This is a genomic window from Paenibacillus sp. FSL R5-0914 (assembly GCF_038004525.1).
Classification (GTDB): domain Bacteria; phylum Bacillota; class Bacilli; order Paenibacillales; family Paenibacillaceae; genus Paenibacillus_AQ.
In genome coordinates, this window is sequence record NZ_JBBORH010000001.1 from 1,441,785 (window position 1) to 1,672,470 (window position 230,686).

209 protein-coding genes, 15 tRNA genes, 7 rRNA genes, 1 riboswitch and 1 other annotated feature (2 of these 233 only partly in view) are annotated in these 230,686 nt (G+C 43.7%); of the genes, 208 read left to right on the top strand and 23 right to left on the bottom strand.

Annotated features, from left to right (window positions below):
* Positions 1-615, bottom strand: the 5' portion of a protein-coding gene (locus tag MKX60_RS06195) for a DUF5057 domain-containing protein (protein WP_341059320.1). Its footprint begins 3,954 nt before the window's first position; only the first 615 of its 4,569 coding nucleotides appear in the window; its start codon is at positions 613-615; its stop codon lies beyond the left edge, outside the window.
* A 375-nt stretch (positions 616-990) separates the two neighbouring features.
* Between MKX60_RS06195 and MKX60_RS06200 the strand changes: the two genes are divergently transcribed.
* The 8 genes from MKX60_RS06200 (at position 991) to MKX60_RS06235 (ending at position 9,461) form a co-directional block, all read left to right on the top strand.
* A complete protein-coding gene (locus MKX60_RS06200) occupies positions 991-2,655 on the top strand; it encodes a GspE/PulE family protein (RefSeq protein ID WP_149645302.1) in 1,665 nt (554 codons plus the stop codon).
* A 44-nt stretch (positions 2,656-2,699) separates the two neighbouring features.
* Positions 2,700-3,749 carry a type IV pilus twitching motility protein PilT gene (locus tag MKX60_RS06205; RefSeq protein ID WP_341059322.1) on the top strand — a complete coding sequence of 350 codons (1,050 nt, stop codon included), beginning with the start codon at positions 2,700-2,702 and terminating at the stop codon, positions 3,747-3,749.
* Entirely contained in the window at positions 3,749-4,954 is a 1,206-nt protein-coding gene (locus tag MKX60_RS06210; RefSeq protein WP_341059323.1) for a type II secretion system F family protein, read from the top strand. Before MKX60_RS06205 ends, MKX60_RS06210 begins: the two co-directional genes overlap by 1 nt.
* A gap of 167 nt (positions 4,955-5,121) precedes the next feature.
* Positions 5,122-5,598, top strand: coding sequence for a type II secretion system protein (locus MKX60_RS06215; RefSeq protein ID WP_341059324.1), 477 nt, complete (start codon positions 5,122-5,124; stop codon positions 5,596-5,598).
* An 86-nt stretch (positions 5,599-5,684) separates the two neighbouring features.
* A complete protein-coding gene (locus tag MKX60_RS06220) occupies positions 5,685-6,434 on the top strand; it encodes a prepilin peptidase (protein ID WP_341059325.1) in 750 nt (249 codons plus the stop codon).
* Positions 6,435-6,448: 14 nt separating this feature from the next.
* Entirely contained in the window at positions 6,449-8,074 is a 1,626-nt protein-coding gene (pilM, locus tag MKX60_RS06225; protein WP_341059326.1) for a pilus assembly protein PilM, read from the top strand.
* Entirely contained in the window at positions 8,058-8,663 is a 606-nt protein-coding gene (pilO, locus tag MKX60_RS06230; RefSeq protein WP_341059327.1) for a type 4a pilus biogenesis protein PilO, read from the top strand. Before pilM ends, pilO begins: the two co-directional genes overlap by 17 nt.
* Positions 8,664-8,858: 195 nt before the next feature.
* On the top strand, positions 8,859-9,461 hold the full coding sequence (locus MKX60_RS06235) for a DL-endopeptidase inhibitor IseA family protein (protein ID WP_341059328.1): 603 nt from the start codon (positions 8,859-8,861) through the stop codon (positions 9,459-9,461).
* A 45-nt stretch (positions 9,462-9,506) separates the two neighbouring features.
* On the opposite strand, the gene MKX60_RS06240 is transcribed toward MKX60_RS06235, so the two are convergent.
* Positions 9,507-9,908 carry a CBS domain-containing protein gene (locus tag MKX60_RS06240; protein ID WP_076297875.1) on the bottom strand — a complete coding sequence of 134 codons (402 nt, stop codon included), beginning with the start codon at positions 9,906-9,908 and terminating at the stop codon, positions 9,507-9,509.
* Between the two features lie 152 nt (positions 9,909-10,060).
* Positions 10,061-11,488: a VanW family protein gene (locus MKX60_RS06245; RefSeq protein ID WP_341059330.1), complete on the bottom strand. Its 1,428-nt coding sequence runs from the start codon at positions 11,486-11,488 to the stop codon at positions 10,061-10,063.
* A gap of 229 nt (positions 11,489-11,717) precedes the next feature.
* On the opposite strand from MKX60_RS06245, the gene ftsE reads away from it, so the two are divergent.
* The 5 genes from ftsE (at position 11,718) to MKX60_RS31655 (ending at position 17,726) form a co-directional block, all read left to right on the top strand.
* Entirely contained in the window at positions 11,718-12,404 is a 687-nt protein-coding gene (gene ftsE / locus MKX60_RS06250; protein WP_042192319.1) for a cell division ATP-binding protein FtsE, read from the top strand.
* Positions 12,394-13,308, top strand: a complete 915-nt coding sequence (gene ftsX, locus MKX60_RS06255; RefSeq protein ID WP_341059331.1) for a permease-like cell division protein FtsX — start codon at positions 12,394-12,396, stop codon at positions 13,306-13,308. The genes ftsE and ftsX overlap by 11 nt, the downstream gene beginning before the upstream one ends.
* 30 nt (positions 13,309-13,338) lie before the next feature.
* On the top strand, positions 13,339-14,646 hold the full coding sequence (locus MKX60_RS06260; protein WP_042192315.1) for a murein hydrolase activator EnvC family protein: 1,308 nt from the start codon (positions 13,339-13,341) through the stop codon (positions 14,644-14,646).
* Positions 14,647-14,771: 125 nt separating this feature from the next.
* On the top strand, positions 14,772-16,238 hold the full coding sequence (locus MKX60_RS06265) for a S41 family peptidase (RefSeq protein WP_341059332.1): 1,467 nt from the start codon (positions 14,772-14,774) through the stop codon (positions 16,236-16,238).
* Positions 16,239-16,415: 177 nt separating this feature from the next.
* Complete coding sequence (locus tag MKX60_RS31655) at positions 16,416-17,726, top strand: PDZ domain-containing protein (RefSeq protein WP_445670742.1); 1,311 nt, start codon at positions 16,416-16,418, stop codon at positions 17,724-17,726.
* A 53-nt stretch (positions 17,727-17,779) separates the two neighbouring features.
* On the opposite strand, the gene MKX60_RS06275 is transcribed toward MKX60_RS31655, so the two are convergent.
* Positions 17,780-18,433: a response regulator transcription factor gene (locus tag MKX60_RS06275; RefSeq protein WP_341059335.1), complete on the bottom strand. Its 654-nt coding sequence runs from the start codon at positions 18,431-18,433 to the stop codon at positions 17,780-17,782.
* A 58-nt stretch (positions 18,434-18,491) separates the two neighbouring features.
* Positions 18,492-19,649: a sensor histidine kinase gene (locus tag MKX60_RS06280; RefSeq protein WP_042192307.1), complete on the bottom strand. Its 1,158-nt coding sequence runs from the start codon at positions 19,647-19,649 to the stop codon at positions 18,492-18,494.
* Between the two features lie 166 nt (positions 19,650-19,815).
* On the opposite strand from MKX60_RS06280, the gene MKX60_RS06285 reads away from it, so the two are divergent.
* From MKX60_RS06285 to MKX60_RS06310, 6 genes are all read left to right on the top strand, one after another.
* Positions 19,816-20,751 carry an ABC transporter ATP-binding protein gene (locus tag MKX60_RS06285; RefSeq protein WP_341051468.1) on the top strand — a complete coding sequence of 312 codons (936 nt, stop codon included), beginning with the start codon at positions 19,816-19,818 and terminating at the stop codon, positions 20,749-20,751.
* Between the two features lie 16 nt (positions 20,752-20,767).
* Complete coding sequence (locus tag MKX60_RS06290) at positions 20,768-21,940, top strand: ABC transporter permease (protein WP_339243701.1); 1,173 nt, start codon at positions 20,768-20,770, stop codon at positions 21,938-21,940.
* Entirely contained in the window at positions 21,933-23,093 is a 1,161-nt protein-coding gene (locus MKX60_RS06295; RefSeq protein WP_076285708.1) for an ABC transporter permease, read from the top strand. Before MKX60_RS06290 ends, MKX60_RS06295 begins: the two co-directional genes overlap by 8 nt.
* A gap of 117 nt (positions 23,094-23,210) precedes the next feature.
* On the top strand, positions 23,211-23,534 hold the full coding sequence (locus MKX60_RS06300; RefSeq protein ID WP_042192298.1) for an L-rhamnose mutarotase: 324 nt from the start codon (positions 23,211-23,213) through the stop codon (positions 23,532-23,534).
* Positions 23,535-23,756: 222 nt separating this feature from the next.
* Positions 23,757-24,911, top strand: coding sequence for a cation:proton antiporter (locus MKX60_RS06305; RefSeq protein WP_042192295.1), 1,155 nt, complete (start codon positions 23,757-23,759; stop codon positions 24,909-24,911).
* A gap of 252 nt (positions 24,912-25,163) precedes the next feature.
* Positions 25,164-28,178, top strand: a complete 3,015-nt coding sequence (locus MKX60_RS06310) for an efflux RND transporter permease subunit (protein ID WP_341059337.1) — start codon at positions 25,164-25,166, stop codon at positions 28,176-28,178.
* 178 nt (positions 28,179-28,356) lie between these two features.
* On the opposite strand, the gene gcvPB is transcribed toward MKX60_RS06310, so the two are convergent.
* The 3 genes from gcvPB to gcvT form a co-directional block, all read right to left on the bottom strand.
* On the bottom strand, positions 28,357-29,817 hold the full coding sequence (gene gcvPB / locus MKX60_RS06315; RefSeq protein WP_076286983.1) for an aminomethyl-transferring glycine dehydrogenase subunit GcvPB: 1,461 nt from the start codon (positions 29,815-29,817) through the stop codon (positions 28,357-28,359).
* On the bottom strand, positions 29,814-31,166 hold the full coding sequence (gene gcvPA, locus MKX60_RS06320) for an aminomethyl-transferring glycine dehydrogenase subunit GcvPA (protein WP_341059339.1): 1,353 nt from the start codon (positions 31,164-31,166) through the stop codon (positions 29,814-29,816). The genes gcvPB and gcvPA overlap by 4 nt, the downstream gene beginning before the upstream one ends.
* Before the next feature lie 106 nt (positions 31,167-31,272).
* Complete coding sequence (gene gcvT / locus MKX60_RS06325) at positions 31,273-32,385, bottom strand: glycine cleavage system aminomethyltransferase GcvT (protein ID WP_340973127.1); 1,113 nt, start codon at positions 32,383-32,385, stop codon at positions 31,273-31,275.
* Between the two features lie 185 nt (positions 32,386-32,570).
* A riboswitch (glycine riboswitch) is annotated at positions 32,571-32,669 on the bottom strand.
* Between the two features lie 178 nt (positions 32,670-32,847).
* On the opposite strand from gcvT, the gene gcvH reads away from it, so the two are divergent.
* Positions 32,848-33,240, top strand: coding sequence for a glycine cleavage system protein GcvH (gcvH, locus tag MKX60_RS06330; RefSeq protein WP_076286985.1), 393 nt, complete (start codon positions 32,848-32,850; stop codon positions 33,238-33,240).
* 456 nt (positions 33,241-33,696) lie between these two features.
* Here gcvH and MKX60_RS06335 read toward each other — a convergent pair whose 3' ends face one another.
* Positions 33,697-34,533 carry a flagellar motor protein MotB gene (locus MKX60_RS06335; RefSeq protein ID WP_042192284.1) on the bottom strand — a complete coding sequence of 279 codons (837 nt, stop codon included), beginning with the start codon at positions 34,531-34,533 and terminating at the stop codon, positions 33,697-33,699.
* On the bottom strand, positions 34,530-35,312 hold the full coding sequence (locus tag MKX60_RS06340; RefSeq protein ID WP_076286986.1) for a flagellar motor protein: 783 nt from the start codon (positions 35,310-35,312) through the stop codon (positions 34,530-34,532). Before MKX60_RS06340 ends, MKX60_RS06335 begins: the two co-directional genes overlap by 4 nt.
* Before the next feature lie 277 nt (positions 35,313-35,589).
* Between MKX60_RS06340 and uvrB the strand changes: the two genes are divergently transcribed.
* From uvrB to galU, 7 genes are all read left to right on the top strand, one after another.
* Entirely contained in the window at positions 35,590-37,581 is a 1,992-nt protein-coding gene (gene uvrB, locus MKX60_RS06345) for an excinuclease ABC subunit UvrB (RefSeq protein WP_042192280.1), read from the top strand.
* A gap of 118 nt (positions 37,582-37,699) precedes the next feature.
* Entirely contained in the window at positions 37,700-40,573 is a 2,874-nt protein-coding gene (gene uvrA / locus MKX60_RS06350; RefSeq protein WP_341059340.1) for an excinuclease ABC subunit UvrA, read from the top strand.
* A gap of 710 nt (positions 40,574-41,283) precedes the next feature.
* A complete protein-coding gene (locus MKX60_RS06355) occupies positions 41,284-41,493 on the top strand; it encodes a hypothetical protein (RefSeq protein ID WP_042192275.1) in 210 nt (69 codons plus the stop codon).
* A gap of 129 nt (positions 41,494-41,622) precedes the next feature.
* Positions 41,623-42,756, top strand: a complete 1,134-nt coding sequence (locus MKX60_RS06360) for a S1C family serine protease (RefSeq protein ID WP_445670743.1) — start codon at positions 41,623-41,625, stop codon at positions 42,754-42,756.
* Positions 42,757-42,783: 27 nt separating this feature from the next.
* The gene (locus tag MKX60_RS06365) at positions 42,784-44,697 is read left to right on the top strand and encodes a stalk domain-containing protein (RefSeq protein WP_341059342.1); all 1,914 of its coding nucleotides are present in this window, start codon (positions 42,784-42,786) and stop codon (positions 44,695-44,697) included.
* Positions 44,698-44,902: 205 nt separating this feature from the next.
* Complete coding sequence (locus tag MKX60_RS06370; protein WP_149645277.1) at positions 44,903-47,425, top strand: DUF3656 domain-containing U32 family peptidase; 2,523 nt, start codon at positions 44,903-44,905, stop codon at positions 47,423-47,425.
* A 315-nt stretch (positions 47,426-47,740) separates the two neighbouring features.
* Positions 47,741-48,628 (top strand): UTP--glucose-1-phosphate uridylyltransferase GalU, encoded by an 888-nt coding sequence (gene galU / locus MKX60_RS06375; RefSeq protein ID WP_042131276.1) that lies wholly within the window; start codon positions 47,741-47,743, stop codon positions 48,626-48,628.
* A gap of 72 nt (positions 48,629-48,700) precedes the next feature.
* On the opposite strand, the gene MKX60_RS06380 is transcribed toward galU, so the two are convergent.
* Positions 48,701-51,454 carry an O-antigen ligase family protein gene (locus tag MKX60_RS06380; protein ID WP_341059343.1) on the bottom strand — a complete coding sequence of 918 codons (2,754 nt, stop codon included), beginning with the start codon at positions 51,452-51,454 and terminating at the stop codon, positions 48,701-48,703.
* Positions 51,455-51,626: 172 nt separating this feature from the next.
* Between MKX60_RS06380 and MKX60_RS06385 the strand changes: the two genes are divergently transcribed.
* The 31 genes from MKX60_RS06385 (at position 51,627) to MKX60_RS06530 (ending at position 86,524) form a co-directional block, all read left to right on the top strand.
* Complete coding sequence (locus MKX60_RS06385) at positions 51,627-52,916, top strand: glycosyltransferase (protein ID WP_341059345.1); 1,290 nt, start codon at positions 51,627-51,629, stop codon at positions 52,914-52,916.
* Position 52,917: 1 nt separating this feature from the next.
* Positions 52,918-53,994 (top strand): mannose-1-phosphate guanylyltransferase, encoded by a 1,077-nt coding sequence (locus MKX60_RS06390; RefSeq protein ID WP_341059347.1) that lies wholly within the window; start codon positions 52,918-52,920, stop codon positions 53,992-53,994.
* Positions 53,995-54,031: 37 nt separating this feature from the next.
* Positions 54,032-55,018, top strand: coding sequence for a GDP-mannose 4,6-dehydratase (gene gmd, locus MKX60_RS06395; protein ID WP_341059349.1), 987 nt, complete (start codon positions 54,032-54,034; stop codon positions 55,016-55,018).
* Complete coding sequence (locus MKX60_RS06400; protein WP_341059351.1) at positions 55,015-55,956, top strand: GDP-mannose 4,6-dehydratase; 942 nt, start codon at positions 55,015-55,017, stop codon at positions 55,954-55,956. The genes gmd and MKX60_RS06400 overlap by 4 nt, the downstream gene beginning before the upstream one ends.
* Before the next feature lie 30 nt (positions 55,957-55,986).
* The gene (locus MKX60_RS06405; RefSeq protein WP_341059353.1) at positions 55,987-56,763 is read left to right on the top strand and encodes an ABC transporter permease; all 777 of its coding nucleotides are present in this window, start codon (positions 55,987-55,989) and stop codon (positions 56,761-56,763) included.
* A 1-nt stretch (position 56,764) separates the two neighbouring features.
* On the top strand, positions 56,765-58,054 hold the full coding sequence (locus tag MKX60_RS06410) for an ABC transporter ATP-binding protein (RefSeq protein ID WP_341059354.1): 1,290 nt from the start codon (positions 56,765-56,767) through the stop codon (positions 58,052-58,054).
* 14 nt (positions 58,055-58,068) lie between these two features.
* Positions 58,069-59,316, top strand: a complete 1,248-nt coding sequence (locus MKX60_RS06415; protein ID WP_341059356.1) for an FkbM family methyltransferase — start codon at positions 58,069-58,071, stop codon at positions 59,314-59,316.
* Between the two features lie 41 nt (positions 59,317-59,357).
* Positions 59,358-59,807 (top strand): hypothetical protein, encoded by a 450-nt coding sequence (locus MKX60_RS06420; RefSeq protein WP_341059358.1) that lies wholly within the window; start codon positions 59,358-59,360, stop codon positions 59,805-59,807.
* On the top strand, positions 59,800-60,990 hold the full coding sequence (locus tag MKX60_RS06425; protein ID WP_341059359.1) for a glycosyltransferase family 4 protein: 1,191 nt from the start codon (positions 59,800-59,802) through the stop codon (positions 60,988-60,990). The genes MKX60_RS06420 and MKX60_RS06425 overlap by 8 nt, the downstream gene beginning before the upstream one ends.
* A gap of 6 nt (positions 60,991-60,996) precedes the next feature.
* Positions 60,997-62,052: a glycosyltransferase gene (locus tag MKX60_RS06430; RefSeq protein WP_341059361.1), complete on the top strand. Its 1,056-nt coding sequence runs from the start codon at positions 60,997-60,999 to the stop codon at positions 62,050-62,052.
* 23 nt (positions 62,053-62,075) lie between these two features.
* Positions 62,076-63,245, top strand: a complete 1,170-nt coding sequence (locus tag MKX60_RS06435; RefSeq protein WP_341059362.1) for a glycosyltransferase family 4 protein — start codon at positions 62,076-62,078, stop codon at positions 63,243-63,245.
* Positions 63,246-63,397: 152 nt separating this feature from the next.
* Entirely contained in the window at positions 63,398-65,614 is a 2,217-nt protein-coding gene (locus MKX60_RS06440; protein WP_341059363.1) for a hypothetical protein, read from the top strand.
* Positions 65,615-65,643: 29 nt separating this feature from the next.
* Positions 65,644-66,087, top strand: a complete 444-nt coding sequence (locus tag MKX60_RS31660) for a GtrA family protein (protein WP_445670744.1) — start codon at positions 65,644-65,646, stop codon at positions 66,085-66,087.
* Positions 66,088-66,092: 5 nt separating this feature from the next.
* Positions 66,093-67,211: a glycosyltransferase family 4 protein gene (locus MKX60_RS06445; protein ID WP_341059364.1), complete on the top strand. Its 1,119-nt coding sequence runs from the start codon at positions 66,093-66,095 to the stop codon at positions 67,209-67,211.
* Positions 67,212-67,244: 33 nt separating this feature from the next.
* The gene (locus tag MKX60_RS06450) at positions 67,245-67,646 is read left to right on the top strand and encodes a divergent PAP2 family protein (protein ID WP_341060275.1); all 402 of its coding nucleotides are present in this window, start codon (positions 67,245-67,247) and stop codon (positions 67,644-67,646) included.
* Positions 67,647-67,660: 14 nt separating this feature from the next.
* Positions 67,661-68,557, top strand: a complete 897-nt coding sequence (locus MKX60_RS06455; protein ID WP_341059365.1) for a decaprenyl-phosphate phosphoribosyltransferase — start codon at positions 67,661-67,663, stop codon at positions 68,555-68,557.
* A 50-nt stretch (positions 68,558-68,607) separates the two neighbouring features.
* Positions 68,608-69,351 (top strand): sugar phosphate nucleotidyltransferase, encoded by a 744-nt coding sequence (locus MKX60_RS06460; protein ID WP_341059366.1) that lies wholly within the window; start codon positions 68,608-68,610, stop codon positions 69,349-69,351.
* 20 nt (positions 69,352-69,371) lie between these two features.
* The gene (rfbC, locus tag MKX60_RS06465) at positions 69,372-69,923 is read left to right on the top strand and encodes a dTDP-4-dehydrorhamnose 3,5-epimerase (RefSeq protein WP_341059367.1); all 552 of its coding nucleotides are present in this window, start codon (positions 69,372-69,374) and stop codon (positions 69,921-69,923) included.
* Between the two features lie 35 nt (positions 69,924-69,958).
* Positions 69,959-70,981 (top strand): dTDP-glucose 4,6-dehydratase, encoded by a 1,023-nt coding sequence (rfbB, locus tag MKX60_RS06470; protein WP_341059368.1) that lies wholly within the window; start codon positions 69,959-69,961, stop codon positions 70,979-70,981.
* A gap of 8 nt (positions 70,982-70,989) precedes the next feature.
* Entirely contained in the window at positions 70,990-71,853 is an 864-nt protein-coding gene (gene rfbD, locus MKX60_RS06475) for a dTDP-4-dehydrorhamnose reductase (protein ID WP_341060276.1), read from the top strand.
* A gap of 118 nt (positions 71,854-71,971) precedes the next feature.
* Entirely contained in the window at positions 71,972-72,994 is a 1,023-nt protein-coding gene (locus MKX60_RS06480; RefSeq protein WP_341059369.1) for a glycosyltransferase family 2 protein, read from the top strand.
* Between the two features lie 157 nt (positions 72,995-73,151).
* Positions 73,152-74,051 (top strand): glycosyltransferase family 2 protein, encoded by a 900-nt coding sequence (locus MKX60_RS06485; protein WP_371915756.1) that lies wholly within the window; start codon positions 73,152-73,154, stop codon positions 74,049-74,051.
* Positions 74,048-75,454, top strand: a complete 1,407-nt coding sequence (locus MKX60_RS06490) for an undecaprenyl-phosphate glucose phosphotransferase (RefSeq protein WP_076286915.1) — start codon at positions 74,048-74,050, stop codon at positions 75,452-75,454. Before MKX60_RS06485 ends, MKX60_RS06490 begins: the two co-directional genes overlap by 4 nt.
* 121 nt (positions 75,455-75,575) lie before the next feature.
* On the top strand, positions 75,576-76,442 hold the full coding sequence (locus MKX60_RS06495; protein ID WP_341059370.1) for a phosphatidylinositol-specific phospholipase C/glycerophosphodiester phosphodiesterase family protein: 867 nt from the start codon (positions 75,576-75,578) through the stop codon (positions 76,440-76,442).
* Positions 76,443-76,604: 162 nt separating this feature from the next.
* Positions 76,605-77,324, top strand: a complete 720-nt coding sequence (locus tag MKX60_RS06500) for a heptaprenylglyceryl phosphate synthase (protein WP_341059371.1) — start codon at positions 76,605-76,607, stop codon at positions 77,322-77,324.
* Positions 77,325-77,483: 159 nt separating this feature from the next.
* On the top strand, positions 77,484-79,823 hold the full coding sequence (gene pcrA, locus MKX60_RS06505) for a DNA helicase PcrA (protein ID WP_341059372.1): 2,340 nt from the start codon (positions 77,484-77,486) through the stop codon (positions 79,821-79,823).
* A gap of 78 nt (positions 79,824-79,901) precedes the next feature.
* Entirely contained in the window at positions 79,902-81,914 is a 2,013-nt protein-coding gene (gene ligA, locus MKX60_RS06510; protein WP_341059373.1) for an NAD-dependent DNA ligase LigA, read from the top strand.
* A 202-nt stretch (positions 81,915-82,116) separates the two neighbouring features.
* Positions 82,117-82,824 carry a response regulator transcription factor gene (locus MKX60_RS06515; protein ID WP_076297845.1) on the top strand — a complete coding sequence of 236 codons (708 nt, stop codon included), beginning with the start codon at positions 82,117-82,119 and terminating at the stop codon, positions 82,822-82,824.
* A gap of 19 nt (positions 82,825-82,843) precedes the next feature.
* On the top strand, positions 82,844-83,956 hold the full coding sequence (locus tag MKX60_RS06520) for a sensor histidine kinase (RefSeq protein ID WP_076286910.1): 1,113 nt from the start codon (positions 82,844-82,846) through the stop codon (positions 83,954-83,956).
* Positions 83,957-84,020: 64 nt separating this feature from the next.
* Positions 84,021-84,620, top strand: a complete 600-nt coding sequence (locus MKX60_RS06525; protein ID WP_340973071.1) for a hypothetical protein — start codon at positions 84,021-84,023, stop codon at positions 84,618-84,620.
* Complete coding sequence (locus tag MKX60_RS06530) at positions 84,617-86,524, top strand: transglycosylase domain-containing protein (protein WP_341059374.1); 1,908 nt, start codon at positions 84,617-84,619, stop codon at positions 86,522-86,524. Before MKX60_RS06525 ends, MKX60_RS06530 begins: the two co-directional genes overlap by 4 nt.
* A gap of 3 nt (positions 86,525-86,527) precedes the next feature.
* Here the strand turns inward: MKX60_RS06530 and MKX60_RS06535 are convergent, their stop codons facing one another.
* Positions 86,528-87,784, bottom strand: a complete 1,257-nt coding sequence (locus MKX60_RS06535; protein ID WP_341059376.1) for an MFS transporter — start codon at positions 87,782-87,784, stop codon at positions 86,528-86,530.
* A 413-nt stretch (positions 87,785-88,197) separates the two neighbouring features.
* Between MKX60_RS06535 and MKX60_RS06540 the strand changes: the two genes are divergently transcribed.
* The 76 genes from MKX60_RS06540 (at position 88,198) to MKX60_RS06915 (ending at position 153,106) form a co-directional block, all read left to right on the top strand.
* Positions 88,198-89,755, top strand: a 16S ribosomal RNA gene (locus tag MKX60_RS06540).
* Positions 89,756-89,856: 101 nt separating this feature from the next.
* A tRNA-Ala gene (locus MKX60_RS06545) sits at positions 89,857-89,932 on the top strand.
* A gap of 181 nt (positions 89,933-90,113) precedes the next feature.
* Positions 90,114-93,042, top strand: a 23S ribosomal RNA gene (locus tag MKX60_RS06550).
* Between the two features lie 74 nt (positions 93,043-93,116).
* Positions 93,117-93,233: ribosomal RNA gene (gene rrf / locus MKX60_RS06555) — 5S ribosomal RNA — on the top strand.
* Together the 16S, 23S and 5S rRNA genes with 1 tRNA gene alongside form the textbook arrangement of a ribosomal RNA operon.
* A gap of 420 nt (positions 93,234-93,653) precedes the next feature.
* Positions 93,654-94,826 (top strand): GNAT family N-acetyltransferase, encoded by a 1,173-nt coding sequence (locus tag MKX60_RS06560; protein ID WP_341059377.1) that lies wholly within the window; start codon positions 93,654-93,656, stop codon positions 94,824-94,826.
* A gap of 386 nt (positions 94,827-95,212) precedes the next feature.
* Complete coding sequence (locus tag MKX60_RS06565) at positions 95,213-95,674, top strand: CtsR family transcriptional regulator (protein WP_042131251.1); 462 nt, start codon at positions 95,213-95,215, stop codon at positions 95,672-95,674.
* Positions 95,675-95,704: 30 nt separating this feature from the next.
* Positions 95,705-96,229, top strand: a complete 525-nt coding sequence (locus MKX60_RS06570; RefSeq protein ID WP_042192214.1) for a UvrB/UvrC motif-containing protein — start codon at positions 95,705-95,707, stop codon at positions 96,227-96,229.
* Positions 96,230-96,257: 28 nt separating this feature from the next.
* Positions 96,258-97,322: a protein arginine kinase gene (locus MKX60_RS06575; protein WP_042192210.1), complete on the top strand. Its 1,065-nt coding sequence runs from the start codon at positions 96,258-96,260 to the stop codon at positions 97,320-97,322.
* Positions 97,323-97,357: 35 nt separating this feature from the next.
* On the top strand, positions 97,358-99,826 hold the full coding sequence (gene clpC, locus MKX60_RS06580; protein ID WP_076286859.1) for an ATP-dependent protease ATP-binding subunit ClpC: 2,469 nt from the start codon (positions 97,358-97,360) through the stop codon (positions 99,824-99,826).
* A gap of 192 nt (positions 99,827-100,018) precedes the next feature.
* Positions 100,019-101,386, top strand: a complete 1,368-nt coding sequence (gene radA, locus MKX60_RS06585; RefSeq protein WP_042131247.1) for a DNA repair protein RadA — start codon at positions 100,019-100,021, stop codon at positions 101,384-101,386.
* 14 nt (positions 101,387-101,400) lie between these two features.
* Positions 101,401-102,477, top strand: coding sequence for a DNA integrity scanning diadenylate cyclase DisA (gene disA / locus MKX60_RS06590; RefSeq protein ID WP_042131246.1), 1,077 nt, complete (start codon positions 101,401-101,403; stop codon positions 102,475-102,477).
* A gap of 64 nt (positions 102,478-102,541) precedes the next feature.
* Entirely contained in the window at positions 102,542-103,279 is a 738-nt protein-coding gene (gene pssA, locus MKX60_RS06595) for a CDP-diacylglycerol--serine O-phosphatidyltransferase (protein WP_042192208.1), read from the top strand.
* A 179-nt stretch (positions 103,280-103,458) separates the two neighbouring features.
* Positions 103,459-104,547: a PIN/TRAM domain-containing protein gene (locus MKX60_RS06600; RefSeq protein WP_042131244.1), complete on the top strand. Its 1,089-nt coding sequence runs from the start codon at positions 103,459-103,461 to the stop codon at positions 104,545-104,547.
* A gap of 95 nt (positions 104,548-104,642) precedes the next feature.
* Positions 104,643-105,341, top strand: coding sequence for a 2-C-methyl-D-erythritol 4-phosphate cytidylyltransferase (ispD, locus tag MKX60_RS06605; RefSeq protein ID WP_042192206.1), 699 nt, complete (start codon positions 104,643-104,645; stop codon positions 105,339-105,341).
* Entirely contained in the window at positions 105,338-105,826 is a 489-nt protein-coding gene (ispF, locus tag MKX60_RS06610) for a 2-C-methyl-D-erythritol 2,4-cyclodiphosphate synthase (RefSeq protein WP_341059378.1), read from the top strand. Before ispD ends, ispF begins: the two co-directional genes overlap by 4 nt.
* A gap of 53 nt (positions 105,827-105,879) precedes the next feature.
* Entirely contained in the window at positions 105,880-107,343 is a 1,464-nt protein-coding gene (gene gltX / locus MKX60_RS06615; protein WP_341059380.1) for a glutamate--tRNA ligase, read from the top strand.
* A gap of 511 nt (positions 107,344-107,854) precedes the next feature.
* Entirely contained in the window at positions 107,855-108,547 is a 693-nt protein-coding gene (cysE, locus tag MKX60_RS06620; RefSeq protein WP_042192199.1) for a serine O-acetyltransferase, read from the top strand.
* Positions 108,548-108,596: 49 nt separating this feature from the next.
* Positions 108,597-110,006 (top strand): cysteine--tRNA ligase, encoded by a 1,410-nt coding sequence (gene cysS, locus MKX60_RS06625; protein ID WP_341059382.1) that lies wholly within the window; start codon positions 108,597-108,599, stop codon positions 110,004-110,006.
* Positions 110,003-110,437 (top strand): Mini-ribonuclease 3, encoded by a 435-nt coding sequence (locus tag MKX60_RS06630; protein ID WP_042192194.1) that lies wholly within the window; start codon positions 110,003-110,005, stop codon positions 110,435-110,437. Before cysS ends, MKX60_RS06630 begins: the two co-directional genes overlap by 4 nt.
* Positions 110,438-110,474: 37 nt before the next feature.
* Positions 110,475-111,239 carry a 23S rRNA (guanosine(2251)-2'-O)-methyltransferase RlmB gene (gene rlmB, locus MKX60_RS06635; RefSeq protein WP_042131237.1) on the top strand — a complete coding sequence of 255 codons (765 nt, stop codon included), beginning with the start codon at positions 110,475-110,477 and terminating at the stop codon, positions 111,237-111,239.
* A 2-nt stretch (positions 111,240-111,241) separates the two neighbouring features.
* The gene (locus MKX60_RS06640; RefSeq protein ID WP_076286854.1) at positions 111,242-111,763 is read left to right on the top strand and encodes an NYN domain-containing protein; all 522 of its coding nucleotides are present in this window, start codon (positions 111,242-111,244) and stop codon (positions 111,761-111,763) included.
* 158 nt (positions 111,764-111,921) lie between these two features.
* Complete coding sequence (gene sigH, locus MKX60_RS06645) at positions 111,922-112,566, top strand: RNA polymerase sporulation sigma factor SigH (RefSeq protein WP_036680496.1); 645 nt, start codon at positions 111,922-111,924, stop codon at positions 112,564-112,566.
* A 391-nt stretch (positions 112,567-112,957) separates the two neighbouring features.
* Entirely contained in the window at positions 112,958-113,107 is a 150-nt protein-coding gene (gene rpmG / locus MKX60_RS06650) for a 50S ribosomal protein L33 (protein WP_076099620.1), read from the top strand.
* A gap of 20 nt (positions 113,108-113,127) precedes the next feature.
* Complete coding sequence (secE, locus tag MKX60_RS06655; RefSeq protein ID WP_036680497.1) at positions 113,128-113,319, top strand: preprotein translocase subunit SecE; 192 nt, start codon at positions 113,128-113,130, stop codon at positions 113,317-113,319.
* A 21-nt stretch (positions 113,320-113,340) separates the two neighbouring features.
* Positions 113,341-113,874, top strand: coding sequence for a transcription termination/antitermination protein NusG (nusG, locus tag MKX60_RS06660; RefSeq protein ID WP_036680499.1), 534 nt, complete (start codon positions 113,341-113,343; stop codon positions 113,872-113,874).
* A gap of 75 nt (positions 113,875-113,949) precedes the next feature.
* On the top strand, positions 113,950-114,375 hold the full coding sequence (rplK, locus tag MKX60_RS06665) for a 50S ribosomal protein L11 (protein WP_042131235.1): 426 nt from the start codon (positions 113,950-113,952) through the stop codon (positions 114,373-114,375).
* Positions 114,376-114,457: 82 nt separating this feature from the next.
* On the top strand, positions 114,458-115,150 hold the full coding sequence (rplA, locus tag MKX60_RS06670) for a 50S ribosomal protein L1 (protein WP_036680504.1): 693 nt from the start codon (positions 114,458-114,460) through the stop codon (positions 115,148-115,150).
* Positions 115,151-115,217: 67 nt separating this feature from the next.
* Positions 115,218-115,370: a sequence feature (ribosomal protein L10 leader region), on the top strand.
* Positions 115,371-115,434: 64 nt separating this feature from the next.
* Positions 115,435-115,938: a 50S ribosomal protein L10 gene (rplJ, locus tag MKX60_RS06675; protein ID WP_042192187.1), complete on the top strand. Its 504-nt coding sequence runs from the start codon at positions 115,435-115,437 to the stop codon at positions 115,936-115,938.
* Between the two features lie 66 nt (positions 115,939-116,004).
* Positions 116,005-116,364 (top strand): 50S ribosomal protein L7/L12, encoded by a 360-nt coding sequence (gene rplL, locus MKX60_RS06680; RefSeq protein WP_036680508.1) that lies wholly within the window; start codon positions 116,005-116,007, stop codon positions 116,362-116,364.
* Positions 116,365-116,575: 211 nt separating this feature from the next.
* On the top strand, positions 116,576-117,175 hold the full coding sequence (locus MKX60_RS06685; RefSeq protein WP_042192184.1) for a class I SAM-dependent methyltransferase: 600 nt from the start codon (positions 116,576-116,578) through the stop codon (positions 117,173-117,175).
* Positions 117,176-117,598: 423 nt separating this feature from the next.
* Positions 117,599-121,144, top strand: a complete 3,546-nt coding sequence (gene rpoB / locus MKX60_RS06690; RefSeq protein ID WP_076300962.1) for a DNA-directed RNA polymerase subunit beta — start codon at positions 117,599-117,601, stop codon at positions 121,142-121,144.
* Positions 121,145-121,258: 114 nt separating this feature from the next.
* Positions 121,259-124,870, top strand: a complete 3,612-nt coding sequence (gene rpoC, locus MKX60_RS06695; RefSeq protein ID WP_042192182.1) for a DNA-directed RNA polymerase subunit beta' — start codon at positions 121,259-121,261, stop codon at positions 124,868-124,870.
* Positions 124,871-125,049: 179 nt separating this feature from the next.
* Positions 125,050-125,301, top strand: coding sequence for a ribosomal L7Ae/L30e/S12e/Gadd45 family protein (locus MKX60_RS06700; RefSeq protein ID WP_042131229.1), 252 nt, complete (start codon positions 125,050-125,052; stop codon positions 125,299-125,301).
* Between the two features lie 133 nt (positions 125,302-125,434).
* On the top strand, positions 125,435-125,854 hold the full coding sequence (gene rpsL, locus MKX60_RS06705; RefSeq protein ID WP_036680518.1) for a 30S ribosomal protein S12: 420 nt from the start codon (positions 125,435-125,437) through the stop codon (positions 125,852-125,854).
* A 44-nt stretch (positions 125,855-125,898) separates the two neighbouring features.
* Positions 125,899-126,369: a 30S ribosomal protein S7 gene (gene rpsG, locus MKX60_RS06710; RefSeq protein WP_036680520.1), complete on the top strand. Its 471-nt coding sequence runs from the start codon at positions 125,899-125,901 to the stop codon at positions 126,367-126,369.
* 47 nt (positions 126,370-126,416) lie between these two features.
* Complete coding sequence (gene fusA, locus MKX60_RS06715; protein WP_042192180.1) at positions 126,417-128,495, top strand: elongation factor G; 2,079 nt, start codon at positions 126,417-126,419, stop codon at positions 128,493-128,495.
* Between the two features lie 109 nt (positions 128,496-128,604).
* Entirely contained in the window at positions 128,605-129,795 is a 1,191-nt protein-coding gene (gene tuf, locus MKX60_RS06720; RefSeq protein WP_042192178.1) for an elongation factor Tu, read from the top strand.
* A 259-nt stretch (positions 129,796-130,054) separates the two neighbouring features.
* Positions 130,055-131,404, top strand: coding sequence for a globin-coupled sensor protein (locus MKX60_RS06725; protein ID WP_076300963.1), 1,350 nt, complete (start codon positions 130,055-130,057; stop codon positions 131,402-131,404).
* A gap of 226 nt (positions 131,405-131,630) precedes the next feature.
* On the top strand, positions 131,631-131,939 hold the full coding sequence (gene rpsJ, locus MKX60_RS06730; RefSeq protein WP_017692074.1) for a 30S ribosomal protein S10: 309 nt from the start codon (positions 131,631-131,633) through the stop codon (positions 131,937-131,939).
* Positions 131,940-131,981: 42 nt separating this feature from the next.
* A complete protein-coding gene (gene rplC / locus MKX60_RS06735; protein WP_076286852.1) occupies positions 131,982-132,605 on the top strand; it encodes a 50S ribosomal protein L3 in 624 nt (207 codons plus the stop codon).
* Positions 132,606-132,630: 25 nt separating this feature from the next.
* Positions 132,631-133,254 (top strand): 50S ribosomal protein L4, encoded by a 624-nt coding sequence (gene rplD, locus MKX60_RS06740; RefSeq protein ID WP_042192174.1) that lies wholly within the window; start codon positions 132,631-132,633, stop codon positions 133,252-133,254.
* On the top strand, positions 133,254-133,547 hold the full coding sequence (rplW, locus tag MKX60_RS06745; protein ID WP_036680537.1) for a 50S ribosomal protein L23: 294 nt from the start codon (positions 133,254-133,256) through the stop codon (positions 133,545-133,547). The genes rplD and rplW overlap by 1 nt, the downstream gene beginning before the upstream one ends.
* Positions 133,548-133,574: 27 nt before the next feature.
* Positions 133,575-134,405, top strand: coding sequence for a 50S ribosomal protein L2 (gene rplB, locus MKX60_RS06750; RefSeq protein WP_042192171.1), 831 nt, complete (start codon positions 133,575-133,577; stop codon positions 134,403-134,405).
* A gap of 76 nt (positions 134,406-134,481) precedes the next feature.
* The gene (gene rpsS, locus MKX60_RS06755; protein WP_036652940.1) at positions 134,482-134,760 is read left to right on the top strand and encodes a 30S ribosomal protein S19; all 279 of its coding nucleotides are present in this window, start codon (positions 134,482-134,484) and stop codon (positions 134,758-134,760) included.
* Positions 134,761-134,793: 33 nt separating this feature from the next.
* Entirely contained in the window at positions 134,794-135,126 is a 333-nt protein-coding gene (rplV, locus tag MKX60_RS06760; RefSeq protein WP_036680546.1) for a 50S ribosomal protein L22, read from the top strand.
* 13 nt (positions 135,127-135,139) lie between these two features.
* On the top strand, positions 135,140-135,805 hold the full coding sequence (gene rpsC, locus MKX60_RS06765) for a 30S ribosomal protein S3 (RefSeq protein WP_042192169.1): 666 nt from the start codon (positions 135,140-135,142) through the stop codon (positions 135,803-135,805).
* A gap of 2 nt (positions 135,806-135,807) precedes the next feature.
* Positions 135,808-136,242, top strand: a complete 435-nt coding sequence (gene rplP / locus MKX60_RS06770; protein WP_042131224.1) for a 50S ribosomal protein L16 — start codon at positions 135,808-135,810, stop codon at positions 136,240-136,242.
* The gene (gene rpmC, locus MKX60_RS06775) at positions 136,232-136,429 is read left to right on the top strand and encodes a 50S ribosomal protein L29 (RefSeq protein ID WP_019908232.1); all 198 of its coding nucleotides are present in this window, start codon (positions 136,232-136,234) and stop codon (positions 136,427-136,429) included. Before rplP ends, rpmC begins: the two co-directional genes overlap by 11 nt.
* A gap of 43 nt (positions 136,430-136,472) precedes the next feature.
* On the top strand, positions 136,473-136,739 hold the full coding sequence (gene rpsQ / locus MKX60_RS06780; protein WP_042131223.1) for a 30S ribosomal protein S17: 267 nt from the start codon (positions 136,473-136,475) through the stop codon (positions 136,737-136,739).
* Between the two features lie 38 nt (positions 136,740-136,777).
* Positions 136,778-137,146 (top strand): 50S ribosomal protein L14, encoded by a 369-nt coding sequence (rplN, locus tag MKX60_RS06785; RefSeq protein WP_036680556.1) that lies wholly within the window; start codon positions 136,778-136,780, stop codon positions 137,144-137,146.
* Between the two features lie 49 nt (positions 137,147-137,195).
* On the top strand, positions 137,196-137,549 hold the full coding sequence (gene rplX, locus MKX60_RS06790) for a 50S ribosomal protein L24 (protein WP_076286851.1): 354 nt from the start codon (positions 137,196-137,198) through the stop codon (positions 137,547-137,549).
* A gap of 31 nt (positions 137,550-137,580) precedes the next feature.
* Complete coding sequence (rplE, locus tag MKX60_RS06795; RefSeq protein ID WP_042131222.1) at positions 137,581-138,123, top strand: 50S ribosomal protein L5; 543 nt, start codon at positions 137,581-137,583, stop codon at positions 138,121-138,123.
* A gap of 49 nt (positions 138,124-138,172) precedes the next feature.
* Positions 138,173-138,358, top strand: a complete 186-nt coding sequence (locus MKX60_RS06800) for a type Z 30S ribosomal protein S14 (RefSeq protein ID WP_013312154.1) — start codon at positions 138,173-138,175, stop codon at positions 138,356-138,358.
* Between the two features lie 32 nt (positions 138,359-138,390).
* On the top strand, positions 138,391-138,789 hold the full coding sequence (rpsH, locus tag MKX60_RS06805) for a 30S ribosomal protein S8 (protein ID WP_036680560.1): 399 nt from the start codon (positions 138,391-138,393) through the stop codon (positions 138,787-138,789).
* A gap of 30 nt (positions 138,790-138,819) precedes the next feature.
* Positions 138,820-139,362 (top strand): 50S ribosomal protein L6, encoded by a 543-nt coding sequence (gene rplF, locus MKX60_RS06810; RefSeq protein ID WP_042192166.1) that lies wholly within the window; start codon positions 138,820-138,822, stop codon positions 139,360-139,362.
* Between the two features lie 84 nt (positions 139,363-139,446).
* Positions 139,447-139,815 (top strand): 50S ribosomal protein L18, encoded by a 369-nt coding sequence (gene rplR, locus MKX60_RS06815; protein ID WP_042131220.1) that lies wholly within the window; start codon positions 139,447-139,449, stop codon positions 139,813-139,815.
* 27 nt (positions 139,816-139,842) lie between these two features.
* Positions 139,843-140,340, top strand: coding sequence for a 30S ribosomal protein S5 (rpsE, locus tag MKX60_RS06820; RefSeq protein ID WP_036652980.1), 498 nt, complete (start codon positions 139,843-139,845; stop codon positions 140,338-140,340).
* Between the two features lie 14 nt (positions 140,341-140,354).
* On the top strand, positions 140,355-140,540 hold the full coding sequence (gene rpmD, locus MKX60_RS06825) for a 50S ribosomal protein L30 (RefSeq protein WP_036680567.1): 186 nt from the start codon (positions 140,355-140,357) through the stop codon (positions 140,538-140,540).
* A 40-nt stretch (positions 140,541-140,580) separates the two neighbouring features.
* On the top strand, positions 140,581-141,021 hold the full coding sequence (rplO, locus tag MKX60_RS06830) for a 50S ribosomal protein L15 (protein ID WP_036680569.1): 441 nt from the start codon (positions 140,581-140,583) through the stop codon (positions 141,019-141,021).
* Positions 141,021-142,319 carry a preprotein translocase subunit SecY gene (gene secY, locus MKX60_RS06835; RefSeq protein WP_042131218.1) on the top strand — a complete coding sequence of 433 codons (1,299 nt, stop codon included), beginning with the start codon at positions 141,021-141,023 and terminating at the stop codon, positions 142,317-142,319. Before rplO ends, secY begins: the two co-directional genes overlap by 1 nt.
* Positions 142,320-142,415: 96 nt before the next feature.
* Entirely contained in the window at positions 142,416-143,060 is a 645-nt protein-coding gene (locus MKX60_RS06840) for an adenylate kinase (RefSeq protein ID WP_042131217.1), read from the top strand.
* Between the two features lie 4 nt (positions 143,061-143,064).
* The gene (map, locus tag MKX60_RS06845) at positions 143,065-143,817 is read left to right on the top strand and encodes a type I methionyl aminopeptidase (RefSeq protein ID WP_042192159.1); all 753 of its coding nucleotides are present in this window, start codon (positions 143,065-143,067) and stop codon (positions 143,815-143,817) included.
* Positions 143,818-143,828: 11 nt separating this feature from the next.
* Positions 143,829-144,137, top strand: a complete 309-nt coding sequence (locus MKX60_RS06850; RefSeq protein ID WP_042192158.1) for a KOW domain-containing RNA-binding protein — start codon at positions 143,829-143,831, stop codon at positions 144,135-144,137.
* Positions 144,138-144,139: 2 nt separating this feature from the next.
* Positions 144,140-144,355 (top strand): translation initiation factor IF-1, encoded by a 216-nt coding sequence (gene infA / locus MKX60_RS06855; protein ID WP_036652996.1) that lies wholly within the window; start codon positions 144,140-144,142, stop codon positions 144,353-144,355.
* 53 nt (positions 144,356-144,408) lie between these two features.
* Positions 144,409-144,522: a 50S ribosomal protein L36 gene (gene rpmJ, locus MKX60_RS06860; protein ID WP_003322638.1), complete on the top strand. Its 114-nt coding sequence runs from the start codon at positions 144,409-144,411 to the stop codon at positions 144,520-144,522.
* Positions 144,523-144,541: 19 nt separating this feature from the next.
* Complete coding sequence (gene rpsM, locus MKX60_RS06865) at positions 144,542-144,910, top strand: 30S ribosomal protein S13 (protein WP_036680583.1); 369 nt, start codon at positions 144,542-144,544, stop codon at positions 144,908-144,910.
* 19 nt (positions 144,911-144,929) lie between these two features.
* The gene (gene rpsK / locus MKX60_RS06870; RefSeq protein ID WP_019908251.1) at positions 144,930-145,325 is read left to right on the top strand and encodes a 30S ribosomal protein S11; all 396 of its coding nucleotides are present in this window, start codon (positions 144,930-144,932) and stop codon (positions 145,323-145,325) included.
* A 130-nt stretch (positions 145,326-145,455) separates the two neighbouring features.
* Complete coding sequence (locus tag MKX60_RS06875) at positions 145,456-146,400, top strand: DNA-directed RNA polymerase subunit alpha (RefSeq protein WP_036680585.1); 945 nt, start codon at positions 145,456-145,458, stop codon at positions 146,398-146,400.
* Between the two features lie 33 nt (positions 146,401-146,433).
* The gene (gene rplQ / locus MKX60_RS06880; protein ID WP_019908254.1) at positions 146,434-146,799 is read left to right on the top strand and encodes a 50S ribosomal protein L17; all 366 of its coding nucleotides are present in this window, start codon (positions 146,434-146,436) and stop codon (positions 146,797-146,799) included.
* A 300-nt stretch (positions 146,800-147,099) separates the two neighbouring features.
* Complete coding sequence (gene truA, locus MKX60_RS06885) at positions 147,100-147,894, top strand: tRNA pseudouridine(38-40) synthase TruA (protein ID WP_341059383.1); 795 nt, start codon at positions 147,100-147,102, stop codon at positions 147,892-147,894.
* Between the two features lie 217 nt (positions 147,895-148,111).
* On the top strand, positions 148,112-148,549 hold the full coding sequence (gene rplM, locus MKX60_RS06890; RefSeq protein ID WP_036680589.1) for a 50S ribosomal protein L13: 438 nt from the start codon (positions 148,112-148,114) through the stop codon (positions 148,547-148,549).
* A gap of 20 nt (positions 148,550-148,569) precedes the next feature.
* Positions 148,570-148,962 (top strand): 30S ribosomal protein S9, encoded by a 393-nt coding sequence (rpsI, locus tag MKX60_RS06895; protein WP_025706574.1) that lies wholly within the window; start codon positions 148,570-148,572, stop codon positions 148,960-148,962.
* Between the two features lie 235 nt (positions 148,963-149,197).
* A complete protein-coding gene (locus MKX60_RS06900; protein WP_341059385.1) occupies positions 149,198-149,890 on the top strand; it encodes a phosphoadenylyl-sulfate reductase in 693 nt (230 codons plus the stop codon).
* Between the two features lie 37 nt (positions 149,891-149,927).
* A complete protein-coding gene (sat, locus tag MKX60_RS06905) occupies positions 149,928-151,097 on the top strand; it encodes a sulfate adenylyltransferase (protein WP_341059386.1) in 1,170 nt (389 codons plus the stop codon).
* 78 nt (positions 151,098-151,175) lie between these two features.
* Complete coding sequence (cwlD, locus tag MKX60_RS06910; protein WP_042192151.1) at positions 151,176-151,916, top strand: N-acetylmuramoyl-L-alanine amidase CwlD; 741 nt, start codon at positions 151,176-151,178, stop codon at positions 151,914-151,916.
* An 89-nt stretch (positions 151,917-152,005) separates the two neighbouring features.
* Positions 152,006-153,106 carry an Mrp/NBP35 family ATP-binding protein gene (locus MKX60_RS06915; protein WP_076300967.1) on the top strand — a complete coding sequence of 367 codons (1,101 nt, stop codon included), beginning with the start codon at positions 152,006-152,008 and terminating at the stop codon, positions 153,104-153,106.
* Positions 153,107-153,163: 57 nt separating this feature from the next.
* On the opposite strand, the gene gerD is transcribed toward MKX60_RS06915, so the two are convergent.
* The gene (gene gerD / locus MKX60_RS06920; protein WP_042192146.1) at positions 153,164-153,835 is read right to left on the bottom strand and encodes a spore germination lipoprotein GerD; all 672 of its coding nucleotides are present in this window, start codon (positions 153,833-153,835) and stop codon (positions 153,164-153,166) included.
* Between the two features lie 129 nt (positions 153,836-153,964).
* On the opposite strand from gerD, the gene MKX60_RS06925 reads away from it, so the two are divergent.
* On the top strand, positions 153,965-154,555 hold the full coding sequence (locus MKX60_RS06925) for a KinB-signaling pathway activation protein (protein ID WP_042132517.1): 591 nt from the start codon (positions 153,965-153,967) through the stop codon (positions 154,553-154,555).
* Positions 154,556-154,835: 280 nt separating this feature from the next.
* Positions 154,836-155,657: a PPK2 family polyphosphate kinase gene (locus MKX60_RS06930; protein ID WP_341059387.1), complete on the top strand. Its 822-nt coding sequence runs from the start codon at positions 154,836-154,838 to the stop codon at positions 155,655-155,657.
* A 50-nt stretch (positions 155,658-155,707) separates the two neighbouring features.
* Here the strand turns inward: MKX60_RS06930 and pdaB are convergent, their stop codons facing one another.
* Complete coding sequence (gene pdaB, locus MKX60_RS06935) at positions 155,708-156,511, bottom strand: polysaccharide deacetylase family sporulation protein PdaB (protein WP_042192142.1); 804 nt, start codon at positions 156,509-156,511, stop codon at positions 155,708-155,710.
* Positions 156,512-156,619: 108 nt separating this feature from the next.
* On the opposite strand from pdaB, the gene MKX60_RS06940 reads away from it, so the two are divergent.
* The 20 genes from MKX60_RS06940 to MKX60_RS07035 all read left to right on the top strand — a co-directional run bounded on the left by MKX60_RS06940 (position 156,620) and on the right by MKX60_RS07035 (position 164,479).
* Positions 156,620-157,231 carry a stage II sporulation protein M gene (locus MKX60_RS06940; protein ID WP_042192138.1) on the top strand — a complete coding sequence of 204 codons (612 nt, stop codon included), beginning with the start codon at positions 156,620-156,622 and terminating at the stop codon, positions 157,229-157,231.
* 252 nt (positions 157,232-157,483) lie between these two features.
* Positions 157,484-157,714, top strand: a complete 231-nt coding sequence (locus MKX60_RS06945; protein WP_036680631.1) for a hypothetical protein — start codon at positions 157,484-157,486, stop codon at positions 157,712-157,714.
* A gap of 358 nt (positions 157,715-158,072) precedes the next feature.
* A 16S ribosomal RNA gene (locus MKX60_RS06950) occupies positions 158,073-159,630 on the top strand.
* Positions 159,631-159,754: 124 nt separating this feature from the next.
* Positions 159,755-159,871, top strand: a 5S ribosomal RNA gene (gene rrf / locus MKX60_RS06955).
* Between the two features lie 45 nt (positions 159,872-159,916).
* Positions 159,917-159,993: transfer RNA gene (locus tag MKX60_RS06960), tRNA-Ile, on the top strand.
* A gap of 20 nt (positions 159,994-160,013) precedes the next feature.
* Positions 160,014-160,089: transfer RNA gene (locus tag MKX60_RS06965), tRNA-Ala, on the top strand.
* A gap of 170 nt (positions 160,090-160,259) precedes the next feature.
* Positions 160,260-163,188, top strand: a 23S ribosomal RNA gene (locus MKX60_RS06970).
* Between the two features lie 74 nt (positions 163,189-163,262).
* Positions 163,263-163,379: ribosomal RNA gene (gene rrf, locus MKX60_RS06975) — 5S ribosomal RNA — on the top strand.
* A gap of 6 nt (positions 163,380-163,385) precedes the next feature.
* Positions 163,386-163,461: transfer RNA gene (locus MKX60_RS06980), tRNA-Asn, on the top strand.
* A gap of 1 nt (position 163,462) precedes the next feature.
* Positions 163,463-163,538, top strand: a tRNA-Thr gene (locus MKX60_RS06985).
* An 11-nt stretch (positions 163,539-163,549) separates the two neighbouring features.
* Positions 163,550-163,624 (top strand) — tRNA-Glu (locus tag MKX60_RS06990).
* Positions 163,625-163,664: 40 nt separating this feature from the next.
* A tRNA-Val gene (locus tag MKX60_RS06995) sits at positions 163,665-163,740 on the top strand.
* Positions 163,741-163,783: 43 nt separating this feature from the next.
* Positions 163,784-163,858 (top strand) — tRNA-Gln (locus MKX60_RS07000).
* A 5-nt stretch (positions 163,859-163,863) separates the two neighbouring features.
* A tRNA-Lys gene (locus MKX60_RS07005) sits at positions 163,864-163,936 on the top strand.
* A 15-nt stretch (positions 163,937-163,951) separates the two neighbouring features.
* Positions 163,952-164,035: transfer RNA gene (locus tag MKX60_RS07010), tRNA-Leu, on the top strand.
* A 6-nt stretch (positions 164,036-164,041) separates the two neighbouring features.
* Positions 164,042-164,116, top strand: a tRNA-Gly gene (locus tag MKX60_RS07015).
* An 8-nt stretch (positions 164,117-164,124) separates the two neighbouring features.
* Positions 164,125-164,201: transfer RNA gene (locus tag MKX60_RS07020), tRNA-Arg, on the top strand.
* A gap of 31 nt (positions 164,202-164,232) precedes the next feature.
* A tRNA-Pro gene (locus MKX60_RS07025) sits at positions 164,233-164,306 on the top strand.
* An 11-nt stretch (positions 164,307-164,317) separates the two neighbouring features.
* Positions 164,318-164,391: transfer RNA gene (locus MKX60_RS07030), tRNA-Gly, on the top strand.
* 14 nt (positions 164,392-164,405) lie between these two features.
* A tRNA-Pro gene (locus MKX60_RS07035) sits at positions 164,406-164,479 on the top strand.
* 101 nt (positions 164,480-164,580) lie between these two features.
* Here MKX60_RS07035 and MKX60_RS07040 read toward each other — a convergent pair.
* Both MKX60_RS07040 and MKX60_RS07045 read right to left on the bottom strand, forming a co-directional pair.
* Complete coding sequence (locus MKX60_RS07040; RefSeq protein WP_339271807.1) at positions 164,581-164,994, bottom strand: ImmA/IrrE family metallo-endopeptidase; 414 nt, start codon at positions 164,992-164,994, stop codon at positions 164,581-164,583.
* Between the two features lie 31 nt (positions 164,995-165,025).
* The gene (locus MKX60_RS07045) at positions 165,026-165,454 is read right to left on the bottom strand and encodes a helix-turn-helix domain-containing protein (protein ID WP_042192135.1); all 429 of its coding nucleotides are present in this window, start codon (positions 165,452-165,454) and stop codon (positions 165,026-165,028) included.
* Positions 165,455-165,741: 287 nt separating this feature from the next.
* Between MKX60_RS07045 and MKX60_RS07050 the strand changes: the two genes are divergently transcribed.
* The 22 genes from MKX60_RS07050 (at position 165,742) to MKX60_RS07155 (ending at position 181,173) form a co-directional block, all read left to right on the top strand.
* Positions 165,742-166,236 carry an ArpU family phage packaging/lysis transcriptional regulator gene (locus MKX60_RS07050; RefSeq protein WP_042194591.1) on the top strand — a complete coding sequence of 165 codons (495 nt, stop codon included), beginning with the start codon at positions 165,742-165,744 and terminating at the stop codon, positions 166,234-166,236.
* Between the two features lie 425 nt (positions 166,237-166,661).
* On the top strand, positions 166,662-167,075 hold the full coding sequence (locus tag MKX60_RS07055) for a phage tail terminator family protein (protein ID WP_076300986.1): 414 nt from the start codon (positions 166,662-166,664) through the stop codon (positions 167,073-167,075).
* Positions 167,072-167,251, top strand: coding sequence for a hypothetical protein (locus MKX60_RS07060; protein ID WP_341059389.1), 180 nt, complete (start codon positions 167,072-167,074; stop codon positions 167,249-167,251). The genes MKX60_RS07055 and MKX60_RS07060 overlap by 4 nt, the downstream gene beginning before the upstream one ends.
* A complete protein-coding gene (locus tag MKX60_RS07065; RefSeq protein ID WP_341059390.1) occupies positions 167,251-168,573 on the top strand; it encodes a phage tail sheath family protein in 1,323 nt (440 codons plus the stop codon). The genes MKX60_RS07060 and MKX60_RS07065 overlap by 1 nt, the downstream gene beginning before the upstream one ends.
* A 1-nt stretch (position 168,574) precedes the next feature.
* Positions 168,575-169,045, top strand: coding sequence for a phage tail tube protein (locus MKX60_RS07070; protein WP_341059391.1), 471 nt, complete (start codon positions 168,575-168,577; stop codon positions 169,043-169,045).
* A 113-nt stretch (positions 169,046-169,158) separates the two neighbouring features.
* Positions 169,159-169,581 (top strand): phage tail assembly chaperone, encoded by a 423-nt coding sequence (locus MKX60_RS07075; RefSeq protein WP_042131197.1) that lies wholly within the window; start codon positions 169,159-169,161, stop codon positions 169,579-169,581.
* 190 nt (positions 169,582-169,771) lie between these two features.
* Positions 169,772-171,796 (top strand): hypothetical protein, encoded by a 2,025-nt coding sequence (locus MKX60_RS07080; protein ID WP_341059392.1) that lies wholly within the window; start codon positions 169,772-169,774, stop codon positions 171,794-171,796.
* Position 171,797: 1 nt separating this feature from the next.
* Entirely contained in the window at positions 171,798-172,550 is a 753-nt protein-coding gene (locus tag MKX60_RS07085) for a LysM peptidoglycan-binding domain-containing protein (RefSeq protein ID WP_076300990.1), read from the top strand.
* A gap of 9 nt (positions 172,551-172,559) precedes the next feature.
* On the top strand, positions 172,560-173,522 hold the full coding sequence (locus MKX60_RS07090; protein ID WP_339243621.1) for an XkdQ/YqbQ family protein: 963 nt from the start codon (positions 172,560-172,562) through the stop codon (positions 173,520-173,522).
* A gap of 5 nt (positions 173,523-173,527) precedes the next feature.
* Positions 173,528-173,824 (top strand): DUF2577 domain-containing protein, encoded by a 297-nt coding sequence (locus tag MKX60_RS07095; RefSeq protein WP_076301021.1) that lies wholly within the window; start codon positions 173,528-173,530, stop codon positions 173,822-173,824.
* Positions 173,821-174,252, top strand: a complete 432-nt coding sequence (locus MKX60_RS07100; protein ID WP_076285574.1) for a DUF2634 domain-containing protein — start codon at positions 173,821-173,823, stop codon at positions 174,250-174,252. The genes MKX60_RS07095 and MKX60_RS07100 overlap by 4 nt, the downstream gene beginning before the upstream one ends.
* Positions 174,245-175,303, top strand: a complete 1,059-nt coding sequence (locus MKX60_RS07105; RefSeq protein ID WP_341059394.1) for a baseplate J/gp47 family protein — start codon at positions 174,245-174,247, stop codon at positions 175,301-175,303. The genes MKX60_RS07100 and MKX60_RS07105 overlap by 8 nt, the downstream gene beginning before the upstream one ends.
* 1 nt (position 175,304) lies before the next feature.
* A complete protein-coding gene (locus tag MKX60_RS07110) occupies positions 175,305-175,718 on the top strand; it encodes a phosphoglucomutase (RefSeq protein ID WP_076300994.1) in 414 nt (137 codons plus the stop codon).
* Between the two features lies 1 nt (position 175,719).
* On the top strand, positions 175,720-176,742 hold the full coding sequence (locus MKX60_RS07115) for a DUF2793 domain-containing protein (RefSeq protein ID WP_341059395.1): 1,023 nt from the start codon (positions 175,720-175,722) through the stop codon (positions 176,740-176,742).
* Positions 176,743-176,753: 11 nt separating this feature from the next.
* On the top strand, positions 176,754-177,089 hold the full coding sequence (locus MKX60_RS07120) for a hyaluronate lyase N-terminal domain-containing protein (protein ID WP_341059397.1): 336 nt from the start codon (positions 176,754-176,756) through the stop codon (positions 177,087-177,089).
* A gap of 4 nt (positions 177,090-177,093) precedes the next feature.
* Positions 177,094-177,705: a putative phage tail protein gene (locus MKX60_RS07125; RefSeq protein ID WP_341059398.1), complete on the top strand. Its 612-nt coding sequence runs from the start codon at positions 177,094-177,096 to the stop codon at positions 177,703-177,705.
* Positions 177,706-177,716: 11 nt separating this feature from the next.
* A complete protein-coding gene (locus tag MKX60_RS07130; protein ID WP_341059399.1) occupies positions 177,717-179,117 on the top strand; it encodes a hypothetical protein in 1,401 nt (466 codons plus the stop codon).
* An 18-nt stretch (positions 179,118-179,135) separates the two neighbouring features.
* Entirely contained in the window at positions 179,136-179,579 is a 444-nt protein-coding gene (locus tag MKX60_RS07135; RefSeq protein ID WP_341059401.1) for a hypothetical protein, read from the top strand.
* Entirely contained in the window at positions 179,579-179,710 is a 132-nt protein-coding gene (locus tag MKX60_RS07140; protein ID WP_339241483.1) for an XkdX family protein, read from the top strand. Before MKX60_RS07135 ends, MKX60_RS07140 begins: the two co-directional genes overlap by 1 nt.
* A 70-nt stretch (positions 179,711-179,780) precedes the next feature.
* On the top strand, positions 179,781-180,185 hold the full coding sequence (locus MKX60_RS07145; RefSeq protein WP_341059402.1) for a hypothetical protein: 405 nt from the start codon (positions 179,781-179,783) through the stop codon (positions 180,183-180,185).
* Positions 180,186-180,878: a M15 family metallopeptidase gene (locus MKX60_RS07150; protein ID WP_341059404.1), complete on the top strand. Its 693-nt coding sequence runs from the start codon at positions 180,186-180,188 to the stop codon at positions 180,876-180,878. It abuts the gene before it with no gap.
* 13 nt (positions 180,879-180,891) lie between these two features.
* A complete protein-coding gene (locus tag MKX60_RS07155) occupies positions 180,892-181,173 on the top strand; it encodes a holin (protein ID WP_042192092.1) in 282 nt (93 codons plus the stop codon).
* A 103-nt stretch (positions 181,174-181,276) separates the two neighbouring features.
* On the opposite strand, the gene MKX60_RS07160 is transcribed toward MKX60_RS07155, so the two are convergent.
* From MKX60_RS07160 to MKX60_RS07175, 4 genes are all read right to left on the bottom strand, one after another.
* On the bottom strand, positions 181,277-182,587 hold the full coding sequence (locus tag MKX60_RS07160) for an MBL fold metallo-hydrolase (RefSeq protein ID WP_341059406.1): 1,311 nt from the start codon (positions 182,585-182,587) through the stop codon (positions 181,277-181,279).
* Positions 182,584-184,263: an ABC transporter permease gene (locus MKX60_RS07165; RefSeq protein WP_341059407.1), complete on the bottom strand. Its 1,680-nt coding sequence runs from the start codon at positions 184,261-184,263 to the stop codon at positions 182,584-182,586. Before MKX60_RS07165 ends, MKX60_RS07160 begins: the two co-directional genes overlap by 4 nt.
* Positions 184,264-184,268: 5 nt before the next feature.
* Positions 184,269-185,348 (bottom strand): ABC transporter substrate-binding protein, encoded by a 1,080-nt coding sequence (locus MKX60_RS07170; RefSeq protein ID WP_341060277.1) that lies wholly within the window; start codon positions 185,346-185,348, stop codon positions 184,269-184,271.
* 86 nt (positions 185,349-185,434) lie between these two features.
* The gene (locus tag MKX60_RS07175; protein ID WP_341059408.1) at positions 185,435-186,403 is read right to left on the bottom strand and encodes an ABC transporter ATP-binding protein; all 969 of its coding nucleotides are present in this window, start codon (positions 186,401-186,403) and stop codon (positions 185,435-185,437) included.
* Positions 186,404-186,569: 166 nt separating this feature from the next.
* Between MKX60_RS07175 and MKX60_RS07180 the strand changes: the two genes are divergently transcribed.
* The 12 genes from MKX60_RS07180 to MKX60_RS07235 all read left to right on the top strand — a co-directional run bounded on the left by MKX60_RS07180 (position 186,570) and on the right by MKX60_RS07235 (position 208,203).
* Positions 186,570-187,463 carry a LysR family transcriptional regulator gene (locus MKX60_RS07180; RefSeq protein ID WP_042192084.1) on the top strand — a complete coding sequence of 298 codons (894 nt, stop codon included), beginning with the start codon at positions 186,570-186,572 and terminating at the stop codon, positions 187,461-187,463.
* Between the two features lie 236 nt (positions 187,464-187,699).
* Positions 187,700-190,492, top strand: a complete 2,793-nt coding sequence (gene ppc, locus MKX60_RS07185) for a phosphoenolpyruvate carboxylase (RefSeq protein ID WP_076285561.1) — start codon at positions 187,700-187,702, stop codon at positions 190,490-190,492.
* Between the two features lie 879 nt (positions 190,493-191,371).
* Complete coding sequence (sigW, locus tag MKX60_RS07190; protein ID WP_042192081.1) at positions 191,372-191,938, top strand: RNA polymerase sigma factor SigW; 567 nt, start codon at positions 191,372-191,374, stop codon at positions 191,936-191,938.
* A gap of 122 nt (positions 191,939-192,060) precedes the next feature.
* Entirely contained in the window at positions 192,061-192,675 is a 615-nt protein-coding gene (locus tag MKX60_RS07195; RefSeq protein ID WP_042192079.1) for a zf-HC2 domain-containing protein, read from the top strand.
* Between the two features lie 218 nt (positions 192,676-192,893).
* On the top strand, positions 192,894-193,724 hold the full coding sequence (gene cdaA / locus MKX60_RS07200; RefSeq protein ID WP_042192076.1) for a diadenylate cyclase CdaA: 831 nt from the start codon (positions 192,894-192,896) through the stop codon (positions 193,722-193,724).
* Positions 193,717-195,174 carry a CdaR family protein gene (locus MKX60_RS07205; RefSeq protein ID WP_341059409.1) on the top strand — a complete coding sequence of 486 codons (1,458 nt, stop codon included), beginning with the start codon at positions 193,717-193,719 and terminating at the stop codon, positions 195,172-195,174. Before cdaA ends, MKX60_RS07205 begins: the two co-directional genes overlap by 8 nt.
* A 111-nt stretch (positions 195,175-195,285) precedes the next feature.
* The gene (gene glmM / locus MKX60_RS07210) at positions 195,286-196,626 is read left to right on the top strand and encodes a phosphoglucosamine mutase (protein ID WP_340972981.1); all 1,341 of its coding nucleotides are present in this window, start codon (positions 195,286-195,288) and stop codon (positions 196,624-196,626) included.
* A 635-nt stretch (positions 196,627-197,261) separates the two neighbouring features.
* Positions 197,262-199,094: a glutamine--fructose-6-phosphate transaminase (isomerizing) gene (gene glmS, locus MKX60_RS07215; RefSeq protein ID WP_042192067.1), complete on the top strand. Its 1,833-nt coding sequence runs from the start codon at positions 197,262-197,264 to the stop codon at positions 199,092-199,094.
* 329 nt (positions 199,095-199,423) lie between these two features.
* Positions 199,424-201,739, top strand: coding sequence for an AAA family ATPase (locus tag MKX60_RS07220; RefSeq protein ID WP_341059410.1), 2,316 nt, complete (start codon positions 199,424-199,426; stop codon positions 201,737-201,739).
* Between the two features lie 199 nt (positions 201,740-201,938).
* Positions 201,939-203,978, top strand: coding sequence for a type I restriction-modification system subunit M (locus MKX60_RS07225; protein WP_341059412.1), 2,040 nt, complete (start codon positions 201,939-201,941; stop codon positions 203,976-203,978).
* Positions 203,978-205,255, top strand: coding sequence for a restriction endonuclease subunit S (locus MKX60_RS07230; RefSeq protein ID WP_341059414.1), 1,278 nt, complete (start codon positions 203,978-203,980; stop codon positions 205,253-205,255). The genes MKX60_RS07225 and MKX60_RS07230 overlap by 1 nt, the downstream gene beginning before the upstream one ends.
* Positions 205,252-208,203, top strand: a complete 2,952-nt coding sequence (locus tag MKX60_RS07235) for a type I restriction endonuclease subunit R (RefSeq protein ID WP_341059416.1) — start codon at positions 205,252-205,254, stop codon at positions 208,201-208,203. Before MKX60_RS07230 ends, MKX60_RS07235 begins: the two co-directional genes overlap by 4 nt.
* A 69-nt stretch (positions 208,204-208,272) precedes the next feature.
* Here MKX60_RS07235 and MKX60_RS07240 read toward each other — a convergent pair whose 3' ends face one another.
* The gene (locus tag MKX60_RS07240) at positions 208,273-208,554 is read right to left on the bottom strand and encodes a hypothetical protein (protein WP_341059417.1); all 282 of its coding nucleotides are present in this window, start codon (positions 208,552-208,554) and stop codon (positions 208,273-208,275) included.
* A 235-nt stretch (positions 208,555-208,789) separates the two neighbouring features.
* On the opposite strand from MKX60_RS07240, the gene MKX60_RS07245 reads away from it, so the two are divergent.
* The 8 genes from MKX60_RS07245 to MKX60_RS07280 all read left to right on the top strand — a co-directional run bounded on the left by MKX60_RS07245 (position 208,790) and on the right by MKX60_RS07280 (position 219,186).
* Positions 208,790-209,254 (top strand): hypothetical protein, encoded by a 465-nt coding sequence (locus tag MKX60_RS07245; protein WP_341059418.1) that lies wholly within the window; start codon positions 208,790-208,792, stop codon positions 209,252-209,254.
* Positions 209,255-209,651: 397 nt separating this feature from the next.
* On the top strand, positions 209,652-210,515 hold the full coding sequence (locus tag MKX60_RS07250) for a TnsA endonuclease N-terminal domain-containing protein (RefSeq protein WP_341059420.1): 864 nt from the start codon (positions 209,652-209,654) through the stop codon (positions 210,513-210,515).
* Positions 210,490-212,682, top strand: coding sequence for a Mu transposase C-terminal domain-containing protein (locus MKX60_RS07255; protein WP_341059421.1), 2,193 nt, complete (start codon positions 210,490-210,492; stop codon positions 212,680-212,682). Before MKX60_RS07250 ends, MKX60_RS07255 begins: the two co-directional genes overlap by 26 nt.
* A complete protein-coding gene (locus tag MKX60_RS07260) occupies positions 212,683-214,356 on the top strand; it encodes an ATP-binding protein (RefSeq protein ID WP_341059422.1) in 1,674 nt (557 codons plus the stop codon).
* A 15-nt stretch (positions 214,357-214,371) separates the two neighbouring features.
* The gene (locus tag MKX60_RS07265) at positions 214,372-216,216 is read left to right on the top strand and encodes a TnsD family transposase (protein ID WP_341059423.1); all 1,845 of its coding nucleotides are present in this window, start codon (positions 214,372-214,374) and stop codon (positions 216,214-216,216) included.
* 515 nt (positions 216,217-216,731) lie between these two features.
* Positions 216,732-217,070, top strand: coding sequence for a hypothetical protein (locus MKX60_RS07270; protein ID WP_341059424.1), 339 nt, complete (start codon positions 216,732-216,734; stop codon positions 217,068-217,070).
* Between the two features lie 494 nt (positions 217,071-217,564).
* Entirely contained in the window at positions 217,565-218,089 is a 525-nt protein-coding gene (locus MKX60_RS07275; protein ID WP_076285597.1) for a sigma-70 family RNA polymerase sigma factor, read from the top strand.
* A complete protein-coding gene (locus MKX60_RS07280; RefSeq protein ID WP_076285556.1) occupies positions 218,086-219,186 on the top strand; it encodes a DUF4179 domain-containing protein in 1,101 nt (366 codons plus the stop codon). The genes MKX60_RS07275 and MKX60_RS07280 overlap by 4 nt, the downstream gene beginning before the upstream one ends.
* 80 nt (positions 219,187-219,266) lie before the next feature.
* On the opposite strand, the gene MKX60_RS31665 is transcribed toward MKX60_RS07280, so the two are convergent.
* Positions 219,267-219,464 (bottom strand): IS3 family transposase, encoded by a 198-nt coding sequence (locus tag MKX60_RS31665; RefSeq protein ID WP_445670745.1) that lies wholly within the window; start codon positions 219,462-219,464, stop codon positions 219,267-219,269.
* 524 nt (positions 219,465-219,988) lie between these two features.
* Here MKX60_RS31665 and MKX60_RS07290 point away from each other — a divergent pair.
* Positions 219,989-220,492: a DinB family protein gene (locus MKX60_RS07290; protein ID WP_341059425.1), complete on the top strand. Its 504-nt coding sequence runs from the start codon at positions 219,989-219,991 to the stop codon at positions 220,490-220,492.
* A 537-nt stretch (positions 220,493-221,029) separates the two neighbouring features.
* Here the strand turns inward: MKX60_RS07290 and MKX60_RS07295 are convergent.
* Positions 221,030-221,914 (bottom strand): helix-turn-helix transcriptional regulator, encoded by an 885-nt coding sequence (locus MKX60_RS07295; protein WP_076301018.1) that lies wholly within the window; start codon positions 221,912-221,914, stop codon positions 221,030-221,032.
* A 206-nt stretch (positions 221,915-222,120) separates the two neighbouring features.
* Between MKX60_RS07295 and MKX60_RS07300 the strand changes: the two genes are divergently transcribed.
* From MKX60_RS07300 to MKX60_RS07340, 9 genes are all read left to right on the top strand, one after another.
* On the top strand, positions 222,121-223,557 hold the full coding sequence (locus MKX60_RS07300; protein WP_341059426.1) for an erythromycin esterase family protein: 1,437 nt from the start codon (positions 222,121-222,123) through the stop codon (positions 223,555-223,557).
* A 78-nt stretch (positions 223,558-223,635) separates the two neighbouring features.
* Positions 223,636-223,809 carry a hypothetical protein gene (locus tag MKX60_RS07305; protein ID WP_179086751.1) on the top strand — a complete coding sequence of 58 codons (174 nt, stop codon included), beginning with the start codon at positions 223,636-223,638 and terminating at the stop codon, positions 223,807-223,809.
* A gap of 109 nt (positions 223,810-223,918) precedes the next feature.
* Positions 223,919-224,149 (top strand): hypothetical protein, encoded by a 231-nt coding sequence (locus tag MKX60_RS07310; protein ID WP_339267361.1) that lies wholly within the window; start codon positions 223,919-223,921, stop codon positions 224,147-224,149.
* A gap of 521 nt (positions 224,150-224,670) precedes the next feature.
* Positions 224,671-225,225: an RICIN domain-containing protein gene (locus MKX60_RS07315; RefSeq protein WP_076285552.1), complete on the top strand. Its 555-nt coding sequence runs from the start codon at positions 224,671-224,673 to the stop codon at positions 225,223-225,225.
* Positions 225,226-225,637: 412 nt separating this feature from the next.
* Complete coding sequence (locus tag MKX60_RS07320; RefSeq protein ID WP_341059428.1) at positions 225,638-226,456, top strand: MerR family transcriptional regulator; 819 nt, start codon at positions 225,638-225,640, stop codon at positions 226,454-226,456.
* A gap of 24 nt (positions 226,457-226,480) precedes the next feature.
* Complete coding sequence (locus MKX60_RS07325; protein WP_076285550.1) at positions 226,481-227,656, top strand: MFS transporter; 1,176 nt, start codon at positions 226,481-226,483, stop codon at positions 227,654-227,656.
* A gap of 263 nt (positions 227,657-227,919) precedes the next feature.
* Positions 227,920-228,291, top strand: coding sequence for an iron chaperone (locus MKX60_RS07330; protein WP_341059429.1), 372 nt, complete (start codon positions 227,920-227,922; stop codon positions 228,289-228,291).
* A gap of 277 nt (positions 228,292-228,568) precedes the next feature.
* The gene (locus MKX60_RS07335) at positions 228,569-230,338 is read left to right on the top strand and encodes a sensor histidine kinase (protein WP_076285548.1); all 1,770 of its coding nucleotides are present in this window, start codon (positions 228,569-228,571) and stop codon (positions 230,336-230,338) included.
* Positions 230,335-230,686, top strand: partial view of a response regulator transcription factor gene (locus MKX60_RS07340; protein ID WP_076285547.1) — the start only. Its footprint extends 452 nt past the window's final position; only the first 352 of its 804 coding nucleotides appear in the window; it begins with the start codon at positions 230,335-230,337; its stop codon lies off the right edge, out of view. The genes MKX60_RS07335 and MKX60_RS07340 overlap by 4 nt, the downstream gene beginning before the upstream one ends.

A 230,686-nucleotide genomic window follows, 5' to 3' on the forward strand; every position in this document is an offset into this window, starting at 1 on the left:
GTTTATGTATGTAGAGTTCTGTTTTTTTAAATCATCAAAGATATTTGCGAGTTCGGTATCATCTACAAACTTAACTTTTGGTGTGGTGGTGGAAAGACGGTAACTATTAAAAGAGCTGTACAGTATACCTCCCTCAGCTTGAGGTTTTTTATCTTTGTCTTTAAAGGGTTGACTATGAAAGAAAACATATAATCCCTTGTTGATAAACTCATTCGTAATTTGATCAGCCTTCAGCCGAGTGATATCGTTCTTTACACTTTTGGTGTCAAGGGCTTTTGCTCTATTCTCCTCCGAGGCGGGTTGTTGATTACTTACCTGCACAGGACTGTAAGTCCCCTTCCCGATATAAACCGCATCGTATCGCCCGTCTAGATCATCCCGCAGCGCCACAAAGCGCTTCATACTCATCGTATCAATGGTAAGGCCAGATATTCCCGTATTTAGAGACGCAAGCTCACTAACTCCATTCTCAGTAACCTCCAGCATCCGAATCTGGTATTCATTTGAACTGGCTTCTACATTCATGAAGTGATTTTTGAGTGGCAGAACAAGCAGAAGGAGAAGCAAGATCGTTACTGTAAAAAGATAGAACCGTTTGTTACTGGCAAATTTCATGGTCATCTCTCCCTGATTGTTAACTATTGGTAGATATGGTCGAATCGTATGTTATATATGCTAGTTTACGACAGCTTTTTCAGCTGATTTCATTGTAAAATTATCCAATCTATGTTATATACATTCTAGGACATTCAGCATTGATAGACAACATAAATCTATTGAAATATACCTATAAATTTATTACTAAAGTCCCAATTATATTGAAAAATACGCTAGTTTGACAAATTTGATGGATCCGTAATTATGGAAAAACTATTTTCGTGTTTTGCAGAAATAGAACTGGTAATTTATCTTTTGTTTATTCCTAGTATTATCCATTATTGAGGTCGGCATAAAGGTATAACCAATAACGGCATATGGAGCTGAACGGACATGGCCATCGCCAAAAAGAGACTTGGAGATTTGCTGGTAGAAAATAATATTATTTCGCAGGAACAGCTGCTTGAAGCACTTGCGGAACAGCGTAAAAGCAAGCGTAAGCTTGGCGATCTGCTAATCTCTCAAGGCTATATCACGGAGCAGCAGCTGATTGAAGTGCTTGAATTCCAGCTGGGTATTCCGCATGTCAGTTTATTTAAATACCAGATTGATCCTGCGATCACGCAGATTATTCCTGAAAGTATGGCTAAGCGTTATCAGGTACTTCCCTTCTTAAAAGAAGGAGGTAAGCTGATGGTTGCGATGGCCGATCCGCTAGATTATTTTGCGATAGAAGATTTACGAATGAGTACAGGGTTCCGAATCGAACCTGCCATTTCCACTAGGGATGAGCTGCAGAGAGCGATTGCACGTCATTATGGAATGCGTGATTCTATGAATCAGATGCTAGTAGAGCTCCCTACACAAGAAGAAATAGAAGAAACGGAGATCACAGACGAGGACTCACCAATCGTTCGTTTGGTCAACCAGATGATTCAGCAGGCTGTTGCTCTGCGGGCGTCTGATATACATATGGATCCAGGTGAGAATAATCTAACGATCCGCTACCGCATTGATGGAACTTTACGGACAGAGCGGATCATTCCTAAGCAGATGCAGGGCTTTATCACTGCTCGTCTGAAAATAATGGCCCGACTTAATATCGCAGAACGCCGTTTGCCACAAGACGGGCGAATCAAAATGCAATTTGATTACAAAATGGTAGATATTCGTGTGTCCTCATTACCTACGATGCACGGGGAGAAGATTGTACTGCGGTTGCTAGATTTAAGCACAGGTGTCAAATCTGTAGATGCTTTGGGATTCAGTGAGGGGAATGCGGAAGCTTTTAAGGAAATGATTGCTCGTCCTTACGGAATTCTGCTAATCACTGGACCTACAGGTAGTGGAAAAACAACGACTTTATATTCAGCGCTGAACCAACTCAATGTAGAAAGTGCAAATATTATCACAGTTGAAGATCCAGTGGAATACCAGCTTGAGGGTGTAAACCAGGTGCACGTAAACTCGGCTATTGGGCTAACCTTTGCAGCTGGGCTACGTTCGATTCTCCGACAAGATCCGAATATTGTAATGGTCGGTGAGATACGGGATGCGGAAACTGCTGAAATTGCGGTTCGCGCCTCATTAACAGGTCATCTAGTGTTGTCTACTTTACATACAAACGATGCGATTAGCTCCGTCTCTCGATTGCGAGATATGGGAGTAGAGCCTTATTTAATTGCCTCCTCACTAATTGGTGTGGTAGCTCAGCGGCTTGTTCGTAAAATCTGTACTGATTGCAAAGAAACCTACAAACCGTCTGAGCAGGAAGCGATTATGCTACGTAGCTTGGGGTTGCCAGCAGATGAATTACATCGTGGCCGAGGCTGCGGTAGCTGTAGCAGTTCTGGTTATCGAGGCCGAATAGCGATTCATGAGGTACTCAGCATTGACGATCATTTGCGGCAGCTTATTACGAACACTGCTTCTGTAGAGGAAATGCGTGTCGCAGGTAAGGCACGTGGACTTGTTCAACTGATGGATGATGGCTTACTCAAAGTTAGTCAAGGGATTACAACGCTTCAAGAAGTAATGCGCGAGACGGTCTCACATTAGGGTCTATTAGGTTCTTTTCATTTTAAAAATAGGGGGAGCAGCCGATGCCAACGTATACGCGGGATATTAGACAGCTTTTGCAGACGGCATACTCCTCCAAAGCTTCCGACTTACATATCTCTGTAGGCTCGCCTCCGGTGATACGTATGGATGGAATGCTTCACCCACTTGAGGGTGCACCAGTAACAGGTCATGAAGCGGCAGAAATGGCAGAAGCGCTGCTTGGCAGTGAACGAAACGAAGTGTTTCGGAATGCAGGTGAGGTGGATTTCTCTTATCCGCTGGATGGCGGCGTAAGATTTCGGTTGAATGTCTATCGTCAGCGGGGTGAGATTAGTATTGCTGCCCGAGCCATTCCTGCAGAGATTCCGAGTCTAGAACAACTGTCGATGCCTCCGATTTTGTCCACTTTGTCACTTAAACCACAAGGTTTGATATTAGTTACAGGGCCTACGGGCAGCGGTAAATCCTCTACGTTAGCAGCTATGCTGAATTACATTAACAAGACCGAAAGCAAGCATATTGTGACACTTGAAGATCCTATAGAATTTCTGCATAGTCATGGAACCTGTCTGGTAGATCAACGTGAAGTAGGCAGCGACACAGCTAGCTTTGCGAGCGGACTACGTTCTGCATTACGTCAGGATCCGGATGTTATTCTCGTTGGAGAGATGCGGGATTTGGAGACCATTACAGCAGCAGTTACTGCCGCGGAAACAGGTCATCTTGTGATGGCAACCTTACATACAACAGACGCACCACAGACAATTGATCGAATTATTGACGCTTTTCCGGGTCAGCAGCAGGGGCAGATCCGTTCACAGCTAGCCTCAGTATTACTGGCAGTTGTCAGTCAGCGCTTGTTTCCAAGAGCTGGAGGACGGGGGCGGATATGTGCAACAGAGATCTTAGTGAATACACCTGCCGTAGCCAATCTCATTCGTACCGAAAAGACACATCAGATTAAAAATGTGATGCAAACCGGACGCTCGCAAGGCATGCATACGTTGGACATGAGTATCCGTGAGTATTTATCACAGGGGTTCATTGAACCAGTAGCAGCTAAGGCGTTTATGACGGAGGTGAGTAGCTGATGCCTCTTTTTGAATATCAAGTAAAGACAACCGCAGGCAAGTCCATTAAAGGAAAGCTAACCGCAACAGATAAACCCACGGCAATGGAGGAGTTACGCAAACGGGGCCTTACGGTATTCTCGCTGATCGAACGCAAAACAACGATTCTATCGATGGATATTTATATCGGTAATCCGGTCAAACCGCTTCATTTCATTATTTATTGCAGGCAGTTTGCCACACTTATGCGTGCTGGAGTGTCGATTGTAGATGCAACGCGTATTTTGGCGGAGCAGACTGAGAGTAAGCCTCTACGCAAAGCGCTAGTAGATGTTAACTCCAGCCTGATGCGTGGGATATCGTTCTCACAAGCCGTTCAGGATCATAAAAAAATCTTCCCGCAGCTATTCGTCAGCATGATCCGTGCCGGTGAGGAATCAGGTGATATTGAGGGGACGCTCGACAGACTGGCGATGTTTTTTGAGAAGCAGCATTCCACGACGGAGAAAATCAAATCTGCGCTCACTTACCCGATTACCGTCGGGGTGATGGCGATTGGAGCGGTTATATACCTCCTCTGGGCGATTGTTCCACAGTTTGTAACGATGTTCGAATCGATGAATGCAGAGCTTCCGGCGATTACAAAGATGGTATTGGCACTTAGTAAAAGCATTCAAGGTCAATGGTATTTCTGGATACTCGGAGTTCTCCTCCTAGTGATAGCTTTTCAGATTACAAAACGGACGGAAAAGGGAGCCTATGCGCTGGATTATGCCAAGCTGAAGATTCCGGTGTTCGGCAAGCTGAATCAAAAAGGCTCGATTGCTCAGTTTACGCGTACTTTTTCATCTCTATATGCCAGCTCAGTTCCGATTCTGCAATCCTTGGTGATTGTAGAAGAGGTAGCAGGAAATAGGGTCATTGGGGGATTTATCCGAAGTGCAGGTGATTCGCTGAGACAAGGAAATCCACTATCTGAACCGTTGAAAAAAGCATGGGTCTTCCCGCCGCTAGTAACACAGATGATTGCGATTGGTGAAGAGACGGGGGCGCTCGACACGATGTTGTCTAAGGTAGCTGATTTCTATGAGATGGACGTAGAAAATACCGTCGATCGTCTGAAGTCACTGCTTGAACCATTGCTGATTGCTTTTCTAGCAGGTGTTGTAGGTGTGATTGTGGCCGCTATTATGCTGCCGATGTTCAGTCTGTACGGCAATATGTGAACCTTGCGGTTCCTTGTAAATATTGAGAGGGGTGAAGCCGGGGAGGCGGGGCAGGGTTGCAGATCCTTTGCTAGCGCTAGACAAGGAAGGACGAGCATTGTAGCGGGATTCACGGAAATAAAAGATATAGGCTGTACAATCACACACCACTTAGAGGGGGAAATAAAATGTTAGCACAAGCCATTAAGAGAAGATTGAGCAAAGAGGAAAATCAAAAGGGGTTTACGCTGATCGAGTTATTGGCGGTTATCGTTATTTTGGGGATTATTGCGGTTATTGCGATACCTTTGATTGGGAATGTAATTAAAAATTCAAAAGAAAGTGCTGATGCAGCTACTGCACGTCAAGTTTATGATGCTGCTAGACTATATATCGTTGGGGAAAAGAACGGGGACTTTGTTGGTGCCAAAACTGTTGATCTTTCAGATATTCAAAAGTTCGGGTACATTGATAGTCCGTTGAGTCTTCCGAGTTCCAAGGACCCAATCGCCTCAGGTACAGTTAACTTTAATGCTAAGGGGCAGTTGGCGGATACAGCTGCTGGTAATGATGCTGTTATTTTAAACGTTAATGTGGGAGGCGCATCAACTACTACTGCTGTAAAGTTTAGTGCTGCTAACGTTCTAAGTTCTAAAAAAGAGTAATGGTATAATGAATTGAATTTTCATCCCTAAGGAATCGGACTTCCCGATTCCTTTTTTAAAATCCAGAAAGCCAACAGAGGACATCCATGACGATATTCATCGCAAGTTACATCACATTACTGGGCCTGACTCTAGGCTCCTTCTATAATGTAGTGGCACTGCGGGTGCCAGCTAAGGAATCCTTGCTTAATCCACCGTCACATTGCCCGAACTGCAATGCGCGGCTAAAGGGGCGGGATTTGTTTCCGGTGATAAGCTACATGCTGTCAGGTGGCAAGTGTCGTTATTGCGGTACAAGGGTGTCGCCTTTATACCCGCTAGGAGAAGCGGCAACGGGTTTGCTTTTTCTATGGGTGTACTTACAATTTGGCCTGACGGGGAAGGGAATCCTCGGGTTCGTGTTTGTGAGTTTAGCGGTTATTGTGACGGTTGCGGATTTGAAGTACATGCTGATTCCGAACAAGGTATTGCTATTCTTTTTGCCGATACTGCTCATTCTTGTATTGCTCTATCCAGAGGGGCCGTTATGGCATCACTTGCTGGGAGCTGTGCTTGGGGGAGGGGCTCTTATCCCCTTTGTTCTATTAGGAGGGATGGGTGCCGGGGATGTGAAGCTATTTGCGCTGCTGGGCTTGGTGATTGGATTTCCGAATGTGATTTTGGCTTTTCTAATGGCTTGTCTGCTTGGAAGTGTGGTCGGAGGACTGCTGATGCTGCTCGGAATCATCAAACGCAAACAACCGGTTCCCTTTGGTCCGTGGTTAGCAATAGGTGCTTTAATTAGTTACGGATATGGTTTACACATCATTAGCGCGTATCTCTCGCTCATCGGATAGGAGGACATCGACATATGCTTGGATTAGGCCCTAAAGTGGCCGGGCTTTCAATTGAAGCTACCGGAATCCGTTATATTAGTTTTAAGAATAAACAGTCATGGGAAGTCCGCAAAAAACGGTATCTCCCGCTCCTTCCAGGCATGATCATAGAGAATCAAGTTGCGGATAGCGAGGCGCTTTATGACCGGGTCAGGCAGTGGGTGAGGAAGGAAGGGTTAAGGGGCAGCAAGGTTTCCTTGTCGATTCCACCTTCGCAGATCATCATCCGCAAAATGAGTATCCCAAGTACCAACGATAAGCAGGTAGAGCAACTCGTAAAGCTGGAAGTGGAGACGGGACTGCATTTGCCTTTTGAAAATCCTGTTTACGACTATGTGACGCTCGAGGTAGATGAGGAGCATAGCCATTTGCTCGTATTTGCCGCTCCACGGAAATCGATACAGGATTATGTAGAGATTTTGGAGCGTGCGGGTCTGCGAATAAGCAGTGTTGAAATTTCGGCAACCGCCTTGGCGCGAAGTATAGCAACTGGACATGGGGAAAGCTTTGCGGAAACGATGTTGATTAATCTAGAGCCATCCGTCATGGACGTTTATATGTTTAGAGACGGGAATCCGGTATTCATTCGTACGATTAACTTGCTTGATCTGCATAAAGGTAGAAATGTTGCGGCATTGGAATTTATGGCAGACAGTGAAGTTTTGGCAGAAACAGCAGTTGCTGTGGAAGAGCAATTATCACCGGAACAAATGGTGGAGATCACTGCGGAAATTTCGCGGATGCTCAGCTTCTACCAATACAGCTTGCACGATGGCTCGACTCGTATCAAAAACTTAGTTATAACAGGTGTCCCATCCATTCGTAAACAGCTAGATCTAGAGCTTCAGCAGTCGCTGGCAGAACTCGACATTACACCGATAAGCCTAGACCAGATGGGTAAAGATGCTGTATCTGATCTTGAGCTAAATAATTACCGAGTAGCAGCAGGGACAGCTCTAAAAAGCATCATCAGCGTGGACACGATTGACCTACTGCCAAGAGAAGATCGGGAGACGTTATTATTCCCCTATGTGACCATGGGTCTTGTGGCGATCTGGCTAGTGGGAACGATTGGGACGGGGATTTATTTTTCGGCTAATAAGGGTCAAATCTCTAATGGTAAAGAGGAGCTGCAAGGCTTGCAGGATCGCAGTTTAATGCTACAGGTAGAGCTTGGGAAGCTTAAAAACAGTGGACCTGGGCAGTTAGATCGGAAGACGGCAATCGCAGAGATTCAGAACAATAAGGTAATTGCTGTTCCTATTCTAGATGAAGTAGTCGCAGGGCTGCCGCAGGGTGCTTTTATCCGTGACATTAACTACACCTACCGGACATCAATTGACCTGACTGTAAATGTACCTACTATGGTAGATGCCTCTAACTATTTAAGACAGCTGCGTCAGATGTCCTTCACGGTGGATGCTTCTATTTCGAAGCTGACCGAAGGGACTGTGGATCAGAGTGCGGGGCCAACGAATGCAGCCACTTCCTTAAATATGTATACAGCCATTTATAAAGTAAACTTATTAGCAAATCATCAACAGACAAATGGAACGGATGCAAGCCAAGAGGAGGTGAACAGCGATGGAACAGTTCAATAAGTATCGCTCTCCAATTGTACTGGGTGTATTGATTCTGTTCTTGATGCTGTTTGCCTTTTATATGCTGGGTGTTCAACCGACAAATAAGGAAATATCCGCACAGAACGCAGAGATCAGCCAGCTGGAGAAAGAAGCAGAGATTCTTCAAACTAAAATTAATGAACTAAAAAGCAGCGCTACTTCTTTAGATTCCGAACAACAGGAACTTCTGGCAGCACTCCCGAAAGGCGATGACAGCGAAGGATTGATTGATGATTTACGAGCGGTTGGGATGTCCTCACAGGCACGCTTAAAGGATGTCAGCTTTATTTTGGATGAGGCTAATCCGATTCAGCAAATGACTGGTTCGGCTGAAGTGCTGTTCCCGACGATCAAACAGATCAAAATGACTGCTGTAGTAGAGGGCACCTATACAAGTATACGGCAGTGGATGGAGGAGCTACAAACGCTGGCTCGTATTGTGAATGTAGACTCGTTTAATTTCCAGCAATCCTATGAAGAGCGATCTAAGGATAGTCCTGAAAGTATCTTGACGGCTAACGTAGCTTTCACAGCTTATTATGAGGTTGCTACTCCATCTTCGAATTAGATCTCTAACCGTTGTAATAACACTATTTCACGACTCCACTTTTCCTGTAAATCAGGAGGGTGGATTTTTTTCGTTACTATAAAATATAAATGCGTTTTCATTCCTCTGTTTATTGGGTATTTTAGCTTGCGGGGTGCATAAGCTGGAACAGTGGCTATCGCCTGTATTTTTCAGATGACAAAGGAGGAATTCTGAATGAACAAAAAGTGGATGATTGGTTCGTTGGCCCTTTCCATAGGCCTTATCTCAGCAAGTGGAGGAGCTATGGCAGCTTCACCGTCAGCAGGAAGTACGGAAATCAAGAAGGTGGCTGTGTCTGCGCCTGGGAAAGAGGGCCCTGCTACCATCAATAATTTGACGGTGAAGAGCATCATACCGCTGGTAGTCCATGCAAGAGCTCTTTATTTCTATAGTAATCGAGGCGGAAACATCTTCCCGATAGAAACCTTCACGTATAAAGCGCAGGAGTACCGTTATCTTTCCAGTGACATTGGCACAAAGACGAAGCTGATGAATTACATAAAAAAAGCCTACACTCACAATGCAGCGGCATATTATGTGCAGACTCAATTTTTGGAGTATAACGGAAGAATGTCGCAGGTTAATGCAGATGTGGGCAATTTATTAATGTATGAAAAAGCCACCGCCCGCATGCTCTCTAAAACTGCGACAACCGCTGAATTTGAACTGACCGTTCCTTATCCAGGTGCGCAGGAAAGCAGTGAGTCGGTGTATGTGAAGCTGAAGAAAGTGGAGGGATACTGGAGAATTGACACGTCACCGGATATTCTTTTCTGAGGAAAGGGGAAGGTATTAGAGGAAAGATGATGGTAGGGCTTTGAACTAACTGCGCTTCAGGTCAGAGATATAAACAACACCTGCGAATTTGCCTTTACGGGTAATGATGACACAGTCATTCTTCATAGGATCTGGGCGGCTCATAGCAGTAGCTAATACGGATTCAAGTGGAGTGGAGATATCAAAAATGAGTGGCGTTTTGTTCATGAGCTTCATGGCAGGTTCTTTGTAGAACAGATCTACTCCTGATCTTCCTGTGGCTTTTAAAAAGAAACGGTCGCACATTAACAATCCAAGCGGTTCATTCGTGGCGTTACAGACGACGATGCATTTGGATTCTGGGTGCTGGAACATTACGCGAAGGGCTTCTCTGCAAGTACGTGAGGCAAAAATGGCAGGTGCACTGCGGACAATATTAGAGAGATCATTTACAAGAGCTGTTGACATGGTGTTCATCCTTTCTGATTATAGATCTATTTCTAATGTACCCCCGAATCGTAAATTTTAAAGGCGAGAAAGGTCATCTACAGGTAAAATAGATGAACAAGCAAAAACGGTCAGAACCTCACGAGGTCTGACCGTTTTTTTTTGTAGGTAATCTATTCACTTCGAACGCCATCCTCTACCAACTGCTTTCTAGGTGCTTCTGGAATAACAGATTTACTTACGCCTCCACGATTGATGGCGATTAACCGTTGTTGTGCGTAATACACGTCACGGGATAATTTCTTTACCTCAGTGGATTTACCGTCAACAATCCGGGTGCTGTAAGTCTCAACAACATATCCGGTCTTCCCATTTTGTATAACGCGTGAGCCTCCACGGGGGAGGGAAGGGTCGTTTACGTACTTGTCGACTGGAGGCAGCACCTCTACGATTTGTGAGTGGACCTTATATGTAACATTTTTCGGAAAAGTACCGAAGAGCTTGATCGTTAGTGATCGACCTTGTACAGCCGCTTTAATGACTAGATATTTGCCAGTCGTATTGCGAAAACGGAAGTTGATATAGCCTTCAGCGAAGGTGGCATCCTGGCCTTTGGGTAGATAGTTGACCGGCAAGGAGTGATTGCGGCGCTCCACAATCTCCAGTCCGGTGCGCAAAGCGGCATTGTACAGCGTACTGGAAACTTGGCAGATTCCGCCGCCGACGCCGGCTTGTAGCTTACCGTTCACAATGACTGGCGCTTCGCGGAAGCCGTAATCTATTTTTGCTTTTTCAATAGCTTTGCCATAGTCAAAAACGGCTCCAGGTGGGAGCACGGTTCCGTTCACAGCTTTGGCTGCTGATTCGACGTTGTAGATTCGTCCAGGTCCACTTGCTCCGAGAGAGGTGCTGAATTGCATGATTTTTCGCTCAATACCTTGCTCCTTTAGAGCGTTTAGAGTGATGTCCGGTTGTAATATGGTTAATGGAACTTCCAAAGTAATTCCCTTCTCTTGTTGCGAGAGTAGTCGACTAAAACGAGTGGGGGCAGCGGCCCATAGTGAGGTTACCATTCCTGTCCAGTCTACCTCAAGGGAAGTCTTCTCGGACGTATACACTACACGATCATCCCCGGTAATTCGCCGCGTAGCATCTACTGGATCACCGAAGGATTCTCTCTCCCAAGCGGGACTTAAGATGGTCTGTAATTGAGCAATATCCAGATGGGCTTCAAGACTCCAATTCTGGGGGAAGCTGTAGCGGGCTTTTACACGATCCCATAGCCGCCCCTCCGTAAGATCTTGTAGACCTTGCTCAAAAGCAGCGGCTTCATAGGCCATTCCAGCTTGTTTAAGCTTGAGGGTAAGCTCAGAATTCCCTTCGACCTGCAACACAAGGGGGATAGATTCAAGGGCCTGTAGCTTTTTCTCCAGTTCGGAACGTACCTCTGAGATATTCAGCCCGCCCACCTCCCATCCGGCAAGGGTTGTACCTTTTGGAAGCGTGTTTTTATGGCCATATAGTTGAAGTCCCCCATAGATTAATGAACCGATAAGAATGAGTGCAATGACTATTATGAGGGTAAGATGGATTTTTTTCATGAATAATCTCCTTCCTGGATGGCTTCTGCGAGCGGCACAGTAGGTGCTTTTTATATGTATATGTACAGACATTACAAAACTTTCGAATAGTGGGGCAGTTACGGGGTACTCAATCGGTTACAGATTTGTTACAATAGATACATTGCGGAAATATTGAAGTTTATGGAAACTTAAGCTGTACCCTGTCGATTCACACAAGTGGAAAATGTCATAATTGGGAAGTGAGAAAATGATTGAAATGCAAGATGTATGGAAGACGTACCCTAACGGAACTCACGCACTGCAAGGAGTTTCAGTAAAAATTGACCGCAATGAATTTGTGTATGTTGTCGGTCCATCCGGCGCGGGTAAATCTACTTTTATGAAATTGATTTATAGAGAAGAAGTGCCAACTAAAGGTCAAATTTCTGTGGGAGGCTTTAACATAGGGAAGCTTAAACAACGTAAAATCCCATATGTGCGTCGTAATATCGGCGTTGTGTTTCAAGACTTTCGGTTATTACCAAGGATGACAGCGTATGAGAATATCGCTTTTGCCATGGAAGTTATTGAAGCCCCGAAGAAGGTCATCAAGAAACGTGTGAATGAAGTTCTCGATCTGGTTGGCCTCAAAAATAAAGCAAATCGTGAGCCCTCACAGCTCTCAGGTGGAGAACAGCAGCGTATTGCAATTGCTCGGGCTATCGTTAATAACCCATCTGTTATTATTGCGGACGAGCCTACAGGTAACTTGGACCCTGAGACTTCATGGGGCATTATGCAGCTGCTGGACGAAATTAATTTTCGTGGAACAACAATTGTAATGGCTACCCATAATAGAGATATCGTGAATAAAATGCGCAAGCGGGTGCTTGCGATTGAGAACGGAAACATTGTGAGAGACCAGGCGAGAGGGGAATACGGCTATGAGTTTTAAGACCTTCTTGCGACACTTGCGGGAAGGCTTCAAAAGCGTATTCCGTAATGGCTGGATGTCGATTGCTTCGATCACTTCCATCGTCGTCTCTCTTTTTGTCCTAGGTGTATTTATTCTTCTTGTTCTTAATGTGAATGCTGTAGCGGATGAGGCAGATAGCCAGGTACAGATTAATGTGCATTTGGCACTAAATGTAGATCAGAAGTTGCGTGAGACTTTGCAGACTGAAATTGGCAATATGCCGGAGGTCAGCAAGATTACGTTCATCTCCAAGGATCAAGGACTTAAAGATCTCCGTGCAGATATGGGTGAGGACGCGGCTGAGCTTCTGGAAGGGTTCGATGAAGACAATAACCCTCTCCCAGATACGCTTAAGGTAGAAGTTGTCGAACCTACTACAGTATCATTTGTGGCTGAGAAGATTGAAGCACTCAACAAGACACATACTGAACAGCCCATTTACAAAGTGAAATATGGCAAGGGCTCAATAGAAACCTTGTTCAAAATAACACGCGCTGTACGAAACATTGGTTTTATTTTTGTAGCAGGTCTGGGGCTCATGTCTATGTTCCTCATCTCTAATACGATTCGGGTTACGATACTTGCTCGTCGTAAGGAGATTGGCATTATGAAGCTCGTAGGCGCGACAAATTATTTTATTCGCTGGCCTTTCTTTATAGAAGGGGCATTGATCGGTCTGATCGGATCGCTCATTACCTCCGTTGTCTTGTATTTGGGTTACAGCACTTTGGAATCGACCGTACAGGGAGATCCTATGCTCCAATTGCAGCTAATTCCGTTCGATAATATTTGGATGCTGGTCGTCGGTGTACTAGTTGGACTAGGCGTGCTGATCGGCGTCTGGGGAAGCACGGTTTCTATTCGTAGGTTCTTGAAAGTTTAATATTAAAAAGTGAAGGATGGGGAGTGCAAGTTGAAGAAGATTGCTGCCGGACTAGCCGTAATGTTACTAGCTGTCACTATATTCCAGCCCTCTGATGGATATGCCAAAAAAACAAGTGTTGCCGAAATCGATAAGCAGCTAAAGCAGCTGCAAAAAGAGGTGCAGGAAGCTAAGGCGCAGCAGGAGAAAGCGGCGTCCCAAACGCAGGAAGCACAGCATTATAAGAATAAGACGAATCTCAATCTGCAGTATGTCTTACAGCAAGTGGATCAAGTTAAGGGCAAAATGACCGAAATCTCTACCCAAATTTCCGATACAGAACAATCTCTGAATGTTACGGCAACGGAGTTGGATAAAGCAGAAGCACGAGTCGCCTCTAGAGAGGAAGTCTTAGGATCCCGTGTTCGATTAATGTATACCGATGGTGCGGTTTCTTACTTGGATGTTTTGCTCTCCTCGACAAGCTTCGCTGATTTTCTGGATCGCGCGGATTCACTTAAGATGATTGTGGATCAGGACCAGGAGCTGTTAGTTCAACATAAGTTGGACAAGCAGACGGTGATAGAGAAGAAACAAGAGCTTGAAGGGCAATATGCCCAAGCCAAGCAGCTGTATACTTCTTTGGAACAACAGAGAAGTCTGCTGAAGGAGAAAGAAGCTGAGAAACAGGAGCTTATCGCTTTCTATGATAAGCAAATTCAAGAAAGTGATGATTTAAGTGAAGAGCAGAATGAAAAGCTAGTCAAACTGGCAAGCGAACGCTCTGCGCTGGAAACGCAAAAGGATAAGATTAAGGCAGAGGAAGCCGCTCGCAGAGCAGCAGCGGCTAAGGCGGAAGCGGCTCGTAGAGCTGCGGCGGCTGCCAAGAAGGCTGCAGCTGCAGCTAGTAAGGGAAGCAGTAGTTCTAGCTCCAGCTCTAGTGATACGGGATATTCAGGTGGAGATGGGCCGTTTCTACTTCCTGTAGGATCCGCAAGAATCTCATCCCCTTATGGACCACGGACACATCCAATCACGGGTGAGAAGGGGAAAGTACACACCGGCGTCGATTTTGCGGTTCCACAAGGAACCAATATTCATGCGGCGGATTCCGGAACGGTTATCTTGGCTGAATGGTGGAGCGGTTACGGATATTGTGTAATTATTGATCATGGAGGCGGAGTTTGGACGCTCTACGGACATATACGTAAAGGCGGTCTTAGAGTTAGTGCCGGGGATAAAGTCAATCGCGGAGATGTGGTTGCTGAATCAGGTTCCACAGGTAATTCAACGGGTCCCCACCTTCACTTCGAAGTACGGATTGACGGTAAGATTGTAAATCCTATGCCTTATCTCTAATTTTTAACGAACTTATAACTCATATTATTTGATTGTACGGCATATACTGGAAGAGATACCGTACCTTTCAGGACGGACTTAGGATGTTGTTTACAAGATGGACAAGAAGGGACGGTGGGAACATCATGTTAAAAAAAAGCACCGCGGCGTTTATGATTATCGCCGCCCTGCTATGCGGTAGTTTAGTAACCTTGGGCGTGACGGGTTATACTCATGTCTTTGGACAAGCTGCAGGACAAGGATTAGCCTCTGCGTTGCAGGTTGCAGGTCTACAGCAGAAGGAATCCCAGAAGCTTGGGACTGCGCTCAGTTTGATTGAGAGCAATTACTACGAGACGGTAGATCGGGAGAAGCTGATAGATGGTGCTGTCAACGGTATGATGGAAGCGCTAGGCGATCCCTATTCCAACTATATGGGTAAAGAAACTGCTGAGAAATTTGAAGAGAGCATTGAGGGTTCCTTTTCAGGTATCGGTGCAGAAGTCTCTTCGGATAACGGTAAAGTAGTCGTGGTCTCCCCAATCAAGGGTTCACCTGCTGAAAAAGCAGGAATTCAGGCTAAAGATGTCATTTTGTCCGTTAACGGAGAATCGCTAGAAGGCATGGATCTAAATGCTGCTGTTGCGAAGATACGCGGACCTAAAGGCAGTAAGGCTACTTTGAAAATACAACGTTCCGGCTCTGTAGAGCCTCTGGAGTTCGCTCTTACTCGGGATGATGTGAAGCTTGAGACGGTATACTCAACTATGGAAAAAGACGGTGTAGGGGTAATCGAGGTCACTCAGTTCTCCCTAAATACTGCAGAACGATTCAAGGAAGAGCTTGGGAAGCTAGAGAAGCAAGGCATGAAGGGATTGGTCATTGATGTCCGTAATGATCCAGGCGGTGTCCTCCCGATTGTTATTGAGATGGCTGAAGAGTTCATTCCAGCTGGTAAAAACATAGTTCAAATAGAATACAAAGATAAAAAACGCGAAGTTAGCACCTCCAAGGGATCTAGCAAGGCTTATCAAGTGGTAGTGCTAATGAATAAAGGTAGCGCGAGCGCCTCGGAAATATTGGCGGGTGCCTTGCAGCAGTCAGCGGGAGCCAAGCTAATAGGTGATAATTCATTTGGTAAAGGCACGGTGCAGACAAGCTTTGACAAACAGCTTGGAGATGGCAGCTTACTGAAGGTTACCATTGCTAAATGGCTTACACCGGACGGCACATGGATCCACGGCAAGGGAATTAAACCGGATATCGCGGTAGCGCAGCCGGATTACTTCTCAGTGGCTCCGATTAACAAGAGCGTGACGCTGCAATATAACATGAACAACGGTGATGTAAAGAGTGCACAGACGATGCTGGATGGCTTAGGCTACAAGCCTGGTCGCAAAGATGGCTATTTCGATACTGGCACCAAGAATGCAGTGAAGAAATTCCAGAGTGAAGCGAAACTTCAAGTCACAGGCATGATTGATGCCAAGACCGCGGAGGCGCTGGAGGTGGCACTGATCAAAGTGATCCAGGACCCTGCCAACGACAACCAACGGAATAGAGGGATTGCTGAGATTCAGAAGGAAATTAAGGCGGCAGCGTCGAAAAAGTAAGAAGGCTGAATTCAGCCTTCTTTTTTTCTGTTAAGATTAGAAAAGGTAAACACTTAGGGCAGAAGGGTACGGTTCAATGCGCAGCAGAATCTTTTGTCGTCTCTAAAGGACGCCGAAGACGTCTCTGCTTGTTATAAACTTATCATTAACCGGAAGAAAAGGAGTGTGACGAACAGTTTGAATGTGATTCAGGAATGGTTAGGAAGCTTGGGCACTGCGTTCTTACACTTATTGATCCAGCCATATTACTATATTGCTATTATATTTATTGCGTTGTATTACCGTCGGCAGGTGGCATTAGAACGTAAGCTAATTCATGTGAAGTTACATAGCTGGGGTCAAGAAACGTGGCGAACGGTGTGGAGCGGGCTGGTAATGGGACTAGTAGTTTCTATTGCAGCCATATTGTTAGGGGTATCCTTATCAGGTACAGCTGTGGCCTGCATTTGGGTAGTCAGTATAGTGTTATCGCTATTGCGTGTACGGTATTTGTGCTTCGCTTATTCTATAGGTTTGCTAGGTGTGATTCAATTTGTACTGTCTTTCTTTCCAAACGCCTTACATAGCGGAACGGTCGGGAATATTACAACAGCCATACGGGAGATGGATATTCCCGCATTGCTAGTGCTAGCTGCGCTATTGCACATGGCGGAGGCGCTGCTGGCCCGCTGGCAAGGGGCGAAGCTTGCGACGCCCCTCTTCTTGAAGGGCAAGCGCGGCATGGTTGTCGGCGGCTATCAGCTGCAGGCTTTCTGGCCGCTGCCGCTGTTCCTGCTGATCCCTTCGGGGGCAGGAACGGATCTGCCATGGCAGCCGCTGCTGGGCGGCGGGCTTGGCATTGTCTCTCTGCCCGTCATCATCGGCTTCAGCGAGATGACGCAGGGCATGCTGCCCGGGCGCAAGGCGGCCCGCACTTCAGGACGGCTGCTGATGTACAGCATCGTCCTGCTCGGCTTAAGCCTGCTTGCCGCTTGGTGGAGCCCGCTGACCCTGCTCGCGGCGCTCGCAGCGATGGTGCTGCACGAAGGGTTAAGCTGGTACAGCGCTCTGGAAGAGCGCAGCATCAGCCCCATCTTCGTGCATCCACCGCGCGGCCGCAAGGTGCTGGCCGTGTTGCCGGGCAGTCCCGGACAGGAGCTGGGCATTCTGCCCGGCGAGATTTTACTGAAGGTCAACGGGGTCCTGTTGACCGATGCCGCGCAGCTACATGAGGCGCTGCGCATGAATCCAGCGTTCTGCAAGCTGGAGGTGCAGAACCGTGAAGGGGAGAGCAAATACCTTCAGAGCCCGATTTACGACGGGGACCATCATCAGCTCGGCATCATTCTGGTACCGGAGACAGATGGAGCGGTTACTGCGGAGGCGAAGCCATCCAGCATCTTCAGCATCATCGCAATGAAGACAGGTACTCGCAGCCAGAATCTTCCGAACGGCCGACTCAAACGGAACAAAGCCGCTGAAGCCAACAAGGAATCGGCGGAAGGATAACTAAAGTCAAGCCCGGACTCTGGAAATAGAGTCCGGGCTTTTTTGTAGAACTTCTATCCACGCCCACCCTTCAAATAGAAAATAGCAATTTGCGTCCGATCTCGCAGCTCTAATTTACTTAGAATATCCGTTATGTAATTTTTGACCGTACCCTCGCTAAGAAACAGCTGTCCGGCGATTTCTTTGTTGGTATGTCCCTGAGCGATGGAGGCGACAACGGCCAATTCCATTTTGGTCAGTCCGAAAGATTCCAGTGGCTGTACCTGTGGAGATTCTGGACGGGCCGCGGGCTGTAGAAAGGTGGCTAGTTTGCGCGCGATATCAGGGTGAATCAGCATGTTGCCTTCATTAACTGTTTTGACACCTTGTATGATACGGTCAGGCGGTATGTTTTTGAGCAAATATCCACTGGCTCCGTTCCGCAGCGCCTCAATGATATACTCATCGTCATCGAAGGTAGTTAGCATCAGTATCGAAACCTGAGGAAAAGCCTGCTTAATTTTTTCTGTCCCTTCAACACCACCGCAGCCTGGCATCCGAATATCCATCAGAATCACATCCGCCATATTTCCCGCTTGGAGCAAATTCAAGGCCTCATTTCCGTCACTGGCAGCTCCGATCACTTCAATATCGGGGTCCATCCCTATCAGTACTTGCAGACTTTGACGAATAAAAGGATCGTCATCTACAATCATCACCTTAATCATTAGCGTGGCTCCTTCTTCATAATATAGATTTCTTTTTTTGCTTCAAGTCCTACGTTGCCTATACAATCTCTCCCTGCTTATAAATGGGCAACCGCGTAACAATGGTGAATTGAGGCTCCTGCCGCCATTCCAAGGTTCCGCCGATCAGATGTGTTCGTTCGAACATTCCTTTCATCCCGACCCCTCCACTTTCCGGCAGTTTGGTTAGTTTATTGCCTTCGGGAAGCGTCCCGTTGTTGCTGACCTCCATCGTAACTCCAGTATCACTAAAGTCGACTTTAATCGAAATCGCAGTTGCATTTCCGTGACGTAGGGCATTGGTTATGGCTTCTCGGGCGTTCTTATACAAGATCACCTGAATACTAGGATATAGCGGGTAAGGTATCCCATGCACTTGGTATGAGGTCTCAATTCCCGTATCGCGGCCGATCTCTTCTAGCAGACGGTCTAACGCATAAGCTCCCTCTAATTGTGGCGTATAGTTGATACGCTTCACTGCAGAGCGCATATCGTCCATGCTGGCTGACAATTGATCTCGAATGAGCTCCATCATCTGCATTCCGCTTTCAGGGGAGGTGGGTAAGGTGAGTAGCGCGGCTTCCATCATCATTTTAATGCGGATGAGGCGGTGGCCGATATCATCATGGAGCTGGCGGGAGATGCGAACCCGTTCTTTGGACTGGGCTGCATCTTCTATTTGGGCGTTAAACTCCAGCAGTCGGTTGCGGGCTTCATCCAGCTCGAAATGCTTTTTTCGCAGCTCATCGTAAAGATTGAGGGTGTTCTCACGGCCCCGACCCGCCCTCTGTAACAATTCGTTGAGATAGGCGATGAGCAGAAAAGTAATGTTGATGAATGTGATTATAAGTTTTGGAGAATCCCAGAGCGCTATGTTCAAGGTAATCAGATGCACAACCGTAAACACGAGAGGTACTGCTTGGGGCTGAAGTCTAGAATAATAAAGTAATGCTGAAATGGCCGGGAAAATCATTATGCTGCCGTACTGGTAACATAACCAGGCAGTGAACAGTATTTCCACAATGCTTATTAAGGCATGAAAGGAACGGGGTAGCTTTGGCACCATGACCACAAGGAATAGAAGCATCAGAATATGCAACGTGAAGATTCCATAGTCGGCATATGGATAGATGTAAATGCTAATACAAGCAGGAATTATGATGAGTAGGTATCGCAATAGGGTCAGTTCTCTAGTCACACCTAAGACATCCTTTATAGAGTTTCTTCTAATCTTAGCATATTCGCCTACTTCTTCAGGAGATGACTTAAGTCACCTTCAAAAGATGACTTTTCGTACCTCCGTGGTCAATCCCTTTAAGCTAAAATTGTAAATATAGAAGCGCAAAGACAGGAGCGATGAAAAGATGGCAATCGCCGTATTGACCGATGTGGTGAAACGATATGAAGGTAAATTAACTGTAGATCATGTGAACATGACGATAGAAGAAGGAGAAATCTTTGGCTTGCTAGGCCCGAACGGAGCGGGTAAAAGTACAACGATCAGTATGATCTGCGGCTTGCTTAAGATTGACGGGGGAGACATTGTTATCGACGGTCTGCCCGTGTCCTCGAAATCACTTGAGGTGAAGAAAAGAATTGGTTTGGTTCCACAGGAATTAGCCTTATACGACACGATGACAGCGGCGGACAACGTTACCTTTTTCGGAAGATTGTATGGTTTGCGTGGCAAGCTCTTGAAGGAACGGGTAGATGAGGCTCTTGCGTTCACAGGCCTTAGCGACCGTGCTAAAGAGAAACCCTCAACCTTCTCTGGAGGGATGAAGAGACGTCTGAACATTGCCTGCGCTATTATGCATCGTCCAAAGCTGATTATTATGGATGAACCTACCGTGGGGATTGATCCGCAATCTCGTAATCATATCCTTGAATCGGTTAAAGAGCTCAATCGACTCGGATCAACAGTTATTTATACCAGTCACTATATGGAGGAGGTTGCGGCCATTTGCGATCGGGTAGCCATTATGGATAAAGGGCATATCATTGCTTGCGGTACGGAAAAAGAACTGCGAGAACGCGTTGCCAAGGAAGAAAAAATCGTCATTAAAGCTGCTAATATCACACCGGAGCTTGTTCAGGAGCTGACGCTTCACCCTAGAATTAGACGCGTAGAAGCAAAGGATGAAGTAGTTGAGCTGTATCTGCCTTCTTCACAAGGGGAGCTACAGGACATCCTTTTTATTTTTGCCAAGCATAAGGGGATTATCGGCTCGCTGAATATTGAAGAACCTGATCTGGAGACGTTGTTTCTGAACTTGACCGGAAGGACCTTAAGAGATTAAAGGGGGGATTATTCTGATGAATACTTGGACGATTATGATCTATGAGCTGCGAAGACTATTTAGCTCACGTTCTATGATATTAAATATGTTTTTGCTGCCCCTGTTATTGATCTTTCTCTTAGGTGCTTCGCTCTCCGGTGTCGTTGGTGACAAAGGCTCCACTACTATTGATGTTGTGCGAGTGGCTGTTGTTAATCTTTCTGGTGAGGGCTATGAGAGCTCGGCGATGATGGATAGCTTTTTGAAGTCAACAGAGCTTAAGGATATCATTACTCCGGTTATGGTGGGTAGTCGAGAGGCGGCAGAAAGCGGTCTGCGAACAGGAAAATATGGTTATGCGGTTGTTGTTCCTCCAGGCTTTGATAGTAAGGTACAGAGCGGTGAAGCCGCACAGCTGGAATTTATACTGGGCCAAAAAAGTACAGATAACAGGGTGGCAGGGACGGTCTTCGATAATTTTCTGAGGAATCTTAATTATAAACAGTCTGTGGCGATGACACTGGGTCCAGAAGCTTTGAATGTTATGGCACCTAGTTCCACCAGTAATGAGCCTTCCGTAAAGCTTGGAGAACTGAGCGAGGGAGGATATTCATATACTTCTTCCCAGTTCTATGCGGTATCCATGATGCTGATGTTTTTGCTGTATAGCGGCTTGACGGTATGTACTTCTCTTTTTAATGAAAAAGAAAATCATACCCTCTTCCGGATAAATTCAATGCCAGTCAAAGGCTCAGAACTGTTTATTGGCAAAATGCTTGGTGTGGGTGTTGTAAGTATAGTACAGTGCGCAGCGATTATTATTCTGACGAATGTGCTGTTCGGTGTGAATTGGGGAAATCGCCCGGGCTTGTTACTCCTATTTTGCCTGCTGATGATAGTGGCTTCAATGACCTTATCTATCGTTATTTCTATGTTCAGCAAGACTGGAGCAAGCGCAAGAAGTGTGGTTACGGTACTCACTGTAAGTATGACCTTCATTAGCGGGGGAATGGCACCACTTCCAGAATCGTGGGTGAACTCTATAGGGGCGTTTACGATTAATCATTGGGCAATGCAGGCTATTCTGAAAATGATGTTACATGCCGATGTATCGCAAATCATGCCGAATTTGGGAGTGTTATCGCTGATCTGCCTAGTGTTGTTCAGTGCAGCGGCTATCTCGTACCGGAAGGTGGGTTATCATGGATAAAATCTTAACGATTGCCTGGAACATGGTGAAACGAACCATTGGTACTAGGAAGGGGGTGCTCATCTATATTCTGCTTCCTTGTATTGTACTTGCAGGTATTGTTTCCGTTACTGGAACGATGGGAGAGAACCCAGCTGTTGTGCTGTATTCGAATATGGATAACGGGGCAGCAGGTAAGCATTTGCTCACTGAACTAAAGAATTCCGGAGAATATAAATTTGTAGAAAAGACTGACGAGACTGCTTTAAGAGAAGGCGTAGTCGATCAGAATGGAGAAGCGGGGATTCTAATTCCAGCAGGCTTCACTTCGGCACTACTTGCTGGAGAAGAGCCGCAAATTAGTGTGTATGAGCTGAAGACGAATGAAACTTCCGTTATGATTAAATTAAAAGCGAGCACAATTGCTGATGAAATGAGGAGTACGGCCGCGATCATAGGGGCAGTTAATAACGGATCTAAGGACGTTGACGCACAATTTACTACGGTTATGCAAAGAGCGGAACAGCACAGTATTGGCAGCATTCGAACTGATTATAATCTATATCCTCGGGAGGGACTGGGAGTCGTTACGGGCTTAACGCTAATGTTTCTCATGAGCCTGGTCACGAGCTCTGTGTCTCTGATTATGGATGATCGGAAAGGCCGGACGATGATGCGAATGTTCAGTGCTCCGGTTCGTTCTTACGAGATTGCTATTGGTAATTTTCTGGGTAGCTTCATGGTCGGACTGATTCAGATCGTCGTAGTGCTCGCCTTAGGTCGCTGGGTGCTGCACTATGATTATGAAGTTCCAATCTATCTCTATTTCCTTGTTCTTGCGGCATTTATGCTGGTGTCTATGGGGATCGCGAGTACAGTGGCAGGATTAATTCGTAATCCTAATAATGCTGGTATGCTGAATTCCCTTATTATCACACCGACTTGTATGCTTGGCGGCTGCTTTTGGCCTTTATCCATTATGCCGGACTATATGCAGAAGGCGGCTAACTTTGTTCCGCAAAAATGGGCCATCCAAGCGGTCGACATCGCTGCAACCGGTGGGGGCTGGAATGAGTTGTGGTTACCCTTTGCCATCTTAGGTCTTATGGCTGCTGTGCTGCTGGCGATTGGTTCTGCCATTCTCCGCCCAAGTGAAGCGGGAATTAATGCTTAGAAAGCATAAGACTAGATATTCATAGCTTGGGCTGTTACCTTCAGGTACAATAATAGGTATCAAATGTATTTGATTCTTATTATGTGCAATAGAGGACATTTCTAGGAGGATGAACAGATGAGCAGCAATAAATTGGCTTGGACATGGCGGGTGAAGGAAGAATGTCTGGAAGAGTATGTAGCGATGCATTTAAATCCTTGGCCAGAAGTTTTGGAGGAGCACAGTAAGGCTGGTATTTCTAACTACTCCATCTTTCAGAATGGTAATCAATTTTTTTATTGCTTTGAATGTGAGGATACAGAAGCGGCTTTCGATTACATTGCTAAAAGTGACGCCTGCAACCGATGGAATGCCATTACTTCAAAGATGGTTGAAGGGTCATTTGATTTCAATGATGAGGTGCCAATGTTGCCTTTACGTGAAGTGTTCTATCTAAAATAGTGAAGCTGATTCTTTATTAACTAAAATTTGCATAAGGTAAAATATCGGCGTATTTTGTTTACAGTCTTTTATATTACGGTTATAATATATTTAATATTGTTTAATTGAATAATTTTTTGTTTTTTGGAGGAGCCTGTCAACAAGGGCTCCTCTTTGTCTTTTTTTGGCTTGGAGATGTCCCTGGTTGGCAGTTCTTATATACAACAAGGGAGTGGATGAAACATGGAGTTTGTTCTATATCTTATGCTGATTATACTATTCACCAAGCTAGCTGGTGATTTATCTGTACGACTGGGACAACCGTCGGTACTGGGTAAGTTAATTGTCGGTATTATACTAGGTCCTGCGGTACTGGGTTGGATTCAAAATGGAGAGTTTATTCATTATTTTTCGGAGATCGGTGTTCTATTGTTAATGTTTATAGCAGGGCTTGAGACTGATCTGGATCAACTGCGCAAGAACTGGAAGTCAGCTTTCGCAGTAGCCGTCGGAGGTATTATTTTACCTTTTCTAGGTGGATTCGCCATCGGAGAAATGTTTGGTTTTGCTTATCATAATGCTATGTTTATGGGTGTCATTCTTAGTGCAACATCGGTCAGTATATCGGTCCAGGTACTGAAGGATATGAATAAGTTGAATACACGTGAAGGTTCTACCATTCTGGGAGCCGCTGTAGTCGATGATATTCTGGTTGTTATTTTGCTCGCTGTATTAATGAGCTTTTTCGGCACAGGAGAATCAGTGTCCATTGGTCTTTTAATTACGAAAAAAGTGTTGTTCTTCGCTGTAGCGCTTGTTGTGGGTTGGTTCGTTGTGCCGCGGGTTATGAAATGGATGGCTCCGTTAAAGGTGACAGAGGCTGTTATCGCAGCGGCGCTAATGATTTGCTTTGCGTTCGCGTATTTTGCTGAAATTATGGGGATGGCAGGCATCATCGGTGCTTTTGCAGCTGGGATTGCTATTTCACAAACCTCCTTTAAGCACACTGTGGAATCTAAGCTTGAGCCTATCGCCTATTCGATTTTTGTTCCGGTCTTCTTTGTCAGTATCGGACTTAATGTTTCCTTTGAAGGGGTTGGCAGTCAACTAGGATTCGTCCTCTTGTTGACGGTGATTGCCATTCTGACCAAGTTGTTTGGTGGCGGTCTGGGGGCGCGTCTTACAGGATTTAATAACCATTCGTCGCTTATTATTGGTTCAGGGATGATTTCGCGGGGTGAGGTTGCATTGATCATCGCGGCAACAGGTCTGCAAAGCGGATTGTTGCAGCAGCAGTATTTTACTTCCGTAATTATTGTTGTCATTGTAACTACACTTGTAACACCACCACTCTTAAAATATATGTTCCGCGATCCAGTGCGCGCTAAACAAAAATAATAATCATAGCAAAAGGGTGTCTCGAAAGCCATTTTACATGGCTTTTGGGGTGCTCTTTTTTTGTTTGCTCTAATTCCCTATCCTTCGGAAGGAGAAAGCCCCCCGTCTTAAGACTGAGTATAAAACCAGCCGTAGGGCTGTTTTGACTTCGACCAAAAATGTCTAAACTAAATCTCGGGATGGAAAATAATACATAATGGGGCAGTCATAAGAGGAGTACCAGAAATATACGGGGTGGAAGGGGAAACGATAATGAAATGGTTAACCAAATGGTCGTTCGGTAACAAGGCGGCGGTAGGGCTTTTAGTAGTAATGGCGCTTGTAGTGGGAGGGCTGAGCTACACTTCGCTACCGATGGAATTTATGCCAGAGGCAGATAATCCGCAAGTGACTGTAACGGTGCTCGGTCCGGGTCAGGATGCCCATGCGATGGAGACGAAGGTTACGAAGCCGATTGAGGCTGGGGCCGCTTTTGTAAAGGGAAAGAAAGAAATACTGTCCACTTCCGGAGACGGATACGCACAGGTGAATATTTTTTACGACTCAAAAACAAATATGAAGGATGCAGCTGGGGAGGTGCAAAAGGTTGTAGATTCGTTGCAGTTCCCTGAAGGTGTGATGGCCCCTTTTGTACTTCAACTGAATACTTCCATGATTCCTGTGTCGCAGGTCACCCTTTCGTTTGACGAAGGTCTGACTAAAGAAAACCTTAAGCTTGCGGAAGAAACGATCATTCCAGAGATGCAACAAGCAGAAGGTGTAGCCAACGTCGCCTTATATGGGAAAGTAACTCCGCAAGTGCGAGTGAAGCTAGATCCAAAATTAATGGCTGAGAAAGGAATTACGACACCTCAAGTACTAGGGTTACTTCAGGGACGTAATGTATCGGCATCTCTTGGAGAGCAGACGATTGGTGGTCAGACAGGTAACGTTAATGTGGTTTCTACAATTGATAGTATCGATACTCTAAAAAAGCTACCCGTATCCTCGGGTGTTAAGCTGCAGGATATTGCTGCCATCGAATTGAAGGAAGATCAAGAGAGCGTTAGCCGCTCGAATGGGAAAGATGTTCTTTTCGCCATAGTAACCAAAGAAGCTAATGCGAATGCAGTAAGTGTCGGAGAACATATAAAGGATACCGTAGCACATATTAACAAAACCATTCCAAATGCAGAGGCAGCGGTCGTATTCAGCACATCAGATATGGTGGTTACCTCGGTGAATAGTATGATGCGTGAAGTATTGCTCGGCGCGCTGTTCGCGACGATCGTAATTTTACTGTTTCTACGCAACCTGCGGGCAACCCTGATTACGGCGGTTTCTATTCCGCTTTCACTAGCGGTTACCTTATATCTGCTTGATATATCCGGCATAAGTCTGAATATTATCACACTCGGAGGTGTGGCCGTTGCGGTCGGTCGCTTGGTTGATGATAGTATCGTAGTGATTGAGAACATTTACCGTAGGCTGCAAAAAGAACCCTTCTCCCGTGAAATGATTATAAGCGCAACTGGGGAAGTGGCTAGAGCGATTACTTCATCTACGATTGCAACGGTAGCGGTATTTCTGCCGATGGGTCTTCTGCGTGGTAGTTTACAGGCGTTCCTACTTCCGTTTGCCTTAACGGTCACGTATTCACTGTTAACTTCACTCGTTGTAGCTTTGACGGTGGTTCCGCTGTTAAGCTCATGGCTGCTGAGAAGAACTTCAATGAAAGAACACGAGCCGTCTAAATGGTTCACCCGATTCCTCGATTGGAATTTGCGCCGGAAATGGATTACTTTATCGCTAGGTCTTCTCCTTCTGATTGGCTCTATCGCTGCTTATGTGACTATGCCAAAAGGTGCGCTTGATGCTTCAGATGCCAGCTATGTCTCTGTTCAGTTGAATTATCCTAAGGATGTTCCTGTCAAAGAGATTTTAGAAAAAGGAAAGCAGTTAGAGCAAGATTTGATGAAACAGCCTGAAGCGGAAACGGTGATCATGCAATCAGGGAACAGTGCAGATGCGGCCCAGTGGGGGGCCGTCAGCTCGGAGACCTTAGTGGACTATACCGTTGTGATGAAAAAAGGTGCGGATGCGCAAGGCTTCATCGATCATGTCCGTGATGTGAAGGATTCCTACGCTGGGGCAACACTTGTTGCTAATCAAATGAGTATGATGGGTTCAAGCTCCACTAGCGAATATATTGATATCGTGGGTGATAATCTTACAGATATTACTGCTGTTGCAGCAGAAGTTACGAATAAGTTGAAGACTGTGGAGGGGATTCAGAAGGTCAGTAGTAATATGGAGGATACCAAACCTGTCTTTACATTTAAGGTAGATCCAGCACAGACCAATGCACAAGAAATTACCATGCAATTGTCGGCTATGCTGAATCCGATCCCTATGGGGCAAATCGAACTGGACGGTACACCTGCAGGAGTAGTGTTAGATCCTATGGCTGAGCCTAAGACAGAGCAAGATTTAAAGGCAATGACGCTCATGACTGCTGAAGGTCCAAAGCCGTTGTCACAACTAGCAACCTATGAGGTTCGGAATGAACCAGCACTGTTGTTCCATAAAGATGGGAAGCCATATGCGAGAATTACAGCGGAAGTGGATCCGAAGAAGGTGTCTGAAATCGGAGCGGATATTAAAAAGCAAACCGATAGTCTTACCCTTCCAAAGGGTGTGACTCTATTTGCAGGCGGAGCCTCGGTTGATCAGTCAGAGGATTTCGCTGACCTTGGTATGACAGCGCTGATCTCCATAGGGTTGGTGTATCTGATCATGGTCCTCACCTTCAAAACCCTTCGTGCTCCGCTGGCAATCATGTTCTCCTTGCCTTTGGCTGCGATTGGGGCGATTGTTGGACTGATCGTATCCGGCGTAACACCTGATTTCACTGCCCTGTTCGGGGCTCTGATGCTAATTGGTATCGTAGTCACGAATGCGATTGTGCTTATCGACCGTATTAAGCAGAATGAAACGCATATGGGTATACGCGAAGCCATTCTGGAAGCGGCCGGAACACGGATGCGCCCGATTCTGATGACGGCAATTGCTACCATTTGCGCCATGACTCCACTGCTGTTCGGCCATGCCGAGATGGGCAGCATCGTCTCGCAAAGCTTGGCGATTGTGGTCATCGGTGGCTTGACCGCGGCAACGCTGCTTACGCTGGTTGTGGTTCCAGCGATTTACGAGCTGTTCTACTTCCGTAAATCGGCTAAGGAGCGCAAGGGCGTAGTGAAAGTAGAAACTCCGACGCATGGTGCGTAATATCAAAAAGTTATAGTGATAAACAACTGAAACAGGCCCTTCTCAGACATTTTTAATGATGCTGGGAAGGGCCTGATGATTTAGAGGATGAGAACTTTTCGTGTAGTTGGACAGTGCGAAAAGCAGGCCGACGATACTTGGTATCGTGGCCTGCGTTTTTAATACTACTCATTAGCTGTTAACCGCAAGAACAATTCAATACCGGCTTACGCGCAGCCTGTGTCTCATCCAATCGGCTAATTTCTGTGGTATGAGGTGCGTTGATTACGATTTCCGGTGTCTCCTGCGCTTCTTTTACGATCTGGATCATCGTATTAATGAAGCCGTCGAGCGTTTCTTTACTTTCCGTTTCCGTCGGCTCGATCATCATACATTCCTCAACAGTCAGAGGGAAGTACACGGTTGGCGGATGGTAGCCGAAGTCGAGTAATCGTTTAGCAACGTCTAAGGTGCGTACACCATACTGCTTGAGGTTTTTGCCGGACATTACGAATTCATGTTTACATACGCCCGGATATGGGATTTCAAAATACGGCGCCAGACGGTGCATCATATAGTTCGCATTCAGCACGGCATTTTCGGATACCTCACGCAGTCCGTCTGGACCATAGGTGCGGATATAGGCGTAGGCACGAACGAGAATACCAAAGTTGCCGTAAAAAGCTTTCACGCGTCCAATCGATTCAGGACCGCCGAAGTCGAGTGAGAAGCTGCTATCTTCGTTTTTCACCACAGTTGGTTGTGGTAGGAACGGAATCAAGATTGATTTTACGCCGACAGGTCCGGCTCCAGGGCCACCACCGCCGTGCGGGGTGCTCATTGTCTTATGCAAGTTCAGATGCACCACGTCAAAGCCCATGTCGCCAGGGCGGGTAATGCCCATAATAGCATTGGAATTGGCTCCATCGTAATAGAGTAAGCCGCCTGCTTCGTGCACGATCTCAGCAATTTCGACGATTTGGGTCTCAAACAAGCCGAGTGTGCTTGGATTGGTCAGCATCAATGCGGCTGTGTCACTGCCAACAGCTGCTTTGAGTGCTTCAAGATCAACCATCCCTTTATCTGTGGAAGGGATCGTGATCGTTTCAAGTCCTGCTGCTGAAGCACTAGCAGGATTGGTGCCGTGTGAGGAATCCGGCACGATAACCTTCGTGCGGGTCTCGCCGCGGCTTTCATGGTAGGCGCGGATCATCATGAGGCCGGTCCATTCACCATGAGCACCTGCGGCAGGCTGTAAAGATACAGCATCCATGCCGGTTAGTGCGGATAAGTCATTTTGCAGGGTATACATTAATTCCAGTGCACCTTGAATGCTTTCTTCTGGCTGGTAAGGGTGGATCTTAGCTAGGCCTACGATGCGGGCAACATCTTCGTTAATCTTCGGATTGTATTTCATCGTGCATGAACCGAGTGGATAGAAGCCGTTATCTACACCAAAGTTACGGCGTGACAAGGAAGTGTAGTGGCGAATGACATCCACTTCCGATACTTCTGGAAGCACGACGGGTTCGCTACGGAGTAAACCTGATGGAATCAGAGATTCTAAGCTTTCTTCCTGCGGCACATCGCATAGTGGCAAAGAATAGGCCGAACGGCCGGGACGGCTTAATTCAAAAATTAGACTTTGCTCCGGTTTCATAAACAGCCCTCCAGTGCGCTAGCGAATTGGTCGATTTCGTTTTTGCTTCTTTTTTCCGTAACGGCTACCAGCATATGTCCAGCAAGTTCAGGATAATCACGGCCCAGATCATAACCGCCTAGATAACCTTCCTTCAGCAGCTTCGAATTAATTGCACTTACGCTGCTTCCTTCCGGAAGCTTCACGACAAACTCGTTAAAGAATGGGGAGGAGAAGGTTAGTTCAGCCCCTGTTAGTTCGCTTAGTTTATTAGCGGCGTAATGGCTTTTACGAATGTTCAGCTCGCCTACTTCACGCATCCCTTCTTTACCCATTACGGACAGGTAGACGGATGCGCAGAGTGCGAGCAGCGCCTGATTGGAGCAAATATTCGATGTCGCTTTTTCACGACGAATATGCTGCTCACGAGCTTGGAGTGTCAGAACGAAGCCGCGTTTACCGTTACGGTCAACAGTTTGACCAACGATACGACCTGGCATGCGGCGCATTAAATGCTCTGCTACAGCGAAGAAGCCACAGGTTGGACCGCCGAGGGAAGCTGGAATACCGAGTGGCTGAGCGTCACCGACTACGATGTCGGCTCCGAGCTTACCTGGTGTTTCTAGAATGCCAAGAGCGATCGGATTTGCACTGACGACGAACAATCCTTTAACGGCATGGATCAGCGGCTCAACGGAGCTAAGATCTTCGATGCTGCCAAAAAAGTTAGGCGATTGCATCAGTACTGCAGCCGTATCACCATCAATGGCCTCAGCAAGCTTAGCCTGATCGGTAACACCGTCTCTATAGTCAATCTCCACTACCTCAAGACCCCAAGCATTAGCCGATGTGCGTAACACTTGGCGCGCTTCAGGATGAACGGTGCGGGAGACAATTAATTTTTTGCGTTTGGTGGCACCAGCTGTGAGGACTGCTGCTTCGGATAATGCGGTTGCGCCATCATACATACTGGCATTGGCAACTTTCATACCGGTTAGTTCGCAAATGTAGGATTGGAATTCGAAGATCGCTTGCAGTTCGCCTTGGCTGATCTCTGGTTGGTAAGGAGTATAAGCAGTGTAGAATTCCGAACGGGAAATGACATGGTTGATCACCACGGGGATGTGATGGTCGTATAATCCGGCGCCGAGGAAGCTGGCGTGCGAATCGAAGTCAGCATTTCGGTCAGCGAGACCTTTCATGTGACGTAGCAGGGCGTACTCATCGAGCGGTTCAGACATCGGCATAGTGCCTTGATAACGGACGGCTTCAGGGATATCGGAGAACAGCTCATCTATGGACTGAATCCCGACGGTTTCCATCATCTCTACGCGGTCCTGTGCTGTCATGGGCAGATAACGGTGCTTCATTAAGGTTTCACTCCTTGGCTTTTTTAAAATATAAGAAAGTACAATTTTCACGTTATACTTTATCCTTTTATTTCTCGCTTAAAAGTTCACCGTCCTAATATGGACGCTAAAGGCGTTTATACTTGTAAAAAGGGGCCTTAATCACGACAGCTTTAAGCTGCTTGCCACGTATCTCTACGAAAACCTCTGTGCCTATTTCACTGTAAGCTGTATCAAGCAAAGCTAATCCCAGGTTGCGTTTCAGCGTTGGAGATTGGGTTCCGGTTGTGACCTCTCCGATTTTGATGCCGTCCGCATAGACTGGGTAATGGGAGCGTGGAATGCCTCGATCAATCATTTCTAGACCGACAAGACGGCGGGGGAGACCCGCTTCTTTTTGCTGTATCAACGCATCGCGTCCGATGAAATCCGCTTTGTCCAGCTTCACGAAGAACTGTACTCCAGCTTCAAGAGGCGTGATGTCAGCCGACAGCTCCTGACCGTACAGTGGCAATTTTGCCTCGAAACGAAGCGTATCCCGTGCGCCCAGTCCAGCAGGTGTTAATCCGTGAGGAGAGCCAGCTGCGAGAAGGCCGTTCCATAACGTTGCTGCCACATCCAGCGGAGCGTAAATTTCGAAGCCATCTTCACCGGTATAACCCGTACGGGAGATCAGTACTTCTACACCGCAGACGGTTGCGCGTTCGATGAAGTGGAAAGGCTTGAGCGTTGAGATCGGTGCATCAGTAACTTCTGCGAGTATGGTCTCTGCCAGCGGACCTTGCAAGGCGAGCAAAAGCGTCTCGTCAGAGACATTAGTGAGTGTGACTTCACCGAATTCAGAGGTCAGATGCTCTTGCAGCCACTGGAAGTCCTTATCGATGTTGGAGGCATTTACGACAAGCATATAACGGCCTTCACTTAGTCGATACACGAGTAAATCGTCGACCACCCCGCCGTTTGGATAACAGAGCAGCGTATATTGTGCCGCACCATCGGTAAGGCGGCTGACATCGTTGGTCGTCATTTTTTGTAAGAAGGCTTCAGCGCCGCTTCCGATCACCATGAATTCACCCATATGCGATACATCGAACAGTCCAGCCTGCTGGCGAACAGCCTCATGCTCCTTCACGATACCTGTAAACTGTACTGGCAGCTCCCAGCCGCCAAAATCAATGCACCTGGACTCCGCATAAGCGGAATAGAGATCATAAAAAGGCGTTCTTTTCAAAGCATCCATGTCGTCACTCCCCTAGTCTGATTACATACGAAAAAAAGGACAGGCAGAAGCAATCATGCATAAATGCACTAATCGCTTTCTGCTCTGTCCTTTGTACCTGAGAGTTACCCTGCGTAACTAACATGCAAGTTTCCCCGTTGGTGACCTGACGCACTCAGCCTCGCGTCTGATGCTCTCCAGAGGTACGTCCGACAAAGGTCCTTTTGCCTGAGAGATTCACCCCTGTTAGGGCTTACTCCTTCGGCGCCGTCTTCAAGTGAGACAGTCTCTCCCTATGCCATCATCCGCAACTGTATTTGTTTCTTATGTCTCCATTAAACGGGTATAGGAGGGCGCTGTCAACAAGAAAAAGTCAAAAAAACGACAAATTTATTTTACTTTTAGTAATATTGACATTATGCTCCGCGATCACTTAGGCTATAACTAATTTAGAATTCCAATTTGGAAATGAGGCGGCTTGAAATGAGTGAAGTTTTAGATAACCTTCTTTACAGCGAAGAGCATGAGTGGGCACAGCAAGTGGAAGGACGCGTAGTACGTGTTGGGATTACGGATCATGCTCAGCATTTGTTAGGCGATATCGTATTTGTGGAATTTCCTGAAGTGGGTTCGGCCATTTCAGCTGGCGACAGCGTAGGCAGTATCGAATCCGTTAAGACCGTATCGGAACTCTATTCACCCGTCTCTGGGAAGGTTACCAAGATTAATGATGGTTTAGAAGCTAGTCCAGAGCTAATTAATGATAAGCCGTATGGTGAAGGTTGGATTTTTGAAATTGAAGTGGACGGAGAGTATGCTGATGCTGTAAAAGGACTGCTAGATGCAGCTGGATATCGTGCATTGGTAGGGGAGTAATTCTAATTTTTTTCTGAATATTAATTTCACCGAATGTGATATTTATAGCAGCAAGTTTCCGTTTTTGGGGACTTGCTGTTTGGTGTTTTTATATAGATAGTGGTGGTGATTTTTGAGTTAAATCCTGGGACTCTTTAGAATTATGGGATTTTATTTAAAAGCGAATCTACTGATTGTGGAATTAGGGAAAACCTCCCTTATTTTAGACGAATATAGCGTGACACAAAGGGTTTTAGGGAATTCCTCCCTAAAATTTCAGTGAAAAGCGCTATTTCTGACTAAATAGGGTATTAATCAGGGAGGAATTCCCTAATTCTGCGCCTGGACAAGGGAATAGGCAGATAATCAGGGAGTATTTCCGTAATAAATAGTGGCGAGCCCATTTTGGTATGTTGATAAGCAGATTCGCTCCCGCACAGGCCTAGCTATTGTAACTAGCTCTGAGTAAAACATTTTTTAGGCACCCTCTTGAAGCTGCCGCAGCACAATGATCTCTACACGGCGGTTCTTTTGCTTACCTGCAGCTGATGTGTTCTCCGCGGTGGGCTGGGTATCAGCATACCCTGCATATTGAAAATTGTCGGGGTTCAACCCTTCATGATCTAAGAAAAAGCGAAGCACTGACAGCGCACGAGCACCAGATAGCTCCCAGTTGTCGTTATAGTGAGAAGCCGAAGATACTGGAGTATTGTCGGTATGTCCTTCAATGCTGATCTTTGCGCCGATATCGCTGAATAAGCCAGATAACTGCTGAAGAGCAGGCAGGGCTGGAGACTTCAGGTCTGCCTTACCTATATCGAAGAGAAAACGGTCACTGAGTGTGATTTCTATCCCCTGCGGTTTGTCGGCAACAAAAATTTGTTCTCCGAGATTATTTTCCTCTACATAGTTCGTAATCACACCCATTAATTCAGCAAGTTTAGCCTCTTGTTCTCGAAAAGCAAGTTCACGTGCCGAAGGTGTTTCGTTCTCCGTTTGTTCAGCAGATCCATCATTCGGTCTCGCAGTTGCAGCTGCATTCCCATTCCCGTCTGTACTTTCCGGTTTGTTCTCAGTTGATTTCCCAGCATCTAAAATGCCGTTCCCACCCTCAAGGACAGTGCTGCCAGATTTGAAGGTCTCGGATAACGAGCCTGTCACGATGTTATATTTGTCAGTATCCAGGCTGCTCATCGCATACAATATAACGAAAAAAATAAGTAAAAGTGTAATTAGATCAGCATAAGTAATCATCCAACGGTCGCGGCTTTCCCGAGTCTCTACACGCCGCTTGCGCCGGTCTCTTTGTCTCATAGAAGACCTCTAGTTTCCGCACGGTCATTCGTGTCCGTGTCTGAGATGAATGAGTTCAGTTTTTTACGCACCAGCAAGGGGTGATCCCCGTTCTGCAAAGAAAGAATGCCGACGAGCAGCATTTCCATACTATGTAGCTGGCTTTGACTGCGGGATTTGATTTTGGAAGCGATGGGTAAAAATATTAAATTAGCGATGGCAACACCGTACAATGTTGCGGTAAATGCCACTGCGATAGATGTGCCCAGATTTGACGGATCTGTAAGGTTGCCAAGTACACGGATGAGCCCCATCACCGTCCCGATAATTCCCATCGTTGGTGCATATCCACCTGCAGCTTCAAAAATCTTAGCATAGTTCTCATGCTTCAATTCTTTAGCATCCATTTCTAATTCAAGGATCTGTCTTACCTGCTCAGGATCAGTGCCGTCGACAATAAGAAGTAGACCTTCACGTGTAAAAGGGTCCGGATGTTCTTCAGCTTGTTTTTCTAACATTAGAACGCCGCCGCGACGGGCCACGGTTGCCATTGCAATAAGTTCTTCTGCTTTTTCTACATCACGATCAGGGTTGCTACCGAAAGCCATGCGTAATGCTGTTGGAATGGAGCGCAGCTTAGATGCCGGGAAACTGATCATAACGGCGGCAAACGTACCCCCGAACACAATCAAAGCTGCATTAAGCTGCAGCAGTCCTGAGAGGCTTCCGCCTTCCCAGAGATAGCCGCCGATTAACGCAGCCAGTCCAGCCAATAGGCCGATTATTGAGGTAATATCCATGCTTCAAGCTCCTAACATTTCTATGTATTATGGTTTGCAACGATCTAGGCAACACTGTATAATGAACGGGAACACATATTCTTATCTTCCATATTTTTTAATTATAAGAAAGTATAAGTTTCACGTTATACTTTAATCCTTATAATTCTCGCACAAACGCTTAACGTCTTTTAGAGACGCCAAAGGCGTTTTAGCTTGCCATCGTATGGAGAGAGAACATTCAGACAACAATTATAATATATTAATCTAGTTTAGACGATAGAGGGGAGACGGGCAAATGAGTGATATTGTCGTCAGTACAAAGACTTTTGAATTGGAGTCCGAGTATACACCCCAGGGCGATCAGCCTCATGCCATAGAGGAATTACTACAAGGCATCCGGCAGGGCAAGAAGCACCAGACGCTGCTGGGCGCGACGGGTACGGGTAAGACGTTTACCGTTGCACAAGTTATTTCCAAATTAAACCGCCCGACGTTAGTTATTGCGCACAACAAGACTTTGGCTGCCCAACTGGCGAGTGAGTTTAAGGAGTTTTTTCCGCATAATTCGGTAGACTATTTCGTCAGCTACTACGACTATTACCAACCAGAGGCGTATATTCCCTCCTCCGATACTTATATCGAGAAAGACTCCAGTATTAATGAAGAGATTGATAAATTGCGCCACTCCGCAACGAGCTCCTTGTTCGAACGGCGTGACGTTATTATTGTGGCGAGTGTGTCTTGTATTTACGGCCTCGGTTCGCCGATGGAATACGGAAGCTTGCTTTTGTCCTTGCGGGTAGGGATGGAGAAGCCTCGAAATGAGATTTTGAGCAGGCTAGTGGATATCCAGTACCAGCGTAATGATATCAATTTTGTACGCGGAACCTTCCGTGTACGTGGTGATGTGGTTGAGATTTTCCCGGCATCTCAGGGTGAGCATGCCATTCGGGTCGAATTGTTCGGTGACGAAATTGAGCGAATCACTGAGATTGATGTACTGACGGGTGAACTGATCGGGGAGCGCGATCATGTCGCTATTTTTCCGGCGTCTCACTTTGTTACCAAGGAAGAAACGATGCGAGTGGCACTGGTCAACATTGAAAAAGAGCTGGAAGACCGCTTAACGGTTCTTCGTGACGCAGGAAAGCTTCTTGAAGCTCAGCGTCTGGAACAGCGGACACGTTATGATATTGAGATGATGAAAGAAGTGGGCTTCTGCTCTGGGATTGAGAACTATTCCGGTCCGCTCACCTTCCGTGAACCAGGGGCAACTCCGTATACATTAATGGATTATTTTCCAGATGATATGTTGATCATTATTGATGAGTCCCATGTAACACTTCCACAGATTCGGGCGATGTATAATGGTGACCGGGCGCGTAAGACGGTACTGGTAGAGCATGGTTTCCGTTTGCCGTCTGCGCTGGATAACCGTCCACTCCAGTTCGAGGAATTCGAAGAAAAAGTGAAGCAGATCGTATATGTTTCAGCGACACCAGGACCCTATGAAATGGAGCACTGCGACACCATGGTGCAGCAGATTATCCGGCCTACAGGTCTTTTGGATCCGATCATTGAGGTTCGTCCTACAGAGGGACAAATCGATGACTTGATTAGTGAAATTCGTGATCGGGTGGAACGAGACGAACGCGTACTCGTCACAACGTTGACGAAGAAGATGTCAGAGGATCTGACGGATTACTTTAAGGAAATTGGGATTAAGGTTCGTTATATGCACTCTGATATCAAAACGCTGGAGCGGATGGCGATCTTACGTGATCTTCGACTTGGTACATTCCATGTTTTGGTAGGGATTAACCTGCTAAGAGAAGGTCTCGACCTCCCGGAAGTATCGCTGGTCGCTATTCTCGATGCGGATAAAGAGGGCTTCCTTCGTTCCGAACGCTCCCTAATTCAGACGATTGGTCGTGCGGCCCGTAACTCCGAGGGTCGTGTAATCATGTACGGTGATCGAATCACTGATTCGATGGAGAAGGCGATGAGCGAAACGTCGCGTCGTCGCGCCATCCAGATCGCCCATAATGAGAAGCACGGCATTACCCCAACCACCATTAATAAAAAGGTGCGTGACATCATCGAGGCAACGAAGGTTGCCGAGTCCAAAGCGGATTACCTCACGGGTGTTGGTGGCAAGATGAATAAGAAAGAGAAACAAAGCCTGATCCAGCGTCTGGAAGCCGAGATGAAGGACGCTGCGAAGAACCTGCAATTCGAACGCGCGGCAGAGCTGCGTGACGCATTGTTGGAGCTCCGGGCCGAGTAATAAACCTTAAATGCATCACCGATATTTAAAATAAGTAATTGAACGGTGCTGTCCTGGCCGTTCTTTTTGAATAAATAGAAAACAGCTTTGATATTTGATTCATTAAGGAGAGGTTCCGTTGGCGAACGATAATATTGTAATTAAAGGCGCGAGGGCGCACAATCTCAAAAACATCGATGTGACGATTCCACGTGACCGTTTCGTCGTGCTGACGGGGCTGAGCGGCTCGGGTAAGTCTTCGCTTGCATTTGATACGATTTATGCTGAAGGACAGCGGCGTTATGTTGAATCCTTGTCAGCTTATGCTCGTCAGTTCTTGGGGCAAATGGAGAAGCCGGATGTGGATTCGATAGACGGATTATCTCCGGCAATCTCTATTGATCAAAAGACAACAAGTCGCAACCCGCGCTCCACAGTTGGTACGGTTACTGAGATCTATGACTATCTCCGGTTGCTTTTTGCTCGAATCGGTCACCCTCATTGTCCAGAGCATGGAATTGAGATTACTTCCCAGACCGTTGAACAAATGGTAGACCGGATTATGCAGTATCCAGAGAAGACTCGTTTGCAAATCCTAGCGCCTATTATTTCAGGACGTAAAGGTGAACACAAAGGACTCTTCACAGATATTTCTAAGCAAGGGTTCGTACGTGTGCGTGTGGACGGTGAGCTAAGAGATCTGTCTGAGGATATTGAACTTGAGAAGAATAAAAAACACACCATAGAAGTTGTTGTAGACCGGATCGTCGTTAAAGACGATGTGGAGACCCGGCTGACGGATTCACTGGAGACGGCACTTAAACTTTCGGGCGGTAAAATCCTTGTGGATATCATCGGTCAGGAAGAGCTTCTGTTCAGCTCTAATTTTGCTTGTCCGATTTGTGGTTTCAGTATTGAAGAGCTGGCACCACGTATGTTCTCCTTCAACAGTCCGTTTGGAGCCTGCACAGAGTGCGATGGACTTGGAATGAAGATGGTGGTCGATCCAGATCTGCTTATTCCTGATGCTGAGAAATCCATTGAAGAAGGTGCTTTTTTAGCTTGGACTGGAAGTACTTCTAATTACTATCCGCAATTTCTGAAGTCCGTGTGTGAGCATTTTAATATTCCACAGAACGTTCCAGTGAGCAGTTTAACACCTGATCATATGAATAAACTACTGCATGGTACAGGTAGCGAGAAGGTTCGCTTCAAATATGAGAATGATTTTGGACAAAAGAAAGATGCGATGGTTGCTTTTGAAGGGATTATTCCGAATCTGGAGCGTCGTTACCGGGAGACCGCATCTGACGGTATTCGTGAATTTATCGAAGGATTTATGAGTGCTAAGCCTTGTCATGTCTGTAAGGGCAAACGTCTGAAGAAAGAAATTTTGGCGGTGACGATCAACGAGCAAAATATTTCGGATATTACCGATCTCTCGATTGGTGACTGTCAGCATTGGTTTGAAGAAATAAAGTTAAGTGAGAAAGAGACAGCTATCGCCAATCTCATTCTTAAGGAAATCTGCAATCGTCTGGGATTCCTAGTGAATGTCGGACTGGACTATTTGACACTTAGCCGCGCAGCAGGCTCGCTATCTGGTGGTGAAGCACAGCGTATCCGGTTGGCCACTCAGATCGGTTCCAGTTTGATGGGTGTACTGTACATTCTGGATGAGCCAAGTATTGGTCTGCATCAACGGGATAATGATCGCCTGATCTCTACGCTTGCTCATATGCGTGACCTAGGCAATACGTTGATTGTTGTAGAGCATGACGAAGATACGATGATGGCAGCGGACTATATTATTGATATCGGACCGGGTGCGGGTATTCATGGTGGACAAGTTATGGCGCAAGGAACACCGGAAGAGATTATGAAAGATCCGAATTCCTTAACCGGTGAATATTTAAGCGGTCGTAAGTTTATTCCAGTTACCGCTAAGCGTCGTGCTACCGATGATCGTTGGATAGAAATTCGTGGCGCTAAAGAGAATAACCTGAAAAATGTGAATGTGAAGATTCCATTGGGTGTATTTACGGCGGTGACTGGTGTGTCGGGCTCCGGTAAATCTTCACTTATTAACGAAATTCTGTACAAGAGCTTGGCACGACAGCTGAATAAGGCTGTGAAGGTGCGTCCGGGTCAGCACAAAGAAATTCGTGGCTTGGAAAATCTCGATAAGGTTATTGAAATCGACCAATCGCCAATTGGGCGTACACCACGCTCTAACCCAGCAACCTATACTGGCGTATTTGAAGACATTCGTGATCTGTTCTCGAAGACGAATGAGGCAAAGGTACGGGGGTTCCAAAAGGGACGCTTTAGCTTTAACGTAAAAGGCGGACGCTGTGAAGCTTGCCGTGGGGACGGAATTATCAAGATTGAGATGCACTTCTTGCCTGACGTATACGTTCCTTGCGAGGTATGTAAAGGTAAACGTTATAACCGGGAAACACTAGAAGTGAAATATAAAGGGAAAAACATTTCCGACGTGTTGGAGATGACTGTAGAGGATGCTACAGAGTTCTTCGTGAATATCCCTCGTATTCACCGTAAAATGCAAACGCTGATGGATGTGGGTCTTGGCTACATTAAGATTGGTCAGCCAGGTACAACATTATCCGGTGGTGAAGCGCAGCGTGTGAAGTTGGCTTCCGAGCTATACCGTCGTAGTACCGGTAAGACACTCTATATTTTGGATGAGCCTACAACAGGTCTGCATGTGGACGACATTGGTCGTTTACTAGAAGTATTGCACCGCTTGGTGGATTCCGGAGAATCGGTTCTTGTCATTGAGCATAATCTGGACGTTATTAAGACCGCTGATTATATCATCGATATGGGACCAGAAGGCGGCAGTGGCGGCGGAACCGTACTGGCAACAGGAACACCAGAGAAGATCATTACTGTTACGGAGTCTTACACAGGTAAGTATCTGAAGCCAGTTCTGATTCGTGATACAGAGCGTACTGAAGCGCTTATGCTTGAGACGGCGGAAACTACCTAAGCTATAAATAGCTGGATAGTATAACTACTAAATAATAAAGGTCGCGGCAATTTGCCGTGGCCTTTATTGTTTGTTGTCCAAAATTATTATTTTGGGAAAACAATTGATCGGTACAATTGCTGGTAGTCACCAGTAAATTAGAGCCTTTATCCGTTCTGATGTGAGTTTTCTAGTAAACGTTATATGACTCCTATAAAAAGAATACTAAATAATAGGCGGGATAGGCATATGTAGGGCATGTCCGTCGTAAGATTTAATGAGGAACATGCTGTTGCTGTAAGTATACTTAATGGGTAATAGAATAACTGTAGGCTCAATGGTTCCTTGAAAAATAAATAACTATTTGTAATATACATTTTGTTCTATTAAAAGCTTCAGCTACTAGATTGGGGAAGCAGCCTTAGAACTAAAATCAAACCGATAATCGGCTAATTTGAGGGGGCTTAATCCATAACTGATACTTCATTTCATCACCTTCAAAAAATAGAGCATTACTCGTTAGGGTTGTATCTCTTTTGCCGGAAAACATCAAACGTCAATGAACAAAATCAATAATTTATCCGATTTTGCAGTAATAAAATATTTTTTTTGCGACAAATACATAATTTTTCTACAAAACCTATTGCATCGCCCAAATGGTAGCGATAACATAGAAGAGGATATGGGGAATACTGGATCTTGCTTGACAACATTTTTGAGGAGGTAAGGTAATGCTACTTGCAGAAGTTGCCGCGCAAGGACCGTCTAAATTTCATACCTTTGATGTTTTTATGATTTTATTCACTATCCTAATTTTGGTTGGAGTCGTTCGGTTACTGAGAGCTCCCCAAAAGAACAAGTTCGCCATTGCTTTCGGAGCGGTTAGTTTGTTGGTTTTTATAATCTCTGACTATGCCATGGTGATGCATTGGTTAAGTTAACGGAAGAATTAAATTGAACAGCTTTGCACCAAAAGACTCCTTTAACGCCGTGGGCGCATTGAAGGTGTCTTTTTTTCAAATTATATAATGTAAAATTAATCCATTCGCAGAGAGAGGGTCTGGTGAAGGTTGATGAGGATTGGGGAGAAGCTGGTGAAGAAAGGAATGGGCTTGCTGCTGTGCGGTTTGTTGCTGTCAGGAGTATGGAGTGAGTCGGTTTATGCGTTGGGTGATACGACTAAGACGGTTAGCGCGGCGACCACAACCCAGAGAGACAAAATCAAAAATTCAACAGCAGCGGAAGACCCCGTACCAGGGATTATTAAAAGTATCACCCCCTCCGTAGTGGGCATTATCGGCAAAGACGATAGTGGGGGGGCTAGCGGACCGGATGATCGATACAATCTGACGCATGGTTCTGGCATTATTGTGAAATCGAATGGATGGATTGTAACCAATGCACATGTCATCAAAGATCTGCAGAATGCCTTGGTAGTGACGTCGGACTCCAAAACCTACAGCATTAAAGAAACATATCTAGATGAAGTTAGTGATCTGGCCCTGATCAAAATCAATGCAACCTCCCTTAAACCTGCAAAGTTTATTCCATCGACCGGCAAAACCGTTGTTGGTGAGAAGGTAGTGGCCGTCGGAACACCGATTAGCTTTTCTCTAAGGAATTCAGCGACCGTAGGGGTTATAAGTGGCCTTAACCGTGAAGTAGCTGCGGCTTATCGTCTGATCCAAAGTGACACAGCGATTAATCCCGGGAATAGCGGGGGGCCGCTAGTGAATATGAAGGGCGAAGTGCTGGGAATAAACAGCCTGAAATACTCAGCGGTGGGCGTGGAGAATATGGGCTTCTCAATACCGTCGGATACCGTGCAGTATATTATGAACCAGCTTTTTAAGTACGGTGAAGTAAAACACCCGAGTCTTGGATTGGAGTTAGAGCCGAGTTGGTCCTCGATTGTGGGCTTGCCAACGCTTGATCCCCTGACTGTAACCAAAGTGATTTCTGCTGAAGCACGCAAGGCGGGTGTTGCCGAAGACGACGTCTTGTACAGCATTGACGGCCACCGTGTGGTCTCACTAGTTGAGATTAATGAATTGTTTAAAAGCTATTCTCCAGGTACAACGGTACGACTGGTTATGCAAAGTGATGGGGATATCGTCATCCGTAAGCTGGTGCTCACTCAGGGTGATCCCCTATTAAGTGAAGAGGGTGCAGGAGCAGATGGAGACGAGCATACGGAAGAGTGATCAGAAAACTCGAGAGGGGGACGGAAAATGGGCTTTAAAGTTTTAAAACAAGGATTGTGTGCGATGCTGGCCTTATTATTGCTATTTTCTATATTACCGATACCAACCGCACGGGCAGCAGAAACAGATAAGCTGCAGCTGAGTCTTAAAGTTGGCAGTACTTCTGCTACGGTGAATGGCAAGAAGGTGACTATCGAGCGGCCTTATATGGAGAACGGAACGGTTATGGTACCGCTCGGGGTTTTTAAAAAGACATTTGGCAGCACGGTTTCCTTAGAAGGAAATGATGTAGTGAAAGTAACGTACGGCTCTCATACAGGGTTAATGACGATTGGTAGTATTAGTGCCTGGAAGGATGCGACTAAAGTTAAACTCACCTCCGCGCCTCGGATGGTTTCAGGTGTGTTGATGGTGCCGCTGCGTTTTGTGGCGAGTGTACTGGGTGCAACCCTCTCCCAGGGTAACGGTGGTGAGCTGATCATTACCTTAGCTCCTGCTGACAATGAAGGCGATGTGCCAGTGGATACTGGTATTGATAGCGATGTGGGGAAGACGCAAATTGGGAACAGCTATTATCGATGGACACTAAATTATCCGTCTGGACTGATTGCTGGAAATAGCGGTGGTGATGAGAGTGTGGCTACCTTCTCCAGTGCGGACAATCTTTATTATTTGGAGATTCATGCAAGTGATCAGGCAGTTGCTGTTGATGCAGATGGGCTATTAGAACAACTAGTCCGGGAAGTCGAGTTAGGCAGTGAACTGATATTAGACCGGGAGTCGTTCCCGAAAGCCTCTGTACCCTATGCACGATTGGTCAGTAAAGATTCTAGCGGAGCACTCTGGGAAAACAGGCTGATCTATGCTGAAGGTAGACTTTACGAGATTTATTTGACGGATGAGAAAGCCACTAATTATAAGGATTTAGCCAAATATGCGGGGTTACTGAGCTCTTTTCGGCCCTCTTTTGACACTAAAGATAACAAAATCCGTGATCTCTCTACCGTAAAGAATGGCTTAAGTGAAGCCTATAATGAGGACTATGGTATCTCACTACAGGTTCCTGCCGCTTGGACTAAGGATGACCAGCATTTTTATTATGAAAGCAAACATGGAAGTCATTTGAGTGTGGCGATTACATCGGCACCTGCTGGTTCTACACTAGAGAGCTGGGCTGAAGAGTTGAAGACAAAAACGCAGGAGAACTTTGTAGCGGACGCTTATGTTTTTAAGGATAGCATGAAGTCTGAAATCTCCGGCGTACCTGCGCAAATAAGTGAGACACAGCTGAATTTCGGCAACGGTTGGGCGACAGAATATCAGGCAATCGTGCTCAAGAATGGGTACCGTTACTATTTTGAATATGTGACACCTCCTGGACAAGAAGACGATAAGACCAAATTCAATGCTATTATATCCTCCATTGATATTGATTTTGATCTGTTGAAGGAGAACTTCGGGCGACTCGCTAGCGATGACTATAAGACAATCAAGAATAAAACGATAACCAAAGTATCCAAAAGATACGGCTATGCCATCGACATTCCACGTTTATGGACACCCAATCAAGATGTATTCGAGACACAGTTGGTAGAGTATTGGTTCATCGGAGGACGTTTCCAGATTAACTCGAAACCTGAAAGCTCAGTCGATTATGCGGTGAATATGCTCAAAGATTCTTATCAAAATAAAAATAATGATCCTAAAGGTCCTCGCATTGAAAGTATAGTGGAGTCTACCTTTGCCGGTGTTCCTGCTACGAACCTTACTGTGCATCAAATCAAGAATGGTGTTCCTGTCCGCAGTAAGCACGTTGTTTTTGGTAAAAATGAGGTGGTCTATACGATTACTGTTACGCTGAATGATGCCAATGCTACTGCAGAACAGCAAGCTTTGTTGGATAAAACGCTGCAGTCGTTTCGGTTTACAGGGAATGAGTAGTTTAGAGGTGTTTGGAGTTCATGACTAACTAATAGTAGAGTGTGATTCAATTAGATGAGAACGTCCTTGTAGCCAAAATGGCATGGGGCGTTCTTTCTTTATATAAATGTTGGTAAACACATGGCGCTGAGATGTGATATTTGATACAATTATCAAGTTAAGCAACTAGAAATGACCCGCCATATGGCGGTTTGGGAGGATATAAATGAAAGAGCAACAAATACGCAGAGAAGATGTGGAGCTATTGGCACCTGCAGGTGACTGGGACTGCATGCGTGCGGCGGTAGCAAACGGAGCGGATGCTATCTTTTTTGGCGTAGAGAAGTTTAATGCACGGGCGAGAGCGAACAACTTTCGCATGGACGAGCTGACGGAAATTATGGCGTTTTTGCATAGCTATGGTGTGAAGGGTTTCCTGACCTTTAATATACTGGTTTTTGAAAATGAATTGTCCGATGCAAAAGAACTGATTGACGCTTGTGTAGATGCTGGCGTGGACGCGGTGATTGTACAGGATTTAGGTTTGGTCAAAATGATCCGTGAAATCTCACCGGATTTCCCGATTCATGGATCGACACAGATGACTATTACTTCCCCGGAAGCGGTCGAGTTTACTAAGCCTTTCAGTTTGGAACGTGTGGTACTCGGTCGTGAGAACAATCTGAAGCAAATTAAGACGATTGGGGAGCAAGCCCGTCTGCCGATGGAAGTATTCGTGCATGGTGCTTTATGTGTCTCTTATTCGGGTCAATGTCTGACTTCGGAAATGTGGGGCGGACGTTCCGCCAACCGCGGTGAATGCGCTCAAGCTTGCCGTCTGCCTTATGATCTGATGGTGGATGGAGAAGTTAAACCTATGGGTGATGTGACTTATTTGCTCTCCCCTAAGGATTTGGCAGCTATAGATCTTATGCCTGAGTTGATCGAGGCGGGCGTAACTTCTTTCAAAATCGAAGGGCGCCTCAAGAGTCCAGAATACGTTGCGAATGTAGTTAGTAAGTACCGTAAAGCAATTGATCGGTATTTTGATGGCGATATGTCCAAACCATCGAAGGAAGAAGTTCGTGAACTGCAACAAAGCTTCTCCCGCGGTTTCACGCATGGTTTCCTAGATGGAACGAACAATAAAAAGCTTGTAGACGGCACTTTCCCGAAAAGCCGTGGTGTATATCTCGGAACGGTTGAACAAATTCTTCGTGATGGCGTTGTCTGCCGTATTCATGCACCGCTTAAGCGGGGAGACGGAATCGTGTTTGATGCAGGCGATCCGACGAAAAAAGAAGAAGGCGGACGCGTTTACGACCTTCGTCGTAAAGGTGTGAAGCTCGAAGGTGAAGCCGGAGAAGGCTGGATCATCGACATCGTAGCCGGTCGTAATGATGTGGATCTGCGTCGTCTAAATGTCGGTGATCGCATTTGGAAGACAAATGACCCTGCGTTAGACAAGGCGCTGCGCCAGACTTATGAAACCGAGAAGCCGTACCGGGTATTCCCGGTACATGTGCGAGTGCAGGGCTGCGTCGGCGAGAAGCTGACCACCTGGTGGACGGACGTTCAGAAGAACGTTACCGTCCGTGTAGACTCGGAGCTCGCGCTGGAAACAGCGCAAAAGCGTCCGATGGATGCCGCGCTGCTGGAAGAACAATTCGGCCGCCTGGGCGGGACCGTGTTCCAGCTTGACGCGCTAGAGTCGCATCTGCAAGGCGACGTGATCGTCCCTATGCGCGAGCTGAACAGCATCCGCCGCCAAGCGGTGGAGCTGCTTGCGGGCGAGCGCCCGAAACCGCCCGTGTACGTGAAACGGGCGATCGAGGTTTATGGCGACGCTACCCGCAGGGGCGTCGCTCCGCAGCGCGCTGGTGAAGCGGAGCTCACCGCGCTGTGCCGCAGCCTGCCGCAGGTGCAGGCTGCGCTCGAGGCCGGCGTGAGAAACATCTACGCCGACTTCGAGTTTATCAAGCAGTTCCCGGCAGCGGTAGATGCGGTACGGGCTGCAGGGGCCAGCATCGCGCTGGCCACACCGCGCATTCATATGCCGGGTGAGAACGGCTACCACGCCAATATTCTGCGCTTGCAGCCTGATGCCGTGTTAGTGCGCAATACCGGTGCGCTGTATTATTATCTGCGCCGCCGTCAAGAGCAACCGGATGCTGTGCATCCTCGCCTGATCGGCGATTTCTCACTGAATATCGCTAACCATAAGGCAGTGGACCTGTTCCTGGAGGCAGGCTGTGACATGGTAACACCATCCTATGACTTGAACATTCAACAGATGGTCGACCTGCTTGAGCACAGCGATACTTCTCGTATGGAGATCGTAATTCATCAGCATTTGCCGATGTTCCACACAGAGCACTGTGTATACTGTACCTTCATGAGTGAAGGTACAGACTTTACGAACTGTGGCCGTCCATGTGAAGAGCATCGCGCTTCTCTGCAAGACCGTATTGGAATGTCACATCCTGTTCGTGTGGATGAAGGCTGCCGTAATACCGTCTATAATGCAGTTGAGCAGTCCGGTGCGGAGTATTTGAACAATTTCCGTGATCTTGGCGTATCCTCGTACCGCGTGGAGTTCCTGGAAGAGACACCAGAGCAAGTGGCTGAGGTAATTAGCCTCTATAGCCGCGCACTTCGTGGCGAAATCTCTGGTACGCAGGTATGGAAAAGCTTGAAGGCTACCAACCAGCTGGGGGTTACACGGGGGCAATTGGTTAATGCGAAGTAATTAAGGTTAAAGAAATAGGGCTAGGCGACTACCAGAGGGTCTTCTGGTGTTGCTTGGCCCTTTTTTATAGATACGATCTCGTCCTCTTTGTTACTTGCATATACTAGATAATATATAGGTGAGAGTTAGCAAAGGGGGGGATCTTGTAAAAGACTTATATGATTCCTTCCTCTCCGATTTGATTGGAATAGATATACAAATATAACAAACACTCTGACATTAATCTGTTATAACTGCTATAATTAAAGGAAATATGCCATTTTACTATACAGAGTATTTAAGATGGAAGAGTAACCGACAGAAGGAGTTAATGTGATGAAGATCCGTAAAGCCATTATCCCCGCTGCAGGTCTTGGTACCCGTTTTTTGCCTGCAACCAAAGCAATGCCTAAAGAAATGTTACCGATAGTAGATAAACCAACGATCCAATATATTGTCGAAGAAGCAGTTGCTTCAGGAATCGAGGATATTATTATCGTGACGGGTAAAGGTAAACGTGCGATTGAAGACCACTTTGATAATTCTTTTGAACTGGAATTTAATTTAGCTGAGAAACAGAAATGGGAACTTCTTGAATCCGTTCGTAAATCCTCCGAGATGGCTGATATCCATTACATTCGCCAAAAAGAACCGAGAGGTCTCGGACATGCGATTTGGTGTGCGCGTAAATTCATTGGAAATGAGCCATTTGCTGTTCTGCTTGGTGATGATATTGTTGAGTCGGAGAAACCCTGTCTCAAACAGATGATGGAAGTATATGAACAGTACAAATCCTCTATTGTGGGTGTCCAACCTGTGCCTTGGGAAGAAGTTTCCCGCTATGGATTGGTGGATGGAACTGAGTTGGCTGAGCGGGTCTATAAGGCCAATCGCCTTGTAGAGAAGCCGAAGAGAGAAGATGCTCCTTCTAATCTAGCGATTCTAGGACGATATATCCTGACTCCACGCATCTTTGATATGCTTGGTGAGCAGCAGGTAGGCGTAGGTGGAGAAATTCAACTGACGGATGCCATTTCCCGCCTAAGTGAAGTGGAGCGGATTATTGCTTATGACTTTGAAGGTAAACGCCATGATGTAGGTGAGAAGATGGGCTTCATTCAGACCACTATTCATTATGCACTTCAGCATGAAGAGCTTAAAGATGACTTACTTCGTTATATGAAAGAGCTTGTAGATAGCGAAGTTGCTAAGGCTGGGCTTTAAATAGAACTCATATCATTGAAAAAAGCGCGCCGCTGTAATTACAGCGGCGCGCTTTTTTGATTTCTAACTGTTTTAGAATTGTGAATTTGCGATGGCCTCGATTTGTGCTGCTTCCGCAGGATCAGCTGCGATCAGTGAATTGTATATCGCCTGATCTTCGCCACCAGTTTTCGTCAATGCAGCAAGGTACCAACGGGCAATTTCACGATTCGTTGCATCTGCGAAATCTTGGCTTATGGCTGGTTTCAAGATGGAGACTGCATTTTGTAGCTGTCCAGACATATAATGCATTTTCCCTACCTTCAGTTTCACATCTGGAGCAAGAGTCTTGGAAAGTTCATTATCCGCAAGTACATGATTGTAGGCCAAAAGCCCAACGGCAAAGCCAGCTTTCATATTTTCTAATCTATCTTCATTATCTTGTTGTGCGTAAGCCGCTTGTCCTAAATCAAAAGAACGGCTGATGAGTGAACTGTACCAATCAATATTCCATGGAGTTTCACTATTTATAATATCCGTGTAATTAGCATCTGAACTAAGCTTCAGAGTTGTCTTTGCTGCATCTTCTTGCCCAGATAATAGCTGCATTTTTCCGACGTTCAAAGCCATTGCTGGTGTTACTGAGAAAGGACGCCCTTGCAATTGTTCTGGTGGAAGAGTCTTCAAATGTTCTATACCAGTGAGAACATGATCATAGGCTTCTTGAGCTTCATTGAAATACGCTTGTTTTTTTGTCTCATCCTTTTGGTTAAGGGCTTGCTGACCTAATGCAAAGGAACGGCTGATGAGAGTATCATACCAACTAATATCCCAGTTGAACTTATCAGCATTATCACGGTAAACACCGTATGCAAGATCATTTTGACCTTTTAGGTCATAATAGGTTACTAACTGAGTTAAAATATTTTTGTTGTATGGTTCATCCTCTAGTGCTCGAGTCAGTACACTATAAGCCTCATTTAGAAATTGTTCATCCTGATTCTGCTTAAACACCTGTAGATCTAACGAGGATAGGTATAAGACTGATTCTGGATGACCTGGACGTGTTTTTAAAGCCTCAGTTAATGGTTTCTTAATTTCCTCGTAAGAATTACTAACCCCGATTAGATTTTTACCCTTTAGGGCTGCATTACTGGAACCAATATAGCTAATCGAGAGGAATATCAAGAATACAGTTCCTACTGTGAGAACAGCGGAATATCCAAGCCGCAAACCAGTTTTATTCCAACTTTTACGTAGCTTTTTACTATCCATGACAACTGCCATTCCCGCCAGTCCAAGGAAGACGAGTATTCCCATAAAGGCATAACTCATATTGAAATCTAGTAGACTGTGAACAAGAATGGATAGAGCAATAATTAGATAAAAGAAACCATTCTCAAAATCATTTTTATCCCGTTTCACATACCCACGAATGTATTTATAGAAAATATACAAAATGAATCCCATAAATACGATAAAACCAAGGATCCCAACCTCAATCAAGTATTGTAAAAAGAAGTTATGCACTTGGCGGCTGGTGTAAGGGTTGTTCTGATAGTGCTCATATAATGAAGACCATCCACCACCACCAGCACCAAGAATCGGGTAATCCTTAACTACCTTCATCGCATCTTTATAAAAAGTAATCCGCTCAAGAACACTATGTTGCTGGAAGTTGATGTTCTCAAGACGAGTTGCCATATTGCTAGGTAAGATATTTTTTGCGCTTGTACCTATTAGTAGGAAAGCTACAATTCCGACGAGTGCAACAGAACCAAGTGGAATCCATAGACCTGTCAGTTTACGCGACGACCAATTGCTAAGCTTCTTCTCTAGCCAAGGAGCGACAAACCTCTGAATGACCCAAGATACTACAGCAACAGCCATTGAAGCTCCAAGCAGATAACCCCAGCCCTTCAAGGCACCGGAAGAAGTGAAATTCGTATTTAATTCTAATCCTAGGTTAGTCACTGGAGTCGTAATGAGTAACGAAGCAATACCAGCAACACCAAGATGTAGAATCCAAAGGATTTGCTGTGCAGGTTTCAGGAACATCAGCAGCAATATAAATACGACAGGTAGCAATACTAAACCACCACGAGATAATGTTAATAAGATCGATACAATGATGGGAACTAACATAAAGCTGTGTGTTAACGTTCCGTACCATTTTTTAGAGCGAATAAGAGCGAATATAGCTACAAATAGAAAGGCCATCAAGAATGCTGCGTAGGTATTTGCATATTGAAAGATCGAAGTCAGACGAAGTCCGTTAGAGTCCGTCATTACTGCATCTAAGTAGATATTATTTCTTACGGTGTTTGAGAACCAACCCACTAGAGTTCCCGCTAGTTTGTTACTCCCCAACCAATTTAGTAGTCCAAACCCTACTATGAAATAAGCAATTGCTAGAATAGCGTTTTGAATGACAACATTTACTTGCTTTTGCTTCAAGAGATAAAAGGCTATAATGAAGACTGCAATATACATGCTCTGAATAAACAACATATTCATTGCCATATAATGCGAAACTGCGACAAACAATGATAGAGCATAAGTCAGAGGCAGTAATATTGAAGCTGAAGCCACTAAGTCCCTCTGTTCATCTAGTTTGAATTTTTTGTAGTATAAGCCAACGCAGACTAGCAGCAAAAGTCCACTTACTAGTGCTGACACATATATAGGCTTCTCGAAGTCTAACTGCTGTCCGTTAAATAATCCCACTTGAAATGGGACCCAACATAAAAATAAAATAAAAGCAACAACCAAGGCCCATATCGGACTTGCTGTCTTTTCAACATTTCTCGACTGAGCGGCGTTTTTACCGTATACTGGTTTCGACACGTTATAATCTCCTTTTCCTGTAGGTACGACAATATTTTAGCATATTAGATAATCAATGAGCTACTTTAATCAGATTCTGTGATGTTAATTACTATAAGTGAATTACATTATTCAGACAATTTACGGAGGAATCAATAAATGAAACGAAACGAAACGGGAAGATTAATTGATTATGACTAATGCTAAATCTTTTATTTACAAAAAACTTTATAAATTAGCTGTAAAATTAAAGCCTGTAGCCGTCAAATTGTTTTCTTTTGAAATTAGACAGAAGATAAAAAAAGGGCTACTTAAAACAGCCTTCCCAATCCATAAGAATGGCACATCGGAGAATAATAAAGGTGCATTAACGGGTGTGAATTTAGTTGGGTATTCTAGAGCGGAGATGGGTATAGGAGAGTCTTGCAGAATAGCTGCTAAAAGCTTGAATGCAGTAGAAATTCCATTTGGAATTATCAATTTTACAGGTACTAATTCTGCAAGCATGAATGATAATACCTGGGTACATAAGGAAATGGCAGACCCTGAGTATAATCTTAATTTGTTTCATATTAATGCTGAGCAAATGATTGAAATCTATGCGCATTACGGGAACTCTATTTTTAAAAATCGTTATAATATTGGATTCTGGCATTGGGAATTACCTGATTTCCCAGATGACTGGAAAGAAAGCTTTAATTTAGTAGATGAGATTTGGGCACCTTCTACGTTTGTAGTTGACTCTATTGCTATGAAAAGTCCGGTTCCTGTTGTTAAGATTCCTCATAGTATTGAAGTTAGTATTACTGATGTTAGGGATCGGACTTATTTTAATTTGCCTGAACAAACGTTTCTCTTTCTTTCTATGTATGATCTGAAAAGTTATCAGGCCAGAAAGAATCCTCAAGCTTCTATTATGGCATTTCAATTAGCTTTTCCACCTGATGATGATTCTGTTGGTTTGGTTATTAAGGTGAACAGTGTAGAGCGAGATTCGAAAGAGTTGAATGAATTACATGAGCTTATTGGAAATTACGAAAATATTTTCTTGATAGATAGAACTCTATCTAGAAATGATACCAATGCATTAATTTCTGTAATTGATAGTTACGTATCTCTTCATCGAAGCGAAGGCTTCGGTCTTGGATTAGCAGAGGCTATGTATCTAGGTAAACCGGTTATTGGGACAAACTGGTCATCTAATGTGGATTTTATGGACTATAACAATTCGTGCTTAGTGGATTATAGATTAGTGCAGCTAGATCATGATCATGGGCCTTATAAATCATATCAATATTGGGCCGATCCTGATGTGAAGCATGCGAGCCAATATATGCGTAAACTTAGTGACGATAAGAACTTTTATGAGAAAGTTTCGTCTAAAGGTGAGGAGCATATTAAAAAGAACTACTCTCCGCAAGCAATAGGCGAATTGATTAAAAAGAGGTTAGAATATATCTCTTTATGGAAATTTGGAGGATGAAATGACAATTACTTGTGTAATCATGGCGGGTGGAAAGGGAGAACGTTTCTGGCCTAAAAGCCGAACGAACCTTCCGAAACAATTTTTAAACATCTCAGGGAATAAATCGATGATTCAGCAGTCGATAGCTAGATTAGAAAAGTTGATTGATATCAGTCAAATTTTCATTGTTACCAATGAACTTTATGCTGAATTAATTAAAGCTCAAATACCACATTTGCCTCATGCGAATATTATTATTGAGCCAGTTGGGAGAAACACAGCACCTTGTATTGGGTTGGCATCCATTATTATTGAAGACAGATTTCCAGATAGCACTATGATAGTTATACCTTCAGATCATATTATTGAGAATGAAGAAGGGTTTGTACAAATCTTGAAAACTGCTGTTGAGGTAGCACAGGATAATAGCAATCTTGTTACCCTCGGTATTCAACCTACATATCCGGAGACCGGATATGGATATATTGAAAGCAGTGACCAATTCAAGGAAATCAATCAATTGAGTGTTCATAAAGTGAATAAATTTGTTGAGAAACCTGATTTGGAGACGGCTCAATCTTATCTCGAATCTGGTAATTTCTATTGGAATAGCGGTATTTTCGTTTGGAAAATCGAGACTATCAGAGGATACATTAAAGAACTCATGCCAGAGATGCATGATATATTAGAGACTATGAAAACAGTTTTTGATTCTGAAGACCGGGATGCAATTATACGTTCTGAGTTTCTTAAGATGCCAGACCAGTCTATTGATTATGGAATTATGGAGAAAGTAAATAATATTTATGTTATTCCATGTGTGTTCGGATGGGATGATGTGGGCAGTTGGACTGCACTAGAAAGAATAAGCGATCTCGATGAGAATGGTAACGTTATTAAGGGCAACATATTAAATTTGGATACTAAACGTTGTATTATTGAGAGTAATGGAAAGTTAATTGCTACTCTTGGGGTTGAAGATTTAATAATAGTTGATACTGAAGATGTAACTTTAATTTGTACAAAAGATAAGGCACAAGAGGTTAAGCTACTGCTTAAAGAATTACGTATGCAGAAGCTTGAACAATATTTATAATTAACAATTAATTAATATTAAAGGGGAATTTATTACAATGACTAAACGCGCACTCATTACTGGTATTACAGGACAAGACGGTTCATATTTGGCAGAACTCTTACTTTCTAAAGGATATAAAGTATTTGGTTTACGCCGTAGAACAAGTGTGCCAATTCTTGAGAATATCGAACATTTGCAGAATGAAATAGAATTTATTGATGGAGATTTGCTTGATATGGGCTCTCTGATTAATGCAGTACGCATCTCTAACCCAGATGAAGTATATAACTTAGCGGCTCAATCGTTTGTAGCTACTTCTTGGATTCAACCGGTTGCTACAGGACAAGCAACGGGGATAGGTGTGACAAACATGCTTGAGGCTGTGCGTTTAGTAAAACCGGATGCTAGGTTCTATCAAGCTTCTAGTAGTGAAATGTTCGGTAAAGTAGTAGAAACTCCACAAAAAGAAACTACACCATTTTATCCTCGTAGTCCTTACGGGGTTGCTAAAGTATACGGTCACTGGATTACAGTAAACTATAGAGAAAGCTACAATATGTATGCTTGCTCCGGTATTTTGTTTAATCATGAATCTCCGCGCCGGGGAATTGAATTTGTAACTCGTAAAGTTACTGATGCGGTTGCAAGAATTAAGTTGGGACTGCAAAGCGAACTTCGTTTAGGTAACCTGGATGCAAAGAGAGACTGGGGTTTTGCTGGAGATTACGTGAGAGCTATGTGGTTGATGCTGCAACAGGATAAAGCAGATGATTTCGTGATTTCGACTGGCGAAACACATACTATTGAAGAATTGGTGGAAATCGCATTTAGCCATGTTGGGTTGAACTGGAGAGATTATGTTGTAATTGATCAGAAGTTTGTAAGACCAGCTGAAGTAGATCTGTTACTCGGTGACTGCACCAAGGCCAAAGAAAAATTGGGCTGGGAGCTTGAAGTAGGCTTTGAGCAGCTAGTGAAGATGATGGTGGATAGTGATCTGGAGAAAGTATCTAAATTTGCATCATCAGGTATAACAAAATGAAGAGAGCACTCATCACGGGGGCTAGTGGGTTTGTAGGACAATACTTGATTAGTAATCTATTGAATAATGGGTATGAAGTTTGGGGCGGAACTAGAAGTTCCTCCCCCTCCTTTATTAAAGGACTAAATGTAGTCCCTATTGATTTTTCGAATTATGAATCCGTTAAGAGTGCTTTACTCAATATAAGTCCAGATGTCATCTTTCATTTGTCTGGACAAAGTTCAGTGAAATACTCATGGGATCACGTGAGTGAAACTTTCTCTTCGAATGTAATGGAAACAATTATTTTATTGGATGCAGTTAAAAATAGTTCTCTAATTGGTAAGGTTAAATTAATTTCGATAGGTTCATCGGAAGAATATGGAGTAGGAGCAGATCTACCGATCAAAGAAACCTCTGATACTAATCCAATGAATCCATATGGTGTGTCGAAGCTTGCAATTGCAAAACTTGCAATGAACTATAGTGCATCCTACGGAATGAATATTATACATGCCAGACCTTTTAATCACATTGGTCCTGGACAGAAGCTAGGGTTTGTAACTAGTGATTTTGCAAAGCAAATTGTTGATATAGAGAACGGAAAAGGTGAACCGAAAATTCACGTGGGTGACTTAAGCAGTAAACGTGATTTCACCGATGTCAGAGATATTGTTGAAGGCTATCGGCTGCTATTTGAAAAAGGGGAGAGTACAGAAATATACAATATATGTTCTGGAATATGCACTTCTATTGAGCAAATTTTAACAACACTCGTATCTTTTTCTAATAAAAATATTGAAGTCATAGTTGACCCGGGGAAATTCAGACCTTCTAATGTTCATGAATATTATGGATCAAGTAAGAAATTGGAAAATTTAACGGGGTGGAAGCCGAAAATTTCTTTGGACGAGAGTCTACTTGATATTTATAATTACTGGCTAAATATGAGGGGATAATCACAAATATAGATTTAGGTGGATTGAGTAATGATAAATTCGTTTAAGGAAGTTTTTGCTTACAGACAAATGTTAGTAAGCGTTATTAGAAAGAATTTACGCTCGCGCTATAAAGGGTCTTTTCTTGGTTTTTTGTGGACTTTTGTCAATCCATTACTTCAACTATTGGTATATTCAATTGTATTCCCTTTGATTCTTAAGAATAATCAGGAAAACTACCCTATGTTTCTTTTTGTTGCTCTACTTCCGTGGATTTTTTTCACATCATCTATACAAGGATCGACAACCAGTATCGTGGGAGAGGCAAATTTAGTTAAGAAGATTTATTTTCCGAGAATAATCCTTCCTCTTTCTATTGTTGGTACAAATTTAATGAATTATGTTTTTGGATTAATTATTGTTTTTCCAGCACTATTAATTACGAATGTTTCATTAACACTTAATGTGTTATGGCTACCTGTAATTCTTTTGTTAGAATTTATACTTGCATTAGGATTTTCTCTTATTTTTTCAGCTTTGTATGTGAAATTTAGGGATTTAGAGCATATTGTTAATATTTTAACAATGGTGTGGTTTTATGTAACTCCGATTGTTTTTGCTGTTGATATTTTTCCGAAGTCAGCTGCTGATTTAGTTGCATTTAATCCCATGGTTCCAGTGATAGGAGCTTTTCGTAATGTGTTGTTATATGGAAAATCTCCAGAGTGGGGACCATTGGCCTATGCTGGGGTTTTTGGGATCATAATATTGATTGTTGGGATCGCTGTATTCCAAAAATGTGAAAAGTCATTTGCGGAGGAATTATAATATGGAAGAATCGGTTGTTATATCCATTGAAAATGTAAACAAGGCGTTTAAGATCTACCATGATAAACCCCTTACATTAAAAGAGAAAATATTGAAATTACGAAGTAATGACTATAGTGATTTTTTTGCTGTTAAAGAGGTTAGCCTAGATATAAAAAAAGGTGAAACGGTTGCTTTAATTGGTCATAATGGTTGTGGGAAAAGTACGCTGTTAAAATTGATTACCAAAATACTATATCCTGATAGCGGTAGAATAACAGTAGATGGACGGATTTCTAGTTTGATAGAATTAGGTGCTGGTTTCCATCCGGACTTTACTGGTCGAGAAAATATTTATACTAATGCTGCTATCTTTGGGCTATCTAGAAAAGAAATAGAGGGAAAACTAGGGGACATAATCAGTTTTTCAGAACTCGGAGATTTTATTGATAATCCCGTGAGAACTTATTCGTCTGGAATGTATATGCGTCTAGCTTTTTCTGTTGCGATTAACGTAGATCCAGAAATATTACTCATAGATGAAATTCTGTCAGTTGGTGATGAGAATTTCCAAAAAAAGTGCTTTGATAAAATTGATAGTTTTAAAAAAAATGGTGCTACTATCGTAATTGTGACTCATGATTTAGGCACGGTTGAAAAAATTTGCGATAGAGTTATTTGGCTAGATAAGGGTCAAATAATTGAGCAAGGGCAGCCCGATAAGATTATTAATCTCTATCAACAACATATGAACGAGAAGTTTGTTGAACAAAGACAAACTGAATTTGATAGCAATGAAGATATTAAAAAGGAACAAGATATTACGAAGAAAATAGAAACAAATGAGAATGAATCTGTACCTCAATTCAGCGAAGATGTAAGATGGGGCTCTAAAGAAGTTGAAATTATTGATGCTAGAATTATCAATCATAGTGGAGAAGCAACAAATGTTATCATGGGAGGGAAACCATTCACTATTGAGATTGATTATATAGTTAACAGTCCACAAAAAAAGTATATTTTTGGTATGGGCTTTTATAATTCGGATAATGTTTTGATTTATGGGAACAACACAGAGATAGACAAAATTAAACTAGAGAATATTAATCCAACTGGTACAGTTGAATTTATTAATGATAAATGTAATTTATTATCGGGGAGATATAAATTAAATGTTGCAGTTGTGGATGGTAGTCATAGAGCGCTAGATTTTATAAAGTACTATATGGATTTCACCGTTGTTTCTAGCGACAGATCGGTGGGAGTCTTCTCTGTAGATCACAAATGGTTGATTAACAAAACGAATACGTAAGGGGGAGAATTGATTTGAATGAACAAAGTGATTCTGTAAATGAACCACAAGATCCTTATGCGTTAAATAATGTGACTGATAAGAAAATCGTTGAAATTGAAAGTTATATTAATAAAATGCTAATAACAAGAGATAATAATCCAGATATACATTGGAGATTACAATCGAAAGTTAGAAATCCATTTAAAAATATACTTAAAAAAGTTGTTAGTAGACTATTTAAATGGTATACGGATCCATTAGCCTTTCAACAAATTGAGTTTAACAATGCTGTTACACCGGCGATTGGTAAAAGCACTGAATTGTTAAATGAGCTCCTAAATATCACTAAAAACTTAAATGGTAAAATCCAGAGTACTCAATCTGAGTATGAGGAGTTATCTTTGCGACTTCAAATACAGCAGGAACAGTATGATAAGATGATAGCTTCTTATAATGAGCAATTAGATAATATCAATAAAAGGTATAAATACTATGATGAACTAATTCTTCAGAACGAAAAAGAGAAACAGTTTATTTCAAACGAGGTTAGTGGTTTTGCAGATAGATTAAATAAGTTGGATGAACTTAAAATCCTAGAGAACACTGAGACTTATTACATGAACTCATACTCACAAGCTGGTGAAGATAACATTTTAGATTATGTTATACGCGTTCTAGGGATTCCATACAGTCAGGTTACTTATATCGATTTAGGTGCTAATCACCCGAAAAACCTAAGCAATACTTATTTCTTCTATAGTCAAGGTTCTAAGGGAGTTATAGTAGAAGCGAACCCTAATTTGATACCAGAACTTAAATTTTTTAGAAACAGAGATGTTGTTTTGAATAATTGTGTAGATACAATAACGGGGAATGAAGTTGAGTTTTACATTATGAACGTAGATGGGTTAAGTACTACTAATTATGAATCAACAATTGATATGTGTGAGATAAATCCAGCACTAAAGGTCATCGATAAAAAGGTTATAAGTTCTATCTCTTTCAATGATATCGCAGAAAATTATTTGGGTAAAGCTCCGACTATTTTATCGATTGATTTAGAAGGGAAAGATATAGAAATATTACATTCCATAGATTACGTGAAATACAGACCACTCATGATTGTTATTGAAATGATTGATTACGATATAAAACTTGCCTATGACACTAAAAATATGGAAATTAAGTCTTTTATTGAAACAAGGGGTTATGAAGAATATGCATATACAGGTATAAACTCGATTTTCATTGATAAAGAATATCTTGATAGTAAAACTTAAAATTCAATATAATGGAAAAATGTATAGAGGGAGTTATAATAATGAAAATTGAAATCGATGATGAAAATGTTAATGTTAAAGAAATAATGAAACAGATTAGAGAAAATATAAATAAAAGAGAATATCCCAATGATTTAACAATTACATTAAATGAGATCAATAATGAACAAGCAATTAATATCTCGTTATTAGAGGAATATCAATTAGTGCTAAATAGAACGTGGAATAATTCAGCGGTTACTCCTATTATATCTAACAGAAAAATCGTTGGAGGGTTAATAGTTTTTGTAAAAAAAGTAATAAGAAAAGTTCTTGGATGGTATATTAACCCGATTGTTGAAAGACAAACGGAATTTAATGCGAATGTAGTGAAAACTTATAATGAATTGATATCGCAAATAAAGAATATGGAACTCCAAAAAATGAATTCCACTATAATTGATAAAACACTAAATAATGATAGCGTGGAAAAGAAGGGGAAACATGAATAAGATAGCATTTGTTATCCCTTGGTATGCTATTGACATACCTGGTGGCTCAGAAGCAGCATGTAGAAATATTGCAGAGAGATTGGCTGCTAAAGGCGTAAAAGTGGAGATACTAACCACCTGTGTTAAACAGTTTAGTAGTGATTGGAATGAAAACTTCTATAAACCAGGCATGGAACTAATAAATGGGGTTGTAGTTAGAAGGTTTAAGGTAAAAAAAAGAAATACTCAAAAATTCGATGAAGTTAATTACAAGTTAATGAATGATATATCTATTACTATAGAAGAAGAAGAGACATTTTTGGAGAACATGGTCAATAGCTTAGAGCTCGAAAAGTATCTTGAGGATAATAAGGAACTCTACTCAGGTTTTATATTTATTCCATACATGTTTGGTACAACATATTTTGGTGCACAGAGAGTTCTAGAGAAGGCTGTTCTTATCCCAGCATTTCATGATGAAAGTTATGCTTATTTTGAAAATTTTAGAAAAGTATATAGTAAGGTAAAGGGTTTCTCCTTTTTTTCATCAGCAGAGGCTGAATGGGCAAATAAACAATTTCCAATAGAGAATATTAAACAGAGAGTTTTGGGATTGGGTATAAGCCGTTTCGAATCTTCCCCTAAAAGATTCAAGGAAAAATATAATATTAAAAATCCATTCATACTATACGCAGGACGAAAAGACCACGGTAAAAATGTCCATATTCTATTAAACTATTTTTCGAAATTTAGAAATGAAAAAAAGTTTGAAGTGGATCTTATATTAATCGGTGGTGGACAAATAGACATTCCTGAAGATATTAAAAGCAATGTAATTGATTTAGGTTTTATACCGGAACAAGATAAGTATGATGCATATGGAGCATCAGAACTTTTATGTAATCCTTCACCCAATGAAAGCTTTTCAATAGTTATTATGGAAAGTTGGTACAGCGGTAGACCTATTCTAGTTTTTGAAGAATGTGCTGTAACTAAGAACTTTTGTATTGAATCTAATGGTGGATTATATTATGGAAATTATCGAGAATTCGAGGCTTGTTTAGAACTTATGCTATCAAATCCTGATTTAAGTAATAAAATGGGCAATAACGGAAAGTTGTATGTTCAGAAAAATTTTGATTGGGATTTTGTTATAGATGAATATATTGATTTCTTAAAAACATGTTTTCAGGAGCAGGAGTAAAAATTAATGATCAATCAAATACTTCCTACACTTAGTTATGGAGATGCAGTAAGCAATTCGGCTGTTAATATAATGAAAATATTGAGGGACATGGGGATTGAATCGAATATTTATGCACAGAATATACATCCAAAAATGGAAAGGTATGCCAAAAAAGCGTCTTTGTGTCCAAAAGATCAAACGATAATTTATCATCTTTCCACAGGTAGCGATTTGGCATATGAAATTCCAAGTTTTAAAAAAAAGAAAATATTGGTGTATCATAACGTAACTCCTGCTCACTTCTTTGTTGGATACAGTGGTGTGTTGAAGAAACTGTGTGAAGAAGGAAGAGAACAACTGGCCTTTCTATCTAATTACATTGATTTGGCAATCGCGGATTCGGAGTTTAATCGTTTAGAACTTGAAGTGCTTAACTATAAAAATACATTTACTAGCTCTATTATTATCAATTATGAAGATTATACTATGAAATCGGAGTTTAAAAAGTTTCCCATAGATAAAAAAGATGAAAATATAAATATTTTATTTGTAGGGAGAATCGCTCCAAATAAAAAACAAGAAGATATTATAAAATCATTCTATTATTATCGTAATTATATTAATAAAAGTTCTAAATTGTCATTGGTAGGATCTTATGAAGGTATGGATAGATATTATAGAGAACTACAAAATTTAGTTCAGCATTTAAAGTTAGAAGACTCTGTGAATATCACAGGACACATTCCATTTAATGACATACTTAATTATTATAATCATTCTGACTTGTTCTTGTGTATGAGTGAGCATGAGGGTTTTTGTGTTCCGATTATTGAGGCTATGTATTTTGATCTCCCTATTGTTGCGTATAAAAGTACTGCAGTTACAGAGACACTGGGAAATGGTGGAATATTAACGTTAGAAAAAAATCATAAGGAAATAGCAGAACTAATGAACGTTATACTAAAAGACGAAGAATTGAAATCTAAAATCCATCATAATCAAAGAAATCAACTGCAGAAATATTCGAAAACGAGTGCGGAAGATCAATTTAAAAATATATTGAAGCATTTTATTATTTGACGAAAAGTTATCGTGGGGGGCTTATGAAAAAAATAGCTGTTGTAATACAGAGATATGGACTTGAAGTTAACGGTGGGTCTGAATTGAGTTGCCGCTTAATTGCGGAGAAACTAAGCCAGTTTTACGACGTGGAAATTATAACTACCAAAGCAATAGATTATGTTACCTGGGAGAATTATTACGAACATGATATAGAGTCTATAAATAATATTACTGTTCGAAGATTTAAAACTGACTTTCCTAGAGACAATAAAATATTTAATAAAATTAATGAAGGTATCTTCACAATAAAAAACAGAAATGTATACGATGAATTAGAATGGATGAAAGCTCAAGGCCCGGCATCGTTTGATCTCATTGAGTATATACAAAATAATCATGGTCAATATCATAAGATCATTTTTTTTACGTATCTTTATTTCACAACTTTTTTTGGCCTTCCCCAGGCTGCGGAAAAAGCTATTCTTATCCCTACAGCTCATGATGAGCCTTATATTTACTTTTCTATGTTCAAGCCATTATTTCACCTTCCTCAATCTATTGTTTTTCTCACAGAGGAGGAAAAACAATTTGTTCATAAAACCTTTAATAATCAATATATCAATAATGTTGTTGCCGGGGTAGGAGTAGATGTCCCTGAAAAAGAAATAAATATTCAAGCATTTAAAGATAAATTTAAGGTGAATGAGGATTTTATTTTGTATGTTGGTAGAATTGATGAATCCAAGGGATGTAAAGAGTTATTTGACTATTATCTAAAATATAAAAAAATAGAACCCAATGCCCCGAAATTAATATTGATTGGCAAATCGGTCATTGATATTCCTAAGGATCCCGATATTATCCCGCTGGGTTTTGTCTCTGATGAAGAAAAGTTTGCTGCAATGAAGATAGCAAAAATTCTAGTGATGCCTTCTAAGTTCGAGAGCCTATCAATGGTTGTACTTGAGAGTCTGTACTATGAAACACCAGTACTAGTTAACGGACAATGTGATGTTTTAGTAGGACATTGTGATCGTGGTAATGCAGGGTTGTATTATACCGATTATAACGAATTTGAATATTGTCTAAATGTTATGTTAAAGAATGATGACTTAAGAGGCAAGATGGGTGCCGGTGGGAAAGAATATGTTATTAAGTATTTTGATTGGGAGGTAATAGTGGGGAAATTCATTACATGTATTGAACGATAAGAACTTTTTTCTATAAATGAGTCTAGACGATATAGCCAATGAGTAATTCGTGAGAATAATTATCCTTTATTTTCTATCTTAACTGATTGTAATTTAATCTAATTCTCATTGTGGTGCTTTTTTGTAGATAATTATAGAGGGAGTTAAAAGTAATGTTATCAATTTTATTATCATTTTTAATGATATTAACTTTTTGTGTTTTTGGTTTATTATGTTTCAGAATATTTAGATTTGATAGAAATTTATTTTTTAACACAGGTTTTTGTAGTTTCATTCCTGTGTTAGGAGCAGTTTTTTTAACCTGCATAATTCAACTTCTTTCACTTGTTTTTCCGGTAAAAGTAATAGCTCCCGGCCTTTTATTCATATTAATATGCACCCTCTATTTTATAAAGGATATTGGAGTGCTTTGGTTAAAGACAATGTTCGAGAATAAATATTTGTTGCTTATTATTTTAAGCTCTTTATTTATTCTTCAGTTTCCGATTATTTCCAAGGGTGAGCTGTTAAGCTTGCAGAATTCTAACAATGATATTGCATTCTATCTGTCAAGCATGGATTGGCTTAAATCACATAGAATAACTGAGCCTATTGTTTATTCTTCAGAAGTACCCTTCAATTCTCTTGCTAATTATATGATCACTAACACAAGATTTGGTACAGATCTTTTAGGCTCATTCTTCATGTGTATCTTTCAACTTGAATCACATGAAATATTCTATTTATTTTCGAACACACTAGGCACTTTGACAATTTTTTCGTGTTATTTTCTATTGTCTTATTGCTTGGATGTAAGTAAAAGGACTTCTCTGTATACTTCAATGATATTTGCGGCTGGTGGTTTATGGGTCTTTCTTATATTCTCCCAGTATGCACCTCAAATTTATGGTATAACATGTCTACTAAGTTTTTCAGGCTTGTATTTAGTGGTAAATCCAAGAAAGAAACAAAAAGGGTTTGTTTTTTTAGCAGCTTTATTATTGGTTGGTACTCTAACAGTCTATGCTGAATATGCAGTTTACTTGTTTTTTATCTATGTGATTATTACTCTTTGTAAGATTATTAATGCTGAAACTGGTATGAAAATAAGAGTGTTGTTAGAATCTCTGAAAGTTGGCGCGTTATCTTTTCTTCTTAATCCTGTGGGGATGTTTATTGCGGCAAGGTTTAATGTGAATATCTTAAAAAGCGTTATGGTTGATTCTGGAAGTATTGATGCTTATTTTGGAAGAATGATGCCCTTTAAACAACTTATTAGTAACTTGTATGGTGCACCTGATTATGAACGCTTAAAGGCAGCAGTATCTTCTTTTGGGATGTTCTCTCGAACGATTCAGTTGGGTTATGATTTTCTCATGATTATACTTCCTTTGTTATTTTTAACAGTAATTTGTGTTGGTATGTTTCGAAAAAAAAATGGGGATAAATATGCAGTTCTGGGTATTATCTTATTTTTCTTCATGAATGAAATCTATTTAAGATTAAGTTCAAATGCTTATGCGGAGATGAAGCATATTACGACGATAGCTCCTTTTGTAGTTATTTTCTTCGCGTATTTTGCTGATGGTTGGAAACTCAAACTCAAAAAATCTTATATCAAGAAAATAATATTGAGTTGTACATTAATAATTGTTGCTGGTATGAATCTTATGACTGTCTATCAGAATTATAAGGGAAGTAATATATATTATTTTGATCATTCAGCTATGGAACTACGTAACGCTGCTAATATGGTTCCACTAGATGAGCCTATAGGGATAACGAGCAGTTCTCCGGCAGATAAGCATGCTATTGTATATGCATTGAAAGATGTCCCAATTAAGCATAATAAAACATCAGAAGTTGATTATTCCTATTTTAGTTTCCTTGCTCCACACCAATTTGAAAATACTAAATATTCAGTTGTTTCCATGCAGGATTATTATTCTTTTTTATCTAATTCTGAAAATGTTCTCTGGCATAACAGTAAGTATGTATTGCTTTATGCTCCTACAATAGCGATTAGGCCAACTGATGGATTTTATAATCTTGAAAAAGATGGGGTTGGATATTTTAGATGGACAAGTTCTAATAAATCAGAATTATCACTTTTTAATGCGACTGATAACGAACAAAATCTGACAATATCTTTGAAAACTGAGAAGGGAATATTTGATAATCGTGATATTAAAGTATACGCTAAAGAAAAGTTGATCGCTGAAGGGGGGGCCGATACTACTATCACAACTGAATTGATAAACTTAAAGCCTCGTGAAAGCATAAGTGTATCAATTATATCAGATGGGAAATTGAATACTGTAGATACTGGTGATAACAGGAATTTCGGGTTTATACTTAGGCACCTCGATATTAATATGAAAAATAAATAATTTATCCAGCCTAAATTAAGCGATAGTTGGTGTTTTATTTGACAGGTTCAACTGTTTCCAACGAAAAAAAACAAAAAAATATCAAAAATATAATAGAATTTATTAAGTATGGATTCTGGGGAGCTGTGACGACAGGTATAAATCTGTTGGCATTTTTTTGGTTAGAGAGTTTGGGGATGTACTATATTGTCGCGAATATAGTTAGTTATATATTTGCTGTATTTGTAAACTACATTCTTAATAAGAAGTTTGTTTTTAAATCTGACTCCTCGGAAAATAAAGACGGTAAGCAGCTGATTAAATTTTTTATTGTGAGACTGGTATCCTTACTTATAGATAACATACTGTTTTATTTACTGGTATCCACGTTGCATTACAATGTGAATTTTTCAAGAGTCTTTCTCAGTTTAGCTATTATTATTGCGACTTTTGGTGTTAATAAACTTTTTGTGTTTAATACAAAGAAGAGGTAAACAAAATGAGATTAAAGATATTAATTGTTCTTAATTATTATTACCCATATATAAGCGGCCTCTCTGAATGTGCTAAGTCTTTAGCCGAAGAGTTGGCAAAGGAACATGAGGTAACGGTACTAACAGCTAAGCACGAGAGTCATCTTTTAGAGTTTGAAGAGATTAATGGCGTTAAAGTAGTTCGTGCTAATCTATTATTTAAAGTAAGCAAGGGTTATATTAGCCTGGATTATTTACGCAAGTTTCATAAACTTCAAAAAAATGCTGATATAGTAAATCTACATCAACCAATGGCTGAGGCAGGTATTATCAGTCACCTAACGAGTAAAGAAAAACTGATTCTAACTTATCAATGTGATGTGAATTTGCCTCAATCTTTCGTGAATTCCATTATAGTGAAACTAATGGATAAATCCTCTCGATCGAGTTTTAAAAGAGCCAGGAAAATTGTGGTCAGTTCCTATGATTATGCAAAGAGCTCAAGAGTGCTACCTGATTTTAAAGATAAATGGTTGGAGATACATCCTACTTCATCGTTTTATAAAGAATTCGATACTTCTCGTGAAAGATCTCAGAAAGAAGAAACATATATAGGTTTTTGTGGTAGGATAGTTGAGGAAAAAGGTATAGATATTCTACTGCAAGCTGCTCCCATTGTGAAAAAAGTATTACCGAATGTTCAATTCTTAATTGCTGGCGATTACAATAATATTGCTGGTGGAAGCATTTATGAGGACTTGAAATTAAATATTGGCTGGGATGAAACCTATGTGAAATTCTTGGGAAGGTTATCTACACAACAACTGATTGATTTTTATTATTCTTTAGACCTATTTGTACTTCCTAGTACAAACTCTCTTGAAGCTTTTGGGATGGTGCAAGTTGAAGCGATGCTTGCTGGTGTACCAGTGGTTGCCTCAGACTTACCTGGAGTGAGAGAGATAACCAGAAGGACTATGATGGGGGAAACGGCTGGGTTGAAAGATGTACAACAACTAGCTGAAGCTATCATTAAAGTTTTGGAAAATAAGGATAAATACATTAAAGACAAGAGAATAATCAATGAGCTATTCGGAGTGGAGAGTGCTGCAACCAAATACATCGAGTGTTTCCAACAAATCTGATTTATGTTTATATATGAATAGGAGATAAAAATGATGTATTATTGTTTTGTTCCTTTTGTAGCTTGGTTTGTAGCGGGTACTTTAAAATATTTAATCAATAGATATCGTTTTGGTAAGGCTGCTCATGGATATATTGGGAATGGTGGATTTCCTAGCAATCATACTACAGTAGTAACCACAATTACATGGCTGATTGGATTAAGAGAGGGTTTTGATTCTCCGGTCTTTGGCCTGGGTATTGCCCTGATAATGATAGTTATCTTTGATGCTACGGGTCTGAGGAAATATGTTGGACAACATGCCGAGAACATTAATCTGCTTACTTCAGAATCATCTGCTATCAAATTAAGAGAAAGAATAGGACATACCAAAATTGAAGTGGCCGGCGGGATTGTTCTGGGAATTTTATTAGGATATATAATATATCTTCTTTAGTAGGAGTGTCTAATTTGGATCACCAACTTGTATTTCAGAAAAAAAGAACATTGCTTACCGTTATATCGGATATACTTTTTGAAATGCGCATTAAACAATGGACGAAAAATTTACTTGTATTTGCGTCAGCAATTTTTTCAGGAGCGATTTTAAATCCTTCTACCTTGATAGATGCTTTTTTAGCGTTTCTTTCATTTTCTTTTATGGCAAGTACGATATATATTATCAATGATATAGTAGATGTTGAAAAAGATAGACTACATCCAGAAAAGTGTCATAGACGGATCGCATCAGGTGCGATAAGTATCCCTGCGGCGATTATGATCGGGATTATTACTTTTATTATAGCTATTGGATTAGCCTATTCTATTAACTACTCTGTAATACTAGCAGTACTTGCATATTTCGTAATGAATCTCTCGTATAGCCTTTATTTAAAACATGTAGTACTAATTGATGTCATGATTATAGCAGCGGGTTTTGTTTTAAGAGCTGTTACAGGAGCCTTAGCTGTGGATGGTGTTCTTACTTCTTGGTTTATTTTATGTACTCTTGGACTTTCTTTGTTCTTAGCACTTGGAAAGCGAAGACATGAGCTATTGTTATTTAAAAATGATCCCTCAAATCAACGAAAAGTCTTAAATTTCTATAGTGTGGAAATGCTAGATCAACTAATGACTATTATTACTGGCGTTCTGATTATGTTTTATTCTATGTATGCCGCGTCGGAAGAGCCAGCAATGATGTTTACTATTCCTTTCGTGTTATACGGGATTTTTAGGTATTATTACTTAATCCATATGAAAAATGCTGGTGGGAAACCTGAGGAAATATTATTAAATGATAAACATATTTTGGCTACAGTTATATTGTTTGCTATTCTAGTTGTTGTTATTAAAAAATTCATTTAATCTAATAGAAAATTTATTATAATACTTACAAATAGCTGGAGGTTATTTTAGTGAAAGGCATAATCCTAGCAGGAGGTACGGGCTCTCGTCTATACCCTCTAACAAAAGTGACCAACAAACATCTTCTCCCAGTAGGCAAATACCCGATGATCTTTCACGCAATTTATAAGCTCAAACAGGCTGGTATCCAAGATATTTTAATTGTTACTGGTAAAGAGCATATGGGTGATGTGGTAAATCTGCTTGGGAGTGGAAACTCTATGGGTGCTTCTTTTACCTATAAAGTTCAGGATGAAGCTGGCGGTATTGCTCAAGCGCTTGGTCTTGCAGAACAATTTGTTGGATATGACCAAAGTGTTGTTATTCTTGGGGACAACGTATTTGAAGAGGATATTTCTCAATATATTGAGAACTTTAAAGCTCAAGGAACTGGAGCTAAGATATTAATCCAAGAGGTCTCCGATCCACAGCGTTTCGGTGTGCCTGAACTGAAGGGCGATAATATCATATCCATTGAGGAGAAGCCTACCGCTCCGAAAAGTGGATATGCCGTTACTGGAATTTACATGTTTGATAGTAAAGTCTTCGAAATAATTAAGAAGCTTACTCCTTCAAATCGAGGAGAACTTGAAATAACGGATGTAAATAATGCATATATTAAAAGAAATGAACTGACGTATGATGTACTGGGCGGTTGGTGGACTGATGCGGGTACGCATTCGTCACTAGCGAGAGCTAATGAATTGGCCAAGGATATTCTGTTTGATGAAGAATTTGGTAAATTAAAACTATAGAAACGAGGAGGAGCTCCAAGATGAATGTCACTCCTTTGAAGTTACAAGGCGCAAGCCTACTAGAACCGGTTGTCCATGGTGACAACCGGGGTTTTTTTATGGAAAGCTACAATGAAGAAACCATGCATAAGCTCGGCGTAAACAACAAATTCATCCAAGACAATCAATCCCTCTCTGCAGAGGTTGGTGTCCTGCGTGGTCTACACTACCAGTTGAACCCAAAGGCCCAAACAAAGTTAATTCGTGTCTTAACCGGCGCTATTTATGATGTATTCGTAGATATTCGTCGTAATTCTCCTACATTTGGTCAATGGGTCGGAGTAATACTTAGCGAATATAACAAACGCCAACTGCTTGTACCTAAAGGCTTCGCGCATGGCTTCTGCACGTTGGTCCCTAATACCCAAGTGTTATACAAGGTGGACGAATATTATTCCCCTGAGAATGATCGTGGCATATTATGGAATGATCCAGCGTTAGGTATTGATTGGCCGACTTCTAGTCCGATATTATCGGATAAAGATCAACGTCATCCTGTACTGATGGACGCGGAACTTAACTTCGAATTATAAACATAACATTTCATTGAACAAAAGGTGGGCTATAAATGAAACTGCTAGTTACCGGTGGAGCCGGATTTATCGGCAGCAACTTTGTATTATACATGCTGCAACAACATCCTGATTATCAAATCGTTAATGTAGATACGTTGACGTACGCAGGTAATCTGGAAAATTTGAAGTCAATCGAGAATCACCCTAACTATACCTTTGTTAAAGCTGACATTACTGATGTTCAGGCGATCGATTCCTTAATGAGCCAAGGTATTGACGTAGTAGTTAATTTCGCGGCTGAGTCTCACGTGGATCGGAGTATTTTGGAACCTGAAGTGTTTGTGAAGACGAATGTACTTGGAACACAAGTGCTTTTGGATGCGGCAAAAAAATACAGTGTGACAAAGTTCGTTCAAGTATCTACGGATGAGGTATACGGTTCACTTGGTGCAACTGGATTGTTCACCGAGGAAACTCCACTTACTCCTAACAGCCCTTATTCGGCAAGTAAAGCAGGTGGAGACTTGCTTGTTCGTGCATATCACGAAACGTTCGGACTGCCAGTGAATATCACTCGCTGTTCAAACAATTATGGCCCATACCAATTTCCTGAGAAGCTTATCCCACTAATGATTTCCCGCGCACTTGCTGATCAAGCATTGCCTGTTTATGGCGATGGGATGAATATTCGCGACTGGTTGTATGTTGAGGATCACTGCAGCGCGATTGATTTGGTTATTCATGAGGGCGTAAATGGTGAGGTTTATAACATCGGTGGCAATAATGAGCGTACGAATGTGCATATCGTTAATACGGTATTACAAGAACTGGGCAAACCCGATTCTCTGATTACTTATGTTCAAGACCGTCCGGGTCATGATCGTCGGTACGGTATAGATCCAACTAAGATTATGAACGAACTGGGATGGAAGCCGAAACATACGTTTGAAACAGGCATTAAAGAAACCATCCAATGGTATCTCAATAACCGCGAGTGGTGGACTCGCATTCAATCTGGGGAATATCAAAAGTACGCTGAATTACAGTATGGCGATCGTTTGGGAGAATCTCTATAATGGCGCAACTGAAGGTACTTGTTACAGGCGCGGCCGGACAATTGGGTCAGGACGTAGTTTTACTACTCCAACAACAAGGTCACCAAGTGATGGGCTGCGACCGTCAGGAGATGGACATCACCGATCTGGATCAGTGTATCCAGGTTATTGGTGAGTTTGGACCGGATGCTGTCATTCATTGTGCAGCGCATACGGCAGTAGATGCGGCAGAAAGTGAAATCGATGCTGCTTATTTAATCAATGCAACGGGCAGTCGAAACGTAGCGCTAGCTTCTGAAAAAGCTGGAGCTAAGCTGGTATACATTAGTACGGATTACGTATTTGATGGTTTGGGAGTACAGCCTTACCATGAGTATGATAATACAGATCCTAAGAGTATATATGGTAAATCGAAACGTGCGGGCGAGGTGCTCGTTCAATCCCTCTCCTCTAAGTATTTCATCGTACGCACATCATGGGTGTATGGTAAATACGGGAATAACTTTGTCAAAACAATGCTAAAGCTGGGTCAAGAAAAGCCAATGCTTCAAGTAGTCGATGACCAAAAGGGTTCGCCTACCTATACAGTTGATTTAGCTCGTTTCTTGCTTGAGCTTATCCAAACTGAGAAGTATGGTGTATACCATGCGTCAAATAGCGACTCATGTACTTGGTTTGAATTTACACAGGCTATCTTTGCAGAGGCTGAGGATATTTTGGGTTTGAAATTCACCGCTAAGCTTGAACCGTGTGCTACGGAACAGTTCCCGCGACCTGCACCACGTCCTCGGAATTCGGTGATGGAGCATCTGTCGATACGTACGAACGGTTTTCAGGATATTCGATCTTGGCGTGAGGGCCTGAGAGATTTCCTCTTAGAGCTAAAAGAATAAGATAGTAGCAAATGAAACTCCCAAATCGTTCATAACGATGCGGGAGTTTTTTGTATTCTTTCGCTATAATAGGAAGGGAGTAGGTAGTTAACAAGAAATCACGAAGTCGAGGATACCCATGAACAACAAATCAGTTAGTGTACATATCGTCACCTATAATAGTGCTGACGACATCATAGATTGTATAGAGGCAGTAATGGCACAGGATTATTTGGTCAAAAAAATTGTCGTAGTGGACAACGCTTCAACTGATGGTTCGGCGGATAAGGTCAGAACGTTCTATCACCAGTTTAACTCGGACTCACCCGCTGCATTCTTGGTGGGGCATGAAGCTATGAACTCCGCAAGGGAGATAAAGCAATATCCAACAATTGACCTTCTGGAGAATGAGCTTAACACAGGCTTCGCCCCAGCCCACAATCAGGCCATAGCCGCGACTGATACAGATTATGTGCTCGTTCTTAACCCTGACCTAACGCTGGCTCCTGACTATGTTTCTAGACTCATTGCACAAATGGAAGCCAATCCACAGATCGGCAGCGCCACAGGCAAGCTTTTGCTGAAGGCGGATCATGGGCTGGTAGACAGCACGGGTCTCCGAATGAACAGAGCACGCCGTGCATTTGATCGCGGTGCGGGTGAGCCAGCTGACCAATGGACGCAATCGGGTCCTGTATTCGGTGTATCTGGAGCGGCTGCGATGTATTCTCGACGGATGATCAACGACATAAGTGTTGATGGCGATTTTTTTGATGCAGACTTTTTTGCCTATAAGGAAGATGTGGATGTGGCTTGGAGGGCGGAGATATTCGGCTGGCAGGGATATTATGATGCTGAGGCGATCGGGTATCACGAACGTGGCTGGAAAACGTCTGGTCGTAACACTAAGCCGTTGTTCATCCGACGAATATCTTACATTAACCGCTACAAAATGATCTACAAGAATGAACCGACTCGAACTATGCTGAAGACAATCTTCATTTCTCTCCCCTATGAAATTGCAGCTCATGGTTATATGCTTCTGAGAGAGCCACAGTTAATTACAGCGTGGAAGTCCTTTTTTACTCAGCTCCCTGCGTTAAAAAAGAAGCGGGAGTATATACAAGCCGCGATAAAAGAGAGAAAGAAACACGAAAGCTAAACCACATCTGGAAAAACCTCCCTGAAACGTCACCTCCTCTCAGGGAGGTTTTATGTTATAATTATTGTCGGTAGATTACTATATTTGTCAGGAGCGTTACGCAGTGAATGTAGATGTAAGCATACTTATTGTTAATTACAACACGTGTCGCCTGACGATGGATTGTCTCAGGTCGGTGTATGACTCAGCAACGAACTATTCCTATGAGATTATTTTAATAGACAACAATTCCAATGATGATTCGGTAGAGAAGATTAGTAGAGAGTTTCCAGGTGTAATGTTGATCGCAAATAACGACAATGTCGGTTTTGCCCGTGCTAATAATCAGGGGATGGAAGCTTCATCCGGACGGTATGTGCTGCTGCTGAATTCAGATACGGTGGTACGTAAGGATACGCTAGAGACGATGATCTCCTTTATGGATAGTCGGCCTGATGTAGGAGCGTCAGGGTGCAAGATTATTTTACCGGATGGCTCGCTAGATAAAGCTTGCAAGCGGGGGTTTCCTACACCGTCTGCTTCGTTCTATTATGCTTTTGGATTTAGTAAGCTATTTCCGGATCGTCCAAGGTTTAACGGTTACCAGTTAGGTTATCTGGACCCTGATCTTGATTACCCGATAGATTGTCTGGTTGGTGCGTTTATGCTGCTGCGGCGGGAGACGATTAACCAGGTGGGTGGATTGGATGAAGAGTTTTTTATGTACGGTGAGGATTTAGATTGGTGTTATCGTATTAAAGAGGCTGGTTGGGAGATTTATTATTATCCGAAGACTGCTATCGTACATCTTAAAGGCGGCAGCGCCAGACGAAGACCGTTTAAGATCGTCTATGAATTCCACCGGGCAATGATTTTATTTCATCGTAAGCATTATAGTAAGAAGTACAACAGTATGATAAATGGAACAGTATATGCTGGAGTTGGCGTGAAGTTCGCACTTTCTCTTTTGCGGAATGCCTTAATCTCTCCTAAAAGAGTTCCATCACCTGCACAGAGTCTTAACTCCGCTAATGAAACAGGTGCACGTAACGAAAAGAATACTGAGGTGAATTTATGATTCGGCGTAATCAGAAATTTTTGACACAGCTCTATATGGTGGCTGACTTTCTTGTCATCCAGCTGTCCTTCCTTATAGCCTGGTGGCTAAAGTTTAGAAGTGGTTGGATGGAGTACGAAAACCCGTTGCCTGTAGAGTCGTACGCTTACTGGAGTATGATTTATGGCGGAATTGCAGTGTTAGTCGGTATACTGCTGTCGCTGTATTTGCCGAAGCGTAAGAAACGGTTTGTCGATGAATTCATTAAGATTTTCCAAGTGCATATTATGGGCATTTTCATTCTGCTCGGTCTGATGTTTTTCGTGAAAGAAATAAATATCTCCCGAACATATCTAGCTCTTTACATGGGATTGAACATTCTTTCTATTATGCTGTACCGTTATGTACTGAAGAAGATGCTTAAATCTTTTCGCGAAAAAGGCTTCAACCGACAGTTTGTACTTATCATCGGTGCAGGTACGCTAGGCAAAAGATTCTACAATAATCTAGAGCAATACCCTGAGCTTGGATATGAAGCGATTGGCTTCTTGGATGACTATCATACTTGGGATGGAATTGAAGAGCAACGATATAAACCGATTCTAGGAACAGTTGACCAGTTGTCTGGAATGCTAGAGATGCTGCCTGTGGATGAGGTTATACTTGCTCTGCCGCTTGATGCGCATTCGAAGTATCCTTCAATTATTGCGGCCTGTGAAAAAGCAGGTGTACGCACACTGATTATCCCTGACTTTTTTGACTACTTACCAGCCCGCCCTTACTTTGATAACTTTGCAGGCATGCCAATGATTAATGTTCGTGATATTCCACTAGATATGACGGGTAATAAGATGGCAAAAAGATTGTTTGATATTGTGTTCTCTTTGTTCGCAATTATTATGATCTCTCCAGTGATGCTTATCGTGGCTCTTGGTGTCCGACTGACCTCTCCGGGACCGATTATATTCCGGCAGGAACGTGTGGGACTGAACCGTCGTAATTTTATGATGTATAAGTTCCGCTCCATGAAGATGCAGCAGGATGGTGAAGAGGATACAGGCTGGAGTACGCGGGAAGATCCTCGTAGAACAAGATTCGGGACCTTTATCCGTAAGACAAGTCTAGATGAGCTTCCGCAATTTTTTAATGTGTTGCTGGGACATATGAGTGTGGTGGGACCTCGACCAGAACGCCCATATTATGTGGAACAGTTCCGTGATGAAATTCCGAAGTATATGGTTAAGCACCATGTACGACCTGGAATCACAGGCTGGGCACAGAGCAATGGACTTCGCGGTGACACTTCCATCGAGGAGCGGATCAAACACGATATTTTCTATATCGAGAACTGGTCTTTACTGTTTGACATTCGAATTATTTTCAAAACGATTCGCAACGGCTTCGTCAACAAAAATGCTTATTGATTCCTGCACTTATTTTGGATTTATTAAACTTTTATACGATCCCCGTTTCTACCTATGGTAGAGCGGGGTATTGTTTTTCTATTGTTTCATAATCTAAACTTCGCAAAGGAAACTATCAACTATGGATAAGAAAAAGATTGTTGCTACTGTAATTGTAATTGGAGCTCTTATCATGTTACTTGTAATCGCTTTTAGTAATGAAGATGAACAGCCTGCAAGCGGCTTTGAAGCTCACAAGGTCATAGCACATGCCATGGGTGGCATTAACGGTCATACGTACACCAATGCTTTTGAAGCATTTGTTGCTAATTATGCACAGGGAACTCGCGTATTTGAAGTAGACTTGTTATTATCGGCTGATGATCAGCTAGTAGGTAGGCATGAGTGGTCAGGCAACATGAGTAAGCTTTTAGGTCAGTTGGATGTTCTTCCTGCTAATAAACAAGGGGTAGTACTAGATTATAAGGAATTCATGGACAGCCCAATCCTGAATATATACTCCCCGATCGATGTCGAGAAGTTGCTTGATCTGATGCAGCATTATCCAGATGCTTATATCGTGACCGATACGAAAGAAATCAAACCCGAACTTATAAATAAACAATTTACATTGTTGGTAGAAGCGGCGCAGCGCCGGGATCCAGCCATATTAGATCGGATTGTTCCACAAATATATAATCAGTCGATGCTTGATGAGATCAATAAGGTGTATTCTTTTCCAGAATTGCTTTACACTCTGTACCAATCCAAGGATACGGATGAACAAGTTATTGAGTTTGTTAATAAAACAGGTGTGGATATTACCATGCCAGTTGGCCGAGCCACCAAGAGCTTTGTTAAAAAGCTGAAGAAGGCTGGCGCTCGTGTATATGTTCATACAGTAAATGAAGAAGCTGAAATTAGGGAACTGGCCCGTATGGGCGTGGATGGTTTTTACACTGATTTTGTACCCGAAGAGGATTTGATTAACATCTCAGGTGTACGTTGAAATCTTAGACTACTTTTTACCATTAAAAAATACGAAAAAATGTTCGCATTTTTGTTCGCTTTAAATTGACACACCTGCTGTGCTGGCATAGACTAGATCTATATCTTTTGCGGCGGCAGGAGTGTCTTTGTCTTGCCCAAATGACTATTAAGGATGATTCTCATGAAATCAGTGCAGCAAATGATCAAACCTTGGCGGCATGTGTTTAAGCTAGACCCTGACCGGATGATTTCGGATGAGGATTTGGAGGCCGTTTGCTTATCTGGCACGGATGCCATACTGATAGGGGGCTCTACAGGAGTAACCTATGAGAATACAGTGGATCTCTTATCAAGAGTAAGAGGGTTTGAGTTGCCCTGTGCACTAGAAGTATCCGAACTTGAAGCTGCTGTACCCGGATTTGATCTTTATATGATCCCTATGGTGCTTAATACGCCTGATCCAGCCTGGATTGTAGGCCATCATCGCCGAGCTATTGAACGCTATGGATTTATGATTCCATGGGATTCGCTTCTAACGGAAGGTTATATTGTGCTGAATAGTGCCTCTTCAGTTGCACGGATTACAGGGGCTGAGACGGCCATTGATGCTGAAGAAGCGGCCGCTTATGCTCAGGTTGCGGACAGGCTGATGTCACTGCCGATTGTTTATCTTGAATACAGCGGTAGGTTCGGGGATATGGAAACTGTGCGGACAGTACGCGAAATGGTGGATCACGCCCAACTTTTTTATGGTGGGGGCATTACTTGTGAGGCGGAAGCCGAGCAGGCAGCAGCTCTATGTGATACAGTAGTGGTCGGCAATATTATTTATAGTGATGTACAGCAGGCACTGCTAACAGTTGCGGCTGTAAAAAAGACAGTACAAGAGCAATTCGATTAAAATATAAGAAAGTATAAGTTTCACGTGATACATTATCCTTATATTTTCGCATAAACACTTACCGTCCTTATAAGGACGCCAAAGGCGTTTATGCTTAGTGGTTATTTTTAGGACTACTTATGATTTGTGATTTTATATTTAGAAAGGAGCATGTTACACATGCAACTTATTAGCATACAAGACGCAGTAAGTCGACTGAATCCTCCACAAAGACAGGCTGTCGAAACTACTGAAGGACCACTTTTGATTATGGCTGGTGCGGGCAGTGGGAAGACGAGAGTGTTGACTCATAGAATTGCCTGGCTGATTGCCAATCGAAAGGCGCCACCTTGGGCGATTTTGGCGATTACGTTTACGAATAAAGCCGCGCGGGAAATGCAGGAACGTGTATCTAAGCTTGTCGGACCTGAGGGAAGAGATATCTGGGTATCCACCTTTCACTCTATGTGTGTTCGGATTTTGCGGAAGGATATCGAGCGGATTGGTTTTACCTCCAACTTCTCCATTCTGGACTCTACAGATCAGTTATCCGTAATACGTAACTGTATGAAGGAACTGAATATTGATACGAAGAAATTCGAACCAAAAGCTGTGCAGGCTATCATTAGCGCATCCAAGAATGAGCTGATCACTCCGGCGCAGTATGAGCAGAAGGTTGGTGATTATTTTGAAGGCTTAGTTGCAAAGGTATATAAGATGTATCAAAGACGTCTAAGAAGCAATAACTCGCTTGATTTTGATGATTTGATTATGAAGACCATCGAACTGTTTAAGGAAGTTCCCGAGGTACTTGATTTCTACCAAAAGAAATTCAAATACATCCACGTGGATGAGTATCAGGATACGAACAGAGCGCAGTACATGTTATGCCGTATGCTCGCTGATAGCCACCACCGGATTTGTGTGGTAGGGGATAGTGACCAGTCGATTTATCGCTGGCGCGGAGCGGATATTACGAACATTCTTAATTTTGAAGAGGACTATCCAGAAGCGAAGACCATTCTTCTAGAGCAGAACTACCGTTCAACTGCTAATATCTTGAATGCAGCCAATGGTGTGATCGCACTCAATAGTGGACGTAAGCCGAAGAAGCTGTGGACCGATTCCGAGGAAGGCGCCAAGATTAAGGTGTACCGGGCGGACTCCGAGCATGATGAAGGTTACTTTGTAACCGGAGAAATCAGCAAAAATGTGAAACAGGGTCAAGCCTACCAGAATCATGCGATACTGTATCGTACGAATGCCCAGTCACGGGTAATCGAGGAAATTCTAATTAAATCTGATATTCCGTATCAAATCGTAGGTGGGATTAAGTTCTATGATCGTAAAGAAATCAAAGATCTGCTCGCTTATTTACGCTTGTTGTCTAACCCTGATGATGATATCAGCCTGACGCGTATTATTAATGTACCTAAGCGGGGATTAGGGGATACAACGGTTGGTAAGCTGGCAGCTGCAGCTGGTGAGCGTGGTGTTTCTATTTTCCGCGTACTGCAAACTGTAGATGATTTGGGCTTTGCCGGACGGACGCGGAATATGCTAGTAGAGTTCTACGATATGATTGAAGCCCTGCACCGTATGGTGGAGTTCTTGTCCGTAACAGAACTGACGGAAAAAATACTGGAGATGTCACAGTACCGTTTGGAGCTGCAAAATGAAAACACTCTCGAATCTCGCTCGCGACTAGAGAATATCGATGAGTTCTTGTCCGTGACGATGGAGTTTGAAAAGAATAACGAGGACAAGTCGCTTGTCTCCTTCCTCACGGATCTTGCACTTATCGCAGATATTGATAGTGTGAATGATGATGAAGAGGACCGTAGTGACGCTGTAGTCCTGATGACGATGCACAGCGCCAAAGGTCTGGAGTTCCCAACGGTATTTATCGTCGGGATGGAAGAAGGCGTGTTCCCGCACAGCCGAGCCTTCCAAGACAACGATGAGCTCGAAGAGGAACGACGGCTTGCGTATGTAGGGATCACCCGCGCCGAGAAACAATTGTTTCTCTCTTGCGCGCGGATGCGTACGCTCTTTGGGCGGACGACGGCGAATCAGCCGTCCCGCTTCATTGAAGAGATTCCGGAGGAGTTGAAGGAAGATACCGCGAAGACACAGGACCGCTTCCAACGCGGAGGCTCGGAGGTAGGCGGTGCTTATGGCGGACGCGGCTTCAGTGGCGGCAGTCGTGGGAACTTCGGCGGTAGAGGTGGAGCCGCTGGTGCGGCGCCGATTGGCAGCGGAAGCACAGCGTCCGCAGCGACAAGTAAGAGTAGCGTGACCGTAACCTCCGGAGGCGCACAGCGCGCTACTGGAGCAGGGGCTGCGGCTGCTGGCGATTACAAAGCGGGTGATAAAGTTTCGCACGGCAAATGGGGCACTGGCACCGTTGTAGCTGTAAAGGGCACCGGGAATGATACGGAGCTGCAGATTGCTTTTCCGGCACCAGTGGGTGTAAAACGACTGCTTGCAGGGTTTGCGCCGATTACCAGGGTGGAATAATAGTAGGAAACGATTAACGAACGGATATTTAGACCACGCTAACCATTAGGAAACTTATTGACGGAGGGATGTACCTGCATGGATGCTATGCATGTGATGGAAGAGCTTGTTGCGGAGTTAAATAATTATAATTACCACTATTACACGCTGGATGCTCCGCTAGTCAGCGATAAGGAATACGATGTTTTATACGACAAGCTTGTAGCACTGGAGGCTGAGAGTGGCTTCGTACTACCGGATTCACCTACACAACGTGTAGGTGGAGAGCTGCTTAAGGGCTTCACGCCGCATAGGCATCTGGCTCCGCTTTGGAGTCTCGATAAAGCACAGAATATTGAACAGCTGCGGAGCTGGAATACGCGGGTACTTCGCTTAGTGAATGAGTACAATCTTAAGAACCCAGGCAACCCTCTACCTGATCCTTGTTATGCAGTAGAACTGAAGTTTGATGGCTTGACGCTGAATCTAACCTATCGGAATGGTGTTCTCGAACAGGCATCGACGCGTGGTAATGGTGTCATTGGTGAAGGAATACTTGCTCAGGTGAAGACCATCAAGTCTGTTCCATTAACGATTCCTTTTAAAAAAGGTGTTATTGAGGTTCAGGGTGAAGGGATTATGAATCTGTCTGTGCTCGCTGATTATAATACCCGGGCTGCAGAGCCGCTTAAGAATGCACGTAATGCGGCGGCAGGTGCACTGCGCAATCTAAACCCGAAGACTACTGCAGAACGTCGTTTGAATGCATATTTCTATAATGTAGGTTTTGGAGAAGGTGTAGAGTTCGCCGATCATCAGGAGATGATGGATTTTCTGCGGAATAACAAATTCAAAGTAAATCCTTATCTGACTTACTGTAATGATTTCGATGATGTGACTGAGCAGCTTGCCGGAATCGAGGAGAGTCGTTCAACTCTTGATTACCTCATTGATGGAGCGGTTATCAAGGTAACCGATTTCCGTATTCGTGAAGTTCTTGGTTACACTGACAAGTTCCCTCGCTGGGCAGTGGCTTATAAATTTGAAGCTGAAGAAACAACGACCGTGCTTGAGTCTGTTAGCTGGAATGTAGGACGTACAGGTAAAGTGACTCCTTTAGCTCGTGTTGAAGCCGTAGAGCTTGCTGGAGTTACCGTACAGAATTGCACATTAAATAATGTGGGCGATATTGAGCGCAAAAACTTGAAATTCGCCTTAGGTTCACGAGTGTTTATTCGGCGTTCTAATGATGTTATCCCGGAAATTCTCGGCAAGGTAACGGAAGAGAATGACGGAGGAGAAATTATTTTCCCTGAGGATTGCCCGGCTTGTGGATTTCCGCTAGAAATGCGCGGTGCGCATCTTTTCTGTAATAATAAGCTGAACTGTAGACCGCAAATTATTAGTCGGATCACCCATTTCGCTTCACGAGATGCGATGGATATTGAGACGTTTAGTGAGAAGACGGCAGGTCAGCTCTACGACGAGCTTAATGTTCATGACTCTGCGGATCTGTATGAATTGTCCTTTGAGCAGCTTGTACAGCTGAACCGTTTCGGGGAGAAAAAAGCACAGAATTTGCTGCAAGCATTAGAGGATAGCAAAGGGCGCGATCTCGCCTCATTTCTCTTTGCGTTAGGAATCCCTAACACAGGTAAAGCAACAACTAAGATGCTGGCTGATCATTTCCGCGATCTGGATGCTGTGATGCAGGCTAAAGCGGAAGAACTTGCCGAGTTGCCGGACATTGGCGGGATTGTCGCCGAGAGCATTGTTAACTTCTTCGCAGATCCTGTAGTCGTGGCGAACGTTGCTCGGTTGCGCGCGCTTGGGGTTGAAGCAAAAGCTCCTGAGGCACCACGTCCTGTTAGCGCGGATTCCTTCTTTAGCGGAAAAACGGTAGTGTTGACCGGTTCATTACAAAAGCTTACACGTGACGAAGCAGCAGAACGTCTGGAAGCGCTCGGAGCGAAGGTGTCTGGAAGTGTATCTAAGAAGACGGATTTGGTTATTGCCGGCGAGAAGGCAGGTAGTAAACTGGCCAAAGCACAGCAGCTGGGCATTCAGGTCATCGAGGATGAGGATGAGCTGATTCGACTGCTGGAGATGTAAGTATATTTTTACTAAATTCTAAAAGGGTACCAGTTCCATTTCGTTTAAGTACGAGTGGAGCGGGTACGCTTTTTTTGCGTAACCTACTTATTGTCGTTCGATTTTAAGTACATGTTTCTATTTTCGAGGAAAAACGTTCAATGGATCTGCTAATATAGAAGCTAAAGATAATTATTACTATATTTGAAAGGAACCCCCTCCTGTGAAGAGAGAAACGATATTGTTAGTAGATGATGAGAAGGAAATTGTAGAGCTGTTATCGATTTATCTCTGTAATGAGGGCTATCGACTGCTTAAAGCTTATGATGGGATGGAGGCACTGGCGTGTCTGCAGAAGGAAGAAGTAGATCTAATTATTCTTGATGTCATGATGCCTAAGATGGATGGATTAGCTGCATGTATGAAGATCCGTGAAGAGCGGAAGATGCCAATTATCATCCTTTCAGCCAAAAATACGGATATGGACAAAATCTCAGGACTTAGCATAGGAGCGGACGACTACGTGGGCAAGCCGTTTAATCCTTTGGAGATTGTGGCACGAGTTAAGTCACAGCTGCGTCGTTATCACGCTTTCAATAAAGATAGTAATAGCCTAGGGAATGACAGCAAACTGAGCTTTGAAGATTTAACTATAGATACGTCTAAGCATGAGGTACATATAGACCAGCAGAAGATTAAGCTGACCCCCCGGGAATTTTCTATTTTAGAACTTTTGGCAAGGCACCAAGGTCAAGTGCTCAGCTTAGAGCAGATATACGATAAGGTGTGGAACGAACCATTTTTAGATGGGGGTAATACTGTTATGGTACATATTCGTAACCTCCGCGATAAAATCGAAGTGGATTCGAAGCGCCCCCGTTATATACAAACCGTCTGGGGAGTTGGCTATAAATTAGATGGACCTTCCTGAAAGGATTAGGTGAGGCTTCTTGAATTCAAAATATATAACTACGATTCGTTGGAAGTTTATATACGCCTTTTTGCTTAGTGTGCTTTCCGGTGGATTACTGCTGTTTGCAGGTTACCAGCTCGTTAATTTCATGATCTATCTGAATCCAGTGTCAGAGTCGGCTCCCTATTCACGTATCTTACGCTGGATCATTAATCATATTGGCTCTATGCCACTGCTGACCGCAGCTGGTATTATCAGCTTTTTGCTGTTCTTTTTTATCTATACTCGTAAAATAGTACTGTATCTGGAGGAGATCACCAAAGGAATTCGGGAAATCACAAGCTCCGGGATGTCGCACCGAATTGAAGTCAGAACCACGGACGAGCTGGGAGTGCTGGCTGAGAATATTAATGAAATGGCTGAACGTTTGCAGCACTCCGTGGAAGAGGAACGTAAAGCAGTGAATGCAAAAAATGACTTGATCACAGGTGTCTCCCACGATTTACGAACCCCCCTTACCTCTGTCCTCGGTTTTCTGGAATATATCGAGCAAGATCGATGCCAGGAAGAAGTAGAAATACGATATTACGTGAGCATAGCCTACAACAAATCCCTTGTGCTGCGTAAACTGATCGACGATCTTTTTGAATATACACGCGTAAATAGTGGGGAATACCCTCTGGTTATGGAGCGATTAGATTTAAAAGCATTTATACGGCAGCTAGCGGAGGAGTCAGTTCCCGAACTAACAAAGGCTGAAATGACCTATGAGATCGATGACCAAGCTGGTGAGTTGTGGATAGAGGCTTCCCCTAAAGAATTAGTTCGTGCTTATGAAAATTTGATTACGAACGCGATCCGTTACGGTAGAAGCGGCGGGAAAGTGGAGATTGGTTTCAGTAAAAGGGGAAATGAAGCGGTTGTCCGCATTAGCAATTTTGGAGAGATGATTGCAGAGAGCGATATTCCGTTTATTTTTGAACGATTCTATCGAGCAGAGAAGTCTCGTTCACAGCATACAGGCGGTTCAGGCCTAGGTCTTGCCATTTCCAAAAGTATCGTCGAACGCCACAATGGCGTTATTTATGTAGAAAGCTCCCCGCTTCGGACGGATTTTATCACCTATTTCCCATTCTTCATAGAATCTTAAGAAAACTCTTGGCGGGTTCTTAAGATTTGGAAGATATCCTTGTGAGAACAAGGAGGGAATGACTATGCACAAACTTCGGACGGTTCGCATCCATTATCTTTATATTTTTATAGGGAGTGCTCTTTTGAGTGCTGCCTTTCTTTTTGCTGTCCAGCGGGCTGTTGCTTTGCTGTATTCTCATTATTCGGGGAAGTCAGGCGTCTTTTTTGTTCATCTTATCCATTGGACCATTAATCATATTGGAACAATCCCTAGCGTCATAATTCTATTTGTTCTATTCTTCAGTGGGTTGTTTATTCTCCGTTCACAGAAAATTGCCGATGATTTGCACACGGTACTGATTGGAACCTCAGAGTTAGCAGACAAGGGAGTAACAAAAGAAATCAAGGTCCTCTCTGGAGGAGAATTAGGCCAAATCGCCGCTAACCTGAATCGCATGCAAAGAATTGAAGTTCCGAATAGAGGCGTAGCAACAGAAACGATGCAGGACACACCAGCTGTAGCTTTATTGATAAGAACTCGGGCAATTCTCCGTGCTCTCCGTGAGGTAGAGGAGGCTGACAACACGGATGATGGGATGGAAGCCCAAGCACTTCTTGAAGCAGCGAGTGTTGAAGCCCGTAGTATGGAGCGGTTCTTAGAGAACCTGATTATAGAATCATGAATGCCGTTACCGAAAAAAAACAAAGTGTAGCCCATTCAGGCAAGGATGGCAGATGGATCGTGCGTACCCGGATACTCCGTCTGGGATATTTATTATTTGATGGGAGTATCATTGGAATAATAATAGCGCTCGTGGGTTTGCTTTACGTATTTCAATACGGCGGGCAAGTGGTTAAACAGCAAGAGGATAAACTTCAGCTGCCGGAATCGAGCATCATTAAGACCTCGGACGGGACGACATTACGAATGATCCCTTTACCGGGCTCGGGGTATAGACATTCAGCGGAGCTGGAGGAAATGCCTGCATTATTGATAAATACGTTTTTAGCGGTGGAGGATCGGCGCTTTTATAGCCACCAGGGATTAGATTATAAAGGAATTTCTCGCGCTTTTCTAAATAATATTGTGGATATGGATCTCTCCGAGGGCGGGAGTAGTATTACTCAACAGCTAGCTCGCAATCTTTATTTGAACAGGAACAAGAATGTCATACGTAAGCTAAACGAAGCATCCATTGCTCTTACATTGGAGAGGCAGTTATCAAAACGAGAGATTTTAGGGCTTTACCTCAATCAGATTTACATGGGGCGTGGACAATATGGAGTAAAGGCAGCTGCGGAGCGTTACTTCGGCGTATCCGATTTGAAAAAACTAGAAATATGGCAAATCGCCACCTTGGCAGGAATCCCTAAAGGACCGTCTATTTATAATCCGGTAGACAATAGTACATTATCCAAAACAAGAAGGAATCTCGTTCTACAGATTATGTTAGATCAAGGACTGATTACTAAAGAACAAATGCTTGAGGCCAGAGATAAAAAGTATCAACCTCCCGCTGCGAACAAAGTAGAAGTCATTGGTGTGCATTATGTGGACGCTACGCTTAAGGAAGCGGCTCAGATCACTGGGAAGTCTGTGGAGGAGCTTCGAACGGGTGGCTACACTATCGTTACAGGGTTGAACATTAAAGCACAGCAGGCGCTAGAGCAGGCTTTTCTAAAGGGTTCTTCTTTCCCGCCTGACGGAAAAGATCAGCAGGTAGAAGCAGCTATGACCATAATGGATCATCGTACAGGTGAAGTGGTGGCACTAATTGGTGGGCGTGAACAAAATGAGGGGAGCTTGAACAGAGCTACAATTGATGCGCGGCAGCCAGGCTCCAGCTTCAAGCCGATCATTGATTATGGACCCGCGCTAGAGAGCGGGAAGTTTAGCCCGAATAGCATACTTTCTGATCGCAAATACGCTTATGGAAACTATGTACCTGAGAATTTGAATGGTGTGTATCAAGGTCAAATCACAATGAGTAGAGCGCTGCAAAAATCCGTGAATGCGCCAGCTGTTTGGCTTTTGAAGCAGGTTGGAATCTCTTCTGCACGGCAATTCGCAGCCAAATTAGGAATTGTACTGACAGAGGAGGATAACCATTTATCAATAGCTTTAGGAGGGCTTCATAATGGGGTATCGCCACTTAAAATGACACAAGCCTATGGTGTCTTTGCTAATGGAGGTAAATTCAATGAGGCTCATATGGTACGCACGATAATGGATTCAAAAGGGAAGGTTGTGTATTCACATCTCTCCAAATCACGGCAGGTAATATCGCAACGAACCGCAGAGGCAATGACGATGATGCTACGTAATGTTGTCAATGAAGGAACGGGCAAAAAAGCGCAAATGAACAGGCCTGTAGCGGGGAAAACCGGAACAACCCAATTGGATCTGCCAGGCGTAAGCAAGAAAGCTAACCGGGATTTGTGGTTTGTTGGTTATACTTCGGAATGGACAGCTGCAGTGTGGATGGGGTTTGATCGTACAAATAAGGATAATTATATGACAGAGGGCAGCGGGAAGGCTGCCGCTCTATTTTCTACAGTCATGAGTAAGGCGTTAAGTGGTTACTGATGTTTATTGAGCGGCCCATTCTTCTAGTTTCTCGTCTCTAGGAAGCAGGAGAGCAAGGAAACCCAAAAGTGGTAGGAATCCACAAGCTATAAACACTTTTGAAATACCAATGCTGTCAATTAGATTGCCGAGGACCAAGGAACCAATTCCGCCGAGCCCAAAAGCAAGACCAGTGATTAACCCTGAAACTGTTCCGATATTGCCTGGATAAAGCATCTGAGCGTAGATTACAGTAACGGAGAAGCTGGACAAAAGGATGAAGCCGCCAATCAGCAGGAGAATAGCTGCCCACATTTGGTTCACGAAGGGTAGAGCCAGCGCGAAGGGCACTGTTCCGACCATAGAGAGAAGAATGAGATTACGCCGTCCGAAGCGGTCAGCCAGTGGGCCTCCGAAGAATGTACCGACAGCTCCAGCTGCTAGATACATAAAAATATAGATTTGGGCCTTATCAAGCGTCATTTGATATTTGTCCATTAAATAGAAAGCGTAGTAACTTCCGATAGAAGCGCCGTACCAAGATCTTACAAAGACTAGGAACACAAGGATGATTGTTGCCGTTCGAATACTTTTGCGGCGGGCAGGATCAATTGCACGAGCTGTTGACTTCTTATGAAACGTATATCCTGCATCCAGCATCTCTCGATACCAGCGAGCGACATAGGTCTGGACGGCGATTCCGGCAGCCGCAACGATAGTGAAGCCAAGAGCGCCGATCTGCCCAAAGGGAATGAATATCCATTTCGTGAGCATTGGTCCTAAAGATTGTCCAGCATTGCCGCCGACTTGAAAAATAGATTGCGAAAGACCTTTCCGCTGACCGGCAGCCATATGAGCAACACGCATGCCTTCGGGATGAAAGGTAGCAGATCCGAAACCGATTAGCATGACGGAAAACAATACAAGGATATAGTTGTTGGCATAAGCCAATAAAAGTACGCCTAGAAATGTGCTGCACATACCCAGTGGTAACAATATAGGACGAGGCTTACGATCAGCCGCATACCCAATGACTGGTTGGATCACGGAGGACGTCATGTTTAAGGCAAAGGAGATCCACCCAATCTGAGCGAAGGAGAGCATCAAGTTATCTTTGAGAATAGGAAAGATTGCAGGGATGACTGCCTGAATAGAATCGTTAAATAAATGAACAAAGCTGACAGCCAGCAAAATCTTATAGATTGTTGCTTGCTGCAGATTACGCTGCTCCTTGTCCTTGGTGTTTGTTTGGGTCGCAGCACTAGATGGATTTTTTTTCATTTAGACTCCTCTCATACGTATTATTAGAAGTTAATATATGGGATTACGATAAATTCTATTTAGCCATAAATTAAGGATTATTGGAATCAATTTGTGTTGGTTTGTGCTAGTTTGAAAGTATTTATTCGTAGATTATTTTTTATTTCAAAAAAAGCTTGCAAACATAAGAACAGCATGGTATATTATCTCTTGTGCTTATGACGCATCGAACAAATGAAACACAAACGATGAAAAAATAAGTTGACAAGAAATACGACAACATGATATACTCTAATTCCTGTGCAAGAGACATTTGATGTCGAAATGCCGGGAGCAAGTTCTTTGAAAACTGAACAAATGGAACGCGTTAATTTTTAAAAGATTCATTTAATGAATCGTCAGTTTCAAAATGAGCATATCGCTCTTTTCAATACTAATTGGAGAGTTTGATCCTGGCTCAGGACGAACGCTGGCGGCGTGCCTAATACATGCAAGTCGAGCGGAGTTATTTTGAAAGCTTGCTTTCAAAATAACTTAGCGGCGGACGGGTGAGTAACACGTAGGCAACCTGCCCCTTAGACTGGGATAACTACCGGAAACGGTAGCTAATACCGGATAATTTCTTTTTTCTCCTGAAGAAAGAATGAAAGACGGAGCAATCTGTCACTGAGGGATGGGCCTGCGGCGCATTAGCTAGTTGGTGGGGTAACGGCCCACCAAGGCGACGATGCGTAGCCGACCTGAGAGGGTGAACGGCCACACTGGGACTGAGACACGGCCCAGACTCCTACGGGAGGCAGCAGTAGGGAATCTTCCGCAATGGACGAAAGTCTGACGGAGCAACGCCGCGTGAGTGATGAAGGTTTTCGGATCGTAAAGCTCTGTTGCCAGGGAAGAACGTCCGGTAGAGTAACTGCTATCGGAGTGACGGTACCTGAGAAGAAAGCCCCGGCTAACTACGTGCCAGCAGCCGCGGTAATACGTAGGGGGCAAGCGTTGTCCGGAATTATTGGGCGTAAAGCGCGCGCAGGCGGTCATTTAAGTCTGGTGTTTAAACCTTGGGCTCAACCTGAGGTCGCACTGGAAACTGGGTGACTTGAGTACAGAAGAGGAAAGTGGAATTCCACGTGTAGCGGTGAAATGCGTAGATATGTGGAGGAACACCAGTGGCGAAGGCGACTTTCTGGGCTGTAACTGACGCTGAGGCGCGAAAGCGTGGGGAGCAAACAGGATTAGATACCCTGGTAGTCCACGCCGTAAACGATGAGTGCTAGGTGTTAGGGGTTTCGATACCCTTGGTGCCGAAGTTAACACAGTAAGCACTCCGCCTGGGGAGTACGGTCGCAAGACTGAAACTCAAAGGAATTGACGGGGACCCGCACAAGCAGTGGAGTATGTGGTTTAATTCGAAGCAACGCGAAGAACCTTACCAGGTCTTGACATCCCTCTGAATCCACTAGAGATAGTGGCGGCCTTCGGGACAGAGGAGACAGGTGGTGCATGGTTGTCGTCAGCTCGTGTCGTGAGATGTTGGGTTAAGTCCCGCAACGAGCGCAACCCTTAACTTTAGTTGCCAGCAGGTAATGCTGGGCACTCTAGAGTGACTGCCGGTGACAAACCGGAGGAAGGTGGGGATGACGTCAAATCATCATGCCCCTTATGACCTGGGCTACACACGTACTACAATGGCCGGTACAACGGGAAGCGAAACCGCGAGGTGAAGCCAATCCCATCAAAGCCGGTCTCAGTTCGGATTGCAGGCTGCAACTCGCCTGCATGAAGTCGGAATTGCTAGTAATCGCGGATCAGCATGCCGCGGTGAATACGTTCCCGGGTCTTGTACACACCGCCCGTCACACCACGAGAGTTTACAACACCCGAAGTCGGTGGGGTAACCCGCAAGGGAGCCAGCCGCCGAAGGTGGGGTAGATGATTGGGGTGAAGTCGTAACAAGGTAGCCGTATCGGAAGGTGCGGCTGGATCACCTCCTTTCTATGGAGAATCGTCTTCTGCAATGAAGACATTCAAATCGGAAGTTAAACTTCCAAAATCATTTAACGCGTATCCATTTGTTCGGTTTTGATGGAATTTGCGGGGCCATAGCTCAGCTGGGAGAGCGCCTGCCTTGCAAGCAGGAGGTCAGCGGTTCGATCCCGCTTGGCTCCACCAACAAACTTCATCTTTTTGTTATGTCTAGAATATTTTTAAACTTGATCCTTGAAAACTGGATACCGAAACGAATTTGCGTTTTAGAACATCTTTTAGCTAAAACTTGTGTAAACAAGTACGTTAGTTATTAGCTGGAAGCGAAGATTTTCAATTGTGCGAACAAGCGAAACATCGGAGCGAAGGTTAAGCTAATAAGAGCACACGGAGGATGCCTAGGCGCCAGGAGCCGACGAAGGACGTGGCGAACAACGAAACTGCCTCGGGGAGCTGTAAGCAAGCTTTGATCCGGGGGTGTCCGAATGGGGAAACCCAGCTGTGGTAATTCGCAGTTACTCATCTCTGAACACATAGGAGATGTAGAGGCAGACCAGGGGAACTGAAACATCTAAGTACCCTGAGGAAGAGAAAACAATAGTGATTCCGTCAGTAGCGGCGAGCGAACGCGGAACAGCCTAAACCTAAGAGCTTGCTCTTAGGGGTTGTGGGACGTCTCACATGGAGTTACAAAGGAATATGGTAGGTGAAGAGGTCTGGAAAGGCCCGCGATAGAGGTAAAAGCCCTGTAACCTAAACTGTGTTCTCTCCGAGACGGATCCCGAGTAGTGCGGGGCACGTGAAACCCCGTATGAATCCAGCAGGACCATCTGCTAAGGCTAAATACTACCTGGCGACCGATAGTGAAACAGTACCGTGAGGGAAAGGTGAAAAGCACCCCGGAAGGGGAGTGAAATAGAACCTGAAACCGTGTGCTTACAAAAAGTCAGAGCCCTATTTATGGGTGATGGCGTGCCTTTTGTAGAATGAACCGGCGAGTTACGTTTAACATGCAAGGTTAAGTCGAGAAGACGGAGCCGCAGCGAAAGCGAGTCTGAATAGGGCGATTTAGTATGTGGACGTAGACCCGAAACCGTGTGATCTACCCCTGTCCAGGGTGAAGGTGCGGTAACACGCACTGGAGGCCCGAACCCACGCATGTTGAAAAATGCGGGGATGAGGTGGGGGTAGCGGAGAAATTCCAATCGAACTCGGAGATAGCTGGTTCTCCCCGAAATAGCTTTAGGGCTAGCCTCGGTATAAGAGTAGTGGAGGTAGAGCACTGATTGGGTGCGGGGTCCGCAAGGATTACCAAGCTCAGTCAAACTCCGAATGCCATATACTTATTGCCGGGAGTCAGACAGTGAGTGCTAAGATCCATTGTCAAAAGGGAAACAGCCCAGACCATCAGCTAAGGTCCCCAAGTGTGTGTTAAGTGGGAAAGGATGTGGAGTTGCACAGACAACCAGGATGTTGGCTTAGAAGCAGCCACCATTGAAAGAGTGCGTAATAGCTCACTGGTCGAGTGACTCTGCGCCGAAAATGTAACGGGGCTAAACACACCACCGAAGCTATGGCTAGATACGTATGTATCTGGGGTAGGGGAGCGTTGTATGTGGGTTGAAGGTGTACCGTAAGGAGCGCTGGACAGCATACAAGTGAGAATGCCGGTATGAGTAACGAAAAGATCAGTGAGAATCTGATCCGCCGAAAGCCCAAGGTTTCCTGAGGAAGGCTCGTCCGCTCAGGGTAAGTCGGGACCTAAGGCGAGGCCGAAAGGCGTAGTCGAAGGACAACAGTTTGAAATTACTGTACCACCGTAATCCGCTATGAGCGATGGGGTGACGCAGGAGGGTAGTGACGCGGACTGATGGATATGTCCGTCTAAGCAGTGAGGCTGATGTGTAGGCAAATCCGCACATCGTTAAGGCTGGGCTGTGATGGGGAGCGAAAATTACAGTAGCGAAGGTCATGATCTCACACTGCCAAGAAAAGCCTCTAGCCAGGAGAAGGTGCCCGTACCGCAAACCGACACAGGTAGGCGAGAAGAGAATTCTAAGGCGCGCGGAAGAACTCTCGTTAAGGAACTCGGCAAAATGACCCCGTAACTTCGGGAGAAGGGGTGCCCCGGTAGTGTGAATAGCACGAGGGGGCCGCAGTGAAAAGGCCCAAGCGACTGTTTAGCAAAAACACAGGTCTGTGCGAAGCCGCAAGGCGAAGTATACGGGCTGACGCCTGCCCGGTGCTGGAAGGTTAAGGGGAGTGGTTAGGGGTAACCCGAAGCTATGAACCGAAGCCCCAGTAAACGGCGGCCGTAACTATAACGGTCCTAAGGTAGCGAAATTCCTTGTCAGGTAAATTCTGACCCGCACGAATGGCGTAACGACTTGGGCGCTGTCTCAACGAGAGATCCGGTGAAATTTTAATACCTGTGAAGATGCAGGTTACCCGCGACAAGACGGAAAGACCCCATGGAGCTTTACTGCAGCTTGATATTGAATTTGGGTACGATCTGTACAGGATAGGTGGGAGCCGTAGAAATCGGAGCGCAAGCTTCGGTGGAGGCGCCGTTGGGATACCACCCTGATCGTATCTAGGTTCTAACCTAGTACCCTAATCGGGTACGGGGACCGTGTCAGGCGGGCAGTTTGACTGGGGCGGTCGCCTCCTAAAGAGTAACGGAGGCGTTCCAAGGTTCCCTCAGAATGGTTGGAAATCATTCGAAGAGTGCAAAGGCATAAGGGAGCTTGACTGCGAGACCTACAAGTCGAGCAGGGACGAAAGTCGGACTTAGTGATCCGGTGGTACCGCATGGAAGGGCCATCGCTCAACGGATAAAAGCTACCCTGGGGATAACAGGCTTATCTCCCCCAAGAGTCCACATCGACGGGGAGGTTTGGCACCTCGATGTCGGCTCATCGCATCCTGGGGCTGAAGTAGGTCCCAAGGGTTGGGCTGTTCGCCCATTAAAGCGGTACGCGAGCTGGGTTCAGAACGTCGTGAGACAGTTCGGTCCCTATCTGTCGTGGGCGCAGGAAATTTGAGAGGAGCTGTCCTTAGTACGAGAGGACCGGGATGGACGTACCGCTGGTGCACCAGTTGTTCCGCCAGGAGCATGGCTGGGTAGCTACGTACGGACGGGATAAGCGCTGAAAGCATCTAAGCGTGAAGCCCCCCTCAAGATGAGATTTCCCAATTAGTAAGACCCCTTGAAGACGACGAGGTAGATAGGTTGGAGGTGGAAGTGCAGTAATGCATGGAGCTGACCAATACTAATCGGTCGAGGGCTTATCCTATACTTAGAACGCAAATTCAATTCGGATTCAGTTTTCAGGCGATTAAGCCTGAGCATTTACGCTGTAAATGCCCGTTTGGTGGCGATAGCGGAGGGGTTCCACGCGTACCCATCCCGAACACGACCGTTAAGCCCTCCAGCGCCGATGGTACTTGGACCGAAGGGTCCTGGGAGAGTAGGACGTTGCCAAGCACAATTAGACCACTGTTGAGTAATCGACAGTGGCTTTTTTGCGTTTATTATAGACTGTGGAAAACTTGTGGATAAACTTTTGAATTTTCAGAAAAGTTACGCACATGTGGATAGATGATTGAAGGAGAAATAATCCCTAAATAGTGTGGATTAAATACATATTTATATGGATCTGTCAACAGAAAACCTAAGTAGTACACGGGTTGCTGTGGATATAGCCGGGATTATGTGGATAGAGCTATTGATAAGTGGATAACTATTTTAACTTGGATGTGACAAGATTTCAAGACTATTTTTAAAACTGCATAGAGCTGTGGATAACTAAAAATAAAGTTATAAATAATGCAATAGATTAGCGTACAATTGACGCTCTTGTTATACTTATCCTAAAAGTAATTTTATAAAGGATGAGGTGAGTTTGTGGTAATTAGACAGTTACGTTCAGAAGAATTCGATGCAAGCATGAACTTGTCAGAATATGCTTTTCAGTACAAGCTTCCTAGTGAAAAAAGAGCAAGTGCTAAGGAAAGATTCAAGCCTGAACAGGTATGGGGTGCTTTTGAGGACGGAACATTGGAAGCTAAATTGACGATTATTCCTTTCCAAGTCTACATACAGGGCAGAGTGGTACCTATGGGTGGTATAGCAGGAGTGGCTACATGGCCAGAGAACCGCAGACAAGGACATGTGGCAAATCTTTTGTCTCATGCACTGCATACGATGAATGAGGCAGGTCAAACGCTCTCTTTTCTACACCCGTTCTTGATTCCGTTTTATCGTAAATTTGGCTGGGAGGTTTATTGTGAATATAAGAAATACTCTATTCCAGTAGCGAAGTTTCCCAAAAAGGTTGAAGTTGAGGGCAAGGTTAAACGGGACATCAAAGATATTGAAGTATTGGATAGCCTATACAATCGATTCGCTGTCAGTTATAACGGGACACTTAAGCGCGATTTGGATTGGTGGGAGAACTCTGTTCTAGATGATGAAGGAAAGAGTGCAGTATTTTACTCCAAGAGTGGTGAACCAGAGGGATACGTGCTGTATAAGGTAGAGAACAGAGAACTGGTCATTGATGAATTTGTTTTTTTGAATGAACAAGCTCGGCAGGGGCTGTGGACATTTCTTGCGAACCATGATTCGATGGTGACCGGTGCATCCTTAAAGCTAGTGCCTTCGGATGACATGTTACCTTTCTTGCTGCCAGATCCACGTATAGGACAAGAGAATTATCCTTATTTTATGGGGCGGATTGTTAATGCCAAGTCATTCATTGAAACTTACACCTTCAGAGGAAACAGTAGTCAAATGAAGCAGCTTATATATATCGAAGATAAGTATGCACCTTGGAATGATGGGTTATGGGCATGGAATATCTCTAATGAGGGCTCGGCTACTTTGATTCGAGTGGAAGGGGAACGGGCGGAAGCAGACTTGAGCTGTGATATAGGCACTTTGACAGCCTTGATGCTTGGATACAAACGACCAACAGAGATGGCTCGTTATGGAAGTGTCTCTGGCCACGCAGCAGCACTGGAATGGTTTGAAGAAATTATTCCACAAGCACAGACAGCTTTATTTGATCATTTTTAAAAATATAAGAAAGTATAAGTTTCATGCTATACATTATCCTTATATTTCTCGTATAAACGCTTATCGCCCTAATAAGGATACCGAAGGCGTTTATACTTGACAAAAATTAGGCTCTCCCCTTCGAAAGAAGTTGGGAGAGTTCTTTATTTCCGAATACATTCGCTGAAAAAAGTGAAAAATAAGAGAATCCACTTGGAATTAGCACAGAATATGTTATAATATTAAAAAGTCAAAGAAAGTCAAAGTCAACGAAGCATATTGACAGCGATCCGATCCTCTGAACACGTGGGATTATCCACAAATGTTTAAGTTCAATTAAAGACCATTGTCATTATGAATGCAAGTTGCAATCGGTATTATAAGATTTAAGCACTGGAGGATGAGTGATGCGCAATATCTCTGATATTATCGAACAATATCTGAAGAATATTTTGCATGAAAGTCCCGAAGGTACGGTGGAAATCCAGCGAAATGACCTGGCGGACCAGTTCTCATGCGTACCGTCACAGATCAATTATGTCATCAGTACACGCTTTACTCTAGAAAAAGGTTATGTGGTGGAAAGTAAGCGTGGTGGCGGGGGATATATTCGTATTCAACGTTTTGAATTACCGCCTAACGTGGCACTGCATGCCCATTTAAACCATACTATAGGTGGCGGGATTGATCAGAACGCTGCTGAAGGGCTGATTTATCAGCTGGAGGAAGCTGGTTTTCTAAGTAAGCGTGAAGCGTGCCTTATGCGCGCTGCTGTTTCTCGGGAATGCCTAACGGTTAAGATTCCATACCGGGATGAGATTCGTGCCAAGATTATGAAGGCGATGTTAATCTCTTTGTTAGGCAAATAATTGTCAACCATAAGGGAGGGGCTTTCGCTTATGCAATGCCAGGAATGTGGCGTCAAGCCGGCAACACTCCACTTCACTAAGATCGTGAATGGAGAGAAGACGGAGTTTCATATCTGCGAGAGCTGTGCACGGGAGAAGGGTGAACTCATTCCCGGAACGGCTGGAGGATTCTCCATCCACAGTCTGCTCTCAGGTCTGCTTGATCTTGAAGGTGCCGGCAAGGAGAAGTCGGCTGCAACGAAGACAACGCAGAGTCTGCAATGTGAGAATTGTGGGATGACGTACTCCCAGTTTAGCAAATTAGGCCGTTTTGGCTGTAGCTCCTGTTATGAATATTTTAACAGCGCACTGGACCCGCTTTTTAAGCGAGTGCATGGCAGTACTTCACATGTAGGTAAGATTCCGAAACGTGCAGGAGCTCAGATTGTGTTTAGACGCCAAATTGATGAACTCAAGCAGGAATTACAGCAAAGTATTACACAAGAAGAATTCGAGAAAGCAGCGGAGCTGCGAGATCAGATTCGTAAACTTGAAAAAGAAATAGCACAAGAGTAAAGTCTTTGATATATAGGGGGGATATGACATGTCAAGTCTCCGATTTACTGAACAAGCGCTTAGTGATTGGATGCGTTCTGGAGGTAGTCATTCCGAGATTGTAATTAGCAGTCGTATGCGTATTGCCCGTAATCTAGAGCATCTTCCGTTCCCAATGCTGGCTTCCTTAGAGCAATCGGAAGAAGTATTAGAGCTACTGGCTCCTGTGTTTCATGAGGAAGCAGCTGCAGATTTCGGATCTTTTCAACTCCTAAAGCTTGATGAAGTGAATGAACTGGACAAAAAGGTACTGGTTGAGAAGCATCTAATCAGTCCTAACTTGGCTAATGATTCGCGCAGTGCGGCTGTCTTATTAAATGAAGATGAGTCGGTCAGCATCATGATTAACGAAGAGGACCATCTGCGAATCCAGTGTCTGTTTCCTGGTCTTCAGGTTAGAGAAGCATGGGATCGTGCGACGGCGATCGATGATATATTCGAGGCAGCTGTCAATTACGCTTTTGATGATAAAAGAGGATATTTGACTAGTTGTCCCACCAATGTTGGTACTGGGCTTCGTGCCTCGGTAATGCTGCATCTACCAGCGCTTGTAATGACTCATCAGATCAATCGCATATTGTCTGCAGTAAACCAAGTGGGATTGACTGTAAGAGGAATTTACGGTGAGGGTAGCGAAGCAGTAGGGAACATCTTTCAAATTTCTAATCAGATCACTCTCGGTCAAACGGAAAGTGAAATTATAGAGAACCTTCACAGTGTAGTTACCCAGATTATTGAGCATGAGCGAAATGCACGTGAACGGTTGCTTGTTGATTCCGCCCTGAGAATAACAGACCGAGTGAAACGTTCTTACGGAATTTTATGTTATGCAGCTCTTATGGAGCTTAAAGAATCCGCTCAACGCCTGTCTGATGTGAGACTTGGGGTTGACCTTGGCATTCTGGAAGGTCTTTCGATTTCAGTGCTTAATGAACTTAACGTTAAGACACAGCCAGGATTTCTGCAAAAGATGTTCGGCGATGAGCTGAACGCTACTGAACGAGATATGTATCGGGCAAAACTGCTCCGAGAGACACTGGGAACACAACATTAATATAGATATTTATTATTCATGGAGGTGCAGGAGATATGATGTTTGGAAGATTTACGGAACGCGCACAAAAAGTGCTAGCGCTGGCGCAGGAAGAAGCTGTTCGTTTAGGACACAACAATATTGGTACAGAACATATTTTGCTCGGACTTATTCGTGAAGGAGACGGCATTGCTGCTAAGGCATTAATAGCTTTAGGGCTAGGTCTTGAAAAAATCCAGGACGAAGTGGAGACACTGATTGGCAGAGGTCAAGAACAGCCTACGAACATTGCTTATACTCCTCGCGCTAAAAAAGTGATTGAGCTGTCGATGGACGAAGCCCGCAAATTGGGTCATACGTATGTTGGCACTGAGCATATTTTGCTTGGACTTATCCGTGAAGGGGAAGGTGTCGCGGCTCGTGTGCTTAATAACCTCGGCATCAGCTTGAACAAAGCTCGTCAACAAGTTCTTCAGCTCCTAGGAAGCAGCGAGGCTGCCTCTAGTCATAGCGGGACTCCGGCTAACGTCAGCACACCGACCCTAGATGGTCTTGCGCGCGATTTGACCGCCTATGCTAAGGAGGGCAATCTAGATCCAGTTATCGGCCGTAGTAAAGAAATTGAACGTGTTATTCAGGTACTGAGTCGCCGGACTAAGAATAACCCGGTACTGATCGGTGAACCTGGTGTTGGTAAAACAGCTATCGCTGAAGGACTTGCACAAAAGATTATCAATAATGAAATCCCAGAAACACTTCGCGACAAACGCGTCATGACGCTCGACATGGGCTCAGTAGTGGCTGGAACAAAATATCGCGGTGAGTTTGAAGACCGCCTCAAGAAAATTATGGATGAGATTCGCCAAGCAGGTAATATCGTGCTCTTTATCGATGAGCTTCATACGCTAATCGGTGCTGGTGGCGCGGAAGGTGCGATTGACGCATCTAACATTCTGAAACCGGCGTTAGCCCGTGGAGAACTTCAGTGCATTGGTGCGACTACGCTTGACGAATATCGTAAATATATTGAAAAAGATGCAGCATTGGAGCGTCGTTTCCAACCGATTACGGTGGATCAACCTTCTCCAGAGGAAGCGGTCCAAATTCTTTTCGGACTTCGCGATCGTTATGAAGCGCATCACCGTGTGAAGATTACGGATGAAGCTATAGTGGAAGCAGTGAAGTTGTCCGACCGTTACATCCCGGACCGTTTCCTGCCAGATAAAGCGATTGACCTTATCGATGAAGCAGGATCTAAAGTAAGGCTTCACTCTTACACCATCCCGCCAAATCTGAAGGAACTTGAGATGCGCTTGGATGATATCCGTAAGGAGAAGGATTCCGCAGTGCAGAGTCAAGAGTTTGAAAAAGCGGCAGCCTTGCGTGATACAGAGCAAAAAATCCGTGAAGAGCTTGATACGACTAAGAATCAATGGAAAGAAAAACAGGGTCGCACGGATTCAGAGGTTACACCTGAAGACATCGCACAGGTTGTAGCTAGCTGGACGGGTATACCTGTAAGCAAGCTGAAGGAAGAGGAGACCGACCGTCTACTTAACATGGAGGCTTTACTGCATGAACGAGTGATCGGTCAGGACGAAGCTGTTAAGGCAGTTAGCCGGGCACTACGCCGTGCGCGTGCGGGTCTTAAAGATCCGAAACGTCCAATGGGTTCCTTTATCTTCCTCGGTCCTACTGGTGTAGGTAAAACTGAGTTGGCTCGTGCATTGGCTGAAGCCATGTTCGGCGATGAGAATGCGGTCATTCGTATTGATATGTCGGAATACATGGAGAAGCACTCCACGTCCCGCTTAGTAGGAGCCCCTCCTGGATATGTTGGCTATGAAGAAGGTGGCCAATTAACTGAGAAGGTACGCCGTAAACCTTATTCTGTAGTGCTGCTTGATGAAATTGAAAAAGCGCACCCAGAAGTATTCAATATTCTGCTGCAAGTTCTTGAAGACGGTCGTTTGACTGACTCTAAAGGACGGGTAGTCGATTTCCGTAATACATTAATTATTCTGACTTCTAACGTAGGCGCACAAGCGATCAAGAAGAATTCGACACTTGGATTCACAGCTGTGCAAGATGCTGGAGCAGAATACGGTAATATGAAGGGCAAGGTTATGGAAGAGCTTAAGAAGAGCTTCCGTCCTGAGTTCTTGAACCGGATTGACGAAATCATCGTCTTCCATTCCCTCGATGAGAAGCATATTGCTGAAATCGTTACGTTGATGTCTGATGAGTTGCGCAAGCGGCTGCGTGAATATGATGTTGATTTCGTACTCACGGATGCGGCGAAGGCTTTCCTGGCTAAGGAAGGTTACGACCCAGCCTTTGGTGCACGTCCATTGCGTCGTGCGATTCAGAAGCATATTGAAGACCGTCTTTCCGAGGAATTGTTGAGAGGAAATATCCAAAAGGGTGATTCGCTCAACATTGATGAAGTTGGCGGAGAACTTGTAGTGAATAAAGTGAATGCTCCTGTAGCGCCATTGCTTGAAAAAGAAGTAGAATCCGAATAAAAAAACGGAATAAAAAAAGCTTCCGCTCCTCAGTTTATAGAGGGGCGGAAGCTTTTTTAATATAAATTTATCACTTAAAAATATACATTTAGTACAAATTCCGAATGACCTTTCGTTAAAGGGGCAGAAATGGTAAACTTTCATTAGAAGAAAATATCCGCAATTTAAAAGTTCGGACCGTAAGGAGAACAAATGGCTAAACCAAAAACTAAATTTTTTTGCACCGATTGTGGATACGAATCGCCAAAATGGTTCGGAAAATGTCCCGGGTGCCAAGCTTGGAACTCCATGGTGGAGGAAACGGAAAGCGTAGTCAAAACACAGGGAATGAATGCCCCTATTTTTCATAGTAAAGAAAAGGCACAATCGATCATAAGTATAGAAAGTGACAAGGAACCGCGCATACTGACAGGTATAGGTGAGCTTAACCGTGTTCTCGGTGGGGGGATCGTACCAGGATCGCTGGTACTAGTAGGGGGAGACCCAGGAATCGGTAAATCTACGCTCTTATTACAGACGTCGCATGCTCTGACAACTCAGGGATTGCGAGTGCTGTATATTTCGGGCGAAGAATCGGTAAGGCAAACTAAACTACGTGCGGATCGCCTCGGTGCGTTGTCAGCTGAGCTATATGTACTATGTGAGACGAATATGGAAAGCATAGAAGAAGCGATTGAACAAATTCAGCCGCAATTTCTTGTTATCGATTCGATTCAGACTGTATTTATGCCAGAAGTAACTAGTGCGCCAGGCAGTGTGACCCAGGTTCGGGAATGTACGACAAGATTTATGCGTATCGCTAAGATTCGGGGAATTGCTACAGTTCTCGTTGGGCATGTCACCAAGGAAGGCGCTATTGCAGGCCCACGGATGCTTGAACATATGGTGGATTGTGTGCTGTATTTTGAGGGAGAGCGGCATCATACGTATAGACTCCTGCGGGCTGTAAAGAACCGCTTCGGTTCAACGAATGAAATCGGCATTTTCGAAATGGGTGAAGTGGGTCTAACAGAAGTAGAAAATCCATCGGAGCTCTTCTTATCGGAGCGTCCACTCGGCGTAGCCGGATCTACAGTTGTGGCTAGTATGGAAGGGACTAGACCGGTGCTTGTTGAGCTTCAGGCTCTTATCGCTGCCACTCATTTCCCCTCCCCACGCCGGGTGTGCACAGGTATGGATCACCAGCGGATGGCACTCATTATCGCTGTACTTGAGAAGCGGATGGGCATGTTCCTGCAAAATCAGGATGCATACCTTAATGTTGCTGGAGGCGTGAAGCTGGATGAACCGGCGATTGATTTAGCAGTAGCTGTTAGTATCGCTTCCAGCTTTCGTGATATTTCAACAAAACCTTACGATGTTTTCTTCGGTGAAGTAGGACTTACAGGTGAAGTAAGAGGTGTTTCACGCGCGGAAATGCGTGTGAAGGAGGCCGCGAAGCTAGGCTTCCGGCGGGTGATCATGCCAGAGAAAAGTTTGAAGGGCTGGAAGCACCCGCAAGATATCCAGATTATTGGCGTCAGTACCGTAGCAGATGCACTATCGGTCGCGTTAGATTAGGGGGCACAGGGATTATGAAAGAATATAACCAATTAGAGAATATGAATGATCTGCTCAGACTGGCGGCACCGGGGACACCCTTTCGGGAAGGTCTTGAGAATGTGCTGCGCGCTAAGACGGGAGCACTAATCGTCGTTGGGTATAGTCCTGAGGTGATGGAGGTAGTGGATGGAGGATTCTCCATTAACTGCGATTTTTCGCCCAATTATTTATATGAGCTCGCCAAAATGGACGGTGCCATTATTCTTAGTGAGGATTTGAAACGAATTTTGTATGCAAATACACAGCTAATTCCGGATTCGTCCATCTCTTCAATCGAGACAGGCATTCGTCACCGGACCGCCGAGCGCGTAGCGAAGCAAACAGGTAAACTGGTTGTTTCTATTTCACAGCGCCGCAATATCATTACCCTGTATCAAGGTTCCATTCGGTATGCGTTAAAAGAAATCGGAGCTATTTTGGCTAAAGCTAATCAAGCGATTCAGACCCTCGAAAAGTACAAAGCGGTTCTTACACAAGGACTGACGAATTTGTCTGCTTCGGAGTATGAGGGAATCGTAACCGTAGCTGAAGTGGTCGGAGTGATTCAGCGGGTAGAGATGGTTCTACGCATAAAAATGGAGATCAAACGATATATAAATGAACTAGGCAATGAAGGACGCTTAATCAGCATGCAGATGGAAGAACTGGTTGGAAATACAGAGGAAGAAGCATGGCTCCTATACAGAGACTATGCTAAGGAAGAGCAAGAAGATAAAATTCGTGAAATTATTGCCGGTCTCAAACGTATTAGTGATGATGACCTAATGGATGACAACCATATTGCTCGATTGCTGGGCTACTCTTCTACGGCAATTTCTTCCGAAGAGGTGGTTACTCCGCGTGGATATCGTCTGCTCAACAAGATTCCGCGGCTTCCAAATGTGATCATTCATAATCTGGTGGAGCGGTTTGAAATGCTGCCTAATTTGATGTCTGCAAGCATAGCTGAACTGGATGAAGTGGACGGAATTGGGGAGGTGCGGGCTCGTAATATTCAGGATGGGCTCAAACGTTTACAGAAGCAAGTTCTTATTGACAGGCAAATGTAAATAACATACAATCACGTAATATTGGAGCTGTTTAAGGCCAATGTGAGAAAATTGAGGTGAAGGAATGATACAAAAATCAATTCCGAGTCTTTTTACCATAGGTAACTTGATGCTCGGAATGTTTGGTATCATGATGGCGTTTGACGGTAAAGTTAGCATGGCCGCTATCATGGTTATTATTGCTATGCTGTTAGACGGATTGGATGGCCGAGTTGCTCGTGCACTTAAATGTGAGAGTGAATTTGGTAAGGAACTGGACTCTTTGTCTGATGTCGTTTCTTTTGGAGTAGCACCGGCTGTTATTATGTACGTCTCAAGCCTGCATGATTTAAATTCTGCATTAGCCTGGACAGTAACTGCAATTTTCCCGGTGTTTGGTGCATTGCGCCTAGCTCGCTTTAATGTTCATCCAGGAGTTCCTGGTTATTTCATCGGATTGCCAATTCCTGCTGCTGGTGGTGTACTTGCCACATTAGCTCTTTTTAATAAAGATGTTTCTGCTCCATTTATGATCGTGGCTACATTGCTCTTATCATATTTGATGGTCAGCACTGTTAAATATCCTAATTTTAAGAAGGTTGGATTACCTAAAAAAGTGGTTGTCGGAGCGCCAGTAGTCATTGTTGTTGCCGTGGCTGTTGCTGTTGTGTTCCCTGAACAAATTGCTAAGCTAATCTTCGTCTTACTTGGGATTTACGCGTTATATGGTTTTAAACAAAACATCGATCGATTGACAGCCAGACGCCGTCACCGTCGTAGAAGACGTTCTGAAGATAAAGTGTATCACTCGAAGAACGGTTAAAGCAGTCTTGTAGTAAGGTTGAACTAATATAATTATAGCTAGAGGCTTTGTCGTCCTTAGGGGATGGCAAAGCCTTTTTGCAATTCCAGCGCTACCCCAAGTTTATCGTCTTGAAAATTGGAACATACTGGTGAGGTATAGATCATTCAAGGATGAATAAAAAGGAGGTGCGTTAGGTTATGTGGAAAAAAGTGATATTGTCTTTTGCTTTAATATGTGGTGCTTGGTCTGGTTTTTCGCTATACCATGCGCTTGAAAGAGGATTCCCCAAGGGGATGGAAAAGCTGAGTGAAAGTTTACCTGTAGAGGGAAGCATTTTATTTACGGTGCTGGGTGCCATTATTTTTTTGTTTGCGGGGTCTTTATGCGCGGAATGGGGAGGTTCAAAACTGCGGGAGGCGGTTCTGTACTGTTCGCGTATACCAATGAATGAATTGGCTGCAGGTGCAGCTGGGCTTACAGGGGGGCTTTTGCTATCTCTTCTGTTATATCCTGCTATGATTTGGCTTGGAAAAGCTGGGCAGTTGCTGCAGGTACCCGTTACGTTAGCTTTTGGATATATGGGGCTGCGGATCGGTCTGGAGAAAAAAGAGGAACTAGCTGCACTTTGGACAACTGGACGCTGGGGGCAAGCGGCTGAACCGGAAGGTCGTGGCCTGGAGGAGCATAAAATCCTCGATACAAGCGTTATTATTGATGGTCGGATCGCCGACATTTGCAAAACTGGATTTATTGAGGGAACGATTGTCATACCGGAATTCGTACTTGAGGAGCTCCAGCATATCGCAGATTCTTCCGATCTACTGAAACGTAATCGCGGACGGCGGGGACTTGATATTCTCAATAAAATCCAAAAAGAGCTCGATGTGAAGGTATTAATCTACGAGGGAGATTTTGAAGAAATCTCTGAGGTGGATAGTAAGCTGGTGAAGTTAGCGAAGGTACTGCGAGGTAAAGTAGTTACCAATGACTTTAACTTGAATAAGGTTTGCGAATTACAAGGAGTCTCAGTCCTGAATATTAATGATCTTGCGAATGCCGTGAAGCCCGTAGTGTTGCCTGGTGAGGAAATCGTAGTTCAGGTCATTAAGGATGGCAAAGAGCATGGACAAGGCGTAGCCTATTTAGACGATGGAACAATGATCGTTGTGGAAGGCGGACGGGAATATATCGGAACTACGATGGAGGTTCTCGTCACGAGTGTGCTTCAAACTTCAGCTGGACGGATGATATTTGCGAAGCCAAAGCTCTTGGAAAAAGCACAATAAGCGTAGATAAAGTACACGGCAAATGTCCTATGGGTTGGAAATGCCCGCCAAACACGTTATGATGGGAATATACGTGAAAGACAGGAGCCTGAGTAATGTCAAACAGTGTGGGCGTCGTCATTGTGGCGGCAGGCAGAGGAACGCGAATGGGGACTGTAGAGAGCAAGCAATATCTGTTACTGCAGGGGAAACCAATCATCGTTCATACGCTGGAAGTATTTCAGCAGCACGAATTGATTTCTGAAATCGTGCTCGTAACCGGTAAGGAAGATATTGAGCGCTGCCGGGAATGGATACAGCTCTATAAGCTGGACAAGGTTAAGGCTATAGTACCTGGTGGATCTGAGCGTCAGCATTCCGTACATAAAGGATTGTTGAAACTTACGACACAGTGGGTAATGGTACATGATGGTGTTCGTCCGTTTGTGCAGCCGAATGAAATTGAGGCATGTTACGAGCGAGCGAAGCAGATCGGTGCTTCAGTTCTTGCTGTACCAGTCAAAGATACGATCAAACAGGTGGATAACGAAGGCAAAGTACTGTCTACGCCGGATCGGCGAAGTCTGTGGGCGATTCAAACCCCGCAGACTTTTCGTCTTTCTGAATTGCTGGATGCCTATGCGGCCGCGGAGCGGGATGGATTTCTAGGTACTGATGATTCCAGCTTGGCAGAGCGTGCTGGTATTCCGGTTTCTGTGGTAGAGGGAAGCTACAGAAATATTAAGATTACGACGCCAGATGATTTGGATTTTGCAGAATTCACAGAAAGAAACAGGGGAGAGGGACAATCATGATCGCTGTAGGACAAGGGTTTGATGTACACCAACTGATTGAGGGAAGGCCTTGTATTATTGGAGGCGTTACGATTCCTTATGAAAAAGGATTAGTAGGACATTCCGATGCCGATGTGCTGCTGCACGCAGTAAGTGACGCGATTCTAGGCGCACTAGGACTTGGTGATATTGGCAGACATTTTCCGGACACAGATCCAGCGTTTAAGGACGCGGATAGCTTGAAATTATTAGAACAAGTGTGGGCACTTGCTAGCGAGCGAGGTTATAAGCTTGGAAATATCGATTCAACGATTATTGCCCAAAAACCAAAGATGGCGCCATACATTCCACAAATGACGGAGATTATCGCTCGTGCGCTTCACGCGGACCCGTCCAAGGTGAACGTTAAAGCTACGACTACTGAACAGCTTGGTTTTGCCGGTCGTGGTGAAGGAATTGCCGCACAATCTATTGTCTGTCTACTCCAAGATGTGATATCATCTTGAGATGGTCTAAGTAGCAAATCTAAGTTTTAACCATATGAAGCGGAGGGAATATAATGACGGATCAAGTCCGGGTGCGTTACGCACCGAGCCCTACGGGACATTTACATATAGGTAACGCCAGAACGGCGCTGTTTAACTATCTGTTCGCCCGTAATAAAGGCGGTAAATTCATTATCAGAATTGAAGATACAGACGTGAAGCGCAATGTCGCAGGCGGCGAAGAGAGCCAGCTTAAGTATTTGAAATGGCTAGGCATGGATTGGGATGAGAGTGTTGATGTTGGCGGAGAGTACGGACCTTACCGCCAGACTGAACGTCTTGACCTATATCGTGTATATTGGCAGGATTTGCTGGATAAAGGTTTGGCTTACCGCTGTTACTGCACAGAGGAAGAACTGGAAGCAGAACGTGAAGAACAGACTGCACGTGGAGAAACCCCTCGTTATTCCGGCAAACACCGTGATTTGACGGAAGAACAACGCCTTGCCTTTGAAGCTGAGGGACGAGTAGCTAGCATTCGCTTCCGTGTACCAGAAGATCGTACGTACACGTTCGATGATATCGTAAAAGGTACTATTTCTTTTGATACGAAAGAAATGGGTGATTTTGTTATCGTGAAGAAGGACGGAATTCCGACCTATAACTTTGCGGTAGCTGTTGATGATTATTTGATGGCTATCACCCATGTACTACGTGGGGAAGATCATATTTCCAACACACCACGTCAGCTTATGATCTATGAGGCTCTTGGTTGGAAACCCCCAATATTTGGTCATATGACACTGATTGTCGGTGACAACCATAAGAAGCTTAGCAAGCGGGATCAATCTGTCATTACATTTATTGAGCAATATGATGAATTGGGTTACTTGCCTGAGGCTTTGGTTAACTTCATTTCTCTACTGGGCTGGTCGCCAGAGGGAGAAGAGGAGATCTTCAGCAAAGAAGAACTTATTTCTATTTTTGATGCGGACCGTTTGTCCAAAAGTCCGGCTGTATTCGACAAGCACAAGCTGGCGCATCTAAATAATCACTATATTAAGCATGCTGATCCTAAACGGATCTCGGCATTAGCGATTCCACATCTGCAAAAAGCGGGGAAAATACCGACTGAGCTGAATGATGAGCAGCAGGCATGGGCAGAAAGCCTTGTAGCACTGTATCAAGAGCAGATGAACTCTGCCTCCGATATCGTAGAGCTATCTGAACTATTCTTCCGCAGCCATCTCGAGTTAGAAACAGAAGCGGCGCAGGTTCTGGCGGAAAGCCAAGTGCCTGAAGTCTTGTCTGCTTTCCTAGCTAAGGTTGAAGCTTGTCAGGATTTCAGTGCTAGTAATATGGCTGTACTGATCAAGGAAGTGCAGAAAGAAACAGGGCACAAAGGCAAAGCTCTCTTTATGCCGATACGTGTGGCTTTGACCGGACAAACGCACGGACGTGATCTTAATATAACGATTGCTTTGCTCGGCCAAAACCGTGTCATCGAACGTTTGAAATCACAAATTAAAGGAGCTTAAGGTAGTATTACTTATCATTAAGCCTCTTGTCAGTCCCTTATCTTTTACGCTAAGATAGAACCATATGATAATAGCTGTGATCAGGAGAAGTACGTCCATAAAGGCAATTGCCAGAGAGAATAACCGAGAAAGGGATACCCTTTCGGGCTGGGAGTTATTCATTTGTCCGGGGCAGAACATGCGCCTGTGAGCTGCACGGTTGAACGATCCTAAAGGCTCGTTAGATCGCGCCGGGTACATCGCCGTTAATGATGCCAAGTGGAACGAAGGAACTCTGCCGATGGTAACAACAGCAGTCTGTTTGATTCGTTCAAGCAGAGTGGAACCGCGGTTAAACGTCTCTGCAGCTTTATGCTGCAGGGGCTTTTTTTGTTTCAGGGTATCTTTTCTAATATAACAAACCAAGCAAACACCCACAGCATATGTATGATAAGAATGATGGATTGGAGACAATACCTTCCTTGTGTACCTGTAAACAGGAGATGGGGGAGTCAAGAAGAGAGGAACCGTGATGTTTAAGCATATTAAGTCGGACATTCGGGCGGTATTTGATAACGATCCCGCTGCCCGCAGCTGGTTCGAGGTTGTCTTCACATATGCAGGGTTGCACGCCATTTGGGGTCACCGGATTGCCCATTCTTTTTTCAAACGCCGCTGGTATACAATGGCCCGTATGGTCTCACAGTTTAGTAGATTTATGACCGGTGTTGAAATCCATCCCGGAGCTGTCATCGGAAATAGGCTGTTTATCGACCATGGTATGGGGATTGTTATTGGGGAAACCTGTGAAATCGGTGATGATGTTATTATCTATCAAGGTGTTACACTTGGGGGGACAGGGAAAGAAAAAGGTAAGCGCCATCCCACAGTTGGCAACAATGTAGTTATTGGTTCTGGTGCGAAGGTATTAGGATCGTTTCGTATCGGCGACAATTCAAATATAGGTTCGAATGCGGTTGTGCTGCGTGAAGTTCCAAATAACAGTACAGTAGTAGGAAATCCGGGCCGTGTAGTAAAACGTAACGGTGAACGTGTATCCGATCGTTTGGATCATACCAAGATGCCAGACCCGCTTGTAGATTCACTTCGCTTTCTGCAAAAAGAGATCGAAGAGATCAGAGAGAAGCTTGGCGAAGAAGATAAGCAAAAGACCGCGCAGCGGCTAGTCGAAACTCAGCAGTACATTGGTGATTACGAAATTTAAGCATATCCGGTACTTAAGGAATCGGGACAACAGAAAGGGTTGGAATAGGATGGCTTTACAAATTTACAACACAATGACACGCAGCAAGGAGCAGTTTGTGCCCCAAGAGTCGGGCAAAGTGAAAATGTATGTATGTGGTCCAACCGTTTATGGATATATGCATATCGGAAATGCTAGACCTATTATTGTCTTTGATATGGTCCGGAATTATTTGGAGCAACTCGGCAATGAGGTACGGTATGTTACGAACTTCACAGATGTAGATGATAAACTGATACGCAAAGCAGAAGAAATGAACACTTCAGTAGCAGAGGTTGCTGAGATTTTTATTAATGCTTATCGTGAGGATCTTGAAGGGCTTGGAGTAAAACCGGCAACATTGAATCCGCGGGTAACAGAAAGCATGGAGCTGATCATTGGATTCATTAAAGAGCTCGAGGAAAAAGGGTATGCCTACGAGAGTGGTGGCGATGTATACTACCGTACTTCCAAATTTGAAGACTATGGTAAGCTGTCCCGTCAGAATCTAGATGAATTACAGTTTGGTATTCGCGTGGAGGTAGACTCACGGAAAGAGAAACCTGAGGACTTTGTGCTGTGGAAAGCAGCAAAACCAGGTGAAGTGTACTGGCAGAGCCCGTGGGGAAATGGACGCCCAGGCTGGCATATTGAATGCTCGGCTATGGCAAGAGAGTTCTTGGGGGATACGATGGACATCCACGGGGGTGGACAAGATTTGCAGTTCCCGCATCATGAATGCGAATGCGCTCAGACAGAAGCTCTGACGGGTAAGCCACTCTCTAATTACTGGATGCATAATGGATTTATCAACATCGGTGATGAAAAAATGTCGAAATCATTGGGTAACGGTTGGCTTGTGAAAGATATCCGTGGGCAATTTAAAGCTGGAACTATTCGTTATTTCATGCTATCGACCCATTATCGTAATCCATTGAACTTCTCGGTGGATTCAATGACTTCAGCTGAAAAGAGCGTAGAACGTATCTCACTTGCAGAAAGTAACGTTAAGCATCGTCTTGAACTTGCTGTTGAAGGTGCTCAGGGTGAGGTCAGCTTAGAGATTAATGATAAGTTATCTGCTATTGTGGCCAATTTTCATGCTAGAATGCAGGATGACTTTAATACCCCTGATGCGATTACGGCTATGTTTGATTGGGTGAGTCTTGCAAACCATACCCTTGCGAATAGTGAAGCAGCCCCTGCTGATTTTGCTGCGTTGCTGCAAGCTTTTGGGGAAATGAATGCTGTGCTGCGTTTGACACCTGAGCATGAGGAAGAAGAGATCGCGAGTGAAGAAGTTGAACGATTGATCGCGGAGCGGGTTGAAGCGCGTAAAAATAAGAATTGGAGCCGGTCCGATGAGATTCGTGATGAATTAGGTCGCTTGGGCATATTGCTTGAGGATACTCCGCAAGGAATGCGGTGGCGGCGGAAATGAGTGAGGAACGCAAGTTTCAGAACGGGTGGTTTCCTTACGAGCCTTCCAAACCTGCGCGACTCCTCTCGCCAATTGTGCTTGCCTATGTAGGAGATGCCATTTACGAAGTGTCAGTTCGCCAGTATTTAGTATCTCTTCCGAATTTGCGCCCAAACCATTTGCATCGCTCTGCTACAGGACTTGTATCCGCTAAGGCGCAGAGTGCAATTCTTGGATTTTTGGAGCCAAGTCTCACAGAAGAGGAAAAAGATGTCGCCCGTCAGGGGAGAAATGCTAAATCGGGAAGTATTCCTAAGAATGCAGATGTGCTTGAATACCGTCATGCTACTGCTTTTGAGTGTCTGATAGGTTACTTATACTACACAGGTCAACAGGAGAGAATACAAGAAATTGTGAACAGTGGCATACAGTTTATGTTGAAACAGCCGTGATAAGGCTTTTGCGAAATAGAGAATAGGAGAAGTGAACATGGAAGAAGATTTGAAGACAGAAGAGGAAATATTGGCTGGGAAGCATTCAGTGCTTGAGGCGCTTCGTGCGGGTCGTACATTAAATAAAATATGGATTGCAGAAACGGCTCAGAAGCATCTGACCGCACCAATCGTCGCTGAAGCACGTAAAGCGGGGATTGTCATTCAGCATGTGGACAAGCGTAAGCTGGATCAGCTTGCTCCTGGAGTTCAACATCAGGGGGTAGTTGCTCAAGCCGCACCTTTTGCCTATGTCGAGGTAGATGATCTGCTGGCTGCAGCTGAAGCCAAAGGAGAGCCTGCATTCTTGATTTTGCTGGATGAGATTGAAGATCCTCATAATCTGGGGTCCATTCTGCGGACAGCAGATTGTACTGGAGTGCATGGAGTAATCGTACCTAAACGTCGTTCGGCTCAGATTACTGCTACCGTCTCCAAAACATCGGCGGGTGCCGTGGAATATGTTCCGGTTGCGCGGGTCACTAACCTAGGTCAGACCATTGATCGTCTGAAAGAGCAGGGAGTCTGGGTAGTAGGTACGGATGTGGATACAGATCAGAATCTGTTTGGATCCAATATTTTCACAGGACCGGTAGCTGTTGTAATCGGTAATGAGAATAAAGGGATGGGACGCCTGATTCGTGAAAAATGTGATGTATTACTTAAGCTGCCGATGGCCGGAAAGATCAATTCATTAAATGCCTCTGTCGCCGCAGGAGTCATTATGTATGAAGTGGTACGCCTTCGGCAACAGCAGGGATAACTATGGCCGACTGGCGCGATGTGCTGCTTGTGGACGGGTACAATATGATCGGTGGCTGGCCGGAACTAGCGGCACTGTCCCAGATTGGTATGCAGGAAGCACGCGACCGCTTGATGGATTTGCTGGCTGATTACCAGGCTTACTCAGGACGACGAGTTATTGCTGTGTTTGATGCATACCGCGTTCCAGGATTGGGTCGGTCATTTGTCCAGGGCAAAGTCCAGGTGTTTTTCACCAAGGAAAAAGAAACCGCAGATGAATGCATTGAGCGATTGGTTGGAGAATTTAGCAACCGACGTCGACAGATCTATGTTGCAACAAGTGACTTTGTGGAGCAACATATTATTTTCGCCCAAGGTGCACTGCGGATTTCTGCAAGAGAATTGCACCTAGAAATTGAAGAGAACCAGAAACAAGTGAAAAAAGCTATCGAACCGGGAAGTATCAGTTCTACACGTCATTCTTTGGAAGACAAACTGCCTCCTGATGTGCGGAGTAAATTGGAAAATTGGCGTAGGCAGTGACAAGAGGAAAGATTTAGGCGATATTTTTATTCCATTTTATGCTATTCCAGATTGTTTTTGGACAAATCCGGTTGACGGTGTAAGGTAACATAATATATACTGATCCTATATTTCGCGAAGTAACGATGTGTCTTGCGTTGCAGCCGGGGGGATTCTTGGTGAGTGTCGACCTCAAGGAAATAATGCTATCCGAGTATGATTTCATAAGTGATGAAGATATTGTCGAGGCTTTCCGTGGTGGCGACAGTGGCGCATTGGAACACTTAATTAATAAATACCGTAATTTTGTACGTGCTAAAGCCCGCTCTTATTTCTTGATCGGGGCAGATCGTGAAGATATTGTTCAAGAAGGAATGATTGGTCTATATAAGGCTATTCGTGACTTTAAAGGTGACAAGCTCTCTTCATTCAAGGCTTTTGCTGAGCTCTGCATAACACGTCAGATTATAACTGCTATTAAGACGGCCACGCGTCAGAAGCATATTCCGCTCAATTCTTATGTTTCTTTGGATAAGCCCATTTATGATGAAGATTCCGACCGGACGCTTATGGATGTCATTTGTGGAACTCAGGTACTAGATCCAGAAGAGCTAATTATCAATCAAGAAGAATTCATTGGACTTGAAGATAAGATGGCGGAGATTTTAAGTGACCTAGAGCGTAAGGTTCTGATGTTGTATTTAGACGGACGATCTTATCAGGAAATTGCTGAAGATCTGAAGCGGCATGTGAAATCTATTGACAACGCTTTACAACGAGTAAAGCGGAAATTAGAAAGATATCTAGAAGTGCGTGACAATTAATGATATAATGAACACAAGAGGGCTCGTACATCGAGTTCTTTTTTTTAGTCTCATGAAATTGCTTAGATAGAATTAGGAGCTAACACCATAAATTTCTATTTGAGTTGATTTTAGTTGTTGCCGTTGAGGGTAGGTTTATACACAGTCGGAATGCCCCATAATGATAAGGAAGACAGCGAAGTGTGAGGAAGAGATAGACCCAAGGACAGGGTACGGCCATATGACTATAACACCCGAAATTACCCAGTGCAGAACGGAATTCTTTCGTTGACACAGACCTTGACATTATGCTAAAGTGTTTTAGGTAGGCCTAAATTCGCGGCTTTTTTTAGGATCAATATTTACGTCTTCTAATTGTATTGTTAGAAGGACGTCTCGGGAGGTGCACATCATGCGGGTAATTATCACTTTGGCTTGTACAAGTTGCAAACAAAGAAACTATGCGACTACCAAAAACAAGCGAAATCACCCCGACCGCATGGAGATGAAGAAATTTTGCAAGTATTGTAACTCGCAAACTCCTCATCGCGAAACCAGATAGTCTGTGGAGGTGTAGTCGGCATGAAACGTAGTTTCAAGTCTATGTTTTCCTTTTTCACTGAGAGCTGGAGTGAACTCAAAAAAGTTCGCTGGCCAAGTCGTAAAGAATTGACCAACTATACATTGATCGTTCTCGGTACAATTGTAGTTGTCGCTATTTACTTCTGGGTTCTGGACATCGGTATTTCCGCTGTGATTGAAGCGATTATTTAGAGAGGTCCCAGGTGGCTTGATATGGAAAAAAGATGGTATGTCGTTCATACCTATTCTGGGTATGAGAATAAGGTCAAAGCCAATTTGGAAAAGCGCGTTGAGTCCATGGGCATGGAAGACAAAATATTCCGCGTTCTTGTTCCTATGGAAGAAGAAATCGTAAACAAAGACGGTAAGAAAAAAACCGTTATGCGTAAAGTTTACCCGGGTTATGTTTTGGTGGAAATGGTTCAGACTGATGATTCCTGGTATGTTGTCCGCAATACTCCGGGCGTTACTGGATTTGTTGGTTCGACAGGCTCAGGGTCTAAACCAACAGCTTTGCTTCCGGAAGAGGTAGAACAAATTCTGAAGCATATGGGCATGGTTGAACCTAAAGCGAAGATTGATTTCGAAATCAAGGAATCCGTACGTATTATGGTTGGTCCGTTTGCGAATTTTGTGGGATCCGTGGAAGAAATTTTGGCTGACAAGAGCAAGATCAAAGTGCATGTGAACATGTTTGGACGGGAAACCCCGCTAGAGTTGGATTTCACTCAAGTGGAGAAAATATAACATAAGCTAAGGGTTTCTTGTGGGAGAGCGCCAATGGCGTTCGAAGACCACTATTTTTGCAAGGAGGTGTCACTCATGGCTAAAAAAGTTATTAAAATGGTGAAACTGCAGATTCCTGCAGGGAAAGCGAATCCAGCGCCTCCAGTAGGTCCGGCGTTAGGTCAAGCAGGTGTCAACATCATGGCATTCTGTAAGGAATTTAATGCTCGTACTGCCGACCAGGCTGGCTTGATCATTCCGGTTGAAATTACAGTATTTGAAGACCGTTCCTTTACGTTCATCACTAAAACTCCTCCGGCTGCTGTTCTGCTTCGCATCGCTGCTAAAGTAGAAAAAGGATCCGGCGAACCAAACAAGAAAAAAGTAGCAAAAATCGGCCGCGCTGCGGTTCGTGAAATTGCTGAAACAAAAATGCCAGACCTTAACGCTGCATCTGTAGAAGCTGCAATGCGTATGGTTGAAGGTACTGCTCGCAGTATGGGTATCACAATCGAAGACTAGTAGTTTTCGAAGAATCGGTCATTCGTGACCCGCAAGTATGTGGGAGGAATTTCCGCTAACACCACAAAGGAGGAACATTTTCATGGCTAAACATGGTAAGAAATACCAAGAAGCTGCTAAGCTGATCAACAGCGAAGCAACTTACGAGCCTTCAGAAGCTGTAGAGCTTGTGAAAAAGGCAGCGACTGCAAAATTCGACGAAACCGTTGAAGCAGCAGTTCGTCTGGGTGTAGACCCGCGTAAACAAGACCAAGCAGTTCGTGGTGTTGTTGTCCTGCCTCACGGCACTGGTAAAACACAACGCGTGCTTGTATTTGCAAAAGGTGAAAAAGCGAAAGAGGCAGAAGCTGCTGGCGCGGATTTTGTTGGTGATCAAGACATGATCAACAAAATTCAACAAGGCTGGTTTGAATTTGATGTCTGCGTAGCTACACCTGATATGATGAGTGAAGTCGGTAAACTGGGTCGTCTGCTTGGTGGTAAAGGTCTTATGCCTAACCCTAAAGCTGGCACAGTTACATTCGATGTTTCCAAGGCTGTGCAAGAAATCAAAGCCGGTAAAATCGAATATCGTCTTGACAAAGCAGGTCAAATTCACGCGCCAATCGGCAAAGTGTCCTTTGATGCTGCACAATTGAACGATAACCTTAAAGCTCTTATCGACGCTTTGAACCGTGCGAAACCAGCTGCTGCTAAAGGTGTATACCTTAAAGGCATCTCGATTTCTTCCACAATGGGTCCTAGCGCTCGTGTGAACACAACCGTCTTCAGATAAATAAGGGTTGACTCTTTGGGTCAATTTTGATAATCTATAACAGTTGTGAAACTTAAGGTATCAATCTTAACCTTGAATATGCTTACCGTAGACAGTAGGTGCCTTAGTGCTTAATTCCCTACCGAGGTGTTGTGATAGAAACAAGAAGTAACGAGCTCGCTCGTATAACTTTCGTTTTATCAAGCCTTCGTGATTCTGCGGAGGCTTTTCTAATGCCTGCGTAGGAGCGGTGATGCTTTCCTTGGAAAGGACGCCGACACATAAATTTTCAGGAGGTGTATACATTGGCAAATGCAAAAGTAATTCAAGCAAAACAGGATGCGGTTGACGTTGTTACTGCGAAACTGCAAAACAGTCTTTCGACTGTTGTAGCGGACTATCGTGGATTGAACGTTTCCCAAGTGACTGAACTGCGTAAGCAACTTCGTGAAGCTGGCGTTGAGTTTCAAGTCCTGAAGAACACATTGCTACGTCGCGCAACTGCTGCGGCTGAGTTGACTGAGTTGGATGAAGTTTTGACTGGTCCAACAGCTATCGCATTCAGCACAACTGATGCAGTAGCTCCAGCTAAAATTTTGAACGATTTCGCCAAGAAAAACGACGCTTTGAAATTGAAAGGCGGCGTAGTAGAAGGACGTGTCATCGACGCGGACCAATTGAAAGCACTGGCTGAGCTTCCATCCCGCGATGGTTTGCTGTCCATGCTGCTTAGCGTACTTCAAGCTCCAATGCGCAACTTCGCGCTTGCAGTTAAAGCTGTTGCTGAAAAAGAAGAACAAAGCGCGTAAGCCTTTGGCTCTTACAGCATAAATCAATACCACAAACAAATTTAAATTATAAATGGAGGTTCAATCATGAGTAAAGAAGCAATCTTGGAAGCAATTAAAGGCATGAGCGTATTGGAACTGAACGACCTGGTTAAAGCAATTGAAGAAGAATTCGGCGTAACAGCAGCAGCTCCAGTAGCAGCTGGCGGTGCGGTAGCAGCAGTAGCTGAAGAGCAATCCGAATTTGACGTAATTTTGACAGGCGCTGGCGCTTCCAAAATCAACGTTATCAAAATCGTTCGCGAAATCACAGGCCTTGGCTTGAAAGAAGCTAAAGACCTTGTAGACAACGCACCAAAAGCAATCAAAGAAAAAGTAAGCAAAGACGAAGCCGAAGCTACTAAAGCAAAATTGGAAGAAGCAGGCGCAGCTGTAGAAGTGAAGTAATTCCTTCTATACTGAAAACCCCTTGAACTTGTTCAAGGGGTTTATTTTATAAAAATATAAGAAAGTATAAGTTTCACATTATACTTTATCTTTATATTTCTCGCTTGAACGCTTACCGTCCTTATAAGGACATCAGAGGCGTTTATGCTTGATAGAGTTAGTAGGGTTGTGTGAATACAAACTATTAACATAAAGGAAAGGGAGGATAGAGATGTCGCAACATTATTATTCGCAGCAACCGGAAGTGCGTCATGACAGACGTACCATCGACACCGTTCTAAGAGGCAAAAGCTTTCGTTTCACAAGTGATGCGGGTGTGTTCTCTAAAGGAGACATCGATTACGGTAGTCGAGTTCTCATTGAAGCTATGGATATTCCGGACGGTTCAGCAGTGCTTGATGTGGGTTGCGGATATGGACCGATAGGCATAAGTGCAGCATACCTAGCCCCCAAAGGGCAAGTTACGATGATTGATATTAATAGTCGTGCGGTAGAACTTGCGCGTGAAAATGCCCAGCACAATGGAATCCGGAATGTTACGGTAATGGAAAGCGATGTGCTCGGCGCATTGAATGAACAACAAAAGTTCGATGTGATTCTTACCAATCCTCCGATACGTGCAGGAAAAGCTGTAGTGCATCAGATTTTTGAAGAAGCTTATGAGCATTTAAATGAGGGTGGATTTCTGTGGATTGTCATTCAGAAGAAGCAGGGCGCTCCATCAGCGGTAGCTAAACTTGAAAGCTTGTTCTCAAATGTAGAAGAAGTAGGCAAAGATAAAGGTTATCGTATTATTAAAGCTCAAAAATAAAAATCAATAGGTTATTGACATGTGATAGTGATAATGGTATTATTATAAAATGTCAGTATTAAGATAGGCTCCATGTCTTTAGTTTGCTGAAAATGTCAAGCGATATATTGTCGCCGGCTAGCGCAAGCCGTACGGCAAGTTTTTTGCGAATTGGTTCTCTATGCTCTGGCGTAGCGAGTGTTACGCGGTAATAGATAATAGCGCATAAACTGTTGCTTGGTGACGTATAATATGTACGTTTTGGGCAAATCTACTGGATAAGGAGTATTTTGGTCATGGATAAGTGCGCTCTTTTTTCGAAGATTTCGATAAGGGCTTTTCTTTTATTTATGACTGAATCCTTGTAGTATGGTTCCATTATACGGTTCCAAACAAGGGTTCGCAATCAATTTTTAAGTGAGTAGACATGAGGGGTGAGTAAAGTTGGCAGGACATCTTGTTCAGTATGGTCGACGCACTCGGCGGAGCTATGCGAGAATTAACGAGGTACTCGAGGTCCCGAACCTGATCGAGATCCAACAAAAATCTTATGATTGGTTTTTGGAGGAAGGATTGCGGGAAATGTTTCAGGACATCTCGCCGATCCAGGATTTCACAGGTAATTTGGTACTAGAGTTCATTGATTACAGCCTGGGTGAACCAAAATATACGGTTGACGACGCTAAAGAGCGGGACGTGACGTATGCGGCTCCTCTGCGTGTAAAGGTGCGGCTCATTAATAAGGAGACCGGTGAGGTCAAAGAGCAGGAAGTGTTCATGGGAGATTTCCCGCTGATGACGGAGACCGGCACTTTTATTATTAACGGTGCGGAACGGGTTATTGTCAGCCAGTTGGTTCGCTCTCCAAGCGTCTATTTCAGCACAAAAGTGGATAAGAACGGCAAAAAAACCTACACCGCCACAGTAATCCCGAACCGCGGAGCCTGGTTGGAACTTGAGACCGACGCTAAGGATATTATGTATGTTCGTATCGATCGGACTCGTAAAATTCCTGTTACCGTACTTTTGCGTGCTCTCGGTTTCGGTAGTGATGCCGAAATTCTGGAATTGCTTGGCAATGATGAATATATTCGCAATACGCTGGATAAAGACAACACGGACTCCACGGAGAAGGCGCTTATTGAAATTTATGAGCGTTTGCGTCCGGGCGAACCGCCGACACTAGACAATGCCAAAAGTTTGCTGGTCGCGCGTTTCTTTGATCCAAAACGCTACGACCTAGCTAATGTAGGCCGTTACAAAATCAATAAAAAGCTACACATTAAGAATCGTCTTTTCAATCAACGTCTTGCTCAGCCTTTGGTTGACGAAGCTACAGGAGAAATCCTGGCTGAGTCCGGTCAAATGGTCGATCGCAGACTGCTTGATGAATTGATTCCTTACTTCGAAAAGAATGTTGCCTTTAAGAACTACCGTGTTACTGGTGGGGTTATGGACAGCGAAGATATTCCTCTTCAAACGATTGACGTATTCTCGCCAATTGAAGAAGGTCGGGTTATTAAGCTGATCGCTAACGGCAACATCGACAAGTCTGTTAAGCACATTACTCAAGCTGATATTATATCCTCGATCAGCTACTTTATTAATTTGCTTCACGGAATTGGTAATACCGATGATATTGACCATCTGGGTAACCGTCGTCTGCGTTCTGTGGGTGAACTTCTGCAGAATCAGTTCCGTATCGGTTTGTCCCGTATGGAGCGCGTTGTGCGTGAAAGAATGTCGATTCAGGATGCTAATGCAATTACGCCTCAAGCTCTGATCAATATTCGTCCGGTTATCGCGTCCATTAAAGAGTTCTTCGGTAGCTCCCAGCTGTCTCAGTTTATGGACCAGACGAACCCACTTGCGGAACTTACGCATAAACGTCGTCTGTCTGCACTCGGACCCGGTGGTTTGACACGTGAACGCGCGGGCTTTGAAGTTCGTGACGTCCATCACAGTCACTACGGCCGGATGTGTCCAATTGAAACACCGGAAGGTCCGAACATTGGATTGATCAACTCCTTGTCCACCTTTGCTCGTATCAACGAATACGGCTTTATTGAAGCTCCGTATCGTTGGGTAGATCCAAAGACAGGTAAGGTAACTGAACAAATCGATTATCTGACTGCTGATGAGGAAGATAATTATGTAGTTGCTCAGGCTAACGTATTGATCGATGAAGATGGCTCCTTTAAGGAAGACATGGTAATCGTTCGTTACAATAAAGACTCTGACAACATTACAACAATGCCAAGTAATCGTGTAGATTACATGGACGTTTCGCCTAAACAGGTCGTATCCGTCGCTACGGCGCTCATTCCGTTCCTTGAGAACGATGACTCCAACCGCGCTCTGATGGGATCTAACATGCAGCGTCAAGCCGTTCCACTTCTAATTCCTAAAGCTCCGCTCGTCGGAACAGGGATGGAACATAAATCCGCTAAGGATTCTGGCGTATGTGTTGTTTCTAAATATGACGGTATTATCGAACGCTCTTCAGCTAATGAAATTTGGCTGCGCCGGGTTGAAACTGTCGAAGGCAAAGAAGTTAAAGGCGATATCGTTAAATATAAATTACACAAATTTATGCGTTCTAACCAAGGTACCTGTATTAACCAACGTCCTCTAGCTAAAAGAGGGGATATTGTTAAGAAGGGTGACATCCTGGCGGACGGTCCTTCTACAGAAATGGGCGAACTTGCTCTTGGTCGTAACGTAGTCGTTGCGTTCATGACTTGGGAAGGTTACAACTACGAGGATGCGATCCTGTTAAGTGAAAAGCTAGTTAAGGAAGATGTATACACTTCGATTCATATCGAGGAATACGAATCCGAAGCTCGTGACACTAAACTGGGACCTGAAGAAATCACACGTGATATTCCAAACGTGGGCGAAGAAGCTCTGCGCAATCTTGATGAGCGTGGAATTATCCGCATCGGTGCGGAAATCAGTGCTGGTGACATTCTAGTTGGTAAGGTTACTCCTAAGGGTGTAACTGAATTGACTGCAGAAGAGCGTCTCCTACACGCTATCTTTGGTGAGAAGGCTCGTGAAGTACGGGATACCTCTTTACGCGTTCCTCACGGTAGTGATGGTATTATCGTTGACGTTAAAGTATTTACACGTGAGAACGGCGATGAGCTGCCTCCTGGCGTAAATCAATTGGTTCGTGTGTACATCGCTCAGAAACGTAAGATTTCTGAAGGTGACAAAATGGCCGGACGTCACGGTAACAAGGGTGTCGTTGCTCGTATCCTGCCAGAAGAAGATATGCCGTTCCTTCCGGACGGTACGCCAGTACAGGTTGTTCTTAACCCTCTAGGCGTTCCTTCTCGTATGAACATCGGACAGGTGCTTGAGGTCCATATTGGTATGGCCGCATTGCGTCTGGGAATTCACATTGCAACGCCGGTATTCGACGGAGCACGTGAGTACGACGTATTTGATACGATGGAAGAAGCTGGCATGCAGCGTAATGGTAAGACTGTATTGTACGATGGTCGTACAGGTGAACGCTTCGAACGTGAAGTTACTGTCGGCGTCATGCATATGATCAAACTGGCGCACATGGTTGATGATAAGATTCACGCCCGTTCAACAGGACCTTACTCACTAGTTACGCAACAGCCACTGGGTGGTAAAGCTCAGTTTGGTGGACAGCGTTTCGGGGAGATGGAAGTGTGGGCGCTTGAAGCTTACGGTGCTGCATATACATTGCAAGAAATTTTGACCGTAAAATCCGATGACGTGGTTGGTCGCGTGAAGACGTACGAATCCATTGTCAAAGGTGAAAATGTACCGGAACCAGGTGTTCCTGAGTCGTTCAAGGTATTGATCAAAGAACTGCAGTCCCTGGGTATGGATGTTAAGATTCTTAGCGGTGACGAGCAGGAAATTGAAATGAGAGAATTGGACGATGAGGACGAGACGTCAGGCGACAAGCTGAGCCTCAATTTAGAAGGCGCAGAAGTCGGAGCAGAATAATCACGTTGGAGCTTTTGAGTTCCATTTTATAAAGGACCGCGCCCTCTTTTGATGTAACAGTCAGAGGAGGGCAAAGCGGTACTAAATCAGGATTAGGTTAAGGAGGGTTGCTCCTTGTTGGACGTTAACAATTTTGAATTTATGAAAATCGGACTCGCTTCTCCGGAGAAGATTCGTTCATGGTCCCGCGGAGAAGTTAAGAAACCGGAAACCATTAACTATCGTACATTGAAACCGGAAAAAGAGGGTCTTTTCTGTGAGCGTATCTTTGGACCGCAAAAAGACTGGGAATGTCATTGCGGTAAATACAAACGTGTCCGTTATAAGGGCGTAGTCTGCGACCGTTGTGGCGTTGAAGTTACTCGTGCTAAAGTTCGTCGTGAACGTATGGGTCACATTGAATTGGCTGCTCCGGTATCTCATATCTGGTACTTCAAAGGTATCCCAAGCCGTATGGGTTTGGCACTAGATATGTCTCCAAGATCACTTGAAGAGATTATCTACTTCGCTTCGTATGTTGTAACTGACCCAGGTGAAACACCACTGGAAAAGAAACAACTTCTATCCGAGAAAGAATATCGTAGCTACCGCGAAAAATACGGTTACGGATTCCAAGCGGGCATGGGTGCTGAAGCTGTTAAGAAGCTTCTTCAAGACATCGACATCGAAAAAGAGCTGGAATTCCTCAAAGAAGAACTGCGTACGGCCCAAGGCCAACGTCGTAACCGGGCGATCAAACGTCTGGAAGTCATTGAAGCATTCCGTAACTCAGGCAACAAACCTGATTGGATGATCATGGATGTTCTTCCGGTTATTCCTCCGGAGCTTCGTCCGATGGTTCAATTGGATGGTGGCCGTTTTGCTACGTCTGATTTGAACGATCTTTATCGTCGTGTTATTAACCGGAACAACCGTCTGAAAAGACTGCTGGATCTTGGTGCACCTGACATTATCGTGCAGAACGAGAAACGGATGCTACAGGAAGCTGTCGATGCTCTCATCGATAACGGCCGTAGAGGACGTCCGGTAACGGGTCCTGGTAACCGTCCATTGAAATCTCTCAGCCACATGCTGAAAGGTAAACAAGGACGTTTCCGTCAGAACTTGCTCGGTAAACGGGTTGACTACTCTGGTCGTTCCGTTATCGTTGTAGGACCGTACCTCAAGATGTATCAGTGCGGACTTCCTAAGAAAATGGCGCTAGAATTGTTCAAGCCTTTTGTCATGAAGGAATTGGTTAATAAGGGCCTAGCCCACAACATAAAGAGCGCAAAACGTAAAGTTGAGCGTGTAAGTCCTGAAGTATGGGATGTACTTGAAGAAGTAATCAGAGAGCACCCAGTACTTCTAAACCGCGCACCAACACTTCACCGTCTCGGTATCCAAGCTTTTGAACCGATTTTGGTGGAAGGTCATGCTATTCGTCTTCACCCACTCGTATGTACGGCTTATAACGCCGACTTTGACGGTGACCAAATGGCGGTGCACGTTCCTCTGTCAGCAGAAGCTCAAGCGGAAGCACGTATTCTCATGCTTGCATCCGGTAATATCTTGAACCCTAAAGACGGAAAACCGGTTGTAACACCTTCCCAGGATATGGTCCTTGGTACTTTCTACCTGACCATGGACAACAAGGAAGAAAAAGGATCAGGTATGATTCTGCGTACCGTAAATGAAGCTGTATCGGCTTACCAACGCGGAACTGCAGGTCTTCATGCTCGTGTAGCTATTCCAGTTAAAGCACTAGGTAAGACTTGCTTTACGGAAAAACAACAAGGCGCAATGTTGATTACTACGATCGGTAAGATTATATTTAATGAAATTTACCCAAGTAGTTTCCCTTATATCAATGAAGCGACTAAGACTAACTTGCTGCATGGCACGCCAGAGAAATACTTTATCTATGAAAAAGGCGCTGATATTCGCGAGCTGATTGAATCCGCTCCTGAAGCCAGCGCTGTAGGTAAAGAATATCTGGGTCTGATTATCGCACGTTGTTTTGAAACTTATCATACAACCAAAACCTCTATGATTTTGGATAAAATTAAACAACTCGGCTTTACTTACTCCACACGTTCCGGTGTTACCGTTGCTGTGTCGGATGTTATCGTGCCTGAGGAGAAAGTTACGATCCTGAAAGAGTCCGAAGCTAAGGTAGATGTGGTTGCTAACCAATATCGCCGTGGTCTGATCACTAATGACGAACGGTACGACCGTGTTATTGAGATCTGGTCGAAGACGAAGGATGATCTTACGAACATCCTGCTTAAATCGATGGACCGTTTCAACTCTATCATGCTCATGGTTGACTCCAAAGCGCGGGGTAACAAATCGCAGATCACTCAGCTGGGTGGTATGCGTGGTCTGATGGCAACACCTTCGGGTCGGATTTTCGAATTGCCAATTAAAGCGAACTTCCGTGAAGGTCTTACGGTCTTGGAGTACTTTATCTCCACTCACGGAGCGCGTAAAGGTCTTGCCGATACCGCACTTCGTACTGCTGACTCCGGTTACTTGACTCGTCGTCTCGTTGACGTAGCTCAGGACGTTATCGTTCGTGAGGAAGATTGTGGAACGGACAAAGGATTTACAGTTAGTCGAATTCAGGATGGTAAAGAGGTTATTGAGGATCTGTATGACCGTATTGAAGGTCGTTACTGCTTCGAGACTGTTCGTCATCCAGAAACAGGCGAAATCATTGTTCACCGCAACGATTTGATTGACTCCGATAAAGCGGAAGCAATCGTAGACGCTGGTGTAACTAAGCTACAAATCCGCTCTGTACTAAGCTGCCGTGCTCGTCATGGTGTTTGTAAGAAATGTTACGGTCGTAACTTGGCAACTGGTAAACACGTTGAGATCGGTGAAGCGGTTGGTATTATCGCTGCACAATCTATCGGTGAACCAGGAACCCAGCTTACAATGCGTACGTTCCATACCGGCGGTGTTGCCGGTGATGACATCACGCAAGGTTTGCCGCGTATTCAAGAGTTGTTTGAAGCCCGTAACCCTAAAGGTCAGGCTACAATCAGTGAGATCGATGGTGTAATCAAGGAAATCCGTGAAACTAAGGATCGTCGTGAAATCGAGGTTCAAGGTGAAGCAGAATCCAAGACTTATTCCATTACTTATGGTTCACGTCTACGTGTCAGCGAAGGCCAAGAAATTGAAGCCGGCGATGAGTTGACAGACGGTTCGATTGACCCTAAAGAAATGCTGCGAATCAAAGGGATCCGTGGGGTACAAAACTACATTCTGCAAGAAGTTCAGCGTGTATATCGTAACCAGGGCGTTGAGATCAATGATAAGCACATTGAAGTTATGATCAAACAAATGCTTCGGAAGATCCGTATCATTGACGCAGGTGACACAAGTCTGTTACCAGGCGCGTTTGCGGATATTCATGAATATGAAGCTGCTAATAAGGAAGCCATCTTGTCAGGTAAAGAGCCTGCAGTTGCTAAACCGGTCTTACTCGGTATTACCAAGGCATCTCTTGAGACAGATTCCTTCTTATCCGCTGCATCTTTCCAAGAAACTACTCGTGTCTTAACAGACGCTGCTATCAAAGGCAAAGTAGATAAGTTGCTTGGACTCAAAGAAAATGTTATTATCGGTAAGTTGATTCCTGCAGGTACTGGTATGAATCGTTACCGTAATGTTAAGCTAAGTGATCCAAATGCAGAAAGCGCGCTTGAATCTTTAGAGCCGGTTCCTGCTGAATAAATTAGCAAACATGGTAGTGAACTCGTGTCATACCTAATCATAGGTGTGACACGAATATCTGCTGTGTATAATATTCATAAAAATTATTGCTGAATTTCTTGACACCATCTATTGATAATGCTAAAATGTCTAAGGTGCGTGAGTAGCCATGTTATCCTTGTTCATTGGAGGTAATGATTATGACTGATGATAGAGGACTACAGGATGCTCAGGTCAAGATCGGTACCAAACAAACCGTCAAGGCGGTAGAGTTGGGCCAAGCTGCAGAAGTCTATGTGGCAGAGGACGGAGATCAAAGGCTTACTTCCAGGATAGTTATGCTTTGTAACAAACAAGGTGTTAAGATCACATACGTGGATACGATGCTGAATTTGGGCAAGGCCTGCGGAATAGAAGTTGGCGCTGCGATGGCAGCCGTCTTAAAACAATAGCTACGGAAATGTTTTTGTACTGGGGTGAACTCCAGCGGCAAGAACTTTTCATTTGTCTTTTTATGAACCGCCTGGGTCTGTGGGCTTAGAGTTCTTAAATCGGCTATCATTTCAGGAAGGGGGTGGCAACAACATGCCAACAATTAACCAATTGGTTCGTAAAGGCCGTCAAGCCAAAATCGAAAAATCTAAATCTCCCGCTCTTCAAAAAGGGTATAACGCCCTCAAGCGTGAGGCTACAAATTTGAGCGCTCCGCAAAAACGCGGTGTGTGCACTCGTGTTGGTACTATGACTCCACGTAAACCAAACTCAGCGCTTCGTAAATATGCCCGTGTTCGTTTGACGAACCGTCTCGAGGTAACAGCTTATATCCCGGGTATCGGACATAACTTACAAGAGCACAGTGTTGTATTACTTCGCGGAGGTAAAGTAAAGGACCTTGCAGGGGTTCGTTACCATATCGTTCGTGGTGCATTGGATACAGCAGGTGTAGCTAACCGGATGCAAGCTCGTTCTAAATACGGTGCTAAACGTCCTAAAGCTAAGAAATAAGAAAAAATTCTAGAATAATAAACATTTAAGAAAGGGGGATATCCATGCCACGCAAAGGTCCAGTTACTAAGAGAGACGTATTGCCAGATCCGTTGTATAATAGCAAGTTGGTTACTCGTTTGATTAACCGCATTATGCTGGGTGGTAAAAGAGGTGTCGCTCAAAGCATTCTGTACAATTCATTCAAGTTGATTGAAGAACGTACGGGTAAAGATCCGATGGAAGTTTTCGAAGCTGCCATCAAGAATATCATGCCGGTTTTGGAAGTCAAAGCTCGTCGTGTCGGTGGTGCTAACTATCAAGTACCTATCGAGGTTAAACCAGAGAGACGTACTGCTCTGGGATTACGTTGGCTCGTAAACTACTCTCGCAACCGCGGTGAGAAGACGATGGAAGAGCGTTTGGCGGCTGAGATCATCGACGCTTCCAACAACACAGGCGCTTCTGTTAAGAAACGCGAAGATACACACAAAATGGCTGAAGCAAACAAAGCGTTCGCTCACTACCGTTGGTAGGATTAAGGTCATTCAAATAACTTATATTTTGAAGGGAGATCCATTTCATGGCTAGAGAGTTCTCCTTAAAAAATACACGTAATATCGGGATCATGGCGCATATTGATGCTGGTAAAACAACTACCACAGAGCGGATTCTTTTCTATACAGGCCGTACGCACAAAATCGGTGAAGTTCACGAGGGTGCTGCTACAATGGACTGGATGGAGCAAGAACAAGAGCGCGGAATCACGATTACGTCCGCTGCTACGACTGCTGCGTGGAAAGGTCACCGCATCAATATCATTGATACCCCAGGACACGTTGACTTCACTGTTGAAGTTGAACGTTCCCTGCGTGTATTGGATGGGGCAGTAGGTGTATTTAGTGCAAAAGAGGGCGTTGAGCCTCAGTCTGAAACCGTATGGAGACAGGCTGACCGTTATAACGTTCCACGTATTGCATATGTGAACAAAATGGACATTATCGGTGCGGATTTCCTTAACGTAATCGAAACTATGCGTGATCGCCTTCAAGCCAATGCAGTTGCTATTCAATTGCCAATTGGTGCAGAAAGTGATTTCACTGGTATTATCGACCTTGTTGAGCAAAAAGCACACATGTTCAGAGATGATCTAGGCCAAAACATCGAAGTAACGGATATTCCGGAAGAATATTTGGCCAAAGTTGAGGAGCTGCGTCTCGAGTTGATCGAGAAAGTTGCTGAACTTGATGAAGATCTGACTATGAAGTACCTGGAAGGCGAAGAAATTACAGTTCCGGAAATTAAAGCTGCACTGCGCAAAGGCGTAGTTGAAGTTAAATTGTTCCCTGTAATTGTTGGATCCTCCTACCGTAACAAAGGGATTCAGCTTATGCTGGATGCTGTTGTTGATTACTTGCCATCTCCTCTTGACGTTCCAGCTATCACTGGACATCTTGATGATGGAACTGAAGCAGTTCGTCATTCTTCGGATGAAGAACCGTTTGCAGCTTTGGCATTTAAAATCATGACTGACCCTTATGTAGGTAAACTTACGTTCTTCCGTGTATACTCTGGTATTCTAGAGTCCGGATCTTACGTAGTTAATGCTACTAAGAACAAGCGTGAACGTATTGGTCGTATCCTTCAAATGCATGCTAACAGCCGTCAAGAGATTTCCATCGTGTATTCTGGCGACATCGCTGCAGCAGTTGGTTTGAAAGACACCAGTACAGGTGATACACTGTGTGATGAGAAGCATCCAGTAATTCTGGAATCAATGAACTTCCCTGATCCAGTTATCGAAATCGCTGTTGAACCAAAAACAAAAGCTGACCAAGATAAATTGGGCGTTGCTCTCGGTAAGTTGACTGAAGAGGATCCAACTCTTCGTGCTCATACTGATGAAGAAACAGGCCAAACTATCCTGGCTGGTATGGGTGAACTTCACTTGGACATCATCATCGACCGTATGCGTCGTGAGTTCAAAGTAGAAACCAATGTGGGTAAACCACAGGTTGCTTACCGCGAAACGTTCAAGGCACCTGCTCGCGTCGAAGGTAAATTTGTACGCCAATCTGGTGGTCGTGGTCAATACGGTCACGTGTGGGTTGAATTTGAACCCCTCGAGCCAGGTACTGGTAGCAAATTCGAAAGTAAAGTTGTCGGTGGCTCGGTTCCTAGAGAGTACATCGCTCCTGCACTTGCGGGTATCGAAGAACAAATGAAAAACGGCGTACTTGCAGGCTTCCCGCTTGTAGACGTTAAAGCTACCATCGTTGATGGTTCTTACCATGATGTCGATTCCAACGAAATGGCATTTAAAATTGCCGGATCGATGGCGCTTAAAGCAGCTAAAGACAAGTGTAAACCTGTCCTGCTTGAGCCAATCATGAAAGTAGAAGTAACTGTTCCTGAGGAATATATGGGTGATGTTATGGGTATGCTGAACTCCCGCCGTGGCCGTATCGAAGGTATGGATTCCCGTGGTGGAGCGCAAATTATCCGTGCTAAGGTGCCTCTTTCCGAAATGTTCGGATACTCTACAACTCTTCGTTCTGGTACTCAAGGACGTGGCGTATTCTCAATGGAGCTTTCTCACTATGAAGAAGTTCCTAAATCCATTGCGGAAGAGATCGCTGCTAAGAACAAAGGCGGAGAATAATTACTAGTTTTAACTTGCCGTCCGAGTATAATTACTCAGTCATCTAAGATAAACATATATGCGGGCGGCTCAAATATAAGGAACCCCACATTAAGGAGGAACTGTTCAAATGGCAAAGGCAAAGTTTGAACGTAACAAACCGCACGTTAACATCGGTACTATTGGTCACGTCGACCATGGTAAAACGACTCTGACTGCTGCAATCACTACTGTATTGTCCAAAACTTACGGTGGCGCAGCTATCGCATTCGATCAAATCGACAAAGCTCCTGAAGAGCGCGAACGTGGTATCACAATCTCCACTTCCCACGTTGAATATGAAACTCCTAACCGTCACTACGCTCACGTAGACTGCCCTGGTCACGCCGACTATGTTAAAAACATGATCACAGGCGCAGCGCAAATGGACGGAGCTATCCTGGTTGTATCCGCAGCTGATGGCCCTATGCCACAAACTCGCGAGCACATCCTGTTGTCCCGTCAAGTAGGTGTTCCATACATCGTTGTTTTCTTGAACAAATGCGACATGGTTGAAGACGAAGAGTTGTTGGAATTGGTTGAAATGGAAGTTCGTGACTTGCTGAGCGAGTATGACTTCCCAGGCGACGACACTCCAATCATTCGTGGTTCTGCTCGTGAAGCTCTTCAAAACCCAGAAGGCGAATATGCTAAGAAGATTGTTGAAATGTTCGAAACAATCGACGAGTACATTCCACTTCCAGAGCGTCAAACTGACAAACCATTCTTGATGCCTGTCGAAGATGTATTCTCCATCACTGGCCGCGGTACTGTGGCAACTGGTCGCGTAGAACGCGGAACAGTTAAAGTCGGAGAAGAAATCGAAATCGTTGGTATTCACGAAGAAACTAAGAAATCCGTAGTTACGGGCGTAGAAATGTTCCGTAAATTGCTGGATTCCGCTCAAGCCGGCGACAACATCGGAGCTTTGCTTCGTGGTGTAGACCGTACTATGATCGAGCGTGGCCAAGTATTGGCTAAACCGAACTCTGTTAAACCACACACTGAGTTCACTGCTCAAATCTACGTTTTGACTAAAGAAGAAGGCGGACGTCACAAACCATTCTTCACTGGTTACCGTCCACAGTTCTACTTCCGTACAACTGACGTAACTGGCATCATCAACTTGCCAGAAGGTACTGAAATGGTTATGCCTGGTGACAACATCACTGTAACTGTTGCTTTGATCTCCCCTATCGCTATTGAAGAAGGTACTAAATTCTCCATTCGCGAAGGTGGACGTACAGTTGGAGCAGGTAGCGTAGCTTCCATCCAAAAATAAATTCGTTTCTATCTGCGGGTAGACTCTGAATCATAGTGCCCCGGATTCTTCTTGCGGAGAATCCGGGGCTTTTTGTTATTTTATAGGATAAACCATCTTAAATTCGACAATATACGATAAAATAAGTATGAAATTTCGAATAATTCTACAAAATTCAACAAAATTCAACGATAAATTGTTTACAATTTTAATAATCATAGAGTAAAATGAAAGGAAGGTAATATTGTAAAAAAATAGTAATTGAGGGGAGAGTGATAACATGGGAAAATGTCCTTTTTCATTCATGCATGCTATAACATCACGTAATAATAACGAGGATTCTCACACCCCTAATTTGATAGAACATAAACACCAGACTAAGCGTACTGAAGATTTTTTTCATACTCTTGAGGGTTATGACGAACTCAATGAGCAAATGAGAATGATTGATCTATCTGAATCAGATTTGAACTTATTACGTAGGGTGAAGCCTAGCGTTGAAAAGAATATAGACTATATCATTGATCAATTTTATAATTCGGTATTAGGTGTGGATAAACTCGAAGCCATTATATTGGAGCATAGTAGTATCGAGAGGTTGAAAACAACACTCCGCGAGCATATCATTGAAATTTTTGATGGCAAAGTTGATGAAGAATACATAGCAAAGCGAATGAAGATTGCTAATATTCATAAAAGAGTAGGACTTGAGCCTAAATGGTACTTATCTGCTTTTCAAAATCTTCAGAACGTTTTTATACAAGTTATCTATAATGAGACACATGATGACAATACACGTCTACATGTAGTTAAGACCGTAACTAAGCTGCTTAACCTTGAACAACAACTTGTCCTAGAGGAATACGAGAAGGAGAACGTCAAAGAGAAGGAACAGCAATACCTTTTGGTTAAAAATGAATTAAAGCAGAAAATTGCTGAATTCAGCAGCGAATTAATAGATTTTAGTATCGACACAAATGCCGCTGTGAAGCAGCTAGTAGCCAGTAGCAATGAAGTGAGTAGAACATTCCAACGTACAGCTACATCCGCTGTAGAGTCGCAGGGGTTGGCTACAGATGGACATGAGCATTTGGATAGCTTAACAGGACAGATTAATCTTATTTATCAAAGTACTAGTGAAATGGAACATTCAGTCCACGAATTAAGCAATTCCTCTAAACAAATTCAAAAAATCGTAAACTCAGTTAAAGATATTGCAGATCAAACTAAAATTCTTTCACTTAATGCAACGATAGAAGCCGCTAGAGCCGGAGTGCATGGTAGAGGGTTTAGTGTAGTTGCTCAAGAAGTTAGTCGGTTGGCAGAGGATACGAAGAATACTGTAATTCAGATCGTAGAGCTGACTTATAAATCGGGAAGTCTCACACAACAGGTCGTTGAGGAGATACGTAAGGTACAAGAGCTAACCAAAAGTGGGAGATATCAATCCGTAGAGACTAGTCTTTTGTTTTCCGAAATTGTAGAGGCGATGAGGAGTAGCACACAAGAGATTGTTATAGTAGAAGAAGAAATAAGAACATTGATTCAGACAATAGAGGGAATTGGGTCAGCAACAGCACAGACTGCGGAGTCAGCAGAGATTTTTAAGTCTGCCACTGCGAATCTTTAACCTATATAATAGTAATAAAGCAACGCATGAAAAAAATATGCGTTGTTTTGTTATTTTAGCTTGCAATACTGCTGCCTATTATATATAATAATAAATGTTGTTCTGAGACGTTGCGATGATGTGAGAGGTTACTGACACACCCGGCCCCTTTGCCATGAGGTCGACGTCAGAAAATTTTCACGGAGTATGTCCGATAATAAATTGGGCGATAGAAGGAGGGACTAAAATGGCAAAGCAAAAAATTCGTATTCGCTTGAAAGCATACGACCACAGAATTCTTGATCAATCCGCAGAGAAAATCGTTGAAACTGCAAAACGTTCGGGTGCTGGTGTATCTGGACCGATTCCGTTGCCAACTGAGAAGCAAATCATTACTATTCTCCGTGCGGTACACAAGTACAAGGATTCCCGTGAACAGTTTGAACAACGGACTCACAAACGTTTGATCGATATTGTGAACCCAACACCACAAACTGTGGATGCCTTGATGCGCTTGGATCTACCGTCCGGTGTAGATATCGAAATCAAATTGTAATTCTATTTTTAGCAACTTAGGAAAAGAAAAGAGGTGTCAACATTGAAAGGTATCTTAGGAAAAAAACTCGGTATGACTCAAGTGTTTACTCCAGAAGGTAACGTAATTCCTGTTACTGTTATCGAAGCAGGCCCTTGTGTAGTACTGCAAAAGAAAGACCTGAATATCGACGGATATGAAGCAGTGCAATTGGGCTTTTCTGATAAAAAAGAAAGTCGCTCCAATAAGCCTGAACAAGGTCACGCCAAAAAGGCAAATGCAACACCTAAGCGCTACGTTCGTGAAATTCGCGGTGTTGACCTCGGGTCTCTCGAGGTTGGACAAGAACTGAAGGCTGATATTTTTGCTGAGGGCGAATTTGTTGACGTAACTGGCACATCTAAAGGTAAAGGTTTCCAAGGTAACATCAAACGTTGGGGACAAAGCCGCGGACCAATGGCACACGGATCGCGTTACCACAGAAGACCGGGTTCCATGGGTTCTATCCAAGCTAACCGTGTTCCGAAGGGCAAACGCCTCCCAGGACATATGGGTCACACGACTATCACGGTTCAAAAGCTTGAAATCATCAAGGTTGACGTTGAACGTAACGTATTGCTGGTTAAAGGCGCTATCCCAGGTCCTAAAAACAGCTTCGTGAAAGTTAAACAAACCGTTAAGAAATAATTACCTAAGAAAGGAGGAACATGAAATGCCAAAAGTAACACTTTTTAATATTAGTGGCAACGAAGTTGGTGAAGTAGAACTGAGCGATACAGTATTCGGTATTGAACCGAATGAGCACGTTCTACACGAAGCTGCGCTTATGCAAAGAGCTTCCCTTCGTCGTGGTACACACAAAGTAAAAGGACGTTCTGAAGTTCGTGGCGGTGGACGTAAGCCTTGGAAACAAAAAGGTACAGGTCGCGCTCGTCAAGGATCCATTCGTTCTCCACAATGGAAAGGCGGCGGCGTTGTCTTCGGACCAACACCACGTAGCTATTCCTGGAAATTGCCTAAGAAGGTTCGTCGTTTGGCGATCAAATCCGCTTTGTCCTCGAAAGTACTCGAGAATGACATTATCGTATTGGATAGCTTGACAATGAATGCTCCGAAGACGAAAGAATTCGCAGCAATCTTGAACAACCTGAAAGTGGAACGCAAAGCTTTGATCGTAGCTACTAGCTATGATGATAACGTAGCACTTTCCGCTCGTAACATCCCTGGGGTGAAATTCGTAGCGGCTGACGGCATTAATGTTCTTGACGTACTGACGTACGACAAACTGATCATCACTAAAGAAGCAGTTCTGAAGGTAGAGGAGGTGTTCGCGTAATGAAAGATCCTCGTGATATTATCAAACGTCCGGTGATTACGGAACGTACTTCCGACTACATGAGCGAAATGAAATACGCTTTTGAAGTGGATATCCGTGCTAACAAAACCGAAATCAAAAAAGCTGTCGAGGCTATTTTCAAAGTAAAAGTAACTAATGTGAACACAATGCGCGTGCCTGGCAAACTGAAACGTTATGGTAAATATTCTGGTTACACTCCAGAGTGGAAAAAAGCCATCGTTAAGCTTAGCCCGGACAGCAAACCGCTTGAATTTTTTGAAGCGGTAGAATAATACTCTTAAAGTAAGGAGGAAACTATAGTGCCAATCAAAAAGTACAAACCGACCTCTCCGGCAAGACGCCATATGTCTGTGTCTACGTTTGAAGAAATCACAACAAACCAGCCAGAGAAATCGTTGCTTTCTCCGCTGTTCAAACATGCGGGACGCAACAACCAAGGTAAAATTACGGTTCGTCACCATGGCGGCGGACACAAACGTAAATACCGTATTATCGACTTCAAACGGACTAAAGACGGCATACCAGGTAGCGTTGCTACAATCGAGTATGACCCGAACCGTACATCTAATATTGCTTTGATCCACTATGCTGATGGAGAGAAACGTTATATCATCGCTCCTAAAGGCCTAAAAGTTGGGGATAAAGTAGAGTCCGGCCCAACAGCCGACATCAAAATTGGTAACAGTCTTGCACTGGAGAACATCCCAGTGGGTACAGTTATCCACAACATTGAGTTGAAACCAGGTAAAGGCGGACAATTGGTTCGTGCTGCTGGTACAGAAGCTCAATTGCTTGGTAAAGAAGAAAAGTACTGTTCCGTTCGTTTGTCATCCGGTGAGGTTCGTAAGATCCTTAGCGTATGCCGTGCAACTATCGGTTCCGTAGGTAACGAAGATCATGAATTGATCAAAATCGGTAAAGCTGGACGTAGTCGCTGGCTGGGCCGTCGCCCTGAAGTACGCGGTGTAGTAATGAACCCGAACGATCACCCACACGGTGGTGGTGAAGGCCGCGCTCCAATCGGACGTAAATCGCCTATGTCTCCATGGGGTAAACCAACCCTTGGTTACAAAACGCGTAAGAAAAACAAGGCATCTGATAAATATATCGTTCGCCGCCGCACAAAATAAGACGCTTCTGGCAAGTTAATAAAGCGCGAAGCGTCGATTCGCGGTTTGAAGAACCGGATGAAGGGAGGATTCACACATGGGTCGCAGTTTAAAGAAGGGGCCGTTTATCGATGGCTACCTGCTTAAAAAAGTTGAGGAACTGAACGAGGCTGAAAAAAAGGTTGTAGTTAAAACTTGGTCCCGTCGCTCAACCATTTTCCCTCAGTTTATCGGACATACGTTTGGTGTATATGACGGCCGTAAACACGTGCCTGTATACGTAACAGAAGATATGGTAGGTCACAAGTTGGGCGAGTTCGCGCCAACACGTACTTACAAAGGCCACGCGGGTGACGATAAGAAAACAAGAAGATAATAATAAGGTCTCTGTTTGAAAGGAGGTTAAACAATGGAAGCAAAAGCACATGCAAGATCGGTGCGGATTTCCGCTCGTAAAGCGAAACTGGTTGTTGACTTGATTCGTGGTAAGCAAGTGGGGGAAGCAATTGCTATTCTTCGCCACACTCCGAAATCCGCTTCTCCGGTCGTTGAGAAGTTGCTTAATTCGGCAATTGCGAATGCTGAGCATAACTATTCTTTGGACGTGAACAGTTTGTTCGTTAGCGAGGTTTTCGTTAACCAAGGACCTACTATGAAACGTTTCCGTCCGCGCGCCATGGGCCGCGCAAGTCGGATCAATAAACGCACGAGCCACATTACACTGGTGGTATCTGAGAAATAAGGAGGGATAACACGTGGGTCAAAAGGTAAATCCAATCGGACTCCGGATCGGGATCATTCGCGATTGGGAATCTAAATGGTATGCAGGAAAAGATTTCGGTACTCTTCTGATGGAAGACGTCAAAATCCGGGAATACCTTAAAGGTAAGTTGAAGGATTCCGCTGTTTCCCATATCGAGATCGAAAGAGCGGCTAACCGCGTGAACGTTACAATTCACACTGCTAAACCAGGTATGGTTATTGGTAAGGGCGGAGCAGAAGTAGAAGTACTTCGCAGCGCAGTTACAGCAATCGCTGGTGGCAAAAAAGTACACATCAACATCAATGAAATCAAGCACCCTGAATTGGATGCAATTCTTGTAGCTGAGAGCATTGCTCAACAATTGGAACGTCGTGTATCGTTCCGTCGTGCACTCAAACAAGCGATTCAAAGAACAATGCGTTCTGGCGCAAAAGGGATTAAAACTCAAGTAGGCGGACGTCTTGGCGGAGCTGAGATTGCTCGTTCAGAAGGTTATAGCGAAGGAACAGTTCCACTTCATACGCTTCGTGCCGATATCGATTACGGAACGGCTGAAGCACATACAACTTACGGTCTTATCGGCGTAAAAGTATGGATCTACCGTGGAGAAGTTCTTCCCCCAGCTAAGAAACAAGCTGCTCAGGAAGGAGGCAACTAATCATGTTGGTACCAAAACGCGTAAAACACCGCAAGCAACAACGCGGACACATGAAGGGTATGGCAAAGGGTGGTACTGAATTGAACTTCGGCGAATTCGGCCTGGTTGCAATGGAACCATCTTGGATCACTAACCGTCAGATCGAAGCTGCTCGTATCGCAATGACACGTTATATCAAACGTGGCGGTCAAGTTTGGATCAAGATTTTCCCAGATAAGCCTATTACTCAAAAGCCTCTCGAGGTTCGTATGGGTAGTGGTAAAGGTAACGTTGAGAAATGGGTAGCCGTAGTTAAACCGGGCAAGATTATGTTCGAACTCGGAGGCGTGTCGGAAGAAATCGCTCGTGAAGCGATGCGTCTTGCCGCTCACAAGCTGCCTGTTAAGACTAAGTTTGTGAAACGTGAAGAATTGGGTGGTGAAGCAAATGAAAGCTAATGAACTTCGCAACTTAACCACTGCTGAGATTGAACAAAAGATCGCTGGATTCAAAGAGGAACTTTTTAATCTCCGTTTCCAATTGGCAACTGGCCAACTGGACAACCCGACTCGGATTCGTGACGTGCGTAAGGAAATAGCTCGTGCTAAAACCGTAATCCATCAAAGAGTGCTTGGGATTAGTTAAGTGAGACGGATCTCAGATCCGTATTCAGGAAGGAGGCTAACTAATGAGCGAAGAACGTAATGCACGTAAAGTGCTAATCGGTAAAGTGGTCAGTGATAAAATGGATAAAACCATCGTAGTCGCTGTTGAAACCTATAAGAAGCATAACTTGTACCACAAACGCATCAAGTCTACGAAGAAATTCAAAGCACATGATGAGGAAAACGTTGCGAAAATTGGCGATACCGTAAAAGTCATGGAAACTCGTCCGTTGTCCAAGGACAAACGTTGGAGACTAGTTGAAGTGGTTGAAAAAGCGGTTATCATCTAAGATAATCAAAAGAGTTTTTCCGGAAGGAGGAAATTATAATGATTCAACCATTTACACGCTTGCATGTGGCTGACAACTCTGGTGCGAAGGAACTGATGTGTATCCGCGTACTGGGTGGTACTGGACGCCGTACAGCAGCAATCGGTGATTTGATCGTTTGTTCCGTTAAACAAGCAACACCAGGCGGCGTTGTCAAAAAAGGTGATGTTGTTAGAGCGGTAGTTGTTCGTACGAAACGTTCCGTTCGTCGTAAAGATGGATCTTACATCGCATTCGACGAAAATGCAGCTGTTGTTGTTAAAGACGACAGAAGCCCTCGTGGAACACGTATCTTTGGACCAGTTGCTCGCGAACTTCGCGATAAAGACTACATGAAGATCGTTTCCTTGGCACCGGAAGTAATCTAATAAACACGAGCACCAATAAGTTGAAGGTTAGTTATAGGAGGTGTAATAAATGCCTAGAGTGAAAAAAGTTCTGGAATCCCATAACAATAAACTGCACGTGAAGAAAGATGATGTGGTGCTTGTGATTAGTGGTAAAGACAAAGGCAAAAAAGGCCGTGTCATCGCTGCTTATCCTCGTGAAAACCGCGTTCTGGTAGAAGGCGTCAATATGGTGAAAAAACACCAAAAGCCGAACCAGCTGAATCCACAGGGTGGAATTATTGAGCAGGAAGCTTCGATTCATGTGTCCAACGTAATGCACATCGATCCGAAGTCCGGCAAAGTAACACGTATCGGTTACAAAGTATTGGACAACGGTAAAAAAGTTCGGATTGCTAAAAGATCCGGAGAGATTATCGACTAATCTAGCCCTTAAGAAAGGAGGTTAAATCTTCATGGCAGCAAGAATGAAAGAACGTTATCTCAACGAAATAACACCTGCTTTGATGCAGAAGTTTAACTATACAACTGTTATGCAAGTGCCTAAGATCGAGAAGGTTGTCATCAACATGGGTGTGGGTGACGCTGTTCAAAACTCCAAAGTACTTGATGCTGCAGTTAATGACATGCAGTTGATCGCTGGTCAAAAACCAGTAATCACTAAAGCTAAAAAATCCATCGCTGGTTTCAAACTACGCGAAAATATGCCGATTGGGGTTAAAGTAACACTGCGCGGCGAGCGTATGTATTACTTCTTGGACAAATTGTTCAACGTAACGCTTCCACGCGTACGTGACTTCCGTGGTGTTTCCACTAAAGCCTTTGACGGCCGTGGTAACTACACACTTGGTCTTAAAGAACAATTGATCTTCCCCGAGATCGAATATGACAAAGTGGATAAAGTCCGCGGTATGGACATCGTTATTGTAACGACTGCTAAGACGGACGAGGAATCCCGCGAGCTGCTGGGTCAGCTGGGAATGCCTTTCGCAAAATAAAGTCGGTTAATCCATTTTCTCCGAAAATGTTTAGGAGGTGTCAGGCTAAGTGGCAAAAACTTCGATGAAAGTTAAACAACAACGTACGCCTAAGTTTAAAGTACGTGCATATACACGTTGCGAACGTTGTGGTCGTCCACATTCGGTACTGCAAAAGTTCAAAATTTGCAGAATTTGTTTCCGTGAATTAGCTTATAAAGGCCAGATCCCTGGCGTGAAAAAAGCAAGTTGGTAAGAAGTTTATAAACGGGAAGGAGGTTTACACACATGACTATGTCTGATCCTATTGCAGATATGCTTACTCGTATTCGTAACGCTAACATTGTGCGTCACGAAACGGTAGAAATGCCTGCTTCTACTATGAAGAAACAAATCGCTGACATTTTGAAGCGTGAAGGTTTCATCCGCGATGCGGAATTCGTTGAAGATAGCAAACAAGGGATTATCCGTATCTTCTTGAAATACGGCCCTAACCAAGAGCGTGTTATTTCTGGTTTGAAAAGAATCAGTAAACCAGGCCTTCGCGTATACACGAAGAGCAATGAAGTGCCTCGTGTACTCGGTGGTCTAGGAATCGCGATTATCTCCACATCTAAGGGAGTTATGACCGACAAAGAAGCTCGTCAATCAAAATCTGGCGGAGAAGTTGTCTGCTACATTTGGTAATAAACGTCACAAGATAAGGAGGTGCAACACATGTCTCGTATTGGTCGTAAACCAATCGCAGTACCTAGCGGTGTAGATGTCACTTTGGACAACGCCGTTATTACAGTAAAAGGTCCAAAAGGTTCTTTGACTCGTGAGCTTCATAAAGACATGAAGGTTACAGTTGAAAATAACGAAATTACCGTTGTTCGTCCGTCGGATAACAAATTGCATCGTTCACTTCACGGCACAACCCGCTCCGTTGTCAACAACATGGTAGCAGGCGTGACTGAAGGTTTCTCGAAATCTCTGGAATTGGTTGGGGTCGGATATCGTGCAAGCAAATCCGGAGATAAAGTCGTTCTGAACGTTGGTTACTCCCACCCGGTTGAAATTACACCGGAAGCAGGTATTGAGTTTGAAGTTCCTGCGAACACGAAGATCATCGTTAAAGGTATCGATAAAGAACGCGTTGGCGCATATGCTGCTAAAATTCGTTCCGTTCGTGAGCCAGAACCGTATAAAGGTAAAGGTATCAAATATGAAGGCGAGCGTATCATCCGCAAAGAAGGTAAAGCTGGTAAGAAGAAATAACCAGTTTGAACTTAATTGTAAGATACCCCGTGCATCTTAAAGTGAAGCTGTTTACGGCAAACTGAAGGGAGTGAAAGGGAAGTCATGATTACAAAAGAAGATAAAAACAAGGCTCGTCTCAAAAGACACCTGCGTGTTCGTAAGAAGATCCAGGGAACTACTGAGCGTCCACGTTTGAACGTATTCCGTTCTTCAAAACACATCTACGCTCAACTGATCGATGATGTTAAAGGGGTTACTATCGTATCCGCTTCTACACTTGATAAAGAACTGAGCGCTAACATCGGTAATGGCGGCAGCGTTGAAGCTGCAGCGAAAGTTGGCCAATTGGTCGCTGAGCGTGCTAAAGAAAAAGGCTATGCAGTGGTCGTATTCGACCGCGGAGGTTACTTGTACCATGGACGAATTCAAGCATTGGCTGACGCAGCTCGTGAAGCTGGTCTTGAATTCTAGAATAATTCTTAAAAGGAGGTTAACGACTTGCGTGTAGATCCGAACAGTTTAGAACTGACAGAAAGAGTTGTACACATTAACCGTGTAGCAAAAGTTGTAAAAGGCGGACGCCGTTTCAGCTTTAGTGCACTCGTTGTTGTGGGCGATGGCAATGGCTACGTCGGTGCTGGTATCGGTAAAGCCGGCGAAGTTCCGGATGCCATCCGTAAAGGCATTGAAGACGCCAAGAAAAACCTGATTCACATTCCAATCGTAGGAACTTCGATTCCCCATCTCGTTACTGGCCACTTCGGCGCAGGACGCGTGTTGCTGAAACCAGCATCAGAGGGTACTGGCGTTATCGCTGGCGGTCCAGTTCGTGCGGTATTGGAATTGGCAGGCGTTGGCGACATTTTGACAAAATCACTGGGTTCTTCGAATTCCATGAACATGGTCAATGCAACTTTGGAGGGACTTTCCCGTCTGAAACGCATTGAAGAGGTCGCGAAACTTCGCGGCAAATCTGTCGAAGAATTGCGCGGTTAAGGAGGGGAACGTCAATGGCAAAATTGCAAATTACCCTCGTACGTAGTGTAATCGGACGTCCAGAAACACAACGTGTTACTGTTAAGACGCTCGGCCTACGTAAACTCAACACGACAGTGGTTCACAATGACAGTCCTGCAATTCGCGGAATGATCAACAAAGTGAGTCACTTGCTATCTGTAACTGAAATTGAAGGCTAATCGCCTCGTATAAATTAACAAACATAAGGAGGTGCAAACGATGAAGTTACATGAACTTGCTCCAGCTCCTGGTTCCCGCAAAGAACGCAATCGCGTTGGTCGTGGACCAAGTAGCGGAAATGGTAAAACTTCCGGTCGCGGTCACAAAGGTCAAAACTCACGTTCTGGCGGTGGTGTTCGTCCGGGCTTCGAGGGTGGACAAAATCCGCTCTATCGTCGTCTGCCTAAACGTGGTTTCGTCAATCCTACCCGTAAAGAGTATGCGATTGTGAACCTTGAAGATCTGAATAGCTTTGCAGAAGGAACAGAAGTGACTCCGCAGTTGTTGCTTGAAACTGGTGTTGTCAAGAATTCCAAAAGCGGCATTAAGATTCTCGGCAATGGTGAGTTAACCGTTAAATTGACTGTACAAGCAAATAAGTTCTCTCAATCTGCGGTAGAGAAAATCGAGGCTGCCGGCGGTAAAACCGAGGTGATCTAATGTTCAAGACGCTTAAGAATATCTGGCATGTGGAAGATTTGCGCAAAAAGATCCTGTTTACCTTGTTCATTCTGATTATCTACCGTATCGGTTCGTTTGTACCGGTTCCTGGTGTGAACAAAGATGTACTGGAAACAGCAAATCAAAGCGGTGACGCTTTGATGGGACTTTTGAACACCTTCTCGGGCGGAGCGCTCAAAAACTTCTCGATATTTGCGATAAGTATTTATCCGTACATTACAGCATCCATCATCGTGCAATTGCTGTCGATGGATGTTGTTCCTAAGTTTGCTGAATGGGCTAAACAAGGGGAGCACGGTAAAAAACAACTAGCGCAAATCACTCGTTATGGTACTGTGATTTTGGCCCTGATCCAAGGTTTTGCTACGTCGATAGGGTTTAACCGGATTTATGGAACTCAAATGATGCCGAATGCGACATTTGCTGACTACTTACTGGTTGCCATTATCTTGACGGCTGGTACTTCTTTCCTGATGTGGCTTGGTGAACAGATTACCGAAAAGGGAATCGGGAACGGGATTTCGATCCTGATTTTTGCGGGAATCGTCGCCGCCATCCCGGGATATATCACGAGTACGGCTAACTCAAGCTTTATTCAGCCGGATCAAGTGTTCCTGAATATTCTTAAAGTCGTTATTGTGCTGATTGTGATTGTAGCGATTATTACAGCAGTTATCTTCGTACAGCAAGGTATTCGGAAGATTCCTGTTCAATACGCTAAACGCGTAGTCGGCAACAAAATGTACGGTGGACAGAATACGCACATTCCGCTGAAAATTAATGCGGCTGGTGTAATTCCGGTTATCTTCGCCGTATCACTGCTTCAGTTCCCAGTTGTTCTCTCCAGTTTCTGGTCAACACATGCCTGGGCTCAATGGATTGCCAAGTATTTGGCAACTGATGCACCACTTGGTATGCTTCTGTATGTAGTGATGATCATCGGGTTCACGTTCTTCTATACGTTCGTGCAGATGAATCCTCAGCAGATGGCTGATAACATGAAGAAGAATGGTGGTTACATTCCAGGTATCCGTCCTGGTAAAGCTACTGAGAAATATTTGACTAGAGTAATGTCTCGTCTGACTATGTCCGGCGCATTGTTCCTGGCTTTGATCTCTGTATTGCCGATGTTCTTCGGTGCTTTATCTGGATTGCCTAAAGAAGTTCGAATTGGTGGTACTTCACTGCTAATCGTAATCGGTGTGGCATTGGATACTATGAAGCAGATCGAGAGCCAATTGATCAAACGCCATTACAAAGGCTTCATCAATAAATAGGCGATAGGTTCCGGTGAAGCGTAATTTTTTATTCTTCCCGGCACCTATTGTGCTGTTTCTTGCTTGGTGGCGAACTTTTGGGGGGAGAGAGAAATCGTGAACATTTTATTCATGGGCCCTCCTGGGGCAGGCAAGGGAACACAAGCGGCTGAGATCATAAAAGAGTTTGGCATTCCGCATATTTCGACAGGAGATGCTTTCCGTTTGGCAATCAAACAAGAGACTCCAGTAGGATTGAAGGCTAAATCATTTATTGATCAAGGTTTACTTGTACCAGATGATGTGACCATTGGTATAGTTGAAGAACGGCTGCAGCAGTCCGATTGCGAAAAAGGATTTCTATTGGATGGTTTTCCAAGAACTCTTTCGCAAGCGGAAGCGCTGGATGAAATTCTAAGCCGTTTGAATACTTCTTTGGATCATGTCATCAACTTGAATGTTGACCGTGGACTGTTGATGGCGCGTCTTACTGGACGTCGTATCTGCACAGTTTGCGGAGCATCCTACCATTTAATCTTCAACCCGCCGAAGCAAGATGGCATTTGCGACATTGATGGCGGTGAATTGTATCAACGTCCGGATGACAACGAAGAAAGTGTAGGCAAGCGTCTGGATGAGTATGATAATAAGACAGCGCCGCTGCTTGCGTTTTATGATAATAAAGGTCTTTTGCGTCAGGTAAATGGGGAAAACGAAATCAATGTCGTTTCTTCTGAAATCGTATCTTTATTGCGGGGTTAATGTAATGATCATTTGTAAATCCGAACAGGAACTTGCCTTTATGAGGGAAGCTGGTCGAATTGTTGCCGAGAGTCACCGTCTTATTGCTGAGGCCATTGAGCCTGGCATTACAACGGGCGATCTCGACAGAATCGCCGATCAATACATTCGCAGTCAAGGTGCTGTGCCGTCTTTCAAAGGCTACAACGGTTTTCCTGCCAGCATTTGCGCTTCAGTCAACGAACAATTAGTGCATGGATTTCCAGGTAAACGCAAACTGATCGAAGGCGATATTGTAACGCTGGATATCGGTGCAGAGTACCGCGGTTATCACGGTGATTCCGCCTGGACCTACGGTGTGGGCAGCATTTCCGAAGAGGCTCAGCGTTTGCTGGACGTTACGGAAGGCTCCTTGTACGCGGGACTGGCGTTAGTTAAGCCGGATGTGCGCTTGTTTACAATCTCCCATGCTATCCAGCAATACATCGAAGAGGCTGGTTTCTCAGTCGTACGTGAGTATGTTGGTCATGGTATTGGGGCAAAACTGCATGAAGAACCGCAAATTCCGAATTATGGCATAGCGGACCGCGGACCACGTCTGAAACCGGGTATGGTACTCGCGATTGAGCCGATGGTAAACGTAGGAAAGAGACATGTCAGAACGCTGGAAGATAACTGGACTGTCGTTACGGTGGATGGCTCCCTATGTGCTCACTTTGAGCATACAGTAGCAGTTACTCCGGACGGCATGGAAATTTTCACAAAACTGAATGCGTAGGTGATCTCCACTTGAATACTGTGAGCAGCCCGCAGGTTGGTCAATTAGTGAGAATTCTCAAAGGCAAAGATGCCGGAGAGGCAGCCGTTGTTATCGCAGTTGTTGATAGCAGATTTGTATACATTGCAGATGGAGACAAACGTAAGTTTGATGGGCCAAAGAAGAAGAATATTCTTCATCTTGAGCTCATACCCTTCATCAGCAGTGAGGTTGTGAACAGTTTGGAAGAAACTGGGCGGGTAACAAACGGAAAGCTGCGTTACGCAGTCATGAAGTATGCTGGCCCAACCGGAATAAGTGCTTATGAGAAAGGAGACTAACTGTGGCTAAGGAAGATGTCATTGAAGTAGAAGGTACTGTCCTTGAACCGTTGCCAAATGCAACGTTTAAGGTTGAGCTTGAGAACGGTCATCAAATACTTGCCCATGTATCCGGTAAATTGCGGATGCACTTTATCCGTATTTTGACCGGAGACAAAGTGGTCGTGCAGTTATCGCCTTATGATTTATCAAAAGGTCGTATAACTTACCGTAAATAGATGGGAACTACGAAAAAAGTTTTGCTTCGCAAAACTTTGAGGAGGTAATTAACATGAAGGTAAGACCTTCTGTAAAGCCCATTTGCGAGAAATGTAAAGTAATCCGCCGCAAAGGGACTGTTATGGTGATTTGCGAAAATCCGAAACACAAACAAAAACAAGGTTAAGAAGGGGGTGTAGCGTAAAATGGCTCGTATAGCTGGAGTGGATTTGCCACGTGACAAACGCGTTGAGATCGCCTTGACTTATATTTTCGGAATCGGTAAAACGACTTCTCAGAAAATTCTTAATGAAACAGGCATTAGCGCTAATACACGTGTCCGTGATTTGACGGAAGATGAAGTCAGCAAACTGCGTGAAACGATCGACAAAACGGTTAAGGTTGAAGGTGACCTGCGTCGTGAAATTTCCTTGAATATTAAACGTCTTACTGAGATCGGCTGTTACCGCGGTGTTCGTCACCGTCGTGGATTGCCTGTTCGCGGTCAACGTACTAAAACCAATGCCCGTACCCGGAAAGGCCCGCGTCGTACGGTAGCAAACAAGAAGAAATAATAAGGGGGGATAAGAGACAATGGCTAAACCGAAAAAAGTCGTACGTACCAAACGTCGCGACCGTAAAAATATCGAATCCGGCGTGGCACATATTCGTTCCACGTTCAATAACACCATCGTTACCATCACAGATCCTCACGGAAATGCAATTTCCTGGGCAAGCTCCGGCGGCCAAGGATTTAAAGGTTCCCGTAAGTCGACTCCATTCGCAGCACAAATGGCAGCTGAATCAGCAGCTAAAGCAGCTATGGAGCACGGCATGAAGTCGGTTGAGGTTATGGTTAAAGGACCGGGCGCGGGCCGCGAAGCAGCCATCCGTTCCCTTCAAGCTGCAGGGCTTGAAGTTAACCTTATTAAAGACGTAACTCCGGTTCCTCACAATGGATGCCGTCCGCCGAAACGTCGTCGCGTATAGTGAAATCAGTATTGTAAATGTGGTATAATTCTGACACATCTGCTAATAATAGGTGTTTAGGCATACTACATGATGCACCTGATGGGGTGACAGTTTCATATAGGAGCGACGTTGAAGGAGGGGTAAACTCGTGATAGAAATCGAAAAGCCGAAGATTGAGACCGTAGAAGCTAATGATGAAGGTACCTATGGGAAATTCGTAGTTGAACCGTTGGAACGTGGGTATGGCACGACTCTGGGGAATTCACTTCGCCGGATATTGCTTTCTTCGCTTCCAGGAGCCGCAGTGACTTCGGTCCAAATTGACGGCGTTCTGCATGAGTTCTCGACCGTTCCAGGCGTAATGGAAGATGTGACGGAGATCATTCTGAACCTTAAAGCCTTGTCCCTGAAGATTCATTCAGACGAGGAAAAAGTGTTTGAGATTGATGCCGAAGGGGAAGGCATCGTTACCGCAGGTGATATCCGTGCGGACAGCGATGTTGAGATCCTCAACCCGGATCTTCACATTGCAACGCTGGGACCTGGTGCGAGACTTCACATGCGTATTTTTGCAGGCCGTGGTCGCGGCTACGTCCAAGCGGACCGGAACAAACGCGACGATCAGCCAATTGGCGTTATCCCGGTTGACTCCATCTACACTCCTATTTCACGCGTTAACTACGGCATAGACAATACACGTGTTGGTCAAGTGACTAACTACGACAAATTGACGCTTGAAATTTGGACAGATGGCAGTATTAGACCGGAAGAGGCTGTAAGCCTCGGAGCCAAAATTTTGAACGAGCACCTCGTATTGTTCGTAGGTCTTACGGACGAAGCGAAAGACGCCGAAATTATGGTTGAAAAAGAAGAAGACAAAAAAGAAAAAGTGCTAGAGATGACAATCGAAGAGCTTGATCTTTCTGTCCGCTCCTACAACTGCCTCAAACGTGCTGGTATTAATACCGTACAAGAGCTTACCACGAAGACTGAAGAAGATATGATGAAGGTGCGTAACCTTGGTCGTAAATCTTTGGAAGAAGTTCAGGAGAAGCTTGAGGAACTTGGTTTGGGACTCCGTACAGAAGAATAGCTACAGATTGCTACAGTAAAGGAGGGAAAACACATGGCATATCAAAAATTGGGCCGTGATTCCAGTGCGCGTAAAGCGTTATTTCGCGACATGGTAACGGATCTATTTTTATACGAGCGCATCCAAACAACGGAAGCTAAAGCGAAAGAAGTTCGTTCTATCGCTGAAAAGTTGATCACTAAAGCTAAAAAAGGCGATCTTCATGCTCGTCGTCAAGTAGCTGCATTTGTTCGCCGCGAGACTGTTGATGGTGAACAAGATGCAATTCAAAAATTGTTCTCTGACATTGCTCCTCGTTACACAGAGCGTCCAGGTGGATACACTCGTATCCTGAAACTCGGACCTCGTCGTGGGGACGCTGCGCCTATGGTTTATCTTGAATTGGTAGACCGCGCGTAGTATCACAAGTATTGATTTCCGATGCTTCCCTTTCATCCGGCCCTCTTTGGAGTAAAGATGGGGGAAATATCAGCGTTATTGTGCTGCAGAGGCGCAAGACTCTGCTGTACTAATAACCGTGGGAATCACCTTGGTTCAATTGAAGGAGCTCCCGCAGGGGCTCTTTTTTTTGAAGTAATGGAGTGAAGTGTTAATGGATGCCGTCCTTCTAGGGACGGCAAAGCCATTTCTTCCTCTTGAATAAGATCAGACAGTGCTTCGATCGACGTTTCTGCTGAACGGTTTAAAAAGGAGAACGGAATGCGTAATCTATTGATGAAGGTCAATTATGACGGAACAAATTATGATGGCTTTCAGACCCAGCCTCAGGGCAATACGATTCAAGATCGGCTGGAGCAAGCGATACTCCATCTGACAGGTGAGGAGCTTAAGATTACTGCTTCTGGTCGCACAGATGCCGGAGTACACGCCTACGGTCAGCCTTTTAACTTTACGACCTCCTCTCGAATCCCACTTGAACGTTGGTGTCTGGCGCTTAATGCCCGGCTGCCACAAGATATCGTGGTTACTGAGGCTAGGGAAGTACCGCTGACGTTTCACTCTCGTAGAGGAGCTAAGCGTAAAACTTACCGATACACGATTAACGGCAACAGGTTTCCAGACCCGTTTCAACGGCGCTGGCAGCTTCATCATCCGGTGAGGTTGGACATTCCTGCGATGCAGCAAGGCTTAACGCATATTTTAGGGACACATAACTTCACTTCGTTTGCTTCACGGAAGTCTACTAAGGCCTCTCATGTACGAACGATCTTTGAAGCTCATATGGAAGTAGACCGCAGCATGTGCCGACCCTCTTCATTAGATCAGGGAGTGATCCAAACTTATATAACGGGTAGTGGATTTCTTCAGCATATGGTTCGCATTATTATAGGGACTTTGATCCATGTGGGGGAAGGTAAAATAGATGCTGATCATGTTGCTGAGATATTGGCGGCATGTGATCGTTCTGCTGCTGGTCCAACAGCTATGGCCAAGGGGTTGGCTTTGTGGAGTGTAGAATATGACGAGACTGAAAGTGAATCTTTTTTTCTATAAATTTCTTCCTAAATAATAGGCTGAATGTTTAAAAATCACTTGCACTTGTTATGTTTATACTGTAATATAAAAGTTGTGTTTTCTTGATGGCTATCCCACAGCCCCGATCAAGGAAATGCCAAAAAAATGCTTTGCTTAACTCACATAATTGTAATTCAATGAGAAACAAGATATACGAAACAGAAGATTTTCGTACGAGAACAAGGAGGAAACATTCATGCGTACCACCTATATGGCGAAGCCGAACGAAGTTGAACGCAATTGGCACATTATTGATGCCGAAGGCAAGACACTCGGTCGTTTGGCCAGCGAAGCCGCTGCTTTGATCCGTGGCAAACACAAACCGCAATTCACTCCACACGTTGATACAGGAGATTTCGTTATCGTAATCAACGCTGAGAAGATTCACTTGACCGGTAAGAAATTGCAAAACAAGAAATACTACCGTCACTCGATGCACCCAGGTGGATTGAAAGTTACTAATGCTGAAACTTTGCTGAATACTAAACCAGAACGCGTAATTGAATTCGCTGTTCATGGTATGATTCCTAAGACTCGTCAAGGGGACCACATGAAGCTGAGATTGAAAGTATATGCAGGCGCCGAGCATCCACATGCAGCACAAAAACCTGAAGTTTACGAACTTCGCGGATAAGAATAGAGGAGGACAGTTTCATGGCACAAGTACAATACTATGGGACAGGTCGTCGTAAACATTCGGTAGCACGTGTTCGCCTTGTACCGGGTGAAGGACGCATTGTCATTAACAAACGTGAGATGGACGAATATTTCGGTGTGGAAACACTGAAAATGATCGTAAAACAACCTTTGAACCTGACTGAAACACTAGGCAACTACGATGTAATCGTTCTTGCACATGGTGGCGGCATTTCCGGTCAAGCTGGAGCAATTCGTCACGGTATCTCCCGTGCATTGCTTAAAGTTGACCCTGAATATCGCGGTGCGCTTAAGAAAGCCGGCTTCCTGACTCGTGACCCACGTATGAAGGAACGTAAGAAATACGGCTTGAAGGCTGCACGTCGTGCGCCTCAGTTCTCGAAACGTTAATATTTATCAAGAATTCAACCCTTGGCCTTTACGGTCGAGGGTTTTATTTTTTTTAGCAGCCCCTTTCGAACAAGAAATGGGCTTTTTTTGCATTCATTTACTAATTCTGAGGGTTGAAACTCATTGACTTCCTCAGTAAAAGTTATATACTATTTCATATAGAAATAGTTGGTTTTATTACTTCTTTTACCTCATTTATTCATACGATTAATATTTTGGATGGAGGAATACCTTAATGAACCTGCTCGAGAAAGAAGAATTGATCAGAATAAAGGCCGAAGAATTAGAGAGTGCTTCACCCGAGGATATTATCCGCTGGGCTGTAGAAACATTTCCTAACATTACTTTTGCCTGCAGCTTTGGTGCCGAAGATGTAGTGCTTGTTGATATGCTTCACAAAGTTAGTCCATCTACTGATGTCTTTTATCTCGATACAGATTATCATTTTAAGGAAACCTACGAAACCAGAGATTTGATGGCAGACAAATACGGATTAGAGTTTGTACGAGTGTCTCCGCAACTCACCACGCAGGAGCAAGCACTTCAATACGGTGATGCGTTATGGACGGTTGACCCAAATCAATGCTGTGGTATTCGTAAAGTTGAACCATTGACTCGTATATTATCTCAATATGAGGCATGGATTACTGGAATTCGTCGCGATCAAGCGCCTACCCGTGCAAATGCTAAAAAGGTCGAGTATGATTATAAATTTGGTTTAGTGAAGTTTAATCCTATTGCGGATTGGACGTCAGAAGATGTATGGAACTATATTCGTGAAAATGACGTAATCTATAACCCTCTACATGACCGTAACTATCCAAGTATTGGCTGTGAGCAATGTACACGTCAGGTTATGCCAGGTGAAGATCCGCGTGCTGGCCGTTGGTCTGGATCAGAGAAGACAGAGTGCGGATTGCACAAGTAAGACATATTCCTGTGGGAACATAGAAGGAGAGACTAAGATGACTTCAATACGTCCGCATGGCGGAGCTTTGGTTAACCGTGTAGTAGAGGGTACTGAAAGAGAAGAATTGCTAAATCTCGCGCGTGATAGTAAGGTAATTGCCTTAAATACCTGGACTTTATCCGATTTGGATCTTATAGCTGTAGGAGCATTTTCGCCACTGACAGGCTTTTTAAATGAGCAAGACTATCATTCAGTAGTAAAAAGCATGCGTTTAGCAGATGGAACAGTGTGGAGCATTCCAATAACACTGGCTGTAGAAGATGATGTGGCTGCCAGTTTATCAATTGGGGATAAAGTTTCTTTAATCGGTGAAGACGATGGCGAGATTTACGGTTTATTGGATATTGAGAGTATTTATACTGTAGATCAAACGATTGAAGCACAAAATGTCTTCAAGACAACAGATCCTGAACATCCTGGTGTGAGCAAGCTGTTGGCTCGCCCTGCAACTTATGTTGGAGGACCCATTACAGTCTTGAACCGCCCACAGCCAGAGAAGTTCGGTGAATTTTATTTTGATCCTGCGGATACGCGGAAGATATTTGCTGAAAAGGGCTGGAGAACGGTTGTAGGCTTCCAAACACGCAATCCGGTCCACCGAGCTCACGAGTACATTCAAAAGTGCGCTATGGAGGTTGTAGACGCTCTATTCCTAAATCCACTTGTTGGTGAGACGAAGTCAGATGATGTACCGGCAAATGTACGGATGAAGAGCTATCTGGCGCTTTTGGAGAACTATTATCCTGAGGATCGTACCTTCCTTGGTGTTTTTCCGGCGGCAATGCGTTATGCAGGCCCTAGAGAAGCAATTTTCCATGCAATGGTTCGCAAAAATTACGGCTGTACCCATTTCATCGTCGGTCGTGACCATGCTGGGGTAGGTGATTATTATGGCACTTATGAAGCACAGGAAATTTTCTCGAATTTTAGTGCTGAAGAACTTGATATTACTCCATTATTTTTTGAACATAGCTTCTTCTGTAAAAAATGCGGGAATATGGCATCCAGTAAAACTTGCCCTCATCCTAGTGATGATCACATGACATTGTCGGGTACGAAGGTACGTGCTTTGCTCCGTGATGGCCAATGTCCTCCGCCAGAATTTACACGGCCTGAGGTTGCGCAGATTCTGATTGAAGGTATGACTCAAGAAGTTACAGCTTAATCATTAACAGCTAGTACTATTTGACCTTCTTGTCCCATATAGATGAGTATTATCTATCGGGACGAGGGGGTCTTTGTTATGTCTGGCCGAAAGCAGAGTAAAGTCTCGGTCTGGATTTCATGGAGCAGTATCAAAAAAAGTATGCTTGGCGTGATGCTGCTAGCTATAATGATTGGAATTATCGCGTATGACATGCCTACCGCTAAAACACTAAATTATTGGAGTCTGCCCTTGTCAGGGAAAGTTATTGCTCTCGATGCGGGACATGGTGGAGCTGATGGAGGAGCGGTTAGCCGGGAAGGGCTAATTGAGAAAGATATTAATCTCGCTGTATCGCTTTATTTGCGTGATTATCTGCAGCAGGCAGGGGCTATTGTAGTAATGACTCGTGAGGGTGATTATGATTTGGCTCAGGAAGGCACTAAGGGCTATTCTAAGCGCAAGACGGAAGATCTTAAACAAAGAGTAAGAAGCATCGAAGAGAAAGGCGCAGATCTTTTTATAAGTGTTCACATGAACAGTGTCCCTTCCAATCGTTGGAGTGGAGCACAGACCTTTTACTACCCCAATCACAAGGATAATAAAGCTATAGCGGAGTTTGTGCAGAGTGAGCTGAAGACTACGCTGGAGAACACGGATCGTGTGGCAAAGACAGTGAATACTGTATATCTGTTAAAAGCATTGAAAATACCAGCCGTGCTTGTTGAAGTCGGCTTCTTGTCACACCCCCAGGAATCAGCTCTACTCGGAAATGATGTCTATCAGCGGAAGGTAGCGACTAGCATTTATCGGGGAATTCTTCGGTACGCCTCCGAGTAGTCAGGACTACTCATCGGGAGACTGGTAATGCTATAATAGACAAAAACTCCGGAGAACTCTCAACCGGAAAGGAAACAGAGGTGCTTTCCATGCTGACTAAGGAACAAATTCAGGAAATACTGCAGCCATTAACAGACTCTGAAACTGGAAAAAGCCTTGTGGAACTACAGCTGATCCGTGACATTATGATTAAAGAAGACCGTATTTCTTTATCTATCATATGTCTGAATCCTGAAGAGCAAAGTCGCATGGATCTAGAACAACAGGTTCGTGAATTGCTTGAAGCGGGTGGGGTTTCTAATGTACATATCCGGCTTCGTGATGCAACCGATTATGAACGTGCTATACTTCGCGGAGAGAGCGTAGAGGATTTCGATGAACCTGGGAAACTTAAAGGACATGCAGCAGGCCTTGATGACCATGAATTAATTAGCGAGAGCTCTGGCGTGAACTTTATCGCCGTGGCCAGCGGCAAAGGTGGAGTTGGTAAGTCAACCGTAACGGTGAATTTGGCCGTAGCCCTTGCAAGAAAAGGGAAAAAAGTTGGTCTTATCGATGCTGATATTTATGGTTTCAGTATTCCCGATATGATGGGGATCGAAGAGGGACCAGTTGTAGAAGAAGGAACGATTATTCCTGTGGAACGTTTTGGAGTGAAGGTCATGTCTATGGGCTTCTTTATTCGTGAGAATAGTCCAGTTATTTGGCGGGGACCTATGCTGGGTAAAATGCTTCGCCAGTTCTTCAATGATGTTGGTTGGGGTGAACTTGATTATATGCTGCTTGATCTTCCCCCAGGTACTGGTGATGTGGCACTTGACGTGCATCAGATGCTGCCTCACAGCAAAGAGATTATAGTTACGACACCTCACGCTACCGCAGCGTTTGTGGCGGCTAGAGCGGGCTCTATGGCTCTACAGACAGATCATGAGATTATTGGAGTCATTGAGAATATGGCTTATTATGAGTGCACTGACTGTGGTAAGAAAGATTATATCTTTGGCAGAGGCGGAGGAGCGAGGCTTGCCGAGACGCTTCATACGGAGCTGCTTGCACAAATACCGCTAGGTGCACCGGACAACCATATTTCCGAACCGGATTTCTCACCTTCTGTATACAAAGAAGAGACACCATCAGGACAATTATTTGCAGAAATTGCTGATAAACTTATTGCCAAATATGAGCACTAACTCTTGTGCATAAAAAAGAGGCCTTCCCACACGTATTAGTGGGATAAGGCCTTTTTTTTAAGAACTTGAATCATCGCCGCTGCCGCCGCCACTGCTTTCCTGTTTGTCGCCACCTTCGCTACCCTTTTCTTTTTTCTCTTTTGGTTCAAGTTCTTCTTGTACGACTTTTTTAAGTAAATTCAATACTTCCATGCGAAATAATGGAGTTTGCATGGATTCCTGCATGGTCTTCATGGATTGTTTACGGTAATCAGGTGTTTTAGTGAGATTTAAAAACATTGTCATCATTTCTGGAGACTTCATAATTTCTTCGACTGATTTCTGATAAGTTGGATCCTTAATTAGCTGTAGGTGTAGTTCCTTGCTTTGTGATTGAATGGCTTTAGCAAAATCGCCCGCGAATTTGGGATCAGTCATTATCTTCTCGATTTCCTTCTGATATTCCGGTGCAGTGAGAGTATTTTTAACAGCGAGCTTGATCTCCTCTGTTGTTTGAAGTGGCATCATCTTCATGCTCATTCCACTGGTACCGCTAGAGCTGGAGCTTGATAATGATTCCTCAACCGCTTTTTTACCCTCATCGCTTTTCAATATATCTAAAACCATGGTCTTCGTTTCTTTATAACTGCCTTGTCCGGAAGAAGAACTGCTCTGCTCACTTCCGCAAGCCGTTAAGGCCATAACAAAGCTCAATGCCAAACCCACAGATCCGATAAATCTCCATTTCATTGGCGCTGCCCTCCTTTATAGGATTCTCTAGATGTATTATGCCGAATTAGATCACATTTATGTTGTGGGTGTAATGGTGTTTTGTCGGTATCCTTGGTAAAATAAATCTGACAAGAGGAGGTGAATTGGCTGAGTATAAAAAAATGGTTTCATTTATTTTGGACTACCCTCCTTATAGGAGCGGGTGGGGCTGTAATCGCTGGTCTGGCACTGCAATTCGTAAATGGTAAGATTGATTTCAAAAGTGTCGGGGATTTCTTTTTATACCCGCTGATTCTGCTTGGCTACGGTATGCTTGTAAGCGTTTATTCGCAACTTGGTTTTTTTGCCTATTTGATTTTGAATTATATGGGCAACGGCGTTTTTCCACAAAAGGTTTGGAAATACATACAACTAGTGCTTTCTGTGCTCGCATTGCTTGAACTGATTTTTTTGCGTACCGTCGTTGGTGGAGAAAGAAATGTTATGTCTGATCTAATATTAGGAATCGTTATTTTGCTAGCAGCTATTATTGTGTCTTATTTCAAAGTAAAAAGTACAAACATCTCAGCTTTGATTCCAACCCTCTTTTTTATGACAGCTATTTCAATTGTGGAAGTTATTGGCGTGCTCCGTATAGGTGTTGATAGTGCAACGGTGTTTATTGTTGTTCCGCTTATCGCTTGTAATGCATTCCAAATTTTGATGCTACACCGTATTCTGAAGCCGGCAGCCGGATAATGAATGGGGAAGGCACTAAACAAAGAACCCCGTGCTCTGATCTCAGAAGACGGGGTTTTTTGCTCTAACTGTATCTTAACGATTAAAATCTGATTGTAGAGGTTAATCTTAAAGAACGATACGCTCACAAAACTAAGCGTATGCTTTCGAAGTAAGTTTTGTACGAAGCGTTCCTATGATGTATATGCTTTACAAAACATAGTAGATGCTTCCGAAGCGAGTTTTGTACGAAGCTCCTCAATGATGCATATGCTTTACAAAACTTTTAGGAGGGGAATATATGGACATCAAGCGCTATATGATAAAAGACACAAAAGAAATCCGGCTTAACAAGCTGGATCCGGACGACACAGGTGTTTTTAAATCCAAAAAAGAAGTAGAAGCCAAAACAGAAGAGTTTAAAGCACGTTTGGCAGAGCTCCAAGATATTTTGTTTGCTCAGAAAAAGCATTCGTTGCTTGTTATTCTGCAAGGAATGGATTCCAGCGGTAAGGATGGCACGGTTAAGCATATTTTTTCAGGCATTAATCCACAAGGATTTATAGTGACCAGCTTCAAGAAACCATCTCTAGAGGAAGAGGCTCATGATTTTCTATGGAGGGTTCATCAGAAGACACCTCCTAAGGGATATATCTCTGCATTTAACCGCTCGCATTATGAAGATGTATTGGTACCACGGGTACACGGAGGGTTAAAAAAGGATGACTTGAAGCGTCGCTTTCGTTACATACGGCAGTTCGAGGAAATGCTGGTGGAAGAGGGGACGACAATTATCAAGCTTTTTCTGCATATTTCTAAAGTGAAGCAGCTGAAGAAGATTAAGGAACGGCTTGAAGATCCCAAAAAACATTGGAAATTCGATGCAAGTGATCTCCAGGAGCGGGAGTATTGGGATGATTACCAAGAAGCATATGAAGATGTTTTCAAGGAATCTAGCATAGATAAAGCACCCTGGTACTGGATACCCGCCAATCATCAATGGTACCGCAACTATTTGACCTTATCCATCGTTGTAAAGACACTGGAGAGTCTGGATCTGAGCTATCCAAAGCTGAATACCCCCACACCTGACATATCGGAACTCATTTCTCCACGTCATTAATCCTTTGGACAGATCAACATCCATTACGGCACCAGAGATTGAATGTGTTTTTACAGCCCAGCTGCGTCCTCAATGGCATTACTCAGTGAAGCTGAGTCGCGTACTTCTTTACCTTCGGTGTTGCTTTGACTAATCAGCTCAGAGACGGTAACGAATTCATAACCTTGTCTGCGGAGCTCGTCGATAATGAGTGGAAGTGCTTCATGTGTTTGTTTACAGGAATCACTGGCATGTAGAAGGACGATATCACCTGGATGCGCTTTTGTCGTTACACGCTTCACGATATTGTCTACGCCGATGTTCTTCCAGTCCAGGGAGTCTGTATCCCATTGAATGACCTTGTAGCCGAGATCGCTGGCAACCTGAAGGACTCTTTTGTCAAAATCACCATTAGGCATACGAATCAAATTGGGTTCAGTGCCGGTTAATTCGGTAAGTACGGTGTGAGCCGTTGAGATCTGTGTACGAATTTCTTCGTTGCTTAGTGTGCTGTAATTGACGTGTTTATGACCATGACTTCCAATTTCAAAACCTGCATTCTTAATGTTAGTTACAATGTCTGGGTGAGTCTTACTCCATGGAGACGATAGGAAGAAGGTGGCTTTGTCCACTTTCTTGTCTTCAAGTACCTTCAAAATTGGTTCGGGTCTTTTCTCCCCCCAGCTAATATCGAAGGTCAGGGCAATCAGCTTCTTCTCTGTTGGTACACTGTAGATCGCGGAAGGTCCGGATTCAGAAAAAACGGTTATGTTTCCCCTCTCGACATATACAACTCCAGCAGCAAGAAGCACAGCGGCGAAGATATAGATGAATCGTTTAATCTTTTTGCCGCTGAATACATAAAAAGAATTCATAATGACAGCGCTCCTCTCCCATGCGAAATGCTTGTTTGTTCTAAATGTATGCTCGTACCGCAAGGTTATGACCTAAGAAACAGAGATCACAATTTCAGGAGGGTATTTATGTTGTCGTTCTTCACGTTTATTAAAGATCTAAAAACGATCCGGAAGGCTTTATTGCTATCCTGTCTGCTGTTCGCAGTAGGAGCGGTTATAGGGTGGGTAGCTACTAGCAGTCTGGAAAAGCTATTGGTTCAGCAATTAGAGGGGCTCAGTGAAATCAGTGGCAACCTTAGAGATTCTTCTAATCCGCAATGGAGCTTCTTTGTATTTATATTTTTGAATAACAGCATCAAGGGTGTTCTTATCATATTTTTAGGGGCGTTGTTCGGTATACTGCCAGCCATATTCTTATTTATTAACGGAGCGGTTATCGGCTATCTGATTCATTTATCAGCACTCCAAGGACAGGATTTATTCGAACTAATAGTAAAAGGACTGCTGCCACATGGGATTATAGAGATTCCAGCAATCATTATTGCTTGTGCATTTGGGCTTCAGTTCGGCGGGAAAGTAGTTGCAAGCCTGTTTAGCTCATCCACTAAAAAAGTGAACAGAGGTGTTGAGTGGTCTTCGTTCATGCGTCAAACACTTACGGCATCTATTTGGACAATAATCCTGTTATTTGTTGCAGCCATCATTGAAAGCACAATAACTTTTTCTCTTTTATCATAAAACTTCCGAGAATGGAGCATAACAGTAAAGCTATTCATCCAAGGATTGCCTAAAGGTCAGAAGTATATAATCGTGACGAAACCATAAAGGGAATTTTTAATAATTATGGTTATAAAAAGAGTACTCCGGTTAATCTAGTGTAAGAGGATCTTAAGGCAGCTTTCTCCATGAGATGGACTAACTAATTATGTACAAGGGGTTTTTGGTTTTAGTGAATGTGTTACTTGCAACTTCATGAAGGAGGCCAAGCATATGTTGGGAATGTTGTTCAACGAAAAAGAATGCAAGGAACTGGATTATGTTTTGCGGAAAGAACTTGATGAGATGCTGTTAGATTTGAGCGATCAGCGCTTGGACCAAAATATCAGGCATGCCATCGCCAATAGATATAAGACTGTATTTCGTATGTATGCTCGTTTTGCTCCTCAGAAAGAGCTTTCCAAGTATGCGTGGGGTGGACGTTCTTCTCAGTATAAACACTAAGGATAAGCGGTAAATGCAAGAGTCTTATATGAATTTAAGATTTTTTAATAAAATAGCTTGACTAAAAAGGAGTGCTCGTGATAAATTATATCTCGCGCTCCTTTTGCTTGTGTAAAAGGGAAGCGGAAGGCAAGAAAAGTTGAAAAAAACTTTTTCAAAAAAAAGACTTGCCAAACAACGAAACACTGTGATATATTATAAAGGTCGCCGCTGACAAACAACGACGACGAAATGAGAGACATTGATCTTTGAAAACTGAACAACGAGTGAGTGGGAAATCACGAAAGTGAAATCCAAAATTAGAGAATTAATTTTCTCGTCAGATGTTTCAAAATGAGCATATCGCTCTTTTCAATACTAATTGGAGAGTTTGATCCTGGCTCAGGACGAACGCTGGCGGCGTGCCTAATACATGCAAGTCGAGCGGAGTTACTTTGAAAGCTTGCTTTCAAAGTAACTTAGCGGCGGACGGGTGAGTAACACGTAGGCAACCTGCCCCTTAGACTGGGATAACTACCGGAAACGGTAGCTAATACCGGATAATTTCTTTTTTCTCCTGAAGAAAGAATGAAAGACGGAGCAATCTGTCACTGAGGGATGGGCCTGCGGCGCATTAGCTAGTTGGTGGGGTAACGGCCCACCAAGGCGACGATGCGTAGCCGACCTGAGAGGGTGAACGGCCACACTGGGACTGAGACACGGCCCAGACTCCTACGGGAGGCAGCAGTAGGGAATCTTCCGCAATGGACGAAAGTCTGACGGAGCAACGCCGCGTGAGTGATGAAGGTTTTCGGATCGTAAAGCTCTGTTGCCAGGGAAGAACGTCCGGTAGAGTAACTGCTACCGGAGTGACGGTACCTGAGAAGAAAGCCCCGGCTAACTACGTGCCAGCAGCCGCGGTAATACGTAGGGGGCAAGCGTTGTCCGGAATTATTGGGCGTAAAGCGCGCGCAGGCGGTCATTTAAGTCTGGTGTTTAAACCTTGGGCTCAACCTGAGGTCGCACTGGAAACTGGGTGACTTGAGTACAGAAGAGGAAAGTGGAATTCCACGTGTAGCGGTGAAATGCGTAGATATGTGGAGGAACACCAGTGGCGAAGGCGACTTTCTGGGCTGTAACTGACGCTGAGGCGCGAAAGCGTGGGGAGCAAACAGGATTAGATACCCTGGTAGTCCACGCCGTAAACGATGAGTGCTAGGTGTTAGGGGTTTCGATACCCTTGGTGCCGAAGTTAACACAGTAAGCACTCCGCCTGGGGAGTACGGTCGCAAGACTGAAACTCAAAGGAATTGACGGGGACCCGCACAAGCAGTGGAGTATGTGGTTTAATTCGAAGCAACGCGAAGAACCTTACCAGGTCTTGACATCCCTCTGAATCCACTAGAGATAGTGGCGGCCTTCGGGACAGAGGAGACAGGTGGTGCATGGTTGTCGTCAGCTCGTGTCGTGAGATGTTGGGTTAAGTCCCGCAACGAGCGCAACCCTTAACTTTAGTTGCCAGCAGGTTAAGCTGGGCACTCTAGAGTGACTGCCGGTGACAAACCGGAGGAAGGTGGGGATGACGTCAAATCATCATGCCCCTTATGACCTGGGCTACACACGTACTACAATGGCCGGTACAACGGGAAGCGAAACCGCGAGGTGAAGCCAATCCCATCAAAGCCGGTCTCAGTTCGGATTGCAGGCTGCAACTCGCCTGCATGAAGTCGGAATTGCTAGTAATCGCGGATCAGCATGCCGCGGTGAATACGTTCCCGGGTCTTGTACACACCGCCCGTCACACCACGAGAGTTTACAACACCCGAAGTCGGTGGGGTAACCCGCAAGGGAGCCAGCCGCCGAAGGTGGGGTAGATGATTGGGGTGAAGTCGTAACAAGGTAGCCGTATCGGAAGGTGCGGCTGGATCACCTCCTTTCTATGGAGAATCGTCTTCTGCAATGAAGACATTCAAATCGGAAGTTAAACTTCCATTATAGAACCTTCGGGTTCGAACACTCACTCGTGTTCAGTTTTGAAAGAGTAAGTCTCTTTCATATACGTTTGGTGGCGATAGCGGAGGGGTTCCACACGTACCCATCCCGAACACGACCGTTAAGCCCTCCAGCGCCGATGGTACTTGGACCGAAGGGTCCTGGGAGAGTAGGACGCCGCCAAGCGGACAACCATTCTTTGGTTGATTCACAATGTTATATATGTTATATGGGCTTTTAGCTCAGTTGGTTAGAGCGCACCTCTGATAAGGGTGAGGTCGGTGGTTCGAGTCCACCAAGGCCCACCATATAACTTTATATCTTTTATGGGGCCATAGCTCAGCTGGGAGAGCGCCTGCCTTGCAAGCAGGAGGTCAGCGGTTCGATCCCGCTTGGCTCCACCATAATTTTTAATTCAATACTTTCTTTAAACATTGATCCTTGAAAACTGGATACCGAAACGAATTTGCGTTTTAGAACATCTTTTAGCAACTTGTGTAAACAAGTAAATGTTATTAGTGAGATGATTCCAAAAGAAATGTCATTGTATGATATTTTCCTGCGGAAAAATCAAGGTTAAGCTAATAAGAGCACACGGAGGATGCCTAGGCGCCAGGAGCCGACGAAGGACGTGGCGAACAACGAAACTGCCTCGGGGAGCTGTAAGCAAGCTTTGATCCGGGGGTGTCCGAATGGGGAAACCCAGCTGTGGTAATTCGCAGTTACTCATCTCTGAACACATAGGAGATGTAGAGGCAGACCAGGGGAACTGAAACATCTAAGTACCCTGAGGAAGAGAAAACAATAGTGATTCCGTCAGTAGCGGCGAGCGAACGCGGAACAGCCTAAACCTAAGAGCTTGCTCTTAGGGGTTGTGGGACGTCTCACATGGAGTTACAAAGGAATATGGTAGGTGAAGAGGTCTGGAAAGGCCCGCGATAGAGGTAAAAGCCCTGTAACCTAAACTGTGTTCTCTCCGAGACGGATCCCGAGTAGTGCGGGGCACGTGAAACCCCGTATGAATCCAGCAGGACCATCTGCTAAGGCTAAATACTACCTGGCGACCGATAGTGAAACAGTACCGTGAGGGAAAGGTGAAAAGCACCCCGGAAGGGGAGTGAAATAGAACCTGAAACCGTGTGCTTACAAAAAGTCAGAGCCCTATTAATGGGTGATGGCGTGCCTTTTGTAGAATGAACCGGCGAGTTACGTTTAACATGCAAGGTTAAGTCGAGAAGACGGAGCCGCAGCGAAAGCGAGTCTGAATAGGGCGATTTAGTATGTGGACGTAGACCCGAAACCGTGTGATCTACCCCTGTCCAGGGTGAAGGTGCGGTAACACGCACTGGAGGCCCGAACCCACGCATGTTGAAAAATGCGGGGATGAGGTGGGGGTAGCGGAGAAATTCCAATCGAACTCGGAGATAGCTGGTTCTCCCCGAAATAGCTTTAGGGCTAGCCTCGGTATAAGAGTAGTGGAGGTAGAGCACTGATTGGGTGCGGGGTCCGCAAGGATTACCAAGCTCAGTCAAACTCCGAATGCCATATACTTATTGCCGGGAGTCAGACAGTGAGTGCTAAGATCCATTGTCAAAAGGGAAACAGCCCAGACCATCAGCTAAGGTCCCCAAGTGTGTGTTAAGTGGGAAAGGATGTGGAGTTGCACAGACAACCAGGATGTTGGCTTAGAAGCAGCCACCATTGAAAGAGTGCGTAATAGCTCACTGGTCGAGTGACTCTGCGCCGAAAATGTAACGGGGCTAAACACACCACCGAAGCTATGGCTAGATACGTATGTATCTGGGGTAGGGGAGCGTTGTATGTGGGTTGAAGGTGTACCGTAAGGAGCGCTGGACAGCATACAAGTGAGAATGCCGGTATGAGTAACGAAAAGATCAGTGAGAATCTGATCCGCCGAAAGCCCAAGGTTTCCTGAGGAAGGCTCGTCCGCTCAGGGTAAGTCGGGACCTAAGGCGAGGCCGAAAGGCGTAGTCGAAGGACAACAGTTTGAAATTACTGTACCACCGTAATCCGCTATGAGCGATGGGGTGACGCAGGAGGGTAGTGACGCGGACTGATGGATATGTCCGTCTAAGCAGTGAGGCTGATGTGTAGGCAAATCCGCACATCGTTAAGGCTGGGCTGTGATGGGGAGCGAAAATTACAGTAGCGAAGGTCATGATCTCACACTGCCAAGAAAAGCCTCTAGCCAGGAGAAGGTGCCCGTACCGCAAACCGACACAGGTAGGCGAGAAGAGAATTCTAAGGCGCGCGGAAGAACTCTCGTTAAGGAACTCGGCAAAATGACCCCGTAACTTCGGGAGAAGGGGTGCCCCGGTAGTGTGAATAGCACGAGGGGGCCGCAGTGAAAAGGCCCAAGCGACTGTTTAGCAAAAACACAGGTCTGTGCGAAGCCGCAAGGCGAAGTATACGGGCTGACGCCTGCCCGGTGCTGGAAGGTTAAGGGGAGTGGTTAGGGGTAACCCGAAGCTATGAACCGAAGCCCCAGTAAACGGCGGCCGTAACTATAACGGTCCTAAGGTAGCGAAATTCCTTGTCAGGTAAATTCTGACCCGCACGAATGGCGTAACGACTTGGGCGCTGTCTCAACGAGAGATCCGGTGAAATTTTAATACCTGTGAAGATGCAGGTTACCCGCGACAAGACGGAAAGACCCCATGGAGCTTTACTGCAGCTTGATATTGAATTTGGGTACGATCTGTACAGGATAGGTGGGAGCCGTAGAAATCGGAGCGCAAGCTTCGGTGGAGGCGCCGTTGGGATACCACCCTGATCGTATCTAGGTTCTAACCTAGTACCCTAATCGGGTACGGGGACCGTGTCAGGCGGGCAGTTTGACTGGGGCGGTCGCCTCCTAAAGAGTAACGGAGGCGTTCCAAGGTTCCCTCAGAATGGTTGGAAATCATTCGAAGAGTGCAAAGGCATAAGGGAGCTTGACTGCGAGACCTACAAGTCGAGCAGGGACGAAAGTCGGACTTAGTGATCCGGTGGTACCGCATGGAAGGGCCATCGCTCAACGGATAAAAGCTACCCTGGGGATAACAGGCTTATCTCCCCCAAGAGTCCACATCGACGGGGAGGTTTGGCACCTCGATGTCGGCTCATCGCATCCTGGGGCTGAAGTAGGTCCCAAGGGTTGGGCTGTTCGCCCATTAAAGCGGTACGCGAGCTGGGTTCAGAACGTCGTGAGACAGTTCGGTCCCTATCTGTCGTGGGCGCAGGAAATTTGAGAGGAGCTGTCCTTAGTACGAGAGGACCGGGATGGACGTACCGCTGGTGCACCAGTTGTTCCGCCAGGAGCATGGCTGGGTAGCTACGTACGGACGGGATAAGCGCTGAAAGCATCTAAGCGTGAAGCCCCCCTCAAGATGAGATTTCCCAATTAGTAAGACCCCTTGAAGACGACGAGGTAGATAGGTTGGAGGTGGAAGTGCAGTAATGCATGGAGCTGACCAATACTAATCGGTCGAGGGCTTATCCTATACTTAAGACGCAAATTCAATTCGGATTCAGTTTTCAGGCGATTAAGCCTGAGCATTTACGCTGTAAATGCCCGTTTGGTGGCGATAGCGGAGGGGTTCCACGCGTACCCATCCCGAACACGACCGTTAAGCCCTCCAGCGCCGATGGTACTTGGACCGAAGGGTCCTGGGAGAGTAGGACGTTGCCAAGCGGATATTCCCTGATAGCTCAGTTGGTAGAGCACTCGACTGTTAATCGAGTTGTCACAGGTTCGAGTCCTGTTCGGGGAGCCATGCTCTCATAGCTCAGCAGGTAGAGTGCTTCCATGGTAAGGAAGAGGTCACCGGTTCGAATCCGGTTGAGAGCTCCACAGATTTGCAAGGCCCGTTGGTCAAGGGGTTAAGACACCTCCCTTTCACGGAGGTAACATGGGTTCGAATCCCATACGGGTCACCAACTTTTACTTGTACTTACCCTTAGAGGGTCCCATAGATATGGAGGCTTAGCTCAGCTGGGAGAGCATCTGCCTTACAAGCAGAGGGTCGGGGGTTCGATCCCCTCAGCCTCCACCATAATCTTCCTGAGGGATTATGGGCAACATAGAGGTACCATCAATGGGGATTAGCCAAGTGGTAAGGCAACGGACTTTGACTCCGTCACTCATAGGTTCGAATCCTATATCCCCAGCCAAGTGCGAGCCATTAGCTCAGTTGGTAGAGCACCTGACTTTTAATCAGGGTGTCGAAGGTTCGAGTCCTTCATGGCTCACTTTTATTATTACATGCGCGTGTGGCGGAATGGCAGACGCACCAGACTTAGGATCTGGCGTTTCACGACGTGGGGGTTCAAGTCCCTTCACGCGCACCACTTATTGCGGACGTGGCTCAGCGGTAGAGCATCGCCTTGCCAAGGCGAGGGTCGCGGGTTCGATTCCCGTCGTCCGCTCCATAATTTTTGCGCCCTTAGCTCAGCTGGATAGAGCGTTTGACTACGAATCAAAAGGCCGGGAGTTCGAATCTCTCAGGGCGCGCCATTTTTTTTATTAAGCAATTATAGTATTTTAACGGGATGTAGCTCAGCTTGGTAGAGCACCTGGTTTGGGACCAGGGGGTCGCATGTTCAAATCGTGTCATCCCGATTTTCACCTTTGCGGGTGTAGTTCAATGGTAGAACTTCAGCCTTCCAAGCTGATAGCGTGGGTTCGATTCCCATCACCCGCTCCATAATTTTATAGTAACGGGATGTAGCTCAGCTTGGTAGAGCACCTGGTTTGGGACCAGGGGGTCGCATGTTCAAATCGTGTCATCCCGATACTCAGCTTAATTGCTCTTAGAAAGCTCTTACTTCGGTAAGAGCTTTTTTTGTTATGTATAGAATTAAAACACGCATAAATTCATATATCATATGTTCTATCATTCTTCCAAAAGAAACTGTACTTCTGGCGGAATGCCAATCCGTAGATAATAACTTTTACAGGATTCTTCTTGCTCAGGATTACTGCCTATGGATAGTAGCTTTACAGCAAAGACGTTAGCTTGACGCTCAAGCTTGCCAGGAGAGAAGTAAGAGCTTTCTTCTAGGAAAAAGCGGTTAATCCCCTTATGAAGACGATCATGTCCTAATTCATGCGCACAAACGAAGCGCTGCCACTCAATTGGCAACTCATTATGAATAACGATAAATCTTCTTCTTAGTTTTCGGTAATATAATCCCTTTGTGCCTGTCCCAAGGTTCATGAAGCGAATATGAATACCTAGCGCTGAGGCCAGCTCGAACGGACAGTTGGTTTTATATTTTTTAATCAGATTATTGATCAGTTCATCCATATTCTTCACCTGCAGCATGTTAGTGTAGTTATTAAGTGTTGTTGGATTTCTTTCTCTTGTTCATCTGTTTGGCTTCCCAGAATAAGCCGGTCAGTACATCTTTTATCCTCTGTTTGTCATCCTTGTCTAGTGGAATCCCATCAAACATCAGCTCTCCATCATCCTCCAGCATTTTACGGAAGTCACGTTTATCCTTGCTTGTAGCCCACTCTGGGACAATCTCTTCGCTTGGAAGAGCCTGTTCCTGCAAATACCCCGCTTGATCCATTAGCTCCTCGTACGGGACTCCTGTAGCCTCTGCTATTTTGCGTAATGTAGTTGGCTTAGGAACACCTCTTAGACCATTTTCAATCCGTGAAATCTGTGATCCGCTAATACCTGCTGCTGCTGCCAATTGATTAATAGTAAGTCCCTTAGTTTCGCGAAGTTGCTTCATATAATCCCCAAAATCCTGTTTCATCTCAACCACTCCTTATAGACTGAAGCTTATGTTATTAATATAAGCCTTTTTTGCCAATTGGTAAACAACAAAGCGTATATTATTGCCAAAAGGCAAGATAATGGAGGGAAAACTATTCTTTTTCGCCCAAAACAGACTCAAACGGGGTTTTACGAGATTGGTAGAGAAGTGGTATATTATAGAAAAATACGAACAGAATACGAACACTTTTATATTTTAGCACATTGCTTAGGAAACTTCCGCAATTTAATCTCATTCTGTTAAAACCTAAAGGAGTGCATAAAATGATGAACTTATCTGCTTTACCGGAGCTAGACCGTCGCCGAACCCAGGTCGCTATAGAGAGCATGTTGGAGAAATACCGTATTTTTAAGACCGTTACATTTGAGGCTAAGGAAGCCAGTACTACTTATTCGTATACAGAAAGATTTCATGGTCCTACGAATACTGTTACTGATCAGACTGCTGCGATAGCTTCTTATAATGTGGATATACCGGCTGCTAGGAGGGCTTTTTGCTCGGCGATAGACTCTGTGGTAGAAAGACTCGATACGAGGGAACAGCAATTAGTAAGAGAGCGTTATATGAAAAGAGACGAAACGTACGATTATACGATTTACAATCATGTGTTTGATCCACCGGTAAGTAAGGATACTTACGTGAAGATACGCTCGAAGGCTTTTTATAAGATGGCTTTGGCTTTAACGGATCTCGGTCTACTGTCCCTTAACACTTTAATAACAGCACCTAGAGTGAAGAAAGAGAAGATTAGTATTACTTAAGAGATATAGACGGTTACTAAAGACTGTGTCGTCCGAGCGGATGATGCGGTCTTTTTTTATTGATTTTATGTTCCTCCGAAAAACCGCTCTATACCATCCCAAAGCTAGCTTAAACCTCGTCGGTATACCGTCTCTGCAAGGCAAATAGGGGTGTATATTTATAACATGGCAAATGAAGCAAAAAGAACACCGCAAGAGCATGAATGCTCTGCTAATAGTTCAACCCTAGTGGTGATGAGAACAAATCTAGCGGTGAAAGATTCTTTTGGCATTGGCCTAGTATAGAAGGGTATTATCCAACATTGGATAGTATCCTTTTTGTTCTTAATTTTAGTAGAGGGGGTGTCTTCTTAAATGTTAATGCAATTGAAGGTTAACACCATCAAAGATCGGCGATCCGCCGCAGATCAGAAAGGAATGAAGTGATGTCTGTACAACAATTACGAGAACACATTACGAGTGCGCTGGAGAGGTACTTTCCAGATGTGCCTGTATATGTGGAGGGGGAGAAACCTCAGACGGCTTATTTTTATCCCGGACTGATCTCAGCGACTCTGGATCGGCAGCGGGAAGGCCGATATTTAGCGGTCTATCGCTTCGGTATCCGTTATGAACAAGGCAGTCTTCTGGAAGCTGAGAGAATGGCAGATAAGCTGAGTGAGGCAATGGCAGGGATGGAGCAAGAGGGTGGCTCCTTTCGTGTAGCTAGGCAAGCCTGGGAAGCTGGGGTAGAGGGGCATGGACCGCTTTTTACAACGGACTATATGGTGTATTTGCAAAGTGAGAAGCCTGACCCTATTAAGATGGGACAAATGATAGGAGGAGAAAGACTGAAATGAGCACAAAGGTGAGTAATGGAGATCGTTTTGGTAAAGAGCAGATTGTGAATTCATCGCTTTTTACGGTTAAGGAAAAGGATGTGCTGAACGTTATTTTGCAGGATGACAAAAGTTATACGATCGAAGAAGCGAAGCAATCTATGGGATTGTTTATGAATAAGGAGGTTTTGAACTAATGGCAGGCGGAACATGGACAACTCAAAATAAGGTACGCCCCGGGGTGTACGTAAATGTAGCATCGAATCAAGGTGCCATCGGCAAAATGGGAGAACGCGGAATTACTGCTTTGGCACTTGCCTTATCTTGGGGAGAACCCGGAGTGATCATGAAGATTACCCCGCAGGACGATGTAAATAAGCTGCTAGGTTATGATCTGGAACATTCGACACTACTACCAGTGCGCGAAGCGCTGAAACGTGCGGGAACGTTACTGCTCTATCGATTGAATGAAGGGGTTAAAGCGGCGGTCACGAACAATGGTCTACAGGTTACGGCTAAATATGGCGGTGTACGCGGAAATGATCTTTCTGTTGTTATTGAGAAGAATATTGAGAATAATGCTCTTTTTGATGTAAAGACACTGCTGAATGGAACTGAACTGAATAAGCAAACGGTTGGAACGGCTGAAGAGTTGGTCGCTAACGATTATGTACAATTCCAGAAAAATGGTGCAGAAGGCTTGAAGCTAACCGCAGGGATGCCGCTTATTGGCGGAGCTAATGGTACGGTGACAAATGGTGCGCACAGCGATTTCTTGTCTGCTCTTGAGGTGCTTGAGTTCCAAACGGTTGGACTAGTATCGCAGGATAGTACGCTTAAGGCGCTGTATAGCTCTTGGGTAAGACGACTACGGGATACGGAAGGTAAGAAGGTGCAGGCTGTACTATCGGATTATGCTACTGCGGGTCATGAGGGTGTGATCAGCGTGAAGAATGGGGTAGTACTGAGTGACGGAACTATGATTGATAATAACAATGCTGTTGCTTGGGTGGCCGGTGCTACGGCTGCTGCTGCGGTGAATCAATCGCTGACTTATCAGGGATATGACGACTCCGTTGACGCTGATGTGCGGCTTAGCCATTCTGAGACGACTGCAGCTTTGCTGCGAGGTGAATTGCTCTTTACTTACAGTGGAGGGCGAGCTGTGGTGGAGCAAGATATTAACACGTTTACGGCATTTTCTCCGGATAAAGGCAAAGCGTTCTCCAAAAATCGTGTGCTACGCGTGCTGGATGGGATTGCGAATGATCTAAAGCGTATTTTTGAGAACTACTACATTGGTAAGGTAGCCAATAATGAAGATGGACGGGCTCTGTTCTGGTCACAATGTGCAACTTACATGAATGATCTGCAGGATATGGGGGCGATTGAAAGCTTTAATGCGCAGACCGATGTTGTCGTTGTGGCAGGTACTGATAGCGATAGTATTGTGCTCGACGTGGCTGTGAAGCCAGTTGATTCCGTAGAAAAAGTATATATGAAAGTGAAGGTGGTTTAAGATGGCATTTTTAAAAGCTAGTGATACGATTTCCGGCCAGGAGGGCCGTGCGTATGCCGTGATTGGTACGCAAGCTGAAGAGATGTTCTATGTGAAGACGCTTGAAGCTACGGTAGAAAAAACAAAGGCAGAGGTGAAGACTCTAGGCCGCCGTGGTGTTCAGCATAAAGCGACTGGATGGTCGGGCAGCGGTTCGATGACGATTTTTTATATGACTAGCCGTTTCCGCCAGATGATGCTCGATTATATGAATACAGGTGTCGATCAATATTTCGATATTGAGGTTACGAATGAAGACCCATCGTCCAGTGTGGGAGCACAACGCATTATTTTAAAAGGAGTGAACCTTGACAGTGTCATCATGGCTTCTCTTGATACAGAATCAGATGCGCTGGAAGAAGAAGTGAGCTTTACCTTTGAAGACGTGCAGATTGTGCAAGCTTTTGGCGCTCCAGCAGGCACTGGAAACTAATAAAGACAACTAGATAGGAGCAAGTAAGGCCCGGGCGTGCAGGTGAGCGGCGGGTCTCTTCTCTGTCTAGTTAGTAGTACTAGAAGAAACTAAATCATTTTAGGAGGAAGACAATGAGTGAATTAAGTTTGTTTTTTGCGCAAAATGTAGCATGTGACACGACCGAGGAGTTTGTGGTATCGCAGCGGTTTAAGGATAAGGAAGGGAACGCAGTTGCCTGGAAGCTACGCAGTATGAACGAGGATGAGAATCAGGAATGCCGTAAAGCAGCTACTCGTAAGGTCAAAGGTAAGAACGGAGTGTATACCTCCGAGATTGAACCGAATGATTATATGGCTAAGCTTATGACCTCAAGTGTAGTGCATCCAGATCTGAAAAATGCTGAGCTACAGCGTTCTTATGGCGTTCTTGGTGCCGAAACGCTGCTGCGTAAAATGCTGCTTCCAGGTGAATTCGCGGCACTGGGTGAACGGGTACAGGCCTTGAATGGCTTCGGTACAGATATGAACGAGCTGGTGGATGAAGTAAAAAACTAATCAACGAGGGCGACAGTGAAGCGAACTTAGCTTACTACGCCCTCCACGAGCTTCATATTTTACCGCATGAGCTAATGAAGCTGTCTTCACGTGAACGTGCCGCAATTTATGCGATGATTGCTGTTCGTGTGGAGAAGGAGAAGCGGGATCAGGCACGGAGTAAGGCGAGGAAGAGATAGGGGGTGAATGAATGGCAGGTATGCAAAACAATATAGCTGGAATCCAGCAAGTCTCCAATCAATGGATTAATGATATAACCAATCAAATTACAACTCAGGTTTCTGCAAATATTTCAAATTCCTTTTCCGCAACTTTAAACCGAATCAGTATGAAAATAGTCAATAAGCCCGTGTACAACATCACTAACAATTACAGTGCAGCTTATACCAGAATTCAAGCTTCTATTGGAGGCGCAGTACAGGCTCAGGAGAGACTGAACGATGCGGCAGAACAAGGAGCAGCAGGTGCTGAGCAGCAGGCGGGTACATGGGAAAAGATCACCGGTGCTTTTGGGAAAGCCAAAGGTGTGCTGGAAAAAGTTAAAGGAGTTATGGAAAAGGTGCTTGCGCCTGCAGCTGAACAGCAAAAATGGGAGGATCTTTTTAAAGCGAAAACCGGAAATGCTGATGTTGGTGTGGCAATGTTTGATAAGTTCAAGAAGAGGGCACTAGATACCGGGCAGGATGTAAACAAGTCCATGGAAAGTGTCTTGTCGTTTTATCCTAAAACTCAAAATACGGATCAGTTAGATAAGCTTATGGATTATTCCACAAGGCTAAGCATGATGTCTCCGGAGGGTAAAGATATTGGTGATACTTCATCGGCGATTACTTCTGCTTTTGAGGGGGATTCTAGTGATTTAGCATCCATGCTTCAGGTGGATAAAGAGGATCTGGGTGGACTTGATCTAGTGGCCGGAACGGGCAATATGGAAGCCTTTTTGAGTACTTTGGGAGATATTATGACAACGTCAGGGATGACGAGTGATTCGCTACAAACCATGATGGATTCACCCGTTAATCAATGGCAAGCTCTTCTTGGAAACTATAACAACTCTCTGGCTGGTATGGGAGAAGGTGCTCTTGCGGCATTGTCACCACTATTAGGCATTCTTAACCAGGCATTTTCAGATGGAAGCTTTCAGCCAATTATCGATGGGATAGCGATTGGACTGGCGATACTTGCACAAGTATTCTCGCAGGTCGTACAAGGTGCATTGTATCTCTGGAGTGTTCTTAGCAACCCTGTTGTTTTGCCGATTGTTTTGGGTGTTGTTGCTGGAGTTATTGCCTTAGCAATCGCGATGAATGCCTCAACAATTGCAACTAGAATTTCATCTATTGCTACCGGAATTGCTACCGCAGCCCAAGGCATTTTCAACGCTGTGATGAGTGCTAATCCAATTGCACTTGTAATAGGGCTTATAGTTGCACTTATAGTAGCATTTTTAGGGATTGTGGCAGCCCTTCAGCCTGTGAGGGACTTTTTGGCGAATATGTTCAGGGGACTGGGACAGCTCGTTGCAGAATTTGTGGGCTTTGTTATCGATCTTTGGACCGGATTTGTTAATGGTATTATTGGCGCTGTGAACTTTTTGCTAGATAGTATAAATAAAGTAGTTGGAGCTGTTGGCAAATTTATTGGTATAGAGTCGGAGATCAATCTTCATATTGAAGAGGTTGATAGCAGTCAATTCAAAAAGGATTTGCAAATGGACATTGGAGCTTCTTTTAATTCAGGGGCAGAAAAAATCCAGAATTTTGATATCAATAAGTTTAAAGAAAAATTAAATGTAGGTGGAAATAAGAGTAATAACACCACATTAAATCAGTGGAATACTACCCATTCAGGGGATTTGTCAAAACCTTTGCAAACGCCTACCGTACCTGAAATTCCAGTAGTTCCTACGATGAATACACCTTCAGCTACGGGTTCTTTTCAAAATGCAGGAACTCCAGGTAATCTAAACACCGTAAACCGCGTGAAGCAACTCGACTCCATCAACGACACTGTAGACATCTCTAGCGATGATCTGAAAATGCTGAGGGAGCTGGCGGAGATTCAGGCGATCCAGAATTTTGTGCAGCTGACGCCGACGGTGCAGGTAACAACTGGAAATATCAACAATGCTGGAGACATTGATACGATTATCAACAAGATCGGGCAAAAGCTGAACGAAGAGTTTGTCTCTACAGCGCAGGGGGTGTATACGTAACGTGGAAGAGTACGGGATTTTTCTTGGTTTTAATAATCAGGCGGAAGCATTCCGGCTACCAGTCAACCCGGAGACCTTAGAGATCAAAGAGAGCGGGGATGGAAAAAGCTATACCATTATAGATTTGGGTGAAATCAATACGATTGCTTATCCGAAGCTTACGGAGATTACAATTGAAAGTATTTTTCCGGCACAAAAGTATCCGTTCGTATTGGTGCAAGAAGACGGGTTGAAGAGACCTTTTGAATATGTGGAGCTGATTAAGAAGTGGATGACTAGTCGCAGACCTATTCGTTTTGTATTCTCTGGGGTGAGTTATGCTGATGACTTGAAAAAAGCTGATGGGAAGCTAAACAACCCTCAGAAATGGTTAAAGGAATCATCGACTAGTGAGGATAAATCCATAGAAATTGATTTCGGTGTGAACATGGCTATGAGTATTGAAGGTTTCTCTTGGAAGCTCAGTGCGGGTACATCAGGGGATATTGAATATTCTTTATCTCTCAAAAAGTATGTATTCTATCAAGCGGTAGCAGTTAAGGTTGTCAAAGATGAAGTGAAGGTAGAACAGAAGCGGGCTAATGAAAAGCCCAAACCTAAAACGTATATCATGAAATCTAAAGACAATCTATGGAAAATCGCTAAAGAAATTCTTGGAGATGGCAAAAGGTGTGGAGAAATCCAGAAACTTAATGGCATTAAAGATAGTGAGCTGAGGAAGCTTCCAATCGGTAAGGTCATTAAGCTACCGTAGGAGGCTGTTATGGAGCTACTTGTAAAGAATAAGGAAGGACATTTATGGGATATTTCAGGTATTGTCTCCGATATTACATGGAAAACTGCTCGTTCAGGCAAACCATCAACGCTAGAGTTAACACTTGTGGACAGTGGTATCTATCAGCATCCCAAGTTTAGCATCAGCAACGGTGATATTATTCAGTTCAGCAAAGATAATGTGGATGTATTCTACGGGTTTGTGTTCAGCATTGATACAGGCTCGGATCAGGAGATTAAGCTGACTGCTTATGATCAGATTCGTTATTTACTAGGCAATGGTAGTTATGTTTTGCAGGATGTCACGGCTAGCGATGTTATTACTAAAATAACCAAGGACTACGGCCTGAAGACAGGTGTGCTGGAGAATACAGAGTACCGAATTCCCTCATTAATTGAAGATGACAAAAAGCTGCTGGACATCATTATGGGAGCGATCGGCAGTGAGCTTCAGTATAAGGGGCGGCTGATGGCTTTTTACGATGACTTTGGTAAGCTGACGCTTCGTAAACCGGAGTCTATGCTGCTTAATCTGGTGCTGGGAGCGGGGCAGTATCTGTACGACTATTCGCTCAAAAAAAGTATTGATGATGATACGTACAACACCATTTTTCTATACAAGGATAACGAGAAGTCTGGTAAGCGTGATTTCTTTCCGGTTAGCGATAAGGATAATGTGAAACGCTGGGGTATCCTGCACTTGTATCAGAAGGCCGATGACAAAGCGAATGCTGCACAAATTCAGGAGAAGGCAAATAATCTGCTAAAAATGCACAACCGTGAAAAGCTTAGTCTCTCCGTACAGGCGATTGGTGATATGCGCGTAAGGGCTGGTAATTTCATTTATGTCCTGCTTGATGAATTCAAGACTCAGGTGTTTCTGGTGGATCAATGTAGTCATAAGATTTCCGGTGGGGAGCATACGATGTCCCTCGATATAAAGGTGGTGTAGAAATGATGTTGGATATTATAAAAAAAGCAAGCTTAGGAGCCGTGGGAAATACAAATCCCGTGGCTTTTTCTTATGGGACAGTAACGGAGGCAGCTCCTTTGCAGATCCAGGTGGATCAACGTTTTATTTTATCGGGGAATGCGCTAGTGCTGCCTGAATCGGTAATGGAATGTAAAGTCGAGCTAGAGGGTAGAGAAGTGGTAGTGCGTCGAGGACTTGCCTCTGGTGATCGGGTTCTGATGGTTCGGATGCAGGGTGGACAAAGCTATATTGTTCTGGATCGGCTGGTGAGTCCGATATGATTCCTGCGATTGGAAAAGCTGGACCGATAACAGCCCTTCTTGAAGGCGAGGTCAACCTTGAACGTGGGGAAAGCCCCAGTCTAACCTACCGAATGGATTGGGACAGAAAAAGGATCACTGGCCAAGCGGATGGACTTGAGGCAGTGCAGCAGGCAGCGGCCAAAATTCTGCGAACCGATAGATTTGAACATCTGATTTACAGTTCGGATTACGGAACAGAGTGGCAGCTGGTTCTGGGTAAGGATCGGCTGTTGGTCAGAGCTGAAATCAGACGTGTCATTAGTGAGGCCTTACTTCAGGATGAACGAATCCTTAGCTTAGAGAATATTGAGGTTTCTTTTAACGGGGATAATCTAACTTTTGATTGTAAGGTGGTCACACGTTATGGGAATTTTCAGCTGAGAAAGGAGTGGAATGAGGATGTATGAGGATCAGACGTATGAGGCTCTTTTAGAGCGGATGCTGGACCGGGTTCCGTCAGGTCTGGATAAACGAGAGGGTAGCATCATTTATGACGCGCTCGCTCCGGCAGCAGCAGAGCTGGCACAAATGTACATTGAGCTGGATGTGAATAATAATCTGTATTTTGCAGATACGGCTACCGGTGAGTACTTGGAGCGAAGTATATCCTGGTCAGGAATTGTAAGGCGTGAAGCGAGCAAGGCGCAGCTAAAAGGAATTTTTTATAAAGCGGATGGGGGATATGTGGATGTTCCTCTCGGTAGCCGCTTCTCACTCGATATGCTGAATTATATGGCTGTGGAGAAGCTATCTCCTGGAGTGTATCGGCTAGAAAGTGAAACCGCTGGAGAAGAAGGAAACCGATATTTTGGTTCTTTACTGCCAGTGGATTATATTTCAGACCTTGCGCGCGGAGAAATAGCTTCTCTTCTGATCCCTGGGGAGAACGCCGAAAGTGATGAATCGCTACGCCAGCGTTATTTGGATTCAGCCAGACGCCCAGCTACTAGCGGCAATAAATATCACTATATGGAGTGGGCGATGCAGGTTGTGGGTGTGGGAGGTGCACGTGTTTTTCCGTTATGGAACGGTCCTAAGACGGTGAAGGTGATTGTTGTGGACGCTGAGAAAAAACCTGCTTCTGAGCTACTGGTGACTAAGGTTCAGCATTACATTGATCCGGTCTCTGGAGCGGGTGAGGGGCAAGCACCCGTAGGTGCAGTTGTAACAGTAGCGTCGGCGAAAGGCAAAAGTATTAGTGTAAGCGCAAAAGTTACCCTCGCTTCAGGTTATGCGCTGCAAGCTGTAAATGATGAATTCAAGGGGATTCTTGAGAGTTATCGCAAGGAGAAGGCTTTTTCAGCAACCTATATTAGCCAGTCAGTAATCGGTGCACTATTGCTAGCTACTGAGGGAGTCGCGGATTACAGTGAACTGAAGCTGAACGGTGGAGCGGGCAACGTAATGTTGAACGAAGAAGAAATACCTTTGTTCGGCAACGTTTTACTGGAGGTGTAGCATGGGTTACCCGGAGAAAGTTGATATTTTTCAAGAAAAGCTTAATAAAAAAGCAAATGGTGGCAGCTATGTTATTGAAGAGAGATTACCGCTTGTAAATGGCATGTATAGTGGTGCGCTTGCGCATGACAACATCAATAATCAGACCATCGCGGTGTACACAGGGTCACAGTATTCCGGGATCGAGCTACGTAATTTTACGGTGTCTTTTCCGGATGAAGCGCCATGGCGGCGGTTGATTAAGATTTTTGCCGATGTGCCTGAGGTTTATGTGACTTACGAAACCCCCGGGGATACAGTTGAAGCGGATGATATTAATGGTTTGCAGGTAAGTATTACCGCTGTTCAAACTGAAATAGAACGGTATAAGAACAAGGGTCAGATTGACGGAGGATCATTCAGAAGAGAGGTGTAAAATGGCACAGACTATACAAATAAAGCGGGGAACAAAGGCTGAGCTAACGAGTTATGGCGTGTTGAAGGCGGGTGAGCTTGGTTTTTGCAGTGATACTAAGGAAGTTTATATTGGTGACGGCACGTCTAATTCCATGGTCGGAAGGGCGTTGTCCGGGCCAGAAGCCTCGCGTCCGGTTGCAGGAGCCGTTGGCCGTTTGTATTACGTGACTACGGGTTCGAATAGCGGATATTTATATTTTGATGATGGGGCAGCTTGGCGGCGGGTGAACGCGCAGAAGCTTAGCGATCTGACAGGTACAATTGATGATATCGCTGATGGAGCAACCTACGCGAAGGTGCTTAAAGCGGATATTAGTGCGGGACATATCAATAAAGTATCAGATGGCACGAATGTAAAGACTGCCGCTGAGATCAAGACTCACATTGACGATGTGACCAAGCACCGGACGATCAATGATGCCGGGACTACGATTACAGATTTGTGGTCAGCGCAAAAGATTAAAAATGAAATTGAGCTAGCAAAGCATAACATCGAACCGCAAGCGTCGGTAAAAGATCAGAACCTGCTGGCTCCACCTGCCAGTCCGGTTGAGGGTGATCGATACATTATTCCAGCGGGAGCAACCGGGGCATGGGCGGGGAAAACGAATCAAATCGTGGAGTACCAATCTGCTGCTTGGGTATTTTATGTTCCTGCCGTAGGCTGGACCGCTTACGTCGATGATGAGCAAAAGATCTATAGCTGGAATGGCAGCGCATGGGTACGCACGGGTGGTGCGCTACAGACCATTACAGCTGGGAACGGGCTGATTGGTGGTGGTCAGGCCGATGCTGTGACACTGAATATTGGTGCAGGCAATGGAATCACGGTTACTGCAGACGCGATTGCGGTTACGGCTGGAAAAGGGATCACCGTAGATGGATCCGGTGTAGCTGTAAGTGTGGATGGAAGTAGCATCATTTATGATGCTGCGAATGGCAATAAACTTACCGTAGCCAGTATTGATGGCGGAACTTTCTAGGGGGCGGGACAATGGCTTTAAAGACATTGATTCAAATACGCCGCGGATTGGAAAGTGCGATTGGAGCACTGGCTATTGGTGAGCTTGGCTACTGTACAGACAGTGGGAAGCTATATATCGGTTCTGCTGCTGGGAATGTCTTGCTAGTTGCGGCACAAAGTACCGGGGACATGCTGAAAAGTATTTACGATACGAATAACAATGGCAAGGTGGATTTCGCGCAACAAGCGGATAGTGTAGCTTGGGCGGGGGTAGCGGGTAAACCAGCAGTGTTTCCTCCGGCGACGCATACACATGATTATTTGCCCAAAGGGCCCCTAACCTGGAATCAACTGAAGGGGGTGTAGGGGGATGAGCTATGGCAACTCTTTATTCAGCGAATTATTGTATTCCGCAGATGAAGATTCGAATCATCCGGGTGAAGTCGAGGCGCCTGATCTAATGCAGTATTTGCCGGATTATTATAAGGATGTCCGTGAAATGGAGAAGCTTCAGGAGACCATCGGGCTAGAAATTGGTGGACTGAAGGTAGGCACTGTAGATGTACTGGATCAAGCGTTTGTTGAAACAGCAACGGTGAGCCTTGGACGTTGGGAGGCTGAGCTTGGACTAAATATTGATTCATCCAAGTCATATGCCACACGCCGAGAGATGATTAAGGCGAAGCTGCGTGGAAACGGGACGACAACGCCGGAGATGATCCAGCGGACAGCGTCTGCTTTTTCAGGTGGAGTGGTTGAAGTGAAGGAAGTGCCTGATGAGTACCGTTTTGAGATTCATTTTGTAAGTACGTTGGGCATCCCTCCCAATATGGCAGGGTTGATTCAAATCATCGAAGAGATTAAACCTGCGCATTTGGCTTATGAATTTGTGTTCAGCTATACCTGGTGGGACTCTGTTAAGGCTTTGACCTGGGAGAGTGCCCACAGTAAAACATGGAACGAATTAAGAACTTATAGATAGGAGAGTGACACATGCAAACGACAGGAAATTTGGGGTTAAAGAAGCCCGAGGGAACAGACATTGTTGATATCGCAGATCTGAACGGGAATATGGATATCTTGGATAATGCCGTTAATGGCAAGGTTGATAAAGTTACTGGGAAACAGCTGTCGACTAACGATTACACCGCAGCTGAGAAAACTAAGCTGGCGGGGATTGCTGCGGGTGCAACTAACTATACCCACCCAGCTACACATCCACCAGCTATTATTGCTCAAGACGCGAGTAATCGGTTTGTTACAGATGCTGAAAAGACGGCGTGGAATGCGAAAGCCGGTACAGCCGTAGCTACAACTGCTACGAATGGCTTGATGTCTGCTGCGGACAAGACACTACTGAATAACAACACTGGATTCGGTACTACAGCTGGTACAGCCACCGCATATACCATTACACTTAGCCCAGTACCTACTACGCTGATAGCAGGATTGAAATTTAGTTTCAAAACACATATTGCTAGCGGAGTTAATCCTACACTCAATCCTAATGCTTTAGGGGCCAAAGCAATCAAGAAACCCAATGGAAATGCGGCAACACTTGCCCTGAACGGAGTTTACACGGTTGTATATGATGGGACGGCTTTTATCTTACAGGGTGAAGGAGGTGATTATGGAACAGCGACAGCAGCGGACGTGCTAGCGGGTAAGACGATAGGGACAGAGGGCGGGCTAATTGATGGCGCGATAGTACAAAGAGGTGCTACGGACGGATACACTAATTCCGTTAGTGCAGCATGGGCAGCGGGTGGTGGATGCTGGGTCCGAATACCAGCGGGGGCATATTTGAAAGCTACGGCGGTAGGAAACCCCGAAATACGAGTCACTGATCCTAACGTTGTTCCTGCAAATTGGCTACGAGGGGTATCAATGTTTGGCGTGGATGGGGCTATAGTACAACGTCCAATGTTCCAGCAGGTGTCCTCGACGGCCTGGGACGGTCAAAAGATGTATGTACGCATACCTAAAGGGGCTTACCTTCTCGATGGCCTTGGCGGGAACCATGAAGTTATCATTCAACCTGAGCAATGCCGCGCAGATGGAAACATCATGCCGAGCAACGTCCGAGAGGGCGTGTGGATATACGGAATAGCAGGAACTTTGAAACCTAGAGTATATGCTTCAGGGTCTTGGCCTTCCGCTCAATACTCTCCTCAAGTTGCTGGGTTGGGATTTAGACCAAAAGTAATTATACTTTGGATTAATGGGTCTAATCTAGATATGGCTGGCTATTACATGGAGTCTGTATCAACTACGCTATTCCGCAGTAACGGGAATTATTCCCAAGCTTTAGACGGTACTAATACTTATGTAAACAACGACGGTTTTAAATTAGCCTCTAGTAATGGCGCAGATAGATGGGAAGCTTGGGCATAAAGAAAGAGAGGGTAAACGATGGAAATAGGGATGAGAATTTATTATGACATTGCTACAGGAAACATCATAGTCAATACCGGAGAGCGTTCCGGTGATGTGGTGGAGACCACGCGAGAACAGGATTTCAATGTATACGTAGCCCTATCGGACCGCGTGCCGGAAACAGTCGGCGTTATGGAGTTAGAATACGGCGAGTATGCGCAGGACTTTAGAGAGTGTAACGGCTACAAGGTAAACGTCAAAAAAGGCACGTTAGAGTTTAGCTATCCAGACCCTAACGAAACGCCTGAACAGCCACAAGAGCCTGTGTACCAAGTGCCTTTAACCGAAAGAATCAAAAATGTTGAATCAGAGAGTGCTGGCATGGCACTCGAACTAGCAACGACTCAATATCGATTGGATCAAGCGGAGCAAGAACAAGCGAATCTACTTCTGAGTCTCGTGGAAGGAGGTGTACTGTAATGAATTGGTACGCACTTATTAAGCGATACTTTGACGCAGGGTTGTATACGGGAGAACAGGTACAGGTATTTGTTACCGCCAAAAAAATAACGACTGAACAAGCTAAAGAAATTACTGATAGCGCCATATAGTAGGCGTTTATTTTGCCCTCGTAGCTATTACGGGGGCTATTCACTTATCACTTTAGAAGGGGGCTGTTATATGACCATTGTGGGAGTGAATTCAGGAGGAGGCGATGCTGAAGTAGCGCCCATTGAGCACCGTTTAGAAGATGTTGAAAATAGACTAGTAGTCATCCAAGACGAGATTTTTAGATTTGGAACGGAACATCTAAGTTTTAACAATGAGCTTCTATTATTAAAAGAAAAACAATCACGCCATGAGGAAGATGTGAAACAAATTAAACAATCAACAATAGAAATGAAAATTCAATTTAACGAGATTATGAGGCGTTGGGACACTTTAGACTCACGTGTGTTTCAGCTATTGCAACAATCTCAGACAGACAGCAAGAGCGAACGAAAGGTGTTTATCGATCTATTAAAATACGTTCTAGCTGGCACTATCTTTGCTATTATTGCCTTTTTATTTAAAGGAGGGGTATAGATGCTCACTTTGTCCCAAATCAAAGAAAAATCAAGTAAACGTCTAACCAACCTACACCCCGTAGTCCGTTCCGCTGCTACTGCTCTAATCGAACGTTGTTACAAGCTCGATATCCCCATTCTCATTACGCAGGGTCTTCGCACAATTGCTGAGCAGGATGCTCTTTACGCACAAGGACGCACTAAGCCTGGAGCGATTGTCACCAATGCGCGTGGCGGGTATAGCTACCACAATTTTGGACTAGCCGTAGATTTTGCTCTTTTGCTGCCGAATGGATCGAGTGTGTCATGGGATATGCGCCGGGACGACAATAACAACCAGATCGCAGATTGGCAGGAGGTTGTAAAAGAGGCCAAGGCACTTGGCTTCGAATGGGGTGGTGATTGGACTAGCTTTAAGGATTACCCACATTTTCAAATGGCATTTGGCTTAATGCTCACACAGTTACGAGCAGGGGCAAAGCCCTCAATATCCGCAGTGGAGGCCGCGTACAAGGTCATCAATCGGAAGGAGGAAGAAGAATTGAAGGGTGATATTTTTGCCGTCGTAAAAGTTAACGGGGTTAAGGTTGCAGATGGAGTTCTTGAAAAAGGCATCACCTACGTTCCCGTTCGTATTATTGCAGAAGCGCTAGGTGCACAGGTGGGTTATGATTCCGCCACTAGAACGGTTGAGATTAAAAGTACTCACTAAGGAGGTATCTATCATGGAAACTAGAGAGATTTTAGATGATGTTATGGCGTTTGCCTCAATATTAGCTGTATTCGTACTTGCTCTGGTTCAATTGGCCAAAAATAGTATCAACATCCCGCGTAATGCAGTCCCAATTATCGGACTATTAATAGGTTTGCTCATCGGAGCGGCAGCGTATCCTTTTACCGAACTGGATATCGTCCTTCGCCTTTGGGCTGGGGGGTTGGCTGGTTTATCTGCGACGGGGTTGTTTGAGCTAGCTTTTAAGGATCGACCGGGGACGACGAAAGAGTAAATGGATAATCGGTACGAATCATTAAAAAGGGCTGTTCCAAAACGTCTACATAGACCTAAGGAAGAGCCCCATTGTTTTTTTTACGAGATTACATAGTTAAGCTTCAGAACGAAAGCGTACTTCCAGGCAGCAAAGAGTACAGCCCTGCAAAACCTTCTCCTTCTAATATAGAAGTGACATGATCAATATGCGATTTGGGAGCATGAACGAGCACCGACCGGCGGCTAGGAATCGTTTGGAGCATTTCTCGAATATCCGGTAAGCCTTGGTGGACCTTATAGCGAATGAGTGAGACTGTACATCTCATGTCGCTAGATTCTTCTACCATAGAATGTTTAACGAGACGGTGCCCGAAACTGCCTGCCGCCAAATGTCCCGTGAAAATCACATGGTTCTTAGGAGAAGCAGAGAGCTGATGAAAATACTCTTGTGCTTTTGCCGACTGCATCATTCCATCATTGGTAAACACGATTGAGCTCTTGAGATTCAACAATGCCTTTGCTCGTTCCTCTGAATTAGATATAATACACAAGTTCTTTCTATTAAAAAGCATATCAACGCGCTGAATAGCGCCCTCTTTCAGCCATTCGGTCTTATCGCTCAAACCTCTTAAAGGTGCTATGAGCTCTTCTTCGACGATCAGCTGATCATCCGGGAAACACTCGCTTGCCCATACGATCAATTCCTGGCTTCTGCCATGGATAGGCACCGGAAGGAGGATTGAACCCCCATTTTGCAGAGTGTTACAGATCGCTGACTCTAATTGCTGTAACTTTATAAGCTGCTCATCAGGATCAGCGCCGTATGCGGCATCGATAATGGATAGATCGACGACATCTTTAGCTCCGGCTTCCATAATCGTAGGTGAATCTGCCATGAGCAGCAGCGACTCCTTCGTATAATCCCCTGAGAAAAATACGACTGTTCCGTCCCATTCGAGGATCAGCCAAACCGAACCTGCTAAATGTCCGCTTCGCCCCCATTGTACTCGAAGATTAGGTGCAATCCTCAGCCAAGTCTGAGGGGGGATATGCTCCTCCAAATACATGAACTGAATAGATTGCTTATCTATTTCTCCATAAGGCAGTGATGCGGACTGAGCAGCCACATATTTATCCCAAGCTTCGAAATAATCGGGAAGCTGTTTAACGGTAGCTTTCGTTGTCCATACCTTACCTGAATATCCATACTTATATAGTAGGGGAAGTGCTATGGAATGATCCTCATGCGCATGGGACAGAAACACTGCCTGCAAATGCGGGATGATGTCTGTATCAAGCAGGGGGTATTCACCTGGACCTTCTTTTTTGGCACCACAATCGAGTAGAATACCAGATTGCCCATCTTTGTTCTGCAAAAGATAGGAGGAACGGCCATGCTCTCCGGCCCCTCCCCAAATCGTTAGTGTGCTCATCGTTGTCTCCGCTTTCTATCTGGGCTTAAATATTCTAATACTAGTAGTAATATAGTGGTAACGCCGACAGAGATTACTGCCATGGCCATCCCCATCGCTACAGCACCTTGTTCAAACTGGGCAAAAATATAGGTCGCCGATGTCTGCATTGAAGGTGGAAGAATGAGTAAGGAGGCTACCAGTTCCCGATTGGAAATGGTGAAGGTCATCATCCATCCAGCCACCATCCCCGGTAGAATGAGTGGGAGCAGGATACGGCGGAACACATAAAGCTTGCTTCCTCCGAATACTTGTCCCGCTTGCATAAGGGAGGAATCGATCTGCCCATAGCTCGCTTTTACATACTGAACAGTGTAGGGGATGAATAGTACAACGTAGGTAAGCACAACCATCCAGTAGGTATTATAGAGCGGAATAGGCATCCAGCGAGCATTCCATAGCAGGATTAGCCCTACTACAATTACAATTCCAGGAACTGTGTTGGGAAGTAGGCTGAATAGATCTGTAATTTTCTGCTTGAATGTAGCTCCTTTTCCTACAGTTAAGGCAAACCAAGTCCCAAGAATAACTGCGATACTGGAAGCAACGATGGCTAATGTGAAGCTATTTAATAAGGCCTCAAGACCTTGAGAACCCGGTGATAGCAGCTCTGCATAATGTTTTAAGGTTAAATTGCTCCAAGATACGCCTTCTCCTCGCAGCTTCAATAATGAGGCTGTTATGATTGAAAAATAAGGAATGCCGATAGATGCTAGAAGTAATAGAACAACATACCCCCAACTAAGAACCCCTATGATCCCCGTACTTTTATAACGTTTGGTACGAGTCCCTTTTCCGCCTATTAAGCGATAAGAAAAGCGGCTGCTAATTAGAGTCTGGATGTACCACATGACGAGACAAACTCCGAGCAGCAAGGAAGCTAGTGAAGTAGCCTTTCCAAAATCTATTGGCCAACTAGAGATATACTTATGGATCTCAGAGGTCAGAACGTAAAAGCCGATCCTACGACCAAAGGTCGCAGGGGTACCAAATTCGGCAATCGTTTTGACGAAGATGAGAAGAGCTCCAAGCCCATAGCTGGATAATAGCAAGGGAATGATTACTCTTTTAAATCTGTAAAAGAACGGAGCGCCATGAACAGAGGCTGCTTCCTCCAGATTGCCTCCGATCTGCAAAAGCGCATTACGCAGCAGTAAATACAGGAAGGGGAATAAATGCAGGCTCATGATCAGCACCATCCCTCCATAACTAAAGAAATACGGAGTCAGCACGGAGGAAGCGGGCAGAAACTGTTCCATATACCCACCCGTTTGCATAAATAACATCCAACCCATTGAACCAATGTATGGCGGAGTCATAAAAGGGATTAGTAGCACAACATCTAGCCAATTATGATGCCCTAAGTCCGTTTTAGCCATAATCCAGGCCAGAGGTAGTGCAAATAGCGTAGTTAGTAGAATAACGCTTACCCCGAGCCCGATAGAATTCAGCAGTACCTCAACCAGATCATGACTACCCATAATGGTTCGTAGTGGCGCGGCTATATCCAGCTGCTCATTGGGATAGATACTGGTCCAAAAAATGAGCAGGAGTGGCAGCAGTACGAGCACTGTCAGTATAAATAAAGCAAGTCCGCCGCTCACCCATTTAAATGAGCGTAAAGAGTTAATATTCATTACGCTTATTTAAAAATTTGTGTGAAGGTCGAGGAAACTTCATCACTATGTTCGTTCATCCATTCCCATTTCACATCAAATGTCTTAATTTCATCGAGATTTGCACGATTCTCTGCTTTCACATCGGTTCTGCCTGGCAATAAGTAGGCTTTAGCAACTAGCGCTTGAGCTTCATCAGATAGAAGATAGTCGATAAAAGCTTTGGCATTATCTACATTCGGGCTTGTCTTAATAATCGCAGCCGGGCGAGGGCTGATTACTGTTCCTTCAGTAGGGTAGACGATATCTACAGGCTCTCCATCAGCTTTTGCCTTATAAGCCATGTAATCTACACCTGAGGCAACGACAGATTTAGCACCGGTAATAACCGGATCAAGTGCCTCCTGATTGGCGCCCGCCATCGCTACACCATTGCTTTTGTATTGTTTAAAAAGATCCCAACCGCTGTCCCCTTTAGCGCTTAAATATCCAGTTACAAAATCTAGTGCCGAGCCAGATAGCGAAGGATCTGGAATATTGACGGTTCCTTTCCACTCCGCTTTAGTGAGATCATCCCATGAAGTCGGAGGTGTGCTTACTTTTTTAGTATTGTAGACAATCCCTAGTGCGGATGCGCTATAGCTAAAATAATTGCCATCTGCTGTGTCTGACCAATCGCTAACGAGCTTATCTGCATTAACCGCCTCTTTATATGGAAGCAATAATCCATCATTCTTCATCCCTTGCATGGACGGAAGGGAGGCAAGAACAACAACATCGACTACTGGATTGGATTTCTCTGCTTCCATACGGGCTAATATTTTTCCAGTAGTGCCTTGGAACATTTCAACCTTCACACCGGTTTTGGCTTCAAAGCCGTCTTTAATTTTATTGGCTAGACCTTCAGGACCTGCGCTGTAGACGACAAGACTGCCACTCAGAGCTTTCTCTGTGGGTTGTGGTGCTTCAGTTTGAGCTGTAGTGTTAGCGGTTGAAGTCGGATTGCTTGCGTTAGCAGCAGGAGTGTTAGTAGAGCTACAGCCGGCTAGACTCGCTCCGATTATAGTTGTTAGAAGAAGTGTACTAAGTCCTTTAGTGTTATTCATTGATTTCAATGTGAATGCCTCCCTAATATTTTTTGCATCTTGCTGCATGGAACAGCATCATACGAGCTATTCCATGCAGTGGACGCTTAATTCAGATGATGGATCTGGTGCTCTGAAGCGTAGACCTGGATCGTCTCTCCAACAGGTAGACGTTGATCATGATAAGCGGTCCAAGCGGTTTGGTTCTCCATTTCTAGAATGACCTCATAGCGATCACCCATATAGCTCACATGTCGAATCGTCCCCGTAAAAGGGAGAGAGGAAGCATTCTCCTGAGACCAACGTAAATGTTCCGGACGAAGCATTTGCTTATCGGGAACGATCCAGTTGGATTTTCCAATAAAATGAGCTACAAAAGGATGATTGGGTTTCTGATAAATCTCCTCAGGAGAACCTGTTTGTAAAATAGTTCCACCTTGCATCACGACCACTTCATCTGACATAGACATCGCCTCGGTTTGATCATGGGTGACATATAGAGCGGTAATACCCATGTTCCTCACCAAGGAGGTTAACTCCAGCCTCATTTCATCTCGCAAGACTGCATCCAGTGCACTTAACGGCTCGTCGAACAATACGAGTTGGGGTCTAGTAACTACAGCTCTGGCAAAAGCAACCCGTTGCTGTTGTCCACCTGACAGCTGATGGGGAAAGCGTAGCTCGAGTCCTTCCAGCTTTACGGATCGAAGGGCTTGCTGAACCCTAATCCGTAAATCCTTTTTCTGCTTAGAGGCACGAAGTCCGAAGGCGACATTCTCGAAGACAGTTAAATGCGGCCAGAGCGCGAAATCTTGAAAGACCATGCCAAAGTTGCGGCTATGGATGGGGCGACTAATTCTTTTGCTACCTGAGAAAATAAACTCGTCATCCATTAGGATTTCTCCAGCATCCGGTGTTTCTAGCCCAGCAATCAGACGGAGTAGTGTCGTCTTTCCACAACCTGAAGGACCGAGTAATGTCGTAAAGCTTCCAGCGGGAATCTTCAGATCTGCAGCCTTCAAGGCATGCACATCTCCGAATTTCTTTTCCAATCTGTGGATTGTAATTTCCTTCATCTCTATCTACCTGCCTGTTCTTAAGCTTGTTCTTAGTGTAAAGGTAAAGAATTCCCGCTATATTTGCTGAATGTAACTGTGATATTAACTTTTTTGCCGATTTATTTTAACATTCATAGAATTCTTCTATGTTACCGTTTAGTGAATAGGCGAGGAGTGGATGATAATGAACCTTAATTTAATCAAGCTGGAAATCGTAGAACTGTTAAATAAACATAAGAAAATAACTACAGTAGCCGATAAACTCGGACTGAAGCAGCCCACCGTTACGTACCATTTGAAGAATTTAGAGCAGCAATTGGGGGAGAAGTTATTTGAATCCAGAATGGATAAAATGATTCTTACGGAGAGTGGAAAAGCGTTTCTTCATTATGCGACTAAAATCAATGCACTAGCTGCAGAAGCGGAGCGGGTTGTAAAAGAGTTCAGTCAGGCGGGGCGGGGGACGCTTAAGATTGGTGCCAGTTACGTTCCAGCTACTTATATTCTTCCGAAAATATTGGGGCTGTTTGGAGAACAACATCCGGGGATTACGATCTCTTTATCGGTTAAGCCTTCCCCTGTAATCAAAGAAATGCTGGCTAGCCATGAGATTGACCTTGGTATTTTGTCTACAGAATCTTTTTATCTACCAGATCTGCATACTCAAGCCTTGTGTGAGGACGAGCTCGTGCTTGTTTTTTCGCCATCTCATGAATTTGCCTCATTTTCTAATCTAAACCCGGCTATGATTGCTTCAGCAAGTTTTATATTACATGACAAGGAATCGAGTACACGCCAACTGACGGATAAATGGTTTGAGCGTGAGGGGAATGAACCGAGGACCTATATTCTACTGGATTCATTGGAGGCCATAAAGCAATCGCTTATGAGTGGAAAGTACGTTTCGTTTATATCGCGTCTTGCTGTGGAGGATGAGGTAGCCAGAGGAAGATTGCTAATGCGCACCATTCCAGATTATAATTTTCAAAGACATATTTATTATTCATATAACCGCGATCGTCATTATTCTCCGCTTATTGGCCTGTTCATCGATCAGATTCGAACGCTCCGTATTTAAATACACATAATGAAGGTATGCTAGAGCCATTATATATAAGAAAGAATACATAAAATATAAGGACTGTATAAATTGAGAAATTGGTGTATAATCTTAGATACTGTGTCGCTTTACAGCGCAAAATAGTTGGAGATTTTCACGCAGTTTTATTGTATGATATGAGGAAACCTTTAATAGGCGATTTTTAGACAGACAATAATTAACACATTGATCCGGAAGAGAATGGGGGGAGCAGCATGACCGAACTTACGACTACCGTCAGCAAAAGCAACTCTAACAATCTGCTGCGACGGGACGTACGGTTCTTGGGGAACATTTTAGGAGAGGTCTTGGTTCACCAAGGCGGTAACGAACTACTAGAGATCGTGGAGAAAATTCGCGAAACCAGTAAATCGCTGCGCTCACTATTTTTACCTGAACTGCACAGTGAATTTAAGGAGTTAATCAATTCTTTGGATCCAGAGAACCGTCATCAGGTAATAAGAGCGTTCGCTATTTATTTTCAGCTCGTGAATATTGCCGAACAGAACCATCGGATTCGCCGCAAACGTGACTATGAACGTTCAGCTGGGGAGACAGTCCAACCCGGTTCTATAGAAAGTGCGATTAAAGAGCTTCGTGAACGTGATTTCTCTCATGAGGAAGTTAACGAGATTATTGCAGGATTATCTCTGGAACTTGTAATGACGGCACATCCAACGGAAGCTATGCGCCGTGCTATTCTCGATATTCATAAGCGGATATCTGATGATGTTATGGGTCTGGATAACCCTACCTTAACCTTCCGGGAGCGTGAACAGCTCCGTGAGAAGCTATTAAATGAAGTGATTACGCTATGGCAAACGGATGAACTGCGTGACCGTAAGCCTACCGTACTCGATGAAGTACGTAATGGGATGTACTATTTCCATGAGACGATCTTCCATGTATTGCCCGATGTTTATCAAGAACTTGAACGTTGTCTCAGTAAATACTACCCAGGGCAGAATTGGCATGTACCAACCTACTTACGTTTTGGCTCATGGATTGGTGGAGACCGTGACGGTAACCCTTCGGTAACTTCTACAGTTACTTCACAGACTTTGCGCATGCAGCGTAAGCTGGCGATTCGGGAATATCAACGGATTATGCGTGAACTCATGAAATATCTAAGCTTTAGCACAAGTATTGTTAAGGTGACGCCTGAGCTAGTAGAATCCATTGAAGCTGATCGTGAGATCATTAATCTTGGCAAGATGGAAGAATGGCGCAATGATAATGAACCTTACCGTATTAAGCTCAGCTATATGATCTCCAAGACACAAAATGTTCTGGATGATGAGAAAAAAGATACTCTTGAGCGTTATTCTACACCTGAAGAGTTTATCGATGATTTGAACGTGATTGACCGCAGCTTACGGCATCACTATGCCGATTATGTGGCCGACACTTACATTAAGAAATTGATCCGCCAAGTGGAGCTGTTCGGTTTCCATACGGCGACACTTGATGTGCGTCAGCACAGTCAAGAACATGAGAATGCTATGACTGAAATTCTGGCGAAAATGAACATTACGCCGGATTACTCCAAACTGTCTGAAGATGAGAAGATTGAGCTACTGGAGAAGCTGTTGAATGATCCACGTCCAATCACTTCTTCTTATCAGACGTATAGTGAGGGTACAGAGGAATGTCTTGCAGTGTACCGGACGATCTTCGCTTCGCAAGAAGAGTACGGCAAACAATGTATCACTAGTTATCTGATCAGTATGGCAGAAGCGGCAAGCGATATTCTGGAGGTTATGGTCTTCTCCAAAGAGGTAGGACTATTCCGCAAAGATAATGACGGTACAGTTGTATGTACGCTGCAAGCTGTGCCACTTTTTGAAACAATTGATGATTTGCATGAAGCACCACAAATTATGAATAGATTGCTCAGCATGCCTATCTACCGCGATGCAGTAAGAGCAATGAATGATTTGCAGGAAATCATGCTTGGATATTCAGATAGTAACAAAGATGGCGGCGTAGTTACTGCTAACTATGAACTGCGTGTTGCTCTGAAAGAGATTACAGCTACAGCCGATAAGTTCGGAATCAAGCTGAAGTTCTTCCATGGTCGTGGTGGAGCGCTCGGTCGTGGCGGCATGCCGCTTAACCGCAGCATTCTGGCTCAGCCAGCCTCGACGATTGGCGGAGGCATTAAGATCACCGAGCAGGGAGAGGTTATCTCCTCCCGTTATTCGATGCAAGGGATTGCTTACCGTAGTCTAGAGCAAGCGACATCTGCGCTTGTGACTGCAGCGATCAATGCGAGAATTCCACAAGCGGATTTATATGAAGAGAAGTGGGAAGAGATTGTTGCCCGTATCTCTGAAGTTTCGCTTCACAAATATCAGGATTTGATATTCCGTGATCCGGACTTCCTGACTTATTTCAAAGAATCTACACCTCTGCCTGAGGTTGGAGAGCTTAATATTGGTTCACGCCCTTCCAAACGGAAGAACAGTGACCGCTTTGAAGACTTGCGTGCAATTCCGTGGGTATTTGCGTGGACACAAAGCCGTTATTTGCTTCCAGCGTGGTATGCTGCTGGAACCGGACTGCAGAGTTTCTATGAGGGTAAGGAAGAGAATCTGAAGATAATGCAGCATATGTACGAGAACTTCTCATTCTTTACTACACTGATAGATACGCTGCAAATGGCTATTTCAAAAGCGGACCTGATCATTGCTAAGGAATACGCCAGCATGGGCAAGAACGAGGAAGCGCGTCAACGGATCTTCGGCCAGATTGAAGATGAATTCAAACTGACCTCTGAGTTGATCCTGAAGATTACTGGCCAGCAGGATATTCTGGATAATGTCCCTGTGATTCAGGAGTCGATTAGACTCCGCAATCCTTACGTTGATCCACTTAGCTACCTGCAGGTTCAATTGCTATCTGAGCTTAGAGCGCTCCGTGAAGTTGACGGAGACGATAGCGAATTGCTTCGCGAAGTATTGCTTACCATCAATGGCATTGCCGCTGGTCTTCGGAATACTGGCTGATATAGTCTTAACACAAAAAGTCCGCCCTTTATCGGGGCGGACTTTTTGTGCTGCTTCAGGGTCAAAATGCTGAATTAAAGGGGATTATTACCTGTAAATCGGTATTTCAAGCTCATTTCGATAAAATATAGGGAGTTGTTCCCTTTATATCAGCTGAACTTGGTGTAATTAATTGAATTTGTCCAATATACAGGGAGAAATTCCTTATAACTTGGTCATAAAACAGCTGTGACCTAATTTATAGGAGGTTTTCCCTATAACTCGTTCCATCAAAATGAAATCCTAAACCTACACTGGAGTTCTTACTCGGCAAATCACCGAAAACCCTGCGGAAACTACAACAATATCTGCTCCATATGCGACAAATTTAAACTAACAGAAGCCTATTCAACCGACGGGGTGATTTTGTTGCTTAATACGAGCTACTTCGCTCATAAACTAAATATTGTGCTACGAAGTGATTCTTTTGTCCTGAAAAATATTGTGGTGCTTTGCCCAATATTGATCTTTCAGGCCCTAACCAAGCAACCGAGATGTAAGCGAAGGTAAATAGTGTGGCACTTATTATTCAGGTGATGGAGCAGTGTAGAGAATGTTTGGAACTGTAGGAGCGTTAGCGATCGCCTTTATTGTCAGTTTTCTACCGCGAGTAGCGGTTTAAATCAGGAAATCTGACAATAACAGCGACCGGAAGTCCAAATATTTCTCGAAGCTGCACTTAATCACCTATACCAAGTTGTCCAGTTTTTAACTCAGTTTACAGAGAAGGTTACAATACAATCCTTGATTTTTACACAAACTTGAATTACGATTTAATTGCTTGTACCGTGGATATTTGAAAATAAATACCAAGGGCGGCAAGTCTGGGGGAGTTAACAGGTGGAGAATTTGGAAGGCAGATTGACAAAGCTCGCCTTAAAAGGCGACCAAAGGGCATTTGCCGAGCTTGTGGAACTATATAAAGACAAAATATATCATTTGGCGTACCGGATGCTGAACAATCGCCATGAGGCGGAGGATATAGTTCAGGAGACCTTTTTGCGTGTGTATAGAAACTTGGATCGGTATGATGATAAACAGAAGTTCTCTACCTGGATTTATCGGATTGGAACGAACCTCTGTATTGATAGATTACGCAAACGGAAACCAACCTATTCGCTCGATGCAGATATGAACGATCAGGAGGGCCTTGACGGCTATTCGTTGATTCCAAGTGATAATGTAACACCTGAGACCGAATTGCTGCTCTCTGAGACACAGGGGCTAATCTATGAGGCTATTGACAGTCTGCCTGTGAAATACAGGTCTGTGATGATTCTTAGATACCTGCAGGATTTGTCGCTTCAGGAAATAAGTGACGTGCTTGACATGCCTGTAACCACGATTAAGACGCGTGTACACCGAGGTCGTGAATTTTTACGTAAAAAATTAGGCCCGAAAATGTAAAAATAGATTTTTTTTTATGAAACATCTTTGGGAGAGCGACGTATGTAAGTTAAGCAAGTCTTATGTGTCCTGACCCTTTGTCTTAGGATAATTAAATAGCACTCATGAAAGGATTGGCTCCTATGGAATGCAAACTGGCCGTCTCTATGATGCACGACTACTTGGATGACGACTTGCCCGATCAGCAGCAGAGGGAGTTGAAGGAGCATCTTCTATCCTGTCCAGATTGCCGTGCAAAGTTTAAAGAATTAGAACAGACAGATATGTTGATGTTCTCCCTAATGCATCAGAATCCTGTTGCCTCAGATGATCTTGTGAGCCGGATAATGAGTTCATTGCCAAAGACCAAGAAAGAAAATGCTTTTGTTACCTGGATCAAGAGACACCCTGCACTTACAGCGGCATCTCTGTTTCTTGTCGTAATGCTGATGAGTTCCGTAACTTTTTGGAGTCCAGATAGACAACTTGTAGTTAGAGGTGCAGATCTGGATCAAGTGGTTATCAAAGGGGATACTGTAATCGTACCTTCCGGCAAGATTATTACCGGTGACCTTACCATTGAGAATGGTAAAGCGCAGGTATATGGGGAAGTGAACGGCAACGTAACAGTCATTGACGGTTCTTTGTATCAGGCTTCAACAGCTCATATTTCTGGGCAAGTCAAAAGCATAGACCAAGCGGTAAGTTGGCTCTGGTATAAAGTGACGAACATGTTCTCTGAAGTTGCCTACCGTTAAAGAAAGCGACAGTGGTTACCTTGAGCTGGAATATTATTTTGCGCCTCTTTTTCCGGAAAGATGGCGCTTTTTTGTTGCCTAAATTTAGAAAAATTAGAAAATGGGTGAGGGGCTAAACTTGCAACTGGAGCCCGAACGTTATAACCTAGATATTGATACAGATATAACAGACATTTTACATAAACCCAGCTAATATGAAATGACGGGGGTTTTAGGCAATGAGTTATTTTACAGACTTAACATGGAAAGATTCCATTAAAGATATTATTGATATTCTGATCGTCAGCTACATTATTTATAAAGTACTTAATATGGTCCGCGGAACTCGAGCGATTCAGCTGCTGAAGGGGATTCTGGTCCTGGTTTTGATTTGGGCTGTGAGTACCATGCTAGACCTCTATACGCTCAAATGGCTAATGAATCAAATGTTTACATTCGGTGTGCTGGCAGTCTTTATCATCTTTCAGCCGGAACTACGAAGGGGACTGGAGCAGCTTGGACGAGGTAAATTTTTCGGACGGGCTGGGGAAAGTGATGAAGAACTCAGTAAATTAATTGGCGAAGTGATTAAAGCCGTAAATTATTTATCCCATAGAAAAATAGGGGCATTAATCGTATTCGAGCGAGAGACAGGCCTTAATGAATATACGGAATCGGGTATCGCCATGCGTTCTTTAGTCAGCTCTGAGTTGCTGATTAACATCTTTATACCTAACACCCCTCTGCATGACGGAGCCCTTATTATGCAGGGGAATCAGATCGCCGCGGCTGCATGTTATTTACCTTTGTCTGAGAACCCTTTTATTAGCAAGGAGCTGGGGACAAGACATCGCGCGGCTATCGGGATTAGTGAGGTTGCGGACTCTGTGTCTGTCATTGTCTCGGAGGAGACAGGACAGATTTCTCTGGCCATCAATGGTCAAATTGTAAGGGACATTAAGGAAGAATCAATGATTTCGAAGCTCCATCAAGAGCTGAGTGTAAGTTCATCGCTGAAGGAGAAAGGTTCAACTTTCTGGAAACGGAAGGGGGACAAAAATCATGGATAAGTGGATGAACAATAACAATTTCAATAAGATTCTAGCCCTTGCATTTGGGATCATACTGTTTACTATGGTTCGTATCGACACTGCGCCTGTTGGACAGACCACGGTCGATACTAAATCGAAGATTATTGAGAATGTAAAGATCGAAGAGATCGGTCTAGATAAAGATAAATTTGTACTGGAATACAAGGATGTAGATAGTGTGAGTATGGAGGTTAAGGGGAAGAACTCGGATATCTCTTTTCAGTTCTCGGACGACTATAAAGTGACCCTTGATCTAAGTAAGGTTGAGCCTGGAGATAATACGTTGCCACTCTCATATTCATTACCTAGAGGTGTAACTCTTGTCAGAATGACTCCTAAAGAGGTCAATGTACATGTAGAGCTGCGAAATACAAAGTCTTTTCCCATAACATTGGTTACCAAGGGAGAACCAGCAGCAGGGTATCAATTAGGTACCCCAGTCTTGCAGCCTACGGATACTGTTGAGGTTACGCTGCCAGATAATGAGTTAAGCAAAGTGGTGAAGGTACAAGGCACTATTGAGCTAAATGGCGAGAACGAAACCTTTAAAGAGAAGAAATTGAAGCTGCATGCTTATGATAATGAAGGAAAAGAAGTGAAGGATGCCGTCATTGAGCCGGCTACCGTTTCGGTGGAATTGCCAATTACTTTGCCTTTTAAGAGCTTACCGCTGGATATTGGCTTTACCGGACAACTTCCGGGTTCTCTCGTCTTATCAAATGTGACACCTGAGCTGGAATCAGTCGTGGTATATGGTCAAGCCAATGCATTAGCTACATTATCTACCTATGAAGCAAGTGTCGATCTTAGCGCTATAGATTCTGCAGGAACGAAGCAGCTGAAGGTAGAACTGAAACCTCCGGCAGGAACTGAGAAAGTAATGCCTGAAACCGTGAATGTTTCATTAACGATCTCAGAAATTGCTGAACGGACGGTTGAAGCGGTACCCATCAAGTTACAGGGTGTCGGTGATGAGTTTGAAGGAAGTATTGTTAATCCAACAAGCAAGGATATAGCCCTTACCTTAACAGGTGCACCTACTTTGCTAAATCAACTAAATAAAGACGATATAGGTGTTGTGGCTGATGTGACTGGCCTGACTGCCGGGACTCACGAGGTTTCTTTACGGGTATCACTGCCTAGATTCATCGCACTGGCTAATTCAAGTGTGCCTCTTACGGTAACTGTACAGTTGCTGTCACCTGCAACGCCGGTGCCTACGCCTCATCCAGACACGGGTAGTGTAACTACTCCTGAGCCAAGCTCTGAACCTGTTATAGGCGATGAGGAGGCCACTGAGAAGCCTACCCATAGTGGAGAAGTTGGAGCTACAGCGACGCCTGTCCCCACGGATAGCAGTCCAGAGAATAATGGCACAGCTAACACAAGTACGAATTCTGAAAATCCTGTAGGTACAGGGGGAACGTAACCTTTTATTGAAATACGTCTTTTAGGATATGTCCCAAAGGTACACCAAAATAGTATTCAAATCATAGGATAGAACATTAAGCTAATGTAGCGTATTCAAAGGAGAAAAATAATGGGGAAGTATTTTGGAACTGACGGTGTGCGGGGAGTAGCAAACCGTGAATTAACTGCAGAAATGGCTTATAGCATTGGTCGCTGTGGAGGATATGTACTAGCGGGTAACGTGCATAAACCAAAGGTTGTCATTGGGATGGATACACGTATTTCCGGACCTTTGCTCGAATCGGCTCTTATTGCTGGTTTGCTGTCTATTGGGGCAGATGTAATCCGTATAGGTGTAGTGAGTACACCTGCTGTTGCCTATATTACGAGATTATTAAAGGCAGATGCAGGGGTCATGATTTCGGCATCACATAATCCGGTTGAAGATAATGGCATTAAGTTCTTTGGCGGAGATGGTTTTAAGCTTACGGATGAAACTGAGCTGCGTATTGAAGAACTAATGGATGCTGAAGTTGATGAATTGCCTCGTCCTATCGGCTCTGGTTTAGGTATGGTTACGGTTGATAATGACGCCAAGTACCTCTATCTGGAGTATTTGAAGACAACCATTTCTCAAGATTTCAAGGGAATTAAGGTTGTACTCGACTGTGCTCACGGCGCAGCGTATGAACTTGCACCAAGATTGTTCAGAGAACTGGGCGCTGAGGTTATTTCTATTGGTGCTGAGCCTGATGGATTGAATATCAATGCTGGATTTGGTTCGACACATCCAGAGACTTTGCGTGAGGAAGTATTACGTCATGGAGCGGATTTGGGACTTGCTTTTGACGGAGATGCTGACCGATTGATTGCGATCGATAATAAAGGCGATGAAGTTGACGGAGACTTTATTCTCTGTATTTGTGGGGATGCAATGAACCGTTCTGGTAAGCTGAAAGATAGCACGATTGTATCAACGGTTATGAGTAATATCGGATTCTACAAGGCTACCGAGAAATTATCCCTCAACACTGCTAAAACAGCTGTCGGCGACCGGTATGTGATGGAAGAAATGCGCCGTGGTGGTTTTAATCTAGGTGGAGAACAGTCTGGACATGTTATCTTCCTTGATTATAATACAACAGGTGATGGTATTCTGACGGCTATCCAGCTGGTAGATACGCTTAAAGCTTCCGGTAAGCAACTTAGTGAGGTTAAGAGCATGATGACGAAATACCCGCAGGTACTAGTCAATGTTCGTGTACAAGATAAGACCAATTATCCTAACAACCAGGCTATCGAAGCAGCTATCGCTGAAGTAGAAGGCAAGCTGGGCGACAATGGCCGTGTGCTTGTACGTCCGTCGGGTACGGAGTCTTTGATTCGCGTCATGGCAGAAGGCCCTGATAAGGCAGATCTAGATCTTTATGTGAATCAAATTGTAGAAGTTGTTCAACGCGAATTGGTATAATTCATTACCATACCTATATAGCCGGTGTAGAGAGCGATTCGCGGACTCGTTGCACCGGTGTTTATTATTTTTGGATGGATCGTCTGAACAGGGATTTGTGAAATTTAGGTTGGTGCAGCATTGCCAAAGTAATGTAAGGTGCATATAATAGATTAAGTGTCATTCTAGAAGGAAAGCGGGGATTGTGAGGTTTGCAATAGCAAGCGCCAGAGCTTGGTCGAGCGCGGGGGAGAAGGGAAAGCTGCTACATGGTTATGTAGACAAGGGCTTGAACGGATCACGGCAGACGTAAGCTGACGAGGTGGAGGTGTTCGAAATGTTCGGCGGGGACCTCCCGGTGATGCACCAGAGCCGTAAATGGAGACGGAAAATGGAAGGGCGACCTTTCACACAACGTTTTCATGGGTGCATAAGAAATATAAAATTCATGTGTGCGCGCATCGTAAAGAAACACGTTGGTTCTGCCACGGCAGAGAAGAAGGCTGTGCATTTCATGAACATAAGATGTAAGTGACAGTTTATTTTGTTGATCCAAAAATACAACAGAATATTTGCTTTTTCTCAAAAACATGCCGCACGGCACGTTTCTTTCCTTATGCCGCCACATTACGATAACTCGGACGGGGGAAATAATAATGTGTGGTATTGTAGGATATATTGGTAATCAGAATTCGCAGGGGATCTTGGTTGAAGGTTTGAAGAAGCTGGAGTATCGGGGATATGATTCCGCTGGTATAGCTGTATTCACTGGGGAAGGACTGCAGGTAGTGAAAGCACAAGGCCGTTTGGCGAATCTGCAGTCGAAGCTGGAAGGCAGCCCACTGGCAGGTAGCGCAGGTATCGGACACACACGCTGGGCAACTCACGGTAAACCATCCGATGAGAACTCCCATCCACATACGGATAACAGCATGAAGTTCTCGGTCGTTCATAACGGTATTGTCGAAAACTATCTGGATCTGAAAGAAGAGCTGATCGCTGGCGGATGCCACTTTGTCTCCGAAACAGATACAGAAGTTATTTCACACCTGATTGCTCGCGAATATGATGGAGATATTGTGAAAGCTGTGCAAAAAGCGATTACCTTCATGCGCGGTGCTTTTGCATTAGGCGTCCTGACTGAATATGAACCAGATAAATTGGTGGCTGTGCGTCAAGCAAGCCCGCTCATTATTGGTCTTGGCGAAGGAGAAAACTTTATCGGGTCAGATATTCCTGCACTGCTTGAATATACCCGTAACGTATATATTTTGAACGACGGCGAAATGGCAGTCTTGACAAGAGATGCTGTCGAACTGATGACGATTGAAGGAAACTTTATTTCTCGGGAAATGATTACTGTCGATTGGGATGCAGTTACCGCAGAAAAAGGCGGCTACGAGCATTTTATGTTGAAAGAAATCCACGAGCAGCCTAAGGCTTACCGCGACACTATGCGTGGTCGTATTAATGCTGAAGGCAACAAGGTTGTTTTGCCAGAGTTGAACATCACAGAAGAACAAATCAAGAACATCCGTAACATCCAAGTTGTTGCTTGCGGAACGGCATACAATGCTGGTGTGGTAGGACGTACTATGATCGAATCTTTGGTTCGTATTCCAGTAGAGAATGACATTGCTTCGGAATATCGTTACCGTTCACCAATCGTGACCCCGGAAACTTTGGTTATCGTTGTCAGCCAATCCGGTGAGACTGCAGATACTTTGGCAGCTCTTCGTGAAGCGCAAGCTAATGGTGCACATGTTCTGGCAATCACAAACGTAGTAGGCAGCTCTATTGCTCGCGAAGCGAATGATGTGTTGGTAACCTTGGCAGGTCCAGAAATTGCAGTAGCCTCGACCAAAGCCTACACTTCACAATTGGTCGCTTTCGGATTGTTTGCTCTTTACTTGGCTGAAGTTCGCGGTACACAAACCGAAGCACAAGTGGCTAAGATACTAGCAGCTATGCAAGCTCTACCAGAACAAGTGGAAGAGATCCTAGCTCAAAAAGAAGCGATCAAAGGTTATGCAGAACAAATTTCTGAGCACAAGAACCTGTTCTTCATCGGCCGCGGCGTAGATTACGCTGTTGCTCAAGAAGGTTCCTTGAAGCTGAAAGAAATTTCTTATATTCACTCCGAAGCTTATGCTGCAGGTGAATTGAAACACGGTACGTTGGCTCTGATTGAGGAAGGCGTTCCGGTTATTGCCCTGGCAACTCAGGAAGCTGTGCTTGAGAAGACCGTCAGCAACATCAAAGAGGTGAAAGCTCGCGGCGCAGACGTGCTTGCGATCACTCACCAAGAGCATTTGACTGACCTGCTTAGATCAGTGGATCAAGTGTTTGTAATTCCTAAGACATTGCCAATGCTCACAGCAGCGTTGTCCGTAGTACCTCTGCAATTATTGTCTTATTATGCTTCTCTTGCGCTAGGTCATGATGTGGATAAACCACGTAACTTGGCGAAGAGTGTTACTGTGGAGTAGGAATTGTTGGGGATAGCCAATTATGTCCTCAAACAATAAATATGGGAAATGAACAATAAAAGTGGGAAACAGACAATAAAAGCAGGAAATCAACAATAAAAGCGGGAAACGAGCTCACCCTTAGTGGTGGGCTCGTTTTTTATATGGATTGACGTAATAACAGACTTAGCATTGAAGGTGAGAATTCGTTTTTATATCATTGCTCTTTAAAAGCAAATGATTAAATATAATGTCAGAAATTCGTTTTATTTTGCTAAACCACTCGAAATTGGAAGGAGTATGATTGAAAATGTAGAACATTTCCTATTTCAATTTAAAGGATGATTAAATTGATCAAAAAAATAGTTACTATTAAGAATACGGGGAAATTTAGAGCTTGTTCTCCTAAAGGAATTCAATTAAACAAATTTACAATTATTTATTCTGAAAACGGACGTGGTAAAACAACACTATCCAATATATTTCGTTCACTACATGAGCAAAATGGAGAATTAATTGTTGGCAGAAAAACAATAGGTGGAGTTGGTGAGCAAGTCGTTGATTTGCTTTCTGACGATGGAATGTTGAGTTTTAAGGGCAATAAGTGGATCAGCAAGCCAGCCTTTGATATTGAAATATTTGATGCTTCTTTTGTCAGCCAAAATGTGTATTCAAGACATATTATCGAGCATGATCAAAAGAAACAATTATATTTATTTACCATTGGTAAACAAGGTGGGGAAATGGCGGATCGTTTACTTGCTTTTGATGATGAACTGAAAAAGAAGAATGCTGAAAGGAAAGAAATTGAGAGAGAGCTCCTACAGGGTGTTCACGGTGTCTTATCAGCCAATGATTTTATTGAACTTCCCCCTAAAGCTGACATTGATGATGAGATACCAAAGCAAAGACAGATTCTACATTCTCTAGAGAAACAAAGCGAGATTAAATTGAAACCAAATTGTTCTCAGGTGACACTTCCGACATTCGATAAAAGTAAATTTTTAAGTAACATTTCAGGAGTCAATCTTCAACAACTTTTAAATAATGCTGAAGACCTCACGAAGCAGCACATTAAGCAACACCTTGACCTGAATGGTGAAAAATGGCTTGAATATGGTGTTGCCAAGATTACCGATAAGGAAAGATGCCCGTTTTGTAATCAAGAACTTAATGATGTCACACTTATAAAAGCTTTTAAAACATATTTTAGTGATGAATATAAAAAGGTGATACACACCGTGAATTTATTGGAGACGGCGTTTGCTAAAACATTTGCTATCGATTCCCTACTTGCACTTCAAAAACAAGTGCATAAAAACATAGAATTAGTAACCTATTGGAAAACGTACACCTCAATTGATGAACCACAGCCGTTGGAGTTGGATTGTATACAGAAAGTTTGGAGTGATTTTACAGCATGCATCAAAACTCTAATAAAAGAGAAAAAACAAGCGCCACTTGAACAAGTGGATGTACCCGTAGAAAAGTTAACTATTATCGACCAATACCTTTTGGTTTTAGAGGATCTTGCTGTATACAATCGAGCGATTGACAAAATTATTAATATAATTGAGGCGCAAAAAGCGCTTGTGGATAATATCAAAATTCAGGATGTTAAAAACAAACTCATTTATTACTCTAATGTGAAATTACGATATAATGATGAAAAAATAGAATTAATTGAAAAGTACAAGCGGATTTTGAGTTCAATAAAGACGTTAGAGGTATCTAAAGGGGAGATTAGGACCTCGCTGAACACATATACAAAAGAAATATTTTCAAAGTATGAACAGCAAATTAATCGTCACTTGTTGCATTGCGGAGCAAGTTTTAAAATTTCTGATTATAAGTCGAGTTTTTTAGGTGGTAAGCCCAGCAGCAATTTTATTCTCAATATTAACAATGCGGCAGTTGAGCTAGGTAATGAAAAATCACCTATATCTACACCTTCATTTAAAAACACCTTAAGTGAAGGGGATAAAAGTAGTATGGCTTTTGCATTCTTCTTAGCCAAATTAGAATCAGATCCCGAGATAAGCAAAAAAGTAATTATTTTTGATGATCCCATCTCCAGTTTGGATAACCACCGAAAAAGCTACACAGCCGATCAAGTTATGAAGTTTTCTACGATAGCCAAACAAGTGATTGTATTAACCCATGATACATATTTTGCGCGTGCCCTTTGGGGGAAGTTTTCCGATAAAAAGACGTTATTAACTCAACTTTGTATTAAAAGAGAGGGATTGCATGATAGTATAATTGATACTTGGGATATCGATGCAGAAACAAGATCGGACTATTATCAATTATTTTCTACACTTGCGGACTTTCTAGAAGGAAAACCACAAATGAATTTCCGTTCTGTAGCTATGTGCATTCGTCCTATTCTTGAGGGGAATTTGCGTGTTAGATTCCCACATGATTTCAGTAGTAATGATTGGCTAGGTGGATTTATTCAGAAGGCGCGAACATCATCAGAGCCGCATCTTTCGTTATTACAGAATCATCTTTCTGAACTTGAGGACATTAACGATTATAGCAAGAAATATCACCACGATCAGAATCCATTCGCTGATAGTGAACCTATCAATGAATCCGAGTTATCAGCTTATGTTCAACGAACGTTACAGGCCCTAAGAGGAATGCATAATGCAGTGTCCTAGCTAAAAAAGGGCACTGGCTGAAGAATTATCAGAAGCATCAATTATTAATATATCTATGAAAAAGGCATGGTGATGAACCATGCTTTTTCTAATGGGAATGTTTTTTGATAAGATCAGGATAGGATTTCAAAAGGTTATCTTCGTAGTCATGTCGAATGTTAAAATATAAAGTGGTTGATATTAAGAGGGAGTGTCAGAAATGAAAGAATTAAAGAATAATGAGTTTGTGAATTTTATTTGGAAAAATGCCGATATTTTGCGTGGACCATATAAAAAAGAGGAATACCAAGAAGTTGTGTTACCTTTATGCGTATTGCGGCGCTTTGATAGCTTATTGCAACCCACCAAAAAACAGGTACTTGAAAGAATAAATACAGTTAAACATGATGCCATTTTAAATAAAATAACAGGATTCGATTTCAACAATACCAGCACTTTTGATTTTCAATCTTTAATAAGAGATCCTGATAACATCGCAGCTAACCTTCGTAATTATATTCAAGGGTTCTCATCCAACGTACGTATGATTTTTGAACGATTTGAGTTTGATAAACAAATTCAAAAAATGAATGAACATAATTTGTTATATAGTATGATTCAGCAATTTGCAGGTATGGATTTAGGTATTGAAAGAGTGTCCAATATGCAAATGGGATACATCTTTGAAGAGCTGATTCGTCGTTTTTCTGAAAATGCAGAAGCAGGGGATCATTATACGCCACGCGAGGTTATTCAATTGATGGTTAACTTGATCTTAAGTGAGAACCAGACTGAGCTCATGCAAGAAGGTAAGATTGTTCAAATCGGCGACTTCGCCTGTGGAACAGGCGGAATGCTGTCCGAAGCTACACGTTACATTCAAGAATTAAATCCGAAGACACAGGTAGAGGTATTTGGACAAGAAATCAATCCTAAGTCCTATGCGATTGCTTGTGCAGACCTTTTAATTAAAGGGCAAAATGCAGGACATATTGCCTTTGGAAACTCGTTAACCGATGCGGACGGACATAAAGATTTACAAGTGCGTTATGCGCTCATGAACCCGCCCTTTGGTGTGGAATGGAAACACTATGGCGAAAAAATCATAGAAGAATATGAAGAAAAAGGAACCGAGGGCCGTTTTGGAGCGGGTCTTCCGCGTACTTCAGATGGATCACTTCTTTTCTTGCAACATATGGTTTCAAAAATGAAACGTGATGAAAAAGGAAGTCGGATGGCCATTATCTCAAATGGATCTCCGCTGTTTACTGGTGATGCGGGTAGCGGAGAAAGTGAAATTCGACGTTGGCTCATCGAAGAAGACTTGTTAGAAGGTATCGTTGCTTTACCTGATCAGTTATTTTACAACACAGGAATTACGACGTACATATGGATTTTGTCGAATCGTAAAAATAATGATCTCACCAAAGGCTCCTTAAGGAAGGGTAAGATTCAATTGCTGGATGCTACGAAGTTTTGCGTGAAGATGCGTAAAAACCTTGGAAATAAGCGGAATGAAATCAGCGAGTCCCAAATTGCTGAGATTACACGTTTATATGGTGATTTCAGAGAGAAAGAATACTGTAAAATCTTTGATCTAGCAGACTTTGGCTATCATAAGATTACGGTAGAACAACCACTTAAACTAAATTTTATGATCTCCGCCGATCGCATCAATAATATATACAATGAGTCAGCATTTGTGAAGCTATATGATGAAGAGGCGTATATGGAATTATCACGTAAAAAAAATAAGAAGGGAATTGATATAAAAAAGTTAGAAGCATGGAAAAAGGGAAAGTTACTTCAAGATGATATCATTTCTGTTCTTAGTCAAAGCATATCGGATAAGTTGTACAAAAACCGCGAGGCTTTTTTAAAGGCATTAAAGCCCTTATTTAAAGATATGTCTGAAGTCAAAGCTGGCTTATGGAAATCCATTTATATGGGATTATCCGAGCGAGATGAGACGGCTGATCTATGTAAAGACAGCAAAGGGAATGTAGAAGCAGATCCCGTCCTTCGGGATACGGAAAGTATTCCTTTGAAAGAAAATATCCAAAAATACTTTGAACGCGAAGTAATTGTTCATGTCCCTGATGCGTGGATAGATGAAAGTAAAACAAAAATCGGTTATGAGATTCCGTTTACGAAGCATTTTTATCAATATACTTCTCTTCGTAGCACACAGGATATCTTGAGAGATATTCAAGAACTTGAAGCAGGTATACTGGATAAGCTGAAGAAGGTGTTAGGCTGATGGTGCAGATTAAGAGATATGATCGATATACAGATAGTGGCGATGAATGGATAGGAGAAATGCCCGAACGTTGGAAGAAGATTAAGCTAAGATGGTATTTAAGATGTAAAAGTGGTGATTCCCTAAATAATGAGTTAGTCAATAAAGAACGTGGCGAAATGACCATACCCGTAATTGGTGGAAACGGTATTATGGGATATACAGAAGAGGCAAATATCTTTAGTAAAACAATTGCAATAGGAAGAGTAGGGGCATTATGCGGGAACGTACATCTAATTGATAGTGACTGCTGGATTACAGATAATAGTTTGTATCTTAATGATTATAATATGCAAATCATTAACATGGAATATCTCTTTTATGTATTAAAACAATTAAATTTGAATCAATTTTCAACGGCAACTGCACAACCGCTGATTACTGGCGAAACCATAAAGCAAAGAATCGTTCTTATACCTTCACTTGAAGAACAAACCCAAATCACCAGCTTCCTTGATCAAAAAACAGCAGAGATCGACTCTCTGATCTCTGATAAAGTAAGGTTGATTTCCTTATTGAAAGAACAGCGTCAAGCCATAATAACCGAAGCCGTGACCAAGGGATTAAACCCTGAGGTAAAGATGAAGAATTCTGGGGTTGAGTGGATTGGGGAAGTACCCGAATACTGGACTATAAAGAAATTAAAATATGTTTTTTCTATAAAAAAAGTAATAAAAAATGATAAATCGCCCAAGGTACTATCTTTAACTCAAAGAGGGTTAAAGATCAAAGATTTAGACAACAACGAAGGGCAGCATGCAGCAGATTACTCGAAATATCAAGAAGTAAGGCGAAAAGATTTTGTCATGAATTCTATGGATTTACTTACTGGTTTTGTAGACTGTTCAAAATATGAAGGTGTAACGAGTCCTGATTATAGAGTCTTTGTGCAAAGAGATGACACTCAATGTCATCAATATTTTTTATACTATTTTCAACTGTGCTATTGGAATAGAATTTTTTATGGGCATGGCCAAGGAGTTTCTAATTTAGGCCGTTGGCGTTTACAATCTGATGTATTTAAAGAATTCCCAGTTCCAATGCCTCCTGTTTCGGAACAATTCGAAATATCTGAGTTTCTAACTAAAAAGATAGCAGAGATTGAAGAGGTTATTATGGATGTTGAAAATCTGATTGATATTCTGCGCCAATATCGACAGAGCCTCATATATGAAGCTGTCACTGGAAAAATAGATGTTCGGAATTACACTGCAAGCGAACTGGAGATGGAGAGATGATAATTACGCCAAACGCCTTAAAAGAGCGTGCCTTTCAGACCGTGGTCAAGGAATATTTGACCACGGTAAACGGTTATATTGAAGGAACAAACCAGGATTATAATCGTCAATATGCAATCGACGAAACGCAGTTATTTTCGTTCCTTGAAGCTACACAAACGAAGGCTCTAGAAAAACTGAAAGAAATTTATAAAGGACAGTACAAGCAAAAAATTCTGTTTCGTTTAGAAAACGAACTTAAACGCCGTGGGATGGTGGATGTGCTTCGTAACGGCATTAAAGACTACGGCGTACATCTGCATTTGGCGTATTTTCAACCGCCAACTTCGCTTAACCAGGATCTAATGGTCCTTGTTAACCAAAATCGTCTTTCGGTGACGGAAGAACTCGTCTACAAGGATGAGGGACGTGTGGATCTTGTGATATTCCTAAATGGTTTACCTACACTTGCTTTTGAACTGAAGAATGAGTTTACAGGACAAGACGTGGATGACGCAAAGCATCAGTGGATGTATGATCGAAGTGGGAATGATACGTTGTTCCGTTTTAAAGAGCGCGTCATCGCCTGTTTTGCGATGGATACCAACGAGGTATTTATGACCACCAGATTAAATGGTACCAAAACGTTCTTTTTGCCTTTTAATAAAGGGGAAAATAACGGCAAGGGAAATCCCACAGTGGACGGTAAACTGAAGACTCACTATGTATGGGAAGATGTATTATCCCGTGACAGCCTGTTAGAAATTCTGGATAAATTCGTCTATTTGAAAGTAGATGAGGAAGAGAATGATGAGGGGAAGATCATCACGAAAGAAACGCTAGTTTTCCCGCGTTATCATCAACGTGATGCCGTGAAAAAAGTGTTGTCACACGCAAAAGCATGGGGTGCAGGACACTCCTACCTCATCCAGCATAGCGCGGGAAGTGGGAAGACCAATACGATATCATGGTTATCCCATCGCCTCTCCACCCTACATAATGATGCTAATGAGTCTGTTTTTGATTGCGCCATTGTCGTGACAGATCGCAAAGTCCTCGACAAACAATTGCAAAAGGCTGTATACCAATTGGAACATAAAGCAGGCATGGTTGCGAAAATTGAGGGGGATTCCTCACAGCTCGCTGACTCTCTGAATAAAGGCGCAAAAATCATCATTACGACCATTCAGAAGTTCCCCTTTATCTTAGATAAGCTAGGTACATTAAAGGATAAGAATTTCGCGATCATTATCGATGAGGCGCACTCCTCGACGAGCGGCAAGAACATGGCAGCGTTAACGACCAGCCTAACCCTCGAGGAAGCACAGAAATTGGATGAAGAAGCCGAAGAGAATGAAGCGGATACCGAAGAAAAGATTGTAGCCGAAATCACCCGTGTCGGTAAGCAGCCAAACATTAGCTTTTTCGCGTTTACGGCCACACCTAAGGGAAGTACGTTGAAAATGTTCGGTACCCATGATAAGCCATTTCATCTGTATAGTATGAAACAAGCGATTGAAGAAAAGTTTATTTTGGACGTCCTTAAAAATTACGTTAGCTACAAAACATACTTTCGAATTGCAAAGAAGATTGAAGAAGACCCTGAGTTTGATAGTGCAAAAGCGACCAAGGCTATTTCTCGATTTGTGAGTTTGCATCCGCATAATATAGATCAAAAGACAGAAATCATTATTGAGCATTTTCGAAAAGTCACACAAAAAAAATTAGGCGGACAAGCCAAAGCGATGGTCGTGACCGCTTCTCGTCTACATGCGGTTCGGTATAAACTATCCTTCGACAAATACATAAAGCAAAAAGGCTACACGGACATGAAGGCACTGGTAGCTTTTTCAGAGACCGTCAAAGATGGAGGAAATGAATTTTCGGAAACGCACATGAATGGGTTTTCGGAGACTCAGCTCCCGAAAAAGTTTGACAGCGATGAATACCAAGTTTTATTAGTCGCTGAAAAATATCAAACAGGATTTGATCAACCCAAACTGCATACGATGTTCGTGGACAAAAAATTGAAGAACCTTAAAGCCGTACAAACGTTGCAACGACTTAACCGTATATATCCTGGAAAAGAGGATACCTTTATTTTGGACTTCGTAAATGATCCAGAGGATATTTTAAAGTCCTTTCTGCCTTATTATGAAGATGCCGTATTAGAAGGAGATGTAGAGCCCAATGAGCTGTATAGCATCCAGCAAGAGCTAGAAAACTATCTTATTCTGCGGGATGAAGAAATCGAAAAATTCGTAGAAATAATTTATAAAGAAAAACTCGATAAAAGAGATACGGAATTATCCAATAATTATATTGATTTGGCTGTGAAACGTTACTCGGCGCTTTTGGAGGAGGAGCAGCGGGACTTTGTCAGCAAAGCTCGGAAATTCATTAATATATACATGTTTATCCTGCAAATTACACCTTTTGTAGATGTCGAGCTTCATAAACTTTTTGTATTCCTTCGGTATTTCTTAAAGAAGGTTGCCCTAAAAGCGAGCGGCAAGATTAATTTAGAAGACAAAATTGTGTTGGAATATTACTCGATCAAGAAAAAGAGCGAGGGCAGCATTACGATAAACGAAAATAGTGAGGATTACAAAGTATCTATTTCTGTAAGCGGAGGTGGTTTAAACGACCCCCCGCCAAAAGATCCATTGACAGCTATTCTGGAACGTTTAAATACGAAAAACGGTACGGAGTTTAGCGAACACGAAAAATTAAGCCTTCAACAATTGGTGGAGATTGCAAAAGAAGATCAAACCTTATCGACTCAAGCCCAAAACAATCCTTATGATGATTTTATTTTGGGTTTCCGAAAAAGTTTCATCGAATACGTGGTAGAGGGATATGAGAAAAATCAAGAGTTTTACGGGAAGGTTCTTGAAGATGATGTATTTAGAGGACAATTAGAAGATGATATGGGGCAATATGTTTATGAAATACTAAATAAGAAATAAATAAGAAGTAGCGGGAATGTTCCACCCGCTACTTCTTATTTATTATCAGTTCATAGTGATCAACTCGAATCAATCCTCAATAAAGCCGTATGCCCCCATAATATTCTCATGAATATAATCGCATAAGTTTCTGAGGTCACTTCCCTCAAGTAAAACGATACTCACTCTCAAAATTAAAGAAAGTTGAAACGTTGAAAAAATCTCGTGGTTTATTTGAGTGATCTCCAATAACCGATTCATATCATCGGTAGTTACCTTTTTTGATTTCAATTTTTCACAGAGATCCATAATTGCTTTTTGATCTTCAGCCACCAATAGGTTATCAATGGGTGCATTTTCGAATTTCCTCATGTTTCTTCTCATCCTCCTCATGATATAAACGTATGAATTGTTTTTTGATTTGATGCAATCATTATGATTGAGAAAGCCAACCTTATAGGAGACCAAGAGGAAAAACATATTTTCAGAAAAAGTAAAACGAAAAAAAGGGTTATTAACCAAGAATTTAGAATTTATATATATATGTTAATTTATTAATTGCTAAATTTGTTCACTGACAATTCCTAAAAAAGGTACGAGGTGAGATATGTTAATCCAAAACGTCCGCGACTCTCTTGAGGATTTGACAAAAGAAGAACTCAATGTTTTTTTGATTAGGTTGAAGGATTTACTATTACATAGATATGGAAAAGATGTGAAATACTCGGCACTTGAAGACCGTGTGAAAGCTTTTATTAATGGAACCAAACCTTCAAGCGATTATCTGGAAGCATACTGGCTTACCTTTGAAGAACTGGCTCCAGGAGGAGCTTTGAACGCATTACAAAAGAAAAAAGTTAATTTTCCGCAATCATGGCGAGAGTTGTTGATCCATGTGACCAATGATCGCACGTTACCTCCTGAAATTATCGAACACTTAAAGGATGAACAGATTCGTACGGGGTTAAAGGCCTTATTTTTTAATTGTATTGACCATTGTAAGAACAGTGATAAAGGACAGTTTTACGATAACTTATCTCGATTCAATAATTTCTTTGAAATCAACAAGTAGTTTTAAGCGCCTCAAGTCGAAAATGACTTGGGGCTTCTTTTTTTGTTGGAGGTAGTATTTAAATCACCTGTAGTGGTCAATAATTGAATATAAGGTAATATTGAAATTACCACAAATGCCTAAAAATTGGATTAGAAGTAATTTTTAAATTACCTAATTACTTTATAAATATATAATTCTTCTATGGTAAAACTGTAAGTTTGGAAGAAAATAAATTTTAAATTCATGTATTTATCTTGTTATCTATTTTCGGATGAAAACAGGCTGTGCAAAATATTGTGCAGTGATCATTTGGCTTTTTCTGTTTATGATTACGTCATAACCAACTATTCAATGAAATGGAAATGAGCTCACGGAACAGAACTGGTAACAGGGCGCAGCACGAGGAGGGAAGAGCTTGAGAAGACAAAAATCGATCTACGAACGTTACGATAGGATGGTAAAGCTCGGTAAAGGGCAAGGATATGGGAAGAAATACAAACCAGGGATTCAGGTAAGAGATATTCATTCTTTAGGATTGTCCCATCAAATAAAGGGCTGGAAGACGGACAGAGTACATCATCTGCTTTCCAATTTAGAATTGTATTACTTTTATACTTTAGAGTGGAGCCTTTCAGTGAGTGATATTCGTGAAAAATATCTATTATCGCCAAGGGAGACAATACCTATCTCAGAACGCCTGAATATTAAGCATCCAGTAATTATTAAAAACAAAGCACCTGCTGTTATGCATACCGATTTTTTAATAAACGTTCGAATGGACGAATATAACACAAAATTATTCGCAAGATCTGTAATGCCTAAAAAAACGCTTAATACAAAAAGAACGATTGAAAAATTAGAAATCGAGAGGATGTTTTGGACGGAACGTGATGTAGACTGGGGGATTATAACTGAAGAACAATTGGATATGAATGTGATTCGTAATATTTCTTGGTTCCATAGAGCTTATCATTTAAAAAATGCACCCGAGGTAAACTCAGAGTTACTACATGATATAGAACCCGTTTTATATAAGGAACTGAAAATGAGTACAGCAGCTTTTCCACAAGCGGCTGGAATAGTTGATCAGAAATTCAACTTGAAAGTTGGGACCAGTGTATGGATTATTAGGCACTTCATTTCTAAGAGAGTTTGGAAAATTAATATGAGTAATAAAATCGACTACTCCGCTCCCTTAAATATTACTAGAGAAGTGAATATTAATCAAATACAAAGGTGTGTGTTCCAAAACTATGTTAACAGTCAACTCTATAATTGAATGGATTGGTGATGAGGAAGAGAGTCGATTCGAGCGCATATTGTGGATAAATCAAGCGGGTGATCAAGTTATTGTATACCCCATTGATGAGCAAAATGGTTTTCCTAAGGTTACAGAAGCTGAAAGAATTGAATCTGCTTTTGAAAATGAGTTAGCAATCAAACGCACACAAGATCCGTTTCTACGACTGGATTTACCCGATATTACGACCGCATATAAGGCGTATGAGAAGCGAGATTTTTACTGGAAACTAATTGAAAACCTTGTTGCAGATGAACCAGACATTTATGATCCTAAACTTCGAGGAATCATGATTAAGGAAATTCAAGAGAAATGGAATGTGCAGTATAAAGATGTATTGAGATATTTACGTCGGTATTGGAAAGGCGGAATGACTAAAAATGCGCTTTTCTCCGAAGAGAAAAATAAGGGGGGGAAAGGAAAAACACGAAACATCGTAACGGATCTAAAAAAAAGTCAAAGTAAATATAACGATCGACAGGGTAAACGCGGGCGCAGGTCTAATATCGAAGTCTCACATGGTATTCATGGACTGAACGTAACGCCTGAAGCAGTGAAAATTTTCAAGCTGGCGTATGATAAGTTCTACATTCAAGAAAAACTCCCGTTGATTAAAACGTACGAAAAAATGTTGAGGAAATATTTCAACGTAGGTTATGAAGTGAATAATGATGAAAAAACACCAGTCTTACCTCCATTAAGTCAGCGATATACCTTCCGCGAATTCACTTACTGGGTAAGGAAGGACGAAATCATTAAAAAAACACTGATGAGAAAAGATGGAATGAAGAATTTCAATACAAAACACCGAGCTGTGTTAGATGACGTGTCTAAAATGGCTGATGGGCCTGGAAAGCTTTATCAAGTGGATTCTACGATAGCTGACATTCTGTTAGTTAGTGAACTTGATCCGCGCATTATTATTGGTTCTCCTGTTCTCTATCTCGTTTCAGATACGTTTAGCCGAAAGATCGCAGGATTATATGTCGGACTGGAGGGCCCAAATTGGGAAGGGTATGCGATGGCTCTCGCCAATGCATTTGAGAACAAAGTGGATTACTGTAAAAGATATGATATCGAAATAACAGAGGATACGTGGAATGCTTCATTTATACCCGATCAAATTATCACTGATAGGGGACCAGAATTTATTGGCAACTATTCATCAATGCTAGTGAATGCCTTTGACATGCACACCTCACATACCGCGCCTTTTCGCCCTGATTGGAAACCCGTGGTAGAACGAGATTTTGGATTTTTAAATGAGGAGGTTATTCACTGGTTGGCAGGGAGCACACAGGGAAGGCGAAGAGAAAGAGGAGATCAAAAACCTGCGAAAAATGCCATATTAACGCTGAATGACTTTACGGCTATTTTGATCGATACCATTTTGACATTCAATAATTCACATTTTATAGATGAGTACCCGCTTACAAAAGGGATGATAAAAGATGGTGTATTACCAGTGCCAGATCAATTGTGGAGATGGGGTTTAGCGGAATCAGGTCGTCTTCGAGAAGCTGATCCGCGCCTTGCTAAACTGAATCTATTGCCTCAAGCAACAGCTTCGGTTCAAAGAGAAGGTATTAAATTTAAAAATCTGTATTATAGCTGCCCCAGAGCCATTAGTGAAGGGTGGTTTGAACTCTCTCACCACAGAGGGAGTTGGAGCATCAAGATTTCCTATGATCGAAGATGGACTGATGTTATTTACTTTATAGATGAAGAAGGACAGCCCATAACTTGTAAGTTACTCCCAAGGAGCGAGAAATTCAAAGGTCTTCGTTTTGAAGAGGTGGAGGAATATTTTGCTCAGAAGAAAATCCAAAAAAAATTGCATGATGAAGTCCAAGCGACAACAAAAAGAGATGAAAGAATTGAAAATATCACTAAAAGAGCAAAAGTACGAAAAGATAATGCTTTGAAAAATAATCCAATGAGTAAAACTCAACGAGAAAAAACTTCACGCGAAGAAAGGCAGAATGAAAAGGAGCGCAATCGATTTGAAGAAGTATTCGATCTACGGGAAGAAAAGTCAACAATGTCTGGAAAACCGCTTCATCCGACTCAAAGAGAGTGGAAACCCCAGGTTTCCAAAGAAAAAAATGCACTGGAAATACTAAGAAAAAAGAGGGGGAAAGCATAAATGTCTACAGAATTAAAAGAAAAAATGCTGCCTTATGCTAGACCTTCCTTTATGGGGAAGAGAGTTAAAGCCGAGTATTATACTTCAGATGAGCCCAACTATTGTCACAATGCGTTCATTGAAGCCTTACCTCCTATAAAAACGCTAGAAGAGGCAGCTATTGAAATGAGTAGATACCCTACAATAAATAACCAAGAGCGGTTATGGCCTCCACATAAAAGGCTTCATGCAGTACAACGAATCGCTTCGAACTTTATTGAGCCGATGCCTAAGTTGCTTGATTTGGAGCAGCGAATGTCAAGAATGATTCGTAATGGATACTTTGCCCGAAATCCATTATCTTCTGAATGGATAAAACAAATGAGGATAGCATTTGATGGATTAGAACAATTGACAGATGATAAACTCCCCATAATCCGATCTTCTGCTGCGGGTTTTGCCTTGATTGGGACAAGTGGGATTGGAAAGACAACTGCCATCGAGACTGTCTTATCCTTATATCCTCAAGTTATTGAACATGTAAATTACAATGGAAACCATTTGATCAGACAACAATTAGTTTGGGTCAAGCTTGAGTGTCCTAGAGATGGATCAATGAAAGCATTAGTTCTTCAATTTTTTCAATATGTGGATGCTATATTAGGTACCAATTATTATTCAAAATTTTGTAGATCTAAAAAATCCGCTGAGGACTTGATTCCAGATATGTCATTCTTAGCAGCAAACTTTGGATTAGGTGTTCTTGTTATTGATGAGATTCAGCGTTTAAAATCCGCCGCCAGTGGGGGGATGAAAAAGATGCTCGATTTTATTACCGAGCTGACTAACTCAATAGGAGTTCCCGTTATGTTAATCGGCACTTATGGAGCAATGAGACCACTGACGAAACTTTTTTCGAATGCTAGACGAGCTTCAGGTCAAGGTGATATGACCTGGTCAAATTATGTTCAGGATGAACAATGGGAGCATTTTATAGAGGTATTGTGGGATTATCAGTGGACAAATGTACCTACAAAATTAACTTCTGAATTTATAGAAGTTTTTTATAATGAGTCACAGGGCATCACTGATATTGCTGTGAAGTTATATATGATTGCTCAATGGAGTGTAATTGGACAAGATGATGAAAGATTAACTCCAGCTCTTATTCGAGAAGTTTCTAAGGAAAGCCTTAGGTTGGTACGTCCTGTTTTAGATGCAATGAAATCTGGTGATTTAGCAGCATTGGAACGGTATGAAGATGTATACCCTGAAATGCTTGATCTCGAAGAGTTCTTCGTAAAGAACCAGGAGAGGGTTTCTATTGCAGGTGTTCTAAACACGCTTAAGAACCAACGAGAAGTTGTTGTGAATAATAGACTGGAGGATGAAATGTCGCCTGAGTTGAAAATTGTTCAATGGCTGATTAATCTAGGCGTCGAAGAAACGATTGCTTGGGAAGCGGCGGAAAGAACGGTTGACTATAATCAAGCAAATCACGATATTGGACTAGAGCTAATGATGTCTGCAATGGAATTGGCTAAGGAACTGAAGGATAAGAAAAATAGTAAATTGAGAAAAAAAAGCTCAAATGTAGGGAATTACAAAAATGATGATTTACGAAGAATTTCTAATGGAGTTGATTCTTACGAATCCTTAAAAAATGCAAATGTTATTAAAGAAAATTTTGAGTAGCTGAGGTGATCAATTATGTTACCTTTTTTTTCATTACATTCAGATGAATTGTTTTATAGTGCATGTGCTAGATATCATATTTGGAGCAGAAACACAAGTCAACAACAGACATTTAAAGACCTTTTTGGTGGAGAAAGAGGTGCTGCTTCCATTGATTTTCCCAATGGTCTTAATTTTTTTTGTAAACAACTTCCTGGCGATGCGCACACTCCTGAACAAATTATTGAAAAGCATACGTTATATCCGTTCTTTCGGCCTTTTTTACCAAAGACAAGAGCTGATAAAGTGATACAAATGATGATTAATGGTTCAGAAGGTAAAAAGGGAGTTATTCATTATGTACTCGGAGTGGTGGCAAGTACAGTGAAAAACCCCGAATTCCTACGTTTTTGTCCCAGATGTATCAACGAGGATCACGAACGAGTAGGTGAGGCATATTGGCATCGTCACCACCAACTTCCTGGTATATTCGCATGCATATTTCATAAATGTAGATTAGTCGACAGTGCAATCCGCTTTAGTTCAGACAGATCAATTCAGGCATTTGAGGATATCACAAGAGTTTTAGAAAAATCAGATTACAGCCATGAAAATCATGATATAAGTGATTCAGAATGGGAAATGACAAAATCCATTTATTGGATTTTAGAAAATGGGGTGCCCAATTTCCCAGAGGAAGTACTTGAAAGAAAATATTATAGTGAATTAGCTCTAAAGGGCTTTTTAACGGCAGGAGGAAACGTTAGACAACATATCGTGAATCACTTGCACGCGCATTATGGTAGTGAGTTACTAGAGCGTATAGGGTGTTCTGTTATTCAAACAGACCATAATTGGCTCGCGAAAATGCTCAGGGGATCTCCTGCACACCCATTAAGGCATATTTTACTTATGAACTGTCTCAATGTGACACCAGAGAAGTTTTTTTACAATGAGGATATATATCATCCGTTTGGCAAAGGTCCCTGGGCATGTCTAAACCCAGCAGCCAATCATTATAAAGAAAAAGTTATTGTGGATTGTGAGATCACCGCATGTTTTAAAACAAGAAAACCAGTAGGTACTTTTAAATGCACTTGTGGATTTACATTTGCACGTCTTGGTCCAGACCAAGATGAAGCTGATGTTTACAGAATTGGTCGAATTAAAGAATTTGGGTCGGTATGGTTAGAAAAGTTAACAAAAATGAAGAGAGAAAAAACAAGTAATGCAAAAATAGCGACGATATTGAATGTCGATAGACGTACCGTAAAAAAACAATTTGATAAATTGAATGGAATATCAGAAGATCCATTTCATGATGAGATCGCTTCAGAATCTATTCTTAAAAAGTATCGCGCTCATTGGTTGAGCACTATGAGGGCAAATCCATCGAAGTCAAAAAATGAAATTAGAAAAATTGCAAGCCGTGAATTTATTTGGTTGTATCGTAACGATCGACAATGGTTAGATCAAAATTCTCCTAAACTCCTTTGTCGAGATAAGTATGGTGGGGATAATCGGGTTGATTGGATAAAGCGTGATAAGGAACTGGCTGAAGAAATATCATGTGCCGCTAAAGAATTATTAATGTCTATTCAAAAACCTATTAGAGTGACTCAATATACGTTAGGTAAGCTTATTGGTAAGACAGGTCTTGTACAAAATAATTTGGAGAAACTACCTCGTACAAAATATATGATAAGTTTATATACAGAGACTGTTGAAGATTTCCAGATCCGAAGAGTTAAGTATGTAGCTGAGCAATTGCGTTTAAATGGTGAGAAGATGAACCGTTCATCGATCATACGAATCGCTGGATTGGGATTGTCTTTCTCCGAAGAGGTTAGTAATGAAATATTTAATCAATTAAATCAATAAAAAGAGGGACGATTTTGTCCCTTTTTTTAAATTCTCTGAGCGTTTATTTCCCACTTTTATTGTTTGCTGAAAATAAAATCATTTCCCATATTTATTGTTTGAACGTCGGAGTCTTCTTAGAATAAGTGCCTTAGTATTAAGGGGTTCCATTTCCCGCTTTTATTGTTGGAGGACAATTAATGTAGAATGACATTAAAGTTGGTTATTAGACATTAATGTGAGTAACTTAACAATAATGTTTGTATCTTAACAAAATAGATTGTAATTACTGTTTATAATCATTTTAGCTTGCTAAGTCGCTCATATTTTTGAGCGGCTTTTTTATGCCTTTAAAGAGGAAGATAGGAAAACGAAGTAAAATTAGGCTTTACTGTGAGGAGAAAATAAAGTGTTAGATTCAGCAAATAAAGTTGTAGACTCGGAAAATAAAGTATTAGACTGACGCTGCTTGATTAAGCTAACGGGCAGTTTAGAGCAACATTAAATTCGGTATAATTTTGAAAGGAATGACAGCGGTGAAGACAGATAAAGAAATGTTGATATCGGTTATATACAACGACACTTCAAGAGATGACGAAATTGACGATGCCGTTATGGATTTATCCAAATTTGATGACGATGAAGTGATACAAATTCTTATGAAAGTAGCAAATGACGCTTCATTCGATCACATGATAAGAGCCAGTGCAGGAGAATCTTTGGCAGATATTTGGTTAAGAAGAAGTATCATCAACTATACACAGTTAGGAACTCTGACAAAGATTGCATTGAAAGAAGCATTGGCAATGATTAAATCCAACCGAACTGATTGGTATACGACTTTTTCGGAATTATTCCCGATGAAAGTAAAGTGAGAACCGATTTTACGCTAATAGAACACGATTGCCTTCTGAGTTTTCTCACCGTACTATCCCTCCTTTACTACCCGTTTGTGTCAACTGCGTCCTATCTGTTGGGAGAGGAGGGATACTCCTACTCCCTTATATCTTCGTACTGTGCAGATTTGCCTATAATTACCGGAATAAAGAGATTTGGCCGAAATTAGCATGCAGAATCGCATTTAATTGGGAGGTCTGGCACGTTCCTGCGTCTCTCCCGAGCTTAAGTTTCTCATTTCGGGCTGGAATCCGGCATGATCCGGTGCCCCTGTCAGTCCAAAATTCCGGGAAAAATGCGCGGCTTGGCATACTGTTCTGATTGTGGCATTTAGCGAAAATGCCAGCCGCAGTTTTTTGAAGATTAAGAATATAGATGTAACCTTGTACCCGTCTCATACATCTAATCAGCAGAAACAGTGACAACGAATGAACAATAAGACCTCATAGAGAATGGAGGCTGACGGTTGGATATTGATCAAGAGGAAGAAGTCAGGCGCGCGCAGGAAGGAGACGAGGAAGCTTTCATCCATCTTGTGAAAAGGCTGGAGCTGCAAATGTACAATGTGGCGAAATCGATTGTGAAGAAGGATGAGGATTGTGCAGACGCGATGCAGGAAACGGTATTGAAGGCCTACAAGGCCATTTCAACGCTGCACAGCCCCTATTTTTTCAAAACATGGCTGTTTCGTATTTTGATCAACGAATGCAATCTGATTTTACGTAAGCGTGCGCAGAATATCACTATGGCCGAGCTACCCCAGAGGCAAACGGTTTCCACCGAAGTTGAAGCTATCGACCTTCGCGAAGCGGTCTACCGGCTGGAGGAAGTGTCGCGGACGATCATTATCCTGCATTATTTTCAGGATCTTCCGCTGCAGCAGATTGCAGACATCATGGAGCTGTCCGAGAGCGCGGTCAAGACACGGCTGCACAGGGCAAGGAAAACGTTATATGGATGGCTTGCAGACCCCGCAGAAAGGAAGGTGAACGCATGAGCAATCCGGAACTTGAGCTTGATCTGGGAATCTTGAAAGAGCAGAGGATTGAAGAGATGCCGGAATTAGTACGTGTCCGTATGGAGCAAACCTATCAAATGATGAGCAGCGTACCTCCGAAGCCTGTCTCTGTCAAGAAAAAAAGCCGCTGGCTGCGGAATGTTATGATTACAACGGCAAGTGTGGCGGCTGCGGGAGTTATTTTCATCAGTCTGGGATTCATTTCACCTGCGATGGCTCAAACCTTGAAACAAATTCCCTTCGTAGACAGTGTATTCAGATTGGCGGGAGACCTCGGGCTGCAAACCGCGAATGAGAAAGGGATGACTGCAGCTGTCCATCAGACGGTTACCCATCAAGGAGTAACGCTTAGTGTATCCGAACTGATGTATGACGGGAGCCGTTTATCCTTGGTGTTGACCCGTGATATGCCGGAGGACGCGAATGAAACTTTTTATGATTTGTGGGGGAGCGAGAAGGGGCCGGAAGGGCTTGTGAACAACATCGACTTTTTTATCAACGGTGAACCGGTAAATACCAGCTGGGGGATCTCCTCCGGCGGAGACCAGGCCCCTGACTCCCTCATTGTTACCACCTTTGAATCGGTAGAGGTGCCCGACGAGTTCGATTTTTCTATGGTGGTCAGAATAGCTAAGCTAAATCAGGATTTCGAATTCAATATTTCGGTGAAAAAGAATAATACGAACAGTATCGTGCTGACCCCGGCAGAGATGAAGACACACGATCATATCCACATGAAAATCAAGCGAATCGAGCTTAGCCAAACGACGACCCGTTTGGTTGTCGAGATTAGGGGTGAGCCCGGTGAAGACATTCGGGAGTTTCAGCAAAAGATTCCGGATAAATATAAAATCACAGGGTTCCTTAATATTGATTTTGATCTTACCGATGAGCAGGGGCGAACCCCGACATTTATCGGAGGCAGCGGTTCGGGTGAAGGAGATTATTTATCCTATACAACCATGTTTGAGCCGATGGAGGCCACGCCGAAAACGGTCACCGTAAAGCCGTATATCCGCTCCAGAGAAAATAAAGTATATATTCCCGAGCTTGAATTTACAGTGCCTGTACAATAGCAGATTGGCAAAAAAATCTCCGGCAGATCACTTGGGACTGACCCCCGTTTATGAGACAGGGATCAAAACACCTTGCAAGTTTAAGCAGCCAGTCGTCGGAAATCCACCGGCGACTGGTTATTTAGTTTCGCTTGAATCCGAATTGAGTTATAGTAGGTGATGTAGTCTCGAACGGTCTGTTCAACGATTGCCGTCGTTGTATACATAAGATCTTCGAGGTAGAACGTGCTGCTTATGATCGCAAAAAAAAGTATCGTTCTGGCAATTCGATGATTCACACACATAAATAATTCCTTTTCTTTCTGCTTTGAAATAACTCATATTAATCATCCTCGCTCTTCGTACTGGGAATCTGCTGACGTTGAGCTTCCATCAAATTACGTTTAAATGTAACAAGAGCTGCGGATACGATACTCCAGATTTCAGTTTCAGATAATGATTCAGGATCTACCCTTCTAATACTGCTATTTCCTTAATCCTCTTATTATCAAAAGATTCTAATCTAACTTGCATCGTTTTCACTCCTTCACAGTTTGTGTCTACTGCTCAGTATCTTCGTACTATGCAACAATCACTATGACTCTCGATGAAAAATCTTCTTTAAGCTAACTGTGAGGCTAGCGTAAACAAAATGATCAAAAGTATTAACCATACGTAGTTAATTACATTTCGGGATTAGCGAAATGATTTTCGGCAGCTTCGTTTGGTTAACGGGGGTAGTTTAAGTAAATGTAAATATTTACTTGAGAACTAGTGTTCGGTATAATAAACTTGATTCCATTACAAAAAGGAGATGTTGGATATGTATAAACACATTAAAGATTTTGCCGCAACTTGGCAGAATGAAACGGAAGCAACAATGCGGACACTGGAGATGCTGACCGACGACTCTCTTGGCCAACAGATAACAAGCGATCATAGAACGCTTGGACGTGTTGCATGGCACCTTGTACAGACGTTGCACGAAATGCCATCTCGGACGGGACTGTCTTTCGAAGGACCGGGCGAAGATATGCCGGTGCCAGCTTCGGCAGCAGACATCGCGTCAGTCTATAAGAGGACCTCACAAGCGCTCCTTGATGCTATACAGTCCAGTTGGAAAGATGAGAATCTGCTTATCATGAGCGATATGTATGGTGATCAATGGCCAAACGGCTTAATGCTGGATGTTCTCGTAAAGCATGAGATTCATCATCGTGGTCAGATGACAGTCCTGATGCGTCAGGCAGGCCTTCGTGTGCCGGATCTTTACGGCCCGACAAAAGAGCAGTGGGCCGAGTACGGAGCGCTACCTCCAGTAATTTAGAGTAAGATTATATCCGCTTTGGCCGTTTGGCTATAGTGGGATTTATAAGTATTTTATCATAGGATTGAAAGTGGTGGCTTGAATCATAGACAAGAGGATACCATCGGACTGAAACTGTTGATTCTATTGAACTCCCATGGAAGAACGCAATTACTTCTATAATCTGTGGTGTCGCGTGAGCGACATGGATGGCTAACAGGTAAGTTGAGCCACGCGGATTGAGGTTAAGATTTATTGAACTAACTGGATACTATAGTTTAATAGCATAAATTGTTGAGCAGGCCGAAGCCTGCTTATTTTATTGAACGGTTAAGCTGCTTGCTTAAGGGGCATACCTTTGTGTGGGATGTAAGCTTTTTTGTCTTGTGCAAGCTAACTACTCTTTTACTGTCGGGTATTAATTAAAAATATCTTTTACCAAGCTCACGAATATATTTCCTATCAAAAACTTTGAAGCCATTACGATCGTAACGATTACAAGACCGATGACATTGCCAAGGTTTTGTTTTTTAACATCATTCATTCTGCAACACCTCTCTATTCCTCAAACGATAAATTCATAGGCTCGTCTAGAAGTTCACACATAAAATCGATATTCGTCGTAGGTACCTTGGTATCCACTTCCTCGAATTGAAGCCCGTCTATCCAGACCTGTCCACTCCCGGACAACAGCACACCAAAAGCAATCGCGGCACTATTATCCGGCACATCCAGCACGATGCTGTAATGGTTCCACTCCGTATCTCCAATAATGGGGCGGTCACTCATGTTATCGAATTGCAGTACATCATGAAGAGCATCATCGACTCGCATCCAGAACCCACAAAACCCTCTCACTGCTTTTGTTTTGATAAACCCTGAGAGCTTTAGTCTTTTGCCCATATATTTGTCCGCTTTGAATTGCTGCATCATCGTTGCAAATTCGCCTTCCGTCGGTACCACTGTAACCGACTTTAAAAATCCGGACGCTCTCCCTTGATGGAAGGTTTCCCGGTCAATCCCCATCTGATAGTTGAAGGGGTGACTCCCGCTTAATTGCCATCCCTTTAATAATTGTTCATTTTTCATTTTCATTTCCTCCCTTTGCATCGTTAATTTGCCCATGATTTTGCGATACTGCCCTGGCGGTAATTGATAGTATTTCTTAAAAGAACGGGTGAACGATTCTTGGCTCTCAAAGTGATAATAAATGGCAATATCTATAATTCTTTCATCTGTGAACAGTAACATGTTGGACGAATTTGCAATTCTCCGAAATCGGATATATTCAGATACGCTCACGCCAACCTCTTGCTGAAAAATCCGATGGTAATGATACTTTGAAAACCCTGCAAACTTAGCCATACTCTCTAGTGACAATTCTTCGGGCAAATGCGTCTCTATATAGGCAATCGACTCTTGGATGATCGGACTGTAGCTCATGTTATAACCTCCTTAAGAATAAAATATCAGAAGCAACCGCTGCATATTTGATATATATTGCTTTGTTTCTCGGGTATATAAAGGATAACTCCATCCATATTATTGTGTTCACATAAAGATAGCAATAATGATCAAAAAGGTGTGGTGCAATGAATGTATATTTGAAGTAGAACGTAAAATTATTTTTCGGTAAGGAGTTAGATGCAATGAAATGGAAGGCGAATACCCTTAGTCTGCGTAGCTTGTTGTGCATGCCGCTCACTTTGATCATGCTTAGTACCTCGATAACATCAGCGGTTATCCCGGTCAAGACTGCATATGGGGAAGCAGCGGTGAATGAACAGCAAGTCAGAACAGCAAGATCGTATCAGGCTACTTTATCCGATTGGAAGCGTTGGGCCGCGGATCATGCTTATGCCTTACAGACGATCCAACCGGAATCATGGTCTTCGAACGGAGGATCCATTGGGCAGGACAAATTTAGCGACCTTGATATACTGATCCCGTTGCTCGCTGATAAGCGAATCGTATATTTGGGAGAAAATTCACATGGTGTGGCCGAATTTAATCTAGTCAAAACGCGCCTCATTCAATACATGCACCAAACGCTAGGGTTTAACATTGTTGCATTTGAGAGTGGTCTGGGCGATGCAGCCCTTGGTCAAGGACGGATAAAAAAGACGGCGACTCCCGATACGATGAGGCGTTCCATATTTGGCGTATGGTGGACGGAAGAGACGAAGCCGCTATTCGAATACATGAAGGAGACACATAAGAGCGAATCGCCTTTGCGACTGACGGGCTTCGATATTCAGGTGCAATCCCCGCTTTTTCAGAATGCGAACTGGATTCCAAGTATTAAGCTGAAGGACAGAGCGCTGCAAGCGGAACAAGAGGTTCATAAGTGGAGAATGAGCAAGGATCAAAGCGGATTCCGTAAGGCCAAGCCTGAGCTGATTAAGGTGTATGAAGAGCTATTGCAGGCTGTGACTAAGAATGAAAATGCGTTGAAGATGGACTATCCCGATGAGCCGCATATCGTCAAGTTAATGAAGCGAGCGCTAGAGGATCGAATCCGGGTCATTCAGGAATTTAATGAGCTGTGCATCCAATCCAATCTATTAACAGAACAAGGGGATTATAGCGGCGCTCAGTCCATGATGGAATGGCGCGATCGGGCGATGGCCAGCAACCTTGCATGGTTGGTGACAGAAGTTTATCCGGAAGAGAATATCATCGTATGGGGCCATAATGGCCATATCAGCAAAGCACAGTCTCTGATTTCCACCATGCCGAAGAGTATGGGAGAGCTTATGCCAAAGGAACTGCAACAGGAAAGCTACGTCATGGGTCTATTTATGGGCGAAGGACAAGCAGCCGAGAATACGAGGGAACCGATTCAGTTGAATCCGATTATTCCGGGGTCTATGGAAGATATTTTGGCGGCTGTAGGACAGCCATATACATTCATGGATTTACGCTATCGGGAAAATGAACGGGGAAATTCTTGGATGTTCGAACGGATGATAGCCTCTTATCAGGTGCAAATGCCGATGCCGTTAGAGCTAAAACGGCATTTCGACGGCGTCCTTCTCATCAAACAAGCGAAGATGCCGACATATTTGCCGGACACACATAAGTGAGAAGGAAACCGTTTTAAAAAAGTTATTCTTCTTAGATTTCAGGCTCAGCTTCGTATCCCTTCGGGACAAGCTATTTTTTTGATTAAGACTCCTGAGCAGACAAATCTAAACTACATTGAAATAGGTGGAACGGAACAATGTGCACTTACCTTGGAAGTCAATGATTTTCACGGACTCTACAGCCAAATGAAGAACAACGGAGCTAAGGTATCGGAGATTGAAGATAATGGGGTATGTAGTAATGTCTGGTGATAAGGAAGTCTGGAACCAGTAAATAAAGTTTAGAACCGCTAAAGTCAGTCCCGATGATGCTCATGATATCATCGGGATTTTTCTATATAGGGAGTTATTATGTCAACTATTGGAGATAGAATTAAAAAAGGGTGAATTTAAGCCAGCCTTAGATATTTTATTGGAAATAAATAATAAACCTAGCTTGGATTTATATTGGTTGTTATATGGTGAGAAACAAACAACGAGACAGAAAAATAATGCTGAAGGGAAGTTTAATATAAAAGAAACTGACATGATTGAGAATTTTGATAAGCTGAATTTAGATGATCAGGACGAAATAATTGAATTTTTTAAATGAAAGTAAGCCGTTACATATAGATAGGAATAAGGTTTTTGATTAGTGAATAAGAGGGTTAGACTAACTGCAGTCGCCACAAGGGCTCAAGCTAGTGCTATTCCGTCAAGGAGAAGTGACTCATCGGAGCAAAATCAAAATCCTCGACTCGACAACCTTGCCGTCATTGCAACTCAGCTCCAGCGCCGCCAGTGGATACATTCCGACATGTACCATTTCAACATTGTTCTCTAGCTTAACATGTTAACCTAGAGGATTTAAATTGACATCTATTTTGTAAACAATGTATAATTAAGTAATATTTACCTATATTTTAATTGATTTCTTCTAGATCTATTTCTATGAACCTCATTGCGACCGCTCGCCTTCAAACAATAGAAATAGAACCCCATCATGCGATTTGTTGAAACGGGTATTAATTACTTCTTAACAAAGGAGGCGACATTCTAATCTTCTATAATGGCAGTTTGATTGGGAGAAGTTGAAATCTGACTAAATGAAAATTAAAGGAGTGGTATTATCTTATGAAACGGTTATTCAAGAGTAAATGGTTGATAGCGATTCTGGCACTTGTATTTATTGGATCCGCAGCACCTGCTGTATTTACTCAGACGACGCATGCTGCCGGCACGCCGAACCCTCATGTCATTATAAATGTAAATAGCAATAAAACATTGGGAGTCAGTGGATGGGATAAACAAGCGGATGGCGCGCTTATCATACAATGGAACTTTAATTGGAATTCCATTGTTAATGATCAAAAATGGTATTTGGAAGCTCTAGGAGACGGCTATTATCACATCAGAAACGTAGAAAGCGGAGATTTACTGGAAGTCAGCGAATCGTCTACATCCGATGGTGCTAATGTGATTCAATGGCCGGATAATGGCGGATGGAACCAACAGTGGAGAATTATTCCAACCAATCAAGATAGAGGTGACTCGTCGTATATTATCAACCGAGGTAGCGGCAAGTATTTGGATATGTCGGGACAATCGACATCCGACGGAGGACAGGCTGTCCAGTGGGATTTTAATGGCGGCGCCAATCAGCGCTGGTTCATTCCGCCTGCATCGTAACACATATGAAGCTAATGCCGCGCCGTTTCTACACTTAGAAACGCCGCGGTTTTTTAGATAGAGAAATTCAAGTTGACACATAAATGCAATCACTAGCTTTGCATAGTTCTAGATTGACGTTGCTTCATAAGCTATAGGGCAGGATAGATTAATAAATACCGAGAGGATGCCGTGATAAGTGGCATCCTTTTGTTTCGCTAAAGGACAGTTTTGCTATAGCTAGTGCTACAATTGGCATGAGAGAAATTTCTTGAATAAATGAGTTGTTAAAATGAGCAAAACGAAAGTAATGGCATACTTCAGCAATTTTAGGGAGGATATTCCATTGAATTATAAAAGCATTCTCATCCTTGACTTTCCCCTGCACGGGAAACTGTATACTCACATTATGTTATAGATTGGAGATGATATTTTGTTCAAAATCAGTGTATTTTCCAGGCTAAGCAAAGTCTCCTTAAAAACACTGCGCTATTATGACCAGATTGGCATACTAAAGCCGAGAAAGGTGGATCACGATAATTGCTACCGTTACTATTCCGCAGATCAGCTACTAGAGCTCAACCGAATCTTAATCTATAAGGAATTGGGTTTTACATTGCCCCAAATTAAACAGCTGCTCCAGGAAGATATTACATTGGAGAATATTCAAGGGATGTTTAAGCTGAAAAGAAGCGAAATACAGCAAATCATCGATACGGAACAAGCCAAACTCGTCAGGATTGAGGAGCGTATGCAGCTTATAGAAAAAGAGGGGCAAGTCGAAACAGGGCAAGAAATCAGAGTCAAAGCAGAGGGTGCTCAATTGTTTCTTTATCAGAAAGCATGCGGGAAAGAAGAGGACATTCCGGATTTGCTTCGTCAATTTGATCAGTTTATAACGACGGAAACTCGTCAATTAATTCAAGGTCCTCAGGTTGTTTTGTGGAAAGAAGTCGAAGGAAAAGAGGATGAGTTTGAGTTTGAAGTCGGGTATTTTTTAACCTGTGAGCTGCGATCATTTCCAGAACCATTTCAGCTACGGACTCTTCCTCCTGAACCGATGATGGCAACAATGGCTTTCCACTCAAATTCTAATTTTGATTGTGCGGCCTGTGTTCATTTAGCGAAATGGATTGAGAAAAATAACTATCAGATCAAGGAGAACGAATCGGGTAGGGAATTATATTTACCGTTATCTCCAGAACGAGATGCACAATTCATAGAAATACAAATTCCCATTATAAATAGATAACTGAAGAAGGTGGAGTGGGGGAAATTGAAAAATAAACGGATCATTTATATTCTGGCACTGGCTGTTTTTCTGATTGGAACCATTGAATATATTATTACGGGAGTTATTGAGATGATCGCTGTGGACTTGGGAGTATCTACTTCAGAAGTTGGATTATTGGTGACTGTGTTTGCTCTCTCCGCAGCCATTGTTGCTCCGGTTTTGATTGCATTAACGATCAATGCAGATCGCAAGAAACTACTAATGACCACCCTTGGTGTGTTTATTGCCAGCAACGGACTTATGTTTGTAGATCTTGCTTATGAAACAGTACTATGGATACGTATTATCCAAGGGGCTAGCGGAGGAATCGCTACTGTTGTAGCCATGGCAATAGCGACACGACTCGTTGAAAGAGAAAAAAGGGGCAATGCCATCGGTATCATTTTGATGGGGCTTAGCAGTTCGCTAGTGCTCGGTGTTCCTGTGGGCACATTTTTTAGTGAGATGTTTGGATGGAGAGTGCTATTTGTTTTAATTGGATTATTAAGTGTTCTTCCATTATTTATCATCTATAAAAAGGTTCCGGCAATAAAAGAAGAAGAAAAGGTTACCCTTAGAATGCAGCTCTCTATTTTAAGAAATCCAACCATTCTGATGGCCTTGGCTATTACGTTATTTTATGTCGGCGGCTATTCTACACTGTTTACTTATATTACGCCTTTCTTGCAAGCCACGTCCTCTCTTTCCATGACCGAAATTAGCGGTGTTCTGTTCCTGGCGGGCATTTGCAGCTTTGTCGGATCAAGGCTGGGCGGACAATTGGCAGATGCAAAAGGATCGAAATTCACCATTTGTCTCGGACTCCTGTTACAAGGGGCAACTCTTCTTTTATTCGCTCTAGCCGGTGTCAATCTCTTGGTATTAATCTTGGTTTTAATGATTTTTATGTTAGCAACATGGAGTATTTCCCCGGCCCAGCAACTATATCTGGTTACTCTGGCACCTCGAAATCCGGACATTGCCCTTAGTGTAAATACTTCGTTCATCCAATTTGGTTTTGCACTGGGATCTGGATTAGGCGGGCTAGTCATCAGTCGTACATCTGTCCTATATTTGAATTGGCTGGGCTTTGCCGCTGTAAGCATAGCTTTACTTCTTGCCATCTTACTATTTAAAAAAATGAGCAGTAGGACTGGAACTCCTATTGTTACTAGATAAATACGAAATGGACTGAACTAGGGTGAAACTAAAATGATATTCCGTCTTATTGAAGTGAGACAATCATGTATTCCTCATCTCTTAGAGTGAGCAATGATGTTTCTATTTTCCACCCTAAATGGTGTATAAGACAGTATAACTCTTAAGTCATAACGTTATAAAAAGTTGCACCCTATCACCTCGTTAGATATGATTATCTAACGGGGTGTTTTTTTGTAACTACGCCTGAACAAAAGGCGATTCTGAGGTTAGGAGTGATCGACATGGAGGTTTTTGCAGACTATTTAGCGCAAATTGATAACCCACAGCATCGGGAGCGAATGGAAGAGGTGTTGGCTTGGGTAACTAAGAAATTCACAGATTTAAAACCAAAAATTGCGTGGAATCAGCCTATGTTCACTGATCACGACACCTATATTATTGGCTTTAGCGTATCCAAACAACATATGGCTGTTGCGCCTGAAATCGCAGGAATTAATCATTTCTCAGATGCAATTGTACGGGCAGGCTATGATCACACCAAGCAGTTGTTACGGATCCGATGGGATAGTCCGGTTGATTTCTCATTACTTGAGAAAATGATTGAGTTTAACATTATGGACAAGGCAGATTGTTCAACTTTTTGGCGAAAATAAAAAAGTAGTTAGCCTCGATGATGAATACATCATCGGGATTTTTTTAATTAGGAGTAAGACACTCCTACATAAAAGGTTGCTAGAAATGGAGCTAATGACCTCGCCTGTCGGTATTGGGGGCGAAAATATTAGTTCTTTTTGTCGAATCCATAATTCTTTCTAAGCGGATCATTAGCAAACATGCTAATATAATGACTGAAAAGGTTGAAAGCCCTTACTTTTTTACGGATAGGGGCGATCATCTCATGCTCATATGACAAAGAGGGGAAGAGACTGCATGCGGCGGATACTGTCGATGTTAAAGTTAAATACGCTGCGAAATCAAATGTTGCTCGGTTTTCTCGCCGTCATGCTCATCATTCTGACGTTCGTTGGAGGGATTACGTTCCATTCAGTCTCGACGCTACTCAAGAACAATGCGGAGAAGCATATTCAGCAAACCGCGATTCAGGCTAACGGCCGTTTGGAAAGCGTTCTCGAACAGATTAATTCTCTGACGACGCTGGTCTCGACTAACGATTATATTCAGCAACTCCTTTTACGCGATATAGAGGGTCATCCCGCTACCTTTACGGAACGGCAAGCGCTGCCATCTATTATTAATCTGGTCCAAATCTACACGGACGGTATCAAATCTGTTGAGCTTTATAATAAAGACGGAGTGAGGCTGTATCCTCTCGACGGCAGTACCCTTAGAGATAAGGTACCCGAGGATTGGATTGAAATGGCGACCAGAAAGGAAGGCAGTCTCGTTTGGTTCGGTATTGATCCGCTTGATTCTACATCGCTTGTAGCGATTCGACAGATCAGCCTTATTGATCGGCATTTCACAACTGGAGGGTATTTACTCATTCGCTCAGACCGAGATAAGTTTGCACTTAAAGACTCTTTATCCGGGGAAGGGGACGGAGAAACAGTATTACTTCTCGCTCCTGATGGGCAGTTCATCACGTCTAACGATGACAGTATTTCACAAAAGACAGCAGCAAAGCTGGTGGAGGAATCCGACGATCAGAATGTTTCCATCGGCAAACGGTCCTTTATCGTTGTCAAACAGCGGTCTTCCGTGACAGGATGGACGCTACTCATCTTAACCCCGGTTAACGTCATCACCAAGGGGATTTCGGTCTTGCGGACGACCATTGTCGTATCGGCTTTGATGGGTACCTTACTGTTCACCCTGCTTTCTTTTTTCCTATCTATACTTATTACCAGACCTGTGTTCAGGTTGATCAAAGCTATGAGAAGTACCCGTCTAGGCATCCTGAAGCCTATCGAGAATGTATCGTCCACTATGGAAATTCAGGAACTGAATTATTCCTATAACAAAATGGTTGATAATATCAACGAGCTGATCCAGTTGGTTTATGAGAAGGAGTTATCCCGGAGTCATACGGAGTTGAAGGCACTTCAAGCGCAAATTAATCCGCATTTTTTGTTTAATACCCTAGATGTTCTGTACTGGTCGCTGCTGGATAGGGATGAAGATCAACTGGCGGAGTATGTTGTCGCCATGTCTGATTTATTCCGCTATACGATCACCGGCTCGAGTAAAGGGGGATGGGTGAAGTTACAGGATGAGCTGGAGCATGTAAAGCGATATTTGCTTATTATGAAGATGCGATTTGAAGATCGCTTGGAGTGGGAAATTGAGGCTCCTCCTGAATTTTCGAATGTGGAGTTACCCCGACTGTTGCTGCAGCCCCTTGTAGAGAATGCCGTATTGCATGGGGTCGAGAGCAAGATTGAACCGGGATGGATAAAGCTAACGGTTGCTGGAGATGAAGAATGGGTCACCATTACGGTGGAAGATGACGGGATGGGTATGGACGAGGAGATGCTGCGCTCTCTTGTGGAAGGGCTGGATAGCGGAAAGGTATCTTCTTCAAAAGATTCCGGCGTCGGAATCGCTAATGTGCATAGAAGGCTTCAACTATTTTTTTCGAGAGAGAATGAGCAGGGTGCGGCAATGACCATCGATAGTCAAAAAGGTCAAGGCACCCGTATAAACATCAAAATTCCTGTTCGAGGAGACAAAATGCCATGAGAAGCCGAACAATTCTTATTGTCGACGATGAACCGAGATCTAGAGAAGGAATGAAGAAAATACTTGAGGTGTGGGCAGCCGGTCATTATGAAATCCTTACGGCAAGCAATGGGATCTCGGCTATTGAAATTCTGGAGGAAATACCGGTGGAGCTCATGATATCGGATATCCGCATGCCGGGAATCAGTGGTCTTTCTTTAGTTAGCCAAATAAGGGATAAAAAAATACAGCGTCAGCCATCCGTTATTCTCATCTCCGGTCATGCCGAGTTCGAGTATGCTCAGCAAGCGATTCAGTTGTCCGTAGTTGAATATTTGCTCAAGCCAGCCAGCCGGGAAAAGCTAATCG

Coding starts and splice junctions, on each gene's coding strand:
- MKX60_RS06200 (WP_149645302.1), top strand. CDS start 991: ATGGCCATCGCCAAAAAGAGACTTGGAGATTTGCTGGTAGAAAATAAT.
- MKX60_RS06205 (WP_341059322.1), top strand. CDS start 2,700: ATGCCAACGTATACGCGGGATATTAGACAGCTTTTGCAGACGGCATAC.
- MKX60_RS06210 (WP_341059323.1), top strand. CDS start 3,749: ATGCCTCTTTTTGAATATCAAGTAAAGACAACCGCAGGCAAGTCCATT.
- MKX60_RS06215 (WP_341059324.1), top strand. CDS start 5,122: ATGTTAGCACAAGCCATTAAGAGAAGATTGAGCAAAGAGGAAAATCAA.
- MKX60_RS06220 (WP_341059325.1), top strand. CDS start 5,685: ATGACGATATTCATCGCAAGTTACATCACATTACTGGGCCTGACTCTA.
- pilM (WP_341059326.1), top strand. CDS start 6,449: ATGCTTGGATTAGGCCCTAAAGTGGCCGGGCTTTCAATTGAAGCTACC.
- pilO (WP_341059327.1), top strand. CDS start 8,058: ATGGAACAGTTCAATAAGTATCGCTCTCCAATTGTACTGGGTGTATTG.
- MKX60_RS06235 (WP_341059328.1), top strand. CDS start 8,859: ATGAACAAAAAGTGGATGATTGGTTCGTTGGCCCTTTCCATAGGCCTT.
- MKX60_RS06240 (WP_076297875.1), bottom strand. CDS start 9,908: ATGTCAACAGCTCTTGTAAATGATCTCTCTAATATTGTCCGCAGTGCA.
- MKX60_RS06245 (WP_341059330.1), bottom strand. CDS start 11,488: ATGAAAAAAATCCATCTTACCCTCATAATAGTCATTGCACTCATTCTT.
- ftsE (WP_042192319.1), top strand. CDS start 11,718: ATGATTGAAATGCAAGATGTATGGAAGACGTACCCTAACGGAACTCAC.
- ftsX (WP_341059331.1), top strand. CDS start 12,394: ATGAGTTTTAAGACCTTCTTGCGACACTTGCGGGAAGGCTTCAAAAGC.
- MKX60_RS06265 (WP_341059332.1), top strand. CDS start 14,772: ATGTTAAAAAAAAGCACCGCGGCGTTTATGATTATCGCCGCCCTGCTA.
- MKX60_RS06275 (WP_341059335.1), bottom strand. CDS start 18,433: ATGATTAAGGTGATGATTGTAGATGACGATCCTTTTATTCGTCAAAGT.
- MKX60_RS06285 (WP_341051468.1), top strand. CDS start 19,816: ATGGCAATCGCCGTATTGACCGATGTGGTGAAACGATATGAAGGTAAA.
- MKX60_RS06290 (WP_339243701.1), top strand. CDS start 20,768: ATGAATACTTGGACGATTATGATCTATGAGCTGCGAAGACTATTTAGC.
- MKX60_RS06295 (WP_076285708.1), top strand. CDS start 21,933: ATGGATAAAATCTTAACGATTGCCTGGAACATGGTGAAACGAACCATT.
- MKX60_RS06300 (WP_042192298.1), top strand. CDS start 23,211: ATGAGCAGCAATAAATTGGCTTGGACATGGCGGGTGAAGGAAGAATGT.
- MKX60_RS06305 (WP_042192295.1), top strand. CDS start 23,757: ATGGAGTTTGTTCTATATCTTATGCTGATTATACTATTCACCAAGCTA.
- MKX60_RS06310 (WP_341059337.1), top strand. CDS start 25,164: ATGAAATGGTTAACCAAATGGTCGTTCGGTAACAAGGCGGCGGTAGGG.
- gcvPB (WP_076286983.1), bottom strand. CDS start 29,817: ATGAAACCGGAGCAAAGTCTAATTTTTGAATTAAGCCGTCCCGGCCGT.
- gcvPA (WP_341059339.1), bottom strand. CDS start 31,166: ATGAAGCACCGTTATCTGCCCATGACAGCACAGGACCGCGTAGAGATG.
- gcvT (WP_340973127.1), bottom strand. CDS start 32,385: ATGGATGCTTTGAAAAGAACGCCTTTTTATGATCTCTATTCCGCTTAT.
- gcvH (WP_076286985.1), top strand. CDS start 32,848: ATGAGTGAAGTTTTAGATAACCTTCTTTACAGCGAAGAGCATGAGTGG.
- MKX60_RS06335 (WP_042192284.1), bottom strand. CDS start 34,533: ATGAGACAAAGAGACCGGCGCAAGCGGCGTGTAGAGACTCGGGAAAGC.
- MKX60_RS06340 (WP_076286986.1), bottom strand. CDS start 35,312: ATGGATATTACCTCAATAATCGGCCTATTGGCTGGACTGGCTGCGTTA.
- uvrB (WP_042192280.1), top strand. CDS start 35,590: ATGAGTGATATTGTCGTCAGTACAAAGACTTTTGAATTGGAGTCCGAG.
- MKX60_RS06355 (WP_042192275.1), top strand. CDS start 41,284: ATGCTACTTGCAGAAGTTGCCGCGCAAGGACCGTCTAAATTTCATACC.
- MKX60_RS06365 (WP_341059342.1), top strand. CDS start 42,784: ATGGGCTTTAAAGTTTTAAAACAAGGATTGTGTGCGATGCTGGCCTTA.
- MKX60_RS06370 (WP_149645277.1), top strand. CDS start 44,903: ATGAAAGAGCAACAAATACGCAGAGAAGATGTGGAGCTATTGGCACCT.
- galU (WP_042131276.1), top strand. CDS start 47,741: ATGAAGATCCGTAAAGCCATTATCCCCGCTGCAGGTCTTGGTACCCGT.
- MKX60_RS06385 (WP_341059345.1), top strand. CDS start 51,627: ATGACTAATGCTAAATCTTTTATTTACAAAAAACTTTATAAATTAGCT.
- MKX60_RS06390 (WP_341059347.1), top strand. CDS start 52,918: ATGACAATTACTTGTGTAATCATGGCGGGTGGAAAGGGAGAACGTTTC.
- gmd (WP_341059349.1), top strand. CDS start 54,032: ATGACTAAACGCGCACTCATTACTGGTATTACAGGACAAGACGGTTCA.
- MKX60_RS06400 (WP_341059351.1), top strand. CDS start 55,015: ATGAAGAGAGCACTCATCACGGGGGCTAGTGGGTTTGTAGGACAATAC.
- MKX60_RS06405 (WP_341059353.1), top strand. CDS start 55,987: ATGATAAATTCGTTTAAGGAAGTTTTTGCTTACAGACAAATGTTAGTA.
- MKX60_RS06410 (WP_341059354.1), top strand. CDS start 56,765: ATGGAAGAATCGGTTGTTATATCCATTGAAAATGTAAACAAGGCGTTT.
- MKX60_RS06420 (WP_341059358.1), top strand. CDS start 59,358: ATGAAAATTGAAATCGATGATGAAAATGTTAATGTTAAAGAAATAATG.
- MKX60_RS06425 (WP_341059359.1), top strand. CDS start 59,800: ATGAATAAGATAGCATTTGTTATCCCTTGGTATGCTATTGACATACCT.
- MKX60_RS06430 (WP_341059361.1), top strand. CDS start 60,997: ATGATCAATCAAATACTTCCTACACTTAGTTATGGAGATGCAGTAAGC.
- MKX60_RS06435 (WP_341059362.1), top strand. CDS start 62,076: ATGAAAAAAATAGCTGTTGTAATACAGAGATATGGACTTGAAGTTAAC.
- MKX60_RS06440 (WP_341059363.1), top strand. CDS start 63,398: ATGTTATCAATTTTATTATCATTTTTAATGATATTAACTTTTTGTGTT.
- MKX60_RS06445 (WP_341059364.1), top strand. CDS start 66,093: ATGAGATTAAAGATATTAATTGTTCTTAATTATTATTACCCATATATA.
- MKX60_RS06450 (WP_341060275.1), top strand. CDS start 67,245: ATGTATTATTGTTTTGTTCCTTTTGTAGCTTGGTTTGTAGCGGGTACT.
- rfbC (WP_341059367.1), top strand. CDS start 69,372: ATGAATGTCACTCCTTTGAAGTTACAAGGCGCAAGCCTACTAGAACCG.
- rfbB (WP_341059368.1), top strand. CDS start 69,959: ATGAAACTGCTAGTTACCGGTGGAGCCGGATTTATCGGCAGCAACTTT.
- MKX60_RS06480 (WP_341059369.1), top strand. CDS start 71,972: ATGAACAACAAATCAGTTAGTGTACATATCGTCACCTATAATAGTGCT.
- MKX60_RS06485 (WP_371915756.1), top strand. CDS start 73,152: ATGGATTGTCTCAGGTCGGTGTATGACTCAGCAACGAACTATTCCTAT.
- MKX60_RS06490 (WP_076286915.1), top strand. CDS start 74,048: ATGATTCGGCGTAATCAGAAATTTTTGACACAGCTCTATATGGTGGCT.
- MKX60_RS06495 (WP_341059370.1), top strand. CDS start 75,576: ATGGATAAGAAAAAGATTGTTGCTACTGTAATTGTAATTGGAGCTCTT.
- MKX60_RS06500 (WP_341059371.1), top strand. CDS start 76,605: ATGAAATCAGTGCAGCAAATGATCAAACCTTGGCGGCATGTGTTTAAG.
- pcrA (WP_341059372.1), top strand. CDS start 77,484: ATGCAACTTATTAGCATACAAGACGCAGTAAGTCGACTGAATCCTCCA.
- ligA (WP_341059373.1), top strand. CDS start 79,902: ATGGATGCTATGCATGTGATGGAAGAGCTTGTTGCGGAGTTAAATAAT.
- MKX60_RS06525 (WP_340973071.1), top strand. CDS start 84,021: ATGCACAAACTTCGGACGGTTCGCATCCATTATCTTTATATTTTTATA.
- MKX60_RS06530 (WP_341059374.1), top strand. CDS start 84,617: ATGAATGCCGTTACCGAAAAAAAACAAAGTGTAGCCCATTCAGGCAAG.
- MKX60_RS06535 (WP_341059376.1), bottom strand. CDS start 87,784: ATGAAAAAAAATCCATCTAGTGCTGCGACCCAAACAAACACCAAGGAC.
- MKX60_RS06565 (WP_042131251.1), top strand. CDS start 95,213: ATGCGCAATATCTCTGATATTATCGAACAATATCTGAAGAATATTTTG.
- MKX60_RS06570 (WP_042192214.1), top strand. CDS start 95,705: ATGCAATGCCAGGAATGTGGCGTCAAGCCGGCAACACTCCACTTCACT.
- MKX60_RS06575 (WP_042192210.1), top strand. CDS start 96,258: ATGTCAAGTCTCCGATTTACTGAACAAGCGCTTAGTGATTGGATGCGT.
- clpC (WP_076286859.1), top strand. CDS start 97,358: ATGATGTTTGGAAGATTTACGGAACGCGCACAAAAAGTGCTAGCGCTG.
- radA (WP_042131247.1), top strand. CDS start 100,019: ATGGCTAAACCAAAAACTAAATTTTTTTGCACCGATTGTGGATACGAA.
- disA (WP_042131246.1), top strand. CDS start 101,401: ATGAAAGAATATAACCAATTAGAGAATATGAATGATCTGCTCAGACTG.
- pssA (WP_042192208.1), top strand. CDS start 102,542: ATGATACAAAAATCAATTCCGAGTCTTTTTACCATAGGTAACTTGATG.
- MKX60_RS06600 (WP_042131244.1), top strand. CDS start 103,459: ATGTGGAAAAAAGTGATATTGTCTTTTGCTTTAATATGTGGTGCTTGG.
- ispD (WP_042192206.1), top strand. CDS start 104,643: ATGTCAAACAGTGTGGGCGTCGTCATTGTGGCGGCAGGCAGAGGAACG.
- ispF (WP_341059378.1), top strand. CDS start 105,338: ATGATCGCTGTAGGACAAGGGTTTGATGTACACCAACTGATTGAGGGA.
- gltX (WP_341059380.1), top strand. CDS start 105,880: ATGACGGATCAAGTCCGGGTGCGTTACGCACCGAGCCCTACGGGACAT.
- cysE (WP_042192199.1), top strand. CDS start 107,855: ATGTTTAAGCATATTAAGTCGGACATTCGGGCGGTATTTGATAACGAT.
- cysS (WP_341059382.1), top strand. CDS start 108,597: ATGGCTTTACAAATTTACAACACAATGACACGCAGCAAGGAGCAGTTT.
- MKX60_RS06630 (WP_042192194.1), top strand. CDS start 110,003: ATGAGTGAGGAACGCAAGTTTCAGAACGGGTGGTTTCCTTACGAGCCT.
- rlmB (WP_042131237.1), top strand. CDS start 110,475: ATGGAAGAAGATTTGAAGACAGAAGAGGAAATATTGGCTGGGAAGCAT.
- MKX60_RS06640 (WP_076286854.1), top strand. CDS start 111,242: ATGGCCGACTGGCGCGATGTGCTGCTTGTGGACGGGTACAATATGATC.
- rpmG (WP_076099620.1), top strand. CDS start 112,958: ATGCGGGTAATTATCACTTTGGCTTGTACAAGTTGCAAACAAAGAAAC.
- secE (WP_036680497.1), top strand. CDS start 113,128: ATGAAACGTAGTTTCAAGTCTATGTTTTCCTTTTTCACTGAGAGCTGG.
- nusG (WP_036680499.1), top strand. CDS start 113,341: ATGGAAAAAAGATGGTATGTCGTTCATACCTATTCTGGGTATGAGAAT.
- rplK (WP_042131235.1), top strand. CDS start 113,950: ATGGCTAAAAAAGTTATTAAAATGGTGAAACTGCAGATTCCTGCAGGG.
- rplA (WP_036680504.1), top strand. CDS start 114,458: ATGGCTAAACATGGTAAGAAATACCAAGAAGCTGCTAAGCTGATCAAC.
- rplL (WP_036680508.1), top strand. CDS start 116,005: ATGAGTAAAGAAGCAATCTTGGAAGCAATTAAAGGCATGAGCGTATTG.
- MKX60_RS06685 (WP_042192184.1), top strand. CDS start 116,576: ATGTCGCAACATTATTATTCGCAGCAACCGGAAGTGCGTCATGACAGA.
- MKX60_RS06700 (WP_042131229.1), top strand. CDS start 125,050: ATGACTGATGATAGAGGACTACAGGATGCTCAGGTCAAGATCGGTACC.
- rpsL (WP_036680518.1), top strand. CDS start 125,435: ATGCCAACAATTAACCAATTGGTTCGTAAAGGCCGTCAAGCCAAAATC.
- rpsG (WP_036680520.1), top strand. CDS start 125,899: ATGCCACGCAAAGGTCCAGTTACTAAGAGAGACGTATTGCCAGATCCG.
- fusA (WP_042192180.1), top strand. CDS start 126,417: ATGGCTAGAGAGTTCTCCTTAAAAAATACACGTAATATCGGGATCATG.
- tuf (WP_042192178.1), top strand. CDS start 128,605: ATGGCAAAGGCAAAGTTTGAACGTAACAAACCGCACGTTAACATCGGT.
- MKX60_RS06725 (WP_076300963.1), top strand. CDS start 130,055: ATGGGAAAATGTCCTTTTTCATTCATGCATGCTATAACATCACGTAAT.
- rpsJ (WP_017692074.1), top strand. CDS start 131,631: ATGGCAAAGCAAAAAATTCGTATTCGCTTGAAAGCATACGACCACAGA.
- rplD (WP_042192174.1), top strand. CDS start 132,631: ATGCCAAAAGTAACACTTTTTAATATTAGTGGCAACGAAGTTGGTGAA.
- rplW (WP_036680537.1), top strand. CDS start 133,254: ATGAAAGATCCTCGTGATATTATCAAACGTCCGGTGATTACGGAACGT.
- rpsS (WP_036652940.1), top strand. CDS start 134,482: ATGGGTCGCAGTTTAAAGAAGGGGCCGTTTATCGATGGCTACCTGCTT.
- rplV (WP_036680546.1), top strand. CDS start 134,794: ATGGAAGCAAAAGCACATGCAAGATCGGTGCGGATTTCCGCTCGTAAA.
- rplP (WP_042131224.1), top strand. CDS start 135,808: ATGTTGGTACCAAAACGCGTAAAACACCGCAAGCAACAACGCGGACAC.
- rpmC (WP_019908232.1), top strand. CDS start 136,232: ATGAAAGCTAATGAACTTCGCAACTTAACCACTGCTGAGATTGAACAA.
- rpsQ (WP_042131223.1), top strand. CDS start 136,473: ATGAGCGAAGAACGTAATGCACGTAAAGTGCTAATCGGTAAAGTGGTC.
- rplN (WP_036680556.1), top strand. CDS start 136,778: ATGATTCAACCATTTACACGCTTGCATGTGGCTGACAACTCTGGTGCG.
- rplX (WP_076286851.1), top strand. CDS start 137,196: ATGCCTAGAGTGAAAAAAGTTCTGGAATCCCATAACAATAAACTGCAC.
- rplE (WP_042131222.1), top strand. CDS start 137,581: ATGGCAGCAAGAATGAAAGAACGTTATCTCAACGAAATAACACCTGCT.
- rpsH (WP_036680560.1), top strand. CDS start 138,391: ATGACTATGTCTGATCCTATTGCAGATATGCTTACTCGTATTCGTAAC.
- rplF (WP_042192166.1), top strand. CDS start 138,820: ATGTCTCGTATTGGTCGTAAACCAATCGCAGTACCTAGCGGTGTAGAT.
- rplR (WP_042131220.1), top strand. CDS start 139,447: ATGATTACAAAAGAAGATAAAAACAAGGCTCGTCTCAAAAGACACCTG.
- rpmD (WP_036680567.1), top strand. CDS start 140,355: ATGGCAAAATTGCAAATTACCCTCGTACGTAGTGTAATCGGACGTCCA.
- rplO (WP_036680569.1), top strand. CDS start 140,581: ATGAAGTTACATGAACTTGCTCCAGCTCCTGGTTCCCGCAAAGAACGC.
- secY (WP_042131218.1), top strand. CDS start 141,021: ATGTTCAAGACGCTTAAGAATATCTGGCATGTGGAAGATTTGCGCAAA.
- map (WP_042192159.1), top strand. CDS start 143,065: ATGATCATTTGTAAATCCGAACAGGAACTTGCCTTTATGAGGGAAGCT.
- rpmJ (WP_003322638.1), top strand. CDS start 144,409: ATGAAGGTAAGACCTTCTGTAAAGCCCATTTGCGAGAAATGTAAAGTA.
- rpsM (WP_036680583.1), top strand. CDS start 144,542: ATGGCTCGTATAGCTGGAGTGGATTTGCCACGTGACAAACGCGTTGAG.
- rpsK (WP_019908251.1), top strand. CDS start 144,930: ATGGCTAAACCGAAAAAAGTCGTACGTACCAAACGTCGCGACCGTAAA.
- rplQ (WP_019908254.1), top strand. CDS start 146,434: ATGGCATATCAAAAATTGGGCCGTGATTCCAGTGCGCGTAAAGCGTTA.
- truA (WP_341059383.1), top strand. CDS start 147,100: ATGCGTAATCTATTGATGAAGGTCAATTATGACGGAACAAATTATGAT.
- rplM (WP_036680589.1), top strand. CDS start 148,112: ATGCGTACCACCTATATGGCGAAGCCGAACGAAGTTGAACGCAATTGG.
- rpsI (WP_025706574.1), top strand. CDS start 148,570: ATGGCACAAGTACAATACTATGGGACAGGTCGTCGTAAACATTCGGTA.
- MKX60_RS06900 (WP_341059385.1), top strand. CDS start 149,198: ATGAACCTGCTCGAGAAAGAAGAATTGATCAGAATAAAGGCCGAAGAA.
- sat (WP_341059386.1), top strand. CDS start 149,928: ATGACTTCAATACGTCCGCATGGCGGAGCTTTGGTTAACCGTGTAGTA.
- cwlD (WP_042192151.1), top strand. CDS start 151,176: ATGTCTGGCCGAAAGCAGAGTAAAGTCTCGGTCTGGATTTCATGGAGC.
- MKX60_RS06915 (WP_076300967.1), top strand. CDS start 152,006: ATGCTGACTAAGGAACAAATTCAGGAAATACTGCAGCCATTAACAGAC.
- gerD (WP_042192146.1), bottom strand. CDS start 153,835: ATGAAATGGAGATTTATCGGATCTGTGGGTTTGGCATTGAGCTTTGTT.
- MKX60_RS06930 (WP_341059387.1), top strand. CDS start 154,836: ATGGACATCAAGCGCTATATGATAAAAGACACAAAAGAAATCCGGCTT.
- pdaB (WP_042192142.1), bottom strand. CDS start 156,511: ATGAATTCTTTTTATGTATTCAGCGGCAAAAAGATTAAACGATTCATC.
- MKX60_RS06940 (WP_042192138.1), top strand. CDS start 156,620: ATGTTGTCGTTCTTCACGTTTATTAAAGATCTAAAAACGATCCGGAAG.
- MKX60_RS06945 (WP_036680631.1), top strand. CDS start 157,484: ATGTTGGGAATGTTGTTCAACGAAAAAGAATGCAAGGAACTGGATTAT.
- MKX60_RS07040 (WP_339271807.1), bottom strand. CDS start 164,994: ATGGATGAACTGATCAATAATCTGATTAAAAAATATAAAACCAACTGT.
- MKX60_RS07045 (WP_042192135.1), bottom strand. CDS start 165,454: ATGAAACAGGATTTTGGGGATTATATGAAGCAACTTCGCGAAACTAAG.
- MKX60_RS07050 (WP_042194591.1), top strand. CDS start 165,742: ATGAACTTATCTGCTTTACCGGAGCTAGACCGTCGCCGAACCCAGGTC.
- MKX60_RS07055 (WP_076300986.1), top strand. CDS start 166,662: ATGTCTGTACAACAATTACGAGAACACATTACGAGTGCGCTGGAGAGG.
- MKX60_RS07060 (WP_341059389.1), top strand. CDS start 167,072: ATGAGCACAAAGGTGAGTAATGGAGATCGTTTTGGTAAAGAGCAGATT.
- MKX60_RS07065 (WP_341059390.1), top strand. CDS start 167,251: ATGGCAGGCGGAACATGGACAACTCAAAATAAGGTACGCCCCGGGGTG.
- MKX60_RS07070 (WP_341059391.1), top strand. CDS start 168,575: ATGGCATTTTTAAAAGCTAGTGATACGATTTCCGGCCAGGAGGGCCGT.
- MKX60_RS07075 (WP_042131197.1), top strand. CDS start 169,159: ATGAGTGAATTAAGTTTGTTTTTTGCGCAAAATGTAGCATGTGACACG.
- MKX60_RS07080 (WP_341059392.1), top strand. CDS start 169,772: ATGGCAGGTATGCAAAACAATATAGCTGGAATCCAGCAAGTCTCCAAT.
- MKX60_RS07090 (WP_339243621.1), top strand. CDS start 172,560: ATGGAGCTACTTGTAAAGAATAAGGAAGGACATTTATGGGATATTTCA.
- MKX60_RS07095 (WP_076301021.1), top strand. CDS start 173,528: ATGTTGGATATTATAAAAAAAGCAAGCTTAGGAGCCGTGGGAAATACA.
- MKX60_RS07100 (WP_076285574.1), top strand. CDS start 173,821: ATGATTCCTGCGATTGGAAAAGCTGGACCGATAACAGCCCTTCTTGAA.
- MKX60_RS07105 (WP_341059394.1), top strand. CDS start 174,245: ATGTATGAGGATCAGACGTATGAGGCTCTTTTAGAGCGGATGCTGGAC.
- MKX60_RS07110 (WP_076300994.1), top strand. CDS start 175,305: ATGGGTTACCCGGAGAAAGTTGATATTTTTCAAGAAAAGCTTAATAAA.
- MKX60_RS07115 (WP_341059395.1), top strand. CDS start 175,720: ATGGCACAGACTATACAAATAAAGCGGGGAACAAAGGCTGAGCTAACG.
- MKX60_RS07120 (WP_341059397.1), top strand. CDS start 176,754: ATGGCTTTAAAGACATTGATTCAAATACGCCGCGGATTGGAAAGTGCG.
- MKX60_RS07125 (WP_341059398.1), top strand. CDS start 177,094: ATGAGCTATGGCAACTCTTTATTCAGCGAATTATTGTATTCCGCAGAT.
- MKX60_RS07130 (WP_341059399.1), top strand. CDS start 177,717: ATGCAAACGACAGGAAATTTGGGGTTAAAGAAGCCCGAGGGAACAGAC.
- MKX60_RS07135 (WP_341059401.1), top strand. CDS start 179,136: ATGGAAATAGGGATGAGAATTTATTATGACATTGCTACAGGAAACATC.
- MKX60_RS07140 (WP_339241483.1), top strand. CDS start 179,579: ATGAATTGGTACGCACTTATTAAGCGATACTTTGACGCAGGGTTGTAT.
- MKX60_RS07145 (WP_341059402.1), top strand. CDS start 179,781: ATGACCATTGTGGGAGTGAATTCAGGAGGAGGCGATGCTGAAGTAGCG.
- MKX60_RS07150 (WP_341059404.1), top strand. CDS start 180,186: ATGCTCACTTTGTCCCAAATCAAAGAAAAATCAAGTAAACGTCTAACC.
- MKX60_RS07155 (WP_042192092.1), top strand. CDS start 180,892: ATGGAAACTAGAGAGATTTTAGATGATGTTATGGCGTTTGCCTCAATA.
- MKX60_RS07160 (WP_341059406.1), bottom strand. CDS start 182,587: ATGAGCACACTAACGATTTGGGGAGGGGCCGGAGAGCATGGCCGTTCC.
- MKX60_RS07165 (WP_341059407.1), bottom strand. CDS start 184,263: ATGAATATTAACTCTTTACGCTCATTTAAATGGGTGAGCGGCGGACTT.
- MKX60_RS07170 (WP_341060277.1), bottom strand. CDS start 185,348: ATGAATAACACTAAAGGACTTAGTACACTTCTTCTAACAACTATAATC.
- MKX60_RS07175 (WP_341059408.1), bottom strand. CDS start 186,403: ATGAAGGAAATTACAATCCACAGATTGGAAAAGAAATTCGGAGATGTG.
- MKX60_RS07180 (WP_042192084.1), top strand. CDS start 186,570: ATGAACCTTAATTTAATCAAGCTGGAAATCGTAGAACTGTTAAATAAA.
- ppc (WP_076285561.1), top strand. CDS start 187,700: ATGACCGAACTTACGACTACCGTCAGCAAAAGCAACTCTAACAATCTG.
- MKX60_RS07195 (WP_042192079.1), top strand. CDS start 192,061: ATGGAATGCAAACTGGCCGTCTCTATGATGCACGACTACTTGGATGAC.
- cdaA (WP_042192076.1), top strand. CDS start 192,894: ATGAGTTATTTTACAGACTTAACATGGAAAGATTCCATTAAAGATATT.
- MKX60_RS07205 (WP_341059409.1), top strand. CDS start 193,717: ATGGATAAGTGGATGAACAATAACAATTTCAATAAGATTCTAGCCCTT.
- glmM (WP_340972981.1), top strand. CDS start 195,286: ATGGGGAAGTATTTTGGAACTGACGGTGTGCGGGGAGTAGCAAACCGT.
- glmS (WP_042192067.1), top strand. CDS start 197,262: ATGTGTGGTATTGTAGGATATATTGGTAATCAGAATTCGCAGGGGATC.
- MKX60_RS07225 (WP_341059412.1), top strand. CDS start 201,939: ATGAAAGAATTAAAGAATAATGAGTTTGTGAATTTTATTTGGAAAAAT.
- MKX60_RS07230 (WP_341059414.1), top strand. CDS start 203,978: ATGGTGCAGATTAAGAGATATGATCGATATACAGATAGTGGCGATGAA.
- MKX60_RS07235 (WP_341059416.1), top strand. CDS start 205,252: ATGATAATTACGCCAAACGCCTTAAAAGAGCGTGCCTTTCAGACCGTG.
- MKX60_RS07240 (WP_341059417.1), bottom strand. CDS start 208,554: ATGAGGAAATTCGAAAATGCACCCATTGATAACCTATTGGTGGCTGAA.
- MKX60_RS07245 (WP_341059418.1), top strand. CDS start 208,790: ATGTTAATCCAAAACGTCCGCGACTCTCTTGAGGATTTGACAAAAGAA.
- MKX60_RS07255 (WP_341059421.1), top strand. CDS start 210,490: ATGTTAACAGTCAACTCTATAATTGAATGGATTGGTGATGAGGAAGAG.
- MKX60_RS07260 (WP_341059422.1), top strand. CDS start 212,683: ATGTCTACAGAATTAAAAGAAAAAATGCTGCCTTATGCTAGACCTTCC.
- MKX60_RS07265 (WP_341059423.1), top strand. CDS start 214,372: ATGTTACCTTTTTTTTCATTACATTCAGATGAATTGTTTTATAGTGCA.
- MKX60_RS07280 (WP_076285556.1), top strand. CDS start 218,086: ATGAGCAATCCGGAACTTGAGCTTGATCTGGGAATCTTGAAAGAGCAG.
- MKX60_RS07290 (WP_341059425.1), top strand. CDS start 219,989: ATGTATAAACACATTAAAGATTTTGCCGCAACTTGGCAGAATGAAACG.
- MKX60_RS07295 (WP_076301018.1), bottom strand. CDS start 221,914: ATGAGCTACAGTCCGATCATCCAAGAGTCGATTGCCTATATAGAGACG.
- MKX60_RS07300 (WP_341059426.1), top strand. CDS start 222,121: ATGAAATGGAAGGCGAATACCCTTAGTCTGCGTAGCTTGTTGTGCATG.
- MKX60_RS07315 (WP_076285552.1), top strand. CDS start 224,671: ATGAAACGGTTATTCAAGAGTAAATGGTTGATAGCGATTCTGGCACTT.
- MKX60_RS07330 (WP_341059429.1), top strand. CDS start 227,920: ATGGAGGTTTTTGCAGACTATTTAGCGCAAATTGATAACCCACAGCAT.
- MKX60_RS07335 (WP_076285548.1), top strand. CDS start 228,569: ATGCGGCGGATACTGTCGATGTTAAAGTTAAATACGCTGCGAAATCAA.